At 66.4% G+C, this 226533-nt stretch carries 231 protein-coding genes and 5 pseudogenes (1 of these 236 only partly in view); 136 read left to right on the top strand and 100 right to left on the bottom strand.

The genetic code is table 11. From position 1 onward, the window contains the following. On the bottom strand, window positions 1-612 hold the 5' portion of the coding sequence (locus CG716_RS09650) for a hypothetical protein (protein ID WP_133066905.1). Its footprint begins 72 nt before the window's first position; the window shows 612 of its 684 coding nt (coding positions 1-612); its start codon is at window positions 610-612; the stop codon falls past the left edge of the window. Window positions 613-914: 302 nt separating this feature from the next. Here CG716_RS09650 and gjpA point away from each other — a divergent pair, with 302 nt between their 5' ends. The 3 genes from gjpA to CG716_RS09635 all read left to right on the top strand — a co-directional run bounded on the left by gjpA (window position 915) and on the right by CG716_RS09635 (window position 3348). Continuing rightward, window positions 915-2111: an outer membrane porin GjpA gene (gene gjpA, locus CG716_RS09645; protein WP_133066904.1), complete on the top strand. Its 1197-nt coding sequence runs from the start codon at window positions 915-917 to the stop codon at window positions 2109-2111. A 107-nt stretch (window positions 2112-2218) separates the two neighbouring features. Further along, a complete protein-coding gene (locus CG716_RS09640) occupies window positions 2219-2977 on the top strand; it encodes a hypothetical protein (protein ID WP_234817779.1) in 759 nt (252 codons plus the stop codon). Continuing rightward, a complete protein-coding gene (locus CG716_RS09635) occupies window positions 2974-3348 on the top strand; it encodes a hypothetical protein (RefSeq protein WP_094478830.1) in 375 nt (124 codons plus the stop codon). Before CG716_RS09640 ends, CG716_RS09635 begins: the two co-directional genes overlap by 4 nt. On the opposite strand, the gene CG716_RS09630 is transcribed toward CG716_RS09635, so the two are convergent. Beyond that, on the bottom strand, window positions 3305-4342 hold the full coding sequence (locus CG716_RS09630) for an acyl-CoA dehydrogenase family protein (protein ID WP_094478828.1): 1038 nt from the start codon (window positions 4340-4342) through the stop codon (window positions 3305-3307). The genes CG716_RS09635 and CG716_RS09630 overlap by 44 nt on opposite strands. A gap of 138 nt (window positions 4343-4480) precedes the next feature. Between CG716_RS09630 and CG716_RS09625 the strand changes: the two genes are divergently transcribed. Continuing rightward, window positions 4481-5227 (top strand): SDR family NAD(P)-dependent oxidoreductase, encoded by a 747-nt coding sequence (locus CG716_RS09625; protein WP_094478826.1) that lies wholly within the window; start codon window positions 4481-4483, stop codon window positions 5225-5227. On the opposite strand, the gene CG716_RS09620 is transcribed toward CG716_RS09625, so the two are convergent. Beyond that, a complete protein-coding gene (locus CG716_RS09620) occupies window positions 5224-5712 on the bottom strand; it encodes a MarR family winged helix-turn-helix transcriptional regulator (RefSeq protein ID WP_234817778.1) in 489 nt (162 codons plus the stop codon). The two genes, CG716_RS09625 and CG716_RS09620, sit on opposite strands and share 4 nt — an antisense overlap. Window positions 5713-5907: 195 nt before the next feature. Between CG716_RS09620 and CG716_RS09615 the strand changes: the two genes are divergently transcribed. From CG716_RS09615 to CG716_RS09605, 3 genes are read left to right on the top strand one after another with little or no spacing between them, the layout of a single operon-like run. Further along, entirely contained in the window at window positions 5908-6369 is a 462-nt protein-coding gene (locus CG716_RS09615) for a nuclear transport factor 2 family protein (RefSeq protein WP_094478822.1), read from the top strand. 16 nt (window positions 6370-6385) lie between these two features. Next, window positions 6386-7024 carry a pyridoxamine 5'-phosphate oxidase family protein gene (locus tag CG716_RS09610; RefSeq protein WP_094478820.1) on the top strand — a complete coding sequence of 213 codons (639 nt, stop codon included), beginning with the start codon at window positions 6386-6388 and terminating at the stop codon, window positions 7022-7024. A gap of 5 nt (window positions 7025-7029) precedes the next feature. Continuing rightward, window positions 7030-8781, top strand: coding sequence for an MOSC domain-containing protein (locus CG716_RS09605; RefSeq protein WP_094479003.1), 1752 nt, complete (start codon window positions 7030-7032; stop codon window positions 8779-8781). Window positions 8782-9356: 575 nt separating this feature from the next. Here the strand turns inward: CG716_RS09605 and CG716_RS09600 are convergent. After that, complete coding sequence (locus tag CG716_RS09600; protein WP_165774084.1) at window positions 9357-9716, bottom strand: hypothetical protein; 360 nt, start codon at window positions 9714-9716, stop codon at window positions 9357-9359. On the opposite strand from CG716_RS09600, the gene CG716_RS30130 reads away from it, so the two are divergent. Beyond that, the gene (locus CG716_RS30130) at window positions 9691-12771 is read left to right on the top strand and encodes a hypothetical protein (protein WP_165774083.1); all 3081 of its coding nucleotides are present in this window, start codon (window positions 9691-9693) and stop codon (window positions 12769-12771) included. The genes CG716_RS09600 and CG716_RS30130 overlap by 26 nt on opposite strands. A 56-nt stretch (window positions 12772-12827) precedes the next feature. On the opposite strand, the gene CG716_RS09590 is transcribed toward CG716_RS30130, so the two are convergent. Beyond that, complete coding sequence (locus tag CG716_RS09590; RefSeq protein WP_234817777.1) at window positions 12828-13865, bottom strand: CobW family GTP-binding protein; 1038 nt, start codon at window positions 13863-13865, stop codon at window positions 12828-12830. 482 nt (window positions 13866-14347) lie between these two features. Here CG716_RS09590 and CG716_RS09585 point away from each other — a divergent pair, with 482 nt between their 5' ends. After that, the gene (locus tag CG716_RS09585) at window positions 14348-16207 is read left to right on the top strand and encodes a glycoside hydrolase family 2 protein (protein WP_094478814.1); all 1860 of its coding nucleotides are present in this window, start codon (window positions 14348-14350) and stop codon (window positions 16205-16207) included. A 104-nt stretch (window positions 16208-16311) separates the two neighbouring features. Here CG716_RS09585 and CG716_RS09580 read toward each other — a convergent pair whose 3' ends face one another. Beyond that, window positions 16312-16584 carry a DUF6295 family protein gene (locus CG716_RS09580; RefSeq protein ID WP_094478812.1) on the bottom strand — a complete coding sequence of 91 codons (273 nt, stop codon included), beginning with the start codon at window positions 16582-16584 and terminating at the stop codon, window positions 16312-16314. 12 nt (window positions 16585-16596) lie between these two features. Further along, window positions 16597-17352, bottom strand: a complete 756-nt coding sequence (locus CG716_RS09575; protein WP_094478810.1) for a dienelactone hydrolase family protein — start codon at window positions 17350-17352, stop codon at window positions 16597-16599. A 103-nt stretch (window positions 17353-17455) separates the two neighbouring features. On the opposite strand from CG716_RS09575, the gene CG716_RS09570 reads away from it, so the two are divergent. Both CG716_RS09570 and CG716_RS09565 read left to right on the top strand, forming a co-directional pair. Beyond that, window positions 17456-18238 carry a DUF427 domain-containing protein gene (locus CG716_RS09570; protein ID WP_234817776.1) on the top strand — a complete coding sequence of 261 codons (783 nt, stop codon included), beginning with the start codon at window positions 17456-17458 and terminating at the stop codon, window positions 18236-18238. A gap of 109 nt (window positions 18239-18347) precedes the next feature. Beyond that, window positions 18348-19415 (top strand): sensor domain-containing diguanylate cyclase, encoded by a 1068-nt coding sequence (locus CG716_RS09565; protein ID WP_094479001.1) that lies wholly within the window; start codon window positions 18348-18350, stop codon window positions 19413-19415. Window positions 19416-19418: 3 nt separating this feature from the next. Here the strand turns inward: CG716_RS09565 and CG716_RS09560 are convergent, their stop codons facing one another. Both CG716_RS09560 and CG716_RS09555 read right to left on the bottom strand, forming a co-directional pair. Further along, window positions 19419-19841, bottom strand: a complete 423-nt coding sequence (locus CG716_RS09560) for an organic hydroperoxide resistance protein (RefSeq protein ID WP_094478806.1) — start codon at window positions 19839-19841, stop codon at window positions 19419-19421. Window positions 19842-19873: 32 nt separating this feature from the next. Further along, a complete protein-coding gene (locus tag CG716_RS09555) occupies window positions 19874-20338 on the bottom strand; it encodes a hypothetical protein (RefSeq protein WP_234817775.1) in 465 nt (154 codons plus the stop codon). Window positions 20339-20367: 29 nt separating this feature from the next. Between CG716_RS09555 and CG716_RS09550 the strand changes: the two genes are divergently transcribed. Further along, window positions 20368-20565 (top strand): alpha-L-fucosidase, encoded by a 198-nt coding sequence (locus CG716_RS09550; protein ID WP_094478804.1) that lies wholly within the window; start codon window positions 20368-20370, stop codon window positions 20563-20565. 232 nt (window positions 20566-20797) lie between these two features. Then, complete coding sequence (locus CG716_RS09545) at window positions 20798-21301, top strand: nucleoside deaminase (protein ID WP_094478802.1); 504 nt, start codon at window positions 20798-20800, stop codon at window positions 21299-21301. Here CG716_RS09545 and CG716_RS09540 read toward each other — a convergent pair whose 3' ends face one another. The 3 genes from CG716_RS09540 to CG716_RS09530 all read right to left on the bottom strand — a co-directional run bounded on the left by CG716_RS09540 (window position 21302) and on the right by CG716_RS09530 (window position 24764). Then, the gene (locus tag CG716_RS09540; RefSeq protein WP_094478800.1) at window positions 21302-22075 is read right to left on the bottom strand and encodes an amino acid ABC transporter ATP-binding protein; all 774 of its coding nucleotides are present in this window, start codon (window positions 22073-22075) and stop codon (window positions 21302-21304) included. Beyond that, complete coding sequence (locus CG716_RS09535) at window positions 22072-23541, bottom strand: amino acid ABC transporter substrate-binding protein/permease (RefSeq protein ID WP_094478798.1); 1470 nt, start codon at window positions 23539-23541, stop codon at window positions 22072-22074. Before CG716_RS09535 ends, CG716_RS09540 begins: the two co-directional genes overlap by 4 nt. A gap of 377 nt (window positions 23542-23918) precedes the next feature. Continuing rightward, window positions 23919-24764 carry a DUF3060 domain-containing protein gene (locus tag CG716_RS09530; protein WP_234817774.1) on the bottom strand — a complete coding sequence of 282 codons (846 nt, stop codon included), beginning with the start codon at window positions 24762-24764 and terminating at the stop codon, window positions 23919-23921. Between the two features lie 71 nt (window positions 24765-24835). Here CG716_RS09530 and CG716_RS09525 point away from each other — a divergent pair. After that, window positions 24836-25027, top strand: a pseudogene (locus tag CG716_RS09525) (AMP-binding enzyme); the annotation flags it as partial. A 6-nt stretch (window positions 25028-25033) separates the two neighbouring features. Here CG716_RS09525 and CG716_RS09520 read toward each other — a convergent pair. Then, a complete protein-coding gene (locus CG716_RS09520; RefSeq protein ID WP_094478794.1) occupies window positions 25034-25630 on the bottom strand; it encodes a TetR/AcrR family transcriptional regulator in 597 nt (198 codons plus the stop codon). 99 nt (window positions 25631-25729) lie between these two features. On the opposite strand from CG716_RS09520, the gene CG716_RS09515 reads away from it, so the two are divergent. From CG716_RS09515 to CG716_RS09505, 3 genes are all read left to right on the top strand, one after another. Beyond that, on the top strand, window positions 25730-26728 hold the full coding sequence (locus CG716_RS09515; protein WP_094478996.1) for an oxygenase MpaB family protein: 999 nt from the start codon (window positions 25730-25732) through the stop codon (window positions 26726-26728). A gap of 490 nt (window positions 26729-27218) precedes the next feature. Next, window positions 27219-28355 (top strand): YncE family protein, encoded by a 1137-nt coding sequence (locus CG716_RS09510; protein ID WP_133066900.1) that lies wholly within the window; start codon window positions 27219-27221, stop codon window positions 28353-28355. A gap of 23 nt (window positions 28356-28378) precedes the next feature. Continuing rightward, complete coding sequence (locus CG716_RS09505; RefSeq protein ID WP_094478790.1) at window positions 28379-28765, top strand: nitroreductase/quinone reductase family protein; 387 nt, start codon at window positions 28379-28381, stop codon at window positions 28763-28765. On the opposite strand, the gene CG716_RS09500 is transcribed toward CG716_RS09505, so the two are convergent. Both CG716_RS09500 and CG716_RS09495 read right to left on the bottom strand, forming a co-directional pair. Then, a complete protein-coding gene (locus CG716_RS09500) occupies window positions 28762-29076 on the bottom strand; it encodes a hypothetical protein (RefSeq protein ID WP_094478788.1) in 315 nt (104 codons plus the stop codon). The two genes, CG716_RS09505 and CG716_RS09500, sit on opposite strands and share 4 nt — an antisense overlap. 250 nt (window positions 29077-29326) lie before the next feature. Continuing rightward, the gene (locus CG716_RS09495) at window positions 29327-29662 is read right to left on the bottom strand and encodes a YnfA family protein (protein WP_094478786.1); all 336 of its coding nucleotides are present in this window, start codon (window positions 29660-29662) and stop codon (window positions 29327-29329) included. A 79-nt stretch (window positions 29663-29741) separates the two neighbouring features. Between CG716_RS09495 and CG716_RS09490 the strand changes: the two genes are divergently transcribed. After that, window positions 29742-31370 carry a fatty acid--CoA ligase gene (locus tag CG716_RS09490; protein ID WP_094478784.1) on the top strand — a complete coding sequence of 543 codons (1629 nt, stop codon included), beginning with the start codon at window positions 29742-29744 and terminating at the stop codon, window positions 31368-31370. Window positions 31371-31382: 12 nt separating this feature from the next. Here CG716_RS09490 and CG716_RS09485 read toward each other — a convergent pair whose 3' ends face one another. Further along, complete coding sequence (locus CG716_RS09485; protein WP_094478994.1) at window positions 31383-32582, bottom strand: lipid-transfer protein; 1200 nt, start codon at window positions 32580-32582, stop codon at window positions 31383-31385. Window positions 32583-32665: 83 nt separating this feature from the next. On the opposite strand from CG716_RS09485, the gene CG716_RS09480 reads away from it, so the two are divergent. The 4 genes from CG716_RS09480 to CG716_RS09465 all read left to right on the top strand — a co-directional run bounded on the left by CG716_RS09480 (window position 32666) and on the right by CG716_RS09465 (window position 36358). Beyond that, window positions 32666-33724, top strand: a complete 1059-nt coding sequence (locus CG716_RS09480; protein WP_094478782.1) for an NAD(P)H-dependent amine dehydrogenase family protein — start codon at window positions 32666-32668, stop codon at window positions 33722-33724. A gap of 15 nt (window positions 33725-33739) precedes the next feature. Beyond that, on the top strand, window positions 33740-34213 hold the full coding sequence (locus tag CG716_RS09475; RefSeq protein WP_094478780.1) for an SRPBCC family protein: 474 nt from the start codon (window positions 33740-33742) through the stop codon (window positions 34211-34213). A gap of 73 nt (window positions 34214-34286) precedes the next feature. Further along, entirely contained in the window at window positions 34287-35456 is a 1170-nt protein-coding gene (locus CG716_RS09470; protein ID WP_234817773.1) for a polyamine ABC transporter substrate-binding protein, read from the top strand. 50 nt (window positions 35457-35506) lie between these two features. Further along, window positions 35507-36358: a patatin-like phospholipase family protein gene (locus tag CG716_RS09465; protein ID WP_207760615.1), complete on the top strand. Its 852-nt coding sequence runs from the start codon at window positions 35507-35509 to the stop codon at window positions 36356-36358. Here CG716_RS09465 and CG716_RS09460 read toward each other — a convergent pair. From CG716_RS09460 to lpqV, 3 genes are all read right to left on the bottom strand, one after another. Further along, window positions 36339-37376, bottom strand: a complete 1038-nt coding sequence (locus CG716_RS09460; protein WP_094478776.1) for a patatin-like phospholipase family protein — start codon at window positions 37374-37376, stop codon at window positions 36339-36341. The two genes, CG716_RS09465 and CG716_RS09460, sit on opposite strands and share 20 nt — an antisense overlap. 94 nt (window positions 37377-37470) lie before the next feature. After that, window positions 37471-37656 carry a hypothetical protein gene (locus tag CG716_RS09455; protein ID WP_094478774.1) on the bottom strand — a complete coding sequence of 62 codons (186 nt, stop codon included), beginning with the start codon at window positions 37654-37656 and terminating at the stop codon, window positions 37471-37473. A gap of 168 nt (window positions 37657-37824) precedes the next feature. Further along, window positions 37825-38256: a lipoprotein LpqV gene (gene lpqV / locus CG716_RS09450; protein ID WP_094478772.1), complete on the bottom strand. Its 432-nt coding sequence runs from the start codon at window positions 38254-38256 to the stop codon at window positions 37825-37827. A 116-nt stretch (window positions 38257-38372) separates the two neighbouring features. Between lpqV and CG716_RS09445 the strand changes: the two genes are divergently transcribed. After that, window positions 38373-38933 carry a cysteine dioxygenase gene (locus tag CG716_RS09445; RefSeq protein WP_094478770.1) on the top strand — a complete coding sequence of 187 codons (561 nt, stop codon included), beginning with the start codon at window positions 38373-38375 and terminating at the stop codon, window positions 38931-38933. A gap of 4 nt (window positions 38934-38937) precedes the next feature. Beyond that, a complete protein-coding gene (locus tag CG716_RS09440) occupies window positions 38938-39339 on the top strand; it encodes a rhodanese-like domain-containing protein (RefSeq protein WP_094478768.1) in 402 nt (133 codons plus the stop codon). On the opposite strand, the gene CG716_RS09435 is transcribed toward CG716_RS09440, so the two are convergent. From CG716_RS09435 to CG716_RS09425, 3 genes are read right to left on the bottom strand one after another with little or no spacing between them, the layout of a single operon-like run. Beyond that, window positions 39323-41047 (bottom strand): alpha/beta hydrolase, encoded by a 1725-nt coding sequence (locus CG716_RS09435; RefSeq protein WP_420093180.1) that lies wholly within the window; start codon window positions 41045-41047, stop codon window positions 39323-39325. The two genes, CG716_RS09440 and CG716_RS09435, sit on opposite strands and share 17 nt — an antisense overlap. A gap of 9 nt (window positions 41048-41056) precedes the next feature. Continuing rightward, complete coding sequence (locus tag CG716_RS09430; RefSeq protein ID WP_094478766.1) at window positions 41057-41842, bottom strand: enoyl-CoA hydratase; 786 nt, start codon at window positions 41840-41842, stop codon at window positions 41057-41059. Continuing rightward, window positions 41839-42888 (bottom strand): enoyl-CoA hydratase/isomerase family protein, encoded by a 1050-nt coding sequence (locus tag CG716_RS09425; RefSeq protein ID WP_094478764.1) that lies wholly within the window; start codon window positions 42886-42888, stop codon window positions 41839-41841. The genes CG716_RS09430 and CG716_RS09425 overlap by 4 nt, the downstream gene beginning before the upstream one ends. A 225-nt stretch (window positions 42889-43113) precedes the next feature. Here CG716_RS09425 and CG716_RS09420 point away from each other — a divergent pair, with 225 nt between their 5' ends. Continuing rightward, entirely contained in the window at window positions 43114-43962 is an 849-nt protein-coding gene (locus CG716_RS09420; protein ID WP_094478762.1) for a Bax inhibitor-1/YccA family protein, read from the top strand. Between the two features lie 141 nt (window positions 43963-44103). Next, a complete protein-coding gene (locus CG716_RS09415) occupies window positions 44104-44958 on the top strand; it encodes an endonuclease domain-containing protein (protein ID WP_410431447.1) in 855 nt (284 codons plus the stop codon). A 51-nt stretch (window positions 44959-45009) separates the two neighbouring features. Here CG716_RS09415 and CG716_RS09410 read toward each other — a convergent pair whose 3' ends face one another. Next, window positions 45010-46227, bottom strand: a complete 1218-nt coding sequence (locus tag CG716_RS09410; RefSeq protein ID WP_094478758.1) for an acetyl-CoA C-acetyltransferase — start codon at window positions 46225-46227, stop codon at window positions 45010-45012. 38 nt (window positions 46228-46265) lie between these two features. Beyond that, window positions 46266-47231: an SGNH/GDSL hydrolase family protein gene (locus CG716_RS09405; protein WP_165774082.1), complete on the bottom strand. Its 966-nt coding sequence runs from the start codon at window positions 47229-47231 to the stop codon at window positions 46266-46268. Between the two features lie 189 nt (window positions 47232-47420). Between CG716_RS09405 and CG716_RS09400 the strand changes: the two genes are divergently transcribed. The 5 genes and pseudogenes from CG716_RS09400 to CG716_RS09380 all read left to right on the top strand — a co-directional run bounded on the left by CG716_RS09400 (window position 47421) and on the right by CG716_RS09380 (window position 52505). Continuing rightward, on the top strand, window positions 47421-48485 hold the full coding sequence (locus tag CG716_RS09400) for an alpha/beta hydrolase (RefSeq protein WP_094478756.1): 1065 nt from the start codon (window positions 47421-47423) through the stop codon (window positions 48483-48485). 33 nt (window positions 48486-48518) lie between these two features. Continuing rightward, window positions 48519-49913, top strand: coding sequence for a cystathionine beta-synthase (locus CG716_RS09395; protein ID WP_094478754.1), 1395 nt, complete (start codon window positions 48519-48521; stop codon window positions 49911-49913). Window positions 49914-50060: 147 nt separating this feature from the next. After that, window positions 50061-50744, top strand: a complete 684-nt coding sequence (locus CG716_RS09390) for an Rv1078 family RDD domain-containing protein (RefSeq protein ID WP_094478986.1) — start codon at window positions 50061-50063, stop codon at window positions 50742-50744. A gap of 24 nt (window positions 50745-50768) precedes the next feature. Next, window positions 50769-51269, top strand: a pseudogene (locus CG716_RS09385) (RDD family protein); the annotation flags it as partial. 27 nt (window positions 51270-51296) lie between these two features. Further along, a complete protein-coding gene (locus tag CG716_RS09380) occupies window positions 51297-52505 on the top strand; it encodes a cystathionine gamma-synthase (protein ID WP_094478750.1) in 1209 nt (402 codons plus the stop codon). Here CG716_RS09380 and CG716_RS09375 read toward each other — a convergent pair. The 3 genes from CG716_RS09375 to CG716_RS09365 all read right to left on the bottom strand — a co-directional run bounded on the left by CG716_RS09375 (window position 52497) and on the right by CG716_RS09365 (window position 54332). Then, window positions 52497-53156, bottom strand: a complete 660-nt coding sequence (locus CG716_RS09375) for a GPP34 family phosphoprotein (RefSeq protein ID WP_094478748.1) — start codon at window positions 53154-53156, stop codon at window positions 52497-52499. The genes CG716_RS09380 and CG716_RS09375 overlap by 9 nt on opposite strands. 13 nt (window positions 53157-53169) lie before the next feature. Beyond that, window positions 53170-53664 carry a transcription elongation factor GreA gene (gene greA, locus CG716_RS09370; RefSeq protein ID WP_094478746.1) on the bottom strand — a complete coding sequence of 165 codons (495 nt, stop codon included), beginning with the start codon at window positions 53662-53664 and terminating at the stop codon, window positions 53170-53172. A gap of 233 nt (window positions 53665-53897) precedes the next feature. Beyond that, the gene (locus tag CG716_RS09365; RefSeq protein WP_094478744.1) at window positions 53898-54332 is read right to left on the bottom strand and encodes a DUF4307 domain-containing protein; all 435 of its coding nucleotides are present in this window, start codon (window positions 54330-54332) and stop codon (window positions 53898-53900) included. A 142-nt stretch (window positions 54333-54474) separates the two neighbouring features. Between CG716_RS09365 and mca the strand changes: the two genes are divergently transcribed. From mca to CG716_RS09345, 4 genes are read left to right on the top strand one after another with little or no spacing between them, the layout of a single operon-like run. Then, window positions 54475-55347 carry a mycothiol conjugate amidase Mca gene (mca, locus tag CG716_RS09360; RefSeq protein ID WP_094478742.1) on the top strand — a complete coding sequence of 291 codons (873 nt, stop codon included), beginning with the start codon at window positions 54475-54477 and terminating at the stop codon, window positions 55345-55347. After that, window positions 55344-55640, top strand: a complete 297-nt coding sequence (locus CG716_RS09355; protein WP_234817772.1) for a hypothetical protein — start codon at window positions 55344-55346, stop codon at window positions 55638-55640. The genes mca and CG716_RS09355 overlap by 4 nt, the downstream gene beginning before the upstream one ends. Further along, entirely contained in the window at window positions 55624-57624 is a 2001-nt protein-coding gene (locus CG716_RS09350; protein WP_094478740.1) for a thioredoxin domain-containing protein, read from the top strand. The genes CG716_RS09355 and CG716_RS09350 overlap by 17 nt, the downstream gene beginning before the upstream one ends. 10 nt (window positions 57625-57634) lie before the next feature. Continuing rightward, window positions 57635-58000, top strand: a complete 366-nt coding sequence (locus CG716_RS09345; protein ID WP_094478738.1) for a nuclear transport factor 2 family protein — start codon at window positions 57635-57637, stop codon at window positions 57998-58000. A gap of 35 nt (window positions 58001-58035) precedes the next feature. Here CG716_RS09345 and trhA read toward each other — a convergent pair whose 3' ends face one another. After that, complete coding sequence (gene trhA, locus CG716_RS09340; RefSeq protein ID WP_094478736.1) at window positions 58036-58779, bottom strand: PAQR family membrane homeostasis protein TrhA; 744 nt, start codon at window positions 58777-58779, stop codon at window positions 58036-58038. Between the two features lie 54 nt (window positions 58780-58833). Here trhA and CG716_RS09335 point away from each other — a divergent pair, with 54 nt between their 5' ends. Together CG716_RS09335 and CG716_RS09330 are read left to right on the top strand one after the other, a co-directional pair. Then, entirely contained in the window at window positions 58834-59631 is a 798-nt protein-coding gene (locus CG716_RS09335; protein WP_094478734.1) for a (2Z,6E)-farnesyl diphosphate synthase, read from the top strand. A 71-nt stretch (window positions 59632-59702) separates the two neighbouring features. Further along, window positions 59703-60125: a hypothetical protein gene (locus CG716_RS09330; RefSeq protein WP_094478732.1), complete on the top strand. Its 423-nt coding sequence runs from the start codon at window positions 59703-59705 to the stop codon at window positions 60123-60125. Window positions 60126-60131: 6 nt separating this feature from the next. Here CG716_RS09330 and coaA read toward each other — a convergent pair whose 3' ends face one another. Then, window positions 60132-61070, bottom strand: a complete 939-nt coding sequence (coaA, locus tag CG716_RS09325) for a type I pantothenate kinase (protein WP_094478982.1) — start codon at window positions 61068-61070, stop codon at window positions 60132-60134. 30 nt (window positions 61071-61100) lie between these two features. Here coaA and CG716_RS09320 point away from each other — a divergent pair, with 30 nt between their 5' ends. From CG716_RS09320 to CG716_RS09290, 7 genes are all read left to right on the top strand, one after another. Further along, a complete protein-coding gene (locus tag CG716_RS09320; protein ID WP_094478730.1) occupies window positions 61101-62321 on the top strand; it encodes a DUF885 domain-containing protein in 1221 nt (406 codons plus the stop codon). Between the two features lie 10 nt (window positions 62322-62331). Further along, the gene (locus CG716_RS09315; RefSeq protein WP_094478728.1) at window positions 62332-63810 is read left to right on the top strand and encodes a glycine hydroxymethyltransferase; all 1479 of its coding nucleotides are present in this window, start codon (window positions 62332-62334) and stop codon (window positions 63808-63810) included. A gap of 61 nt (window positions 63811-63871) precedes the next feature. After that, window positions 63872-64696: an acyl-ACP desaturase gene (locus CG716_RS09310; RefSeq protein ID WP_094478726.1), complete on the top strand. Its 825-nt coding sequence runs from the start codon at window positions 63872-63874 to the stop codon at window positions 64694-64696. 188 nt (window positions 64697-64884) lie between these two features. After that, the gene (locus tag CG716_RS09305) at window positions 64885-66204 is read left to right on the top strand and encodes an RNA 5'-3' helicase PhoH2 (protein ID WP_094478724.1); all 1320 of its coding nucleotides are present in this window, start codon (window positions 64885-64887) and stop codon (window positions 66202-66204) included. A 51-nt stretch (window positions 66205-66255) separates the two neighbouring features. Next, window positions 66256-67137: a polysaccharide deacetylase family protein gene (locus tag CG716_RS09300; protein WP_094478722.1), complete on the top strand. Its 882-nt coding sequence runs from the start codon at window positions 66256-66258 to the stop codon at window positions 67135-67137. A gap of 13 nt (window positions 67138-67150) precedes the next feature. After that, window positions 67151-68359 carry a cation:proton antiporter gene (locus tag CG716_RS09295; protein WP_094478720.1) on the top strand — a complete coding sequence of 403 codons (1209 nt, stop codon included), beginning with the start codon at window positions 67151-67153 and terminating at the stop codon, window positions 68357-68359. 8 nt (window positions 68360-68367) lie between these two features. Beyond that, on the top strand, window positions 68368-69726 hold the full coding sequence (locus CG716_RS09290) for an MFS transporter (RefSeq protein WP_207760613.1): 1359 nt from the start codon (window positions 68368-68370) through the stop codon (window positions 69724-69726). 29 nt (window positions 69727-69755) lie between these two features. On the opposite strand, the gene CG716_RS09285 is transcribed toward CG716_RS09290, so the two are convergent. Both CG716_RS09285 and glpX read right to left on the bottom strand, forming a co-directional pair. Beyond that, on the bottom strand, window positions 69756-71177 hold the full coding sequence (locus tag CG716_RS09285) for a class II fumarate hydratase (protein WP_094478718.1): 1422 nt from the start codon (window positions 71175-71177) through the stop codon (window positions 69756-69758). Between the two features lie 18 nt (window positions 71178-71195). Continuing rightward, window positions 71196-72227 carry a class II fructose-bisphosphatase gene (glpX, locus tag CG716_RS09280; RefSeq protein WP_094478716.1) on the bottom strand — a complete coding sequence of 344 codons (1032 nt, stop codon included), beginning with the start codon at window positions 72225-72227 and terminating at the stop codon, window positions 71196-71198. 91 nt (window positions 72228-72318) lie between these two features. On the opposite strand from glpX, the gene CG716_RS09275 reads away from it, so the two are divergent. Genes CG716_RS09275 through CG716_RS09265 form a run of 3 tightly spaced genes read left to right on the top strand, consistent with a single transcriptional unit; the run spans window position 72319 to window position 74656 of the window. After that, window positions 72319-72954 carry a DUF4245 domain-containing protein gene (locus CG716_RS09275; protein ID WP_420093181.1) on the top strand — a complete coding sequence of 212 codons (636 nt, stop codon included), beginning with the start codon at window positions 72319-72321 and terminating at the stop codon, window positions 72952-72954. A gap of 13 nt (window positions 72955-72967) precedes the next feature. Continuing rightward, window positions 72968-73795 (top strand): dienelactone hydrolase family protein, encoded by an 828-nt coding sequence (locus CG716_RS09270; protein ID WP_094478712.1) that lies wholly within the window; start codon window positions 72968-72970, stop codon window positions 73793-73795. A gap of 39 nt (window positions 73796-73834) precedes the next feature. After that, window positions 73835-74656: an LLM class F420-dependent oxidoreductase gene (locus CG716_RS09265; RefSeq protein WP_094478710.1), complete on the top strand. Its 822-nt coding sequence runs from the start codon at window positions 73835-73837 to the stop codon at window positions 74654-74656. Between the two features lie 2 nt (window positions 74657-74658). Here CG716_RS09265 and CG716_RS09260 read toward each other — a convergent pair whose 3' ends face one another. Beyond that, window positions 74659-75114 carry a pyridoxamine 5'-phosphate oxidase family protein gene (locus tag CG716_RS09260; RefSeq protein ID WP_094478708.1) on the bottom strand — a complete coding sequence of 152 codons (456 nt, stop codon included), beginning with the start codon at window positions 75112-75114 and terminating at the stop codon, window positions 74659-74661. Window positions 75115-75210: 96 nt separating this feature from the next. Between CG716_RS09260 and CG716_RS09255 the strand changes: the two genes are divergently transcribed. The 8 genes and pseudogenes from CG716_RS09255 (at window position 75211) to CG716_RS09220 (ending at window position 82668) form a co-directional block, all read left to right on the top strand. Further along, window positions 75211-76668 (top strand): HNH endonuclease signature motif containing protein, encoded by a 1458-nt coding sequence (locus tag CG716_RS09255; RefSeq protein ID WP_094478706.1) that lies wholly within the window; start codon window positions 75211-75213, stop codon window positions 76666-76668. Between the two features lie 51 nt (window positions 76669-76719). Continuing rightward, on the top strand, window positions 76720-77616 hold the full coding sequence (locus tag CG716_RS09250; protein ID WP_094478704.1) for a DUF4436 domain-containing protein: 897 nt from the start codon (window positions 76720-76722) through the stop codon (window positions 77614-77616). Between the two features lie 326 nt (window positions 77617-77942). Beyond that, window positions 77943-78374, top strand: a complete 432-nt coding sequence (locus CG716_RS31315) for an STAS domain-containing protein (protein ID WP_094478702.1) — start codon at window positions 77943-77945, stop codon at window positions 78372-78374. 269 nt (window positions 78375-78643) lie between these two features. Continuing rightward, window positions 78644-78823 (top strand): DUF6131 family protein, encoded by a 180-nt coding sequence (locus CG716_RS09240; RefSeq protein WP_094478700.1) that lies wholly within the window; start codon window positions 78644-78646, stop codon window positions 78821-78823. A 144-nt stretch (window positions 78824-78967) separates the two neighbouring features. Beyond that, a pseudogene (locus CG716_RS09235) lies at window positions 78968-80191 on the top strand (fatty acid desaturase family protein); the annotation flags it as partial. Between the two features lie 344 nt (window positions 80192-80535). Beyond that, window positions 80536-81135, top strand: coding sequence for a proteasome-type protease (locus CG716_RS09230; protein ID WP_234817770.1), 600 nt, complete (start codon window positions 80536-80538; stop codon window positions 81133-81135). Window positions 81136-81148: 13 nt separating this feature from the next. Further along, complete coding sequence (locus CG716_RS09225) at window positions 81149-81853, top strand: N-formylglutamate amidohydrolase (protein WP_094478696.1); 705 nt, start codon at window positions 81149-81151, stop codon at window positions 81851-81853. Window positions 81854-81858: 5 nt separating this feature from the next. Then, window positions 81859-82668 (top strand): transglutaminase-like domain-containing protein, encoded by an 810-nt coding sequence (locus CG716_RS09220; RefSeq protein WP_094478978.1) that lies wholly within the window; start codon window positions 81859-81861, stop codon window positions 82666-82668. Between the two features lie 7 nt (window positions 82669-82675). Here CG716_RS09220 and CG716_RS09215 read toward each other — a convergent pair whose 3' ends face one another. From CG716_RS09215 to CG716_RS09190, 6 genes are read right to left on the bottom strand one after another with little or no spacing between them, the layout of a single operon-like run. Beyond that, window positions 82676-83845 (bottom strand): AI-2E family transporter, encoded by a 1170-nt coding sequence (locus CG716_RS09215; RefSeq protein WP_094478694.1) that lies wholly within the window; start codon window positions 83843-83845, stop codon window positions 82676-82678. Window positions 83846-83849: 4 nt separating this feature from the next. Then, window positions 83850-84623, bottom strand: a complete 774-nt coding sequence (locus CG716_RS09210; RefSeq protein ID WP_207760612.1) for an SDR family NAD(P)-dependent oxidoreductase — start codon at window positions 84621-84623, stop codon at window positions 83850-83852. Beyond that, complete coding sequence (locus tag CG716_RS09205; RefSeq protein ID WP_094478691.1) at window positions 84620-85687, bottom strand: NAD-dependent epimerase/dehydratase family protein; 1068 nt, start codon at window positions 85685-85687, stop codon at window positions 84620-84622. The genes CG716_RS09210 and CG716_RS09205 overlap by 4 nt, the downstream gene beginning before the upstream one ends. 55 nt (window positions 85688-85742) lie before the next feature. Beyond that, window positions 85743-86624, bottom strand: coding sequence for a formylglycine-generating enzyme family protein (locus tag CG716_RS09200; protein ID WP_094478690.1), 882 nt, complete (start codon window positions 86622-86624; stop codon window positions 85743-85745). Further along, window positions 86617-87513 carry an HAD family hydrolase gene (locus tag CG716_RS09195; RefSeq protein WP_094478688.1) on the bottom strand — a complete coding sequence of 299 codons (897 nt, stop codon included), beginning with the start codon at window positions 87511-87513 and terminating at the stop codon, window positions 86617-86619. Before CG716_RS09195 ends, CG716_RS09200 begins: the two co-directional genes overlap by 8 nt. Beyond that, window positions 87514-89055 carry an arylsulfatase gene (locus CG716_RS09190; RefSeq protein WP_094478686.1) on the bottom strand — a complete coding sequence of 514 codons (1542 nt, stop codon included), beginning with the start codon at window positions 89053-89055 and terminating at the stop codon, window positions 87514-87516. It abuts the gene before it with no gap. A gap of 84 nt (window positions 89056-89139) precedes the next feature. Here CG716_RS09190 and CG716_RS09185 point away from each other — a divergent pair, with 84 nt between their 5' ends. Next, on the top strand, window positions 89140-89559 hold the full coding sequence (locus tag CG716_RS09185) for a hypothetical protein (protein WP_094478684.1): 420 nt from the start codon (window positions 89140-89142) through the stop codon (window positions 89557-89559). 30 nt (window positions 89560-89589) lie between these two features. Here CG716_RS09185 and CG716_RS09180 read toward each other — a convergent pair whose 3' ends face one another. Genes CG716_RS09180 through CG716_RS09165 form a run of 4 tightly spaced genes read right to left on the bottom strand, consistent with a single transcriptional unit; the run spans window position 89590 to window position 92720 of the window. Then, complete coding sequence (locus tag CG716_RS09180) at window positions 89590-90663, bottom strand: 3-beta-hydroxysteroid dehydrogenase (RefSeq protein ID WP_207760625.1); 1074 nt, start codon at window positions 90661-90663, stop codon at window positions 89590-89592. 52 nt (window positions 90664-90715) lie between these two features. Further along, window positions 90716-90946 carry an exodeoxyribonuclease VII small subunit gene (locus CG716_RS09175; RefSeq protein WP_094478680.1) on the bottom strand — a complete coding sequence of 77 codons (231 nt, stop codon included), beginning with the start codon at window positions 90944-90946 and terminating at the stop codon, window positions 90716-90718. Then, window positions 90943-92163 carry an exodeoxyribonuclease VII large subunit gene (xseA, locus tag CG716_RS09170; RefSeq protein ID WP_094478678.1) on the bottom strand — a complete coding sequence of 407 codons (1221 nt, stop codon included), beginning with the start codon at window positions 92161-92163 and terminating at the stop codon, window positions 90943-90945. Before xseA ends, CG716_RS09175 begins: the two co-directional genes overlap by 4 nt. Next, window positions 92160-92720: a lipid droplet-associated protein gene (locus CG716_RS09165; RefSeq protein WP_094478676.1), complete on the bottom strand. Its 561-nt coding sequence runs from the start codon at window positions 92718-92720 to the stop codon at window positions 92160-92162. Before CG716_RS09165 ends, xseA begins: the two co-directional genes overlap by 4 nt. Before the next feature lie 54 nt (window positions 92721-92774). Here CG716_RS09165 and CG716_RS09160 point away from each other — a divergent pair, with 54 nt between their 5' ends. Next, window positions 92775-93812 (top strand): 4-hydroxy-3-methylbut-2-enyl diphosphate reductase, encoded by a 1038-nt coding sequence (locus tag CG716_RS09160; protein ID WP_094478976.1) that lies wholly within the window; start codon window positions 92775-92777, stop codon window positions 93810-93812. Between the two features lie 7 nt (window positions 93813-93819). On the opposite strand, the gene CG716_RS29850 is transcribed toward CG716_RS09160, so the two are convergent. Continuing rightward, complete coding sequence (locus CG716_RS29850; protein ID WP_094478674.1) at window positions 93820-94968, bottom strand: DUF6542 domain-containing protein; 1149 nt, start codon at window positions 94966-94968, stop codon at window positions 93820-93822. Window positions 94969-95061: 93 nt separating this feature from the next. Here CG716_RS29850 and ychF point away from each other — a divergent pair, with 93 nt between their 5' ends. After that, window positions 95062-96141 (top strand): redox-regulated ATPase YchF, encoded by a 1080-nt coding sequence (gene ychF / locus CG716_RS09150; protein WP_094478672.1) that lies wholly within the window; start codon window positions 95062-95064, stop codon window positions 96139-96141. A gap of 41 nt (window positions 96142-96182) precedes the next feature. On the opposite strand, the gene CG716_RS09145 is transcribed toward ychF, so the two are convergent. Continuing rightward, a complete protein-coding gene (locus CG716_RS09145) occupies window positions 96183-96659 on the bottom strand; it encodes a nitroreductase/quinone reductase family protein (protein WP_094478670.1) in 477 nt (158 codons plus the stop codon). Window positions 96660-96891: 232 nt separating this feature from the next. Here CG716_RS09145 and CG716_RS31225 point away from each other — a divergent pair, with 232 nt between their 5' ends. The 3 genes from CG716_RS31225 to CG716_RS09135 all read left to right on the top strand — a co-directional run bounded on the left by CG716_RS31225 (window position 96892) and on the right by CG716_RS09135 (window position 98800). Then, window positions 96892-96969, top strand: coding sequence for a type II toxin-antitoxin system RelE family toxin (locus CG716_RS31225; RefSeq protein WP_337360770.1), 78 nt, complete (start codon window positions 96892-96894; stop codon window positions 96967-96969). A gap of 174 nt (window positions 96970-97143) precedes the next feature. Continuing rightward, entirely contained in the window at window positions 97144-97662 is a 519-nt protein-coding gene (locus CG716_RS09140) for a hypothetical protein (protein ID WP_133066899.1), read from the top strand. 148 nt (window positions 97663-97810) lie between these two features. Continuing rightward, window positions 97811-98800 carry an LLM class flavin-dependent oxidoreductase gene (locus CG716_RS09135; protein WP_094478666.1) on the top strand — a complete coding sequence of 330 codons (990 nt, stop codon included), beginning with the start codon at window positions 97811-97813 and terminating at the stop codon, window positions 98798-98800. Window positions 98801-98815: 15 nt separating this feature from the next. Here CG716_RS09135 and CG716_RS09130 read toward each other — a convergent pair whose 3' ends face one another. Next, entirely contained in the window at window positions 98816-99283 is a 468-nt protein-coding gene (locus CG716_RS09130; RefSeq protein WP_234817769.1) for a PPOX class F420-dependent oxidoreductase, read from the bottom strand. Window positions 99284-99365: 82 nt separating this feature from the next. Here CG716_RS09130 and CG716_RS09125 point away from each other — a divergent pair, with 82 nt between their 5' ends. Both CG716_RS09125 and CG716_RS09120 read left to right on the top strand, forming a co-directional pair. Further along, window positions 99366-99719, top strand: coding sequence for a VOC family protein (locus CG716_RS09125; protein WP_094478664.1), 354 nt, complete (start codon window positions 99366-99368; stop codon window positions 99717-99719). A gap of 82 nt (window positions 99720-99801) precedes the next feature. Beyond that, a complete protein-coding gene (locus CG716_RS09120; RefSeq protein ID WP_094478662.1) occupies window positions 99802-100032 on the top strand; it encodes a hypothetical protein in 231 nt (76 codons plus the stop codon). 4 nt (window positions 100033-100036) lie between these two features. Here the strand turns inward: CG716_RS09120 and CG716_RS09115 are convergent, their stop codons facing one another. Both CG716_RS09115 and CG716_RS09110 read right to left on the bottom strand, forming a co-directional pair. After that, window positions 100037-100615 (bottom strand): TetR/AcrR family transcriptional regulator, encoded by a 579-nt coding sequence (locus CG716_RS09115; RefSeq protein WP_094478660.1) that lies wholly within the window; start codon window positions 100613-100615, stop codon window positions 100037-100039. Window positions 100616-100752: 137 nt separating this feature from the next. After that, window positions 100753-103458 carry a winged helix-turn-helix domain-containing protein gene (locus CG716_RS09110; RefSeq protein WP_234817768.1) on the bottom strand — a complete coding sequence of 902 codons (2706 nt, stop codon included), beginning with the start codon at window positions 103456-103458 and terminating at the stop codon, window positions 100753-100755. 286 nt (window positions 103459-103744) lie between these two features. Here CG716_RS09110 and CG716_RS09105 point away from each other — a divergent pair, with 286 nt between their 5' ends. Genes CG716_RS09105 through CG716_RS09090 form a run of 4 tightly spaced genes read left to right on the top strand, consistent with a single transcriptional unit; the run spans window position 103745 to window position 106272 of the window. Then, a complete protein-coding gene (locus CG716_RS09105; protein ID WP_094478656.1) occupies window positions 103745-104971 on the top strand; it encodes a sensor domain-containing phosphodiesterase in 1227 nt (408 codons plus the stop codon). Between the two features lie 40 nt (window positions 104972-105011). Then, the gene (locus CG716_RS09100) at window positions 105012-105410 is read left to right on the top strand and encodes a VOC family protein (protein WP_094478655.1); all 399 of its coding nucleotides are present in this window, start codon (window positions 105012-105014) and stop codon (window positions 105408-105410) included. A 20-nt stretch (window positions 105411-105430) separates the two neighbouring features. Next, the gene (locus CG716_RS09095; RefSeq protein WP_094478653.1) at window positions 105431-105958 is read left to right on the top strand and encodes a DUF1942 domain-containing protein; all 528 of its coding nucleotides are present in this window, start codon (window positions 105431-105433) and stop codon (window positions 105956-105958) included. Window positions 105959-105963: 5 nt separating this feature from the next. After that, window positions 105964-106272, top strand: a complete 309-nt coding sequence (locus tag CG716_RS09090) for a hypothetical protein (protein ID WP_133066898.1) — start codon at window positions 105964-105966, stop codon at window positions 106270-106272. Between the two features lie 8 nt (window positions 106273-106280). On the opposite strand, the gene CG716_RS09085 is transcribed toward CG716_RS09090, so the two are convergent. Beyond that, window positions 106281-106961 carry a guanylate cyclase gene (locus CG716_RS09085; protein ID WP_094478972.1) on the bottom strand — a complete coding sequence of 227 codons (681 nt, stop codon included), beginning with the start codon at window positions 106959-106961 and terminating at the stop codon, window positions 106281-106283. 38 nt (window positions 106962-106999) lie between these two features. Between CG716_RS09085 and CG716_RS09080 the strand changes: the two genes are divergently transcribed. Beyond that, window positions 107000-107158 carry a hypothetical protein gene (locus tag CG716_RS09080; RefSeq protein ID WP_094478649.1) on the top strand — a complete coding sequence of 53 codons (159 nt, stop codon included), beginning with the start codon at window positions 107000-107002 and terminating at the stop codon, window positions 107156-107158. A 306-nt stretch (window positions 107159-107464) separates the two neighbouring features. Here the strand turns inward: CG716_RS09080 and CG716_RS09075 are convergent, their stop codons facing one another. Next, window positions 107465-108547: an IS110 family RNA-guided transposase gene (locus CG716_RS09075; RefSeq protein ID WP_165774078.1), complete on the bottom strand. Its 1083-nt coding sequence runs from the start codon at window positions 108545-108547 to the stop codon at window positions 107465-107467. A gap of 116 nt (window positions 108548-108663) precedes the next feature. Further along, on the bottom strand, window positions 108664-109446 hold the full coding sequence (locus CG716_RS09070; protein ID WP_207760611.1) for an adenylate/guanylate cyclase domain-containing protein: 783 nt from the start codon (window positions 109444-109446) through the stop codon (window positions 108664-108666). 44 nt (window positions 109447-109490) lie between these two features. On the opposite strand from CG716_RS09070, the gene CG716_RS09065 reads away from it, so the two are divergent. Then, the gene (locus CG716_RS09065; protein WP_094478643.1) at window positions 109491-110423 is read left to right on the top strand and encodes a hypothetical protein; all 933 of its coding nucleotides are present in this window, start codon (window positions 109491-109493) and stop codon (window positions 110421-110423) included. A gap of 5 nt (window positions 110424-110428) precedes the next feature. On the opposite strand, the gene CG716_RS09060 is transcribed toward CG716_RS09065, so the two are convergent. After that, complete coding sequence (locus CG716_RS09060; RefSeq protein ID WP_094478641.1) at window positions 110429-111358, bottom strand: TauD/TfdA dioxygenase family protein; 930 nt, start codon at window positions 111356-111358, stop codon at window positions 110429-110431. 72 nt (window positions 111359-111430) lie between these two features. Between CG716_RS09060 and CG716_RS09055 the strand changes: the two genes are divergently transcribed. The 4 genes from CG716_RS09055 (at window position 111431) to CG716_RS09040 (ending at window position 117120) form a co-directional block, all read left to right on the top strand. Then, window positions 111431-112063 (top strand): TetR/AcrR family transcriptional regulator, encoded by a 633-nt coding sequence (locus CG716_RS09055; RefSeq protein ID WP_094478639.1) that lies wholly within the window; start codon window positions 111431-111433, stop codon window positions 112061-112063. An 85-nt stretch (window positions 112064-112148) separates the two neighbouring features. Next, window positions 112149-113513: a cytochrome P450 gene (locus tag CG716_RS09050; RefSeq protein WP_094478637.1), complete on the top strand. Its 1365-nt coding sequence runs from the start codon at window positions 112149-112151 to the stop codon at window positions 113511-113513. 44 nt (window positions 113514-113557) lie between these two features. Beyond that, window positions 113558-116179 carry a LuxR family transcriptional regulator gene (locus CG716_RS09045; RefSeq protein WP_094478635.1) on the top strand — a complete coding sequence of 874 codons (2622 nt, stop codon included), beginning with the start codon at window positions 113558-113560 and terminating at the stop codon, window positions 116177-116179. A gap of 8 nt (window positions 116180-116187) precedes the next feature. Further along, window positions 116188-117120 (top strand): 2-hydroxyacid dehydrogenase, encoded by a 933-nt coding sequence (locus tag CG716_RS09040; protein WP_094478633.1) that lies wholly within the window; start codon window positions 116188-116190, stop codon window positions 117118-117120. Here CG716_RS09040 and CG716_RS09035 read toward each other — a convergent pair. Then, window positions 117117-117986 carry an alpha/beta fold hydrolase gene (locus tag CG716_RS09035; RefSeq protein ID WP_420093179.1) on the bottom strand — a complete coding sequence of 290 codons (870 nt, stop codon included), beginning with the start codon at window positions 117984-117986 and terminating at the stop codon, window positions 117117-117119. The two genes, CG716_RS09040 and CG716_RS09035, sit on opposite strands and share 4 nt — an antisense overlap. A 211-nt stretch (window positions 117987-118197) precedes the next feature. On the opposite strand from CG716_RS09035, the gene CG716_RS09030 reads away from it, so the two are divergent. From CG716_RS09030 to CG716_RS09020, 3 genes are read left to right on the top strand one after another with little or no spacing between them, the layout of a single operon-like run. Further along, a complete protein-coding gene (locus CG716_RS09030) occupies window positions 118198-118779 on the top strand; it encodes an Rv1363c family protein (RefSeq protein WP_094478629.1) in 582 nt (193 codons plus the stop codon). After that, entirely contained in the window at window positions 118776-119405 is a 630-nt protein-coding gene (locus tag CG716_RS09025; protein WP_094478627.1) for a hypothetical protein, read from the top strand. The genes CG716_RS09030 and CG716_RS09025 overlap by 4 nt, the downstream gene beginning before the upstream one ends. 15 nt (window positions 119406-119420) lie before the next feature. After that, window positions 119421-120335 carry an alpha/beta fold hydrolase gene (locus tag CG716_RS09020; RefSeq protein WP_094478625.1) on the top strand — a complete coding sequence of 305 codons (915 nt, stop codon included), beginning with the start codon at window positions 119421-119423 and terminating at the stop codon, window positions 120333-120335. Here the strand turns inward: CG716_RS09020 and CG716_RS09015 are convergent. Continuing rightward, the gene (locus CG716_RS09015; protein WP_094478623.1) at window positions 120322-121125 is read right to left on the bottom strand and encodes an SDR family NAD(P)-dependent oxidoreductase; all 804 of its coding nucleotides are present in this window, start codon (window positions 121123-121125) and stop codon (window positions 120322-120324) included. The two genes, CG716_RS09020 and CG716_RS09015, sit on opposite strands and share 14 nt — an antisense overlap. 27 nt (window positions 121126-121152) lie before the next feature. Between CG716_RS09015 and CG716_RS09010 the strand changes: the two genes are divergently transcribed. The 5 genes from CG716_RS09010 (at window position 121153) to CG716_RS08990 (ending at window position 126887) form a co-directional block, all read left to right on the top strand. Next, a complete protein-coding gene (locus CG716_RS09010) occupies window positions 121153-122415 on the top strand; it encodes a WS/DGAT domain-containing protein (RefSeq protein WP_234817767.1) in 1263 nt (420 codons plus the stop codon). Window positions 122416-122474: 59 nt separating this feature from the next. Continuing rightward, window positions 122475-122990, top strand: coding sequence for a DoxX family protein (locus CG716_RS09005; RefSeq protein ID WP_094478619.1), 516 nt, complete (start codon window positions 122475-122477; stop codon window positions 122988-122990). 67 nt (window positions 122991-123057) lie between these two features. Continuing rightward, the gene (locus CG716_RS09000) at window positions 123058-124809 is read left to right on the top strand and encodes a DUF3556 domain-containing protein (RefSeq protein ID WP_094478617.1); all 1752 of its coding nucleotides are present in this window, start codon (window positions 123058-123060) and stop codon (window positions 124807-124809) included. 132 nt (window positions 124810-124941) lie between these two features. Next, complete coding sequence (locus CG716_RS08995; protein WP_094478615.1) at window positions 124942-126087, top strand: thiolase family protein; 1146 nt, start codon at window positions 124942-124944, stop codon at window positions 126085-126087. 2 nt (window positions 126088-126089) lie between these two features. Next, window positions 126090-126887: a crotonase/enoyl-CoA hydratase family protein gene (locus CG716_RS08990; protein WP_094478613.1), complete on the top strand. Its 798-nt coding sequence runs from the start codon at window positions 126090-126092 to the stop codon at window positions 126885-126887. Window positions 126888-126908: 21 nt separating this feature from the next. Here CG716_RS08990 and CG716_RS08985 read toward each other — a convergent pair whose 3' ends face one another. The 3 genes from CG716_RS08985 to CG716_RS08975 all read right to left on the bottom strand — a co-directional run bounded on the left by CG716_RS08985 (window position 126909) and on the right by CG716_RS08975 (window position 128496). Continuing rightward, complete coding sequence (locus CG716_RS08985; protein WP_410431426.1) at window positions 126909-127199, bottom strand: barstar family protein; 291 nt, start codon at window positions 127197-127199, stop codon at window positions 126909-126911. A 32-nt stretch (window positions 127200-127231) separates the two neighbouring features. Beyond that, a complete protein-coding gene (locus CG716_RS08980) occupies window positions 127232-127543 on the bottom strand; it encodes a guanyl-specific ribonuclease (protein WP_094478609.1) in 312 nt (103 codons plus the stop codon). 206 nt (window positions 127544-127749) lie between these two features. Further along, complete coding sequence (locus CG716_RS08975) at window positions 127750-128496, bottom strand: fasciclin domain-containing protein (protein WP_094478607.1); 747 nt, start codon at window positions 128494-128496, stop codon at window positions 127750-127752. Window positions 128497-128723: 227 nt separating this feature from the next. On the opposite strand from CG716_RS08975, the gene CG716_RS08970 reads away from it, so the two are divergent. From CG716_RS08970 to CG716_RS08960, 3 genes are read left to right on the top strand one after another with little or no spacing between them, the layout of a single operon-like run. Then, window positions 128724-129245, top strand: a complete 522-nt coding sequence (locus CG716_RS08970) for a gamma carbonic anhydrase family protein (protein WP_094478970.1) — start codon at window positions 128724-128726, stop codon at window positions 129243-129245. A 44-nt stretch (window positions 129246-129289) separates the two neighbouring features. After that, window positions 129290-130423 (top strand): NAD(P)H-binding protein, encoded by a 1134-nt coding sequence (locus tag CG716_RS08965; protein WP_094478968.1) that lies wholly within the window; start codon window positions 129290-129292, stop codon window positions 130421-130423. Next, a complete protein-coding gene (locus CG716_RS08960) occupies window positions 130420-131115 on the top strand; it encodes a CPBP family intramembrane glutamic endopeptidase (RefSeq protein ID WP_094478605.1) in 696 nt (231 codons plus the stop codon). Before CG716_RS08965 ends, CG716_RS08960 begins: the two co-directional genes overlap by 4 nt. 120 nt (window positions 131116-131235) lie before the next feature. Here CG716_RS08960 and CG716_RS30725 read toward each other — a convergent pair. The 3 genes and pseudogenes from CG716_RS30725 to CG716_RS08945 all read right to left on the bottom strand — a co-directional run. Continuing rightward, window positions 131236-131902, bottom strand: a pseudogene (locus CG716_RS30725) (MFS transporter); the annotation flags it as partial. 67 nt (window positions 131903-131969) lie between these two features. Next, window positions 131970-132323, bottom strand: coding sequence for a type II toxin-antitoxin system HicB family antitoxin (locus tag CG716_RS08950; RefSeq protein ID WP_094478603.1), 354 nt, complete (start codon window positions 132321-132323; stop codon window positions 131970-131972). A 128-nt stretch (window positions 132324-132451) separates the two neighbouring features. After that, complete coding sequence (locus CG716_RS08945) at window positions 132452-133258, bottom strand: enoyl-CoA hydratase (RefSeq protein ID WP_094478601.1); 807 nt, start codon at window positions 133256-133258, stop codon at window positions 132452-132454. A gap of 98 nt (window positions 133259-133356) precedes the next feature. Between CG716_RS08945 and CG716_RS08940 the strand changes: the two genes are divergently transcribed. From CG716_RS08940 to CG716_RS08930, 3 genes are read left to right on the top strand one after another with little or no spacing between them, the layout of a single operon-like run. Continuing rightward, window positions 133357-134442, top strand: coding sequence for a CaiB/BaiF CoA transferase family protein (locus CG716_RS08940; RefSeq protein ID WP_094478600.1), 1086 nt, complete (start codon window positions 133357-133359; stop codon window positions 134440-134442). 45 nt (window positions 134443-134487) lie between these two features. Beyond that, window positions 134488-135240, top strand: coding sequence for a 3-hydroxyacyl-CoA dehydrogenase (locus CG716_RS08935; protein WP_094478598.1), 753 nt, complete (start codon window positions 134488-134490; stop codon window positions 135238-135240). Then, window positions 135237-136238, top strand: a complete 1002-nt coding sequence (locus tag CG716_RS08930; protein WP_094478596.1) for an NAD(P)H-dependent flavin oxidoreductase — start codon at window positions 135237-135239, stop codon at window positions 136236-136238. Before CG716_RS08935 ends, CG716_RS08930 begins: the two co-directional genes overlap by 4 nt. Before the next feature lie 85 nt (window positions 136239-136323). On the opposite strand, the gene CG716_RS31080 is transcribed toward CG716_RS08930, so the two are convergent. Further along, entirely contained in the window at window positions 136324-136455 is a 132-nt protein-coding gene (locus CG716_RS31080) for a hypothetical protein (protein ID WP_094478594.1), read from the bottom strand. Window positions 136456-136627: 172 nt separating this feature from the next. Here CG716_RS31080 and CG716_RS08920 point away from each other — a divergent pair, with 172 nt between their 5' ends. Next, window positions 136628-137263 carry a class I SAM-dependent methyltransferase gene (locus CG716_RS08920; protein ID WP_094478592.1) on the top strand — a complete coding sequence of 212 codons (636 nt, stop codon included), beginning with the start codon at window positions 136628-136630 and terminating at the stop codon, window positions 137261-137263. Here CG716_RS08920 and CG716_RS08915 read toward each other — a convergent pair. Continuing rightward, window positions 137256-137972, bottom strand: coding sequence for an NAD-dependent deacylase (locus tag CG716_RS08915; protein WP_094478590.1), 717 nt, complete (start codon window positions 137970-137972; stop codon window positions 137256-137258). The genes CG716_RS08920 and CG716_RS08915 overlap by 8 nt on opposite strands. Window positions 137973-138009: 37 nt before the next feature. Here CG716_RS08915 and CG716_RS08910 point away from each other — a divergent pair, with 37 nt between their 5' ends. After that, window positions 138010-138375, top strand: a complete 366-nt coding sequence (locus tag CG716_RS08910) for an Rv1152 family transcriptional regulator (RefSeq protein ID WP_094478588.1) — start codon at window positions 138010-138012, stop codon at window positions 138373-138375. Between the two features lie 4 nt (window positions 138376-138379). Here the strand turns inward: CG716_RS08910 and CG716_RS08905 are convergent, their stop codons facing one another. Together CG716_RS08905 and CG716_RS08900 are read right to left on the bottom strand one after the other, a co-directional pair. Further along, on the bottom strand, window positions 138380-139207 hold the full coding sequence (locus CG716_RS08905; RefSeq protein ID WP_094478586.1) for a class I SAM-dependent methyltransferase: 828 nt from the start codon (window positions 139205-139207) through the stop codon (window positions 138380-138382). After that, window positions 139204-139725, bottom strand: a complete 522-nt coding sequence (locus CG716_RS08900) for a DUF1697 domain-containing protein (protein ID WP_094478584.1) — start codon at window positions 139723-139725, stop codon at window positions 139204-139206. Before CG716_RS08900 ends, CG716_RS08905 begins: the two co-directional genes overlap by 4 nt. Window positions 139726-139755: 30 nt before the next feature. On the opposite strand from CG716_RS08900, the gene CG716_RS08895 reads away from it, so the two are divergent. Together CG716_RS08895 and CG716_RS30125 are read left to right on the top strand one after the other, a co-directional pair. Continuing rightward, on the top strand, window positions 139756-140199 hold the full coding sequence (locus tag CG716_RS08895; protein WP_094478582.1) for a PPOX class F420-dependent oxidoreductase: 444 nt from the start codon (window positions 139756-139758) through the stop codon (window positions 140197-140199). Window positions 140200-140259: 60 nt separating this feature from the next. Next, on the top strand, window positions 140260-140436 hold the full coding sequence (locus tag CG716_RS30125) for a DUF5302 domain-containing protein (RefSeq protein WP_094478580.1): 177 nt from the start codon (window positions 140260-140262) through the stop codon (window positions 140434-140436). 6 nt (window positions 140437-140442) lie between these two features. Here the strand turns inward: CG716_RS30125 and CG716_RS08885 are convergent, their stop codons facing one another. Further along, the gene (locus CG716_RS08885; RefSeq protein WP_094478578.1) at window positions 140443-141648 is read right to left on the bottom strand and encodes an MFS transporter; all 1206 of its coding nucleotides are present in this window, start codon (window positions 141646-141648) and stop codon (window positions 140443-140445) included. Between the two features lie 201 nt (window positions 141649-141849). On the opposite strand from CG716_RS08885, the gene CG716_RS08880 reads away from it, so the two are divergent. Both CG716_RS08880 and CG716_RS08875 read left to right on the top strand, forming a co-directional pair. Further along, complete coding sequence (locus CG716_RS08880; protein ID WP_094478576.1) at window positions 141850-142425, top strand: HhH-GPD-type base excision DNA repair protein; 576 nt, start codon at window positions 141850-141852, stop codon at window positions 142423-142425. Window positions 142426-142469: 44 nt separating this feature from the next. Continuing rightward, complete coding sequence (locus CG716_RS08875) at window positions 142470-142616, top strand: DUF1059 domain-containing protein (protein WP_094478574.1); 147 nt, start codon at window positions 142470-142472, stop codon at window positions 142614-142616. A gap of 29 nt (window positions 142617-142645) precedes the next feature. Here CG716_RS08875 and CG716_RS08870 read toward each other — a convergent pair whose 3' ends face one another. Together CG716_RS08870 and CG716_RS08865 are read right to left on the bottom strand one after the other, a co-directional pair. Then, window positions 142646-143731, bottom strand: a complete 1086-nt coding sequence (locus CG716_RS08870; RefSeq protein ID WP_165774077.1) for an Rv1157c family protein — start codon at window positions 143729-143731, stop codon at window positions 142646-142648. 14 nt (window positions 143732-143745) lie between these two features. Beyond that, window positions 143746-144330, bottom strand: a complete 585-nt coding sequence (locus tag CG716_RS08865) for a hypothetical protein (protein WP_133066897.1) — start codon at window positions 144328-144330, stop codon at window positions 143746-143748. 212 nt (window positions 144331-144542) lie between these two features. Here CG716_RS08865 and CG716_RS08860 point away from each other — a divergent pair, with 212 nt between their 5' ends. Further along, window positions 144543-145724 carry a mannosyltransferase gene (locus tag CG716_RS08860; RefSeq protein ID WP_094478570.1) on the top strand — a complete coding sequence of 394 codons (1182 nt, stop codon included), beginning with the start codon at window positions 144543-144545 and terminating at the stop codon, window positions 145722-145724. Here CG716_RS08860 and CG716_RS08855 read toward each other — a convergent pair. Beyond that, window positions 145699-145986: a 4a-hydroxytetrahydrobiopterin dehydratase gene (locus CG716_RS08855; RefSeq protein WP_094478568.1), complete on the bottom strand. Its 288-nt coding sequence runs from the start codon at window positions 145984-145986 to the stop codon at window positions 145699-145701. The genes CG716_RS08860 and CG716_RS08855 overlap by 26 nt on opposite strands. 323 nt (window positions 145987-146309) lie before the next feature. Then, on the bottom strand, window positions 146310-146684 hold the full coding sequence (locus CG716_RS08850) for a hypothetical protein (RefSeq protein WP_165774076.1): 375 nt from the start codon (window positions 146682-146684) through the stop codon (window positions 146310-146312). Here CG716_RS08850 and CG716_RS31075 point away from each other — a divergent pair. Genes CG716_RS31075 through CG716_RS08835 form a run of 3 tightly spaced genes read left to right on the top strand, consistent with a single transcriptional unit; the run spans window position 146674 to window position 151437 of the window. Further along, window positions 146674-149760, top strand: a complete 3087-nt coding sequence (locus CG716_RS31075) for a hypothetical protein (protein WP_165774075.1) — start codon at window positions 146674-146676, stop codon at window positions 149758-149760. The genes CG716_RS08850 and CG716_RS31075 overlap by 11 nt on opposite strands. Window positions 149761-149800: 40 nt before the next feature. Beyond that, window positions 149801-150190 (top strand): (deoxy)nucleoside triphosphate pyrophosphohydrolase, encoded by a 390-nt coding sequence (locus tag CG716_RS08840; protein WP_094478964.1) that lies wholly within the window; start codon window positions 149801-149803, stop codon window positions 150188-150190. A 23-nt stretch (window positions 150191-150213) separates the two neighbouring features. Beyond that, window positions 150214-151437, top strand: coding sequence for a cytochrome P450 (locus CG716_RS08835; protein WP_094478962.1), 1224 nt, complete (start codon window positions 150214-150216; stop codon window positions 151435-151437). Here the strand turns inward: CG716_RS08835 and CG716_RS08830 are convergent. Then, window positions 151434-151706 (bottom strand): hypothetical protein, encoded by a 273-nt coding sequence (locus CG716_RS08830; protein ID WP_094478562.1) that lies wholly within the window; start codon window positions 151704-151706, stop codon window positions 151434-151436. The two genes, CG716_RS08835 and CG716_RS08830, sit on opposite strands and share 4 nt — an antisense overlap. Window positions 151707-151782: 76 nt before the next feature. On the opposite strand from CG716_RS08830, the gene CG716_RS08825 reads away from it, so the two are divergent. Genes CG716_RS08825 through CG716_RS08815 form a run of 3 tightly spaced genes read left to right on the top strand, consistent with a single transcriptional unit; the run spans window position 151783 to window position 156230 of the window. After that, window positions 151783-152403: a hypothetical protein gene (locus CG716_RS08825; protein ID WP_094478560.1), complete on the top strand. Its 621-nt coding sequence runs from the start codon at window positions 151783-151785 to the stop codon at window positions 152401-152403. After that, window positions 152400-154298 carry a translational GTPase TypA gene (gene typA / locus CG716_RS08820; RefSeq protein ID WP_094478558.1) on the top strand — a complete coding sequence of 633 codons (1899 nt, stop codon included), beginning with the start codon at window positions 152400-152402 and terminating at the stop codon, window positions 154296-154298. Before CG716_RS08825 ends, typA begins: the two co-directional genes overlap by 4 nt. A 21-nt stretch (window positions 154299-154319) precedes the next feature. Beyond that, entirely contained in the window at window positions 154320-156230 is a 1911-nt protein-coding gene (locus CG716_RS08815; RefSeq protein WP_094478556.1) for an ABC transporter family substrate-binding protein, read from the top strand. A 2-nt stretch (window positions 156231-156232) separates the two neighbouring features. Here the strand turns inward: CG716_RS08815 and CG716_RS08810 are convergent, their stop codons facing one another. The 4 genes from CG716_RS08810 to CG716_RS08795 form a co-directional block, all read right to left on the bottom strand. Continuing rightward, a complete protein-coding gene (locus tag CG716_RS08810; protein ID WP_094478554.1) occupies window positions 156233-157168 on the bottom strand; it encodes a hypothetical protein in 936 nt (311 codons plus the stop codon). A gap of 188 nt (window positions 157169-157356) precedes the next feature. After that, a complete protein-coding gene (locus CG716_RS08805; RefSeq protein WP_133066896.1) occupies window positions 157357-158487 on the bottom strand; it encodes a hypothetical protein in 1131 nt (376 codons plus the stop codon). A gap of 310 nt (window positions 158488-158797) precedes the next feature. Continuing rightward, window positions 158798-159865: a class I SAM-dependent methyltransferase gene (locus CG716_RS08800; RefSeq protein WP_207760609.1), complete on the bottom strand. Its 1068-nt coding sequence runs from the start codon at window positions 159863-159865 to the stop codon at window positions 158798-158800. A gap of 10 nt (window positions 159866-159875) precedes the next feature. Further along, window positions 159876-161144 (bottom strand): chloride channel protein, encoded by a 1269-nt coding sequence (locus CG716_RS08795; protein WP_094478548.1) that lies wholly within the window; start codon window positions 161142-161144, stop codon window positions 159876-159878. 40 nt (window positions 161145-161184) lie between these two features. Between CG716_RS08795 and mshB the strand changes: the two genes are divergently transcribed. Both mshB and CG716_RS08785 read left to right on the top strand, forming a co-directional pair. Continuing rightward, window positions 161185-162051: an N-acetyl-1-D-myo-inositol-2-amino-2-deoxy-alpha-D-glucopyranoside deacetylase gene (gene mshB / locus CG716_RS08790; RefSeq protein WP_094478960.1), complete on the top strand. Its 867-nt coding sequence runs from the start codon at window positions 161185-161187 to the stop codon at window positions 162049-162051. Window positions 162052-162057: 6 nt separating this feature from the next. Continuing rightward, window positions 162058-162477: a hypothetical protein gene (locus CG716_RS08785; RefSeq protein WP_094478546.1), complete on the top strand. Its 420-nt coding sequence runs from the start codon at window positions 162058-162060 to the stop codon at window positions 162475-162477. Between the two features lie 4 nt (window positions 162478-162481). Here the strand turns inward: CG716_RS08785 and CG716_RS08780 are convergent, their stop codons facing one another. Then, the gene (locus tag CG716_RS08780) at window positions 162482-163435 is read right to left on the bottom strand and encodes a hypothetical protein (RefSeq protein ID WP_094478544.1); all 954 of its coding nucleotides are present in this window, start codon (window positions 163433-163435) and stop codon (window positions 162482-162484) included. Window positions 163436-163654: 219 nt separating this feature from the next. On the opposite strand from CG716_RS08780, the gene CG716_RS08775 reads away from it, so the two are divergent. Continuing rightward, window positions 163655-166234 (top strand): bifunctional FO biosynthesis protein CofGH, encoded by a 2580-nt coding sequence (locus CG716_RS08775; RefSeq protein ID WP_094478542.1) that lies wholly within the window; start codon window positions 163655-163657, stop codon window positions 166232-166234. Between the two features lie 4 nt (window positions 166235-166238). Here CG716_RS08775 and CG716_RS08770 read toward each other — a convergent pair whose 3' ends face one another. Both CG716_RS08770 and CG716_RS08765 read right to left on the bottom strand, forming a co-directional pair. Further along, the gene (locus tag CG716_RS08770; RefSeq protein WP_094478540.1) at window positions 166239-167387 is read right to left on the bottom strand and encodes an agmatinase family protein; all 1149 of its coding nucleotides are present in this window, start codon (window positions 167385-167387) and stop codon (window positions 166239-166241) included. Window positions 167388-167393: 6 nt separating this feature from the next. Further along, window positions 167394-168926: an amino acid permease gene (locus CG716_RS08765; RefSeq protein ID WP_094478538.1), complete on the bottom strand. Its 1533-nt coding sequence runs from the start codon at window positions 168924-168926 to the stop codon at window positions 167394-167396. 115 nt (window positions 168927-169041) lie between these two features. Here CG716_RS08765 and CG716_RS08760 point away from each other — a divergent pair, with 115 nt between their 5' ends. From CG716_RS08760 to dapC, 4 genes are all read left to right on the top strand, one after another. After that, window positions 169042-170094 carry a putative nucleotidyltransferase substrate binding domain-containing protein gene (locus CG716_RS08760; protein ID WP_094478536.1) on the top strand — a complete coding sequence of 351 codons (1053 nt, stop codon included), beginning with the start codon at window positions 169042-169044 and terminating at the stop codon, window positions 170092-170094. Beyond that, window positions 170091-170918, top strand: a complete 828-nt coding sequence (locus tag CG716_RS08755; protein WP_234817764.1) for a Fic family protein — start codon at window positions 170091-170093, stop codon at window positions 170916-170918. The genes CG716_RS08760 and CG716_RS08755 overlap by 4 nt, the downstream gene beginning before the upstream one ends. 223 nt (window positions 170919-171141) lie before the next feature. Then, window positions 171142-171465 (top strand): ferredoxin, encoded by a 324-nt coding sequence (gene fdxA / locus CG716_RS08750; protein ID WP_094478534.1) that lies wholly within the window; start codon window positions 171142-171144, stop codon window positions 171463-171465. Between the two features lie 14 nt (window positions 171466-171479). Further along, window positions 171480-172586, top strand: coding sequence for a succinyldiaminopimelate transaminase (gene dapC / locus CG716_RS08745; protein ID WP_094478532.1), 1107 nt, complete (start codon window positions 171480-171482; stop codon window positions 172584-172586). Between the two features lie 47 nt (window positions 172587-172633). Here dapC and CG716_RS08740 read toward each other — a convergent pair whose 3' ends face one another. After that, window positions 172634-173272, bottom strand: a complete 639-nt coding sequence (locus tag CG716_RS08740) for a porin MspA (protein ID WP_094478530.1) — start codon at window positions 173270-173272, stop codon at window positions 172634-172636. 217 nt (window positions 173273-173489) lie between these two features. Then, a complete protein-coding gene (locus CG716_RS08735; protein WP_094478528.1) occupies window positions 173490-175055 on the bottom strand; it encodes a PucR family transcriptional regulator in 1566 nt (521 codons plus the stop codon). A gap of 84 nt (window positions 175056-175139) precedes the next feature. On the opposite strand from CG716_RS08735, the gene pruA reads away from it, so the two are divergent. From pruA to CG716_RS30710, 3 genes and pseudogenes are all read left to right on the top strand, one after another. Beyond that, window positions 175140-176771, top strand: a complete 1632-nt coding sequence (gene pruA / locus CG716_RS08730; RefSeq protein WP_094478956.1) for an L-glutamate gamma-semialdehyde dehydrogenase — start codon at window positions 175140-175142, stop codon at window positions 176769-176771. Beyond that, window positions 176771-177733, top strand: coding sequence for a proline dehydrogenase family protein (locus CG716_RS08725; RefSeq protein ID WP_094478526.1), 963 nt, complete (start codon window positions 176771-176773; stop codon window positions 177731-177733). Before pruA ends, CG716_RS08725 begins: the two co-directional genes overlap by 1 nt. Before the next feature lie 131 nt (window positions 177734-177864). Next, window positions 177865-178494: pseudogene (locus CG716_RS30710) on the top strand (sulfite exporter TauE/SafE family protein); the annotation flags it as partial. Here the strand turns inward: CG716_RS30710 and CG716_RS08715 are convergent. Together CG716_RS08715 and CG716_RS08710 are read right to left on the bottom strand one after the other, a co-directional pair. Then, window positions 178438-179847 (bottom strand): acyltransferase family protein, encoded by a 1410-nt coding sequence (locus tag CG716_RS08715; protein WP_308210456.1) that lies wholly within the window; start codon window positions 179845-179847, stop codon window positions 178438-178440. The pseudogene CG716_RS30710 and the gene CG716_RS08715 sit on opposite strands and share 57 nt — an antisense overlap. Window positions 179848-179965: 118 nt before the next feature. Then, window positions 179966-180511, bottom strand: a complete 546-nt coding sequence (locus CG716_RS08710; RefSeq protein WP_094478524.1) for an NUDIX domain-containing protein — start codon at window positions 180509-180511, stop codon at window positions 179966-179968. Window positions 180512-180540: 29 nt separating this feature from the next. Here CG716_RS08710 and CG716_RS08705 point away from each other — a divergent pair, with 29 nt between their 5' ends. Then, the gene (locus CG716_RS08705) at window positions 180541-181941 is read left to right on the top strand and encodes an acyl-CoA synthetase (RefSeq protein WP_094478522.1); all 1401 of its coding nucleotides are present in this window, start codon (window positions 180541-180543) and stop codon (window positions 181939-181941) included. Continuing rightward, complete coding sequence (locus CG716_RS08700; RefSeq protein WP_094478520.1) at window positions 181938-182279, top strand: VOC family protein; 342 nt, start codon at window positions 181938-181940, stop codon at window positions 182277-182279. The genes CG716_RS08705 and CG716_RS08700 overlap by 4 nt, the downstream gene beginning before the upstream one ends. Here the strand turns inward: CG716_RS08700 and dapD are convergent. Further along, window positions 182276-183220, bottom strand: coding sequence for a 2,3,4,5-tetrahydropyridine-2,6-dicarboxylate N-succinyltransferase (dapD, locus tag CG716_RS08695; protein ID WP_094478518.1), 945 nt, complete (start codon window positions 183218-183220; stop codon window positions 182276-182278). The two genes, CG716_RS08700 and dapD, sit on opposite strands and share 4 nt — an antisense overlap. Before the next feature lie 47 nt (window positions 183221-183267). On the opposite strand from dapD, the gene dapE reads away from it, so the two are divergent. Further along, on the top strand, window positions 183268-184344 hold the full coding sequence (dapE, locus tag CG716_RS08690; protein ID WP_094478516.1) for a succinyl-diaminopimelate desuccinylase: 1077 nt from the start codon (window positions 183268-183270) through the stop codon (window positions 184342-184344). Here dapE and CG716_RS08685 read toward each other — a convergent pair. Further along, window positions 184329-186392: an ATP-binding protein gene (locus CG716_RS08685; protein ID WP_094478514.1), complete on the bottom strand. Its 2064-nt coding sequence runs from the start codon at window positions 186390-186392 to the stop codon at window positions 184329-184331. The genes dapE and CG716_RS08685 overlap by 16 nt on opposite strands. Window positions 186393-186465: 73 nt before the next feature. On the opposite strand from CG716_RS08685, the gene CG716_RS08680 reads away from it, so the two are divergent. The 7 genes from CG716_RS08680 (at window position 186466) to CG716_RS08650 (ending at window position 192081) form a co-directional block, all read left to right on the top strand. Next, window positions 186466-187035, top strand: a complete 570-nt coding sequence (locus tag CG716_RS08680; RefSeq protein ID WP_094478512.1) for a cytokinin riboside 5'-monophosphate phosphoribohydrolase — start codon at window positions 186466-186468, stop codon at window positions 187033-187035. Window positions 187036-187091: 56 nt separating this feature from the next. Then, complete coding sequence (gene fadD6 / locus CG716_RS08675) at window positions 187092-188891, top strand: long-chain-acyl-CoA synthetase FadD6 (RefSeq protein WP_094478510.1); 1800 nt, start codon at window positions 187092-187094, stop codon at window positions 188889-188891. A gap of 51 nt (window positions 188892-188942) precedes the next feature. Then, window positions 188943-189818, top strand: a complete 876-nt coding sequence (gene folP, locus CG716_RS08670; RefSeq protein WP_094478508.1) for a dihydropteroate synthase — start codon at window positions 188943-188945, stop codon at window positions 189816-189818. Next, a complete protein-coding gene (locus CG716_RS08665) occupies window positions 189815-190753 on the top strand; it encodes a glucosyl-3-phosphoglycerate synthase (protein ID WP_094478506.1) in 939 nt (312 codons plus the stop codon). The genes folP and CG716_RS08665 overlap by 4 nt, the downstream gene beginning before the upstream one ends. 54 nt (window positions 190754-190807) lie before the next feature. After that, a complete protein-coding gene (locus tag CG716_RS08660) occupies window positions 190808-191170 on the top strand; it encodes a DivIVA domain-containing protein (RefSeq protein WP_094478504.1) in 363 nt (120 codons plus the stop codon). Next, window positions 191167-191748 carry a DNA-3-methyladenine glycosylase I gene (locus CG716_RS08655; RefSeq protein ID WP_094478502.1) on the top strand — a complete coding sequence of 194 codons (582 nt, stop codon included), beginning with the start codon at window positions 191167-191169 and terminating at the stop codon, window positions 191746-191748. The genes CG716_RS08660 and CG716_RS08655 overlap by 4 nt, the downstream gene beginning before the upstream one ends. Before the next feature lie 165 nt (window positions 191749-191913). After that, window positions 191914-192081 (top strand): DUF3117 domain-containing protein, encoded by a 168-nt coding sequence (locus CG716_RS08650; RefSeq protein WP_066829768.1) that lies wholly within the window; start codon window positions 191914-191916, stop codon window positions 192079-192081. A 56-nt stretch (window positions 192082-192137) separates the two neighbouring features. Here the strand turns inward: CG716_RS08650 and glgA are convergent, their stop codons facing one another. Then, a complete protein-coding gene (gene glgA / locus CG716_RS08645) occupies window positions 192138-193301 on the bottom strand; it encodes a glycogen synthase (RefSeq protein WP_094478498.1) in 1164 nt (387 codons plus the stop codon). Window positions 193302-193451: 150 nt separating this feature from the next. Between glgA and glgC the strand changes: the two genes are divergently transcribed. Continuing rightward, complete coding sequence (gene glgC / locus CG716_RS08640; protein ID WP_094478496.1) at window positions 193452-194666, top strand: glucose-1-phosphate adenylyltransferase; 1215 nt, start codon at window positions 193452-193454, stop codon at window positions 194664-194666. Here glgC and CG716_RS08635 read toward each other — a convergent pair. The 5 genes from CG716_RS08635 to CG716_RS08615 form a co-directional block, all read right to left on the bottom strand. Further along, the gene (locus CG716_RS08635; RefSeq protein WP_094478494.1) at window positions 194663-195265 is read right to left on the bottom strand and encodes a DUF4126 domain-containing protein; all 603 of its coding nucleotides are present in this window, start codon (window positions 195263-195265) and stop codon (window positions 194663-194665) included. The two genes, glgC and CG716_RS08635, sit on opposite strands and share 4 nt — an antisense overlap. Window positions 195266-195393: 128 nt before the next feature. Next, complete coding sequence (locus CG716_RS08630) at window positions 195394-196983, bottom strand: ABC transporter permease (RefSeq protein ID WP_094478492.1); 1590 nt, start codon at window positions 196981-196983, stop codon at window positions 195394-195396. After that, on the bottom strand, window positions 196980-197897 hold the full coding sequence (locus tag CG716_RS08625; RefSeq protein WP_094478490.1) for an ABC transporter ATP-binding protein: 918 nt from the start codon (window positions 197895-197897) through the stop codon (window positions 196980-196982). Before CG716_RS08625 ends, CG716_RS08630 begins: the two co-directional genes overlap by 4 nt. Further along, on the bottom strand, window positions 197869-198540 hold the full coding sequence (locus CG716_RS08620) for a TetR/AcrR family transcriptional regulator (protein WP_094478488.1): 672 nt from the start codon (window positions 198538-198540) through the stop codon (window positions 197869-197871). Before CG716_RS08620 ends, CG716_RS08625 begins: the two co-directional genes overlap by 29 nt. Window positions 198541-198615: 75 nt before the next feature. Further along, window positions 198616-199143, bottom strand: a complete 528-nt coding sequence (locus CG716_RS08615) for a hypothetical protein (RefSeq protein WP_133066895.1) — start codon at window positions 199141-199143, stop codon at window positions 198616-198618. Between the two features lie 196 nt (window positions 199144-199339). Here CG716_RS08615 and CG716_RS08610 point away from each other — a divergent pair, with 196 nt between their 5' ends. Further along, on the top strand, window positions 199340-200257 hold the full coding sequence (locus CG716_RS08610; protein ID WP_094478484.1) for a LysR family transcriptional regulator: 918 nt from the start codon (window positions 199340-199342) through the stop codon (window positions 200255-200257). Window positions 200258-200270: 13 nt separating this feature from the next. On the opposite strand, the gene CG716_RS08605 is transcribed toward CG716_RS08610, so the two are convergent. After that, a complete protein-coding gene (locus CG716_RS08605) occupies window positions 200271-200936 on the bottom strand; it encodes an O-methyltransferase (protein ID WP_094478482.1) in 666 nt (221 codons plus the stop codon). Window positions 200937-201281: 345 nt separating this feature from the next. Between CG716_RS08605 and sigE the strand changes: the two genes are divergently transcribed. The 4 genes from sigE (at window position 201282) to tatB (ending at window position 204522) form a co-directional block, all read left to right on the top strand. Beyond that, complete coding sequence (gene sigE / locus CG716_RS08600; RefSeq protein ID WP_410431464.1) at window positions 201282-201932, top strand: RNA polymerase sigma factor SigE; 651 nt, start codon at window positions 201282-201284, stop codon at window positions 201930-201932. Between the two features lie 128 nt (window positions 201933-202060). After that, the gene (rseA, locus tag CG716_RS08595; protein WP_094478478.1) at window positions 202061-202525 is read left to right on the top strand and encodes an anti-sigma E factor RseA; all 465 of its coding nucleotides are present in this window, start codon (window positions 202061-202063) and stop codon (window positions 202523-202525) included. Window positions 202526-202604: 79 nt separating this feature from the next. After that, the gene (gene htrA / locus CG716_RS08590) at window positions 202605-204104 is read left to right on the top strand and encodes a serine protease HtrA (RefSeq protein ID WP_094478476.1); all 1500 of its coding nucleotides are present in this window, start codon (window positions 202605-202607) and stop codon (window positions 204102-204104) included. Between the two features lie 4 nt (window positions 204105-204108). Beyond that, complete coding sequence (gene tatB, locus CG716_RS08585) at window positions 204109-204522, top strand: Sec-independent protein translocase protein TatB (RefSeq protein WP_094478474.1); 414 nt, start codon at window positions 204109-204111, stop codon at window positions 204520-204522. A gap of 6 nt (window positions 204523-204528) precedes the next feature. On the opposite strand, the gene CG716_RS08580 is transcribed toward tatB, so the two are convergent. From CG716_RS08580 to CG716_RS08560, 5 genes are all read right to left on the bottom strand, one after another. After that, a complete protein-coding gene (locus CG716_RS08580) occupies window positions 204529-205671 on the bottom strand; it encodes an Mrp/NBP35 family ATP-binding protein (RefSeq protein WP_094478472.1) in 1143 nt (380 codons plus the stop codon). Between the two features lie 25 nt (window positions 205672-205696). Next, window positions 205697-206290, bottom strand: coding sequence for a VC0807 family protein (locus tag CG716_RS08575; RefSeq protein WP_094478470.1), 594 nt, complete (start codon window positions 206288-206290; stop codon window positions 205697-205699). A 91-nt stretch (window positions 206291-206381) separates the two neighbouring features. After that, window positions 206382-207533, bottom strand: a complete 1152-nt coding sequence (locus CG716_RS08570; protein ID WP_234817762.1) for a lytic transglycosylase domain-containing protein — start codon at window positions 207531-207533, stop codon at window positions 206382-206384. A 145-nt stretch (window positions 207534-207678) separates the two neighbouring features. After that, the gene (locus CG716_RS08565; protein ID WP_094478466.1) at window positions 207679-208224 is read right to left on the bottom strand and encodes a DUF1003 domain-containing protein; all 546 of its coding nucleotides are present in this window, start codon (window positions 208222-208224) and stop codon (window positions 207679-207681) included. A gap of 136 nt (window positions 208225-208360) precedes the next feature. Continuing rightward, a complete protein-coding gene (locus CG716_RS08560) occupies window positions 208361-209668 on the bottom strand; it encodes a magnesium transporter MgtE N-terminal domain-containing protein (protein ID WP_094478464.1) in 1308 nt (435 codons plus the stop codon). A gap of 24 nt (window positions 209669-209692) precedes the next feature. Here CG716_RS08560 and CG716_RS08555 point away from each other — a divergent pair, with 24 nt between their 5' ends. Further along, on the top strand, window positions 209693-210661 hold the full coding sequence (locus tag CG716_RS08555; protein WP_094478462.1) for an HpcH/HpaI aldolase/citrate lyase family protein: 969 nt from the start codon (window positions 209693-209695) through the stop codon (window positions 210659-210661). A 6-nt stretch (window positions 210662-210667) separates the two neighbouring features. Here the strand turns inward: CG716_RS08555 and CG716_RS08550 are convergent, their stop codons facing one another. Beyond that, on the bottom strand, window positions 210668-211132 hold the full coding sequence (locus tag CG716_RS08550) for a DUF4190 domain-containing protein (RefSeq protein WP_094478460.1): 465 nt from the start codon (window positions 211130-211132) through the stop codon (window positions 210668-210670). 4 nt (window positions 211133-211136) lie between these two features. Continuing rightward, window positions 211137-211772: a DUF4190 domain-containing protein gene (locus CG716_RS08545; RefSeq protein ID WP_094478458.1), complete on the bottom strand. Its 636-nt coding sequence runs from the start codon at window positions 211770-211772 to the stop codon at window positions 211137-211139. 151 nt (window positions 211773-211923) lie between these two features. On the opposite strand from CG716_RS08545, the gene CG716_RS08540 reads away from it, so the two are divergent. The 6 genes from CG716_RS08540 to CG716_RS08515 all read left to right on the top strand — a co-directional run bounded on the left by CG716_RS08540 (window position 211924) and on the right by CG716_RS08515 (window position 217535). Then, entirely contained in the window at window positions 211924-212442 is a 519-nt protein-coding gene (locus CG716_RS08540) for a YflT domain-containing protein (protein WP_094478952.1), read from the top strand. Window positions 212443-212606: 164 nt separating this feature from the next. Next, the gene (locus tag CG716_RS08535; RefSeq protein WP_094478456.1) at window positions 212607-214019 is read left to right on the top strand and encodes an ABC transporter substrate-binding protein; all 1413 of its coding nucleotides are present in this window, start codon (window positions 212607-212609) and stop codon (window positions 214017-214019) included. Then, window positions 214016-214915 carry a carbohydrate ABC transporter permease gene (locus CG716_RS08530; RefSeq protein ID WP_094478454.1) on the top strand — a complete coding sequence of 300 codons (900 nt, stop codon included), beginning with the start codon at window positions 214016-214018 and terminating at the stop codon, window positions 214913-214915. Before CG716_RS08535 ends, CG716_RS08530 begins: the two co-directional genes overlap by 4 nt. A 2-nt stretch (window positions 214916-214917) precedes the next feature. After that, window positions 214918-215754, top strand: coding sequence for a carbohydrate ABC transporter permease (locus CG716_RS08525; RefSeq protein ID WP_094478452.1), 837 nt, complete (start codon window positions 214918-214920; stop codon window positions 215752-215754). 11 nt (window positions 215755-215765) lie between these two features. Further along, window positions 215766-216938, top strand: coding sequence for an ABC transporter ATP-binding protein (locus CG716_RS08520; protein WP_094478450.1), 1173 nt, complete (start codon window positions 215766-215768; stop codon window positions 216936-216938). Beyond that, window positions 216939-217535, top strand: a complete 597-nt coding sequence (locus tag CG716_RS08515) for a suppressor of fused domain protein (RefSeq protein ID WP_094478448.1) — start codon at window positions 216939-216941, stop codon at window positions 217533-217535. It begins immediately after the preceding gene. Window positions 217536-217538: 3 nt separating this feature from the next. On the opposite strand, the gene CG716_RS08510 is transcribed toward CG716_RS08515, so the two are convergent. Next, window positions 217539-218648 (bottom strand): magnesium and cobalt transport protein CorA, encoded by a 1110-nt coding sequence (locus tag CG716_RS08510; RefSeq protein ID WP_094478446.1) that lies wholly within the window; start codon window positions 218646-218648, stop codon window positions 217539-217541. A gap of 145 nt (window positions 218649-218793) precedes the next feature. On the opposite strand from CG716_RS08510, the gene CG716_RS08505 reads away from it, so the two are divergent. Continuing rightward, the gene (locus CG716_RS08505; protein WP_094478444.1) at window positions 218794-219954 is read left to right on the top strand and encodes an NAD(P)-dependent malic enzyme; all 1161 of its coding nucleotides are present in this window, start codon (window positions 218794-218796) and stop codon (window positions 219952-219954) included. A 23-nt stretch (window positions 219955-219977) separates the two neighbouring features. Beyond that, on the top strand, window positions 219978-220817 hold the full coding sequence (locus CG716_RS08500; protein ID WP_165774090.1) for a glycine betaine ABC transporter substrate-binding protein: 840 nt from the start codon (window positions 219978-219980) through the stop codon (window positions 220815-220817). A 5-nt stretch (window positions 220818-220822) separates the two neighbouring features. On the opposite strand, the gene CG716_RS08495 is transcribed toward CG716_RS08500, so the two are convergent. Beyond that, on the bottom strand, window positions 220823-221653 hold the full coding sequence (locus CG716_RS08495; RefSeq protein WP_094478440.1) for an SDR family NAD(P)-dependent oxidoreductase: 831 nt from the start codon (window positions 221651-221653) through the stop codon (window positions 220823-220825). 101 nt (window positions 221654-221754) lie between these two features. Between CG716_RS08495 and CG716_RS08490 the strand changes: the two genes are divergently transcribed. Beyond that, window positions 221755-222129 (top strand): DUF732 domain-containing protein, encoded by a 375-nt coding sequence (locus CG716_RS08490; protein ID WP_094478950.1) that lies wholly within the window; start codon window positions 221755-221757, stop codon window positions 222127-222129. A 114-nt stretch (window positions 222130-222243) separates the two neighbouring features. Here CG716_RS08490 and CG716_RS08485 read toward each other — a convergent pair whose 3' ends face one another. Beyond that, entirely contained in the window at window positions 222244-223005 is a 762-nt protein-coding gene (locus tag CG716_RS08485; RefSeq protein ID WP_094478438.1) for a class I SAM-dependent methyltransferase, read from the bottom strand. An 82-nt stretch (window positions 223006-223087) separates the two neighbouring features. After that, window positions 223088-226533 (bottom strand): multifunctional oxoglutarate decarboxylase/oxoglutarate dehydrogenase thiamine pyrophosphate-binding subunit/dihydrolipoyllysine-residue succinyltransferase subunit (locus CG716_RS08480; RefSeq protein WP_110883938.1); only part of this gene is annotated, 3446 nt, incomplete at its 5' end.

Here is a 226533-nt window from a genome sequence, read left to right as displayed (position 1 = left end):
ACTTGCGGTGGCCGTGTTGTTGTTGCCGTTCCCCGCGAACGCCACGCTTCCGGCGCCGTCGGCGGTAGCCGTGTTACTGCTGCCGCCGCTTACGGTGGCGGAGCTGCCGTTGTTCGCGTCAGCGATGTTGAGGCGCCCGCCGGTAATCATCGCGGTGCTGCCATTTCGAGCCCGTGCGACGACGAAGGTCCCGTCTTGGGCGGTCGCCGTGCTGTTGTTCTCGGCATCGGCGTAGTTCAAGATTCCTCCGCTGGCCGTGGCGGTGCTGTTCTTGTCCGCCACCGCGACGTCGAACAGGCCGCCGCCGGCGTACGCGCTGCTGCCGGCACCCGCCACGGCCAGGTTGAAGCCGCGAGTCGAGGTCGCCGTGGCGGTCCCGGATTGGTACAGGCTGACTCCGTTGAACGACATGGCGAAGTTGGGAGTCGACGGCTGAGTTTCGGCCGCCGCGTGGGTGTGTACGGCGGAGGCTCCCGGGGTATGTGCGCCGCCCGAGCCGGCGGACGGTGACGCCAGTGCGGTGGGTGCGCCGATGCTGAGTGCTATCAGCGGGCCACCGATGCACAACGCACAAATCTTTGCTGTTGACGAGTGGGTTAATGCTTCCTTCACGGTCTGTTCCTTAATTATCGAGGTAGATCCCCAAACCCGGATGTGACTGTAATCACAAAACCACGCGAAAGCAAATACCTGTGCGGTAGCTGGATTCCAGCTAAATGGAACCTTATGCTCGATGCGAGTGCCGCTGCCAGCAGAAAAAGCCCAGGTGGAGGCTGGTGGGGTAGCGGGCCCGACCGGCGACGGTCACTGCACAGAAAGTTCGCTACACGCCGGAATTTGGCCCTGAGTTTGCTGTGCGTCGGTTACGGTCCTGGTGGGTCAGGGGTGACGCGACGAGATGACGGGGAGTCACCATGCACGTAGTCCCTCGACCCTTCATTGCAGCCGGTGTGGCGATGGTCGGTGCCAGTGCCATCGCAATAAGCCCGATAGCGGCCGCGCCTCCGGACATCCGGACCGCGCCCGCAAGCCTTTTGGCTGCCACCACCGATTGGGCCGACGTCCTCAGCACGGCGAGCGACAACGCCACGGCGCTGTTCAATGAATGGCGGGAAGCGCCGGCGCCGATCCTGCAACAGATCGCGGCCAACCTGCGCACCTACCTGATGGAACTGCCCGACGTCGCGGGGATCGCTGCGCAGATCCAGAGCAACTTTCAGGGCGCGCTGAGCGCGCCGCTGGCGGTAGATGAGTCGACTCTGGACACGACCCATAGAACGTTTTACCAGTTGCTACCTGCGATCCAATCGATACCTGGTGTCACAGACCTGTTGCAGCTCAGCATTTCTCCGACGGGCCAGAAGCTGCTGGACTTCTCGACGACTGCACTCAGCGGGGTGCTAATCGGTATGGCGGGCCCCGTGTTGGGTCCGCTCATCGTGCTGGCGTCCGCCATGCAGTCGATCCAGACCGATCTGAGCTCCCAGGACATGACAAGCGCCCTGGGCACCCTGGCCACCATTCCGGCCGCGATGACCGACGCGTTCCTCAACGGCGGGGAGCATGTCGACCTCACCGCGCTGGCCAAAGCGTTCGGGCCTGCGATCGGCGTGAGCTTCCCGGACGGCGTCCAGGTCGGCATTGCGCTCGGCGGCCTGCTCAGCCCGGGCGGCTCGATTTTCAACGCCCTCGATTTCGCCTATGACAACGACCTGCTGGGTGTGGTGCACATCCATGTCCCGCTCGCGACGGGAACAGCGGTCGGGCCCGTCGGGGCCATGATGGAGTTCGCGCGGGCCATCGCCAAGGCCCTCGGCTGGACTAGCCCAAGTGGCAGCTCGGCTGCCGTCAAGAGCGCGGCTGCCCAAAGTGGCCCCGCCGCGGCCAATGAGGTGCCAGCCTCTGTTCAGAGTTACGCGGCCAGCTCTGCCAGGCTGCGATTGGTCAAGGTAGACAAGATAATTGCGACGAGCTCGACAGCCGGTGGTGCCGTGGCCAAGCGCACCGTGGGCGGCAAGCACCCCGCGGACGGGACGTCGGCGGCAGCGGGCTCCAGCGGTGCGGCGAAGTCGGGCGGCCAGGGCCGTTCCGCGCGATCGGCCGCCAGCTAGACCGTTCGCGCCGTCATTAGTGACATCTGAATGTCGGTGCCTCGGCGTGCCAGGGCAAGGATTCAGCCGAATCGGGCGATGATACGCATGTGGCTGTTGATACAAATGTGACTAGCGCGGAACCGGCGACCCACGGTGCGGGGGAGCAACCTGCCGAACCCACTGCGGCCGAGCCGGCAGCTGCCGCCTCCCCGGTAGAGCCCGAGCTGTCACCCGCGCCGCCGAAGCCGCAGCGCACCTGGTCGATGCCGAAGTCTCCGGTTACGCGCGAGCACGCTGACGAGATGGCCCGCTTGGCGGTGAAGGCCATTCGAAGCATCGCGACTTTCGTCGCGGCCGTGGCCCGCTCTGTCGCTCGCGCCGTTCAGGAAGCCTGGCAAGTGTTCCAAGCAGTGCCGCCCGCCGTGCGGCTGTTCTTCGTCGCGGGCACGCTGATGCTCCTCGGGATCGCCGGCGCCATCACGCTCCACGACACCGTTGGCTTGATGTGCACGGTCGTGGTCATCCCGGTTTGCGCCGGCATCATCGGCGCCCTGGGCCACCGCTGGTACAGCGGACTCGGTGCCGACGCGACGAGGTCGACGCACGCGGCTGAACCGGCCGCCTCCGATCTGCAACGGTCTGTCGAGTACGTCGACAAGAAGCTCGCGCAGGCACTCACGTCGTTCGGCACCGAACATCACCAGCAGGCCGTCATCGCCCTCTTTCAGGCGAAGACGGCTGTCGAGCTCACGCTGGGCACCGAGCAGGACGCCGCGAGCTATGTCGACGTGCCGCTCCGGGCCGACGACTACGGGCTGCGGCCGCGGATCAAGGCGGGGTCGACTTCGGCCCTGCGAGAAAGCAATTCGCTGGCGGCGTCGTGACCGGAGAGACAATCACCGGACAGGTCGCTCTCATCGAGGACGACCACACACTGGTCATCAACCGCGGAACAGAAGCGGGCGTGCGACCCGGCATGGTCTTCGCGGTCAACTCCACCACGGGCCCGGTGGTCACCGATCCCGAAACCGGCAGGGAATTGGGCAGGCTGAGCCGGGAGAAGCTCCGGGTTCGAGTGTTCGACGCGCAGCCGCTGTTCGCCCGTGCGCACACATTCGCCGAGACCAACGACTTCTACGGCCTACTCCAAATCCCATTCTTGTCAAGCGAAGACGTCGTCACCGTCGACGTGGGTGACGCTGTCGAATTCATCAGCGGCCAGAGTTCGATATCTGGTCGACAAGCGATCGTTTGAGCTCTGGCCGGCTCGCGGCCACCAGCGTGAACAGCGCCGACCGGGCCAGTAACTGAGCGGAATCCGAACGCAGCAACGACGATCCGCCGCGTGCCGCGACTAGTGCGGCCGCGGCACGGGTGGCCAGCTCGCACCCGTCGGCGCGGGCCCGCAACAACGTCGATGCATCACAAAGTCCGGCATCGAGCCGGGCCCGTACTGCGTCGGCCGCGCCGCGCAGCGCGCCGGCAGCGGCAGGCTCGCCGCTGTCTTCGAGTAGCCGCGCGCACCGACCGACCAGGCCGAGGGGCAGCGTCGCGTTGAGACGCGACCCGAAGTTCTGGTTGGCCATGAAGTCCGCGCGCGACACCCTGCTCACAACGCGATCGTCGGGAATGAACAGACCGTCCACTTCCAGCGCCACCGTCTGCGATGCATCGGCGACGAACAACGGCTGGGCGATCACCGTCGTGATGCCTGGTTGGACCTCGGCGTTCACCAAACCCGCCACAATGTCGCCGGTTTCGACATCGCCGGCTGAGATCTGAATGACGTCGATGATGCCCCAGCCGCTGACGAACGGGGCGTGCCCGGACAACCGCCAGCCGCCGCAGACCTGTTGCGCGCGCATCCTCGGGGGTACCGGCACCGCTCCGGCGTAGGCCACGCCGCCGCGGATCTGGCCGCTGATCGCGCCGGGCACGACCTCGTCGCGCAGTGCGTGGTTATCGCTGGCAGCCAGGGCGGCGAGCATCCCATGGTGCTGCACCCAGGTGAACGCGGTGGCCAGGCACCCGCCGGCCAGCGCCTCCAGGATTTCGATGATGTGCGGCAGGTCCAACCCCGGCCCGCCCGCGTCGGCAGGCGCAGCGATCCCGTACAGCCCGGCGTCGGCCAGCGTCTCCCAATGGGAGTCGGGGACGTGTCCCGTTCGATCCACCGCCAGTGCGGAAGGGAACAACACGGTGTCGGCGATGTCGTGCGCCCGTTCGACCAGGTTAGGTGCCACGGGCATGACGCTAGCGTGTCAACGGTCCGTGGACGGGGTCAGCCGAATCGACCAACTCCACGACGACTCGGAGTGACGAAGGAATAGCGTGACATATCACGTAGTTATCCTGGCCGTAGGTGGTCTCACATTCGAGGAGAAATCATGACCCAGCTCAGCGGCAAGACAGCTCTGGTAACCGGTGGTACGTCGGGCATCGGCCTGGCGACCGCGCAGCGCCTCGCGGCCGAAGGCGCACACGTCTTCCTCACCGGACGGACGCAGGGCCGTGTCGATGCGGCCGTCGCGACCATAGGCGACGGCGCGACCGGAGTGCCGGGTGACATCACGAATGCCGCTGATCTCGAACGGCTTGCCGAGGCTATCGGCGAGCGCGGCCAGGGCCTTGATGTTCTCTTCGCCAACGCCGGTGGTGGCGAGTTCGCGACCTTGGCGGACGAGACACCCGAGCATCTGGCCGACACCCTCAATCGGAACGTCGGTGGCACCGTTTTCACGGTGCAGAAGATGCTGCCGCTGCTCAACGAAGGTGCATCGGTGGTACTCGCCGGGTCGACCGCCGCCTCCGAGGGCGTCCCGGCATTCGGCGCCTACGCCGCATCGAAGGCGGCAATCCGCTCCCTGGGCCGGACCTGGGCCGCCGAACTGGTGGATCGCAAGATTCGTGTCAACACCGTGGTGCCCGGACCGGTCGAGACGCCCGGACTCAAGGGTTTGGCGCCCGGTGGTGGGGAGCAAGCATTGTTGGATGCCCAGGCGGCCACGGTACCGATGGGACGGCTCGGGCGCGCCGACGAAATCGCCTCGGCTGTCTTGTTTCTCGCTTCGGATCAGAGCAGCTTCATGACCGGATCGGAGATCTTCGTCGACGGCGGGTCCGGGCAGATCTAGTCCGGTCGGGGTAGCGTGCCCTCCCGTACGAGGCTGTCGTACACGGTGGCCAGGATGTCGGCCAGCTGCGACTCGCGCCGTGAGTCGAGGTCGGAGAAGAACAACGTCCGAACCCACTCGGCGTGCAACGGGGCCGCCGCGCGCAGCTGATCCCAACCGGCGTCGGTCAGCACGACGTCGACGGCGCGGCCATCGGACTCCGATCGCACCCGATCGACCAGGCCGCGGCCGGTCATCCGCTGCAGATGATGGGACAGCCTGCTGCGCTCCCAGCCGATGGTGGTGGCCAGCGCGGTCAGCTGTTGACGGTGGCCCCCCGCCTGGGACAGCGCGTTCATGACGGTGTAATCACTGAGCGACAGTGCGCAATCGGCCAGCAGCTGCCGGTTCATCTCATACTCGAGCCGGTGGTAGACCCGCATGTAGTTCAGCCAGGTGAACTGTTGGGATGCGTTGAGCGGATAGTCCTTACGGCGTGCAGCCACCGGTGTTCTTCCTCCCGCGTAAGGGTGATTCGTCACGCATCTTATGCCCGCCGGCATTCAGAAGCGTTCACCGGCCGTGCAGTCCGCAGCGGCAAACTCCACGGCGGCACTGGTCAACTTCGCTTTTCTGGCGCACGCTGTTGTGTACACCAACGAGGTCGTTGCAGCCATGGCAGTCCCGAGGAGGGGGCAGACGTGACGGAATCCCGCCCACCATTCCCGCCGTTCAACTTGCATACCGCCCTGCAGAAGGTGCAGGCGGCGGAAGACGCCTGGAATACCCGCGACCCGCACCTCGTCAGCCTGGCGTACACGCCCGACAGCGTCTGGCGCAATCGAGATCACTTCATCACCGGCCGTCCGCAGATCGTCGAATTCCTCACCGCCAAGTGGCAACGCGAACTCGACTACGCATTGCGAAAGAACCTGTGGGACTTCCATGGCAACCGTATCGCCGTGCGGTTCCAGTACGAATGCCGTGACGCGGATGGTCAATGGTGGCGCAGCTACGGAAACGAGCTGTGGGAGTTCGCCGACAACGGGCTGATGCGCCGGCGTGAGGCCAGCATCAACGACGTCGCCATCGACGAGTCCGACCGGCGTTACTTCGGCCCGCGGCCCGACAACGAGCGTGGCCGGGAATTCCCGCTGCAGTGATGAGTGTTGGGGAGACATGAGCAAGCATTACGCGTCGATCGCCTTCACCGACGATGTTCAGTCCGTCCAGGGCGAGCACGGCAGCCAAGAGTTCTACGGACGTAAGGTCGCAGCGGGCAAGGCATCGCCGGGACCGGACCCGCTCACCGAGGACGAGAAGGACTACCTGGCGCAGCGCGACGGGTTCTTCCTGGCATCGGTCTCCGAGACGGGTTGGCCCTATGTCCAATTTCGCGGAGGGAAACCGGGATTCATCCATGCCCTCGACGACCACACCATCGGCTGGGCCGACTTCCGCGGCAACCTACAATACGTCAGCACCGGCAACGTTGCTGGCGACGACCGTGTCGCCATCATCGCCCTGGACTACGTGCACCAGCGCCGGCTGAAGATCTTCGGCCACGCCCGAATCGTCACTGCTGACGAGGATCCCGAGCTGGTGAAGTCGCTGGCTGACGACACCTACGACGCTGTGGTGGAACGCGCCGTCCTCGTCGACGTCGAGGCCTTTGACTGGAACTGCCCGCAGCACATCACCCCGCGTTTCACCGCCGCGGAGCTCGAACCGGCCCTGGCGCCGCTGCGCGGACAACTGGCAGCGCTGAAGGCCGAAAACGCGCAGCTACGAGAGCAACTCGCGGATCGACAACAATGAGCGCGATGGCCAAACTGGTGTCGGTCAATGTCGGGCTGCCCAGAGACGTCGACTGGAACGGGCGCACCGTGCACACCGGCGTGTGGAAAGCTCCGGTCACCGGTTCGCGAGCGGTGCGCCGGCTCAACTTAGACGGTGACGGCCAAGGCGATCTCGGCGGCCACGGCGGCGAGAACCGGGCCGTATTGGTGTATCAGCTTGCTTCCTATCGGTATTGGTCGAAGGTGCTGGGCCGCGACGACCTGACGGCGGGTGCCTTCGGGGAGAACCTGACCGTCGACGGGCTGCCCGATGACGAAGTGTGCATCGGTGATCGATACCGGATCGGCGACGTCGTCCTCGAGGTGACGCAACCCCGGGTCACCTGCTACCGGGTCGGGATGCGCCTCGGCGAGCCCCGGATGGCCGCATTGCTGGTGTCGCACCACCGGCCAGGGTTCTACTGTCGCGTGCTGACCGAGGGTGAGGTGGCGGCCGGCCAGGATGTGGTCAAGATTTCCGATGGGCCGCACCAGGTCAGCGTCGCCGAGATCGACGCCCTGCTCTATCTCCCGGGCCATCCGCGCGACGCACTGCAACGCGCGGTGGATATACCGGCGCTGAGCCCCGGGTGGAAGACCTCGCTACAGAGTCTTCTCGACCAGGACCCTGGAACCGGCAACAGCGGACTGATCGGGGTGACCGGGCCGCCGCCGGCCTGGCCGGGGTTCCGGAGCCTCGTCGTCACCGGAGTACGCGACGAGAGCCGACACGTCCGCTCGGTTACGCTCGCCGATCCCGCGGGTGCACCGCTGCCGAAATGGCTTGCCGGTCAATCGATCGTGGTGCGTGTTCCCGTCGATCCCGCTGGCCCGCCGCTCATCCGCAATTACTCCCTGTCCAACGAGCCAGGTTCGGCTGACTACCGCATCGGAGTCAAGCGAGAACCCATGGGAGCCGTCAGTGGATATATCCACGACCACGTGAAGGTCGGCGACCTTATCGAGGTGGCGGCGCCGCGGGGGAGTTTCTTCCTCGACGACAGCGCGCATCCCGTGGTCCTCATCTCGGCGGGAATCGGCGTCACGCCCGTCCTCTCGATGCTGCACGCACTGGCCGAAAGTCGGTCGACACGCGCCGTGTGCTGGCTTCACAGCGCCCGCGACAGCGCTGAGCACGCGTTCGCCCGGGAAACGCAAGAACTCTTGAAAGCGCTGCCGCACAGTCGATTCCACATTTTCTATAGCAGACCGGGTGACGCCGAGCGCAGCGGAGTCGACTACGACCAGCCCGGGCGGTTGAGCGAGCCCGCGCTGCGCGAACTGGGAGTGCCGGCCGAGGCCGAGGCCTTCGTGTGCGGACCGGAATCGTTCATGGACGCCGTCAGCGAAGGGCTGGTCGCGTGTGGGATCGACGCCGGCCACATCCATTCGGAGAGGTTCGGAGCGCATTCCGCGATCACCCCAGGCGTCGCCGCCGCCAGCCTGCGACCACCACACCCGCCCGACGGCCCACCCGGGACAGGTCCGACTGTGCAATTCGCACGCAGTGCGCTCGCGGCGCCGTGGCGGTCGGTCGACACCAGCCTGCTGGAGTTCGCCGAGGCTTGCGACGTTCCGACTCGGTGGGCGTGCCGGACCGGGGTCTGCCACACCTGTGAAACGGCGCTGCTGTCCGGCCGGGTTCGCTACGACCCCGAGCCACTGGAACCGCCCGCCGTCGGGAACATCTTGCTCTGCATCGCGACGCCGTCCGAGGATGTCGTCGTCGATCTCTGAAATGCCCTCTACCGGAAGATCGGGCGAACCTATGGTGTCGCCATCATTCATGGTCTCAGTGCGCAACAAAGATGGCAGAGCGCGACAATTCGGGAGGGGTTGCCTCAACGCTTATCGGGCACGTCAATTTGCCGTGAGCAACGTTTATCGCCCTAGGTTTTTGTCGGCGGCTCGGGTGGGCAGGCGGGTAGCGCGGCTCCGTTTCCTAGGCAAAATTCCTTGTAGCCGGCCCCAACTTCCAATTGTGCGGTGTCGTGGACACACGATTGTTCAACGAAAATGGCTGTTGCTGAACGATTGTCTTCGAGTCAGTCCCGGTTGAGGGGTCAGGGGCGGCGCGACGGCCCTAACGCCAGAGTGGCACCGGTGTGCCGATGTGTGCCCCAGCCGTGCCCTCTGCCCCGTGGTCTCCGACGCGGGCGATCAATTTGGAGCAAATTATAGACGCGTCAGTTAGTTAGCTTTATGCTCCTGACTGGCTGTGGGGTGCCTGTGAACCAGCAGTCAATCTCACGCCATGGCTACTAACGGGGAGTTGCCGCTATGAGTTCGACCGATCGTTTCGAATCCCAACCTCACGCGGTACGCATGCTGCCCGCCGAGTTCGGCGGAATGGGCGCTCCGAAGCAGGCTTCGCCCGCCCACCTCAGGATGTTGACCTGGGTTGGGGCCTCCGCCGTCGCGCTCGGTGTGGGCGCCGCGATTGCCTCGGTGCCGGCAGTGGCGTCGGCGGATTCGACCGGTTCGGCGGCCTCGAAGGGATCGTCCGCGTCGAGTAGCTCGTCCTCCAGTGACAACTCGGCGCCGCACGCGGGACCGGCACGGCAGAAGCCGCGTCCGTCGGCTGCGAACTCGGCACGAAGCCCGAAGAACACCAAGAAGACCGCGGTGCAGGAGGATTCGACGCCGGTGGCCGCCGCGAGCGTGGATTCCACGGCCGCGCGCGTACCAGTCGCTGCGGCGTCGGCGGTTTCCAAGACGCCCTCATCGGCGGCGGTGACCCCCGGCGCCGGACTTGAGACGCTGGTGAGCTTCTTCTTCGGCAACGGCACCGCCGCACATCCCAACGGCGGCATCATCATCGGCAACGGCTACTCGTGGACTGCCGGCACCTGCGCCTCAGGCGCGGTGTGCAAGGGCGGCAACGGCGGAATTCTCGGCAACGGCGGCAACGGCTGGAACGGCGGAAATGGCGGCGCCGCAGGCTGGTTCGGCAACGGTGGCGAGGGCGGCGACGGCATTTCAACCGTCAATGGTGGTCGCGGCGGCAATGGTGGTCGGGGCGGCTTGTTGCAGGGCAACGGCGGAGGCGGCGGTAACGGCGCGGAATCCGTCGAGGGCCACATCAACGGCGGCAACGGCGGCGCGGCCGGCCTGAACGGCAACGGCGGTGCCGGCGGTGCGGGCGGCGTCGCGCAGACCAACGGTGGACCTGTTCCGGCCGGGACCAAGGGCGGAACCGGTGGCCGGGGAGGGTCCGGTGGTGCGCTCAAGGGCAACGGCGGCGCCGGCGGCGCCGGCGGAGACGCCTACGGGATAGGAGCTGACGGCGGCAACGGTGGCAGCGGCGGCAGCACCGGGCTGGTTTCGTTGTGGGGCAACGCCGGCAACGGCGGTGTCGGCGGGGCGGGCACGTCCGGCGGCAACGGCGGCAGCGGCGGTAGCGGTGGCCTGCTCTCGGTGTTTGCAAATGGCGGTGACGGCGGCGCTGGTCCGGAGAGCACCTCGACGCCAGGATCCGGCGGCAAGGGCGGCCGCGGCGGTAACGGCGGACTGCTGTCCGGCAACGCGGGCGACGGTGGCGCCGGGGGCTATGGCGGCGGTGACGGCGGTGATGGCGGCAGCGTCGGATTGCTGTCGCTCCTTGGGGCCGGGGGTGACGGCGGTAGCGGCGGCGCGGGGCAAGCCGGTGGGCCGGGCATCGACGGAAGGATCAAGAACCCCGACGGCAGTCCCGGAAACCCCAACGGCACAGACGGATTGGCAGGCGGGGCGGGCGGCAGCGGCGGCAACGGCGGCAGCGGTAGCTTCTTCCTCGGCGTCGGTGGCGACGGTGGGGCCGCCGGTAGCGGCGGCGCTGGAGGTGTCGGAGGCCAGGGCGCCAACAGGTTCGCCGGCGTGCAGGCTGGTGACGGCCTGGCCGGTGGCAATGGTGGGAACGGCGGCGCCGGTGGTGATGGGGGCCAGCACGGCGGTGCCCCGGGTGCGGGCAAGTTCATCTTCTTCGTTTCATCCACTGGCAGAGCGGGTTCCAGTGCCAACGGCGGCGCCGGCGGCAAGGGCGGCGCCGGTGGTGCCGGTCAAGACACCGCTGAGGTCGCCGCGTCCGCTGGCAGCGGTGGCAGCGGCGGCAAGGGTGGCACGGGCGGCAAGGGAGGAGCCGCGACCACGTCTGCCGCCGCGGGAGACGGTGGTAAGGGCGGCGATGGGGGCGCCGGTGGAGCAGGCGGCTGGGGCGGTTGGAGCGAAGCCAATTCCAGCGCCCCGCCCCTCGGAACGGGCGGTGCGCCCGGCACACCCGGTGACGGCGGTGCCGGCGGTGCCGGCGGCGCCGGCTCTGCTACCCAGATCAGCGGAACCGGTGGTGCCGGTGGTACCGGTGGCAAGGGCGGCCGGGGCGGCTCCGGCCTCAACAGCATCAACGGATCTGACGGTGCTGTCGGCGGCGCCGGCGGCGACGGCGGTGCTGACGGCGGCGCGGGTCGGGAAACCGGTGGCTACGGCGGAAGTGGCGGTCAGGGAGGGGCACCCGGCAATTTCGGGCCAGGCGGTCAAGACGGCGAATATGGCGGTTACGGCGACGCGGGCGCCAACGGGACACCGGTTCCTCCGACGGCCGCCACCAGCGTGTCGGCGACGAGCACCGTCCATGCGTCGGCGATTCCGACACCACAACAGCTATTGGCCGGCCTCGCACGGCAGCTCAGCTATACCTTTTTCAATCGGGCTCCCAGCGCGGATCCGGCCCTGAGTCCCAACACCGGTGAATTCAAGCAGATCACCGTCAACCTCAATGCCCAGAGCAACAATGGCTTTGGAGTCACGTACAGCGTCACGACCCCACCCAAATACGGGACGGTCACCCTGCAGAGCAACGGCACTTACGTGTACACCGTCGACCCGACGCTGGTGAAACCGGGGATCAGCGATTCCTTCGTAATCACGCTGCGGAACGGCCAGGCGGCACAGCTGCCTGGGGTGGCGGGGTTGGTGCAGAACTGGTTGCACTCCTGGGCCGTCGAAGTGGGACTTGCCAAACCAGACACCGAACAAGTGGTAGTCGCGGTCAAGATCGACGGGGATGGTTCCTACGGCAATCCGGCAGAGAACTCTGCCTATTGGGTCAAGCAGAGCTACGGCAACTGCATCCTGATCGCGGCAGCGATGGTGGTCGGTCAGCTCCGCGGTAACCCGGCGTTGGAGCCGTCCGAGGCTGAGATCGTCAACTACGCGCTCATCACCGACAGCGTGTCGCAGCCCGGACAGAAAATGTTCGACGAGAACCTCAAGAACGGCGCCACCGTACCGGACACGGCGGCGCTGCTGGAGCGCTACTACAACGTCAACGCCGTGGTCAAGACCTACTCGACGACGGTCCAAATCAACGGGCAGACGACCGAGATCGGCACGCAATCCGACGGTCAGCGCGCGCTCCGGGACGTCGAAGCCGCACTGGCTCGCGGTGATGGAGTGATCGTAGGGGTCAACGCGCAGACCCTCTGGGCCGCTGTCAAGGGCGCTAACACCGAGGCCGGAATTCCCGACTACGAAGATCCCAACCACGGGGTGGCGGTAATTGGCGTGGACACCCAGAAAGGCATCGTCTATCTCAACGACAGTGGACCTGGGTTCCAGGCCGAGATGGTGAAGGACGCGGACGGCAATCTGGTCAAGAAGTATCCGCTTGGTGAGCCTGTCACGATCGGCGCGTTCCTCAGTGCATGGCAGACGGACAACTTCGAGACGATCTTCGTCTCGAACAAGGCGTGATTGCACGCTGATTCGCCACGATGCCCCACTCTCGTCGAGGGTGGGGCATCCTGCCGTCAGGAACGGGTGAGATAACGCTGCCAGCGTCGCAGCGCAGCGGGCGAAGCCGGCCCATCGGCGGGCCGCAACGCGTGGGCGATCCGGGTTTGGACGGCGGCGGTGTCGAAGTGCGTGCCGATAGCCACGAGATGACTCTGGGCACCCGCCGAGGCGGCGCGCGCGATGTGGACCGACGGGCCGACGACGTTGACCACGTAGCGGCGGGCGGTGCCCCGATGCTGCACTGCCACAGTGCCCTTCACCCGGTAGACGCCCGCGGGCGGTGACTCGAGAAGCTCGAGCAGGCGTTCGGGATCGACGTGCGCTGCCCCGCTCACCGTCACCGACTCGGCGTGTACGTGATGATGGGTGTCGGCCGGCTCTTCGACGAATGCGTCGCGGAACGACAGCTGGCCGGTCTCGTCGGCCGCGGCGGCGACGTCGTAGAGCAGAGCGGGATCGATTCGGCCGCTAATGGCGCCGATGACGTGAGCCCGCGAATTGCGTTCCCGCACCCTGGCTTCGACCCGTTGCAACGTCGCGTCGCGGTCGACCTCTGGGATCTGGTCGAGTTTGTTGACCACCACGAGGGTTGCCGCGCCGTAACGCGCCGGTGCCACGCCGCCGCTGTCGACGGTGTCGAAATGCCGCACGGCGTCGACCACGTCGACAACCCCGCCGTCTCGCACTCCGCCGATTTCACTGAATCCGATGATGCGGGCCAGGGCCGCTGGATCGGCAAGGCCGCTGGCTTCCACAATGATGGCGTCCAGTCGCAGTTTGGGGTCGGCCAACCGGGCCAGTGCGGCGTCGAGCTGGCCATCGTCGGGCAGGCAGCAGATGCAGCCCCCCGCGATCGAAGCAGGTTCGTCGATCTGCCCGCTGATCAATCCGGCGTCGACATTGATCTCCCCGAAATCGTTGATTACCACTCCGATCCGAGCCTGCGGGGTGCGCAGCACGTGGTTGAGCAACGTGGTCTTCCCGGCACCCAAATACCCGGTGAGAGCGATGACCGGGATGGTCGCACCGTGGTCGCTGGCAGTCCGTGACACGTGGCGATGGTGCCACATCGCTGCTCACCCGCCGCGACGCGCCGCGACGGGTTTGCTGGAAGCTATGAATCCGCTATCAATGGGTGCTGTATCCCAGGGCTGATGCGGCCGCGGGGAGCCTATCCGCAGGACGGCAACGGCCCAGGTCGCGGAACGAAAGATTGCTGCGCGAAACTCGTTGAATGGTAGTGGAAAACTGGTTTTGAGCAGGCTAATGTGCCAACGGCAATCGCATCTTCCCGGTCTACCTCGGATCATCTCCCAGGGCACTGCAGGATAACTTCGTGTCGCGACTGGTTCGATTCGTTTGCTGTATGAAAATGCGGTCACGCAGGGTCGCGCGCACCGTGGTCGGCCTCTAGTTCGGGGGAAGTATCTTGTCGGCTCGAGCTGTGACGCCGCCGCGCGGACGGCCCCGCCGCCATCAGCTGTGGGTAGGCCGCTTTTGCGCAGTTGCGTTGACGCTGTTCGGTTTTGCCATCATGGGAATCCCGCCCGCGAACGCTGTCGTGATGTGGAACCCGAAGACCGCGCTCCTGCCCACCCCGTGGACCAAGCTCGTGGGACCGGAGAACGCGCTGCCGGAATACCCACGTCCGCAGATGACGCGGGCCGCCTGGATGAACCTCAACGGGGTGTGGGGCTACATGGGTCGATCCGCGGGATCGGTGCTGGCTGACCCGCCGCCGCCGGCCGCGTACAACGAGCAGATCCTCGTCCCGTACCCCGTCGAGTCGGCCCTGTCGGGCATCGCGCGCCACGACGACGAGATGTGGTACCGCAAAGTCGTGAAGGTGCCGAGCAATTGGCTTGGCCAGCATGTGCTGCTGCACTTCGGTGCGGTGGATCAGATGGCCACCGTCTGGGTCAACCACCAGCAAGTGGGCCACCACGAGGGCGGCTATACCGAGTTCACTGTCGACATCACCAAGGCGCTGAAGTTTCCCGGGCCCCAGGAGATCACGGTGCGGGTCGAGGACCGCAACGAGGCCAACCCGTTCCCGATCGGTAAACAGCGCAACGAGCCGGGGGGACTCTTCTACACCGGCGCGTCGGGCATCTGGCAGACGGTGTGGATGGAGCCGGTGCAACCCACCTACATCGACAAGCTCGACATCACCACGAGTCTGACGAGTATGGCTGTCACGCCACGGGTTGCCGGGACCAAGGGCCAGCGCGCGGTGGTGTTTGTCGTCGAGCCCGGTGGCCGGGTGGTGTCGGTCGCGTCCGCCGGCGCCGGTGACACCATCCGCCTGCCGATTCCGAATCCGCACCTGTGGACTCCCGACGACCCGCACCTCTACGACCTGAAAGTCGCCTTGGTGAACCCGACCGGCAAGGTGGTCGACGCGGTTTCCAGTTATGCCGGGCTGCGCACCATCGGCACGGTGCTCGATCCGCAAGGCAGGCCGCGAATCGCCTTGAACGGCAAGATCACATTCCTGCACGGCCCGCTGGACCAGGGCTACTGGCCGGACGGGATCTACACCGCACCAACCGATGACGCGCTGAAGTCGGATCTGATGCGGATCAAGGAATTCGGCATGAACTTCGTGCGCAAGCACGGCAAGGTGGAGCCGGCCCGCTGGTACTACTGGGCCGACAAGCTGGGATTGATGGTGTGGCAGGACATGCCGTCGCTGGACGTGTCCCTGGCTATCCCGGTCGGTCCCGCCCCCGAGCCGTCGCCGGCCGCGAAGGCCAACTTTGAAAAAGAGCTGCTGGCCGTGATCGATCAGCTACGCAGCGTGACCTCGATCGTCGGCTGGGTGCCGTTCAACGAGGGCTGGGGTGAGTTCGATACCGCTCGGATCGCCGGCGTGGTGAAGGCCGCCGACCCGACACGGATGGTCGACGCCAACAGCGGAGTCAACTGCTGCAAATCGCGCGGAGACACTCTGGCCGGCGACATTTACGACGATCACACGTATGTCGGGCCCGGCGAACCGGAAATTCATGACGACCTGTTGAAGGCACACTCGAAGGGGTCCATCCCGGTCGACAACCGCGTTCGGGTCGACGGTGAATACGGCGGGCTGGGGCTGGTGCTGGACGGCAACCGCTGGCCGGGACCGCCGCAGGCCTACGAGATGGCCGACAGCCCCGCGCGTCTGATCGATCGCTATGTCGAAGTGAGCCGCCGACTGGAGGACATCGTGCGCAGGACCGGGCTGTCCGCGGCTATCTATACCCAGACCACCGATGTGGAGAACGAGGTCAACGGATTGCTGAGCTATGACCGGTGGCAGGTCAAGATGCCGATTCCGGTTGTGGCGGACCGAAATCGTGCGGTGATCGCCGCAGGGACACCGGGGGTGCCGCCGCCGGATGTTCGCCGGTGACGAAGTGTGGCGGTCCAGCGTGGTGCGCGACTGATCGGCTGCACACTCCGGGCGACCCGCTGCCGATCACGTGGGACCCGCACGGCTTCGGATCCACCGGCCATCTACTGATCTCGTGAAGCCAGGCCGACGGGGGCGTGCCCGATCGCGCGATGGATCGCGTCGGCGAGCGCCAGTGCGCTCTCCTCGGTCAGTTCCAGTGCCACACGCGCCGACGGTCCGAGCGCCGGGTTGAGCACGTCGATGTTGACCGTGTGGGTGTACCCGGCGTGCACCGGGTGATCGATGTAGACCGTGGCCCGGTCGGCGCCGAACCATCCGGTGGCGCCCTTGCCGCTGCCCTCGATGGCGACGCGCTCGGTGAGATAGGTGCACATGGCTTGGCAGACCTAGCCTTTCAGGTGGGTGGCGAAGAAGTGGTCGATGTGGCGCCAGCCGTCGATGGCGGCCTCGACCCGATAGGACGGCCGGTCTACAGAGAAGAACGAATGCCCGGCACCGTCGTAACTGTGGAACTCGTGCGGCTTGCCCAGCCGGGTCAGCTCCGCGTCCAAGGTGGCCACCGCCTCCGGAGTCGGGAACCGATCCTCGGCCCCGAACAAGCCGAGCATCGGAGCGCTCAGATTCGGGGCCAGGTCCAGGATCGGCTTCATCGCCTTGGGCATGCCCTCCGGCGGATCCTCGACGATGAACGCGCCGTAGCAATCCACCGCGGCGTCGAACGGCAGTGAACAAGCCGCCAGAAACGCATGCCGCCCGCCTGAGCAATGACCGATGACGCCGAATTTCCCGTTCGCCCCCGGCAGGCCACCGAGGTGGGCCACCGCACCGGCGGCGTCGCCGATGAGTCGCTCGTCGGGCACGCCTCCCGCGGCTCGCGCCGCCGCGGCGGCGTCGTCGGGATCGGCGCCGGGCGCCTCCCGCGAATACAGGTTGGGACAGACCACGTGATAGCCGGTGACAGCGAGTCGGCGGACGAATTCCTTGGTCTCCCGGTCGTAGCCCGGCATGTGGTGGATCCAGACGATCCCACCCCGCGAGCCCTCGGCCAGCGGCCCGGCCCAGTAGGCCTCGATCTCGTCGCCACCGTGCCCCTTGATGGTGATCGTCTCCGCGCGAATCGCATCCGAGCCCGGTCGGCTCATTGGCACCGCTCCTTGTCTGACCGCTGTCGCGGCCGCTGCTGGATTACCCGCCCCGTCACTCGTCATCATGGAAGGTGACGTGTCCCACGGCAAGGAGTCCAGTGTGAGCGCAGCATCCGAACAGACCGTCACCGACTATCCGCAGGGCGCCGCTGCCCGCGGGCGCATCGAACCATCGCCCCGCCGGGTCCGCGGCTTCCTCGGCAGCCAACTGGTCTTCGACACCACGTCGGCCCACTACGTATGGGAGGTCCCGTACTACCCGCAGTACTACGTCCCGCTGGCCGACGTCCGCCGAGAGTTCCTGAGCGACGAGGACCACCCGCAGCGCGTGCAGTTCGGCCCGTCGCGGACCTTCACCCTGGCCGGCGAGTCCGGGACCTATCCGTCGGCGGCACGCGTGTTCGATGACGGCGACGGCCCGGTGGCCGGGCTGGTGAGATTCGACTGGGCCGCACTGACCTGGTTCGAGGAGGACGAGCCGATCTTCGGCCATCCCCGCAATCCGTATGTGCGGGTGGATGCGCTGCGCTCCCACCGCCATGTGCGCGTCGAACTCGACGGGATTTTGCTGGCGGACACCGTAGGCCCCATATTGCTCTTCGAAACCGGTCTGCCTACGCGGTATTACATCGACCGCACCGACGTCGCGTTCGAGCATCTCGAGCCGTCGGACACCCAGACGCTGTGCCCGTACAAGGGCGTCACGTCCGAATACTGGTCGGTGCGGGCCGGCGACACTCTGCATGCTGACCTGGCCTGGGCTTACAACACTCCGCTGCCTGCCATCGCGCCGATCGCCAACATGGTCGCCTTCTACAACGAGAAGCTCGACATCACCGTCGACGGGGCAACGCTGGCCCGGCCGCGCACCCACTTCTCATAGAACGCATTGCCGGTAGTTGAGTCTCGTTGGTGAAGTCGGCCTATACTTTGCCGAGCGAGAATTTGCCGTCAAGAATGTGGCGGTGCGGCGCGGCCAGTCGGAGGTGCACATGACCGCTGAGCTTGCGACCGGTGCTGGCCACGCGCAGGGCATGGAGCGGTTGTTGCAGGCCGTCCAGGAACTCTCACTGGCGCGCAGTCTCGAAGATGTTCAGGAAATCGTGCGTACCTCCGCCCGTGAGCTGACCGGCTGCGACGGAGCCTCCTTCGTGCTTCGGGACAACGGCTACTGCTACTACGCCGACGAGTACGCCATCGCTCCACTGTGGAAGGGCAGTCGCTTCCCGATGGAGAGCTGCGTCAGCGGGTGGGCGATGAACCACCGCGAAGCAGCGGTGATCCCGGACATCTACCGCGACGACCGCGTCCCGCATGAGGCCTACCGGCCCACCTTCGTCAAGAGCATGGTCATGGTCCCGATCCGCAAGGTCGACCCGATCGGGGCGATCGGCAACTACTGGGCCCGCGAACGCCAGCCGACCGACCAGGAAGTCTTCCTGCTGCAGGCGCTGGCCGACTCGACCTCGATCGCCATGGAGAACGTCGGGCTCTACTCCGAACTGGAACAACGGGTCAAGGACCGGACCTTGCAGCTGGAGAAGGCCAACGAGGAGATCCACAAGCTATCCATCACCGACGAGCTGACCGGGCTGAACAACCGTCGCGGCTTCTACCTGCGCACCGAAGCTGCGTTGCGGGCGGCCCGCCGTCGCGGCACCAGCTGTCTGCTGGTCTTCCTCGACGTGGATGGCCTCAAAATGGTCAACGACAAACAGGGCCACGACATCGGCGACGAATTGCTGGCCGACGTCGCTGGCGTCCTGCGGACCACGCTGCGGCACTCCGACGTCCTCGCACGCCTGGGCGGCGACGAGTTCTGTGCCTTCGTCATCGAGCCCGACTGCAATTCCGAACGGCTACGGGAACGCATCGGCCAGGGTTTGGACCGGTTCAACCAGACGCACGATCGGACCTACACACTTTCGGCCAGCATCGGCATGGTGCAGGTGCCGGTGCACATGTCCGACACCGAGACCGTCGACGAACTTCTCACCCGAGCCGATGAGCTGATGTATGAGGAGAAAAAGGGCAAGCCCAGCTCGCGGCGCCAGGCCTGAGCCTCAGTCGTCGGTGACCGTCAGCTTCACGTCGATGTTGCCCCGCGTGGCATTGGAATACGGGCACACCTGGTGAGCTTTCTCGGCCAGCGCCACAGCTTCCTCATGGTCGACGTTGGGGAGAACGACCTCGAGCTCGACGGCAAGCACAAATCCACCGGCGTCATTGGTGCCGAGTGAAACCTTGGCTCCCACAGCCGAATCGGTGACGTCAGCCTTCTCCTGGCGGGCTACCAGCTGCAGCGCTGAGTGGTAGCACGCGGCGTACCCCACCGCGAAGAGCTGCTCGGGGTTGGTGCCGACACCAGAACCGCCCAGTTCCTTCTGGATGCTCAGATCAAGGTCGAGCTTGCCGTCGGAGGTTCGTCCGTGCCCATCCCGACCCTCACCGGTTGCCAGCGCCTCGGCGGTGTACAGAACTTTCATCTGCGTTCCTTTCTGTTCGTTGCTTCGTCGGGCTAAAAGCCGTTCGCCTGCCAAGATCCGGGCGGATAGGGCGGAACCTTGCCGGCGAACGCACCGTCGGTGACAACGCATAACGTGTCGTCGATCGTCCCGGCATTGGCCAGCGGGCTCACGGTGCCGTCGGCGCCCACATGCGCGACGACGGCTTGCGAGAAGTAGGTGATGCCGCCGTGTTCGTACCAGACGAACCAATCGTCGCCGTGGTATCCGGCCCGGATCAGCCGCCGAAACGGCAACAACGCGTCCTCGACGTCGTCGCTGCTGTCGAACGGCGCGCCGGCATCGGCCAGCGGCCCGATCAGTTTCTTCAGTGCCGCAGGCAGTTGCGCGACACCCGAGACATCGGCGACGGGTGTGGCCAGCCGGCAGGGGGTATCGGGCACCGATGCGGCAGGCGCGGCGATCGTCACTGCCGCGGCCACGGCCAACACGGCGATAACCGCGACGATTGCCTTCACCGCAGCCAACCTACGCGTAGCCTGCGCGCATGTATGCCCCAACCTGGGAATCCGTGGGAACGCACCCACTGCCGGATTGGTACGACGACGCCAAGCTCGGGATCTTCCTGCACTGGGGGCTGTACTCGGTACCGGGCTGGGCCCCGCAGGTACCCGACATCCAAGAACAACTCAAGACCAACGAACCCGCAGAGATGTTGCGGGACAACCCCTATGCCGAGTGGTAACTGAATACCAGTCAGCTGCCCGGCAGCCCCACCTGGCATCACCAGCGCGACACCTACGGACCCGAAGCCATCTACGACGACTTCCTCGCCACCTTCGACGAGGGGACTCAGGGCGGTGGACTGGCGGGTGAGCGACACCATGCTGTGGGTACGGCTGCCCGAACGGATACCGGCGGCGCCGGCTTACGTGCTAACCCTGGGCCACGGTGCCCGACCGGTCTAGCCTTTGGGTGTGGTTGATTTCGCCGCGCGCACCGTAGATATCGCCAGACGCAACGTCGCCGAAGGCGGCAGGCCTTTTGCCACCGTCATCGTCAGAGACGGTGAGATCCTCGCCGAGAGTCCGAATCGGGTTGCGCAAACCCATGACCCGACGGCCCACGCCGAGATCCTGGCCATCCGGGAGGCGTGCATTCGGGTTGGCACCGAGCACCTGGTCGGGACGACGATCTATGTGCTGGCCCACCCGTGCCCGATGTGCCTGGGCGCGCTGTACTACTGCTCGCCCGACGAGGTCGTTTTCCTGACCGCGCGGGAGGAATACGAGCCGCACTACGTGGACGACCGCAAGTATTTCGAGTTCGACAACTTCTACGCGGAATTCGCCAAGCCCTGGCAGCAGCGGCGGCTGCCGATGCGTTACGAACCACGCGCCGACGCCGTCGAGGTGTACCGGTACTGGCAGAACCTCAACGGGGGTGAGCGGCGGGTGCCCGGAGCCCCGCGGTCGGACTAGTCAGAGGACCTTCGACAAAAATTCCTGCAGCCGTGGGCTTTTCGGGTTGCCGAACAGCTCGTCGGGGGCGTCGTCCTCCACGATGTTGCCGTCGGCCATGAAGATCACCCGAGAGGCCACCTCTCTGGCGAAGCCCATCTCGTGGGTGACCACCACCATCGTCATGCCCCCCTGGGCGAGCTGGCGCAGCACCTCAAGAACATCGCCGACCATCTCCGGGTCCAGCGCGCTGGTCGCCTCGTCGAACAACATGATCGACGGATCCATCGCCAGCGCACGGGCGATCGCAACCCGCTGCTTTTGCCCGCCCGAGAGGGTGGAGGGTTTGACGTTCGCCTTCTCGGCGAGCCCGACCTGACCGAGGAGCTCCCTCGCCTTCTTCTCGGCGGCGGCCTTGTCCATCTTCTTGGTCAGCAGCGGTGCCAGCGTCACGTTCTGTAGCACCGTCATGTGCGGGAAGAGGTTGAAGTGCTGGAACACCATGCCAATGTGCTGGCGCACCTTGTCCAGATCCACCTTGCGGTCGGTGAGGTCGAACTTGTCGATGACGACCTTGCCCGCGGTGATCTCCTCCAGTTTGTTCAGGCAGCGCAGGAACGTCGACTTGCCCGAACCCGATGGCCCGATGACGCACACCACTTCGCCCTGCTTGATGTCGGTGGTGATGCCGTCGAGCACCACCAGCTCGCCGAAAGCCTTCTTCAGCCCGTCGATGTGGATCATCACGGTGCCGGGGGCCTCGGCTGCGGCTGCTTCGGGAACGAGATTGGTCATTTCACGATCCTTTTCTCGAGGCGATCCGAGAGTTTGGTGAGCGCCATGATGACGACGAAGTAGATGATGCCGATGATCAGCCACATCTTGAACGACTGGAAGTTGCCAGCGATGATGATCCGCCCGGTCTGGGTCAACTCCGCAATGCCGATCACCGACAGGATCGACGTGTCCTTGAGCGTGATCACGAACTGGTTGATGTAGGACGGAATCATCGTCCGGATTGCTTGCGGCAGAATCACTTTCCGCATGGTCGACAGATAGCCGATGCCGAGGCTGCGGGCCGCCTCCATCTGGCCCTTGTCGACCGATTGGATACCGCCGCGCACGATCTCGGTCATGTAGGCACCGGCGTTGAGCGACAGCGTGATGATGCCCGCCGTCAGCGCACTCATCTGGAAGCCCAGTGCCGAGGGGATACCGAAGTAGATGAAGAAGGCCTGCACCAGCAGTGGGGTGCCGCGGAAGATGTCGACGAAGGTGGTGCCGATCGCGCGCAGCCAGATCGCTCGCGACACCCGGAACATGCCGAAGATGATGCCGAGAACCAGCGCGATCGCGATCGAGACGACCGTCAGGATGACGGTCATCTTCAAGCCCTGCAGCAGGATCGGGTAGGTGCTCTTGATCAGGCCGAAGAACGAGTTGTCATCGTGGGTGGCGCCTTCACCGAGGTATTTGTTGATGATCTCGTCGTAACGCCCGGACTTCTTGAGGTTGTCCAAGCCGGCGTTGAACTTCGAGATGAGTTCGGCATTGCGGCCCTTGTTGACCGCGAACCCGTAGCCGGTCGGATCCTCCTTGGGGGTGACCGTCTTGAAACCATTGCCCTGCGCGATGCCGTATAACAGCACCGGGTAGTCCTCGAACACGGCTACCGAGTTACCGGTCTTCACCTCGTCGAACATCGACGAGGAGTCCGCGAACGAGACAACCTGGAAGCCGTACTTGTCCTTGATGGAGTTGGCGAAGGTGGCACCCTGCGTGCCGTTCTTGACGGCCACCTTCTTGCCCCGCAAGTCGTCATAGGACTTGATGTCGTTGTTGGTCTTGAGGACCGCCATCTGAACGCCGGACTCGAAGTACGGTTCGGAGAAGTCGAAGACCTGCTTGCGCTTATCGGTGATCGACATACCGGCGATCACGCCGTCGACCTGGTTGGCCTGTACGGCCTGCAGTGCGGCGTCGAAGCCCAGAGGTTTGATGTCGACCTTGAACTTCTGGTCGTCGGCGATCGCGCGGATGAGATCCATGTCGATCCCGACGAATTTGCCTTGCTTGTCCTGGAATTCGAAAGGCGCGAAGGTGGTGTCGGTGGCGACCACATAGGTCTCGCCGTCGGCTGACGCCCGGGCAGGCGCGAACAAGCCCGCCGCGAGCACCGTCACAAGGGCTGCCAACACCACGGTGGCAGCTGCCGCGCCGCTACCTCGACGAGAAATTCGGCGTAACCATCGGGTCGGCATGCGGTCCCCTCTCATTCCCCGTGTGTGGGCCTGCGGTTCACGCTAACGCCCTGGCTTGCCGTATGCGTGGGTAACTGCGAATCGCTGGCGCTGTAGCTCGAAGTCTCTACCGTCCTATACCCGGCCCCGACTACCGTGTCGCGCCGAGCGGCTGCGGGGCGTCACGGACCTCGCCTCATCGCGCCGGATCTGAATCACGCTGGCGCGGAGCGGATTCTGGCTGAGCAACAGTGGTTTTCCTACAACCCGCACGATCACACAAGCGTGGGGTCCGACCGTCCACAACCTATGGGGCTCAACCGAGATCGGTGTCCTGCGAGTGGCCGGGGTGGCGCGCTACGGTTTGCGGCACCCGATTCGTGCCGTTGCGGTCACGATCAGTTCTGCTCGACGGTGTTGGAGAAGCCGGATTTGGTGATCTTCGGCGACCCCGCGCGGTATGTGATCTTGTTGCTCATCCCGGAGGCGTCGATGGCGTCGGCGGCATCGATCGTCACCACGTTGTTCATGCCGGAAACCTGCACCAGCGTGCAGTGCCCGGTGGCCACCACCGTGTTGTCCATTCCGCTGACGGTGACGACGGTGTCGTCACATGTGATCGTCCTGATCTGGTTGACTCCGGCCACGCCGACGCTCCCGCCCGGCGCCGCAGTGGCCACCGTGCCCGCCGATGGGCCCGGGGGAGTTGGGGTGGCCCGGCTGGGTCGGGTGGCCGTGGTGAACGTGCCACCGCCTCCGGCGATACTCGGGAAGCCCGGCGCCGAGCGGTTGGACAAGTTCGTCCATACCACCACGCCGCCGCCGACGAACAGCCCAACAATCAACAGCGACAGCACAATCCAGCCGATCCGAATACCCGGGGATGGCGACGGAACCGACGGCAGCGGCATCGGCGGCCCGTAGTACCCCGGCGGCGGAGGCGGCGGGGGGTGCCAGCCGCCGGGCGGTGCGGCGGTGCCCAGTTCGCTGGTCTGAGCCTGGCTGGCCAGCGGGCGCTCGAGTTCCTGGATCCGCTTCTCGGGATCGTCTTCTGGGTTCATCGGCTGCTGCTCCTCGACCTGGTCGTGGATCAGCCTATTGCGCTCCGGCCACCGATAGACGTGACCAGTAACATTCGTCGCGATCGGGATCCCCAATTCGGCCGAACTCGTGCTGGCCGCCCTGGCCTGCCCAAGGTCATCCTCGATACCCGCACCGATGTACCACACCAACGGCTTCAACACCCTTCACTACCTGCTCGGTGGTGACCGGCTGGTGGTGCTGGAGAAGTTCGATGCGGAACTGGTGGTGGACATGGGGCAGACGAGTGCCCGCGGTGATCCAGCCGACCGATCCCGAGTCGACGGCGGTTCAGGTGATCGCATGCGCGAAAGCCAAGCTCGCGCCGTACAAAGTGCCCAAAACGGTGGAGTTCGTCGCCGAGATCCCACGTAATGCGGCAACCAAGCTCAGTCGGTCAGCGATGGTCGAAGCCCGCGGCGGGTAGAGGGCTTCAGTTCGGCAGGAGTAGCCGGACGGCGTAGCCGACGACGGCGTCGACGTCGTCGCCGAGGGTGCCGGCCAGCCACTGCTGGGCGAGCTCGGCCATCGCACCCGCGTACATCGCGGCGCCGACTTCGGTTGCGACTCGGTCGGTTTCGGGTGCCACGCGGCGCCCCTCGTCGAGAACCAGCTCGCGTAGGTGGTCCTGCGCCATGGTCCGCCGGGCGGCGAGGACGGGGTTGGTACGCGCCTCGGTGAACAGGATCTTGCCGCGACGCGGGTCGGCTGAGCTGAAGTCGAGCACGGCACGGATGCCGGCCCGAAGCCGCGTTCGTTCGTCGCGTGCACTGGCCATCACGGTGGTCAGGATGTTCCCGAGTTCGAGGGCGACCTCGTCATAGACCGCGCCCAGCAGCGCGTCGGTGTCTGCAAAGCTCTCGTAGAAGTAGCGGGTGTTGAGCTCGGCTGCTCGGCACACCGACCGGACGGACACCGCGGCTTCTCCACCGTCGCCGAACAACGAGAAGGCTGCGCGAACCAGCAATGTCCGTCGCTCGGCCTGGCGATCGGCTGGGGAGACCCCGGCCCACCGGGTGGCACTCGGCATTCGCTGAGGATATACCGGCCGACGACCGACGCCATGCTATTTTGGTTACACGCGTAACCAAAATAGCGTGCCCCGGGAAAGGAAGCCAGCCGAATGAAACTGCTGCTGCCGCACCAACTTCTCGAGAACAAGATCAGAGGCGACTTCGACAAGAACATCCGAAGCCAGTTCTTCCGCGGCCTCGAGTTCGCGGGCCCCGAAGGTGATCCGGGATGGTTCGGGCCCGGCAGCGCTGTCTGGCACGTGCACTCGCACACCTCGGCGCTGATCTTCGGACTTCAATGTGCGGCGTTCATCGAGCGTTTCGACCCCAGCATTTTCTGGATGGGCTCCGACCACTCTCGGGTCGTCGAACACGACGAGGACGGCCACCCCACCGGAAAGCTGGACCTCAAGGGCTCGGGAGTGCGGCTGGCGCACTCGGTCGCGTTCTTCATCGGGACCGCGTATGGCAACACCGAAACTGCCGAACGCGTTGCCCAGACGGTGCGCGCGATGCACCACACCATCAAGGGTGTTCGTCCCGACGGCCTGCCGTACGACGCCGACGACCCGGAGTGGCTGCGCTGGAACTACGCCACCGTGGTCTGGGGAATCGCCACCGGACACGAGCTCTACCACCCCACCCCACTGCGCAATATCGACCGCTACTACGGCGAGTTCGTCCGGGTGGGTCACGCCCTAGGTGGTACGGACCTGCCGACGACGAAGGCCGAAACGCTCGATTGCCTGCGCTCGTACCTGCCGCGCCTGGCCCTGACTCACGGCGCCGCCCTGTTCACCGGGCCCAACCTGATGGAGAACCCCGACGTTCCGCAAGAGGCCAAGTTCTTCGACTGGGCCATCCGCGACAGCATGCCGGACTGGGCGGCCGACATGATTGCCTACCGTTCGCCGCACCCGATCGAACGTGCCGCCCGGCGCGCCGCCGCCTGGGCTGCCCTCAACGGATCGTGGGCGGCCATGGGTCCGCTGCCGGAGTTCAAGCAGGCCCAGCAGCGGGTCGCCAACGGGACGACCGTCGACCACACCGAGCCCGCGTACGTGCCCGGCAGCGATCCGGTGCGCAGCCGCGAGACCGTCGAGCAGATGGTGTGATCTGGACCACTAGCGAATTGTTGAGATGGACTCGCTAACCACGCCGATCAGCGAACTTAATCGGGGCTGCCATCACGCGGTCGATGAGGTTGGCCATCCGGCGAGCCGGCGCCGTCAATAACCTAAGGGAATCCCTTAAGAATTTAGACGCGACTGAGGCATTGTGATTTATGCCTCTTTCGGCTCCGGCGCGGTAAGAAAATCTGAGCCTGAGCCTCATTCAGGCACGTGATTTACGATCTTGAATTCATTTAAATGCACAGCTCAAGTCATGTTTTGAGGGCGCCCGGATGGTAATGCAACGAATTGATAACGATCCTTGCCTTAGCGCATCCTGAGATTCGCGAGCCACATGCGAAATGGGTTCTCGAAAGCCAGGAATTCTCCGCGAATTCGGTCGCTACACTCGACGAGGGCAGTTACCGCCAGGTAACGCGAAAGCCAACAAAGACAAGGCTCGGCCGAATCCGGCCGACGGAGGTACGAGATCATGGCAAACGCAACGGGAGTTACTGAAGTGCATGGAGGCACCGCTGTTGCGGTAGCCGAGCGGGTGGCCGCTGCGCACTCCCTCTGGCTGTCTTCGCTGCCGACGATCCGCCGCGCCCCGATCGGCGACCTGCTGCCGCAGCTGCTCGCCGGCGCGGAGCTGGAGCCGCTCACCGAGCCCATCGCCGCACCGGTCGTCACCGTCGCGAGGACACTCGTCGCCGGCCACGGCCCGGTCAGCGATATGGCCGTCAGCCCCGACGGTCGGCACCTGGTCACCGCCCACTACAGCGCCGACGTGGTGTGTGTCATCGACGCTGAAACACTCTCGGTGACCGCCACCATCGACGGCCTCAGGGAGGCCTACTCGGCGGTCGCGGTCGGCGACCGTGCCTACGTCAGCGCCGCCTCGGACGAGGTGGACGCCGTCGTCGCGATCGACACTCGCACCGGCAAGCCGTTGGCAGCCAAGACTTTCCAGATGACCGCGGGCGGCTTGGCGGTCAGCCCGGCCGGCGACGTGCTCTACGTCGCGCGGACCGCAGACGACATCGTCGATATCGCCGCCGTCGACGTCGAGACCGGTGACGCTACTTCCATCGAGATCCTCGCCGCGCCCGGCGCCTCTGTCGAGGCGCTGAGCGTCAGCGCCGACGGCACCCGCCTGTTCGCTGCGCTGACCACCCCCACGGGCGGTTTGCTGGCCATCATCGACACCGGAGAGCGCACGGTCCGCGACCTCGTCGCGATCGGCGGCTCGATTGGCGACATCGCAGTCATGCCCAATGGCCGCACCGTTTTTGCCACCGGATGGGATGCCGAGTTCGGCGGCGCTGTCCACGTCATCGACGTCGCAGGTGGCCGGGTCACCGACACCATCGAAATGGGCGGTATGCCCACGCAGCTGGTCCTCAGCCGTGGCGGCTCGTGCGCCTACGTCGTCGATCGTGACGCGATCGCCGTACTGTGCACCGCCACTTTCGAGATCGTCGACAGCGTCGTCATCGGCCCGCAGCTGTCCTGCCTGGCCGCCGACCCGGTGCGCAACCGGCTGTATGCGGCCGACTACACCGGCGCGATCACCGCGTTGCGCCTGGAGGCGGCTCCTCGGCAGCAGTTGGCCGCCGCGGCATCCTGAGCAGCGCCTGTCAGGATGGAGTCATGGCCATGACTCCACGGCAGCGCGTCGTCAACTTCGTTCAGCGGCGGTTCGCGAACCCGCTGATGCGATCCGTGCCGGTTCAGACTCTGCTGGAGACCACCGGGCGAAAGTCCGGGGAACCCCGGCGCACTCCGATCGGCGGACGGCTGGAGGGCAACGAATTCTGGCTGGTCTCGGAGTTCGGTGACCGTTCGCAGTATGTCCGAAATATCGCCGCAGACCCGCGGGTGCGGGTGCGGGTTCGAGGTCGCTGGCACAGCGGCACGGCCACCCTGCTACCCGAGGACGACGCACGAGCCCGGCTTGCCAAACTTCCGGCGATGAACAGTGCCGCTGTGCGTGCGATGGGAGACAACCTGCTCACCATCCGCGTCGATTTGGACTAGTGCGCGCTGCAGTCCAGTGACACCGAGATCGTCTGGCTGGTCACCTGCGGGACCAGAATGGTGCGGTCAGTTCCGCGCCCCGGACCCGTGTACGGCACCCACTGGGTTTGAGTCTGCGGGTTACGCACGCTGGTGACCACGCACTTCGACATCGGCCCGGTCCCGAGCCGGTCGATGTTGACGGTGTAACCCTGGCTCTGCAACTGGCTGATCGTGCTCTGCGCCGAATCGTCGGCCCATGCCGTCGCGGCCGGTCCAGCGATGATGCCACCCGCTGCCGCCATCGCGGCGAGCGTCAATGCGGTCCGCATAACCGCGCCTCCTCTTTTCCGACCCAATGATCCTCCCATTGCATCGTTGCCGCAGGGGAAAACGTTCCGCCGCGGGGCGGCCCTTTCGCCGCCAGGAAAACCATCCTGGTCTTTGAGGCGTCGCAGTGCTGATTCGCTCTGCGAATTGCTTTCTGATTGAGGTTGTTTAGCGCGCCAGGTCTGCAAGGACTGAGGCAATCCACAGCTATCGAGGAGGACCCATGCAGGCAGGCCGCCGCGGACCCGATGTTCAGCCGCTCCGAGGGGCGTACATGATCAGCGCCACACCCAGCAGGCAGATCAGCGAACCGGACACATCCCAACGGTCCGGCCGGAACCCGTCGGCCACCATGCCCCACAGCAGCGAGCCGGCCACGAACACGCCGCCGTAGGCTGCCAAGATCCGGCCGAAATGGGCGTCGGGCTGAAACGTCGCCACGAAACCATAAGCACCCAAGGCGATTACACCGAAACCGGCCCAGATCCAGCCGCGGTGTTCGCGGACTCCCTGCCACACCAGCCAGGCGCCGCCGATTTCCAGAAGGGCGGCGGCGACGAACAAGGCGATCGATCTCACCACTATCACCAGGCGACAGTAGCGAACAACACAATGTGCCAACCAGTTCTGCGGTGAAGCCCACCCCTGCCGCGCTAGATTCGGGCATATGCAGTGCACCATGCAGTCCTTCTCCCTGACGGTCTCCGCGATCCTGCGTTACGCCGTCGGCGTCCACGGCGACCGGACAGTGACTACCGCGACCGGCGACGGCTACCGGCATGCCACCTACCGCGAGGTCGGCCAGCAAGCCGCCCGCCTGGCCAACGCGCTGCGGCGCCTGGGCATCAAGGGCGACGAACGCGTCGCCACGTTCATGTGGAACAACCAGGAACACCTGGAGGCCTACGTCGCGGTGCCGTCGATGGGCGCGGTGCTGCACACACTGAACATCCGCCTGTTCCCCGAACAGATCGAGTTCGTCGCCTACGAAGCCGAAGACCAGGTGGTGATCGCAGATCTGTCGTTGGCATCGATTCTGGCTCCGGTGCTGCCGCGCATGGAGACGGTGCACACCGTGATCGCGGTCGGCGACGGCGATCTCGCCCCGTTGGAGGCGTCGGGCAAGCGGGTGCTTCGCTACCACGAAGTCACCGCCGCCCAGTCGTGCGAGTTCGACTGGCCGGAGATCGACGAAAACTCAGCCGCCGCAATGTGTTACACCAGCGGAACCACCGGACATCCGAAGGGTGTCGTATACAGCCACCGGTCGAACTACCTGCACTCGATGGCGGTCTGCAGTGGTAACGCCCTCGGTCTGAGTTTCTCGGACAAGGCCCTGCCTATCGTGCCGATGTTCCATGCCAATGCGTGGGGGTTGCCCTATGCGGCGCTGATGGCCGGCGCCGACCTGGTGTTGCCGGATCGCTTCATGGACGCCACGTCGATGGTGGACCTGATCGAAACCCAGCGGCCCACCGTGGCCGGCGCGGTACCCACGATCTGGAACGACGTGATGAACCACCTGGACCGCAACCCCGGCCACGACATCTCGTCGCTGCGGCTGGTGTCCTGCGGCGGGTCGGCGGTCCCGGTGTCACTGATGAGGGCGTTCGAGGAGAAGTTCGACGTTCAGATCCGCCAGCTGTGGGGGATGACCGAGACCTCGCCGATCGCCACGCTGGCCTGGCCGCCACCGGGACTGTCCACCGACAAGCAATGGGAGATCCGCGGTACCCAGGGTAGGCCGATGTGCGGAGTCGAGACTCGAATCGTCGACGACGAGGGCGCGGTCTTAGCCAACGACGGCGAATCGGTGGGCGAGCTGGAGGTCCGCGGGCCGTGGGTCACCGGCTCCTACTACCGCAACACCGACGAATCGAAGTTCCAGTCGGGCTGGCTGCGCACCGGCGACGTGGGGTGCATCGACGCGCAGGGGTACATCACGCTGACCGACCGCGCCAAGGACGTCATCAAGTCGGGCGGCGAGTGGATCTCGTCGGTGGAGCTGGAGAATCAGCTGATCGCCCACCCGGCGGTGCGGGAGGCCGCGGTGGTGGGTGTGCCCGACGAGCGCTGGCAGGAACGACCACTGGCCGCTGTCGTCCTTCAGGAAGGCGCCGAGGTATCTCCGGAGGAGCTACGGAAGTTCTTGGCCGACAAGGTCGTTCGGTGGTGGCTGCCGGAGCGGTGGACGTTTATCGACGAGATCCCGCGCACCAGCGTCGGCAAGTACGACAAGAAGACCATCCGAGCCCGGCACGCCGACGACGCCTATGAGGTCACGCACCTCCAGTAGCGCGCACGACATCTATCGCTCGGCGCGCTGGTAGGCCGTCACGACGGCGGCTCCGCCCAGCCCGATGTTGTGCTGCAGTGCGGCGGTGACGTTGTCAACCTGGCGCTTGTCGGCGGTGCCGCGCAGCTGCCAGGTCAGCTCGGCGCACTGCGCCAGGCCAGTCGCGCCCAGCGGATGGCCCTTGGAGATCAGGCCCCCCGAGGGGTTGACCACCCAGCGGCCGCCGTAGGTGGTGTCGTCGTTGTCGATGAGAGACGGCGCCTCGCCCTCGCCGCACAGGCCAAGGGCTTCATACAGCAGCAGTTCGTTGGCCGAGAAGCAGTCGTGCAGCTCGATGACCTGGAAGTCGGCCGGGCCCAGTCCGGACTGGTCGTAAACCTGTTGGGCGGCCTGAACATTCATGTCGTAGCCGATGATGTTGGCGGCGCTGCCGTCGAAGGTCGACGCGAAGTCGGTGGTCATCGCCTGCCCGACGATCTCCACCGCCTGGCCGGCCAGGCCGTGTGAGTCGACAAACTCCTCGCTGGCCAGGATCGCTGCGCCGGAGCCGTCTGAGGTGGGGGAGCACTGCAGCTTGGTGAGCGGATCGGAGATCATCTTCGCGCCCAGGATGTCATCGAGGGTGTACTCGTCCTGGAACTGTGCGTAGGGATTGTTCACCGAGTGCTTGTGGTTCTTGTAGCCGATCTTCGCGAAGTGCTCGGCAGTGGTGCCGTACTTCTTCATGTGCTCGCGGCCGGCGGCACCGAACATCCACGGCGCCACCGGAAATGCCATCGTGTCGGTCTCGTTGAGGGCGACGATGTGACGCATCAGGGGCGATTCGCGGTCCTCCGCGCCGCCGCCGAGCGAGCCGGGCTGCATCTTCTCGAAGCCCAGCGCGATCGTGCAGTCGGCGAGCCCGCCGCGGATGGCCTGCGCGGCCAGGAAAAGCGCGGTCGAACCCGTCGAACAGTTGTTGTTGACGTTCACGATCGGGATGCCGGTCATGCCCAGTTCGTAGAGCGCACGCTGCCCGGAGGTCGAGTCACCTGAGCAGTAGCCGACGTAGCCATGCTGGACTTCGGAGTAGTCGACACCGGCGTCGGCCAGGGCCTTGTTGCCGGACTCGTTGGCCATCTGGGGGTAGTCCCAGCCCTCACGGCGACCGGGCTTCTCGAACTTGGTCATCCCGACCCCGACGACGAATACGCGGTTTTTCGCGTTGGCCATGGTCATATCCTTCCGTCCACGCTGACGATCCGGCTAGTGTAAGCCGCCTAGAACCTGTTCTAGTTTGCCACGGAGGTGCAGCAATGGCGTTGCGGGTCGTGCAGTGGGCAACCGGCTCGGTCGGTGTGGCGGCGATCAAGGGTGTGCTGGAACATCCTGATCTCGAACTGGCCGGCTGCTGGGTGCATTCCAAGGGCAAGGCAGGCAAGGACGTCGGTGAGATCATCGGCACCGAACCGCTGGGCGTGACTGCGACCAACAGCCTCGACGACATCCTCGCGTTGGACGCCGACGCGGTGATCTACGCACCGCTGCTGCCCAACGTCGACGAGGTGACCGCACTGCTGCGCTCGGGCAAGAATGTCGTCAGTCCGGTCGGCTGGTTCTACCCCAGCGAATCTGAAGCCGCGCCGCTGGAAGCTGCGGCCCGCGAGGGCAACGTCACTTTGCACGGTGCGGGGATCGGGCCGGGTGCGGCCACCGAACTGTTCCCGCTGCTGCTGTCGGTGATGTCCACCGGAGTGACCTACGTGCGGGCCGAGGAATACTCCGACCTGCGCACCTACGGCGCACCCGACGTCCTGCGACACGTGATGGGTTTCGGTGGCACTCCGGAGAGCGCGCTGACCGGGCCTATGCAAAAGCTGCTCAACGGCGGCTTCTTCCAATCGGTTCGGCTGATCGTCGACCGCCTGGGATTCGCCGCAGAACCCCAGATCCGCACCTCGCAGGAGGTGGCCGTCGCGACCGCACCGATCGACTCACCGATGGGGGTGATCGAACCCGGTCAGGTCGCCGGCCGTCGGTTCCACTGGGATGCCGTGGTGACCAACACCATCGTCGTCCGCATCACCGTCAACTGGCTTATGGGTGAGGAAAACCTCGATCCCGCATGGTCTTTCGGCCCGGCGGGGGAGCGCTACGAGATGGAAGTGAAGGGCAACCCCAACACCTTCGTCACGGTCAAGGGCTGGCAGCCGGAAAGCGTCGAGGAAGGGTTGGTGAGCAACCCGGGCGTCGTGGCCACCGCTGCGCACTGCGTCAACACCGTCCCCGCGACGTGCGCCGCCGAACCGGGCATCGCCACCTTCTTCGACCTGCCGCTCATCACCGGACGGGCAGCACCACAACTCGCACGCTGACTATCATTTCCCCACATGGGCCACCCCGTCGTCGTCGAGCAGTCCCGCGCAATTCCCGTGGGGGTCCAGGATGCTTTCGCCAAGACGTTGCCGATGCCGCTGCCCAGCTTGTTCAACCGCTGGTACGGACCGATTCCGCCGATCAAGGCCGTGCACGACCAAACCGGTGAATGGTCCACCGAAGGGCAGACCCGCACCGTCACTCTGGTCGGCGGTGGCGGTATGCGGGAGAAGCTGACCCGCGTCGACGCCCCGAATGCTTTCGGCTACGCCCTCACTGATGTCCGGGGCGCCATGTCGCCGTTGATCGACCACGTCGAGGGGCTCTGGGAATTCACCCCGCACGGCACCGGAACCAAGGTCAGATGGCAATGGGTCCTGTACCCGAAATCGGGATTGACCGCCCCGGCGTTGCCGGTGTTCGCTCGAATCTGGCGCGGCTACGCCAATCAGGCGTTGGGGACCTTGTCGGACTACCTGCTGCGCTGAGGCCCGGATGTCAGCGCTAGCAGGGCCACGGTCGAATCGCCGACGATTTCTTCAGCGGGCGGCTGTACTGGCCATGGGCACTCCCGCCTTTGTGGCGCTGTTCGACGCGTGTTCCGAAGGGGGACAGTCGAGTTCGGCGTCAGTCCGAAAGATCCCTTCCCCACAGGACCCGGTGAAGTGGGATATCGCGGGTGACAACGAACCGATCGGCGACGGGATGGCTCCCGAGAAGGGTGCCACGCTGCACCTCTACTGCTTCGCCGATTACATCGCACCTGATGCAATCCGGTCGTTCGAGAACAAGTACTCGACCACGGTGCAGGTGACGGAGTTCAACGACACCGACGACGCCATCATCAAGATCGGCGCAGGCAACGTCGACTATGACGTCTACTTCCCGGGCTATGACCAGATCGGCCGACTGGTCACCGATGGCTTGGTCCGTCCTCTCAATCACAGTTACATCCCCAACATTGCGAACGTGTGGCCGTTTTTCGCCAACCCCTGGTACGACCAGGAGTGGCGGTACACGGTGCCCTACACCGTCTACACCACCGGTATCGGATGGCGTGTCGATCAAGTGCCCGCCGATATCGGTGCACTGAAAAATCCCTATGCGGCACTGTGGGATCCGGCCTACAAGAACAAGACTGCCATCATCGATGACTGGCACACCGCGATGGCCATGGTGCTGCTCAAGCTCGGCATCACCGACGTCAACACATCCTCGGCCGATGACCTGAAGAAGGTCGGCGAGCAGCTCACCGCGCTCGTGGCCGCGACATCGCCGAAGTTCACTGCCACTATGTACAGCGACCTGCCTGCCGGCCTGATCGGCTTGTCGCAGATGTGGTCCGGCGACATCATCAATGCGGCCAACTACCTGCCGCAGGGAGCCGGCCCCGATCTCTTGCGATATTGGTTCCCTTCCGACGGTAAAGGACTGATAGACAACGACCTCGTCGTCGTACTGCGCGGCGGCAAGAATCCGGTGCTGGGGCATCTCTTTCTCGACCACATGCTCGACTCCGAGGTCGCCAAGCAGAATTTCCGGCAGATCGGGTACCAGCCGCCGCAGGTTTCGCTGAACCCCGATTCGCTTGTCGCACAAGGGTTGGTCCCGCAGAGCCTAGGCAGCGCTATCGTGCGCCCCGAGTACCTTGACGTCGGATACCGGGTGCTCGAGCTGCAGTCCGCTGACGAGAAGGCCTGGCGCGACGTCTGGCGTGCCAAATCTCGCTGAACGAACCTCGGCGATAAGCACTTACAGCCCACCTGGCAGACTCGCACGCTGTGACGACGAAACGTGCCCTGATCCTGGCCGGCGGCGGCCTCGCCGGAATCGGCTGGGAGACCGGCATCCTGCGCGGGATCGCCGACGAAGCACCGGACACCGCTCAGGCTCTGGTGAACTCCGACGTCCTGGTCGGTACCTCGGCCGGCTCCACCGTCGCCGCGCAGATCAGCAGTCCGCTGTCCTTGGAGCAGCTGTTCGAGCGCCAGACCGGAGACATTTCCACTGAGATCAACCCCGACATCGACGTCGACGCTGTTGTCGCCCTGTTCCTCGAGGCCGGCCAGCAGCCCGGTGACCTGATCGACAAACTGCAGCGGATCGGCGCCATCGCGCTGACCACGCCGACCGTCGACGAGTCGGCCCGCCGCAAGGTCATCGAAGCGCGGCTGCCCGCACACACCTGGCCGGCCCAAGATCTGCGAATCACCGCGATCGACACCGCGACCGGAGAACTGGCGGTGTTCGACTCCTCGTCCGGGGTGGAGTTGGTCGATGCGGTGGCCGCCAGCTGCGCGGTGCCGGGCACCTGGCCACCGGTGACCATCGGCGGCCGGCGCTACATGGACGGCGGCGTCAGCAGTTCGGTCCACACCGCAGTGGCGGCCGACTGCGCCACGGCCGTAGTGCTTGTGCCCGCGAGTGAATCCACCCCGTCCCCGTTCAGCAGCGGCACCGCGGCCGAGATCGCTGCGTTCGGTGCGCGGACCTTCGCCGTTTTCGCCGACGACGCATCGCTGGCGGCGTTCGGCCCCAACTTGCTCGACCCGCGCTGCCGAGTGCCTTCGGCGCTGGCCGGGCGCGAACAAGGCCGCCGGGTAGCGGCGGCGGTTACGGAGTTTCTGGCGTGATGATGATCCCCGGGCCGGTGTTGCGGTAGCCGTCCAAGGCCTTGGCGGCGAGCTCGCGGCCGACGTCGATGATCTCGGCGGCGCGGTGGAAATCCAAGCTGCGACAGGCGGTTCGGGGTATCTCGATGAGCAGGTCGGGCGGGTAGGCCGCCATCTGATGGCGGGCCAGGGCGGCCTGCGCGATGTCGATGGTGCGGTTCATCACCGCGAAGCTGCCGAGCTTGGGGATCTGCTCCGCGTCGTCGGCCTCCTCGGAATCCGAACCGGTGCCGAACCGGCTGAGCATCGAGCGGGCCGCCGGTGTGTCCAGGATCGAGCGTGCGGCGTTGGTGTCCAACAGTGCCGACGTACTGCGCAGCAGCCGGCCGAGCCATTCACCGGTGGCGCCGGCGTCGTCGTCGGCGGCGTCCGCGCTGCCGTCGGGAGCGGGATCGGGGTCGGGACCAGGACCGGGGTCGGGGCCGGACAGGCTGACGGCGATGGTCACGTCGGCGTTGACCGCAGCGATCGGCGCCAGAGGCAGTGGATCGAGGATGCCGCCGTCGGCCAGCAGTCTGCCGTCGAGCACGTGCGGGGCGATGACGCCGGGGATGGCGATCGAGGCGCGGATCGCGGCGTCGACCGGCCCACGCTGCAGCCACACCGACTTGCCCGCGATCAGGTCAGTGGCCACCGCCGTATACGGGATCGGCAACGTTTCGATAGTGGCCTCGCCCAGCATGTCGCGCACTGTGTCGAGGATCTTCTCGGCCCGCAGCACACCGGCCGCCGCGATGGACGGATCCAGCAGTCGCAGGACCGCGCGCTGCGTCAAAGTCTGTGCCCAGTCGGAGAATTCATCCAACGCCCCGGCAGCATGCAGGCCGCCGACCAACGCTCCCATCGACGAGCCGGCGATGCCGATGATGTCGTAGCCGCGGCGCTGCAGTTCGTCGATCACGCCGATGTGCGCATACCCCCGCGCGCCGCCACTGCCGAGCGCCAGTGCGACCCGCCCAGCGGGGGATTGTCCGGCCATCACTCCATTCTGCTCACCCTCTTCAGGTAGGGACGAAAATGGGCACCCCTCGCGGGGTGCCCATTTCCTCAGGGGACGCGTCGTCGCGCCCCGGTTAGTCGCGCTGGACCGAGTCGATGCTGCCCAGCTTGTCGCTGCCCACCGTGTATCCCAGCGAATCGAATGTGGTGTTGCGGGCGTCACCGGACCCGCTAGGGGCGGCGGCCGCCGGGGCGGCCAAGCCGATGACGAGCGCGCTCATCGCAGAGCCCACCAGGCCGGCGACTGCGTACTTGGTCATGTCTATTGCCTCTTCTTCTTGTTTCCTCTTGCTGGCCCGGCGTCCCGAGCCGATTACAAGTGTGTAAACCGCGAGGTCAGGCAAATAATTCCATTGGCAGGAACAGGGCGATGGCTGGCAGGAATCACCTCTCCTGGGGTGATTTTTGCTACCCGTGATTGGAAGGGCTCAGCACCCGCCCTCGGCGGCCGCCTTCACCGCGACGATCACCGCTGCCTGCTGCGCGGCCGACAACTGGCCCCAGGTGCTGTTAAACGTCGCTGGACCGGGCGCTGCGTTGCTCTGCAGGTCCTTGAGGAACGGCTCGACCAAGGTTGTCGGATCGCCGCCCTTGGCTTCCATCCACTTCTTGGTGGCCATGCAGGCCTGCGCATATTGTTCTTCGGTCGATTCTGCGGGCACGTCAATACGCGTGGTTACACCGCCGGGGGATGTCCCGATCGTGCCCGACGGCGTGGCCGTTGCGCTCGTCTGCGAGGTTCCGCTCGGGGGCGCCGGCGTGGTGGAGGTGCCGTGCCCGCCGCCACCCGATGTGCACGCGGTGAGACCCGTGACACACGCAGCGACGGCGAACAGGGAGCGACATCGGTACCCGGGCATGGACTCAAATCTATGCAACACTGGCGGCCATGACGGAGCGCACCGGGTCTCGGGAGTGTTGTCGGTCGTAACCGACCCCCGAAATTCGTCCCTTCCATCGCGGAAAGTTCCTCGTCATGCCGTACTCGGGCGCCGCCCTCTCCCTTGCCGCATTTCCCTCCACCGCCCCAGCCGTCTCGGCGCCAACCCGATTGCGGTTGCCCGACCTGCTCCACGCCACCGACAAATACGCCGATGAGGTGTTGCGCGGTCAATTCAACGACCTGTTGCCGGCCGGCGGTCCGCCGGCCGACGAACGGTGGTTCACCCGTTTGCATGCCGACGACGAGCTCGACGTCTGGCTGATCAGCTGGGTGCCGGGCCACACCACCGAGCTGCACGATCACTGCGGGTCGCTGGGGGCACTCACGGTGCTCTCCGGTGCGTTGCACGAATACCGTTGGGACGGTGAACGACTGCTTCGCCGCCGCCTGGATGCCGGCGATCAGGCCGCGTTCCCGCTCGGGTGGGTACACGATGTGGTGCGGGCTCCGGTCAGTGCCCCGCCCGCGACGGCTACGCTGAGTGTGCACGCCTATTCGCCGCCGCTGACGGCAATGTCGTATTACGAAGTGACCCAACGCAACACGCTGCGTCGCACCCGTACCGCGCTGACCGACGAACCTGAAGGATTCTGATCCGATGACCAGCCGAATCGACCGCATCCTGGCCGACGCCCGGGAGCGGTTGCATCGGCTGGCGGCCCGCGACGTCCCGGCAGCGCTGCGTCGCGGCGCCATCCTCGTCGACATCCGTCCGGCGGCCCAGCGTGCCGCCGAAGGACAAACCCCGGCCGCCCTGGTCATCGAGCGCAACGTGCTGGAGTGGCGCTGCGACCCGACCAGCGACGCGCGGCTGCCCCAGGCGAAAGACGACGAGGTCGAATGGGTGCTGCTCTGCTCGCAGGGTTACACATCGAGCCTGGCCGCGGCCGCACTGCACGACCTCGGGCTACACCGAGCTACTGACGTCATCGGCGGCTATCAGGCGCTGGCCGAAGCCGGTGTGCTCGGCGAGCTGAGCGAGCTCACTCCGGCGCAGTGACGATTCCGCGCAGCCGGTCGGTCTTCTCCGGCGTCCACCCCGGCGGCTGCAGGATCGCGGCCCACGCGTTGACGACATCACGCACATAACGGTGACCGTGGCCGTCGGGCACGTCCACGGCGACCGCCATGTCGGCGGAGACCTGCAGGAACGTGACGATCGGGGTCCAGTACATGTCGGGGGACACGTCGTAACCGCGCGGCTCGCGCAGCCAATCCGGTTCGGAGAACAGCAGATCGGGGTTCCACCACGCGATCGGGTCGGAGGCGTGTTGCAGGTAGACGATGCGCGGATAACCCCACGGCTTGTCCGGCCGGTCCAGGTTGTCGGGCCGTGCTGAGAGCCGGATGTTGCGGCCTTGATCGAAGATCGGTAGCCACATCGGCGAGCCCTCGTCGCGGTTGACCGTGACGTCGTTCCACATCGTGTTGTTGAAGGTCGGCCCGGAGAACAACGCCCCGTCCGTGCGGGCGATGATGTTGTTCGGGCTCAGGAACGGCGCTTCACCGCCGAAGGAACCCAGGCTCTCGCCGAACACCACGATCTTGGGCCGCTGCGCCTCGGGCATCGCGCGCAGCCGTTCGTCGACCGCCTCGAACAGGGCCTGGCCGGCCTGGCGGGCGTTCTCCTTGTCCACCAGGAAGGACAGCCAGCTCGGCAGGAACGAGTACTGCATGCTGACGATCGCGGTGTCGCCGTTGTACATGTACTCCAGCGCGGACGCCTCGGCTTCGTTGATCCAGCCCGTTCCCGTCGTGGTCGCCACGGCGATGACTTTGCGCTTGAACCCGCCCTCGCGCTCCAGTTCTCGCGCGGCGAGCTCGGCCGTCGCCCTGATGTTCGGGGCGGAGTTCTTGCCCGCATACGCCCGGATCGGCTCGATCGCGGGGGCGCCGTTGAACTTCGTGAGCTGCGCGACGGTGGGTCCACCGGAGACGAACACACGGCCCTGGTGGCCCAACGAAGCCCACGTGACCAGCGAGCCGGGACCGCCCGACAGGAGCGGGCTGGTGGGTGCCGGATTGTCGGGATCCATCTCGTCGTTGGCTGACGCGAACGTGCTGTTGAGGAAGCTCATACCGCCCCGGATCACCACGCCGTTGAGGATGGCGATCGTCAGGCTCAGCAGTATCACCACCACGACGACTGCTGAAACACGCGGTGGGGCAAAGCGATTCAGCTGGCGAACCAAATACCTGACGAGTTTGCCGACCAGCTGGCCGATCTCGACGAAGACGAACAGCACGATCACGCCGATGATCGCGGCCTGCGGGTAGTTGTACCAAGTCAGACGGGGCACGCCCATCAGGTCGCGGACCTGGTCCTGCCAGACGTGGAAAAAGTAGATCGCGAAAACCAGGCCGATGATCCCGGCGGCGACGAGCACCGGCCAGGCCCAGCGCGGAGCGTGTGGACTGGTAGGCCGCGAAAGCATGAAATTCACCAGCCAGACCGCAAAGACGCCGAGGCCGTATCCGATGGCACCGGCGGAACCGCTGACCAGACCCTGGAACAACGGCCCGCGCGGCAGCAGTGACGGAGTGAGCGAAAGCCACAGGAACGCCAGTGCCATGGCGGTTCCCGTGAAGGTGTAGTGGCGCTGCCACCAGTCCGGCGTCGGGTTGGATTCGGGCGTCACCGCGGCAGGCTCAGCAGCGGCAACCGCCGAGTCGGCGGATTCGGTCTGCTCCGGCTCGGCTTCGCTCACGACAGCACCTTAGCGGTGCGTGAAGTTCGGAGTGCGCTTCTCGGTGAAGGCGGCCATGCCCTCAGTCTGGTCGTCGGTGGCGAATGCGGAGTGGAACAATCGGCGCTCGTAGAGCAGGCCCTCGGTAAGGGTGGATTCGAAGGCTCGGTTCACGGCTTCCTTGGCCATCCGGGCAGCCGAACGCGACATCTGCGAGATCGTCGTGGCGACGGCCTTGGCCTCGTTGAGCAGGTCATCGGCGGGCACCACCCGTGAGACCAGGCCGCTGCGCTCGGCCTCGGCGGCGTCGATCGTGCGGCCGGTCAGGATCAGGTCCATCGCCTTGGCCTTGCCGATCGCGCGGGTGAGCCGCTGCGAGCCGCCCATGCCCGGCAGCACCCCCAGTTTGATCTCGGGCTGGCCGAACTTCGCGGTATCGGCCGCGATCAGCACGTCGCACATCATCGCCAGCTCGCAGCCGCCGCCGAGTGCGTAGCCGGCGACCGCCGCGATGGTGGGCGTGCGGACCGCCGCGAGTTTGCCCCAGGCTGCGAAGAAGTCCGCGTCGAAGACCTCCGAAAACGAGAGGGTCGCCATCTCTTTGATATCGGCGCCGGCGGCGAACGCCTTGGCGCTGCCGGTGATGACGATGGCGCCGATGCCGGGATCGGCGTCGAATTCAGCAGCGGCCGTAGTCAGCTCGACCATCACCTGGCTGTTGAGAGCGTTGAGCGCCTGGGGGCGGTTGAGCGTGATCGTGCCGACCCGGTCCTCGCGGTCGACCAGGATGGTTTCGTAGCTCGTCTTGGGGCTCACATGTCCTCCTCGAAGGTCAGGTCCGGGTCTGCCGGCGCGAAGTACTGTTCCACATCCTGCTCGGTCACTGCCGCCAGCGACGGCGGGGCCCACGTCGGATTGCGATCCTTGTCCACGATCTGCGCGCGGATGCCCTCCACCAGGTCGTGCGAGTCAAGCGATGCCGAGGACACCCGGTACTCCTGCACCAGAACGTCTTCCAGGGTGTCGAGCCCGGCGGCGCGCCGGACCGATGCCAGCGCGACGGAAGCCGCGATGGGGGAGCGCGACGCGATGAGGTCGGCGGCTTTCTTGGCTTCGTCTTGGTCATGGCTACGCAGGGCGGTGACAATGTCGGCGACCGTCTCGGCCGCATAGCACTCGTCGATCCAATGCCGCTGGGCAACAAGGTGACTCGGCGGGGGATCGGTGGCGAAGGCCTTGACGGCCGCATCCACGCCGTCGGCGACGATCGCGGCGATGAACGGTTCGAGCGAGTCATGCGGCACGTAATGATCGGCGAAGCCCAGCGCGATGGCGTCGGCGCCCGAGAACGGCGCGCCGGACAGGGCGGCGTGCAAGCCGAGCCCGCCGGGGGCCCTGGACAACAGATATGTGCCGCCGACGTCGGGGATGAAACCGATGCCGACCTCGGGCATGGCGACCTTCGAGGTGTCGGTGACCACTCGCACGCTGCCGTGCGCGGCGACCCCGACGCCGCCGCCCATGACGATGCCGTCCATGACCGCCACATACGGCTTGGGGTAACTGCCGATCTGTGCGTTGAGCCGGTACTCGTCCAACCAGAACTGTCGCGCTTCGGCACCCCCGGCCCGGGCGCTGTGATAAATCGCCACCACGTCGCCGCCTGCGCACAGGCCGCGCTCGCCGGCACCGGTGAGCACCACCGCACGCACGTCGTCGTCATGTGCCCAGTCGGTGAGTGCCTTGGCGATGATCGCGACCATGTTGTGGGTCAGCGAGTTGATTGCCTTCGGGCGATTGAGTGTCAGGAAGCCGACACCGCCATTGACACGGGTCAAGACTTCGGCGGAATCAGCCGTCACGACAGCGAGGTCCTTCCGTACGCGAAAAGCTTGGATGTCCTAGTTTCTCAGCGGCAAAAGTACCACCAGGCAAATGATCGTTACCCGCCGGATGCCGACCGCAGGTAAGGTCAGGCTCCGTAGCGCCGGACACGCCGGGAAGAAGATTGTGGACTTCCTGGGAACCGGTTTTGGACGCCGTTCGTTGACGGTGCGTTACTCGACTTCCAGGAGAGGATTCCGACGGTGCGGGAGACCAGCAACCCGGTATTTCGTTCGCTGCCCAAGCAGCAGGGCGGATACGCACAATTCGGTACCGGTGTAGCCGGTGCACAGCAGGTCGCTTACCAGACCGACCCCTACGCGGCGCCCTACACGCCGCAGGCCGGTGTCTCGCGGCCCATGACGATCGACGACGTGGTCACCAAGACCGGCATCACCCTGGCTGTGCTGTCTGTCGTCGCGGTCATCTCCTACTTCCTGGTCTCGGCCAACCTCGCGTTGGCCATGCCGCTCACCCTGATCGGTGGACTCGGCGGCCTGGCCCTGGTACTGGTCGCGACGTTCGGGCGTAAGCAGGACAACCCGGCCATCGTGCTGAGCTACGCCGCCCTCGAGGGCCTGTTCGTCGGAGCCATCTCCTTCGTCTTCGCCAATGTCGTCGTATCCGGCGCCAACGCCGGTGTGATGATCAGCCAGGCGGTGCTCGGCACCATCGGCGTGTTCTTCGGCATGCTCGTCGTCTACAAGACCGGCGCCATCCGCGTGACGCCGAAGTTCACCCGCATGATCGTCGCCGGCATGGTCGGCGTGCTGGTGCTGATCCTCGGCAACTTCGTCTTGGCGATGTTCGGTGTTGGTGGCGGCGAGGGCCTGGGCCTGCGCAGCGGCGGCCCGATCGCGATTGCCTTCTCGCTGTTCGTGATCGCGCTTGCGGCGTTCAGCTTCCTGATCGACTTCGACGCCGCGGACCAGATGATCCGCGCCGGTGCACCGGAGAAGGCAGCCTGGGGTGTTGCCCTCGGCCTCACCGTGACGCTGGTGTGGCTCTACATCGAGATCCTGCGCCTGCTGTCGTACTTCCAGAGCCGCTAGCTGCTCTCACGCACAAAGCCCCGGCCTGCACGGCCGGGGCTTTGTCGTATGCACCGGTTCTGCGCACAGATCGGGGTTCATCCCCAGCGAGACGCTCTGTGTACATAGTTGATCGCACCGATCCCGCAGGGTGGGTGAGTGATCTCTGGCCAACCCTTCATCGGAAGTGAAGCGATCGCCACCGGGCAGATTCCTAAGCACCTCCTGCGGACGCGGTACAGGCCAGTTTTTCCCGGTGTCTACGCGGAAAAGAACGCAGCCCTGACACTCCACGATCGCGCGTACGCCGCTTGGCTGTGGTCGCGCCGTTCCGGGGTCATCATGGGGCTGACGGCTGCTGGTCTGCATGGGAGTAAGTGGCTCGATGAAGACCTGCCTATCGAGTTGATGTGGTCAAATGCGCGGCCGCCGAGTGGCATTCGAACGCGATGTCTCACGATGCGTCCCGAGGAGCGAATGCGCGTGGGTGGACTGCCGGTGACATCTCCAGCTCGAACCGCGTTCGACGTGGGGCGCTGCGCTTTCCCGACGCATGTGGCCGTCGGACGGATGGATGCCCTGTTCCGGGCGACCGGCTTGAGTGTCGACGAGGTGGCGACGATTGCCGCCCGGCATCGAGGTGTGCCGGGCTTGCGCAAGCTCGAGACAGTGCTGAGCTTGGTCGACGTGGGCGCGCAGTCGCCGAAGGAAACCTGGTTGCGATTGGTCCTTGTGCGTGCTGGGTTACCGCGGCCACGAACGCAGATTCCAGTGGTTGTCGGTGGCTGGACCAAGTACTACCTGGACATGGGGTGGGAGGACGTCAAAGTCGCTGTCGAGTACGACGGCGAGCATCACCGAACGGATCGGCTGCAGTACGCCAGAGACTCGGCCCGTCGGGAGGAATTGGAGCGGCTGGGATGGATCGTCATCCGTGTGCTCGTCGGCGACACCTCGGAAAACATTGTGTGGCGGGTGCGGGACGCGATAACGCGTCGGCAATCGGTTCTGCGATGAGAGCGTGAAAGGGGCTGTCAGACACGCTCTCACCGCAGAACCGATGCGAAGTTACGAGAGCCGCTCGACGATCATGGCCATGCCCTGCCCGCCGCCGACGCACATCGATTCGATGCCGAACGTCTTGTCGTAGGTCTGCAGGTTGTTGAGCAGGGTCGCCGTGATCCGCGCGCCCGTCATACCGAACGGATGCCCCAGCGCGATCGCGCCGCCGGAGACGTTGAGCTTGTCCTCGTCCATCCCCAGCGCCCGCGCCGAGCCGAGCACCTGCACGGCGAACGCTTCGTTGATCTCGTACAGGTCGATGTCGGAGATCGACATCTTCGCCTGAGCCAGCGCTTTCTTGACGGCCTCGATCGGGCCCAGCCCCATGATCTCCGGCGACAAGCCGGACACCCCGGTCGACACGATGCGGGCCAACGGGGTCAGCCCCAGCTCCTTGGCCTTGGTGTCGGACATGATCACCACTGCCGCGGCGCCGTCGTTCAGCGGGCACGCGTTGCCTGCGGTGATCGTGCCGTTGGGCCGGAACACCGGCTTGAGCTGGCTGATCTTCTCGTAGGTGGTGCCTGCGCGCGGGCCATCATCGGTGCTGACTACCGTGCCGTCGGGCAGGGTGACGGGCACGATCTCACGCTCGAAGAAGCCGCTCTTGATGGCGTCCTCGGCACGGTTCTGTGAGCGCACGCCCCAGTGGTCCTGGTCTTCGCGGCTGATCCCGGTGTGCAGCGCCACATTCTCGGCGGTCTGGCCCATCGCGATGTAGACGTCGGGAATCAGGCCGTCTTCGCGCGGATCGCGCCATTCCTCGGCTCCGGCGGCGGCTGCCGTCGAGCGCTCCTGCGCCTCGGCGAACAGTGCGTTCTTGGTATCCGGCCAGCCGTCGGCGCTGCCCTTGCCGAACTGCGAGACCGTCTCCACGCCGGCCGAGATGAAGGCGTGGCCCTCGCCGGCCTTGATCGCGTGGAACGCCATCCGCGTGCTCTGCAATGACGACGAGCAGTAGCGGTTCACGGTGGTGCCCGGCAGGAAGTCATAGCCCAGCTCGACGGCGACGACGCGGCCGATGTTGAAGCCCGACTCACCGCCGGGCTGACCACAACCCATGATCAGGTCGTCGATCTCGCGGGGATCCAGCGCGGGCACCTTGTCCAGGGCGGCGCGCACCATCTGGGCGGCCAGATCGTCCGGGCGGATGCTGACGAGTGACCCCTTTTGCGCCCGACCGATCGGCGAGCGGGCAGTGGAAACGATGACGGCTTCGGGCATGACGGCTCCTTGGTGTGCAGCGACGATTGCACACGAACCTAGCTCGCCTGCACCACGATCGGTGCGGGGACCCCGGTGGTCTTCCTGCGGAGGAGCCGTGTCAGCGGTCCAAGCCGGTCAGTGAGCGCCCGGACCTCGGAGCGGGTGACCCAGGGGAGATCGGGCACGGTAGCGCCGGTCCACTCGCCCAGCGCGTGGCACAGCGCCGGAAGCAATTGGTTGGCGGCCAACGCATAGCCCGCCGCCGACGGGTGGTAGCGGTCTTCGGAGAACATCACGTCGGGCGCCTGAAGGAAGTTGGGCGCCAACAGATCGGCCAGCGGCACCGGTACACCGCCGGCCGCGCGCACCGCGGCGGCCTGTGCACGCGCCAGTTGAAGCCCGCGCGAGCGGGTGGCCCACCGCAGCGGCTGCGGAATCTCCTTGATGACCCCGAAATCCGGGCAGGTGCCGACGACCACCACCGCGCCGGAAGCACGCAGGCGTTGCACCGCCGCACCGAGCCGGCGGGCCGACGCACTGAGCCCGTTGAGTGCAGTGATGTCGTTGGCGCCGATCATGATCACCGCGGCATCGGGCGGCGGACCCGCCACGAACATCGCGTCGACCTGACCGGAGAGGCCCTTCGACGTCGCACCCACGATTGCCTTGGTGGACAGCCGGATCAGCTTGCCCGACTCCTCGGCAAGACCGCGCGCGATCAGCACGCCGGGCACCTCGTCGGCGGTGCGGCAGCCATAACCGGTGGCCGTCGAATCCCCGAACACCATCAGATGAAGGTCGAACGACTCGCCGCGCTCCCAGCGCCGGACCGGCCCGCCACCGGGGGCGTAGATGCCGTCCGCGCGCGGCGGGACGTCCCAGGATTTGGGGATGACACTGCGTACTTGATCCGCCTGGCCGCTGAGCAAACTCCGCGCACCCAACACGGCGGTGCCGGTGGATGCCAGAACTCCCGCCGCCGCCAACGCTGCTGTCGACTTCCGCGAAGCGCGTATGCCCACCGGGCCAGTTTAGGTGCTGCTCGGGCGTGAATCCCCCTCCGACGGTGGCCCCGCGATTACGGACAGGTATCAGATCCGGTAAGAAATCAAATCGTTAGTTGTTGTAGGTAATACAGATGGCAAGCTAAGTTACCGGGCTTCGCTCAACCGCCCGGAACACGTATCTACATTGGCGTAGGGAGTGTTGCGATGACCGCACCCAGTAAGGTCCGGGCCTCGGCCCCGCATCGGGTAACCGCTGGTAGTGAGGCTGCGAAAGGGCGAAGCCCGCGCCGCTATCCGGTCAGCGACGGAGCACCGGTCGAGGTCGTCGAGAGCGGTCCCAGCGTTGCCGCCCGGCTGGTTTCGATCGGCACCCGCGCCACCATGTGGCCCACTTTGGCGGTGCTCAGCCACGTACCGCACTGGCCATGGCCATTCGGCCTCGTCGACTTCGTCGCCAGAGCACTTCTGCCCAGCCCGGGCACCGTGCGGGCCACCGTCGGGCTGCCCAACGCCTCCGCCCAACTCGTCCGCGCTCCCGGCGTGCTGCCCGCCGACGGAAACCGCCGCGTTGTGCTCTACATGCACGGCGGCGCGTTCTTGACCTGCGGCGTCAACTCGCATAGCCGGATCTCTGTCGCGCTGTCGAAGTTCGCCGACTCCCCGGTGCTGGTGGTCGACTACCGGCTGGTTCCCAAGCACACCGTCGGCAACGCCGTCGACGACTGTTACGACGCCTATCAATGGCTCCGCATGCGCGGCTACGAGCCCGACCAGATCGTGCTGGCCGGTGACTCCGCCGGCGGTTACCTGGCGCTGACGCTGGCCCAGCGGCTGCAGGCCCTCGGCGAGGAGCCGGCGGCCCTGGTGGCGATCTCGCCGCTGCTGCAGCTCGACCACGAGCAGAAGCTCTCGCACCCGAACATCCACACCGATGCGATGTTCCCGCCCAAGGCTTTCGACGCCCTGGTCGCCCTGGTCGCCCGGGCCGCCGCCAAGAACATCGTCGACGGCGAGCCCGAAGGCGTCTACGAACCGCTCGACCACATCGAGCCCGGACTTCCGCGCACCCTGATCCATGTGTCGGGGTCGGAGGTCCTGCTGCATGACGCGCGGCTGGCGGCTCGCCGGCTGGCTGCCTCCGGCGTGCCCACCGAGGTGCGGGTGTGGCCCGGCCAGATCCACGACTTCCAGCTCGCGGCTCCGCTGATCCCGGAGGCCAAGCGCTCACTGCGCCAGATCGGTGAGTACATCCGCGAAGCGACCGGCTGAGCAGTCGAGTCGGCGGCCTGACACGATGTAGGCATGCGAATCGCGTCCCACATCAGCGAGCTGATCGGGAACACCCCACTGGTCCAACTGAACTCCGTTGTTCGAGAGGGCTCGGGGGTGGTTGCGGCCAAGATCGAGTACGTCAGTCCGGGCGGTAGTGCCAAGGACCGCATCGCCGCCAAGATGATCGACGCGGCCGAGGCCAGCGGCGAATTGAAGCCCGGCGGCACGATCGTGGAACCCACTTCCGGCAATACCGGCGTCGGACTGGCGCTGGTGGCGCAGCGACGCGGTTACAAGTGCATCTTCGTCTGCCCCGACAAGGTCAGCGAGGACAAGCAGAATGTCCTGCGCGCTTACGGCGCCGAGGTGGTTGTCTGCCCGACGGCCGTGGCGCCCGATCACCCGGACAGCTATTACAGCGTGTCCAACCGGCTGGTCAGCGAAATCGAGGGCGCCTGGAAGCCCGACCAGTACTCCAACCCGAACGGTCCGGCCAGCCACTACGAAACGACCGGCCCGGAGATCTGGGCCGACACAGACGGCAAGGTGACCCACTTCGTCGCCGGAGTGGGCACCGGCGGCACGATCACCGGCGCCGGGCGCTACCTCAAGGAGGTGTCCGGCGGCAAGGTCAAGGTCATCGGCGCCGACCCGGAAGGCTCCGTTTACTCCGGTGGCACCGGGCGGCCCTACCTGGTCGAGGGCGTCGGCGAGGATTTCTGGCCGGCCGCCTACGACCCGTCGGTGCCCGACGAGATCATCGCGGTCTCCGATGCCGACTCCTTCGACATGACCCGCCGGTTGGCCCGCGAAGAGGCACTGCTGGTCGGGGGCTCCTGCGGCATGGCCGTCGTCGCCGCGCTCAAGGTGGCCCAGGAGGCCGGGCCCGATTCCCTGGTCGTGGTTTTGCTGCCGGACGGTGGCCGCGGCTACTTGTCGAAGATCTTCAACGACGGGTGGATGTCGTCGTACGGATTCCTGCGCTCCCGCCTCGACGGCTCGGTGGTCGAGCCGACGGTTGGCGACGTGCTGCGTGGTAAGTCCGGTGCGTTGCCCGACCTGGTGCACACCCATCCGCAGGAAACCGTCCGTGACGCGATCGGCATCCTGCGTGAATACGGCGTCTCCCAGATGCCGGTCGTCGGCGCCGAACCCCCGGTGATGGCCGGCGAGGTGGCCGGCAGCGTGTCGGAGCGAGAACTGCTGTCCGCGGTGTTCGAGGGCCGGGCCAAGCTGGCCGACGCCGTGTCTCTGCACATGAGTCCGCCGCTGCCGCTGATCGGGTCGGGGGAACTGGTCAGCGCTGCGGCGAAGTCGCTGCGGGAGTGGGACGCGCTGATGGTCGTCGAAGACGGCAAGCCTGTCGGCGTCATCACCCGTCACGACTTGCTCGGGTTTCTGTCCGACGCGCCGCGCCGACGCTGAAATTGTTGCCTGAGCAAATATTGGTTCGCCGCTGACGCCGGCGAATGTCGGGCAGATGAAGATTCCGCTTTATCGCGATGCGCAGGGACTTCTCAGGTACATTTATGCCGCTTTACCTCAGGTGATCACTCTGAAGTGGAAGGCGCCATGACAGAACAACCGCCCGGACCTCCGCCGGGGAACTATCCGCCGCCGCCACCACCTCCTCCGCCGCCCGGTGGCTACCCACCTCCGCAGTCCGGCGGTGGCTATTCTCCGCCACCTCCGCCCGGTAGCTATCCGCCTCCGCCACCGCCGCAGGGCGGGTATGCGCCGCCACCTCCCGGGCAGTCGGGCGACCAGCTGCCGCAGAGCGCCTACACATCGTGGTTCACCCGCGTCGTTGCGTGGCTGATCGACTACATCCCGGTGCTCGTCATCATCGGCATCGGCGCCGGCGTGCTGGCCGCTACTCAAGAGACGGCCTGTGTGACCGATTCTTCCGAGTACAACCTCGGCGAGTTCTGTGCGACGGGTGCCTCGACGACTGGGCAGGCGGCGCTCGCGATTTCCATCGTCGTCGGGTACATCTTCGTGATCTGGAACCTGGGATATCGCCAGGGCAAGACGGGATCGAGCATCGGCAAGTCGATCATGAAATTCAAGGTGATCAGCGAAAAGACCGGTCAGCCAATCGGTTTTTGGCTATCCCTGGTCCGCGAGATCCTGTACTCCATCGCTTCCTACCTGTGCTTCGTCCTCTGGCTGATCGCCGTTCTTTTCCCGCTTTGGGACTCCAAGCGCCAGTCGCTGGCCGACAAGATCATGTCGACCGTTTGCGTTCCCCTGTAGACAAGGACATCAATGACGCAGCCACCTCCGCCGCCCGGTGCGGGCGTATTGCCCAAGGATGCCTACACCCCCTGGATCAAGCGGGTCGGCGCGTACATCATCGACGTCATCCCGATCGTCATTCTGTCCGGTGTAGGCCAGGGCCTGATGGCGGCCACCGGTGAAAACAACTGCACGTCGAGCAGTGGCGACAACAGTTACGGCGTGTACTGCACGTCGCAGCCCTCGGCGCTGGGACTGATCCTGTCCTTCGTGTTCGGGATCGCCGCGCTCGCGTTCTGGGTGTGGAACTGGGGCTACCGCCAGGGCACCACCGGCTCGAGTATCGGTAAGTCGGTGCTGAAGTTCAAAGTCATCAGCGAGAAGACCGGTCAGCCGATCGGGTTCGGACTGTCGATCGTGCGCCAGATCGCCCACTTCGTCGACGCGATCATCTGCTACATCGGCTTCTTGTTCCCACTGTGGGACGCCAAGCGGCAGACGCTCGCCGATAAAATCATGACGACGGTCTGCGTGCCGCTCTGACCCGTCGGGCCGATAGGCTCGGACGCGATGAGTGAGCAGCGCAGCACGGCGGGCAGGAGCGAAGCGACCCGGGGTCTTGGGGAAGCGGATCGACACCGGGCACAGGGGTTCGCGACGCGGGCCATCCACGCCGGGTACCGCCCCGACCCGGCGACCGGAGCGGTCAACGCCCCGATCTATGCGAGCAGCACGTTCGCCCAGGACGGGGTTGGCGGGCTGCGCGGCGGGTTCGAATACGCGCGCACCGGCAACCCGACGCGGGCCGCGCTGGAGGCGGTGCTGGCCGCCGTCGAGGACGGCACGTACGGGCGGGCGTTCAGCTCAGGTATGGCGGCCACCGATTGCGCGCTGCGCGCCATATTGCGTCCCGGCGATCACGTCGTCATCCCCGATGACGCCTACGGCGGTACCTTCCGGCTGATCGACAAGGTGTTCACGCAGTGGGGTGTCGCGCACACCCCGGTGGCGCTATCGGACCTGGATGCGGTACGTGCGGCGATCACCGCCAACACCCGGTTGATCTGGGTGGAGACCCCGACGAACCCGCTGCTGTCGATCGCCGACATCTCCGGGATCGCCGAGATCGCGGCCGTCTCCGGTCAGAAAGTGTTGGTGGACAACACGTTTGCCTCGCCGGCGCTGCAGCAGCCGCTGAACCTGGGCGCCGACATCGTGCTGCACTCGACTACGAAGTACATCGGCGGGCACTCCGATGTGGTCGGCGGCGCGCTGGTGACCAACGACGAGGAGCTCGACACCAAATTCGCCTTCCTGCAGAACGGCGCCGGGGCGGTGCCCGGCCCGTTCGACGCCTACCTGACCATGCGCGGTCTCAAGACGCTCGAACTGCGTATGCAGCGGCACAGCTCCAACGCCGCACTGGTGGCCGAGTTGCTGGCCGGGCACGCTGCGGTGAGCCAGGTGCTCTATCCCGGGTTGCCGCAGCATCCCGGCCACGAGGTCGCAGCTCGCCAAATGCGCGGGTTCGGCGGCATGGTGTCTGTGCGGATGCGCGGTGGCGCCGAGGCGGCGCGCCGGTTGTGCTCGCGCACCGAGGTTTTCATTCTCGCGGAGTCGCTCGGTGGGGTCGAGTCGCTGATCGAGCACCCGGGTGCGATGACACACGCCTCGACGGCCGGATCGCAGCTCGAGGTACCCGACGACCTGGTTCGTCTCTCGGTAGGGATCGAGGACCCGGCAGACCTGCTGGCCGACCTGGAGCAAGCGCTAAACTAGCGCGGCCCGCACCGCGGCTGTGGTTACTGCAAGGTTGACGTCCTCCATTTTCTCGTCGTCGACCCATGTGCCGCTTGCGATTTCGTTGGCCCGATCGACCACCCATTGCCACCCGCGGTCGTTGAGGCTCAGCACCGCGTTCAATCCGCCCACCGCATGCAGCAGCGAGACGATTGCCGCCGTCGCTGGATCCGGTCGATCGCCGTCGAACAGTGCCGCCAGCAGTGCCGAGCGCGCCCGGTCAACCCGCGACCGGCTGGCCAGCGGCCACGCGTAGGAATTGCGCCGAAAGCGGTTCTGCGACAACGAAATCTGATGGATCTGCCCGGTGCGCAGCAGTTGGTCGAGCACCTGATCCTCGGTGTGCTTGCGCAGCTTGCCGATTGCGGCGCTGGCCGTGATTGGCGCCTCCTGCAGGAGTGCCAGCGCCGGGCGCACAACGGGATCCATTGGTGGTGGCCCGGTCAACGCGATCAGCCGGTCGGCCGGTACCGGTTCCCCCGGCAACGCGGGCCGGACCCGGCAGTCGTACGCCAAATCCAGCAGCACGGCCGCGGCTAGCAACCGTTGCAGCCGAGCGTGTTGCAACCCGGGTTGAGCCGCGGCGTTGTCGAGCAGCAGCAGAAGAAGGTCTTCGGCGATGCGCGCCACGCGCCGGGCGACGCTACGAGTGGTAAGGCTCGGCGCTGACCAGCGTGACCTTGACGGTCTTGCCGCTGGGCACGTTGTACTCGCGGATGTCGCCGACCTTCGCGTTCAGCAGTGCGGCGCCCAGCGGGGAGTTCGGCGAGTAAACCTCGAGCTTGTCGTGGTCGATGCCCTCCTGGCGGGTGGCGATCAGGAAGGTCTCGGTGTCGGACTCGTCGCCGTCGTAGTAGACCTTGACCACCGAACCGGGCAGCGCAACGCCGGACTGCTTGGGTGCTTCGCCCACCTTGGCGGTGTTGAGCAGCTCCTGCAGCTGGCGGATCCGGGCTTCTTGCTGGCCCTGCTCCTCGCGTGCCGCGTGGTAACCGCCGTTCTCACGCAGGTCGCCCTCTTCGCGGCGGTCGTTGATCTCGGCGGCGATGATCGGACGGTTGGCGATCAACTGATCAAGCTCAGTCTTGAGTCGGTCATGCGACTCCTGGGTCAGCCAGGTCACCTGGGTATCGGACATCTCGTCGAGCTCCTCATTCGTTGGTTTCGCGATGTTCGCGTGCAGTCTGTTGTTGTCGCTGCTGGGAACATGCGGAGGGGTCCGCGTGTATTGCCATCGAAGAGCTGCGAGTAAACGCGCTAATGAAGCAATACACGGCTCCCAGCAGGAACCGTGTATCGAGCAAGTCTACCACCGCGAAGACAGTCAGTTTTCATACATTCGCAGTTCGCTGTTGGTGGTTCCGTCGCCGGTCAGGCGGCGACCAGGTAGCTCGGGACGTCCGTCCCGCAGCCGTAGATATCGCCGACGAACGGCCGTTTATACGACTTGACGAAGGTAGTGACCTGCACTGTTGCCGCCTGTGCCGGCGGGACCAGGATTTCCCGGCGGCCGGTCTCGTCGCCGTCGTGGGACCGCACCCGGACGATGCAGTGCACCGGCTGAGAGGGGTCCTTTCGGGTCACGCTGATCGTCACCGAGACCGTCTGGTCGTCGATCACCTGATAAGTCGCGATCTTGCCCTCGACGTCGTTGCCCTCGAACCGCTGGTAGGCGATCAGAGCAAGGACCACGCCGGCGGCCAGAACGAGGACACCCAGCGCGAACGCCACCCGGCGCCGAGTGGCCGGCGGCAGCCCTTGGCGTCCGTAGCGCTCCTGGGGAAGCTGCGGGGGGCGGTCGGTCATCGGTGTGGAGTGCGTCTCTCGTCAGCGGGGCTTCGATTACGGGTATTCATGCCCAGGATGGAACTATTGGACTATAGGGCGTACTGCAACTGTTGCATCAGCACGTAAGAGCGAGAAGAAGCACGGCAAGTACAGGGGAGAAGTGACCGAACTGCGGTTGATGGCCGTACACGCGCACCCGGACGACGAGTCCAGCAAGGGCGCGGCCTCACTTGCGCGTTACGCCGCCGAAGGTCACCGCGTTCAGGTGGTGACTCTGACCGGTGGCGAGCGCGGAGACATTCTCAATCCGGCCATGGACCTGCCGGAGGTGCGGGGACGCATCGCCGACGTGCGTCGTGACGAGATGGCCAGAGCGGCCGAAATCCTCGGCGTCGAACATCGCTGGCTGGGTTTCATGGACTCCGGGCTGCCCGAGGGCGACCCGCCGCCGCCACTTCCCGATGGTTGCTTCGCCCTGGTGCCGCTGGAGCAACCGGTCGGTGAACTGGTGAAGTTGATCCGCGAGTTCCGCCCGCACGTCATGACGACCTACGACGAGAACGGTGGCTATCCGCACCCCGATCACATTCGCTGCCATCAGGTTTCGGTGGCAGCCTACGAGGCCGCTGCGGATTATCGGCTGTTTCCCGATGCCGGCGAACCGTGGGCGATCAGCAAGCTCTACTACAACCACGGCTTCCTGCGGGCACGCCTGCAGCTGCTGCAGGACGAGTTCGCCAAGCATGGCCAGGAGGGTCCGTTCGCCAGCTGGCTGGAGAAGTGGGATCCCGAGATCGACATCTTCGCCGGGCGGGTGACCACCCGGGTGCTCTGCTCGGAGTACTTCAACCAGCGCGATGAGGCGCTCAAGGCACACGCCACCCAGATCGACCCCGACGGATTCTTCTTCGCGACGCCAATAGAGTGGCAGCAGCGGTTGTGGCCGACCGAGGAGTTCGAACTGGCTCGTTCGCGGGTGCCCGCCAAAATTCCTGAAGACGACCTGTTCGCCGGAATCGAGATCTTCGAGTGAGAGACCTGTTGGCGACGGCCCTGACCGTGCTGGCCGATCCGCCCAAGAACACCGGGCCGGACTTCGGCAAGGCCAGCCCGTTCGGCCTGCTGATCACCGTGATTCTGCTGATCTGCGTTTTCGCCCTGGTGTGGTCGATGAACAGGCACCTCAAGAAGCTGCCGGAAAGCTTCGATGAGAAGCCGGCCGAGCACGTCGAGTCGACCGAGGAGAACGTCGTCGCCGCGGCGACGGACGACAGTGCGGGTTCCGCGCGCGATCTCAAAGGGCCGCCGAATGAGCCCGGCGGGTAACACCCTCGCCGGGGCGACCAGCCCTTATCTGCGCCAGCACGCGGACAACCCGGTCCATTGGCAGCAGTGGACCCCAGAGGCGCTCGATGAGGCCACCCGCCGGGACGTGCCGATCCTGCTGTCCATCGGGTATGCCGCCTGCCACTGGTGCCATGTGATGGCGCACGAGTCCTTCGAGGACGACGAAGTGGCCGTCGCGGTGAACGCCGACTTCGTGTGCATCAAGGTCGACCGCGAGGAGCGGCCGGACCTCGACGCGGTCTACATGAACGCCACGGTGGCGATGACGGGTCAGGGCGGCTGGCCGATGACCTGTTTCCTGATGCCGGACGGGCGGCCCTTCTTCTGCGGCACCTATTACCCGAAGCCGCAATTCTTGCAGCTGCTGGACGCGGTGACCGACACCTGGCGGACCCGCCGCGGCGAGGTCGAGGAGGCCTCCGACCAGGTCGCCGGGGAACTACGGAGGATGGCCGCCGGGTTGCCCGACGGCGGACCGGAGATCAACGCCACCCTGTGCGACCACGCCGTCGGAGCGATCCTGCACGACGAGGACCTCGACCGCGGTGGCTTCGGCCGGGCGCCGAAGTTCCCGCCTTCAGCGCTGCTGGAGGCCCTGCTGCGGTCCTACGAGCGCACCGGCTCTCAGCTGCCGTTGGACGCGCTGATCCGCACCGGTACGGCGATGGCCCGCGGCGGCATCTACGACCAACTGGCCGGTGGCTTCGCCCGGTACAGCGTCGACGCCGACTGGGTGGTGCCGCACTTCGAGAAGATGCTCTACGACAACGCCTTGCTGTTGCGGGCCTATGCGCACTGGGCTCGGCGGACGTCCGATCCGTTCGCCGCGCGAATCGCGGCGCAGACCGCGGGCTTCCTATTGGGCGACCTCGCCGACGGTGACATGTTCACCTCCGCGCTGGACGCCGACGCCGCCGGAGCCGAGGGCACCACCTACGTGTGGACGCCCGCTCAGCTGCGCGAGGTGCTTGGTGACGACGACGGCCGTTGGGCCGCAAGTCTTTTCGAGGTCACTGACCGCGGCACATTCGAGCACGGATCGTCGGTGCTGCAGTTGCCGGCCGATCCCGACGACGCCGAACGCTTCGAGCGGGTGCGCAGAGCGCTGCTGGCTTCCCGGCTGACCCGGGTGCAGCCCGCGCGCGACGACAAGATCGTCACGGCTTGGAACGGGCTGGCGATCACTGCTTTAGCCGAAGCCAGTGTGGCCCTTGGCGTTCCGGCCCTGTTGGACGCGGCGAGCCGGTGTGCGTCGGCACTCCTGGACCTGCACATCGTCGACGGCCGGCTGCGCCGGGCCAGCCTGGGCGGCGTAGTCGGTGACAGCACGGCGATCCTGGAAGACCACGCCACCCTGGCCACCGGACTGCTGACGCTGTATCAGCTGACTGCCGATGCGGAGTGGCTGGACCGTGCCACCGATCTGCTGGACGTGGCGCTGCGGCATTTCGCCGACCCCGAAAGGCCGGGCCGCTGGTTCGACACCGCCGACGATGCCGAGCAGTTGATGCTCCGGCCCGCCGACCCGCTGGACGGGGCCACACCGTCGGGGGCGTCCTCGATCGCCGAGGCGCTACTGACCGCCGCGCATCTGGTCGACGCCGATCGCGCGGCACATTACGGCGAGGCTGCCGAGGCCACCCTGCTGGCGCATTCGCCGCTGCTGGCCCGCGCGCCGCGCTCGGCGGGGCACTGGCTGGCGGTCGCCGAAGCCGCGGTCCGCGGGCCCTTGCAGGTGGCTGTCGCCAGCTCGGCTGCGGATTCCGAATTACTTGCTGCAGCAAGGCAATTGGCGCCCGGCGGCACCATCGTGGTGGGCGGGGCGGTCGACTCGTCGCCGTTGCTGGCCGGGCGTGATCGGGTAGGCGGCCGCGACGCCGCCTACGTCTGCCACGGGCGGGTGTGCGACCTGCCGGTCACGGGTGCCGGGGAGCTTGCCACCGCGCTGGGTGTGCCCGTGTAGCGTTCCGCACATGAGCGATGCCCTCGATCTCGAAGCCCTCGTCACGCGCTACTTGAACACCGTCGCCGCGGGAAATGCGGCCGCTGTCGCGGCGCTGTATGCCGAGGACGCCACATTGGAAGATCCGGTGGGTGGCGGTGAAGTCCACATCGGCAGGCAGGCGATCGAGGGCTTCTACAAGGCGGTCGAGGGCGCCGAGGTGAAGGCCGAGTTGCTGACGTTCCGTTCCGGTGGCCACGAGGCGGCGTTCGTCTTCGCGCTGACGGTCGCCGGCGCGATGCGGATCGAGCCGATCGAAGTGATGACGTTCAACGACGCCGGTTTGGTGACGTCGATGAAGGCCTACTGGGGCCCCGAGAACGTCACCCAGATCTAGGCTGCGTTGACCTCGCGTCGCTTGGGTTCTGCTCTCTAGAACACCGCGAACCACATCGCGATGTAGTGGCAGATCGCCGCGACCGCGGTGCAGGCGTGGAAGAACTCGTGGTGGCCGAACGTCGTCGGCCACGGGTTGGGCCATTTCAGCGCGTAGAGCACGCCGCCGATGCTGTACAACGCGCCGCCGACGATCAGAAGCACCAGCGCCGCGACACCCGCCCCGTTCATGATGGGGACGATGAACCACGCGGCCACCCAGCCCAGCAGCAGGTAGAGCGGCACGCCGACCCAGCGCGGCGCCGACGGCCAGAACATCTTGAGTAGCACCCCGGCCAGCGCCCCGCCCCACACGACCGCGAGCAGCACGAGGCCGCTGCGCTCGGGCAGCGCCAACATCGCGAACGGTGTGTAGCTGCCCGCGATGAAGATGAAGATCATCGAGTGGTCGGCGCGCTTCATCCACTTGCGCGCCGTTTCCGACTCCCAGTTGACGCGGTGGTAGGTGCCGCTGACCGCGAACATCAAGACAATGGTCACCGTGTACACGAAGGTCGAGAGCCCGGCGCGGAGGCCTTCCAGAGACCATGACACCGAGATGAGAGCCGCGCCGGCGATGAAGGCGACGACTGCCGCGTAGACGTGGATCCAGCCGCGTGCTCTCGGCTTGCCGAGGAACTGGGCGGCGGCGTCGACGACGGCTTCGGGGAAGTCTTCGGGGGAGCTGTCCTGCGGAGACTGGGACCGTTGGGGATCGGTGGTCTCGACGCCTGCGGTCATCTCACCTCGTTTCGCGCCCGGGGGTACCTCTTGGCCACAGTAGTCTGGTTTGTCGTGGAGATCATTCCGCCTCGGCTCAAAGATCCGGCCTACCGGCTGTATGAGATGCGGCTGCTCCACGAGCTGGCGCGGTCCAAGTCCCAGCTCCCTCGCCATATCGCCGTGCTGTGCGACGGCAACCGGCGCTGGGCGCGTGATGCTGGTCACGACGACGTCGCGTACGGCTACCGGATGGGCGCGGCCAAGATCGCCGAAATGCTGCGCTGGTGTGCCGAATCCGGCATCGAGATGGCGACGGTGTACCTGCTGTCGACCGAGAATCTGCAGCGCGATCCCGACGAACTGTCGTCGTTGATCGACATCATCACCGACGTCGTCGAGCAGATCTGCGCGCCGGCCAACCGCTGGAGTGTGCGGACCGTCGGCGATCTCGAGTTGCTCGGCCAGGAGTCGGCGCGGCGGCTGCGGGACGCGGTGGACAGCACCGCGTCGCTGGCTCCCCCCGCGTCGTTCCATGTCAACGTCGCCGTCGGATACGGCGGGCGCCAGGAGATCGTCGACGCCGTGCGTGCCCTGCTGAGCAAGCAGTTGGCCAACGGCGCCAGTGCCGAGCAGCTGATCGACGCCGTCACGATCGACGGCATCTCGGAGAATCTCTACACCTCGGGCCAGCCCGACCCCGATCTGGTGATCCGGACCTCGGGGGAGCAGCGGCTCTCCGGGTTCCTGTTGTGGCAGAGCGCGTACTCCGAGATGTGGTTCACCGAAGCGCACTGGCCGGCGTTCCGCCGGGTGGACTTCCTGCGCGCGCTGCGCGCCTACAGTCGCCGCCATCGTCGATTCGGTATGTAATGGCCGCGCTCGCCGCATCAAAGGGTGAGGGGCCCCGGACCGGACGCGCGGCGGCGACTAGGGTTGCGACCATGCATGTCGTAGCGTTCGCCGCCGCGCGTAAGGCGGTCTTGGAAGAAGCCGGTGGGCTTACCGCAGAAGGCTTTCCGATGACCAGTTGCTACGTCGAGAGTCTTCCCGCGCAGATCACGGTTCCACTGGTCCTGTCGGTGTACACCGCGGGCGGCAGCGATTACGAGCCACGCCGTTTCATCGTCGCCAAGTCCCCGGAAGGGGAGCGGGTCGGGCTGCTGGAGTTCGCGTGGGAGTGGCCGGACAACCCGGGCGTGCCGGTGAAGTTTCGGGTCTTCGCTCATCACCTGCCCATGACGGTCTACACCGCGGGCGTCCACACTGTCGGCCTCTACGAGCACCCCGATGCCGCCGAGGCCGAGTTCTCGTTCCCGCTGCCGGTGCTGCGGCTCAATCCGCTCACGGGCATCCCCACGAACTAGAGCGAGCTAAAGCTTCCGCAGCCGCAGCCGGTTGATTGCGTGATCGGCGTCCTTGCGCAGGACCAGCGTCGCGCGGGGGCGGGTCGGCAGAATGTTCTCGATCAGGTTCGGCCGGTTGATAGAACGCCAGATGTCGCGGGCGGCCGCCACGGCCTGGTGGTCGCTCAGGCCCGCGTAGTGATGGAAGTGTGAGGCGGGATCGGCGAACGCACCTGCCCGCATCGCCAGGAACCGGTCGACGTACCACTGCTCGATGTCCTCGATGCGGGCGTCGACGTACACCGAGAAGTCGAACAGGTCCGACACCATCAGGGTCGGACCGGTCTGCAGGACGTTGAGGCCCTCGAGGATGAGGATGTCCGGATGGGTGACGACGTGTTTCTCGCCGGGCACGATGTCGTAGATCAGGTGTGAGTACACCGGCGCGCAGACCTGGTCAGCGCCGGACTTCACCGTCGTCACGAAACGCATCAGTGCCCGACGGTTGTAGCTCTCTGGAAAACCCTTGCGGTGCATCAGGTTTCGACGGGTCAATTCGGCGTTGGGATAGAGGAAGCCGTCGGTGGTGACCAGGTCGACCCGGGGGTGGTGCTCCCAGCGGGCCAGCAGCGCCTGCAGCACGCGCGCGGTGGTGGACTTGCCGACGGCCACGCTGCCCGCGACGCCGATGATGAACGGCACCGGCCGGTCGGGGCTCTGCTGTCGCTCGCCGAGGAACTCGGAGGTCGCGGCGAACAGGCGCTGCCGGGCTGCCACCTGCAGGTGGATCAACCGGGCCAGCGGCAGATAGACCTCTTCGACCTCGAGCAGATCGACCTGCTCGCCCAAACCGCGCAGCCCAACCAGTTCGTCCTCCGTCAGCTTCAACGGGGTCGACATGCGCAGTGAACGCCATTGACTCCGGTCGAACTCGACGTAAGGGCTGGGTTCACTCAGCCGCGCCATCGTGCCAGTCTTGCAGTTAGCTTGGTTCATATGCAGCCCGGCACCCTCATCCGTGACTACTTGACCCTCGGTTTGCGCTTCGACCGCATCGAAGAGGGCTACGTCGACTCCTTCACCGGAGACCCCGAGCTGCGGCGCGCCGTCGCCGGCGAACCCGCTCCGGAGCCGGCCGATCTGGCCCGCCAGGCCGACGCGTTGCTGGCCGAGCTGCCGCTGGTACCCCGCGAAGCGGGTTTCACCGACCAGCGGGCCGACTTCATCGGCGCGCACCTGCGCGCGCTGGCGTTTTCCGCGCGCAAGTTCGCCGGTGAGCAGGTCGGTTTCGTCGACGAGGTGCGTAACTACTTCGACGTCGAGATCAGTCGCGGCGACCAGGAGCACTACCGCGACGCGCACGCCCGCATCGACGAGGTGCTCGGTGGCAGCGGGCCGCTGGCCGAGCGGATGGAAGCCCACCGCCGATCCGACGAGATCCCGCCCGCGCGCCTCGAGGAGTGCATGCACGCGTTTTCCAGCGCGCTGCGTGACACCGTGCGCGCGACGTATCCGCTGCCGGATACCGAGACCATCGTCTACGAGGTGGTCACCGACAAGCCGTGGTCGGGCTTCAACTACTACGAGGGCAACTACCGCTCGACGGTCGCGGTGAACGCCGACCTGAAGCAGCAGATGGCCAACCTGCCGCGGCTGGTGGCCCACGAGTCCTATCCCGGCCATCACACCGAGCACTGCCGCAAAGAGGCCGGCCTGGTGGCCGGCCAGGACCAGCAGGAGCAGACCATCTTCCTGGTCAACACCCCGCAATGCCTGATGGCCGAGGGGCTTGCCGATCTGGCGTTGCACGCCGCGGTCGGCCCGGGCTGGGGTCGGTGGGCCGGGGAGATCTATGCGGATCTGGGGCTGCGGTTCGACGGCGAGCGCGCCGAGGCTCTGTCGGAGGCGACGGCCGCGCTGGCCGATGTACGCCAGGACGCGGCGCTGATGCTGCACGACGAACACCGTGACGTTGACGACGTCGTCGCCTTCCTGCAGCGCTGGCTGCTGGTCGACGACACCCGGGCGCGTCAGATGCTGCGGTTTCTGTCCTCGCCGCTGTGGCGGGCCTATACGAGTACCTACGTCGAGGGGTACCGGCTGCTGCGGCGGTGGCTGGACGACCGGCCGGCCGGGGTGGGGCTGACGGAGCGGTTCGGGCGGTTGCTCGACGAGCCGCTTATCCCCTCGGCGTTGCGTGTCGACGTGCGCGGATAGGCTTGTGGCCATGACCGCAGACTCGACCATTTCGACCTCGGCCGCCGCCCCGGGCGCGGAGTACGCCGCCACCGCCAGCGAGGCCTACCGCGCAGCGCTTCAGGTGATCGAGTCCGTGGAACCTCGCATCGCCGATGCGACCCGTAAAGAGCTTGCCGACCAACGGGATTCGCTCAAACTGATCGCCAGCGAGAACTATGCCTCGCCGGCAGTGCTGCTGACCATGGGCACCTGGCTGTCCGACAAGTACGCCGAGGGCACCATCGGGCACCGCTTCTACGCGGGCTGCCAGAACGTCGACACCGTGGAAAGCGTGGCCACTGAGCACGCGCGCGAACTGTTCGGCGCCCCTTACGCCTACGCCCAGCCGCACTCCGGCATCGATGCCAACCTCGTTGCGTTCTGGGCCATCCTGGCCACCCGGATCGAGGCGCCCGCCCTGGCCGAAACCGGGGTCAAGCACGTCAACGACCTCTCCGAGGCCGAGTGGGAGCGGCTGCGCGCCCGGCTGGGCAGCCAGCGCCTGCTGGGCATGTCGCTGGACGCCGGCGGCCACCTCACCCACGGCTTCCGGCCCAACATCTCCGGCAAGATGTTCCATCAGCGCAGCTACGGCACCGATCCTGAGACCGGTCTCATCGACTATGACGCCGTCCGCTCGGCAGCCCGCGAGTTCAAGCCGTTGATCCTGGTCGCCGGGTACTCGGCCTACCCGCGGCGGGTCAACTTCGCCACGATGCGCGAGATCGCCGACGAGGTCGGCGCCACCCTGATGGTCGACATGGCCCACTTCGCGGGCCTGGTCGCCGGCAAGGTGTTCACCGGCGACGAGAACCCGGTGCCGCACGCCCACATCACCACCACGACTACCCACAAGTCGCTGCGCGGTCCGCGCGGTGGCCTGGTGCTGGCCACCGAGGAGTACGCGCCGGCCGTCGACAAGGGCTGCCCGATGGTGCTCGGTGGTCCGCTGTCCCACGTCATGGCCGCCAAGGCCGTGGCGCTCGCCGAGGCACGGCAGCCGTCGTTCCAGGCCTATGCCCAGCGCGTCGCCGACAACGCCAAGGCGTTCGCCGAGGGGTTGCTCAAGCGGGGAGCCCGGCTGGTCACCGGCGGCACCGACAACCACCTGGTGCTGCTGGACGTGCAGAGCTTCGGGCTGACCGGCCGCCAGGCCGAGTCCGCACTGCTGGACGCCGGCGTCGTCACCAACCGCAACTCGATCCCGGCCGACCCCAACGGCGCCTGGTACTCCAGCGGCATCCGGTTCGGCACCCCGGCGCTGACCACCCGCGGGTTTGGTCCGGCCGAGTTCGACCGCGTCGCCGAGCTGGTGGTCGACGTGCTGTCCAACACGCAAGCGGCGGATGGCACGGCTGGACCTTCCAAGGCCAAGTACAAGCTGGCCGACGGCACCGCGGACCGCGTGCGTGCGGCTTCGGCCGAGCTGCTCGAGGCAAACCCGCTCTATCCCGGCCTGACTCTCTAGGTCGCGAAACGCCGAACGGCGCAGTTTTCAAACATACGTGTCGTTGAGTTACGGTTACTTTATGGCACAGAAACCTGTCGCGAACGCGCTGACCCTGGAGCTTGAGCCGGTTGTCGCCAACAATCTGGCCCGCTACCTGGAAACCGCCGACGAGTGGTACGGCCACGACTACGTCCCGTTCGACCAGGGCGAGAACTTCGCTTTTCTGGGTGGCACGGACTGGGATCCGTCGCAGGTCACCCTGCCCTCCGACGTCGTCGACGCCCTTGAGATCCTGCTGATCACCAAGGACAACCTCGCGGGATATCACCGCGAGCTCGTCGAGCACTTCATCTTGGAGGACAAGTGGGGCCGCTGGCTGGGCCGCTGGACCGCTGAGGAGAACCTGCACGCGATCGTGCTGCGGAACTACCTCGTGGTCACCCGCAACTTCGACCCCAGCGCCAACGAGGACGTCCGCGTCCAGCACGTCATGCGTGGCTACCGGGCCAACCAGTTCAGCCAGATCGAGACGCTGGTGTTCATGGCGCTCTACGAACGCGCGCACGCGGTGTTCGCCCGGAACCTCGAGGCCAAGATCGACGACCCGGTGCTCAAGGGTCTGGTCGGCCGGATCGCCACCGACGAAGAGCGGCACGAAGAGTTCTTCGCCAACCTCGTCGCGCACTGCCTGCAAACTCATCGCGACTCGACGATCAACTCGATCAACCGTCGTGCAGTCGGATTCGGTGTGGTTGGCGGCGACATCATCGAGTACGCCGACAAGCTGCATAACGTCGCGCAGGCCGGGATTTTCGACCTGGACGCATCCCAGCGGGTGGTCTCCGATCGCATCAAGGCGTGGGGCCTTGGCGACGAAACGGTGCTCAAGAAATTCGTTCGCTGACATCAGCGCGGCGCGCCTGATCGGCGCGCAGGCGACGACCGGAGTAGCGTCCCTTTCGATGGCTAGCGACATGCTCTGCTGTCCGGGCGGCACCTTTCGTATCGACTACGACAGGACTGGTCCCGGTCCTGGTGCCGCAGTGTCCGCCGAGGGGTTCGCGGGGACCGCGTGAGCCTGAGGAGCGCCCAGTGACCGATTCGCCGTCGCCCATTCGGACTTATGTGCTCGACACCTCTGTCCTGCTGTCCGATCCGTGGGCGTGCACCCGGTTCGCCGAACACGAAGTGGTGGTACCGCTCGTGGTCATCAGTGAGCTGGAAGCCAAGCGCCACCACCACGAGTTGGGCTGGTTCGCCCGACAAGCGCTGCGGCTGTTAGACGATCTTCGCCTGGAACACGGTCGCTTGGATCAACCCATTCCCATTGGGACACAAGGCGGAACGCTCAATGTCGAGCTGAATCACAGCGACCCGACGGTGCTGCCGGCCGGATTTCGCACCGACAGCAATGACGCGCGGATCCTGACCGTCGCCGCCAACCTCGCAGCCGAAGGCAAGCGAGTCACGTTGGTCAGCAAGGATATTCCGCTGCGGGTGAAGGCCGGCGCGGTGGGCCTGCTGGCAGACGAGTATCACGCCCAGGACGTGATCACCTCCGGCTGGACGGGAATGACCGAGCTGGATGTGGCCGGCGAGGACGTCGACGCGATTTTCGCCGACGGTGAGATCGACTTGGCCGACGCTCGGAACCTGCCGTGCCACACCGGTGTTCGGCTGCTCGGCGCCAACTCGAGTGCGCTGGGCCGGGTGAACGCGGACAAGAAGGTTCAGCTGGTCCGCGGTGACCGCGAAGTGTTCGGCCTCCGGGGAAGGTCCGCCGAACAACGCGTCGCACTCGATCTTCTGCAAGACGAATCGGTGGGCATCGTTTCGCTCGGCGGCAAGGCCGGCACCGGTAAATCGGCACTGGCGTTGTGCGCCGGCCTCGAGGCGGTGCTCGAACGGCGCACCCAGCGCAAGGTCGTGGTGTTCCGGCCGCTCTACGCCGTCGGCGGGCAGGATCTGGGCTACCTGCCGGGCAGCGAGAGCGACAAGATGGGCCCGTGGGCGCAGGCCGTCTTCGACACCTTGGAGGGCCTGGCCTCACCGGCGGTGCTGGAAGAGGTGCTGTCCCGCGGGATGCTCGAGGTGCTGCCGCTGACTCACATCCGCGGCCGGTCGCTGCACGACTCGTTCGTGATCGTCGACGAGGCGCAGTCGCTGGAACGCAACGTGTTGCTGACCGTGCTGTCGCGGCTGGGCAGCGGGTCACGGGTGGTGCTGACCCACGACGTCGCCCAGCGCGACAACCTTCGGGTCGGACGCCACGACGGTGTCGCAGCGGTTATCGAAAAGCTCAAGGGCCACCCGCTGTTCGCCCACATCACGCTGATGCGCAGCGAACGCTCGCCGATCGCCGCGCTGGTCACCGAGATGCTCGAGGAGATCAGCCCCGGCGCGCTGCCGTGATGATCGCGCGCGGTCAGGGGACCGCCAGCTGCGGCCGGTAAACTCTGCCGAGTGCGGCGCCCTCCCGACAGCCTGTCTTGGTCCTATCTGCGGACCGTGATCGGCGTCTGTGCGGGGGTGGCCGTCGTGGTCATCGGCGGTTTCACCGGCCACGTCAAGGTGGCCAAGGCCGACGCAGTCGACTGTTCGTTGGTCAAGTGCGTGGCGCTGACGTTCGACGACGGGCCGTCGCCGTACACCGATCGGCTGCTGGGCATCCTCAATGACGCCGGCGCCAAGGCCACGTTCTTCGAGATCGGCAACAAGGTGGCCGCCAACCCGGCCGGCGCCAAGCGGGTGGTCGACGCGGGTATGGAACTCGGCAGCCATACCTGGGAACACCCGAACATGACGACGATCCCGATCGAGGACGTGCCGGCCCAGTTCAGCAAGGCCAACGACGCGATCAAGGCGGCCACCGGCCAGACCCCCGTGCTGTGGCGGCCGGCCGGCGGCCTGACCAACGATGCCGTGAACAAGATCGCCGCCCAGTACGGGCTGGCCGCGATCCTGTGGGATGTGATCCCGTTCGACTGGATGAACGACTCGAACACCGCCGCCACCCGCTACATGCTGATGACTCAGATCAAGCCGAACTCAGTGGTGCTCTTCCACGACGTCTACTCGTCCACCGTCGACCTGGTCGAGCAGTTCATCCCGGTGCTCAAGGCCAACGGCTACCACCTGGTGACGGTGACCCAGATGCTCGGCCCGCGCGCGCCGGGCAGTGTGTACGGCTCGCGGGACAACGGCCCGCCGGCCAACCTGCTGCAGGACATTCCGGCCGCTGACATCCCGAGCCTGCCGGCGACACCGTCGCCGCCGCCGATGCCGAACATTCCGATCACCGACATCCCCGGGGCCAATTCCGGCGGCTCCAACAATGGCGCCTAGAGCCGGCGCCTAGGTGCACACCGTCACCTCGTTCGTCCTGACGCTGATGGTCCTGGGCTATGCCGTGGTCTCGGGCGTGGTGAATCGCTGGTACGTCGCGCCCGCGCTGATCTTCGTCGGACTGGGAATGATGTTCGGGCCGTTCGGTTTCAACCTGCTCGATGCCGGTCCTGGCACCAGCGGCTACACCGTCCTGGCCCAGCTGGCGCTCACCGTGATCCTGTTCAACCAGGCGGCCAAGCTCGATCCCGGCAAGGTGCTGCAGCGCGGGCACGTCACCTTCCGGCTGCTGGTCATCGGGATACCGCTCACCATCGTCCTGGGTACGCTGACCGCCGCAGTGCTGCTGCCGGTGTTGCCATGGTGGGAGGCAGTGTGTTTGGCCGCGATCGTGGCTCCCACCGAAGTCGCGCTCATCGATGCGCTACTCGAAGACCACCGGATTCCCGATCGGGTGCGCCACGCGCTGTCGGTGGAAAGTGGCTTCTACGACGGCTTTGCGCTGGCGGTGCTGCTGGCTGCGCTCGCGCTTGCCTCGGCGCACACCGATCAGCACCCCCGCGACTGGAGCTGGTTCGTGGTGCGCACCGAGTTGTTCTCGTTGGTCATCGGTGCGGTGGTCGGTCTGCTCGGTGCGGTGTTGATCGCGTGGTCGCGACGGCGGGGCTGGATGAGCGACACCTGGGCTCAGCTGGCCACGTTGGCGGTTGCGTTGATCTGCTTCGAGTTCGGTGAACGGGTGCACGCCAGCGGGTTCGTCGCCGCGTTCACCGGCGGTCTGGCGTTTGCGGTGGTGTCCCGGCGCACCAATACCCAACTGTCGACGCAGGTTTCGGATGCTGCCGGCCAGCTGCTGGAGTTGTTGGTGTTCGCGATGTTCGGCGCGTTCGCGGTGATCGACGCCTGGCGGCACGCCACCTGGCAGGTGGTGGTGTTCTGTGTGGTGGCCCTGTTCGGGGTGCGCATCGTCGCGGTGCTGGTGGCGTTGATCCGCACCGACCTGCCCGGCTACAGTCGGCTGTTCGTCGGCTGGTTCGGACCACGGGGGATCGGCACCGTGGTGCTCGGGCTACTGGTGATCGAGCGCGGCGACATCGGGCATGCCGGCCTGCTCGCGCAGGCCGGCGTGATCGCGGTGACGCTGAGCCTGGTGTTGCACAGCGTCACCGCGCCGCTGGGAATAGGCCGGTTCGCCCGGCCGGGGACCGCCTCGGCAGGCTGAGTGCAGTCATGACTTCCATCCAGGGGCCAGGGACTCTCGATGACCGGCTGGACAACCTGCCGGTCGGACCGATGCACCGCCGGGTGGTGATCGCTGTCGGTCTGGGCCTCTTTTTCGAGGTGTACGAGATCTTCCTGTCGAGCACGATCTCCACCGCGCTGAAGACCCAGTACGGACTTGGCGGCACCACCCTCCAGCTGCTGATGGCTTCATCGTTCGTCGGAATGTTCTTTGGCGCCGCGATTTTCGGCCGGATGGCCGACCGAATCGGGCGCCGTCGGGCGTTCCTGGTAAATCTGGTTTGGTTCTCGGTCTGGAGCCTTGTGGGCGCATTGGCTCCGAATCCGGCGATATTGGTCGCCGCCCGTTTCATGGCCGGTGTCGGCATCGGCGCGGAGTACCCGGTGGCCGACTCGTATCTATCCGACGTGCTACCCAAGGCGCACCGCGGCCGGTTGGCGGCCTGGGCATACACCTGTTCCTTCCTGGCGGTTCCAGCGCTGGGCTTCGCCTCGCTGGGCTTGACCGGACGCAGTGTGTTCGGAGTCGAGGGATGGCGCCTGCTGCTCGTTATCGGCGCCGCCGGAGCGCTGTTGGTAATGCAGATGCGCCGCGCGTTGCCCGAGTCGCCGCGCTGGCTGGCCCGCGTCGGACGCCTTGAGGAGGCACAGGCCGCGCTGCGTCGTTTCGAAGGCGCTGATATCCATGAGGTGGCGGACATCGGCGTCCGACCGGTGTCTGCCCCCGCCAAGCCCACGAATCCGTTTGCACGGCTTAGTCAACGGCCTTACCGAGGGCGACTGGCAATGCTGGCGGTGTTCCATCTGTTCCAGCCGTTCGGCTACTACGGGTTTGGCACACTTGCGGGACTGGTCTTGGTCAGCCGCGGCTACGACGTGACATCGTCGCTGCTGTTCACCGCGCTGTCGTTCTTGGGCTACCCGATCGGCTCAGCGTTGTCGATCCCGCTACTGAAGCTGTTCGAACGCAAGTACCTGGTTGTGGCCAGTGTGGCGGCAATGGCGTTGTGCGGCATCGTGTTCGCCGTCGTCAGCTATCCCGCCCTCATTGTCCTGTTCGGGTTCCTCACGACCGCGGCCAGCAACGTGTTCTCGAACTTCTATCACGTTTACCAGGCCGAGATTTTTCCCAGTGACGTGCGCGCGACAGCGGTGGGCTGGACCTACTCGGTGTCGCGGCTTTCGAGCGCGGTGCTGCCGTTCGTCCTGATTCCTGTGCTCGACATGTATGGCGCCACAGTGATGTTCGGTGTCGTCCTCGTCGCGCTGACGTTGGTGATCGCCGTTGTGTTACCACTTGGGCCTAAGACCACCGGCCGTAGCCTCGACGAGATCAACCCGGTGTGAGGGGTCAGTCCCCGTTTTTGCTAATGCTCTTAGCGCAAGCGCTCATCGACGACTTTTGCCATCGCCAGCACGTCGAGGCGCTTGTCGAGTTCCTCTTCGGAGAGCTTGTCGCCGATCAGGCCGCGGTCGATGACCGTCTGCCGGATCGTCTTCTTCTCCTTGAGAGCCTGCTTGGCGACCTTGGCGGCCTCTTCGTAGCCGATCGCCGAGTTCAGCGGCGTGACGATCGAGGGGGAGGACTCGGCCAGCTCGCGCAGGTGCTCTTCGTTGGCGATCAGGCCGTCGATGCACTTGGTGGCGAACAACTTCGACACGTTGGACAGCAGCGTGAACGACTCGAGCAGGTTGCGCGCCATCATCGGGATATAGACGTTCAGCTCGAACGCGCCCGACAGGCCGCCGACGGTGATGGCGGCATCGTTACCGATGACTTGGGCGGCCACCTGGGTGACGGCCTCGGGGATCACGGGGTTGACCTTGCCCGGCATGATCGAGCTGCCCGGCTGCAGGTCGGGGAGCTGCAGCTCGCCCAGACCGGTGAGCGGGCCTGAGCCCATCCAGCGGATGTCGTTGGCGATCTTGGTGAACGACGCCGCGATGGTCTTGAGCGCGCCGGAGGCCTCGACCAGCCCGTCGCGGGCCGCCTGAGCCTCGAAAGAGTTCTTCGCCGTGCGCAATTCGGCCAGGCCAGTCTGCGCGACGAGCACGTCGACGACCTTGGCGCCGAAGCCGTCGGGGGCGTTGAGGCCGGTGCCGACAGCGGTGCCGCCGATGGCCAGCTCGCCGAGGCGGGGCAGGGTGGCCTTCACGCGTTCGATGCCGGCCTCGACCTGGCGGGCGTAGCCGCCGAATTCCTGGCCGAGGGTGACCGGCACGGCGTCCATCAGGTGGGTGCGCCCGCTCTTGACGACCGTGCGCCACTGCCGGGCCTTGTTGGCCAGCGACTCGTGCAGCACCTCGAGCGCCGGAATCAGATGGCGCACAGCCGCTTCCGTCGCCGCGATGTGCGTGGCGGTGGGGAAGGTGTCATTGGAGGACTGTGACATGTTGACGTCGTCGTTGGGGTGCACCGTCACGCCGTTGGCCTCACAGATGGAGGCGATCACCTCGTTGGCGTTCATGTTGGAGCTGGTGCCCGAACCGGTCTGGAACACATCGATGGGGAACTGCTCGTCGTGCAGCCCGTCGGCGATCTCCCCGGCGGCGGCGATGATGGCGTCGGCCTTCTCCGCGGAGAGCTTGCCGAGGTCCTTGTTCACCTGTGCGCAAGCCGCTTTCAGCAGCCCCAGCGCACGGATCTGGGTGCGCTCGAGGCCGCGGAACGAGATCGGAAAGTTCTCGACGGCACGTTGGGTCTGGGCACGCCACAGGGCGTTGATCGGAACTCGGACCTCGCCCATGGTGTCGTGCTCGATGCGGTATTCGCCCTCGACCACACTGTCGGTGCTCATGTGTTCCCTTTTTGTCGGTTACGGAAGTGGATATGCAGCGGTCTTGTCCCCGGTGAAGTCCACCGCGGAATATTCGTTCAGTTTCGAAAGCCGGTGATAGGCATCGATCATCCGGACGGTGCCGGACTTCGAGCGCATGACGATCGACTGCGTGGTGCAGCCGCCGCCGAAGTAGCGAACGCCCTTGAGCAGGTCGCCATCGGTGACGCCGGTGGCGCAGAAGAAGACGTTCTCTCCGGCGACGAGATCCCTGGTGGTCAGCACCCGGTCCAGGTCGTGGCCACGGTCGATGGCCTTCTGCCTCTCGTCGTCGTCGGTCGGCGCCAATTGCGCCTGGATCTCGCCGCCCATGCAGCGGATGGCGGCTGCGGTGATGATGCCTTCCGGAGTGCCGCCGATGCCGGCCAGCAGGTCGGTGCCGGACTCGGGCCGGCAGGCCGAGATCGCGCCGGCGACGTCGCCGTCGGAGATCAGCCGGATACGGGCGCCGGCTTCGCGGACCTCAGCCATCAGCTTGGTGTGCCGGGGACGGTCCAGGATGCAGACGGTGATGTCGGAGACCGACGCTTTGCGGACCTTGGCGATGCGCTGGATATTGGCCGCGATCGGTGAGGTGATGTCGATGAAATCGGCGACGTCGGGGCCGCCGGCGATCTTGTTCATGTAGAACACCGCCGACGGGTCGAACATGGCGCCACGTTCGGCGACCGCGAGTACCGAGATGGCGTTGGGCATGCCCTTGCTCATCAGGGTGGTGCCGTCGACCGGGTCGACGGCGAAGTCGCAGTCGGGGCCGTCGCCGTTGCCTACCTCTTCGCCGTTGTAGAGCATCGGCGCGTTGTCCTTCTCGCCCTCGCCGATGACCACGACACCGCGCATCGAGACCGAGTTGACCAGCTCGCGCATGGCATCGACGGCCGCACCGTCGCCGCCCTCCTTGTCGCCACGACCGACCCAGCGCCCCGCCGCCATGGCGCCGGCTTCGGTGACCCGAACCAATTCAAGGGCGAGGTTGCGATCGGGCGCTTCACGACGGCGGGCTTCTGGCATGGCTGAGATTGTCCCAGAAGCCGGTGAGTCGTCTAGACCTGGGATACTGGCTGGCGTGACCCCGCCCAATGCCGCCGGCCCAGCGGCTCCGATCCCCCCGGAGGCGGGGGCACCTCCCAGGGAGCCCAAGCCGAGGCTGCTCCAGGACGGTCGCGACATGTTCTGGTCGCTGGCCCCGTTGATCGTGGCCTGCATCGCGCTTGCCGGGCTGGTGGGGATGTGTTCGGTGCGGCCGAACGGGCCGCGCGACGGCGTGGCGCCACCCTATGACGCCCCGGCCGCTTTGAAGGCCGATGCCGAGACGCTGGGCATTCCGATCCGGCTCCCACAGCTCCCCGCCGGCTGGCGGGCCAACTCGGGCAGCCGCGGCAGCATCGGCGACGGACGCACCGACCCCGTGACCGGACAGCATCAGCGCGCCGTCACCTCGACCGTCGGCTATATCGCCGCGTCGAAGATGTATGTGAGCCTGACCCAGAGCAACGCCGACGAGCAGGCGTTGGTGAGCTCGATCCACCAGTCGATGTATCCCACCGGCGCGCAGGAGGTCGACGGGGTGAAGTGGATCGTCTACGAGGGTGGCGACGGCACCGAACCGGTGTGGACTACGCGCTTGGACAGCGCGGCCGGACCCGCTCAGGTCGCGATCACCGGCGCCGGCAAAGGTAGCGACTTCCGTACTCTCGCCGTTGGCACACAGACTCAGAAACCGTTGCCGCCTGGCTGAAGAGGAGACGTCAATGTCCGGAGCTGAATCCAATGTCCCCGGCCAGGCGGCTCCAACCGCCGACCTGACCGGATGGATCTCGGAGCCGTTCTCGGCAGCCGGTTTCACCCATGACGTCTATCGCAAGGGCGACGGGCCTGGCGTGGTGCTGATACCGGAGATGCCCGGAGTGCATCCCGGCGTCCTCGGTTTGGGGAACTACTTGGTGGACAATGGCTTTACGGTGGCCATTCCGTCGCTGTACGGAACGCCGGGTGCCCCTGCGATGTCTCCCGGTGCGATGGTGTCGCTGGCGCGGGGTTGCGTGGCCAAGGAGTTCGCGGCGTTCGCGACCAACAAGGAAAGGCCGGTGTCGCACTACCTGCGGGCACTGGCACGTGACCTGAAGGAGAAGACCGGCAGCAAGGGCGTCGGGGTGATCGGGCAGTGCTTCTCCGGTGGCTTCGCGCTGGCGGCTGCCGTCGACGACAGCGTGCTGGCCCCGGTGCTCAGTCAGCCGTCGGTGCCTATCGCGCTGACCGCCAAGCAGAAGCGCGACCCCGGCCTGTCCGAAGGTGAGCTGAAGGTCATCGAGAAGCGGGTAGCCGAGGACGGGCTGTGCGCACTGGCGCTGCGGTTCAGCGGCGATCCGATGTCGCCGGCCGAGCGGTTCAAGACGCTCAAGGACCGGCTGGGCGACGCCTTCGAAGTGATCGAGCTGGACTCGTCGAAGGGCAATCCCGACGGTTTCGGCCGGATGGCGCATTCGGTGCTGACGCTCGAGGTCCGCGAGGTGGAGAACCAGCCGGCGTACGAGGCGCGCAAGCGAGTGGTGCAGTTCCTCAAGGAACGGCTCTCGTAGCCCCGGAATAAATCGCGATGAGCGGTGCTTGCCCGTTGGATGACCTATCCCGTCCGCATCGCCGTCCAGATCCAACCCGCTGACACCCCCGATTACGCCACGTGGCGACAGGCTGTCCTGCACGCTGAGGAGATCGGGGTGGACGTCATCTTCGGCTACGACCATTTCCATGCGCCGTTCATCGAGTCCATCGTCGACGCCAAACCGGTGCTCGCCGAGATCCAGCCGGATGTGAACAACTTCGAAGGCTGGACCGCACTGGCGACCTGGGGCGAGATCACCACGCGCGCCGAGATCGGCCTGCTGGTGGCCGGCATCGGATACCGCAATCCCGACTTGCTCGCCGACATGGCGCGCACCGTCGATCACATCAGCGGCGGCCGGGCCATTCTGGGTGTCGGCGCGGGCTGGTATGAAAAGGACTACACCACTTACGGATTCGACTACGGCACGGTGAAGTCGCGCGCTGATCTGTTCGACGAGGGGTTGCTGCGTATCGAGCGCCGCTTCGAGCTGCTGCAGCCCGCGCCATTGCGAAAGATCCCGATTCTGATCGGGGGCTCCGGCCCCAAGCGCACCCTGCCCGCCGTGGCGCGCCATGCCGATATCTGGCACACCTTCCTGCCGATCGATGCCTACCGCGAGGCCAGTGCCCGCGTCGCCGAACTGGCCGCTGGGTTCGGACGCGCGGACTCCGATATCGAGCGCTCCACACTGTGGACCGATCCCACATCCGCGGATGCCTACCTGGCCGCGGGAGCCACGCTGTTCCACACCGAGATGCGCGCGGAGAACGGCAAATACGACTTCAGCGTGGTCGAGAAGCTGTTGACCTGGCGGGACGCGAAGTCGTCGTCATAGCGCTATTCGCGTTCGACTGTGCGCAGCCCGTGGGTGGGCGTCCACCACTGGATGACCAGCAGGGTGGCCGCGTCGTTGAGGTGAGTGAGCACGACTTCGGCGATCTCGGTGCGGAAGAGTTCGCCGTCCGGTCCATCGGTGATCGCGCCGGAAGGGATTGCCCGCCCGGCGATTTTCGCCTCACCGGGCCAGTCGGCTTCGGCGCCCTCGACCGGGTCTACCGTCGCGCTGTGCAGGGCGAAGCGCGGATCGCGACGGAGGTCGCAGCCCTTGCGGGCGTTCGGCATTGAGCCGAAGGTGAGCTCGCCGTCGTCGAACGTCACCTCGATGCCGGAGATGCGTGGGGAGCCGTCGGCGCGAAGCGTGGCGATGGTCTTGTGCTTGTGTGCGTCGAACAACGCCTGCACCCGCTCGGCGAATTCGGGCACCGCGGCCTCGACATCCCGCCACGTCGTCATGATGTGACCGCCAGCAAGCGGGCATAACGCGTTTCGGAGAACATGGCGGCAGCTTAAGCGTTTGCCTCGTCGGACCGTTCTGGCAATATCGAACGTATGTTCGGGACGAGCCAGTTGCACGACTATTGGGAGCCGTCCGACACTGCCGAGTCGCGCGCATTGCTGACCAGCATCGGTGCTTCCACTCGCGCCGAGAATCAGATTGTCGCCCGCCGGCTGGCGTCAATCGCGGAGTTGTTCGAACTGCGGCGCAGGGAACGAGGCGAGCGGGAGGACTGGGCAGTAGACACCTGGGCCGCGGTCGGTGCGGAGGTGGCCGCTCGGCTGCGGGTGAGCCTGGCCAAAGCGGGCCACCTCATGGACTACGGACTGGCTATGAAGACGCGACCGGCGGTCGCCGCCATCTTCATTGCCGGCGACATCGACGCACAGATGTTCCAGACGATCGTCTTCCGGACCGCCCTCATCACCGATAACGCCATCTTGGCCGAGGTGGACCGCATGCTGGCTGAGAAGGCGGCGCGCTGGCCATCGATGACGCGCGGTCGGCTGAATTCCGAGATCGATCGCATTGTCATCGAGCACGATCCCGACGCTGTGCGGCGGGTCCGCGAGCGAGTTGCCGACCGCGAGATCATGTTTGGGGATGATGACCGGGGTTGCACCGAGATATACGGACGGTTGTTGTCTGCCGACGCCCAAGTCGTGGATCAACGGCTCGATGCGCTGGCCCGGTCAGTGTGCGAGGGGGATCCGCGCACCATGGCCCAGCGTCGCGCCGATGCTCTTGGTGCGGTCGCCGGCGGTGCCGATCGACTGGCCTGCCAGTGTGGCGAATCGGGATGCCGTGCGGCGGAGAAGCCCGCGCCCGGCTCGGTTGTCATCCACGTCGTCGCCGATGAGGCCACCCTGCAGGGACGCTGCGACAAACCGGCCTACGTCTTGGGCGCCAACACAGTGATTCCTGGCATGCTGTTGCTCGAACTGGCCAAGACGGCCAGGCTCAGCCCGCTGATTCACCCCATCGACCTGCCGCCGGAAGCCGGCTACCGCCCCTCGCGTGCATTGTCGGATTTTGTGCGCGCACGCGATCTCACGTGCCGGGCCCCGGGCTGCGACAAGCCCGCCACGCAGTGCGATCTGGACCATACGATTCCGTTCCCGTACGGCTCTACGCACGCGGGCAATATCAAATGCCTGTGCCGCCAACACCACATCCTCAAAACGTTCTGGGGTTGGCGCGATAAACAATTGGCCGACGGCACGGTCATCTGGACACTGCCCGGCCAGCAAACGTATGTGACCACACCGGGCAGCGCACTGTTCTTCCCGATTCTGATGGCCCCCACGCCTGCTCCGGAGGCGCGGCCCGTCGAGGCGGAAGGCGATCGCACTGTCCTGATGCCCCTCCGCAAGAACACCCGGGCTCAGAACCGAGTAAACGGCATCGCCGCAGAACGCAGGCGCAATCGTGCGGGCCGAAGGGCTCGTCATGGTGCACTGTTTGGTCCCGCACCGCCCAGGGCTGACGACGGCGACCCTCCGCCGTTCTAGCGAACCTGGTAAAAGCCTGTCAATTTGGTCTGGCCCAGTTATTATCCGTGCGTGACCACCACCCCCGCGGGGCCGGAGACCACGGCACCCAACGCCAAGCGCGGCAAGACCATCGCGATCCTCGCCGTGCTGGTGGTGCTGCTGGCCTACATCGTGACGTTGTTCGGTTACTGGTGGCTTTCCGGTTCCGCCAAAGAACTCGAAGCATCGGGTGAAGGCAATGGATCGGAGACCACGGTCCTGATCACGCTGCAGGCTTTGCGGACCGTTGACTACAAGGCCGACGCAAAAGTGCTTGTCATACCGGCTGATTCGTTGCTGGACGACAAGCTCGACACTCTCAAGGAAGACATTGCGGTGCGGTTGCACCCGTGGAACTCTCTGGGAGACTTGAAGTTCCCGGCAGGTGCGGCACCGGCTGAGGTGACCACGACCATCGACGTCGACGGCGATGTGAACACCTGGCCGTTCGATCGCTACGAGACCCAAGGCATCAGCGCCGACCTGCTGGTCGGTGAGGGTGAGGACCGCAAGATCGTGCCGGCCAAGGTTCAGATCGCGGGCGCCCTGCAGGGCTGGGACTTGTCCAGCGAGCAGGTGGCCCCTGCGCCGGCGGCCAAGGGTGACGGCGACGCCACAGAGGTCACCTTCAGTCGTGCGCTCGGCCCGCTGGCGTTCGACCTCGGCATCGTCGTCGTTCTCCTGACACTCCCCACGATCGCGATCTTCACCTCGGTGCTGGTGATCACCCGGCGCAAGCAATTCCAGATGCCGTTCGCAACCTGGTATGCCGCAATGCTGTTCGCTATCGTGCCGCTGCGAAATATCCTGCCCGGCGCACCGCCGCCGGGTGCATGGATCGACATGGGCCTGGTGCTGTGGGTGATCATCGCCCTGGTCGCCGCGATGGTGATGGTCGTCATCTCCTGGTACAACCAGGTCGACTAGCCCGACCCCGGCTCGCTCGCACCGCGACAGACCTAGGTTTCTCATGTCCGGTGCTGGTCTCAGCGTGGCAGCCGGCCACATGAACCTCCAGCTCGGCCGCCCATTTCCGCGGATCGGGTGTAGCGTCTAATCCAGTTGAGGATGTCAACTTGTCCGGGATGAGTTTCGCCGTCCGCTGCGAAGCTTGAGGAGTGCCTCACTCTGAGCCGGATATTCCGGTACGTGTCGTCGTATGTGGCCACTTGGCGAACTGTCCGTCGCTGTTGGTAACGCCCTGATGATGCGGTCACCCACAAACCGGTTCTGACTGAGCAACTGGAGTTCAAATGTCCATATCCTGCGCCACCAAGTCGTCGCCCCCCGTCGTATTGGCGGACCTGGGCTTCGCATCCCGACCTGGGGAAGGGTCCCGCGCGACGTTGACCAGTTACCGGTTCAACGGTTCGATAGCCGTCATCAGCGCTCTCGGTGACATTGACGCCTCCAATGCCAACGCTCTGATGGAGTACACGGTGGGGCGCGCGGCGGCTTGTCGCGCAGTGGTTGTTGATCTGCGTGGTCTCACGTTCTTCGGGACAGAGGGCTTGGAGGCGCTCCAGAGGGTAGGAACCCACTGTGCGCAGACCGGTAGAGATTGGACTACCGTCCCCGGCGCTGCCGTGTTGCGGATGCTCCAAATCGGCGATCCGTCTTCGTTTGTGCCCGTCGCGCCGACTGTGGATGCGGCGCTGGCCTATGTATCACGACGGAGTGGCTGAATCTGCGTACCGGACGTCATGGAATGCGCTGTTGCCCAAAACTATTCGCCCGCGATCTGGCAAAGTTGCTCGGTCTGGTGCGAGGTGTAGAGTAGTAGGTGCTGGGTCTTTCAGCCAGTTCGGAGCGAGTCCGGCCGTCCGCCGCGGGATTCGATGAGCATTAGCTCGCGCCGTACATCACTTTCTCATTATCTCAGTCGAGATAGCATGCGTCCCTTGCTCTTTGTGCGGACGCACCCAGACATCTTCACAGAAATCAGGTAATCGCCATGATCGTACTCGGCATCATCCTCACCGTTCTTGGGCTCTTGCTGCCCTCCATCGCCCCGACTTTCGCCTTTGCTCATATCGTCTTCGTGATTGGGATCATCCTCCTTGTCGTTGGCCTGGTCCTTCTGCTCGTGGGTCGGATGGGACACGCTGTAGGCGGACGCCGACACTACTACTAACCCGTCGCACCACGCGCGGCACTCCTCAACTGCGGTTCGCAGCGGCATTGAATCAACTGGAATGATTTGAGCACCAGTCGTATTGAGCCGCAGGTTGCCGCGCGGGTGCAGTGCTTGAAACAGAGCACGAATAAGGAAAGAACGATGGCTATCTCAGATGTCTCGACTTTCGCGCATCTGACCGACGCGGACATTGACAGCCTTGCGGTCGAGCTCGATTCGATCCGCCAGGACATCGAAGATTCCCTGGGTGCGCGGGACGCGCGCTATATCCGCCGCACTATCGCTGCCCAGCGCGGGCTCGAGGTGGCCGGGCGGCTGATGCTGACTGCCAGCTCGAAGCGATCGGCCTGGTGGGCCGGCACGGTGACGCTGGGGGTGGCCAAGATCATCGAGAACATGGAGATCGGCCACAACGTCATGCACGGCCAGTGGGACTGGATGAACGATCCCGAGATTCACTCCTCGTCGTGGGAGTGGGATATGGGCGGGGCGTCCAAACACTGGCGGTTCACCCACAACTTCATGCACCACAAGTACACCAACATCTTGGGCATGGACCACGACGTCGGCTACGGCGTGCTGCGGGTTACCCGTGACCAAGGCTGGATCCCCCTTAACCTCGCCAACCTGCTCTTCAGCTCAATCCTTGCCTTCGGGTTCGAATGGGGAATCGGCCTGCAGCCTTTGGAGTTGGAGAAATTCTTGAAGGGACAGTCGGACCGAGCGGCGACCCTGGCGCGAATCCGCGAGTTCGGCGCGAAGGCCGGCCGGCAGCTGCTGAAGGATTACGTGGCTTATCCGGCGATCACGTCGCTGTCTCCGGGTGCCACCTATCGCTCGACGGCCACTGCCAACGCCATTGCCAACGTGATCCGCAATGTGTGGGCCAACGCGGTGATCTTCTGCGGCCACTTCCCTGATGGCGCAGAGAAATTCACCAAGACCGACATGGTCGGTGAAAGCAAGGGTCAGTGGTATCTGCGCCAGATGCTGGGCAGCGCCAATATCGACGGCAGTCGGGCCATGGACTTCATGACCGGCAATCTGTCCTACCAGATCGAGCACCACCTCTATCCCGATCTGCCGAGTAATCGGCTGGCCGAGATCTCGGTGCGGGTGCGCCAGGTCTGCGACAAGTACGACCTGCCGTACACCAGCGGGCCGTTCCTGGTGCAGTACGCCAAGACGTGGCGCACGATCGCGAAACTGTCGTTGCCGGACAAGTACCTGCGCGACACCGCCGACGACGCACCCGAGACCCGCAGCGAGCGGATGTTCGGAGTACTGGAACCGAGCTTCGAAGAGCTGGACCCCGTCGCCGGGCGTGGGCGGGGGTTGAAGACCGCGATCGCGACCGTGCGAGGTGGTACTTCATCAGTGCCAACAAGGCGGGCTCTCAATAGGTCACCCGCCCTCAACTTAGGTCAGTGGCCGGGGGCGCCCATCGCGATGTTGGTACCCGCCGACGCGACTGCCCACCCAACCGGCTCCGGTGCTTTGTCACGTCCAGCGAACCCGTGCCACCTCCCAAACAGCGGAATAGTGTTGGGGCCCTTCCGATTGCGCAGAAGGCACACCGAGTGACCTATTGTGTTGGCGCGATGTCGAACGAGGGCTTGATTCTGGCCTCGGACTCTCGCACAAACGCGGGTGTAGACAACTTCGCCAAGTTCTGCAAGATGACGGTTTTCGAGCGCCGCGGAGACCGCGTGCTGATCCTGCTGAGTTCGGGAAATCTGGCCGGAACCCAAGCTGTCGTCAGTGTGTTGAGGCAACGGTGCGCCGAAGGCGATGCGGTCACCAATCTCTTCGGCGCTCGGACCATGTTCGACGCCGTGCGCCTGGTTGCTGACGCGATGCGCGATATCGAGAAGCGCGATGCCAGCCACCTACAACAGAACAGCATTCGGTTCGATGCGTCCTTCATCGTCGGCGGACAGGTCCGCGGCGAGCCCATGCGTTTGTTCCGGATATACGCCGAGGGCAACTTCATCGAAGCAGGAATCGATACACCCTTCTTTCAGACCGGTGAAACCAAGTATGGAAAGCCGATCCTCGACCGTGTCCTCACTCAAGAGACTCCACTTGCGGATGCCACGAAATGTGTTCTGGTGTCTTTCGATTCGACGATGCGAAGCAATCTCTCGGTGGGTATGCCGATCGACTTGATCTGCTACGAACGAGACAGCCTCGAAGTGCGGTGGCGGCGCCGATTCGACGAGGGCGACCCATACTTCACGTCACTGAGCGACGAATGGGGCGACGGTGTGCGGAAAGTCTTTCGCCACCTCCCCGAACTGCGTTGGTGAGGTCGCTGTCACGATGGACACCTTCATCATCACGTGTGAGCATGGCGGCAACCGGATACCCGCACGCTATCGAAGTCTCTTCCGGGGACAACAGGCGCTGCTGGATTCCCACCGAGGATACGACCCCGGTGCGCTGGTTATGGCCAGGGCACTTGCCCGCAGCTGCGGGGCGCCACTGGTGGCTTCCACGGTGAGTCGCCTTCTTGTCGATCTCAATCGGTCGGTCGGTCACCAGCAGCTGTTCTCGGCAGTGACCCGCGACGCGTCGGACCAGACTCGGGCGCAGATCGTCGAAATCTATTACCGGCCCTATCGCTTGCACGTCGAGCGTCTCGTCACGCAGGCCGTGATGCGGGGCGACCGCGTGATCCATGTTTCGTCGCACAGCTTCACCGCAGAGCTTGATGGCAGTGTCCGCGACGCCGACGTGGGTCTGCTCTACGACCCCAGTCGGCCGGGGGAGAAAGCGCTCAGTGCCCGCTGGAAGCAATCTCTCGCGACATTGGCTCCCGAGCTTCGGGTGCGCCGCAATTATCCCTATGCCGGAAAGGGCGATGGGTTGACCACACATTTGCGGCGGCAGTTCACGCAAAGCGACTACGTCGGAATCGAATTGGAAGTAAATCAGGACATCGTCCGAGCCGCGGGCCGATGTTGGACGGCGTTACGGCACGTACTCGTCGATTCGCTGAACGCGGCGTGTGAAGGGTTAAGGTGACAACGGTGCGCATACGCGTCGGCTTCGAAATGATCTATGACTGTCCACAACCAACGCCAATCATCTTCAACCTCAACGTCCACTTCACGCGCGTGTCCGATTTAGTCGGCCGCGATCCCCTCGTGGTGCACCCACCCGTGCCGATGGCAGGTTATCGCGATGGCTTCGGCAACTGGTGCACGCGGATTGTTGCTCCCAAGGGGCGTACACACATCTCGGCCGACGCCCTGGTCAACGACACTGGGATTCCCGATCCCATTGTTCTTCGCGCTCAACAGATTCCGGTATCCGAATTACCCGAGGAGACTTTGGTCTTTCTGCTTGGCAGCCGATATTGCGAGACCGATCGCCTCTCCGAGGCGGCCTGGAATCTCTTCGGACAGACGCCGACTGGATGGGAGCGCGTTCAAGCAATCTGTACGTTTGTTCATCGGCACATCACGTTCGACTACGCTGATGCGCGCAATACCCGTACGGCGCTGGAAGCGTTCAACGACCGGGTCGGCGTCTGTCGGGATTTCACCCATCTCGCCGTTGCTCTCTGTCGCTGCATGAACATTCCGGCGCGCTACTGCACGGGGTACCTTGGTGATATCGGGGTGCCACCGGTGGACGAACCAATGGATTTCTCTGCCTGGTTCGAGGTTTTTCTCGACGGACAGTGGCATACCTTTGACGCACGCCACAATACGCCGCGCGTTGGAAGGGTGTTGATCGCGCGCGGGCGCGACGCCGCGGATGTGGCGCTCAGCAACTCTTTTGGTCCCGCCACGCTGGCGAGCTTCAAGGTGTGGACCGACGAGGTAAGCCCGTAGCCGGGCGTTAGCTCTCGGCCGGCTCTCCGTCCGCGGCGGCCGTCGTGGCTTCAGCTTCCTCCTCGACGCGCCGCCGGAATAGCCGGCGGCGCCTCTCGGGCGGTTCGTGCGATGTCATCTCCACGCCCTTGTACACGGCCAGATACACCGAGATCGTCGTGACGATGATGATCATCAGCACCGGACCCAGCACGATGCCCCAGAAGCCGAACATCGCGATGCCGGAGAACACCGCCAGCAGCATCAGTGCCGGATCCAGCCGGGCCTCGCGCGGCACCAGTATCGGCCGCAGGAAGTTGTCGACGTTCGTCACGCCGATGACGTGGAACAGCACGACGAACAGACCGCCACCGATGTTGCCGAAGAACATCATCCCGATGCCGAACGGGATGGTGACGATGCCGCTGCCCAACGGGATGACCGACAGCGCGGTCAGGAAGATCGCGAAGATGAAGAACCCTTGGTGGAAGCCGCCGATGTAGATCGACGCCGCGCCCAACACACCCTGAACCAGTGCGATGATGAACTGGCCCTTGACAGTTCCCTTCACCATCGCGCCCATCTTGGCCAGATAGAGGTCGGTGACCTCCTCGCCCAGCGGGTTGAGCCGGCGGATCAAGAGCAGCAGCTGCTCCTGGTTGGTCAGCAGTGAGATCAGCACATAGAGGAAGATGATCGCCGACGTGATCACGCCGATCACCCCGCCGGCGGCGCCTTGCAGCGCATGCAACAGCCAGCGGCCGAGATTCTGCGAGACGCTGATCATCGTGTCGCGCAGTGAATCTGTGGTGACCGAGAAGTGCCCGAACGGCAATTTGGCCAGCGCCTGGTTGACGTACGCCAGCGCATGGTTGCCCACCGTGGACATGTCCGCGGTCTCCACCCAGTCCGCCACGTGCACCACCATGTGCGAAATCTGAAGCACCGCAAGCGTCAACAGCGCGCCGACAGGGATGATGACGGTGGCCAGCGCAGCCAGCACAGTGCACGCTGCCGACAGCCCGGACCCGAACCGGCGCCGGCACCGGTTGTACAGCGGGGTGAACAGGTAGGCGACGATCGCCGCGATCACCACCAAGATGAAGTAGTGCCGAAGGAAATAGGCACCCAGTACCAGGGCGAGCAGCGTGATGATCGCCAGCGCGCGCTTCTGGGTCAGGGTGAATTCGGTCTTCACCGAACTACGGATTCATCAGCCGCGTCAGGTGCTCCTGAATGTTGGGGTAGCGCTTCAGGTGCGCCCCGCCATTGAGGTCGAGAATCTCCCCGGTCAGCCACGACGACTGCGGCGACACCAAGAACGCCACCGCGTCGGCGATGTCCTGCGGAGTCCCCGCCCGCCCCAGCGCAGTGTTCTCGACGTACTCGTCGACGACACCGGGAACCACCGCGGCACCCTCGGTCAGCGGTGTGTGCACGAAGCCCGGCGCGACAGCGTTGACCCGGATTCCGCGCGGCCCCAACTCCAGTGCCGCCACCTGCGTCAGCATCGACAACCCGGCCTTGGCCGCGCAGTAGGCGCTCATCCCGATCGCGGGCTGGCGCGCATTGAGCGATGTCAGCGACACCAGCGTGCCGCCCTCGCCGAGGCGGCGACCGGCATGCTTGATCACGATGAATGCGCCATTGAGGCACACGTCGACCACTGAGCGGAACTGCTCGGTGTCCAATTCGGTGATGATCCCGAATCCGCTGAACCCGGCGCAGTTCACGACCGTGTGCAGCGCACCTTCGCGAGCTACCACGTCGTCGAAAAGCGTTGCCACCGTTGCCTCGTCGGTGACCTCCACCGCCGCCCAGGTGTGCGGCTCGCCCAGCGCCGCCGCGCGTTCCTTGGCCAGCTCGGTGTTGCGGTCGGCGATCGTCACCCGTGCGCCCTGGGCCGCCAGCGTCTGCGCTGTCGCCCAGCCGATACCGGAGGCGCCCCCGATGATCACAGCCACCTGTGCGGTCATGACACCTTCCCGTCGTTCTCTGGGGCACCCCATTTGTTCCGAACCGCTTCCCAGGGATTGCCGTACCCGGGCGGCTTGCCGTAGTACGGCGACTGCCGCTTGAGGTACTCGCGGGCCACCGGCGCGATCACCCGGAACACGTAGCGCTTCCAGCCGACCTTGTTCGCGGTCTCGGTGAGCATGTCCGGCCACGAGTAGTGCTGATGTTTGAGCACTTCCTGGGCGGTCGCCGAGTCCATCCAGTCGGTGGCGAACCAGCCGCCGTCATCGCTCGGGTCGCCCTTGCGTCCCGGCGGCAGCGCCCCGACCAGGCCCATCGCCGCGGAGGTGGACTGCCCGATATCGCCCTGGCGCAGCCGGTGGCTGTCATCGCCGCCGATCAGCAGCGTCCGACCCAGTACATCGGCGGTGGTGGCCGCGGCGAACGCGAACGCGACATCGCGGACGTCGACGGTCTGCAGCCGGCCGTCGGTGGGCAGCACGCCTTCGAAGAAGATCAGGTTGGGGTCCATGCCGAGGTTGGGTTCGGTGGTCAACACTCCGCCCAGTCGCAGGATCACCCAGCCCAGGCTGGACGCCCGAACGATGCCTTCGGCCTCGACCTTGTGCTTGCCGTAGTTGTCGAATGGATTCACCGGAGTCTCCGCGGTGAGTACATCGGTGATCCGGTACGGGTTGCGCGGTCCGTACACGGCGATGCTCGACGCCTGCACCAGCCGCGGCGGGTTGGCATGCGCCTCAGCAGCTTTCACCAGATTCTCGGTCGCGCCCACATTCACCTTGTAGGCGAGCGCCGGTTTGGCGTAGCACAGCGGCGGGATCACCGCAGCCAGGTGGATGACGGCGGCGGGGGAGACCTCACCCAGCAGCTCCTCGACCGCGGCCGGGTCGGTGAGATCCGCCCAGCGCACCCCCACACCCGGGGGCAGATCGGCGGCAGCCTTGCGAGTCGCGTCGGTATCGAGATCGGTGGCGACCACGTGGCGGCCGGTGGATGCCAGCTGTTTGACCGTGGCACTCCCGACCAACCCGAACGCGCCGGTTACCAGCACAGCGTCGGACATGAGCTCCCTTCCTGTGTAGAACGCGTTCTAGTGAAGCACGGGCAGGGCAGCGGCCCTACCTCTTCACGCAGCGGAAGCCGATGTGACTCATCCCGGTGTCGACCATCTGCGGCCGGCGTGCTGCGGGGCGGTAGCGCATGCAGTAGCTGTCCGCGCACAGGAACGATCCACCCTTGATGACCTTCCGCGGGACCGTGAACTGTGGCTGCGCCGGATCGTAGCTGCCTGCCTCGCAGCACGGATCGCCCTCGCGAGTGTCGGCGTACCAGTCGGATGTCCACTCCCACACGTTGCCGGCCATGTCGAACAACCCGTACCCGTTCGGCGGGAAAGTGCCGACGTCGGTGGTGCGCCCGTAACCGGGTGCGGGCCGCCAGGGGAACTCGCCGTGCCAATAGTTGGCCAGTTTTTCGCCGGGCTGCTCGGGTTGATCTCCCCACGTGTAGGCGACCTGATCCAAGCCGCCGCGCGCCGCGGCCTCCCACTCGGCTTCGGTGGGTAGCGCCATCCCTGCCCAGTCCGCGTAGGCCGCGGCGTCGTCGTAGGCGACGTGCACGACCGGGTGGTCGGCGCGTTTGGCGATCGACGAGCCGGGACCTAGCGGGTGGCGCCACGTGGCGCCGGGTGTCCAGGTCCACCACTGGCTGAGGTGACGCAGATCTACCGGCCCGCTGGTGCGGCGGAACACCATCGACCCCGGTTGCAGGTTGACCGCAGGTGCGCCGGGGTAGTCCTCGGGGTTCACCGGCCGCTCGGCGACCGTGAGATACCCGGTGGCTGAAACGAATTCGGTGAAGTCGGCGTTGGTAACCTGACGCGCTCGAATCCAGAAGCCGTCGACGGTGACCGGGCGAACCGGCGCTTCCTCGGCGTAGTGCCGGTCGGATCCCATTACGGCGGTCTGCCCGGGGATCCAGACCAGCGCGGGGTCAGTCACTGAAGACGGCTCTCCATTCGTCGCGCATGCTGGCCTGTGCCCAGCCGTGCGTCTCGGCGAGGTCCAGTGCCCGTTCCGCGCCTGCGGTGTAAGCGAATTCGCGCTCGGCGTCGTCGTGGTGGACCAGCAGCGCCAACGACGGGCCCGGGCCGGCCGTGGCGTATTGCAGCATCTCGATATCGCCGTTGGAGTTTCCCGCGGCGAGGAGCGGCCGGCGGCCCACCCGCCCCCAGATACGGACCGGCTTGATCGGGCCGTCGTTGAGGAATTCCGGTTGCGCCGTGGTCAGCAGTTCGCCGTTCTGGAAGATCAGCCCGACCGAACTGCCGATCACCCGCTCCGGGGGGATTCCGTACATGGTTGTGGTGATGGGCCGCATGAAGTCCCGGCCGCCGCCGGACACGATGTAATTGGTGAAGCCGAAAGACTCGAGGTACCGCAGCAATTCGACCATGGGGGCATACCCGCAAGCGGTGTAAGCGCGGCCCAGCGTCGGGTGCTTCGCCTCGGCGAAGAACGCATTGACCCGCGCTGCGTGCTCATCGGTGGTGATCGTAGCGTTGGCCGAAAGAACCCCACCGGCAAGCAGTTTCAGGGCCGAGTCGTCACCGTTGTAGTGCTTGGTGACGGCGTCGCCGAACCATGCCAGATCGCCGGCCGCCGCCGCGGTGTAGGGCTGGTTCGAGGCCAATGAAGGGTCGGCCGCCGCTTGTTCGGCCAGGCGGCGCACCAGGAAGTCGAGCTGGATGTATGCCGGCTTCTCACACCACAACGTGCCGTCGTTATCGAATACGGCGACGCGTTCCTCGGGCGCGACAGCAGCCGCCGCGCGCTCAGTGAATTCGACGAGCGCCGACTTCGTTGGCCCGTCGGCCCAGGACTCCAGCATCTAGTCAGCCGCGAGGAAATCGTTCAGCTTCTTGACGATCTGGTCGATGCTGAAGCTGGCCGGCTCGTGTCGGGGCGGGAACTCCTTGAACGTGTCGAGAAACATCGACGCCATCGCCGTCGCGTAGAACACGAAGAAGTCCCTGCGCAGAAACCACTCGTAGTACGTGTTCGACGTGATGTCGGCGTACTCGAACGGATCGGTGCGCAGGTTGAACAGCTTCGGTACGCGCAGCTCGGTGAACGGCTCGGCCCACGTGCGCAGCGTGCCCTGGCAGCGTTGCTCGGCGAAGACGATCTTCCAGTTCTCGAACCGCATCGCGACCATCTGAGCGTCGTCGTTGAAATAGAAGAAGCCACGACGCGGGCTGTTCTCAACCTCGCCCATCAGATAGGGCAGCAGATTGAAACCGTCGATGTGGACCTTGTATTCGATATCACCGATCCGATAGCCCTTTTTCAGCTTGTCGCTGACATCGGGGTCACCCGCCGCGGCGACGAGTGTCGGGAGCCAGTCGTGATGCTGGATGATGTCGTTGGAGACGCTGCCCGCCTTGATCTTTCCGGGCCAGCGGATCATCTCGGGAACCCGGTAGGCGCCCTCCCAGTTGGTGTTCTTCTCGCTGCGGAACGGGGTGGTGCCGGCGTCGGGCCACGAATTGCGGTGTGGACCATTGTCGGTGGAGTAGATGACGATGGTGTCTTCGGCGATGCCGAGTTCGTCGAGCACGTCGAGCACGGTGCCGACGTTCTTGTCGTGGTCGATCATCGCGTCGTGGTACTCCGACTGCCACAGCCCGGCCTGGCCCTTGCTGCCGGGTTTGAGATGGGTGTACAGGTGCATGTGGGTGAAGTTGCACCAGACGAAAAAGGGGTTGCCCGCGTCGTGCTGACGACGGATGTATTCGACGGTGCGATCGGCGATGTCGTCGTCGATGGTCTCCATGCGCTTGGCCGTCAACGGCCCGGTGTCCACGATGGTCTGCCTGCCGACCGGCCCGAACTTGGGATCGTCGGGTTCAGTTGAGACCTCGTCGATGGCCTTGCAGTCGAGCACCCCACGCGGCAACGCCAGGTCGTACAGGCGGGGGAACTGGTCTTTGTGCGGATAGTCGAACTGCTCGGGCTCCTCCTCGGCGTTGAGGTGGTACAAGTTGCCGTAGAACTCGTCGAATCCGTGCACCGTCGGCAGGTACTTGTTGCGATCGCCGAAGTGGTTCTTGCCGAATTGGCCAGTGGCATAGCCCAGCGGTTTGAGAAGTTCGGCGATCGTCGGGTCCTCGGCGACCCAGCCGATGTCGACGCCGGGAACCCCGACCTTGCTCATCCCGGTTCGGTACACACTTTGGCCGCTGATGAAGGCCGCGCGCCCCGCGGTGCAACTCTGCTCGCCGTAGGAGTCGGTGAAGCGCATCCCCTCCGCGGCGATCCGGTCGATGTTGGGCGTGCGGTAACCCATCATGCCGTCGCTGTAGCAGCTGAGGTTGGAGATGCCGATGTCATCGCCCCATATGACCAGGATGTTGGGCTTGTCTGCTGGCATGGTGTCGACGTTAGGCGTACCCGAGGCGCAATTGCGACATCTCATCAACAATTCACGAAGCTTGACTTCGCTACGCTCGGGACCATGCGGAGCCAAAGCGGTCTGGTGGTGGCGGCCCTGTTGACCGCAGCGGTTGCGGGCTGCAGCGCCCACGATTCACAGCCGGCAGCGAGCGCGCAGAGTGGTGCGGTGCTGCTCAACGACGTCTCAGTCGCTACGGTGATGGACGCCATCACGAAGGCGAAATTGCCCGCGGCCAATCCGCGTGATGCGACGGCGTCCAAATGCCCGGAGGCGGGCTGCGTCGAGGCGACCGAGACCGACACGGTGTCGATCCTGAAATTCCCGAGCACCGGACGCGCGGAGCTCTACGCCGCCGCGGTGCGCGACATGCTGCAGGTCGAGGACATCGTCGTGCTGTTCGGCCCCACCGTGACAAGCGAGCAGAAGACCGCCTACGGCGTGGCCATCAAGAACGCGATGATGACACTGCCCGCGCCATAGATAGCAGTCGTCTCCGATGGACCTGCCGCGTTAGCTCTTCATCTCAGCGTAGAGCTGGGTGTAGTACGGCAGGCATTCTTTGAGCGCTTGCTCCGTGGTATAGAGCGGCTGGTAGCCGAGGTCGCGCCGAGCCTTGGCTATGGAGAAGTAGTTGTCGATCGACACCCGTTCCACCGCAAGCGGTTCCAGCGGCGGCCGGGGCAGCCCGAATTTGAAGTGCAACCACTGCCAGCCGGTCAGCAGCGCATGGACCAGCCCACCGGGGATCCAGAACGTCGGCCACTTCTCGCCGCAGGCCTCGACCACCGGGCGGGAGAAGTCGAACATATTGATCGGCTCGCCGTCGTTGATGAAATAGGCCTGGCCGGGCGCGGTGCCACCGGGCACCAAATGCTCTGCGGCAAGGATGAATCCGTGCACCAAGTTGTGCACGTAGGAGTTGTCGAGCTTGGCGTCTTTGTTGCCGACCAGGACTTTGACGTGTCCGGCGATCACACTTTCGAACAGCTTGCGGAACATGGTCTGGTCGCCGCGGCCCCAGATACCGCTGGGGCGGATCGAACAGGTCAGCAGCCCGCCCGTGCCGTTCGCGCTGAGCACGAACTTCTCGGCGACCACCTTGGTCTCGGTGTAGAGGTCGTTGAACCGCGCTGTGTAGGGCAGGGTCTCGTCGCCGTTCACGATCTGCTGGCCGCCCATGACCACGCTGTTGGATGCGGTGTAGACGAATCGCTTGACGCCGGCGGTCTGCGCGGCGTGCACCAGGTTCTTGGTGCCGCCGACGTTGACGTCGAAGCTTCGCTTGCGGTACTCGTCGGTGACCGACCCCCCACCCATCAGGTCGATGATCGCGGCGGTGTGGAAGACAGTGTCGATCCCCTCGACCGCGGCGGCGACGGTGGCGGTGTCGCAGATGTCGCCCTGGAGCACCTCGAGCCGCTCATGAGCTGGCAACTGGGATACGGCACGGTCGAAGGCGCGGACGAAGTGTCCACGTTCGAGCAGTTCGCTCACCAGGTTGGCGCCGACGAACCCGGCGCCGCCGGTCACGAGGACACGGCCGAGGTCCGTCGTCAGCGTGGCATCACTCATGGCCGAGAGAATAACTGAAACACGTTCCAGTTCTCCAATACCGCAGGTTATCGACCTGCCCGAATCAGTCCTCGTCCTCGTCGCGAGACGCCAGCGCTTCCTCGACGCGCTTGCGCGCTCCGGCTAAGTGCTCTTCGCATCGTCGCGCCAGCTCCTCGCCTCGCTCCCACATCTTCAGCGACGAATCAAGATCGAGTCCGCCTTGCTCGAGCACGCGAACCACCTCGATCAGCTCGTCCCGGCAATCTTCGTAGCCAAGCTGACTAATGGGCTTCGTTTCTTGTGACTCGCTCATGCGGCTCCATCCGTCAGGCCGGTACTGGTGGCGCCGATCGCGCCGTCGCCGACGCGGATCCGCAGCCGGGTGCCTGCCGGTGCGTCGACGGTCGTTCGAAGAATCTCACCGGTCGCGGTCTGCACTACGGCGTAGCCGCGTGCCAGCGTGGCCGCGGGCCCCAGCGTCGCCAGGCGTGCCGCCAGGTGACCGATGCGCTCGGATTCGGCGCTGACCAGGCGGTTGATGTCGCGGCGCACCGCGGCGCGGGCGCGCTCGATTTCCTCGGTGCGCTGAGTCAAGGCGCGCAGGGGGTCGGCCAGCACCGGGCGGCTGCGCAGATGGGTCAGGGTGCGCTGCTCGCGGCCGACCCAGTTGCGCAGCGCCTGGGCGCTGCGCTGCCGCAATTCCTTGACCAGAGCCAGCTCGGCGACGGCGTCGGGCACCACTTTTTTGGCGGCATCGGTGGGGGTGGCCGCACGCACGTCGGCAACCAGGTCGCACAGCGGGTTGTCGGGCTCGTGGCCCACCGCGCTGACCACCGGAGTGGTGCAGGCGGCGATCGCGCGGCACAACGTCTCGTCGGAGAACGGCAGCAGGTCCTCCACGCTGCCGCCGCCGCGGGCGATCACGATGACGTCGACCTCGGGATCGGAATCGAGCGCCGCTAAAGCTTCCACGATCTGCGCCACCGCGTTGACCCCCTGCACGGCGGTGTTGCGGATCGCGAAGCGCACCGCCGGCCAGCGGGCGGCGGCCACCGTCGTCACGTCGTGCTCGGCCGCACTGGCCCGCCCGGTGATCAGCCCGACGGTCGACGGCAGGAACGGTAGGGGGCGCTTCAGGCGCGGGTCGAACAGGCCCTCGGCCTCCAGCAGTTTGCGCAGCCGCTCGATGCGGGCCAGCAGTTCGCCGACGCCGACCGCGCGAATATCACTGACCCGCAAGGAAAATGAGCCGCGCACGGTGTAGAACGTCGGCTTGCCGCAGACCACCACCTGGGTGCCCTCGGTGAGCTTCACCGGCGCCGCCAGCACCAGATCACGCGGGCAGCTGATGTCCAAGGACATGTTGGCCGCCGGATCCCGGAGCACCATGAACGCCGTCGAGTTGCGCACGTTGATCTGGGTCAGCTGACCCTCCACCCACACCGGGCCCAGCTTGTCGATCCAGCCGGCCACGCGGATGGCCACCGCGCGGACCGGGTACGGGTTTTCCGCCGAGCTGCCCTGGGTCACTTGGCGGACGCGCGGGTGATCCTGTTGGCCAGCAGAGTCTGGAACGGTGCGCGGGCCTTGGACGCTTCCTCGTAGGCGAGCAGCTCCTCGAGGTCGGCGACGCTCAGCGACGTCAGGCGTGCGCGCAGCTGGGCCAGCGTCAGCGACTCGTAGTCGAGTTCCTCGACGATGGCCGGCGCGCTGGTCTCCGTTGTCGCCGCCGTCGTCCCCTGAGCCTTGGTGTCGACGCCGTCGGTCACCGTGTACAGGGCGAAGCGGCCTTCGGTGAGCCGCTCCCCGTCAAGCACCGGCCCGTCGCCGTCGTCGCCGGAGAAGTCTTCGTCGAACGTCGCCCATTCGGGCTGTTCGTCCTTCGGCGGGAAGATGTTCTCCAGCGCGGAGTCACCCTTGATCACCAGGTCGGCGAGGTCTTGCTGCACCTTCATCACGATGTGCGCAATGTTGCTTGCCACCGTCATCGGGTACATCAGGATGGTTTGGGGCAGCTTGCGGGTTTCCTCCAGCGCGGTCACGGCCGCGCCGACCAGCAGGCGAACCCCATATGGTGCTGTTGCCATGGCCCACAGCCTACGGCTGGCCCCGCCAGCGTGCGGGAACGTACCCTGGAAACCATGCCGCCTACCGTCAACATGGGGATCCCCGGTGCCGCGAGCTCGGTGGGCGGGGGTGCGTTCGGAGGGCAGGACCGAAGCGACCCGGGAAGTGGCGGTAGGAAGCGGGTGCTGCTGGCCGAACCCCGGGGCTACTGCGCCGGGGTGGACCGCGCCGTCGAGACCGTCGAGCGCGCGCTGGAAAAGCATGGTGCCCCGGTCTACGTGCGGCACGAGATCGTGCACAACCGCTACGTGGTGGACACCCTGGCCAAGGCCGGGGCGGTGTTCGTCGAGCGGACCGACGAGGTGCCCGAGGGCGCCATCGTGGTGTTCTCGGCCCACGGCGTCGCGCCGACGGTTCATGTCGAAGCCGCCGCGCGCAACTTGAAGACCATCGATGCCACCTGCCCGCTGGTCACCAAGGTCCACAACGAGGCCAAGCGATTCGCCCGCGACGATTACGACATCCTGCTGGTCGGCCACGAAGGCCACGAAGAGGTCGTCGGCACCGCGGGGGAGGCACCCGATCACGTGCAGGTCGTCGACAATCCGGACGCCGTGGACAAGGTCACCGTGCGCGACCCGAACAAGGTCATCTGGCTGTCCCAGACCACGCTGAGCGTCGACGAGACCATGGAGACGGTGCGCCGGCTGCGGGAGAAGTTCCCGACGCTGCAGGACCCGCCCAGCGACGACATCTGCTACGCCACCCAGAACCGGCAGGGCGCGGTCAAGGCGATGGCACCGGAGTGCGATCTGGTGATCGTCGTCGGGTCACGCAACTCGTCGAACTCGGTGCGCCTCGTCGAGGTGGCGCTGAATGCCGGCTCGGACGCGGCCAAGCTGGTGGATTACGCCGACGACATCGACCCGGCCTGGCTGTCCGGGGTCACCACGGTCGGAGTCACCTCAGGCGCTTCGGTGCCCGAGATCTTGGTGCGCGGCGTGCTGGACCGGTTGGCCGAGTACGGCTACGGCACTGTGCAGCCGGTCACGACGGCCAACGAGACGCTGGTGTTCGCGTTGCCCCGAGAAATCCGCCCGGCCCGCACGTAGAGGCGTTTCAGCGGTCGGAACGCCAGGACTCGGCGTCCCACTCACTCGAGCTCCGGGACCGCGGCTGCTTGGCCTGATCGTCGCCGTCGCCGTCGCCGCGATACCGCACCCGCGACACCGGGTGGCGAGAACCGCTGTCCCCGTTGGCCCGGCCGGGCTGGCGCTGCCGAGGCGGCGGCTCATAGGACGGATACGGCTCGTAGGACGGGTAGGGCTCGTACGGCTCGAACCGGCTGCCGCGCTGCGGCGGCGCGCCGTAGGGGTCCCGACGTTCGCGGGGCAGCCGAGGTTCACGCGGTTCACGCGGTTCACGCGGTTCGCGGGGTTCACGCCGGGATGGCGGAGGGATGCGGCCACTGGGGTCGCGCGGCTGGCGCCGGCGGCGCGGGGCATCGCTGAAGTCGGGATTGTCATCGGTAACCGGGCGGCGCCTGCTCGACGGCGCACGGCGGGGACGTTCGGGTGCCTCGGTGATGTCCTCCAGCGGGGGACGGGCGTGCCGGGAGCGGGTCGGCGCGGGGCGCTTGGCGGGCCGATCCGACCGGGCCCGCTTCTTCGCGGTGGCAGGCCGGTCGATGCCGTGCTTCGGCGGTTCTTCGTCCGCGTCGGCGACTGCACCGCGCTGGAAGACCGAGCCGAGCTTGACCGCCAGCCCGGCGAACATGCTGGGCGCCGCCGCGGCCTCGTCGTCGGCGTCGGGGGCGGCTGCGGCCGACGAGCGCGTCGACATCGCGAAGTACCAGCGCACCAATCCGATGAGCAACACACCCGCCGCGGTGAACAGCATCAGCGGGAAGCGCTCGATCAGCGGGTAGCCGCAGTTGATCAGGGTGTCCTTGATGCCGGTGAACGAGGCGCCGTGAAAAATGAAGTAGGCGCCGGGCACCGTGACGAACAGGATCAGCGGAGGCTGGATGACGGCAGTGAAGATGCTCGACTGCCGCACCGCCAGCACGGCAGCCAGACACCCGACTGCATACAGGGCCGCGAACACGTTGCCGAGTTCCTTGTTGCCCGATCCGGCGTCGAACGCGAACCCAATTGTGGTGGCGATCACAGCAATCAGGACGGCACCCCACCAGGGCACGCCGGAGAGATTCGGATGCGCCGAGCGATTCGCGGCCGCCACCGACGACCTGGCTCGCTGTGCTGACACACGTAGACCGTACCGTTTCCGGCTGAATGTGGACCGTCGGCGGGGCCGTGAGACGAGGGGTCCGCGGCGGCTTTCTCCTAGACTGTCCTCTCTGTGAGCCTGAGCCTGGGAATCGTCGGTCTGCCCAACGTGGGGAAATCCACGCTGTTTAATGCGCTGACCCGCAATAACGTGTTGGCGGCCAACTATCCGTTCGCCACGATCGAGCCGAATGAGGGCGTGGTTCCGCTGCCCGATCCACGGCTGGCAAAGCTGGCTGAGATCTTCAGCTCGGAGCGGATTCTGCCCGCGCCGGTGACGTTCGTCGATATCGCCGGCATCGTGAAGGGCGCCTCCGAGGGCGCGGGCCTGGGCAACAAGTTCCTGGCGAACATCCGCGAGTGCGACGCCATCTGTCAGGTGGTGCGCGTCTTCGCCGACGACGACGTGGTGCACGTCGACGGCAAGGTGGACCCGAAGTCCGATATCGAGGTCATCGATACCGAGCTGATCCTGGCCGACATGCAGACCCTCGAAAAGGCGGTGCCCCGGCTGGAGAAGGAAGCCCGCAACAACAAGGACCGCAAGCCTGTCTACGAGGCGGCAGTGGCCGCCCAGCAGGTGCTCAACGAGGGCACGACGCTGTTCGCCGCGGGCAAGAAGGTGGACTCGGCGCTGCTGCGTGAGCTGAACCTGTTGACCACCAAGCCGTTTCTGTACGTGTTCAACTGCGACGAGTCGATCCTCACCGACCCCGAGCGGGTGGCGGCGCTGCGCGAGATGGTCGCACCGGCCGACGCGGTGTTCCTGGATGCCAAGATCGAGGCGGAGCTCCAGGAGCTCGACGACGAGTCGGCGGCAGAGTTGCTGGAGTCGATCGGGCAGACCGAACGCGGGCTGGATGCGTTGGCGCGAGCCGGTTTTCACACGTTGAAACTGCAGACGTATCTGACCGCCGGGCCAAAAGAAGCTCGCGCATGGGTGATTCACCAGGGTGACACCGCACCTAAGGCGGCCGGCGTGATCCACACCGACTTCGAAAAGGGCTTCATCAAAGCCGAAGTGGTGTCCTACCAAGACTTGGTGGACGCCGGCACGATGGCCGCGGCGAAGGCTGCGGGCAAGGTGCGGATGGAAGGCAAGGACTACGTGATGGCAGACGGTGACGTGGTGGAGTTTCGCTTCAACGTGTGAACGCCGTCTCGGCAGCGATCACCCCGGGGGTGGCGGCGGAGCTAGGGGATGGGGGTCAGGACGACCACCGGTATCGAACGGCTCGTTCGTTGTTGATAATCGGTGAAGTACGGATACATCGCCACCAGCTTCTCCCATAGCCGGGGTCGCTCCTCGGTCGTGGCCACCGTGGCTCGAACACGCGTTGTCGTCTCGCTGACTCGCGCGACCGCCTCGGGGTTGGCCTGAAGATTCAGCCACCACGTCGGATCCGTGTCGCTGCCCGAATAGGCCGCGGCGATGACGAACCGATCGCCATCTTCGATGTAGATGACCGGTACCGTGCGCGGCTTGCCGCTCTTTCGTCCCGTGACGGTCAGCAGCATCGTCGGATACTTCGAACTCTGGGCGCGGCCCTTGGTCAGCCGGTAGGCCCACGCGTGCATGGTGCTGAATGCGCGAGTCACCGGACGCATCGCGGGGCGTTTCAGGACATTTCCGACCGCCAGGAAGGCCTTTCCACTCCGGGTGTACTCCACCGCTTACTCCTCCAAACCCTCGATTCCAAACCCTCGATCTCGACGCCCGCCGCCATGATCATCGCGCTAATCCCGTGCGATCGCACCCACAACCAGTGGGCATAGCCGACGGATGGTGCAGTTCCGGCTCAGGTGTAGTCGATTCCGGTGAACGTCGGAAAATCGCGCGATCTGCAAAGCCGCTGCGGGGTCAACTGGAGGGCCGATACTCGGCGCGACGGGTGAATTCCGGGTGATCTATCAGATCCTCGATGACCGAGTCGTGGTGCGCGTCATCCACATCGCGCATCGTCGTGACGTTTATCGATGACCGAATTCGGTCGAGTTCCGGTTCGGATCAACGTCTACAAGCAAGGGGTAGGCTGCGAACAGCCCGGCGGGGGAGCAGTCTTATGAATGTATCCGGCGACCGTCGCTGCGTGGTCTAACCTTTGCTTGGTTTCGCCAGCTTGCTTCGTCAACACGTCTCTCTAAGGAGTTGTCGTTGATCGTCGAGGTACTAAATCCAGCTCTCAGCAACGCCGCCATACAGATGGCTCTCAAAGCGGCCTACCAGAAGGTGGCCAAAAGTAGACATGAGGCCGATTCGGCCGACGTCGTAGTTGATTCGGGCAACGTCGTAGTTCAACCCCTTCCCGCCGAACTGCGCCTAGAGGGGGGAACGCCGGGTGTCGCTGTTTCCGGGGAGGCGATCGACAACAGGGTTAATGCGGTGCTCGCCGATGTTCGGGACGCCCAGCTTGCCCTTTATGCCCGAACGCAATACGCGTTCTACGCGGTCTTTCAAGCTCTCGTCCTTGTGCTCGCATGTGCGGCGGTCGTCGCCCTCGTAGTCTGCATAATCCGGTTGTCGGCAGGTGATCACGCTGCCGTCGAGCTTGTCGCAGATATCGGGATCGGTGTGAGTTCGCTCGTGACGGGCGGGGCCGCGACGTTCATCCAAACGCAGGCGTCAGCGGCCAAGGACCGATACCTGGAGGCGCTCAAACTGCTTCAGGCCTGATCCTGAGACAGCGGGATCGGCTCCGCGTCGAGTTCCGGTTCAACGTGTAGTCGGCTCTGCACTATTGGGTTCCGTGCACAGCGCCCACACTCGTCCAGATGCCGAAGTAGACACAGCAGGCTGCTGCGGTCCTGTTCAATCTATCGACATGATCGATATCGAGCTCTCCTGTGGCCTGCCTCCCGGACCTGATTTCGCCGACCTGGCGGTATTGGCGGAGGAGTTGGGATACGCGAGAGTGTGGATATTCGATTCTGCGCCGCTATGGGAGGACCCATTCGTCCACCTTGCGCTAGCAGCTCGCCGCACGACGCGAATCGGTTTGGCTACCGCGGTGCTCATACCGTCTCAGCGTTCGGTGATGACAATGGCGTCAGGTATCGCGACCATCGCTCGAATCTCCGGTAATCGATTTCGCGCGTGCTTCGGCACCGGCGCGACGGCTCGCTGGACACTGGGCCAGTCTCCGATGACGCTAGGGGCGCTGTTGGACTATGTCGGCTCCCTGCGGCGCGTGCTGGCTGGAGAGACAGTCGTCATCGATGGCAAACCTGTGCGGATGCTGCACTGGCCGGGCACGACGGCGGCTCGGCCGGTACGGGTTCCGTTGTGGCTCAGCGTCACGGGTCCACGCGGCAATGAGAGGGCGCACGAAGTGGCAGATGGGATCATCGGGCCGCCGCATCCAACGTTGCCTGCCGCGACCATGATGGCTGGCACGGTCCTCGACGTCGATGAGAACCCACGCTCCGACCGGGCGCTCCACGCCGTTGGGCCATGGGGCGTAATCCCGTGGCACATCGCCTACACCATCGGCGGTGCAGCGGCAGTCGACGTTTTGCCTGGTGGAGCGGCCTGGCGCAACTCACTTGAGGCGCTCGCGCCCGAGGAGGAGCGTCATCTGCTGACTTTTGAAGGGCACGTCACGCACCTTTCCCAGCGTGATGTCCCGCTGCTCCAACACCTTGATGTTGAAAGTCGAACCTCAGAGGCGTTGACGATGAGTATCGGTGACCCGACGTTGATCATCGAGCGGCTTACCCGACTCGCGGAGGCGGGCTACCAGGAGGTGATGTACACCCCCTCGGGCCCCGATGTCGCCCGGGAACTCACGGCTTTTGCGCGGATCGGCAGCTAGCGCCAGTCGGCGTGGTTAACCCTCGCCAGGCGGCAGCGTCACTTTGTCCGCGCCGATTGTGACGATGAGCCTGGTTTCGTTGGGGTTGCCGCTGAAATTGGGGTACGGGATGCCGAGGTATTTCTGCGAGATGGCATCGATGCTTTCGCGTCCACCTTCGGTGGTTGTGGAAATAACTCGCCCGCGCACCGCGTAGAACCGCGAGACATCCTCACCGTCAACAATATTGATGGCGACTCGCGGATCTCGCTCCAGGTTTCTCGCCTTCTGCATCCCCTCCACGATGTTGAGGACGATGTTCTCACCGTCGGTGTCGACCCACGTTTGCGTCAGCTGGGGCGAGCCGTCGGGCATAAGAGTGGCAACGAAGCACGGGCTGGCCTTGCGGAGAAGACCGATGAGACCTTCGGGCAGGGGCTTGGGCATGAACTGTCCCTTCATCACAACCACGTTGTAGCCGCTGGCGCCGCGCGTGTCCAGCATCGCGCTGACGGGATCGGACCCGCCCCGCCTAGTAGACCGGATTCGGTACTCACCAGGCGGATCATGCCAGCAGAATGCAGTCATGCGAGTCAAACGCATCACAACCAACCTGTCCGTTCCAGACATCCAGGCGGCCAAGGGTTTCTACACGGGCTTCCTGGGGCTGACCGACGAGGAGTTCAACCTCGGCTGGGTGGCCCGGTACACCGATCCTGACACCGGAGCGCACGTTCAGCTGGTCACGAAGGACTCGACGGCACCCGAGGACTCGGTCATCTCCGTCCACACCGACGACGTCGAGGCCGCCTACACAGAAGCCATGGAAAGCGGCTATGAGATCGTTCACCCGCTCACGACGGAACCCTGGGGCGTCCGCCGGTTCTTCGTTCGTGCGCCCGACGGCACGATCATCAACGTCGTCGCTCACCACGACTGAGGCGTAATCGCCCGATGAGCAAGGCTCCAAGTCGGAAGGCTCGGAGAAGCACGGCTTCGCCGCCGCCTCCGAGGCGTTCGATATGTTCGGTTCGATCCCCAAGATCAAGATGGTCACGGTGCAGGTCAACGGCAACGAGATGGCGTGGGCGTGGGCGAACCACTTCGGCACTGAACCCAACATCCAAATGGCCTACAGCATCGAGACATTCGCGTGGGACGACGACGGCAACCTGTTGATCAAGACGTACTACCCGATGCCCGAGTCCGTTGACTCCGAGAGCGACCCCTACGCGCACCTGCTGGGCCAGTAATTCGCTACTGAGTTCGACGCACCAGGTTGAAGGTCCGCTCCAGGCGCCGGGTCGTCAGATCCGTCGCGAAGTCGTCGGGTTCATCCTGGTCGTGGACGGCCGCTGCGTGGGTGCAGGCCATGATTGCCGACCACACGGTCACGGCCTTGACTATCTGCGGGTCGTCGTCGGCGACGCCCCGTTGATTGGCTAAACCTCGGGTCAACGCTTGTTTGCGATGAGCCGAGACGGCTTGCGCTACAGCTGAATTGGTAGCAATCACCCTGCCCATGCGATGCATTCGAAGTAGCGGCACAGGTCCGTACCCTGCGATGACCCGGTTTACCGTCCGTTGGTGAGCGGCCCGCAGGTCTTCCACAAGGTCTTCCCCCTGCGCTTTGGCCAGTTCTTCGAAGACGCCGGCGAAGATGGCGTCGGCGACGGCGAAGATGAAGGATTCGTTGTGCGGGAACTCGGCGGCGAGCAAACCGGGCTGAAGGTGATGCACAGCCGCGATGTCGTCCAGGGTCGTCGCGTTGTATCCCTGGTTGATGAAGAGCTCGAGTGCGGTGTCGACGATGACGTCGCGGTCTGCTTCGCCCATTGCTTCGTGCCCCCGGTTTCCTTCGCCCGTCCCCCCAGACTGCGCAGTAATTATTATTAAAGCCGTCAATTACCGAAAAGTCGCGGTTTCTGCCAGCACAGGCGCCGGAGGTGCGCGCTCGGCATACTGCGTGCTGCTCAGTCCAGGATGTGCCGCCGGCGCGCTTCGGCGATCGACTCACCGCGCTTGCCCACACCGAGCTTGATGTAGATGCTCTTCAGATACCACTTGACGGTATTGATGGTCACCCCGAGATTGCGCGCGATCTGCTTGTTCGACAGGCCACTTTCCAGCAGTCGTAGGACGTCGATTTCCCTGGCGCTGAGCGGCTCTTCGGGCAGCGGCGATCGATCGGCGACGCGGGCGATCACGGGAATCGCTGCGCTGCGGGAGTCGGCGTGAGCGGTGGCCAGGAGGCGGGAGAGATAAGTGGGGGGCACCTCGGGAACCCCGATGGGATGTCGGCTCGTCCGGCTGGCCTCACGAAGTGACGCGATCATCGCCAGGACCTCCGGGCCGCTGTCGATGACTGTACGGACCAGACCCGATCGCGCGCCCGCAACCAGTGCGGGGACCAGTGTTTCGGTTGCGGCTTCGGTATCTCCGCGGACGTAGAGAGCTTTGGCCAGCTTGAGAGTCGCGCCGACCTCGGAGTATCGCCAGCCGAGCGCCCTGCTTTCCTTCTGCATCGCCGTGAACAGCCGGATCGCGCCGTCGTAGTCGTCCTGGGCGCGCGATAGTCGGGCCTGCATCCCGAGGTGGCAATACCGCACGGCTGTCGCGATCCCATCACGGCCGCTGGTGACATCCTTGGCGCTGGCGGCGAGTGCGTCCTGGGCGCGGGCGATGTCGCCGACCGCAAGGTGCAGGCGCAGGCTCTCGCTGTGCAGTGCCGCAGAGAGCCGAGGCATCGAAAGCTGTTGTGCTGCCTCGAGGCCCTCCTCGAGAAGGGTCATGGCTTCCTCGATGTCGCCGCGCAGGACCTTGATGCGGGCCAGCGTGCCGTACGTCGCGATCATGAAATCGGCGACACCGCTTTCCGCCCCGAGTTCGTGGCACTCCTCCAAAAGCTTTTCCGCAGAGTCGATATCCCCGTATTCGTAGTGCAGCTTGCCCAGCAAGGCGCCCGCAAGCCGGGCCGCGTGGGAGTGCTGCCCGGCCATTTGCTCTGCCAGCTCCCTGGCCTCGGTATAGCGCCTCTCGGTGCTGACGAGATCGAGCCGGGCGAACGAGGCCAGGCCCGCGAAACACCGTCCGTACACGCCGGCGAATGGTCCAACGGCGCTCTCGTGGAAGGGAATAGCCCAGCGCTGGCGTGCTTCGGCGGCCTCGTAGTCGAAGGTGTGGATGTCGACGAAGGTGCGGATGTTGGCCGATACCGCCACGAGGAACGGCCGATATCCGGAATTCTCCTCGAGGCACGGCGCGACGAGATCTGCCGCTCGGTCGATGCGGTCGCCGTAGACGTCGATACACGCCTGTACGACGTCGATTTCCCCCAGGACGCCGCTACTGTCGGGCGCCGAACCCAGTGCGGCACGGGCGAGGTCGAGTGAGACCTGGGCCTGCGCGCTGCGCTGCAACAGGCAATTGGCCCAGGCGACAGCGATGTGCAGGTTCGGCCGATCGCTCAGCAGCGACTTGGGCAGCTTGTTCACCAACCCCAACAGGCTGGCCATCCGGCTGTGTTCGACCAGTGACATCGACTGTTGCTCAACCAGATCCACCGCTGCGTGCCCATCGCCGGCGGCGAGTGCGTGAGTGACGGCCTCGCTGAGGAGTCCGTGATCGGCGAACCAGGCAGATGCGTTGCGGTGCAGGGCAACGATCTTGTCGCCGTGATCGCGTTCCAGCCGTTGACGCAGGTATCCGGCGAACAGGTGGTGGTAGCGGAACCATTCGCGGTTGTCGTCGAGCGGCCGCAGGAACAGGTCGCGTTGTTCCAGCTCCTCGAGGATGGCCTGCCCGCGGGGGTGGCCGCTGACGGCGGCGGCCAGCCCGCCGCAGAGGCGTTCGCAGATCGAGGTGGTGACGAGGAACTCGAGCAAATCGGGCGGCAGTGTGTCGAGGACGTTTTCGGCCAGGTAGTCCCCGATGGAGTTGTGCCGGCCGGAGAAGTCGCGAATCAGCGCGCCCGGGTCCGGGCTGTTGCGCAGCGACAGCGTGGCCAATTGCAAAGCGGCCACCCAGCCCTCGGTGCTGGACCACAACGTGTGCACGTCGTCACCGGTGAGGTCCAGGTCATTCAGCTCAAGTAAGAATGCCGCCGACTCCTGGCGGTCGAAACGAAGTTGTGTGGCGTCGATCTCGTGCACCTGTTTGCCGACCTTGAGGCGGCCGATGGCCGGCCCCCGAGTCCGGCTCGTCACGATCAGATGCAGGTTGTCAGGTCCGACATCGAGCAGGAACTCCAATGCGGCCGTGGCGCCTGAGCTTTCGATGAGATGCCAGTCGTCCAGGACGACGGCGAGGGGACGTCCGAAATCGGCGCATTGATTGACCAGCTCGGCCAGCACATACCGCTCGGTATCGTTGGACTCCTGTTCCAGCAGCCCGGCCAGATCGGCGCCCACCGTCGGCTCCACTCGGCGAACAGCTTCGACGAGGTGACCGAGAAACGACGTGGTGTCGTTGTCGTCGCGGCCCAGCGTGATCCAGGCGACCGGCACACCCTCGGCGCTTAGCACCCGCTGCCATTGCGCGGCCAACGTCGTCTTGCCGAAACCCGCTGGACCGTGGATCAATACCAGGCGCTTGGCGCGGCCAGCGTGCAACAGATCGATGAGGCGCTCACGCGTGATGAGCCCGTCATCCAAGGCCGGGGCCCGCAATTTGGTTGACACGACCGGAGCGGACTGCCTCCTCGGCTGCATCCGGCGTGGCCTCCCGTTGGGCGATGGATCCAGCCGCCATTCGCGTGCCGGTCAATTCGATGATGTCAGATAATTCCTGTCCTTCAACACCTGGGCCCTTTCCTAGTGAGTTCAAAGGTCGTTTGCTCGGTGTTCGGGTAGTCCCGGTGGGCAAAGCGGGTGGCGGATCGGTCAAACGTCATCCCCGCAGCTAACTTGACGTATCGGCTTTCACTCGCGCGGGCAGGTTGGCCGCCCAACCAGCCCTGAGGACGTCATGACCGACTCCATCGACGAGGCCATTACCGGGAGGGGCCTCGTCGCGGCTTTTCAGCAGGTCGTGGAACTACCTAGCGAGGCAGTGGTCGGCTACGAGGCGCTGGCACGTTGGCCGTCGCTGAATAACCCCGCTCCGATCGATGTCTTCAGTCGGGCGGCGAGGACCGGCCAACTCGAGGCTCTCGATCAGGTGTGCATCCGCGCTGCGGTCCGGGGCGCGCTGCACGGCGATTACACGCCCGGGACCCTGTTGCTGGTCAATTGCGAGCCGGCGACCGCAACGGTCGATCCCACTATCGAGCGCGACGTCAGGCGCGCCGCCGCAGCATTTCGACTGACGTTCGAAATCACCGAACGCGGACTGCTGGCCAGTCCGCGCGCCCTGTTGCGCAAGGTCGCCGCACTGCGATCCCTCGGTTTTGCGGTCGCGCTGGACGATGTTGGCTCCGATCACGATTCGGTGGCCCTGCTCGATGTCGTCGCGCCTGACATCGTGAAGCTCGATATGGGGCTGGTCCAGCGCCAGCCGGACCGAATGCACGCCCGTACCGTGGCAGCGATCGTCGCCCACCATGAGCGCACCGGGGCAGTCATCTGCGCGGAAGGTATCGAGACAGCCGACCATCTCGAACAGGCGTTGGCCTACGGTGCGACGCTGGGGCAGGGAAATTGGTTCGGCGCGCCCGGGCAGGTGACGAGCACGCCGGAGCCGTTCACCTGGCCGGCCAGGCGCACACCGTCGCCCTCGGCCGCCTACCCGTCGACGATGGAGTCCGCCATTGCCGGCCTGCCCACCCGGATCGTGCGGAAGGAAACGGTGAACGCCCTGGCGCAGCACATCGGCGGTATCGCGGCGGCGGCGCCTAACGCCCCGATCGTGCTGGCGACCCTGCAGTCAGACGAGCAGTGGGAGCCGGAGGCAGAGCGGCTTTTTTCGAACGTCGCCGAACGGTCGCCGCTGGTGGCCGTCTTCGGCCGGAACCGGGCGAGGGATCTGGGGCCTCGGGTCAGGAGCGTGGCACTGGCTCATGATGACCCGTTGCTGCGAGTCTCGACGATCCTGGTGCTGGGCACGCAATCCGCGTGCGGGCTGGTTGCTCGCGAGCGGCCCAGTCCCGCAATGCATTCCGTCGGCGCCGGGAAACGAAAGTACGACATGGTGATCACCTTCGACCACGGGCGGGTGACCGCAGCTGCCAGGCCGCTGCTTGACCGGCTGCTCTGAGTCAGGTGTCTTGTCGGGGGCGGCAGCTAGGTTGTGCCGCATGAATTTCATTTCGACGCGAATCATCACCGCTGACGTCAAACGGCTCGTCGAGTTCTACGAAATGGTCACTGGGGTCGCGGCAGTGTGGGGAAACGAGCTGTTCGCCGAGATTCCGACGGGCATCGGCACCCTCGCGATCGGTAGCGACAAGACGGTGCCCCTGTTCGCCGCCGGTTCGGCTGAGCCGGCCGCCAATCGCAGTGCGATCTTGGAGTTCATCGTCGAGGACGTGGACGCCGATTACCAGCGTCTGCGCGACCACCTCTGCGAGGTCGTGACCGAGCCGACGACCATGCCGTGGGGGAACCGCGCGCTGCTCTTTCGCGACCCGGACGGCAACCTGGTCAACCTGTTCACCCCGGTAACCGATGTGGCCCGCGCCAAATTCGGGGTCTGATCCGCGCTAACATTCCGAAAATGCGGGGAATTCGGGTGTCCAGAGTGCTTGCCGGCACGATCGCCATCGCGCTGATCACTGCCGGGTGCGGGGGATCGGGCTCGCCCGCTCAACAATCCACCAGCAGCGCGGCGGCCACGTCGCCGGCGCCGCCTACCCAGCAGGCGGTCGCTTACGGGACTCCGGTCGACGTAGCCTCCTCGGACGGGTCGATCGCGACTTATACCGTCGACAACCTGCAGCCGGTGCCGCCCGACGCCCAGATCGTTCCTGCCAAGGGCACGATGTTCGCCGTCGATGTGACCATCGTCGCCAAGACCGGGACGACCACCTACAACGGCTTCTGGTTCGTCGCGCGGGCCGCCGACGGGTCGAATATCGCCCCCGCCGTCGGCGCCGTCCAGCCGGGGATCACCTCAGGCCAGCTGGCGCAGAGCCAGCGGATCGCCGCCCACGTCGCCTACGACGTCCCGAAGGGTCAGACCATCACCGGGATCATGTTCCGCGACCCCAAGGGCAAGGTCTTGGCGGTGTGGGCGTCGGGGTAATGGGCATGCGACGCACTCTCGGACGGTTGGCGGCGCTCATCGGCGCCGCCGCGGCGCCGATCGTGTTCGCTTCGGGTGCTTCGGCTGACACGGCTCAGGCCACTATCGACGAGTTGCAGGCGCAGGGCTATATCGTGGCGATCAACTGGGTCGACGGCAACACCGGTGCCCCGCTGTCATCGTGCCGGGTGGTGGCCATCCACAACCCGGACAGCTCGCCCGGGGAGTCGTCGTCGGCGACCACCGTCTACGTCGATCTGTCCTGCCCGCGTCAACAGGCCCCCGTCGGTATCGGCGGCGGCATCGGGTTCTGAGCGGTGAATCAGTCTGCGATGACCTGGATTTCGTCGCCGAGCTGGTAGTCCCGCACCAGTGGCAGGGTGTCCCCGCTCCAGAAGCGCCCGGGGTCGAACCAGTTTTCGTTCTTCTCGGTGACCAACAGGCCCATCTCCTCGTAGGTGATGGCGACCGTTTCGGCGCAATAGGCCGTCTGCAGCCCGAGTTCACGCTCGGCGGCCTTGTGTCGCTCGGCTGACTCGCGAACTTTCTTGTGCACGAACGGTATTCCGCGAGTCCAGTCGCTGGCCGTGGGCAGCCGGCCGCGCAGCCAGCGGCCGGTCAGCCGTGCGGTGGACGGAAACGGGGTGCCGTCCATCCGGGCGATCACCTCCAGCATCCGGTCTTCGTGTTCGAGGGTCACCTGTGGGCTGAGCTGGCGTAGCCAGCAGCGCTGGCCGTATTGCCCCAGCCACTGCTCGACGGCCGCTCGGGCGTCGTTGAGCTGCACCCCGCGGTGATTCGTGCCGGTCCACAGATCGAGCAGCTTGTGGCCGAGCTCGGCATGCCACATCAGCGGCGGCAGGTCCTCGAGCGCCACCGTCATACCGACATGGTTGACGGGTGCGTTGGTCAGGGTCTGGATCGCCCGGTCCGGGCCGGACCCACCGCGAAACAGCCAGACATCACCGGTGCGGGTCTCGTTCAGCGCCTGTGTCAATGACACGGTGTGCTCACTCACCAGGGCAGCTTAGTCTGGTCGGCATGCGTGGCATCTGGAAGTGGATTGGGCTGGCCGGTGCCGCCGGCGTGGTCGCCGGTGGCGTACTCGTCGCACGGGACCAGCGCCGCCGCAAGGCGTACACGCCCGACGAGATTCGGGCACGGCTGCATCAGCGCCACGCCGAGGCCGCCAACAACTGATATGTAGGCACCCGTTGTCAATAGGCAGGTGAAAGCCGCCCCGGTTTTGATGCCGGAGCGGCTTTCGTTTGATCGGTGCCAGTCGGTGTTGCGGCGGTCGTTGGTCAACGACGGTGGTGTCAGACTGATATACGCGGGTTGGGTACCGCAAGACGATGGTTCGGCGCGAACGGTGGCTGCTCTCTAGGGACGGGCGTCACATCAATATTCAGTGAATACTGTTGTGGCTCATAGCTGTAACGCAGATCCAGTTCGCCTACCTCGCCGTCAACCAATCGACTCCGATCAAGTTTCGGGTATGGGCCGTTAGTTCAGTGTCGCCAGCGACCAGCACCACCCGGCCAGCTGGCGGGCGACCGCGACGTTGGCAACGACATGTGGCTTCTTGCGCTCGTTGAACCGGCACCACTGCTGGTACAGGCGCCGGTTGCCGGCATGTCCGCGATCCTTGAGTGCCGGGTCGACCTTGGCCCAGCGGGCCCGCATCGTCGGCCCGGGATTGCGATAGGCCGCCCGGTGATGCCACGCCGACTCGATCAACAACCGCCGGACGTGGGCGTTGCCGGCCTTGGTGATCGAACCCTGCACCCGGGAGGCACCCGAGGAGTACTCGGTGGGAACCAGGCCGACGTAGGCACCGATCGAAGACCCGGTGAAGCGCGTCCAGTCACCGATCTCGACCGTCAACGCCAACCCGGTCAACGCCGAGATTCCGCGCAAACAGCCCAGCCGGTCGACCTGATCGGCCCATCGCGGTGACGCCGCCACCGTGACGATCTGCTCGTCAAGGCGGTCTCGAGCAGCCGTGGCGGTGAGTACCGCATCGAAGTAATGATCGAAGGCCGCTCTGGTGTGGGCATCGTCGAAGCGTTGCCGACGCAGCCAGGTCTCGTGCACGCCATTCCAGGCTTGCCCGCCCGAATACACCCGGCCCTGGCGCAGCAGCAGCTTGGACAACCGGTGCCGAACGCGCATCAAATCCGCGCGGGCATCTTCGCGAGCCCGCACCAGATCCCGCACCGCCTCCACGTCGGCCTCGGGCACCGTGACCGCGGTGACCTCACCCAACCGCAGCAGCCGGGTCAAATGCGCGGCATCCCGGGCATCGGTCTTGACCCGATCCCCCGCGGGGCGGATCAACTTCGACGGCGCGGCGACCACACAGTCAATCTGTGCAGCGGCCAACGCCCGCGCCAGCCCGAACCCCGTCGGCCCGGCTTCATAGGCCACCCGCACCGGGCCACGCAGCCGGTGCAACCAAGCCAGAATCTCGCCGTGATCGGGACACAACCGTGCCCGCTCGACCCGACCCGTTTCCTCATCGACAGCATGCGCAACCACCGAAAGCGCGTGCACGTCCAACCCCACACTCGTACCGTTAAAACTCACCGGAGGCCTCCTGATCTGCAACTGTGGCTCTACTGGTGCGAGTGTTCACTCGACACCGGCAACCCACGTCCGATTGCAGCCCGAGGCCTTCGGCCTCAAGTCAGCCTCCATACCGTCTAGGCGGCCACCGCGTAGAGCCGGTGGGTGCCGCTGAACCCCTTGAGCTCGGCGTCGCGGCCCTGATCGAAGGTCTGCTGATCGCCGACCGCGGTACGTACCGACTCGCTGACCAGGATCTCCCCACCGTCAGCCTGGCCGGCCACGCGGGCGGCCATCGCTACATTGCGGCCGAATACGTCGTCGCCGCGCAGCACCGACTTACCCATGTGGATCCCGATCCGTACTCGAATGCTGTTGTGCCGGGCTCGTTTCGCGTCACGCTCCAACTCTCGTTGCATCGCCACCGCGCATCTCACCGCGGCGGTGGGATCACCGAAGGCCACCATGAACCCGTCGCCCTGGCTCTTGACAACGTGCCCGTCGTGGGCCTTGACCAGTCGCCGGACCAGCCGGTCGTGGCTGCCGATGAGCTTGACCCACGCTCGGTCACCGATGCGTTCGTTGAGCGCGGTGGACTCTTCGATGTCGGAGAACATCACCACCAATTTGCCGTCGGGAGCCAGCCGGGCCAGGTCCGGTCGCTCAACGTCGGCCCAGTCAGCGAGTTCCTCGATCGAGGACCGCACCGCACCGCCGAACCCCTGGGTACGCACCAGGTTGGCGGTCTGCCACACGGTCTTGACCGCCTCCCTGCCGCCGGTCCACAGCATGTTGCGGGTGTCGAGACGGGCGCGCAGTTGCTCGGCTTCGTGCTGGCTGGCCTGCAACCGTGCGCGCAGCACGAGCAGCGCGACGGCCTCGGCCACGGCCAGCAGACCCAATATCGCCACCGCGATCATCCAACCCACTCCTGCGCCGCCCTCCGGTCGGGAATCCTGAACTGATGATGCCTCCCTACTACGAGAGCAGATTCATTCGCGCCAATCACCCGGATCGGGCGCAGGCCATCTGGTTGCGCTGGACCCTGCTTCTACCCGTGCCCGGTGAACCGGTGGCCGACGTGTGGGTGATGCTGTTCGATCCGGACGGCAGCGGCAATCGCGCGCTCAAGGTGCCGCACTCGGTGACGGCGGCCGACTACCTGTCCGATCCGTGGTCGGCCAGGATCGCCGACTCGGTGATCGACGACGTGCACGCTCAGGGAGTGCTGGAGGGGGCCACCTGGGATCTCGCCATCGCCCCCGGCGCAGAGCGGGCGGTCAGACTGCTCAGCGACCGCGGGTACAAGGCCAGGTTCCCGACCGCGAAGACCATGGTGCGCCACCCGCTGGCCCGCTTCGACGGCTCCGTCGCGCTGGGCGAGTCACACGTCGCGATCAAGGACTGGACCGGCAGCGTGAACCACAACTGGGGCAGCAGGCACACCCCGGCGTACGCCTTCGGCCAGGTGTGCGGATTCGACGGCCAACCGAATTCGAGCCTCGAGGTCGTCACCGCGCACGCCGCCGTCGGGCCGCTGCGGCTCCCGGCGGCGACGTTGTTCGTGCTGCGTCACGCCGGGTGGGACGTCGCAGTGCGGACGGTGCTGGCAGCCCGGCACACCCGGGGGTCCTACGAGCCGTTCCGCTGGTCGTTCAGTGGGCGGACCGACGGCTTCGAGCTGCGCGGAGAGATCAGCGCCGAGCCGGACGACGTCATCGGGCTGACCTACACCGACACCAACGGCAAACCGAAGTACTGCTACAACACCGCACTAGCGGACTGCCGAATCACATTGTCGGGTAACGGAGTTGACGCGGAACTGGTGGCGTCTCGTCGGGCCATGTTCGAGATCCTCACCGACGAGCGCCACAGCACGGTGCCGGTGCTGGTATAGCTCCTTTATGCCAGCACCGGCTGCCCGGTGCGATTGGCATCGCCGATGCCTCGGCTGGTTTCGCCATTCACGTTTTGCGGGACGTCGCCGGCCAGGGTGACGCGGTGCATCACGCGGCGCTGGTTGTCGTAGTCGTCGATGGCGCGATGCTGGGTGGCGCGGTTGTCCCAGATGGCAACGTCGCCGCTTTCCCAGTTCCACCGAATCACGTTCTCTGGCTTGGTGATTCGCCGCTGCAGAATCTCGAAGAGGGTAGCCGACTCGTAGGGGTCGACGCCGAGCAGCTGACGTACGAAGAGCCCGAGCAGTAGGGATCGCTCGCCGGTTTCAGGGTGCACCCGGACCACCGGATGTTCCGTGCGGAAGTCCGGTGCGCTGAACGAGTTGACGTTGGCGGTGTTGGTGGTGGCGCCGGAGGCGGCTCCGGCCATCGATGCGGGGGCGGCGGCGTAGTCGAACGCATTGCTGTGGAGGGCCCACATATCGTCGGCCATGGCCTTCAACGATGGCGGAAGGTGATCGTAGCCGGCGACGGTGGAGGCCCACAGCGTCGATCCGCCGTACGGGGGCAGAGTGACCGCCCGCAGGATCGAAGCCTTCGGGTAGTCGGTAGTGAAGGTCACGTCGGTGTGCCACTGAGTGGCCTTGCCCCACTCGGAGTCGATCGGCTGGATTAGTGCTTTGTCCTCGTCGACGTGCCGGATGGTGGGATGCCCCACCGGCGTGCCGAGAAGTTGACCGAAGGCTTGCTGTTGGGCGTCATCGAGGTGGTGCTGGTCGCGGAAGAAGATCACCTTGTGCCGCAATAGCGCCTCGTTGATGGCCGCCACGGTCTCCGGGGGAACGTCCGCGCCGAGTCGAACTCCGTCGACGCGTGCGCCGATGCGACTGCTGAGCTTGGTGATCGTGGGCAGATGGGTGGTGATTGTGGCCATGTCGGCTTCCTTGCTGGCAAGTGACTGTGTAGTCAATCGTCTACGGTATCTATGATCGGTTACTGTATACGAATGACTACACCGCGTGGAAGTGAGTTGGGTCACTCTGGGTCGTTACCGCCCGCGGGACGCGACGAGGTCGTCGCAGCCACACTCGTGGCCGCGGCGGACCTGTTCGCCGAACGCGGACCGGCCGCCACCTCCATTCGTGACGTCGCCAGCCGGGCCGGAATCAACCACGGGTTGATCCACCGCCATCTCGGCAGCAAGGACGCACTGGTGGCATCGGTGCTCGACTACCTCGGGCAGCACCTCGCCGACCTGCTCGCAAAGCAGGCGCCGGCGGAGGTCGTGGAGGCGGCGATTGACCGGCAGTTGCGGGTCGTCGCCCGCACCATCCTCGACGGTTACCCCATCGGGGAACTTCAATCCCGTTTCCCGAACGTCGAACAGCTCCTCGACTTCACCCGGAGCTACTTCGACGACGACGTCGACGCTCGGCTAGCGGCCGCGCACGCCATCGCGCTGCCGTTGAGCTGGCGGCTCTTTGGTGCCTTCCTTCGTGCCGCCACCGGGCTCAAGGATCTCACCGAGCAACAGCTCGACGACTCGATCCAGCGCACGGTCGACCGGATCGCCACCGGCGGCGACCCGGCACGGCCAATCACCGGCGTGCAGTTGCTTGGGACCGGGGACGTGCCGTAGGCGCACGTATGCGTAGCAGTGGTCTGCACACGTCGAGTAGCGCATCACTCTAGGACGCCGGCTCGAGTGTGCGGACCCTGAGTTCATGGTCGCTACCCAGGAAACCGTCGCCGTCAGCGCGCTGCCCTTGGCGCCTAAGAACCCGATGTCGAATCGCGATGCGCTGCGCGCGCTGCGCCATTTCCATACCGGCTTCGAGCAATTGCGCGACGCCGGCGGTCCCGTGACCCGAGTGCAGTTCGGCCCGAAATGGCTGTGCCCCCCACTGGTGGCGGTGACATCGCCGCGGGGCGGCCGGGACATGATCGGGCGGACCGACGCCTTCGTGGACAAGGCGAGCGTCCACCTTGAAGTTCGTAAACTGTTGGGCGGCAACCTGTTCTGCCTGCCCCACGATGAGTGGCTGCCTCGGCGGCGCAGCCTCCAGCACGTGTTCACCAAGAAGCATGTCCTCGAGTTCGGCGGCCACATGGCCCAAGCCGCCCAAGCGATCTGTGACAGCTGGGCCGACGGCGCCCAGATCGACCTCGACAGCCAAAGCCGGCTCCTCACGCTGCGGGCGCTGGGCCGCTCGGTACTGGGAATCGACCTCGACGAGCGCAGTGAGCAGATCGCCGGGCCGCTGCAGGTCGCCCTGTCCTACGTCGCCGATCGAGCGATGCGCCCGATCCGCGCGCCGGACTGGCTGCCGACGCCGGCGCGGCGCCGGGCCCGTAACGCGAGCAAGACTCTGCACAACCTCGCCCGCGAGATCCTGGCGGAATGCCGGCGCGATCCGAATCGCGACGCCCCGCTGGTCCGGGCATTGATGGCCGCGGTCGACCCCGACACCGGGCAGTCGCTGACAGATGCCGAGATCTGCGACGAGCTGATCGTGTTCGTGCTGGCCGGTCACGACACCACCGCGACGACCCTGACTTATGCGCTGTGGCAGCTGGGCCGCAACCGCCATCTGCAAGACCGGGTGCGCGCCGAGGTCCACGCCCTGGGGCCGGCCGGCCCTGCACCCGAGGATGTACCCCGGCTCACCTACACCACACAGGTGCTCCATGAAGCCCTCCGGTTGTGTCCGCCGGGTGCGGCGCTGTCCCGGGTGGCGCTGCGCGACATCGAAGTCGACGGCTACCGCGTCGAGGCCGGATCCCAGCTGGGGTTCGGAATCTGGGCAGTACACCGCGATCCGGCGTTGTGGCCGGACCCGTTGACGTTCGACCCGGACCGCTTCCGGCCCGAACGGGCCAAACAGATCGAGCGCTATCAATACCTGCCGTTCGGCGCGGGACCGCGGTCCTGCATCGGTGACCACTTCGCCATGCTGGAGGCCACTATGGCGCTGGCCACCATCATCGGGCGCTGCGCTATCGGCGCCCTCACCGACGATTTCCCGGTCGCCGTTCCGTTCACCACAGTGGCGAGCGGACCAGTCAACGCGATCGTCGTCAAACGTTGAGCAATCCCGCTTGCCTGAGCCTGTTACCTGCGTAAACTGCCTTCGTGGGGGAGAGCCGGATCTGGCCCGTCATGAGGCGGGGAACGGAACTCGCCGCCATCCAGGCGACGCTGACAGGGCGTGCCGGTACGTGCGGCGCACTGCTGCTCGGGGATGCGGGCGTCGGGAAAACCACGTTGGCCCGGATGGCCACTCAGCCGCAGCGCACCGGCGCCGTGTGGGTGGCCGGTACCGAGTCCGCCCGCGAGGTGCCGCTGGGCGTGTTTGCCCATCTGCTCGACAACCCGATGCCGGTCGATCCGGTTGCCATGCTGGCGAATGCATTTCATGCCGTGCGACGCGGGAAGCTGGCCGTCATCGGGATCGATGACGTCCACCTGGTCGACCACCTGTCGGCGACCCTGGTACATCAGCTCGCCGTCGAGGGGTCGGTGCGCATAGTGGCGACGGCCCGCACCGGTGAGCCGATCCCCGACACGATCACTGCGCTGTGGAAGGACGGCTACCTGGCGCGGCTTGACGTCACCCCGTTCACCAAGGGTGAGGCCGTCGAACTCGTCGAAACCGCGCTCGGCGGCCGATTCGAACAGCTGTCCGCGGACCTGATGTGGGAAGCGTCCAGCGGCAACGCGCTGTTCGTCCGGCACCTGGTCGAAGGCGCACTGGAGGCCGGCACCCTCCGGCAGGTCAACGACGTCTGGCAGTTGCGGGGCGAGGCGGCCTGCGCTTCCACGCAATTGGCTCCGCTGATCAGCAGCCGCCTCGACCGGTTGCCCGACGCGGAACGGCGGGCACTGCACCTGCTGGCGGTGTCCGAGCCGGTAATGCTGGCGGTGATGTCCGAGCTCGTCGACACTCATACCCTGGAACGCATCGAGCGGCGGGGTCTGATTCGCATCATCGACGATACCGGGACCGCCGATGTTCACTTCACCCACTCGGTGATCGGTGAGGTCATTCGGCAAGACCTCGGACAGGTCGCGAGTCGGCGACTGCGGGCCGAGGTGTTGACTGCGATGGACCTGCACCCGCCACAGGCTCCAGCCCAACGGCTGCGCCGTGCCCAACTGGCCCTGCACGCCGACATCAAGGTCGACACCGAATTCCTTTCGTGCGCAGCAGAAGATGCGATCGCTCTGATGAATATCCACCTGGCCGAGCGGCTGGCCCGCGCCGCCATCGGCCAGGGTGGAGGACTGGTCGCGAGTGAGCTGCTGGCTCGAACACTGCTCTGGCAGGGCAGAGCATCGGAGTCCGAGGAGATTCTGGCGTCGTTCGACCCCGACACCCTCTCGGAGTTCGACTTGGCTCGTTGGGGAATGGCGCGAATTGCCAACCTGCAGTGGTCGATCGGCGACAGCAAAGCTGCCGCCGAGATCCTCGCGATGCTCCAGCAGCGCGTCAGCCACCGGCGAGTCCGGCTGGTGGTCGACGGCCTCGCAGCAGCGCTCGCGGTGCTCGATAACCGCCTCGAGGAGGCCGCCGCGCTCGCCGATCAGGTGCTGGCCGATGACACAGCACCACCGATTGCCGTCGGGTGGGCGGTCTTTGGCGGTGCGATGGCCGCTGCTCTGCAGGGCCGCACCACCGACGCGGCGCGGCTGGCCGCGCGGGGTCACGCGATATACGACAAGATCGACGGGCTGCTGCGCTTCCTGCTGGCACTGGGCGAGGTCCGCGCGCTGACGCTGGCCGGGGATTTCGCTGCGGCGCAAGCCCGTTCGGGTGACATCGTGCGCATCACTTCGCCCAGCCAGTTCCGCGCCCGAGCGATGGCGAACGTTCTGGCCGGGACCGTCGAATTGGGCCGCGGGCAGCTGCGTGCGGCTATGGGGCGGTTGGAGGAAACCCTGGCCACTCTGACCGGAGAAACGGCCGCCTGGAACGTCCCCGCCAGATTGCTTCTGGTGCAATGCTATTGCGGACTCGGCTACGTTCAACTGGCCGCCCCGTTGCTGGCTGAACTGCACGATATTGTCGGCCGCGGCGCGACGATGTTCGAGCCGCCGGTCCGGCTCGCCGCGGCGTGGTTCGCGGCGGCTGAGGGATATCTCAGCGGTGCGATCGCCACGGCTCTGCGCGCTGCCGATCTCGCGGCCGAGTCAGGACAGCGAGCGATCGAGCTGATGGCGTTGCACGCTGCCGCGCGCTTCGGTGACAAGGCGTGCCTGCCCCGCGTGGTCGAGGTCGCTTCGGCGATCGGCGGCCCGCTGGCCGAGGTCGACGCGGCCCACGCCATCGGCCTGATGAACAGCGATGGGGCAGCGGTGTTTTCGGCATCGCAGGAGTTCGAGCGGATCGGCGCGTTGCTCTCGGCTGCGGATGCCGCCGCGCAGGCCGCGGCACTCTTCGACGCGGCAGGACGGCGGCGAAACTCGCTGGAAGCGGCAGCAGCGGCCGATCGGCTGGGTAAGGCCTGCGGGGGGCTGAAAACCCCTGCGCTGTGCGCTACTTCGCAACCGTTGCCGTTGAGCCCGCGAGAGCGCGAGGTCGCCCAACTGGTGGCCCGTGGCTTGACCAACAAGGAGATTGCCGCGCGGCTGGTGGTGTCGACGCGCACGGTGGAGGGACACCTCTACCGGATCTACGTCAAGCTCAACGTGACCGACCGCGACGACCTGGGGCGGATCATCCGTGGCGAAGGTAACGGTGACGCGCCTGGTTGACTGGGCGGATGACCATCCTCGTCGTCGGCAGGCTCGAACCGTCGCTGGAGAAGCAACTGACGGCCGCCCACACCCCCCTGCGGTTGCCGGCAGAGCCGGAGCGGGCCGACTTCCTGCAGCGGCATGCTGATGCCATCACCGTGATCGTGTGCGGCGGGCGGCCGGGGGTCGACGCCGCGCTGATGGAGGCGCTGCCCCGGCTGGGTGCCATCGTGAACTTCGGGGCCGGTGTCGACGCCATCGACGTGACCGCGGCCCGCGAGCGCGGGATCGTGGTGAGCAACACCCCCGACGTGTTGAACGACACCGTCGCCGACACCGCCCTGGGTCTGATCTTCGACACCCTGCGTGGATTCGCCGCCGCCGACCGGTATGTGCGGGCCGGCCGATGGGCCGCCGACGGGCCGTTCCCGTACACCCGCGACGTCACCGGCAGCCGGATCGGCATCCTCGGCCTGGGCCGGATCGGCGCTGCCATCGCCACCCGCTTGGCCGGATTCGACTGCGCCATCGCGTATCACAACCGCCGCGAGATCCCGGGCAGCCCCTATCGCTATGCTGCTTCGCCGGTGGAACTGGCCGCCTCCGTCGACGTCCTCGTCGTCGCCACCGCCGGCGGGCCCGACTCCGCACATTTGGTGGACCGCGACGTGTTGGAAGCCCTTGGCCCCCAAGGGTATCTGGTCAACATCGCCCGCGGCAGCGTCGTCGACCAGGACGCGCTGATCGAGCTTCTGCACGTCGGCCGGCTGGCCGGCGCCGGACTGGATGTCTACACCGGCGAACCCGACGTCCCGGCCGCGCTGCGGGAACTGGACAACGTGGTGCTGCTACCGCACATGGGCAGCGCGACCGCCCGAACCCGCACGGCGATGGCGACGTTGGCCATGCGCAACCTGGAGGAGTTCCTGACCAGCGGGCAGCTGGTCACACCGGTCTAGCGGGTGACGAAGGAGACGACCGCCTCGCTGAAGGCGTCGTTGTCGTCGCCGGCAGCGGTGTGGCCGGCATCGGCGAGCTCGACGAACTCGGCCTTGGGCACCTTGGCCAGGAAGTCCTGCACCCCTTCGGCGCTGACGACATCGGAGAGCTTGCCGCGAATCAGCAGGATCGGGATGGTCAGATCGATGGCTGCCTGCTCGAGGCGCTCCACCCGGACGAACGGATCGTCGTCGGGGGCGGTGAGGAACGCCGGATCCCAGTGCCAGTACCAGCGTCCGTCACGCAACCGCAGGTTCTTCTTGAGGCCGTCGAGGTTCTTCGGCCGCTTGCGGTGCGGCAGGTACTCCGAGATGGCGTCGGCGGCTTCCTCCAGATTCTCGAAGCCGTGCACGTGGCTGAACATGAAGTCCCGGATCCGGGCGCTGCCGCCCTTCTCGAAGCGCGGCACCACGTCGACCAGCACCAGCTTGGTCACCTTCTCCGGGCCGGCCTGCTCGGCGACCAGGATGCTGGTCAGCCCGCCCATGCTCGCCCCGATCAAGACGACCGGCCGGCCGATCTGCTCGAGCACCAGCAGAACGTCGGTGGACAGGGCATCGACGGTGTACTCGGCGTTGGGTGCCCGGTCGCTGTCGCCGTGGCCTCGGGCATCCAGCGCGATGACGTGGAACCCGTGCTCGGCCAGCACCTGACCGGTGTTCTTCCAGGAGAACCGGTTCTGGCCGCCGCCGTGCAGCATCAGGATCGTCGGCAGGTCCGGGGCCGACTCCGCACCGCGGTTCCACTCGTCGGCGACCAGAGCGAGCTCTTTGTCACCCCGGAACTCAACCGTCTGCGGACCGCTGTTTGTGCTGCTCACGGGCATCCTCTCAACCGAACCTGAACAGCACGTTACAGAGGCGTATGCGATGACTTTCCGCACCCCGGCCGGTCAATCCCACCCAGACCCTGGGACACTCCGGTGGCCGGCGGCCGGGAGCTGCTGTCCGATCCCGTGACGGGCCTCACAGGGCCTACCAGGTAGCCTTGCGCCCCAGGCCGGGTGATCCGGCCCGTAGCGCCGCAAAGGGAGAACTATGGCTGACGAGCAAGCCCCGTCCGAGGACGAGGCCGCTACGCCAGACGAAGCCGAAACCGGGGTCGAGGAGACCGAGCCGGCCCCGAAGCCCGCACGCTCGCATGTGCGCTTGGCCCTGATCGCCGGGATCGTCGTGGTGGTTGCCCTCGGTGGGCTGGCCGGCTGGCTCGGCTACCGCGCGTATGACGCCAGGAAGACCGACCAGCTGCAAGACCTCATCGTCGGGGTCGGCAGACAGGGCGCCATCAACCTGACCACTATCGACGCCGCCGAGGCCGACAAGGACGTGCAGCGCATCCTCGACTCGGCGACTGACCAGTTCTACGACGACTTCGCCAAGCGGTCCCAGCCGTTCATCGAGGTGGTCAAACAGGCGCAGTCCAAATCCGTGGGAACGGTCACCGAAGCCGGGCTCGAGTCGATGTCCGGTGAGGAAGGCCACGTGCTGGTGGCCGTCACCGTGGTGACTTCCAATCGCGGTGCGCAGAACCAGCCGCCGCGGTCCTGGCGGATGCGCCTGACGGTCAAGAAGACCGGTGCCGACGAAGCAAAGGTCTCGAAAGTGGAGTTCGTACCGTGACGACTGACGACAAATCCGAGCTCCCCGATCCTGAGGTCGTGGAAGCCGAGACCACCGCGGTCGAGCTCACCGACGCCGAGGAGACGCCGGCCGAGGAGACGCCGGCCGAGGCCATCACCGAACCCGAGGCGCCGAAGTCCCGCTTCAGCGTGGCCGGTGCGATCGCCTTCGGTCTGCTCCCGATCGTGGCGCTGCTGCTGGGTGCCGCCGCCGGCTACCTCAAGTGGGAAGACTCGTCTCGGCGCGACGCCGACCGGGCCCGCACCGAATCGGTGCAGGCCGCCAAGGACTCGACCGTCGCGCTGCTGAGCTACAAGCCCGACACCGTCGAAAAGGATCTCGGCGCGGCGCGCGACCGGCTGACGGGAAGCTTCCTCGACGCCTACACCCAGCTCGTAAACACCGTCGTCATCCCCGGCGCCAAGGAGAAGAAGATCTCCGCGGTCGCCGCGGTGCCGGCCGCGGCGTCGGTATCGGCCAAACCCGACCACGCGGTGGTGCTGCTGTTCGTCGACCAGACGGTCGTCGTCGGTACCGACGCGCCCACACAGACCGCCTCCAGCGTCCGGGTGACCATGGAGAAGGTTCACGACCACTGGCTCATCTCCGGGTTCGACCCGATCTAGCGAACGGGGGGTTCGATGACCGAGCCACGCTGGATCGATGTCTCGGCGCCGGCAGTGCAGCTGCGCGCACTCACCTGGGGTCCGACTGACGGCCCGATTGCCTTGTGCCTGCACGGCTTTCCCGACACCGCATACGGATTCCGGAAACTCGCACCGCATCTCGTGTCCGCCGGATACCGCGTGATCGCCCCGTTCATGCGCGGCTATGTGCCCTCGTCGATTCCGGCCGACGGCAGCTATCACATCGGCGCCGTGATGGACGACGCGCTACAGGTGCGCGCCGCGTGCGACCCCACCGAGGCCGATATCGTCATCGGTCACGATTGGGGCGCCATCGCCGCCACCGGCCTGGCTGCGATGCCGGACAGCCCGTTCGTCAAAGCCGTCGTCATGTCGGTGCCGCCGTCGGCGGCGCTGCGGCCGCGGGCAGGCAAGCCGCCGGCGAACCGTGGCCGCCTGCTGAAATTGTTGCCGAGACAGGTCCTGCGCAGCTGGTACATCACCTACTTCCAGTTGCCGATCCTGCCGGAGCGCTCGCCGTCCTGGATCGTCCCGCTGCTGTGGCGGCGCTGGTCGCCCGGCTACAACGCCGCCAAGGATCTGCGCCACGTCGACGCCGCGATCGGGTCCCCGGACCGCTGGCGAGCCGCGCTCGGCACCTACCGCGCGACCATTCGCAACACCCGCCCGCCGGCGCGCTACGCCGACCTGCATCGCTACTGGCTGGAGGTGCCGCAGCTGCCGACTCTGTACCTGCACGGCACCGACGACGGTTGCATGACACCGGAATTCGCGCCGTGGGTGGCTGAGGTCCTACCGCCGGGCAGCGAGGTGGCTCTCGTCGAGCATGCCGGACACTTCCTGCAGCTCGAACAACCCGACACGGTCGGCGAGTTGATCGTCGACTTCTTGTCGGCTACTTCTTCTTGAGGCTCGGATGGCTGCGGGCCAGCACTGGCAGCAGCAGCCGCTTCGGAGTCAGCTGGTAGACCACGGTGGCCGCGTGGTTGAGCCGCCCTGGTACGACGACGGGTTTACCCGCGGCCAGCCCCTCCACGGCGGCCTTGGCGACGTCCTCGGCCGACACCCACAGCGGCTTGGGCAGCGCGGCCTCGGCGTCCTCGTCGGAGATTCCCGCGGCCTCACCGAAGCCGGTCTTCACCGGGCCCGGGCACAGCGCGGTGGCGGTGACACCGCTAGGTTTGAGCTCCTCGCGCAGCGCGTAGGTGTAGGACAGCACGAACGCCTTGGCCGCGCCGTACACAGCTTGGCCCGGCAGCGGACCGAAGGCGCCCAGCGACGCGACGTTGAGAACCGCGCCACGCCGGCGGCTCGCCATCGCGCCCACGAACCGGGTGCACAGGTCGACCACTGCGGCCACGTCGACCTCCACCACGTTCAGCTCGGCTGCGGGATCGGCAGCGGACACCGGGCCGGTGGTGGACAGCCCGGCATTGTTCACCAGGATGTCGACTTCGAGGCCGAGTTCGGCCACCCGGTCGGGTAGCGCGGCACGGTCGCCCGGCTGTGAAAGATCTGCTCCGACAACCGAACTGGGGCCCTTCAACTGTTCAGCCAGGGCGGTGAGCTGCTCGGTGCGCCGGGCCACCAGCACCACGTGATGCCCACGGGCGGAAAGCTCTCGAGCAATTTCGGCGCCGATACCCGAGGATGCTCCGGTGATCAGCGCGGCACGATGGGGACCCGGGGGCGGCAGCACGGCTGCCAGCCTAGGACAATGGCGACAATGAACGCCAGCAGAGTCATGGCCGCGGGGGACGCGCAGATGCTCTGGATGTCGGCGGCGATTCCCAGCGACCAGCTGGTGGTTTATGCCTTCGACGGCTCGCCGGGCGAGGGCACCGACGCCGCCATCGACGAGCTGCGGGGGCGGGCCCAAGCGTGCGACGAGCTGCGGCTGCGGGTGGTCGACTCGGGTAGATGGCGATACCCGCGATGGAGCCGCGCGGACGTCGGTGCCGACCAGTTCGTGATTCACCAGGACGGGGGAGTGGACTGGCAGGACTGCCTGGACGTCGCGGCCCGTTTGCGTGGCGGCGATCCACTCGATCTGCACCGAATGACTTGGCGCGTACACATTTTCCCGCGAGTGCTGGGCGTGCCCGGCAGCACTGGCGTGGGCTCGGTGGTGGTGCTGCAGACCGGCCACGCGTTCGCCGACGGCAGCCGGGGGACGGCGCTCGGTGGAGCGCTGCTGGGCCGGAGTGCGCCGGTGCCGGTGCCCGTCGCGCCCCGGCGAGGCTTCCTGCCCGTGCGCGGTATCGCCGCTGCCCGGGCGCACCGCATGCTGGTGCGCGACACCGACGCCGGACTGGTGCCGCCGGCGGCGCCGGGATGCCCGTTGCTCAGCATCAACCAGCGGCCCCAGGCCACACCGGTGGTGCGGACCCTGGTGCTGCACCGCGATCGGCTTGCCAAGCCCACGGTGACGATCGGGACACTGGTCGCGGTCTCCGATGCGCTGGCGGGCTACCTAGCGCAGCGCGGCGAGGACACCTCGACGCTGAGGGCTGAGGTCACGATGGCCGGACCGCAGAACACCGGCGCGCACAACAACTTTCGCAATGTCGGGATCGGTTTGCACCCCGAACTTGACCGGGCTCGGCGGATCGAGGCGATCAGCGCCGAGCTGGCCGCCCAGCGCCGCCGCGGCGAACACCCGGCGATGCGGGCCGAGGCCGCCGCGTCCGCAGCCATCCCCGCCCCGCTGTTGCGCTGGGGTGTGGGGCAGTTCGACCCTGCGGCTCGATCGGCGACGGTCACCGGCAACACCGTGGTGTCCAGCGTGAACCGCGGACCGGCCGACCTATCGTTCGGCGGGTTCCCGGTGCTGCTCGCCGCCGGATTCTCGGGGCTCTCGCCGATGATGAGCCTGACCCACGGCGTGCACGGTCTCGGGGACACCGTGACGCTCAGCGTGCACGCCGATCCGGACAACGTCGATGTCGACGATTACCTGGAGCGCCTGCAGGCCGCGCTCATCCGGTGATCGGCTACGTCGGCTACGCATCTGCACAGCACGGGGGTCGATGCTCTAGGTTTACCTGCGTGACTGCCTACAGTGTCGGACTGCTCATTCTGCGCGTCGTCCTCGGCCTGACCATGGCCGCCCACGGCTACAACAAATTCTTCGGCGGGGGCCGGATCAAGGGCACCGCCGGCTGGTTCGACAGCATCGGCATGAGGCCCGGTGTCTTCCACGCGCGGGTGGCGGCGAGCACCGAAGTGGCTGCCGGCCTTGGCCTGGCCGTCGGGCTGCTGACCCCGGTGCCGGCTGCCGGGTTCGTGGCGCTGATGCTGGTGGCCGCCTGGACGGTGCACCGCCACAACGGGTTCTTCATCGTCAAGGAAGGCTGGGAGTACAACCTGGTGCTGGCCGCCGCGGCAGTCGCGATCGCCGCGACCGGCGCCGGGAAATTCAGCCTTGACTACGCCCTGTTTCATGGCACGAGCGTCTTCGGTTGGCTGCATGGGTGGTGCGGTCTGCTCATCGCGGTGGTGCTCGGTCTTGCCGGCGGCATCGGGCAGCTGGCGATCTTCTACCGGCCGCCCACCAAGGTCTGAACCGTAGGAGTCCCGCCGCGCGGGAATTCGCACCCGCCGCACTAGAACACGTTCTAGTGTTTCCGGCATGGGATTTCTGAAGCAAGAAGTACCCGTCATCGACTTCGAGACGTGGAGCCAGGGCACCCGCGCGGAGAAGATCAAACCGATGGCGCGGCACTGGGCCGAAGTCGGCTTCGGCACCCCGGTGGTCCTGCACCTGTTCTACGTCGTCAAGATCCTGCTCTATGTGTTTGTCGGCGCGTTGTTCGGCCTGGCCACCAAGGGCATTGACGGGTTCACCAACATCGGGTCGTGGTGGTCGGAGCCGATCGTCTACGAAAAGGCCGTGCTCTACACGATGCTGTTCGAGGTCGTCGGCCTCGGCTGCGGTTTCGGGCCGCTGAACAACCGCTTCTGGCCGCCGATGGGCTCGATCCTGTACTGGTTGCGCCCCAAGACGATCCGGCTGCCACCGTGGCCCAACATCGTGCCCCTGACCAAGGGTGACAGCCGCGGCCCCGTCGACGTGGTGCTGTACGCGGCGTTGATCGTGATGCTTGTGGTCGCGTTGTTCTCCGACGGCACGGGGCCGATCCCGGAGTTGGGCACTACGGTGGGTCTGCTGCCGACCTGGCAGATCGCGACGGTGGTCGCGCTGCTGGCGCTGGCGGGACTGCGTGACAAGGTGATCTTCCTGGCCGCCCGCGGCGAGGTGTACGGCGCCTTCGCGGTTGCCTTCCTGTTCTCCGGCGTCGACGTGATCATCGCCGCAAAGTTGGTGTGCATGGCGATCTGGATCGGCGCGGCGACTTCCAAACTCACCCGGCACTTCCCGTTCGTCATCTCCACGATGATGTCCAACAGTCCGGTGATGCGGCCGAAGTTCCTCAAGCGGATGTTCTTCGCGAAGTTCCCCGAAGACCTTCGGCCCGGCCGGATGTCGCACATCCTGGCGCACTTCAGCACGGCCATCGAGGGGCTGGTGCCGCTGGCGCTGTTCTTCTCCCACGGCGGCTGGCCGACCGCTGTCGCGGCGTTCGTGATGGTGTGCTTCCACTTCGGAATCCTGTCGGCCATTCCGATGGGCGTGCCGCTGGAATGGAACGTCTTCATGATGTTCTCGGTGCTGTCGCTGTTCGTCGCGCACGCCCAGATCGGGATCACCGACATCACCTCGCCGTGGCCGATCCTGCTGTTCCTGGCGCTCGCCACGACGGTGGTGCTCGGAAACACGGTGCCGCGCAAGGTTTCCTTCCTGCCGGGCATGCGTTACTACGCCGGCAACTGGGACACCACCCTGTGGTGCGTCAAGCCCTCGGCAGAGGCGAAGATCGAGCAGAACCTGGTGACGATCGCGAACATGCCGGCCGCTCAGCTCGAGAAGTTCTACGGCAGTAAGGAAGCCGCCCAGATCCCGATATTCATGGGGTATGCCTTCCGCGCCTTCAACACTCACGGCAAGGCGTTGTTCACCCTGGCGCACCGGGCCATGGCCGGACAGAACGAGGACGACTACTCGATCACCGACGGCGAGCGCATCTGCAGCATGGCGATCGGGTGGAACTTCGGCGACGGGCACATGCACAACGAACAACTCATCAACGCGATGCAGACGCGGTGCCAGTTCGAACCCGGAGAGGTACGCGTAGTGCTGCTCGACGGCCAGCCGATCCACCGGCAACGCCAGGCCTACCGCCTGGTCGACGCCGCGACGGGGGAATTCGAGACCGGCTACGTCAACGTCGCCGACATGGTCAACCGCCAGCCTTGGGACGACACGCTGCCGGTGCACGTCACGTCCGAGCGGCGGGCAGGAGCGCAGCGACCCGGGGAATGACACGGCGGGCAGGAGCGCAGCGACCCGGGGAATGACACGGCTGACCGAACGGTTGGTTGACCCGCCTGAGGCCGGGCAGTGGGGGCGTGTTAGAAATCGAAGATCACCCCCACTACTTCAAGGAGCAGGCCGATGGCTGAAGCGGTAATTGTCGAAGCTGTGCGTTCGCCGGTCGGCAAGCGCAACGGCGGACTGTCCGGCGTACACCCAGCCGAGCTGTCAGCCCAGGTGCTCAACGGCCTGGCCGAGCGCGCCGGGATAGATCCGGAGATTGTCGACGACGTTATCTGGGGCTGTGTCATGCAGGCCGGCGAGCAGGCCCTCGACATCGCCCGCACCGCGGTGCTGACCGCGGGCTGGCCCGAGTCGGTACCCGGCGTGACCGTCGACCGCCAGTGCGGCTCCAGCCAGCAGTCGGTGCACTTCGCGGCTGCCGGTGTGGTGGCGGGCCATTACGACGTCGTCGTCGCCGGTGGTGTCGAGTCGATGTCGCGCACCCCGATGGGTGCCTCGCTGGCCAACGGCGGCAACCCCTACTCGGCCGGTTTCAAAGGCCGCTACGACCGCACCCCCAACCAGGGCATCGGCGCCGAGATGATGGCCACCAAGTGGGGCCTGGACCGCACCGCGCTCGACGAGTTCTCCCTCGCATCGCACGACAAGGCCGCCGCGGCACAGGATTCCGGTGCATTCAACGACCAGATCGTGGCGATCAAGGATGCTGAAGGGAACATCGTGCTGAAGGACGAGGGCATCCGCCGCGGCACCACGTTGGAGAAGATGGCCCAGCTCAAGCCGGCATTCTCCGAGGATGGCGTGATCCACGCCGGCAACTCCTCGCAGATCTCCGACGGCTCGGCTGCGTTGTTGTTCATGTCGGCGGAGAAGGCGAAGTCCTTGGGCCTCAAGCCGATTGCCCGTGTGCACACCGCCACACTGGCCGGGTCCGACCCGGTGATGATGCTGAGCGGGCCGATCCCCGCCACTCAGAAGGCGCTGGCCAAGTCCGGACTGAGCCTCGATGACATCGGCGTCTTCGAGGTCAATGAGGCCTTCGCTCCGGTTCCGATGGCCTGGCTCAAGGAACTCGGCGCGGACGAGAAGAAGCTCAATCCCAACGGCGGCGCGATCGCGCTGGGCCACCCGCTCGGCGGATCCGGTGCCCGGATCATGACCACCCTGCTATATCACATGCGGGACAAGGGAATTCGCTACGGTCTGCAGACCATGTGTGAGGGCGGCGGCCAGGCCAACGCCACCATCCTCGAGCTGCTGTAGTCGTGTCTGACGTCGAGACCCCCGCCGCTCTCTCCGAGCGGCGGGGCAACGTCCTGCTGATCACGATCAACCGCCCCGACGCGCGCAACGCGGTGAACGGCGCGGTGAGCACCGCCGTCGGCGACCTGCTGCAGCAGGCCCAGGCCGACGCCGACGTCTGGGCGGTGGTGGTCACCGGCGCCGGCGACAAGTCGTTCTGTGCCGGGGCCGACCTGAAGGCAATCTCGCGGCGGGAGAACCTCTTTCACCCGCAGCACCCGGAGTGGGGATTCGCCGGCTACGTCCGGCACTTCATCGACAAGCCGACCATCGCCGCGGTCAACGGTGCCGCGTTCGGTGGCGGTACCGAGCTGGCTCTGGCCAGTGATCTCGTGGTCGCCCAGGAGAGCGCCAAGTTCGGGTTGCCAGAGGTCAAGCGCGGCCTGGTCGCCGCGGCCGGCGGAGTCTTCCGCATCGTGGACCAGTTGCCGCGCAAGGTGGCCATGCACCTGCTGTTCACCGGCGAACCGATCACCGCTGCCGAGGCCCTCGAGTGGGGCCTGATCAACGAGGTGGTGCCCGACGGCACCGCGGTTGACGCGGCACTGGCTCTGGCGCAACGCATCACCGTCAACGCACCGCTGGCGGTACAGGCCAGCAAGCGGGTGGCGGTCGGAGTCGACGACGGGGTCATCACCGCCGACGAGGCCGGCTGGACGCGCACCATCCGCGAGATCGGCGCGCTGATGAAATCCGAGGACGCCAAGGAAGGTCCGCTGGCATTCGCCGAGAAGCGCCAGCCGGTGTGGAAGGCGCGCTGAAGGCGCGATCAGCTCTTCAGCTCACCGCAGATTCAGCGTGACCCCGGCGTCATCGAATACGTCCTGCACCGAATCGAAGAATGCGGGCTGCCCACGTTGTGCATCCATCAGATAGCGTCGCGAGAATGCGCTGTGCTCCCAGTCGAATTCGAACGGCCGATTTTCCGGAGTGCCGAATCCGCCCCGCAGGCAATCGGCCAGCGCATCGAGATTCCGTCCGAAGTATCCACCGGGGCCGTTGACGGAGCGCCCGATCTCTCGATAAAAGTCGCTGATCGACTTGATCTTTCGACCTTCGATTCGAAAGATCACTGGCACAGCTGAGTCTGGCTGTGGCGTCATCATCACCGTCCCGCGTCAGTGACCAGACAGAACGAGTCATAGTGGTCGTCGGTATAGAAGTACTGGGGTGGATTGGTCAACGGAGACCCACCGGTGACGATGCGCCTTGTCGAGCGGTTACTGGCACCTGGGTTGATCACGGTGTACTCGTGGTAGTACCCCTTGACCTGCTCAGGTAGATGGCCCTCCCGGTTACCGAACACCACACCGTCGTTGCGCGGAAAGGGAAATGGCCCATTGGATCGGATGACTCGCACCGTGTTGACCGCCTCGGGCGGCAGCGTGGCCAGTGGGCACGTCGGCATACCTGGCATACCTGCGGGCGGTGCTGTTGGGGCGAATGTCCGCACCAAAGCCCATCCGGCGACGATGACGATTAATGCGCAGAGGGCGACGAGCGCGAACCTGAATCGACCCACCTTTGTCCTTCGCCGTCGGGCTGCCGCTGGACTGCATCATGACCCGTTGGCGCCTCGGTGCGGGAGTTTAGCTGCGCCGTTGCCCTGACTGTGGGCCGAGGCTACGCCGGCTTCGTTGTCGTTGTCGTTGTCGTCGTCGTCGTCGGTGTGGTGCTCGTGGTGCTCGTGGTGCTGGTCGACGTATTCGGGCTCGGCGCATCGGCGGGGCTCAGCACGGTGTCGATCATGTAGATGTAGGCCGCGCGGGTGGTGTAGCCGCAGACCACCTTCACGGTGTCGTTGATCTTGATGTCGCCACCCTTGCCGGTCACGTTCACCGTGCTGCCCTGCTGTGTGGGCATCTTGCCGTGCAGGTCGTCGGGGCCGAGGTAGCCCAGCACCAGGTGGTAGTAGAGCGTGGACGTCAGCAGCGCCGGGTCGCTCTTCAGCTGGGCCAGCGTGGCCTCGTCCAGCTTGGCGAACGCGTCGTTGGTCGGTGCGAAGACCACGTACGGGCCGCCGTCGATCACGCTGCCGATGTTGACGGCCGGGTTGAACCCGCCGGAGATCGCCGCGTTGAACGTGCTCAGGTCCGGGTTGGCGGCGATAGCCGCGGTCGCCGTCTGGGTGCCCATGCTGGCGAACGAGCCGGGCCCGGCGGGGATCCTGTTTTTGTAGGCGTCGCAGCCCGAGCCCTGCGGGTCGGGCAGCTGGCTCATGCTCGGCGCGGGGATTTCCGACGTCGTCGGTGACGCTGGGGTGGTGGTCGTCGGCGTCGGATCGGCGTAGGCCTGCACGGCGGTCGGAATCGCAACCGCGATGGCCGCCAGCGCCGCTGCGACGCCCAGGGACTTGGTACGAGTGCTCACTTCGGCTCCTTGAGTGATCTGTGGAGTCGGCGAATCGCGGGTTCCCGGGTACCGCGTGCCGTGAAGAGCCTACTTGTAGCAAAGTGTCAGTCTCAAAGCGGGAGGTGAAGGTCCAGGTCAGGGCCCTGTGGAGGCCAGGGAGAACGCCAAGTCAACACCACCGGCGAGCACCTGCCGAAGCGAAGGTGTTGCAAGGCAGCCAGGCGAGTCTGCATACGATGTCGGCCATGGCCGAACCACTGATCGTGTCCCTGGGCGCACACTCTCCTGATCTACACGCCGAGTCCTGGGTCGCTCCCAACGCGGCGGTGATCGGCCAGGTGCGGCTGGCCGCGCGGGTGAGCGTCTGGTACTCGGTGACGTTGCGCGCCGAGGCGGAATTGATCGATATCGGTGAGGGCAGCAATATCCAGGACGGCTCCACCGTGCATGTCGACCCGGGCTTTCCGGCGCGGATCGGCCGCGGTGTGACGATCGGCCACAATGCGGTGCTGCACGGGTGCACGGTCGAGGACGGGTCCCTGGTCGGGATGGGCGCCATCGTGCTCAACGGTGCGGTGATCGGAGCGGGTTCGCTGGTGGCTGCCGGCGCGGTGGTGCCGCAGGGCATGGTCGTACCGCCGCGCTCGCTGGTGGCGGGGGTGCCGGCCAAGGTCCGCCGCGAGCTGTCCGACGCCGAGGTCGACGGCAACAATATGAACGCCACGGTCTACGAGCACCTCCTCGACCTGCACCGCAACCCGGGATAGGTTTGCGCAGTCGCCAGATTGCCGATAGTCCTAGCGTGAAGTCGCTGCGCGTTCTAGTCACCGGTGCCACCGGATACGTTGGCTCTCGGCTGATCGCCGGGCTGCTTGAAGCCGGGCATGAGGTCGTCGCCGCTACCCGGGACCCGGAGAAGCTCGGCCGATTCGGCTGGTGTGAGCGGGTGCAGGCCGTCCTGTTGGATGCCGACGATCCGACTTCGGTGGACGCAGCGTTCGGCGTCGCGGGACCGATCGACGTTGTCTACTACCTGGTGCATGCGATCGGCCAGCCCGGCTTCCGTGACCGTGACAACATCTCGGCCGCCAACGTCGCCGCCGGTGCAAAGGCCGCGGGCGTGGGGCGGATCGTGTACCTCGGCGGGTTCGTGCCCGACAACGACAATCTCTCCGAGCATCTGGCCAGCCGGGCCGAGGTGGCCGGGGCGCTGAACGTCGAGGGCGGGGCCGAACTCGTCTGGCTCGGCGCGGCGGTGATAATCGGTGCGGGGTCGACGTCGTTCGAAATGGTGCGCTACGTCGGCGATCGATTCTGGGTAATTCCGTTGCCGCCGTGGGCCAATCACGACATCGACCCGATTTCGATCCGCGACGTGCTCTACTACCTGCTGGCCGCGGCGGACCCGGCGGCCGTCCCGGCCGGTTCGTACGATATCGCCGGGCCGGCCACCACGACCTACCGTGAGCTGCTTGCGACCTACGTGGACGCGGCCGGAGAGCTTCGCGCCGGGCTGCCGATGCGCGACATCGTGCCGCGCTCGGTGGTCGGCCGGGTAGCCGGTGCCGCGGTGCCGGTGCCCTCCGGGCTGGCGGCCGATCTCATCGAATCGCTGGACCATCCGATGACAGCCTCCGACACTGTCCTACGTGACCACGTACCGGACCCGCCGGGTGGGCTCACCGCCATCGAGGACGCCGTCGCCGCCGCGGTGGCCAGCCCGCGGCCGCAGCCAGTCGACGCCCTGGCCGACCCGCACCACCTGGCCGACAGCGATCCGCTCTGGGCCGGGGGAGATGCGCTGCGGCTGCGGCGGGCGGCTGCGACCGTGACGCCCGCGGTGGCGCGTCCGGCGCTGGTGCTGTTCAACGCGGTACCGGGCCCGCTGGCCGGTGCGCTGCGCACCGGCCTGGATCTCCTGTTGGCGAAAGTCCGTACGCGATGACGATGCTTGCCGAGATTCGTTCCTTGTTGATCAATGCCGCTGCGCCACAACAGGAATGGCCGTCGATGGTTCGGCACCGGCGCATCGTTGTATGCGTTGTGCTGGTCATCGGGGCGGGATTGCTTGGGGTGTCGCTGACCCGCACACCCGGCGATACCACGTTCTACTGGTTGACGCTGGCGCTGGCGGTGGCCTGGGCGTTGGGGGCGTTCGTGTCCGGCCCGCTGCACCTGGGGTGTATTCGCTGGCGCGGACGCAACCAGCGCCCGGTGCTCACCGGGATCGCGATCGGCCTTCTGGTCGGTGGCGCGTTCGTGCTGGGCGGACTGGTGGCCCGCGAGATCGGTCCGGTGGCCGAGCGGATCACCCGGGTGCTGGAGTACGTCAATCACGGCAGTCTGGTGCTGGTCTTGGCGATCACACTGGTGAACGGTCTGGCCGAGGAATTGTTCTTCCGCGGGGCGCTGTACACCGCGCTGGGTTCGTTCCACCCGGTGGTGATCTCCACTCTGCTGTACACCGTCGCGACGTGCGCCAGCGGCAACCCGATGCTCGGCTTCGCTGCCATCATCCTGGGTACGGTCTGCGCCGTCGAACGCCGAGCCACCGGCGGAGTGCTGGCACCGGTACTCACCCACGTGGTGTGGGCGCTGATCATGGTGCTGGCACTGCCGCCGATGTTCGGCGTCTGAATTTAATTGAGTGGGTGGGCGATTTCGTCGCGTGGCATGCGCGCCGCCGCGAGCGCGACCGCGGCGAGCAGTACGGGCGCGATACCGGCCACCGCTAAGATGGCCTCGACGGGGATCACCAGTGTGCACCACGAACCGCAGACCCTCGCGCAGATCGGTGATTACGTGCGGCTTGTCCCGCTCGACGGTCATCACGATGTGCTCGCCGTGGCCCGGACGCATCGCCACCAGCAGAATCAGTCCGATCGCCATGAGCACGGTCACCGCCACAGAACCCAACGCAGGGAAGGTAAGCCCGATCAGGATGCCGGCCGTGGCGGGGCCGATGGCCTGCTGCAGTGTCGGGCGAACCGCGCCTTCGACACCGTTGGCGGCCAGCAAGTGTTCAGGCGGGGAAGAAGAAGGCCGCGCCGACGCCGAGAACCGTTGCGGCAACAGCCATATGCCACAGTCGGAGCTCGCCGAGCAGGCCGAGGGCGGCCACCGCGCCCGTCGCGGCGACGTTGGCGGCTTCGACGGCGACGATGATTGCGCGCTGCGGAACGCGGTCGGCGACAATGCCGCCGACCAGGATGAAGGCCAGCATGCCGCCGGCGAGGCAGGCCGCGACCAGGGAGAGCGCAGCGGGGTCGTCCGCCAGGGCGATGACCTGTAAGGCCATCACGACCGTCCACATGCCCTCGGCGAACAGGAACAGCGACATCGCCGCGATGAGCAGCCGGAATTCGCGGTATCTGAAGGGCGCGAGCACGCGCCAACGGCCGGCGGTCGTCACCGGCTCGTCGATGTTGTGGTGCGTACTCATGCCACCGATGGTCGCCGACGGATCAGTGCCACGTCCAACGATTTTCGGCTCAGTCGAAGAGCTCGTCGAAGCCGTTGGGCACCGGGCGGCCGGCCAGTTTGTAGCTGACCCACTGATTCAACGAAACTCCTTGTTCGGCAGCCTCGATCGTGAGCCGCTCATGCAGGACCCGCGATGTGCGGACCGCGAAGTTCCCGCTGTAGCGGCGGTCGGTGAGCGAGGGTGGGGGATCCAAGCCGAGGTCGGCCAGTTCCTCGAGCTCTTTGGCGACCATCTGCTCGACGCGCTCGATCGCTTGGTGTGGCGTCAGCGCAGTTGCGTAGCGGCCCTTGAATTCCAGGCACATACCGAGGTATTGGCAGTAGTCGTCGGACCACTCCGCGCGGTAGGTGTAATACGTCATCGCCTGATAATGGCGAGGTGGTCCGACATTTTTTGGCCGGCGTCGGTTGGCTCGTTCTGCGTGGGGGTGGGTGGCTTCTCCGGAACGTGATATCGCCGGTGATATCGGGTTCTGGAGAAGTGAAGTGCCTAGTCGTCGGTGAATGTAGGCGTGCGGTGCTCCTGGAAGGCCTTGGTGCCCTCGCGAAAGTCCTTCGACTCCAGGAGAATTCGCTGGCCTTCGCTCTCCCGGCCGATGGCCGCGTCGAGCTCGGTCAGCGTCGCGGCGTTGATCGCCTGCTTGGTCTTGCGCAGCGCGACGGCCGGACCGGACGCCAGCTTGTCGATCACCGCGGCCACCCCGGCCTCCAGCTCATCCGGTGCGTACACCGCGCTGACGAGCCCGAAGTCGAAGGCTTCGGCGGCCGAAATGCGTTCGGCCAGAAGTGCCATCTTCATGGCGCGGGCCCGGCCGATGGAAGCGGCCACCAACGCCGACGCGCCGCCGTCGGGCATCAGCCCGATCTTGGTGAACGCCAACAGGAAAAACGCCTTCTCCGAGGCCAACACGATGTCGCAGGCCAGCGCCAGCGACACCCCGACTCCAGCCGTCGGGCCCTGCACCACCGCCACCACCGGCTTGGGCAGGCTGACGATGGCCTTCACCGCGCGGTTAGCCTCGATCAGCACCTCGTCCGGCGTATCCGGCCTGCGGTTGGACTGATCCTCGGCGCTGATGCCGGCACCGGAGCTGAACCCTCGGCCGGCCCCGCTGAGGCGCACCACCCGCACCGCGGGGTCATCGGCCGCGTGCGCCAAGACGTCGGCCACCGTCCGCAACATCGCCGCGTTCAGCGAGTTCAGGCTGTCGGGCCGATTCAGCGTCACCGAGAGCAATCCGCCGTCGAGCGACACGGTCAGTTCCGGGATGCCGGCGTAGGCGTCGATGGTCGTCATGGCTGCACCTTAGCGCCGACGGGGGCGCAGCCCGCGCCGGGTCGGCCCAGGTGTAAATAGTTAAGGCGGGCGATCAATCAACTGGAGGGTAGACACCTATGGCCGGACCACTACACGGTTTGCGCGTCGTCGAATTGGCCGGCATCGGCCCGGGTCCGCACGCCGCGATGATCCTCGGCGACCTGGGCGCCGACGTCGTCCGCATCGACCGGCTCGGCAAGGGCACCGGGACCCCCAGCAACGATTACCTATTGCGCAGCCGTCGCTCGGTGGGCGCCAACCTCAAAGATCCCGCCGACCGCGACATGGTGCTCGGGCTCATTGCGAAAGCCGACGTACTCATCGAGGGCTTCCGTCCCGGCGTCACCGAACGCCTCGGCCTGGGCCCGGAGGACTGCGCCAAGGTCAACGAACGGCTGATCTATGGCCGCATGACCGGCTGGGGCCAGACCGGCCCGCGTAGCCAGCAGGCCGGCCACGACATCAACTACATCTCGCTCAACGGCATTCTGCACGCGGTCGGCCGGGTCAACGAGCGCCCCGTCCCGCCGCTGAACCTGGCCGGCGACTTCGGTGGCGGTTCGATGTTCCTGCTGGTCGGCATCCTGTCCGCGCTGTGGGAGCGCGAGCGCTCCGGCAAGGGTCAGGTGATCGACGCCGCGATGGTCGACGGCTCCAGCGTGCTGGCCACCATGATGTGGGCATTCCGCCACATGGGCATGTGGGGCGACGTGCGTGGCACCAACATGCTCGATACCGGCGCGCCCTACTACGACACGTACGAATGCTCCGACGGCCGTTACGTCGCGGTCGGCGCGATCGAACCGCAGTTCTACGCCGAATTGCTGGAAAAGCTCGGCCTGAACGCCGCCGGCCTGCCCGACCAGAACGACATCGCCAGCTGGCCGGAACTGCGAGCAGTACTCACGGACGCGTTCGCCGCCCACGACCGCGACCACTGGACCAAGGTCTTCGCCACCAGTGACGCCTGCTGCACCCCGGTGCTGTCGTTCGCCGAGGTGGACGCCGAGGCGCACAACACCGAGCGCGATACCTTTTACACCGAGCAGGGCTCTACGTTCCCGGCGCCGGCCCCCCGGTTCTCCAGGACCGTGCTCGACGCGCCGAATGCGCCCGGCGTCCCGGGAGCCGACAACGAAGCGGTGCTGAGGGACTGGGTATAGTCCCCAACCAACCAGTAGGTAGACCTAGCGAGAGGAAAACCATTCGTGGAGATCAAGGACGCCGTAGCCGTCGTCACCGGCGGTGCTTCGGGCCTGGGCCTGGCCACCACCAAACGTCTGCTCGACCGCGGCGCATCGGTGGTGGTGATCGACCTCAAGGGTGAAGAGGTGGTGGCCGAACTCGGCCCGCGCGCCCGCTTCGCCCAGGCCAACGTCACTGACCCCGAGTCGGTGTCGGCCGCCCTCGATCTCGCCGAAGAGCTGGGGCCGCTGCGCATCAACGTGAACTGCGCCGGCATCGGCAACGCGGTCAAGACGCTGGGCAAGGACGGACCGTTCCCGCTGGACTGGTTCAACGCCGTCGTCCAGGTCAATCTGATCGGCACCTTCAACGTGCTGCGCCTGGCCGCCGAACGGATCTCCAAGACCGAACCGATCGGCGAAGAGCGCGGCGTCATCATCAACACGGCTTCGGTGGCCGCATTCGATGGCCAGATCGGCCAGGCGGCGTACTCCGCGTCCAAGGGCGGCGTGGTCGGCATGACCCTGCCGATCGCCCGCGACCTGGCCCGTGAGCTCATCCGCGTCGTCACCATCGCGCCCGGCCTGTTCAAGACCCCGCTGTTGGCGGGGCTGCCCGAAGAGGCGCAGGCCTCGCTGGGCAAGCAGGTGCCGCACCCGGCCCGGCTCGGCGACCCCGATGAGTACGGCGCACTGGCGACGCACATCGTCGAGAATCCGATGCTGAACGGCGAAGTGATCCGTCTCGACGGCGCGATCCGGATGGCGCCCCGATGAGCCTCACGACGAAGTTCACCGAGGTCTTCGGTGTGGAGCACCCGATCGCCCAGGGCGGTATGCAGTGGGTGGGCCGCGCGGAACTCGTTGCGGCCGTGGCCAATGCGGGTGCGCTGGGGTTCATCACCGCGCTGACGCAGCCCACTCCGGCCGATCTGGCCAACGAGATCGCCAAGACCCGGGATCTGACCGACAAGCCGTTCGGGGTGAACCTGACGATCCTGCCGTCGATCAACCCGCCGCCGTATGACGAGTACCGCCAGGTGATCGTCGACGCCGGTATCAAGATCGTGGAGACCGCGGGCTCCAACCCGGCGCCGCACCTGCCGATGTTCCACGACAACGGCATCAAGGTGCTGCACAAGTGCACCTCGGTGCGCCACGCCGTCAAGGCCCAGAGCCTGGGTGTGGACGGCATCAGCATCGACGGCTTCGAATGCGCCGGGCATCCCGGCGAGGACGATATCCCCGGTCTCGTGTTGATCCCGGCGGCCGCGGCCAAGATCGAGATCCCGATGATCGCCTCGGGCGGTTTCGCCGACGCCCGCGGCTTGGTCGCGGCACTGGCACTGGGCGCCGACGGCATCAACATGGGCTCGCGGTTCATGTGCACCGCGGAGTCCTGCATCCACCAGAACGTCAAGGAAGCGATCGTCGCCGGCGATGAGCGTGGCACCGAGCTGATCTTCCGCAGCCTGAACAACACCGCGCGGGTGGCGTCAAACATCGTCTCGCGTGAGGTGGTCCAGATCCTCAAGGGCGGCGGTCAGTTCGAGGACGTCAAGGACCTGGTGGCCGGTGTGCGTGGCCGGCGGGTGTACGACGAGGGTGACGTCGATGCCGGCATCTGGAGCGTGGGCACGGCAATGGGCCTGATCAACGACATCCCGACGGTGGGCGAGCTCGTCAGCCGGATCGTCAGCGAAGCCGAAGACATCATCGGCCGCCGGCTGGCCGGGATGGTCAAACCCAGCCAAGACGCAAAAGTGCCCGCCTGATCCCAGGCGGGCACTCCACGCGTCTCAAAGCCCCGAAAGGCGCCTAGCCGCAGGTCAGCGGTGATGGCGCCGATCGGCGCTGCGCTCAGCTGGCGTTAGCGAGCGGCGGGCGGTCCTCGAACTGCTCCGAGGTGTCGCCCTCCACCAAAAAATCGCCATGGTAGAGCGCGTCAAAATCGATCTTGATGACATCTGCACTGGTGTCGTCGATCCACATACCCAGTACTCTATGGGCCACCATTAAGGAATCTGTGAGCCACGATTCGGAGTTTTATGGCAATTGTTACTCCCGAGTCAGGTCGCTGGTTACTCGCGAGTCACTTACTCGCAGGTCAGGACCAAAAACCGTCTCCGACTAGGGTGGTTGTGAGAAGGAAGGACACCTAGCCATGGCACAGCAGACTTTTGACAATCCGTTCTTCGCACGCTTTTGGACGGTGCTCTCAGCCCACGAGTCCGCGGCCATGAGAGACCTCAGACGGGCCAATCTCTCAGAGCTGCGCGGGCGCGTCCTGGAGGTCGGTGCGGGCACCGGATCCAACTTCGCCTTCTACCCCGATTCGGTGACCGAGGTCGTCGCACTCGAGCCCGAAACCCGGCTCGCTCCGCTGGCCCGACAGGCCGCCGCGGCCGCCCCGGTCCCTGTCACGGTGATCGAATCGACCGTCGAGACCATGCCCACCACCGGGCCCTTCGACGCGGTGGTGTGCTCCCTGGTGCTGTGTTCGGTGGCCGAGCCCGACAGTGTCCTGCGTCAGCTGGGCACTGTCCTGAAGCCCGGCGGCGAGCTGCGCTACTTCGAACACATCGCCAGCACCGGATGGCGGGGTGGGCTACAGCAGCTGGCCGACGCCACGATCTGGCCACGGTTCACCGGGAACTGCCACACGCACCGCGAGACCGAGCGGTCGATCGCCGGTGCGGGATTCGTCATCGACACTGCCCGACGCGCGGCCATGTTGCCGGCGTGGGTGCCGCTGCCCGCGCAAGAGGTCGCCTTGGGTCGGGCGAAGAAAGCTAGTTAGCCAACAGCTCGGGTAACTGCTGCAGTAGCCGCGGCAGCGCCGTGCTGGCAGATTCGCGGATCGTGATCGTCGCGTTGGCGGACAGCGGGGTCGGCTCTGGATTGACCTCGACCACGACCACCCCTTGGGCCAGCGCCATCTCCGGCAGGGCCGCCGCCGGGTAGACGAGCCCCGAGGTGCCGACCACCACCAGCACGTCGGCGGTGGCCACCGCCTCCACTGCCGCCTGCCAGGGCTCGTCGGGCAGCTGCTCCCCGAACCACACGATGCCCGGGCGGATCAGCCCGCCGCACTCGCACTGCGGGGGCATCTTCTCCAGCTCCGGCTCGGGCATATCCGGCAGCGGGCCGTGATAGCGCGAACCGCAGGTGTCACACCAGAATTCGAACAGGCTGCCGTGCAGATGGTGCACTGTCTTGCTGCCGGCCCGCTCGTGCAGATCGTCGACGTTCTGCGTGATCACGGTGACGTCGGCGTAGTCCTGCCAGGCCGCCACCGCGCGATGACCGTCGTTGGGCTGCACGCGGCCGACCAGGTGATGCCGCCACAGATACCAGGCCCATACCCGCTCGGGATGGCGCTGCCAGCCGTCGGTACTCGACAGCTCGTACGGGTCGTACTTGGCCCACAAACCCGTCTTGTCGTCGCGGAACGTCGGCACACCGCTCTCGGCGGATATCCCCGCCCCGCTCAGCACCGCGATACGCACATCCCCCAAAATAGCCGGTCTAAGCGATACTTAGCAGGTGTCGGAGTTGGGGCTTTGGCTGCGCGTTGACGCGGGGGCGGCGCGTCCATTGTTCGATCAGCTGAGGACGCAGCTCATCGCGAGCATCCGCGAGGGGCGGTTACCGCCCGGCACCCGGTTGCCGACGGTGCGCGAGCTGGCCGGTGAGCTGAACTTGGCGGTGAACACCGTGGCACGTGCCTATCGGGAGCTGGAGACCGCCGGGATCGTCGAAACCCGCGGCCGCTTCGGGACGTTCGTGGCGCGGGCCGACCCGGCCGACGCCGCGATGGCCGCCGCGGCCAACGCATACGTGGAAGCCGCTCGCGCCCTCGGGTTGGGCAAGGCTGAGGCGCTGCAGTATTTGGACTTGGCGTTCGGCTGAGGCGTCAGCCGAATTCCAGCAGGGTGTAGGCCCCGCGGAATCGCTTCGTGGGACCGAAGTGCCAAACCGCGGGGAAGAATGTCTTGAAGAAGAACCCCCGACCCTTCGGCATCGGAATGTCGTGCACGGCTTTGATTCCCGGCACTGTGCCGACCAGCGCGGCGAGCTGAACGGTGCTCAGGCTGAACGGCATCGGCGGCACCCGGTAGTGCCGCGAGGACTTCATGCCCTTCGGGGCCAGTCTCTTGACCATTACCGGCGGCAGGTCGAAGAACATCTGTCCACCGGGAAACCGCTTGGCGCACTGGACGATAAGGTCCATCGCCTCGTCGGGCTGCAAGTACATCAACAAGCCCTCCGCGGTGATGAACACGCCGTTGCTGGCGTCCACCTGGTCCATCCAGCTGTAGTCCAGCGCGGACTGCGCCAGCGCGGTGATTCGCGGGGAGGACGGCAGTAGGCGTTCGCGTAGGTCGATCACCGGTGGCAGGTCCACCGACACCCAGTGGAACTGAGGGTCGGGCAGGGCCTCACTCACCCGCCAGAAGCTGGTCTGGAAGCCCTCGGCCAGTGCGACGACGGTGGCCTTCGGGTGACTCCTGAGGTAGTCGACCGCGCAACTGTCGACGGCCATCGAGCGCAGGGCCATCTCCTGGCCCTTGCGGCCGAACTTGTCGAAGTCGAAATCTATGGAGTCGACCAGCGCGATGGCCATCGGGTCGTGCAGGATCGCCCCGGGCAAGCCGGCCTGATGAGCGCGACCGTTGAGGGTCATCAGCGCGGTTTCCGAGACGCCATCCAGGGCGCTGGCGTCGATCTTCTCGGTTGTCATGTCAATACCTTTGCCAGTGTGCGCAAGTTGCGCGTGGTGGTCGAGGACTTGTAGCGCTTCTTGCCCATCGTCTTGCCGATGCTCGAGTCCAGCGTCGACGACTTGGGCACCTGCCAGTACAAGACGCCGTCGCCGCGGTGGATCTTCTCCTCAGGTCCGGCGTCGGCAACCAGAGCGGCCAATTCGTCGAGAATGTCGGGATCGCTGACGAACGTCACATAGGAATGGTGGCCGGCGACCTCGGGTTCGAACGGGTAGCCGTCGGCGACCGTGCGGACCGCATCCAGTTCGTAGACCAGCACCCAGGCGTCGTAGCCGAATGCATTCCGCAGTGCGGCTTCGGCTTTCGTGCGTACCGTCACTGCGGTGCCGCTGCCGTCGAACACCACATTGCCGCTGGCGAGCACGGTCTTGACGTTCTTGAATCCGGCGTCGGTCAGCGTGGCAGCGACGTCGGCCATCTTGAGGCTCACGCCACCGACGTTCACGCCGCGCAGGAAAGCCGCATAGCGGGTCATGTCTCGATGCTAGCCACGTAGGCTCGAAGGATGTCCCGTGATGTGTTCGACGACAAGCTGCTGGCGGTCATCGCGGGCAACAAACTGGGTGTGCTGGCGACCATCAAAGGTGACGGCCGCCCACAGCTGTCCAACGTGACTTACCACTTCGACAAGCGAAACCTGGTCATCGAAGTGTCCATCACCGAGCCGCGCGCCAAGACCCGCAACCTACGCCGCGACCCGCGAGCCTCGATCCTGGTGTCCTCCGACGACGGTTGGTCCTACGCCGTCGCCGAGGGCAACGCGATCCTCACCCCGCCGGCGGCCTCACCGCACGACGACACCGTCGAAGCCCTCATCGCGCTCTACCGCAACGTCGCCGGAGAGCATCCGGACTGGGACGATTACCGCCGCGCCATGGTCACCGATCGCCGGGTGCTGCTGAAGATGCCTATCTCACATGTCTACGGAATGCCGCCGGGCATCCGCTGACTCAGCTCTTTTCGGGATGCCTCCGGCCCCTGGGGCGCCGCCAACGTTAGTCTGACCAGCATGGCCGAATCAGAGTCCAACCCGCAGGACGAGACCAAGCAGAAGTTCCGCGAGGCGCTCGAGCGTAAGAAGGCGAAATCGGCCGGCGGCTCAGCGCATACAGACGCCGGCAACAAGCAATCCCGCTCACACGGGGCGGCGGGGACCCGACGGGAGTTCCGCCGCAAGAGCGGCTAGTCGAGGCTAGCCCGTTTCGGCGTAGGTGGATTTACCCGATTTTTCGCGGGCCTCCTGCCACAGAATGGCGGCCAGGCAGCCCAGCGCCAGCACCCCGACCGCGCTCGCGAAAACGATGCCGCCGGTCCGAAGGCCCCAGGCCCGCGCGGCGAAACCTTCGCCGATCACCGGGATCGAGATCGCGACATAGGCCACCACGAAATAGGTGGAGCTGACTTCGGCCCGGCGCTCAGCGGGGGTGCGTTCGGCGATGGCGGCCAGCCCGCGGCTGAAGCTGATGCCTTGACCGACACCCGATACCACCGCCGCGGTGATCAGGCCGGCCAGCGACGAATAGTGCAGCGCCACAACCAGAACACCCATGCCGGCGATCAGTATGGCGCAGCCCAGGGCCACGGCGCGTTGCGGTGCGATGCGGGTACCGCCGATCTGCGCGATCGCTGACGCGACGAAGATGGACCCGGCCATCAAGCCGGCCAACGCGTGATTGCCGATTCCGATGATGTTAGCCAGCAGCGAAGGTGCCACCGAGGTGAACAGGCCGGTGACGGCGAATCCGGCGAACGCTGCCAGTGCGGCGGGGATGAACACCGAACGCACCTCGGGAGGAACCGAAAGTCGTTGCAGTCCAAGCTTTCCGGTGCGGCTCGACGTCTCGGGCACCAGCAGCACCGCGACGGCGGCCAGTGCGACCAGGCCGATGTGCACGGCGAAGGTGAGCGTCAGCGGCGCCGGGGCGTACTGAGCCAGGATTCCCGCCACGATCGGCCCGGCGCCAAGGCCGCCCATGTTGGCGATGGTGGCGATCATCGGTGCGCGGTTACGCCAGCTGGGCGGCGCGGCCTCGATGACCGCCGCGGTGGCGGTGCCGGTGAAAAGGCCCGCCGACAAGCCGGACAGCACCCGGCCGACCAGAAGCTGCGGCACCGAGTCGGCCAGCAGGAACACCACGGCACTGGCCAGGGCGCAGACGGTGCCCGCCAGCAGTACGGGACGCCGGCCGATCGCGTCGGACCATCTGCCGAACACCAGCAACGCGAACAACACCCCACCCGCGTAGGTGGCGTAGATGACGGTGGTGGTGAGCACCGCGAAATGCATGCGCTCCGAGTACAGCGCGTAAAGCGGGGTGGGCAGCGTGGTGCCCACCATGATCGCGACGAAAGCGTAGGCCAGCAGGGCGAAGGCGAAGTCTCGCCGGGTGCGGGTCATGTGGTGGTCAACGTCGTGGGCACCTGCACACCATTCCCGCGCCGGGCGAGATTTTCACCTCAATTGACTAATGGCTGGTGGGGAATGCCAGCGGAATCGACACGATGCCGGGGTTGGCCGGCGCGACCGTCAGTGCTCGCGCGACGGCACCCGAGATGATCTGCCTCTCCTGTCCTACTGCGCGTGCCTAGACTGTCGGCCATGGCGAGACTGCAGCTCACCCAGGATCCCGCGGCCGACGACCTGTTGAGCGAGGATCCCTTCGCCCTGCTGACGGGCATGCTGCTGGATCAGCAGATCCCGATGGAGACGGCGTTCGCCGGACCGCGCAAGATCGTCGAGCGCATCGGCGGCATCGACCCTCGGCTGATCGCCGACTACGACCCGGAACAGTTCGCCGAGAAGTTCGCGAAAACTCCTGCCGTGCACCGCTTTCCGGGATCGATGGCCAAGCGTGTGCAGGACCTGGCCCGCGAGATCGTCGACCGCTACCACGGTGACACAGCCCAGTTGTGGCTCGACGGCAACCCCGACGGCGCCGAGGTGCTGCGCCGGCTCAAGGCCCTGCCCGGATTCGGTGAGCAGAAGGCCAAGATCTTCCTGGCCCTGCTGGGCAAGCAGTACGGGGTCACCCCGAAGGGCTGGCGTGAGGCGGCCGGTGATTACGGCAGGGCCGGCACCCACATGTCGATCGCCGATGTGGTCGACAAGGGGTCGCTGGAAGAAGTCAGGGCGTACAAGAAGAAGATGAAGGCGGCGGCGAAGGCGAAGGCCTGAGTCATCGGATCAGCCAAGGCTAAGGCCAGATAACGGAGGAACCCATGAAGACTCACATCAATTGTCCGTGCGGCGAGGCGATCAGCGCCAAGGACGAGGACGAGCTCGTCGACCTCACCAAGGCGCACCTGGCCGCCGCCCACCCGGGTATGGATTACGGCCGGGACGAAATCCTCTTCATGGCCTACTGAGCCGCGCGCTTGAAGGCGCTTTTTCAGCGTCAGGGAACGACCGTCGAGCCGATCGTCGGCATGAAGGTGCACTGCTTATCCACAGTGGTCACCTGACCGAAGATCGTCGACATGATGCTGCCCGAGCCGGTGTCGGCGATCGCGGTCAGTGTGGTCGGGCCCGCAGAGTTGATGTCGGGGTTGGGCTTCAGAGTCACGCTGCCCGATTTACCGCTGGTCAGGTTGACCCAGGTGACGTTCAGCGGCAGCTTCTGCTCGGCGGCCGGAGCCGGGGTGCCGACGGCGGTGAATACGTAGGCGGTCTGGCCTGCGGCCGGTCCGGGCGTCGGGATTTTCGCTGGCCCGGCGACCGAGATGGCGGTGGCGATCACGTTGCCGCCGTCCTTCAGGCAGCCATTGCTGATCGACGGATACATGAAGTCCTGAGTCGGCGGGCTGGCCGGATCGTAGTTCGGCGGGGCTGCCGCGGCCGCGGGCGCAGGGGTCGAGCCCGCGGTGTTGATCGAGTTGCCGACCGGCGTTGCTCCCGGCGTCGCCGACGGCGTCACCACATGCACCGGGGTCGGGACCTCGGGAAGGGCGTCGGGCACCGGGCCGACGGCATGCGTCGGGTCGATGCCGGTGGGCAGGTGCGCGTCGGCGCTCGGAATCGCGGCGGGTACGCCGTCGGGCAGATGTTCAGGCAGGGGGGCGGGGCCGTTTCCAGGGCCTGGCGTCATCAGTGGCGTGGTGCCATGCGCGACGCCCATTGCTTCGGCGGGGGGAGCCGACGAAGGCAGTGCGGCCGAGGGGCCGGCGGCCCCGCCATCCTGCACGAACTTGGTGACTTGCTGGGCAAGCGCCGCCGAGCCGGCCGGCGTGGTGGCGTTGCCTGCGAGCTGCGAAGCCGCCGCGAGCAGCAGCGACTGCGCCGATGAGGGGTTCCCCGCAGCCTGCTGGACGACCGGGCCGAGGAGCTGCATGGCGTCAAGGCCGGGCAGCTGGCCGGGATCCAGCGGGATGGCCGGGTCCGCGGTCGCGACCGGACTGAAAGCCAGGTTGGTCGCGGCCACGAGCGCGGCGGTGGTCAGCAGAAGAGCCAGCTTGGCGATCTGCGGCACGGTGAACTCCCTCATCGGGTGGTGGTTGGTCAGGGCAGAGCGGACAGCGGCAGCAGCTGGCCGAGGCCAGCGCCACCCGGGGTGGTGGGCGCCACCGGCGGGTTACTGGCGGGGGGCACCCCTGCCGGTCCGGCGACCGAGGTCGCCACGGGCGCCGGTGCGCCGACGGCCAGGTTGTCGCCGACCTTCACCGGGAACGGCATGTTCGACGGCGTCAGGCTGGCCAGGTCGCCGGGCACGCCCAGCTGGTTGAGCAGCGGCAGGATCGGCCCCGCGATGCTGCCACCTGGAATCGCGCTGGCCGCCGGGGCGGCTGCCGGAACGCCGGCCACTGGCGCCGCGCCGGGCACGCTGATCGGAGACACCGGCAGTGTGGACGGTGCGCCGGTCAGCGCCGACGCGCCGGTGAGGGCGGTCGCCGCGGACTGCAACACGCCGGCCGCGGTGGCCGGATTCGTGACGAATTGCTGCAGCATGTTGAGCGCGGGCACGCCGGGGACGATGGGCGCAGCGCCTGGATCGGCGGCGGCCGACGGGCTCAGAGCGAGCGCGACCGAGCAGAGCCCGGCAGCGCCAATTATGTTGGCGGTGAACAACTTTGAAATACGTGGCATGGAAATTCCAATCCCTCGAGTGCAGGTCTGAACCCGAAGGTAGTCCGTTACTAGAGTTACTCAAGTGACACGTGTGGTGTTTATTCAACCGTTACGGCAGTGATGGCCGATGGTGATGCGAGCGCCACCGGGCGGCGATCGAATCGGGTGCGGCTTGGTGTGCGGAGCCCACGTTTACGCGCCGAAGATCGGTCCATCGCTACAGTCGCACGGTGGACACGACGGCCCCAGTGACGCGGCCAGCCTGGCTGGCGCCGCTGTTGCTGATCGCCAGCGTGGCCGCCCGGCTGGGGTGGACCTACCTGGTGCCCAACGGCGCGAACTTCGTCGATCTGCACGTGTACCTCGGCGGCGCGGGCGCGCTGGATCACCCCGGAACGCTGTATTCGTACGTCTACGCCGACCAGACGCCCGACTTCCCGCTGCCCTTCACCTATCCGCCGTTCGCGGCGCTGGTGTTCTACCCGCTGCACCTGCTCCCGTTCGGGCTGGTGGCGTTCTGCTGGCAGCTCGGCATCATCGCCGCGCTGTACGGCGTGGTCCGGGTCAGTCAGCGACTGATGGGCGTGCCGGCCTGGCAGGGCCACCGCGTCGCGATGGGGTGGACCGCGGTGGGGATCTGGCTCGAACCGCTGCGCAGCAACTTCGACTACGGCCAGATCAATGTCATCCTGGTGCTCGCCGTCTTGTGCGCCGCGTACAGCAGCCGGTGGTGGCTATCCGGTCTGCTGGTCGGGGTGGCGGCCGGGATCAAGCTGACCCCCGCCATCACGGGGCTGTACTTCCTGGGCATGCGCCGCTGGGGCGCGGCGGTCTTCTCGGCGGTGGTTTTCTTCGGCACGGTCGGGCTGTCCGTCGCGGTCATCGGTCAGCAGGCCCGCTTCTACTTCACCGACTTGCTCGGCGACGCCAGCCGCATCGGCCCGATCGGGACCTCGTTCAATCAGTCCTGGCGCGGCGCGATCTCACGCATCGCCGGCCACGACGCCGGCTACGGACCGGTCGTGCTGGCCGGCATCGCGGTGACGACGGTGCTGGCAGTGCTGGCCTGGCGCGCGCTGGACTCCGACCGGCTGGGCTCGCTGTTGGTGGTGCAATTATTCGGTTTGCTGATCTCACCGATCTCGTGGACCCACCACTGGGTGTGGTTGGTGCCGTTGATGATCTGGCTGCTCCACGGACCCTGGCGCAGCCGCCCGGGAGCGCGGCTGCTGGGCTGGGGCTGGCTGGTGCTGACGATCATCGGGCTGCCCTGGTTGCTCAGCTTTGCCCAGCCGACAATCTGGCAGATCAGTAGGCCCTGGTACCTGGCCTGGGCCGGCCTCAGCTACATCGTGGCAACGCTGGCAACGCTGGCCTGGATCGCGATCAGCGGTCGCCGACAATCCCGTTGATATCGGACGCCATCTGCACATCTTTGTCGGTGATCCCACCCTCGGAATGGGTTACCAAGGCGAAAGTGACTGTCCGCCAGCGAATATCGATGTCGGGGTGATGGTCCTTGCTCTCGGCGTGTTCGGCGACCCGCCGCACGGCGTCGATGCCGTCGAGGAACGACCCGAACGTGATGCCGCGGCGCAGGGCGCCGCCGGCGCGCTCCCAGCCGTCGAGATCCTTGATGGCGGAATCAACTTCTTCATCGGTTAATACGGACATGTCGTCAAGTGTGGCTGATGGGAACACGTGTGTACCAGTCCCTTTGTCGCATTGCGGCGAAATATGGCGCGGCGCTTGATAACTAGCCTTATGCTGAGGCGCGCACCGCGATGCCGACGTCTTTGCGGTAGCTACAGAGCTAATCGGGGGACTACCGCTCATGACTTCACCCATGCCTGATGCTGGTCGGCGTGTCCAGGCCATGCATCGGGTAGCGCGCACCCGCCAACCGGGTGGCGGGGTGGGCACCTCCGGGGAACGCTCGCCGAAATTTGGGTACTCGCGTGCGAATTTCATGCCGCGACTCCCGCACCTGGTGTTAGTTAATCCGCGCAAATGTACTCATCGATCGGGGGCCATATCGTGATGAAGCCGACGGACAGTTCGCTCGACACCGACCAGCATCGAGCCAGCCGGCGACGGTCCTGGTTGCGGGCGTTGCCTGCTGAGTTCGGCGGACTCGCAGCTCCCGAGGCGGGGTCGTCAAGCCAAGTCCGCATCGCGAGTTGGGTTGGCGCGTCGGCAATCACGTTGGGCCTGGGCGCCGCGGTCTTCGCGATGCCGGCGGTGGCCTCAGCCGATACCGGTGCCTCGTCGCCATCGAGCACCTCGTCGCACAGTGGTACCTCGACATCCCACGCCACATCTCCGGGGGCTACCAACAAGGCCTCGTCCAAGCGGTCGGCGGTGACCTCCAACAGCGATACGGCGAGCAAGGCCGGCGGTGCCCGCTCGTCGACCGGTAGGGCTCGCTTGCAGGCGGCCGCTGTCCAGGACAGCTCGACTCAAACCGCAGCCGCAACCGACGTGTCGGCAACGGTGACCGCGAGCACGTCGGTCACGTCGACGTCCGCCGCCGTCCAGGCCAAGGCAGCGGCATCGCCTCAGGCCCAAGCCAACGCCGCGTGGGAATCGCTGGTCAGCTTCTACTTCGGCAACGGCACCGCCCAACATCCCAACGGTGGGATCATCATCGGCAACGGCTACTCGTGGACGGCCGAGACCTGCACTGGGACAACGGCTTGCAAGGGTGGCAACGGCGGCATCTTCGGCAGCGGCGGCGACGGCTACAACGGTGGCAACGGCGGCGCAGCCGGTGTCTTCGGCAACGGCGGCGCTGGTGGCGCCGGCATCGCGACGGTCAACGCCGGTCGCGGCGGTAACGGTGGTGCGGGCGGCCTCGTCGGCGGTAATGGCGGCGCGGGCGGTGTGGGTGCGGACATCGTGTCGGCGGGCGCGACCGGCGGTGCCGGTGGGTCGGCGGGCTTGTTCGGCGATGGCGGTGCCGGTGGTGCGGGTGGAACCGGCGCAGATTCCATCGTTCCTGGCGGGACGGGCGGCACCGGCGGTCGCGGCGGCACCGGTGGTTTGCTGACCGGCAGCGGCGGCGCCGGCGGCGAGGGCGGCGCGGCGATTCCGGAGGACGGCACGGGCGGTACCGGCGGGCACGGTGGCAACACCGGACTCCTGTCGCTGTACGGCACCGGCGGCGTGGGTGGAGTGGGCGGCAATGCCGCCAACGGTGGTCAAGGCGGTCACGGCGGAAACGGCGGAGCCCTGGCGATCTTCTCGAACGGGGGCGCCGGCGGCGTGGGCGGCAACAGCCCCGTCCAGGGTTACGGGACTTACCACGGCGGCCGGGGCGGAGATGGCGGCACCGGGGGCCTCTGGGCGGGCAACGGTGGCGACGGCGGCGTGGGCGGCGACGGCGGCGGCAACGGTGGCAACGGTGGCAACGTCGGACTGCTCTCGATCGTGGGCGGCGGTGGCAGCGGCGGTGACGGCGGAGTGGGACAGGCCGGCACCCCGGGCAGCAACGGTGTGATCACTCGGATCTACGGACTCGATGGCTCACCGGGCGGGCAGGGTGGCTCCGGCGGCAACGGCGGCAACGGCAGCCTGATCATCGGTGCCGGTGGCGACGGCGGATCGGGCGGTGCCGGTGGCACCGGAGGCAGCGGCGGCAAGGGCTACAACGTCAAGAGCGCGGAAACTGTCAACACCGGCGACGGCGTCCCCGGTGGCGACGGCGGGACCGGCGGTCGCGGCGGCGACGGCGGAGCCACCGGCGGTGCCGGGGGGCGCGGCCGCTACTTCTTCGTCTTCTCGTCGAACGGCGACGCCGGCACATCGGGCGCCGGCGGTACCGGTGGCGACGGCGGCCAGGGCGGCTGGGGTGGCTCGACCAACGACGCCACCGCGGTCGGCGGTACCGGGGGGAAGGGCGGCCAGGGTGGCGCCGGCGGCGACGGCGGAGCGGAGACGACCATCAACTCCGCGGGTGAAGGCGGGACGGGCGGCGCGGGCGGCGCGGGCGGCGCGGGCGGCTACGGCAGTGGCACCGGCGGCGTCGCAGGTGCCGGAGGTACCGGCGGCAACGGTGGCACGGGTGGCGCCAGCAGCACCACCAAGAGCAGCGCCAGCGGTGGTGCCGGCGGTGCCGGAGGCAAGGGCGGCACCGGTGGGAACACCGCGTTCACCGGTCTTGCAGGTGTCGGCGCTCGCGGCGGCGACGGCGGCAATGGCGGCAATGGCGGCCCGGATGGCGGGATGGGAGGCGGCTTTGGCCAGGGCGGCAACGGCGGTCAGTTCGGGACCAGCGGCTTCTATGGGAACACCGGTCCCAATGGCGATTCCGGAGACCGGGGCACCCCCGGTGTCATCGTGTCGGCCGCCGCGGTGTCGGCCGCAGCGGACGTCTCCACGACACGCGCGTCGGCCTCGGCGTCGGCCACACCGCAGGCCACGATGCAGTCGCTGTGGACGGGGCTGGTCGACAGGCTGAACTACATCTTCTTCAACAGCGCGCCCAGCGTCACGAACGACGCCGATCCCCAGGATCCGAACACCGGCGCCATCAGTGGGCAGCTCTCCGGCGAGAGCCACAACGGCTACAAGGTCACATACTCAATCGCGAGTGGACCCAAGTATGGCGAGCTCACGAGTTTCAACCCGGCGACCGGCGCCTACACCTACACACCCAACTCGCAACTGGTCACTCCGGGAGTGACGGACACCTTCACCATCGTCGCCAGCAACGGTGCCGGTGCTCAGCTGTCCGGACCGTTGGGGACGCTGCAGAACGCGCTGCACTACGCGGCCATCCAGTTGGGACTGGCGAAGCCCGACACCGTCCAGCAGACGTTCACCGTCCAGGTGCTCGGCAACGGCGTCTACGGCCTCACGTCCAACTCGCAGTATGCGATCGTCAACCAGAGCTACTCGAACTGCACGCTCAACGCCGCCGGTGCTGCGGTAGCCCAGGCCACCGCGGGCCGGTATCGGCCGAGCGAGGCCGACATGGTCGCTTACGCGCAGGAGCTCAACAGTGTGGTGCGACCCGGGGCGAAGATGTACCTCGATGAGAACACCGCCGATGGCGTCGCGGTGAAGGATGCGGTGGCGCTGATGGCCGAGAAGTTCGGCTTGACGGCGAACACCTACCACTACAAGGACAGCCCGCAGGCGATGTCGGACCTGCAGGCCAACCTCGCCTACGGCAACGCCACGATGGTGACCATCTCGGCGTCGCTGATGTGGAATGCCATCCCGAATGGGGGGGAGTCGAGCAACCCGAATTACACCGACCTCGACCACGAAATCGTCGTGATCGCCGTGGATCTCACCAAAGGCATCGTGACGGTCAATGACAGCTCGGCGGCCAACGCCCAAGACGAGCCCATGGGTGCGGGCATGCAGGTGTCGTTGGCGGCCTTCCTGTCCTCCTGGAAGACGAGCGGCTACGAGCTGACCGTCGTCAACAACGACGTGTAATCCCGAACGGGCATGGCGGGTGGCGGTACCGTCACACGCCATGCCTGTTCAGATTGTCGTCGCCGGAGCGCTGATCTCCGGCACGACGCTTCTGGTGGCACAGCGCCAGCGGCCGCCGGACCTCGCGGGCCTGTGGGAGTTGCCGGGCGGCAAGGTGGCCCCGGGAGAGACCGAGGCCGAGGCGCTGGTGCGGGAACTCCGTGAAGAACTCGGGGTCGACGTGGCTGTCGGGGAACGTCTCGGCGCCGACGTGCCGATCGGCGGGTTGCTGATCCTGCGGGCCTATCTGGTCACCCACACCGGGGGTGCCCTGCACCCGCATGACCACGGCGCGCTGCGTTGGGTACACGCCGCCGAGCTGAATTCGCTGGATTGGGTTCCGGCGGACCGGGCGTGGTTGCCGGAGCTCGCGAAACGCCTTGGGGGGTGAGCATCTCGCCCTATGATCTGGGCGTGCTCACGGACGTCACCGCCGGCGTCGATCTGACCGACGGCCGGTTTTATGCCAGCGGTCAGGCGCGCGATGCGTACCGCTGGATGCGCGAACACCAGCCGGTCTTCCGAGACCGCAACGGCCTGGCTGCCGCCGCCACCTATCGCGCGGTGATCGACGCCGAGCGCCAGCCCGAACTGTTCTCCAACGCCGGCGGCATCCGGCCCACCACGCCGCCGCTGCCGCACATGATCGACATGGACGATCCCGCGCACCTGCTGCGCCGCAAACTGGTCAACGCGGGCTTCACCCGCAAGCGCGTCCAAGCCAAGCTGAATTCCATTGAGACACTCTGCGATACGCTGATCGACGCGGTGTGTGAGCGCGGCGAGTGTGACTTCGTCCGCGATCTCGCCGCGCCGCTGCCGATGGCCGTCATCGGCGACATGCTCGGCGTGGCACCGCAAGACCATGCCACCCTGCTCGCGTGGTCTGACGACATGGTGGTGGCGCTGAGTTCGGTGGCCTCCGAAGAGTCGCTGACCATGGCGGCCAATGCGCTGTTCGCCTACAACCAGTTCATGGGCGACTTCGTCGCGGCACGCCGCCGGGAGCCGGCCGACGATCTGGTCAGCGTCCTGATCTCCGCCGAGGTCGACGGCCAGCGGCTCACCGACGAGCAGATCCTGGCCGAGACACTGCTGATCCTCATCGGCGGTGACGAGACCACGCGCCACACACTGTCTGGGGGCACCGCTGCGTTGACCCGCCACCCCGAACAGTGGGAGGCGCTGCGCGGCGACGCCGAACTGCTGCCCGCCGCGGTGGAGGAGATGCTGCGCTGGACCTCGCCGATCAAGAACATGTGCCGAACGCTGACCGGCGACACCGACTTTCACGGCACCCGACTGCATGCCGGAGAGAAGATTCTGCTGCTGTTCGAGTCGGCGAACTTCGACGAGACGGTGTTCGGCGACCCAGATGTGTTCCGCATCGACCGCCACCCCAACAACCACGTCAGCTTCGGCTTCGGCACTCACTTCTGCTTGGGTAACCAGCTGGCTCGCCTGGAGCTGACCGCCATGACCCGGCGGGTGCTGGCCCGGCTGCCGGACCTGCGGCTGGCCGACGACGCACATCTGCCGCTGCGGCCCGCCAACTTCGTCAGTGGGCTCGAAGCGATGCCCGTCGAATTCACTCCGACGGCACCGGTTTCCAGTGGAACGGTACTCGCGACGCCCTAGTGCCTCAGTGAGTCACTCACGACTCGCACATCGGCGAATTGTCGTGGGTGATGGACGGCGTGCACCGGATGCATCAGAACCGGATGGCGGCAGTGCGCACACGACTGCGGCTGGTCACGGTTCGACGAGACCGTCAGGTGCCGGCAGGCCGCACAGCGCACGATATAGGCCGCGCCGATCCAGTTGAGCAGCCCGAGATAGATCCCTGCGGTGGCGGCAGTGCCCAGCACGACGATGAGCGCGATGGTGAGAACTTCGTAAACCGCCATGTCAGACCTCCAATTGACGGCGATGACTTCAGGTTAGCTCCGCGGGGTTTGCGTCTGATGTGGATCGGCTGATGGAATGCCGAGCGTGGGGACGTGCGCGACGTTGTCGCGGCAGTGCTGGCTTTTCGCCATCGGCTCGGCGTTCTTCGCCGCGGCCACCGTGCCGGGCTTCTCAGCCGCCGCAGGAGCGGGTGCCACCAACTGGCTGTGCTTCATCGGCTCCTGGTTCTTCACCAGCGCGGCCTGGATGCAACTGATGCTCAGCAAGCCAAAGCTGGAATGGCTTTCGGCGGCAATCCAATTCGCCGGCACCGTGCTGTTCAACATCAGCACCGGCACCGCGGTGTCGGCACACGCGACGGCGGTTCGCCGCCACTACGTCTGGGCGCCGGACGCCTTCGGTTCGATCGCCTTTCTGGTGAGTGCGGCACTCGGGGTGGCCGCGGCCTCAATCGCGATCGGTCTGATCGCGCTGGGCTCGCGGGACTGGCAGGCAGAGTGGATCAACATGATCGGATCCATCGCCTTCGGCGTCTCGGCGGTGGGGGCGTTCGTGCGGCGTACCGGCATCACCGAGGACGCGCTGGCAGCCAACGTCGGCACCTTCATCGGGGCACTGTGCTTCCTCGCTGCAGCGCTGCTGATCCTTCCTCGTTTTCGCAAAAGGGCACCCACGCTGCCAGAATCAGGGCCGTGAGCAATCAGGACTTCCGCAATGTGGCCATCGTGGCGCACGTCGACCACGGCAAGACCACGCTGGTGGACGCCATGTTGCGGCAGTCAGGAGCGTTGACGCACCGCGGTGACGACACCATCGAACGCCTGATGGACTCCGGTGACCTGGAGAAGGAAAAGGGCATCACCATCCTGGCGAAGAACACCGCCGTGCACCGCCAGCACCCGGATGGGTCGATGACTGTGATCAACGTCATCGACACCCCCGGTCACGCCGACTTCGGCGGTGAGGTGGAACGCGGCCTTTCCATGGTTGACGGGGTGTTGTTGCTGGTCGACGCCTCGGAAGGTCCGCTGCCGCAGACCCGTTTCGTGCTGCGCAAGGCACTGGCCGCGCATCTGCCGGTGATCCTGGTGGTCAACAAGACCGACCGGCCCGACGCCCGGATCGCCGAGGTCGTCGAAGAGAGCCACGATCTGCTGCTCGACGTCGCCTCCGATCTCGACGAAGAAGCGCAGGCCGCCGCCGAGAAGGCACTCGACCTGCCGACGCTGTACGCATCCGGCCGCGCCGGCATCGCCAGCACCACCCAACCCTCCAACGGCGAGAATCCCGACGGCGAGAACCTCGACCCGCTGTTCAACGTCCTGCTCGAGCACATCCCGCCGCCGCAGGGCGACCCCGAGGCGCCGCTGCAGGCCCTGGTGACCAACCTCGACGCGTCGGCGTTCCTCGGCCGGCTCGCGCTGATCCGCATCTACAAGGGCCGCATCCGCAAGGGCCAGCAGGTGGCCTGGATGCGTGAGGTCGACGGCCACCCCGTCATCTCAGGAGCCAAGATCACCGAGCTGCTGGTGACCGAGGGCGTCGAGCGCACCCCGACCGACGAGGCCATCGCCGGTGACATCGTCGCCGTCGCCGGCATCCCGGAGATCATGATCGGTGACACGCTGGCTGATCCGGACCACGCCCACGCGCTGCCGCGGATCACCGTCGACGAGCCCGCGATCTCCGTCACCGTTGGCACCAACACCTCGCCGCTGGCCGGCAAGGTCTCCGGCCACAAGCTGACCGCGCGAATGGTCAAGAGCCGCTTGGATTCTGAGCTGGTCGGCAATGTCTCGATCAAGGTCGTCGACATCGGCCGCCCGGACGCCTGGGAGGTGCAGGGCCGTGGTGAGCTGGCCCTGGCGGTGCTCGTCGAGCAGATGCGCCGCGAAGGTTTCGAGCTGACCGTCGGCAAGCCCCAGGTCGTGACGCGCACCATCGACGGCAAGCTGCACGAGCCGTTCGAAGCGATGACCATCGACTGTCCCGACGAGTTCGTCGGTGCCATCACGCAGCTGATGGCAGCGCGCAAGGGCCGCATGGAAGAGATGACGAACCACGCCGCCGGATGGGTGCGGATGGATTTCATCGTGCCCAGCCGCGGCCTGATCGGTTTCCGCACCGACTTCCTCACGCTGACCCGCGGCACCGGTATCGCCAACGCCGTGTTCGACGGCTACCGGCCGTGGGCGGGGGAGATCCGGGCCCGGCACACCGGCTCGCTGGTGTCCGACCGTGCCGGCACGATCACGCCGTTCGCAATGATCCAACTGGCCGACCGCGGCCAGTTCTTCGTCGAGCCCGGACAGGACACCTACGAGGGCCAGGTCGTCGGGATCAACCCGCGCGCCGAGGACCTCGACATCAACATCACCCGCGAGAAGAAACTCACGAACATGCGGTCGTCCACCGCCGACGTGATGGAAACGCTGGCCCGCCCGCTGGAGCTCGACCTGGAACAGGCCATGGAGTTCTGTGCCGGCGACGAGTGCGTCGAGGTCACGCCGGAGATCGTCCGGGTCCGCAAGGTCGAGCTCGACGCCACCAGCCGGGCCAGGGCGAAGGCGCGGGCCAAGACCAGGGGCTGAAACGGGCGTATCGCTACTCTGATGTGCGTGCCGGACAGACATCGCAGCCTGCGAGCCCTGGCTGTGTTTGGGTCGGTGCTGGTCGCGGCCGCTTGTACGGTCAGCCCGCCGCCCGCTCCGCAGAGCACCGAGACGACGGATGCACCCGCCCCGCTGCCGCCCCGGGCGACCCAGATCATCATGGGGATCGACTCGATCGGCGCCGGGTTCAACCCGCACCTGCTCTCCGACCAGTCACCGGTCAATGCGGCCATCAGCGCGCTGGTGCTGCCCAGTTCGTTCCGTCCGGTGCCCGACCCGGCCACCTCGACCGGCTCCCGTTGGGAGATGGACCCCACGCTGCTGGTGTCGGCGGAGGTGACCAACCAGAACCCGTTCACGGTCACCTACAAGATCCGGCCGGAAGCGTCGTGGACTGACAACGCTCCGATCGCCGCCGACGACTTCTGGTACCTCTGGCGCCAGATGGTCAGCCAGCCCGGCGTGGTGGACCCCGCCGGCTACGACCTGATCACCGGAGTGCAGTCGATCGAGGGTGGCAAGACCGCGGTGGTCACCTTCTCCCAGCCATACCCGGCCTGGCGGGAGCTGTTCAACGATCTGCTGCCGGCCCACATCGTCAAGGACGTGCCGGGCGGTTTCCCCGCCGGCCTGGTTCGTACGCTGCCGGTGACCGCAGGCCAGTTCCGGGTGGACAACATCGACCCGCAGCGTGACGAGATCCTGCTGGCCCGCAACGACCGGTACTGGGGGCCGCCCGCACACCCTGACCAGATTCTGTTCCGCCGCGCCGGAGCGCCTGCGGCGCTTGCGGATTCGATCCGCAACGGCGACACCCAGGTAGCCCAGGTGCACGGTGGCTCGTCTGCGTTCGCGCAACTGTCGGCCATCCCGGATGTGCGCACCGGGCGGATCGTCACACCTCGGGTCATGCAACTGACGTTGCGCGCCGTCGAGCCCAAGCTGTCGGATCCGGCTGTGCGCAAAGCGATCCTGGGCCTGCTTGACGTCGATCTGCTTGCTGCGGTGGGCGCCGGTAGCGACAACACCGTCACCCTGGCCCAAGCTCAGGTCCGCGCCCCCAGCGATCCCGGCTACGTGCCGACCGCGCCGCCGGCACTGGGCAAGCAGCGGTCGCTCGAGCTGCTCGAGCAGGCCGGCTTCCAAATCGACCGCACACCAACCGAATCGCCCTTGCAACCGCCGCCATCGGCCGGGTCGCGCACGAGCACCCCGCCGCCGGGACCGCCCGAGATCACCCGCGGCCGGATCAGCAAGGACGGCGACACGCTGGCGCTGGTGATCGGCGTGGCCGCCAACGACCCGACATCGGTGGCGGTGGCCAACACCGCGGCCGACCAGTTACGCAGCGTCGGCATCGCCGCGACCGTACTGGCGCTGGACCCGCCGGTGCTCTACGGCGATGCGCTGGTGAACAACCGAGTCGACGCGATCGTCGGCTGGCATGCCGCCGGCGGTGACTTGGCCACCCTGCTGGCGTCCCGCTACGGCTGCCCGGCCTTGGAGGCGACGGCGGTCCCGACGGCGCCGACCAGCACACCGGCAAGCACGTCGTCGACCTCGTCATCCAGCTCGTCGCCGTCGCCCAGCACGACCGCCACGACGACGACCACCCCACCGGTGGCAGCACCGGAGTCTGGCGCGCTGGTGCAGGCGCCATCGAACCTCACCGGCATCTGCGATCGCAGCATTCAGCCCAATATCGAAGCCGCCCTTGATGGTTCGGCAAAGATCGACGACGTGATCAACCTTGTCGAACCCCGGCTGTGGAACCTGTCGACCGTGCTGCCGATCCTGCAGGACACCACGATCGTCGCGGTGGGTCCAAGCGTGCAGAACGTGAGCCTGACCGGCGCGGTGCCGGTCGGCATCGTCGGCGACGCCGGCCGGTGGGCTAAGGCCTCGGAGTAGGTCTACCCGGCGGCCTTGTGTGGCCGCTTCGAGGCGCCGACGCCGCCCGCCTTGGCTGACTCGGGCTTGCCGCTGTCTTGGGTGGCCTTGGCCGAACTGACCTTGGCGGGAGTGGCTGCGGCGGTCGGCGGTGGGACCGTGGGGATCGGCCTGGTGGTCGCCCCTGGCCCGGCGGTCAGATCCGCGTAGATGGTGGAGCGACCCTCGTTGATCTCGTTGACGAGGTCGGTGGTGGCGGTTTTGACCGACGCCTGGATGGGGGCGCGTCCGGCGGCGAACGCGGTGGCGAAATCACCGGTCTGCGCCAGCGTCCCCGCGAATGCCGTCGTGCCTTCCACCGTGCCGGCCAGAATCGTCAGTGGTCCGGTCACTAGGGCCTGGGCGGCGATGTTCACCGCGTAGTCGACGGCATGCTTGGAGGCGGTGAACGCCCGATCCAGCGTGGCCTGTAGCGAGTAGCCACCGGAGGGGATACGCGGCGCGAGCAGCAGGCTGAAGGTGTTGGCAATGGGGACCTGGATAGCCAGTAGCGCGGCACCGAGCGCCTGTCCGAAGTCTTGTCCGGCCTGCAGTGCCTTGACGAATGCGACCGGGCTGGTGATCAGCCCCTGGCCCAGGCCGACGAGGCCCCAGCCGGTGAACGGCGCGTAGTTGGCGTCGGGCGCCGGAGTGTTGGGCCCAAGGCAATAGTCGGCGCATTGCTGCGTGCTGCCGATCAGGATCGGTGCCGCGGCGACGATGTCGCCAAGCACGTTGATGCCGATCTGGTAGGGGATGGCCCCGAACGCCGGAATCGTCAGGTCGGCGAACTGTATCTGGGGCAGGTGGATGGCTGGGGGACGGGTGTCCTGGCTGGGCACCAATGGGCTGACGGCGAGCACGCCGGCCCCTGCGAGCGCGATGCTGGTTTTGTAGAGCGAGCTGACGGTGCCACGCATTTCAGGCGCCTTCCCCGAAGTTGTACCTACCAGCGAAAACTACCTGAGAGCCACCTGAGAAGGAGGCCGGTTTCGCGGTAGTCGATCCAGTTTGTTGAATGTGCAACCATCTCTGAAACGCGCAATTGATCGTGCGCGGCGATCAGCAATGCCGCTGACTGCGGATTCGGTGACGAGTGTCAGTCGGCCTACGAGGAGGAACCGGCGGGCTTCGCATTCCGTGCCGAGCCTGCCGTGGAGTGCGTCGATCCCGTCGGCTTGCTGGTGCTCGACCCCGTGGATGTGCTCGACCCCGTGGATGTGCTCGTCGTGCTCGACGCCGTGGATGTGGTCGTCGTGGTCGACCCTGTGGAAGGGGTCGACCCCGTGGATGTGGTCGTCGTGGTCGACGCCGTCGTCGTGGGCGTCGTGGATGTGCTCGACGTGGCCGTCTGGTCCGAGGACGCGGCCGATGTCGATGCCGTCGTCGGTCGCAAGACAGCGGCCGAGAGTGTCTCGTCGCGCTTGCGGGCCGACTGGCCCGTGGCTTCCTGGCTGGGCTGCGCCGCCGGCGTGCTGCTGGCGGTGGTGGCGTCGGCGGTGGTCGTGCTGCTTTGCGCCGTCAGGATTTTCAGGATGGCGGTTGGTGGGGGCACGGCAGGTAGCTGCTTGCCGTAGAGGATGTCCCTGATCCCGTCGAGGATGATCAGTCCGGGCCCGAAGAACGCTTGGATGACCGACTTGACGGTATCGAAGGCACCGCCGAAGTCACCCTTGAGCAGGTCCAGGGCCACGGTGACAACGAACTCGGGCACCCGGATGATGACTTCGACGACGGCGTAGGCGGCCTCGACGACCTTCCCGCCGAGGTAGGACCCGTCGGCGACGAGGCCGTTCAGCACCTGTACCACCTGCGAGCCGGCGACCGATGAGGCGAAGCCCGTACTGGCGGCGGCGGCAGCAGCAGCATTCGGCGACTCGACGAACGCGGCGGCGGCGGCGGGATCGGGCCGGTAAGCCGTTTGCTCGGATGGGGCGGCGGCCACCGGGGGCTCGGCGGTGGTCGAGGAATCGACCGCGCGGCTGATTCGATCGGCGTCCGCGGCCAGCGCGGCCAGGATTTGTGCCAGGGCCGGGCCGAGGTCGGAGATCGGGAGCGGCGGCGCGAGTGCGCTGAGCAGCGACTTGTCGGAGGGGCTCAAAAGGTCGGGGCTGGTTGACAACTGGGTCGTCGAGATCCGCATGTCCCGGGACGGCGGCGCGACGGGGTTGGCGACGACCACGGCGGCCGCCACCAGTGCCACTCCTGTTGCGAGGAATGGCCCCAAGGCCCGATGCATGCCGTCTCCCTCCGCTGTTTGCGGCATGGCTCAGCCAGAACGATACCTGAGAGGAGCCTGATAAGGCTAAAGACTCTTCCTGAGAATTTTTCTTGGCGAGTCGGTGGAAGGCCTGGATGTCTGGTGAGAAATTCCTTGTGGGCCAATTCAATCCATGAGTCGGCTTATCTTGAGCGGACCTGAGGCTCCTGTCGGGTAGCAAAGACCGGTTGACTACGGCGCGCGGAAAAACGGGTATCACCAGGGCTGTGACGGGTGTCACGAGGTCAATACATTGCCCAGTACAAAGCCAGCAAACCCCTGCGGGCGGTCAGCTCGGTCCGGGGCCGCCGGCCCCGAGTCGCTTCGTGTAGACCAACCACCGCATCTCGATCGGGCGTTCCTCGCGGGGCACGTCGAAGACGTCCTGTCCGCTGACCCAATCGCTATACCAACTGGTGGGAGGCCATGCGCCCGCCGGCAGATGCGCTTTCTCGTAGTCGTACACCGAGTCGTCGGAGGTCAATATCAGCGGGAATCCGGCCAGCGCGGCGGCCATCTGCGGCTGGGTGAAGATCGTGGTGTAGCACTGTTGGCCCAGCTGCAGGGCCGCCTCGTCGGGCGTGTAGTCGCGGTGAGCGACGAAGCCGTTGAACACCAGTCGGCCGCCCGGCGCCAGGCAGCGCGAGGCGAGTTCGAACACCCCACGCAGCTGGTCCGCGGAGCGGAAGTCTGACACCACCTCCGACAACAGGATCAGCTGGTAGTCGGTGCGCAGGTCGTCCAGCGTCGCAAAAATGTCGCGTTGCAGCACCCGCACGGCCAGTGCTTCTCGCTGCGCCCCGGCCAGGATGGATTCGGCGAACGAGGGCGTCATCTCCACGACGTCGACCGGATGGCCCCGCCTGGCCAGCGCCAGGGCGTTGCGGCCGGTTCCGGCACCCAGATCCAGAATCGGGGACGTGCGGGGATCGGCCGCCTCGCCGGCCAACGCCCACACCCTGGCGTCGGGCTCCGAGCCGAACAGTGGGGGTTCGCGCGTGGCAATCCAGTTCTCGTAGGCGCCCTCGACGGACCACCAGCGGCATTTCACGTGGTAGTTCACGATCAGGCCCACCGGCGCGTCGTAGGTGATCACGATCTCCGAGCGCGGTGACGCGGTGAAGGCCTCGTCGAGCTGGTCGCGCAGGATGTCGCGGAGAACGTCGAGGTCCTCGTCGGTGAACCCCCGGCCCAGGCTGCCGAAGAGGCCGGCGCACATGGCCACGTATTCGTCGAGCATGCCCGGCACAGCGGGCAGGCTGATCTCTCCTTGGGCGATTGCGCGCCGGTGCAGGCGGCGGGCCATTGCCTGCTTGAGCGGCGACCCACTGCTCGGCGCGAGCGGCACGTTCTCCACTTACGTTCTTCTACCCGATATGGCGCGCGTTGTCAGGGGTCGCCGGCGGCGACTCGTGGTCGGATCGCTTCTTGAGCAGGCTGTCGAGCAGATTGGCGGCGGCCGCCGCGGCGGCGAAGACAATCAGCAGCCACAGCGGCGGGCGGGCCAGCTCCCACACGAACAGCGCGGCCCACGCGGGAGCGCCCTGCGTGATGGCCAGCACGCCGGCGGCGCAGGCCAGCGACACGGCCGGCACACTGACCGTCAACGGAGTCCAGCTGTTCACCGCCATGGCGACCACCGAACCCATGGCCGCGCCGGTCGCCAGCGCGGGGGTGAGCATGCCGCCGACGGCCCCGGCGCGCAGAAACGCCGCGGTCAGCATTGGCTTGAGCAGCAGGATGGCCCCAGCTGAGGTCATGGTCAGGCCGCTGGCGACGCTGACGGTCAGCACGCTCTTGCCGTTGCCCGGCAGTTCGGGCCACCAATGCGAGAGGACACCGACCAGCAGCCCCGCGCCGGCGACCGCCGGGATCAGCAGCCACGAGTCGCCGACGCGATGGGTTTTCGCGTACTGCATCAACCGGTTGAATCCGCGGCCCACCACCAGCGCCAGCGGGGACAGCAGGATCGCGAACCCGGTCAGCAGATAGGACAGGTTGGCGTCGGGCCAGTGCAGCGGGACATCGAGGCGGGTGACCGGTGCGGCCACCGCCACCGCGAGGCTGGAGGTGATCATTGCCGTCCCGACAGTGCGCAGGCTCCAGCTGCGCAGCACGATCTGGATCGCGAACAGCGCGCCACCCATCGGCACGCTGTACACCGCGGCCAGCCCCGCGCCGGCCGCGCAGCCCAGCAGGATTCGACGGTCATTCGCGGTCAGGGCCAGCCGTGAGACGCCCAAATCGCCTAGTGCTGCGGCGAATTGGCGCGGCGCGCCTTCCCGGCCCAGGGAGGCGCCGGCGCCGACCAGCAGGACCTGAAGGCCCGCGTCGAGCGATAACGCCAGCCGCGGCATCGGGGCGGGCGCGCTGATGGCATCCGTGAGTGACGGCACCCGCGCCCGTCGGCGAAGCAGCCACCAGCCCAGGCCGGCGAGGGCGCCGCCGATCATCGGGCCTACCGCCCGGCGCGCCGGGCTGGACTCGGTGACGCCGTCCAGCAGCGTTCCGAAGCTGTAGTGATACGTGAGGTGCTCGACGGTATGCAGCACCAACGTCGTCGCGGCGCCGGCGACCCCGGCCAGCAAGCCGATCGCCATGACCGCGCAGGCGAACTCCAGGTCGCGCCGCTTCACGGGCCGAATCTATGTCACCGGCCCCGGTAGGGTGACGTTCGTGGCTTCGCAGGAGACTCCGCGGTTGTTGTTCGTGCATGCCCACCCCGACGACGAGACGATGAACAACGGTGTGACCATCGCTCGCTACGCCCAGCAGGGGGCCGAGGTCACGGTCGTCACCTGCACCCTTGGCGAAGAGGGCGAGATCATCGACGACCGGTGGCTGCGGCTGGCGGTCGACGAGGCCGACCAGCTCGGCGGTTACCGCATCGCCGAACTGACCACGGCCCTGCAGAAGCTGGGCCTGCCGGGCCCGCGATTCCTGGGTGGGGCCGGCCGTTGGCGCGACTCCGGCATGCCCGGCACCCCGGCGCGTCGTCACACCAAGTTCGTCGACGCCGACTTCGACGAAGCCGTCGGCCTGCTGGCCGACGTCATCGACGAACTCCGGCCGCATGTGGTGGCCACCTACGACCCGGACGGCGGCTACGGCCACCCCGACCACATCCAGACTCATCGCATCACCACCGCCGCCGTCGCCGCCGCGACCTGGACGGTGCCCAAGTTCTACTGGGGTGTCATCGGCGCCACCGCTTTTCGCCACGGCGTCAATGCGCTCACCGACGAGGATGTGCTGGCGGACTGGATCCGGCCGCCCGCCGACGTCGTATTCGGGTTCACCGACGAGAAGATCACCGCCGTCGTCGAAGCCCCCGAACACGTCGAGGCCAAGGTCGACGCGATCGCCGCGCACGCCACCCAGATGCTCGTCGGCCCGACCCGGCGGGCCTTCACGCTGTCCAACAAGCTCGTGCTGCCCGTGCTGGCCGCCGAACACTACGTGCTCGTCGAGGGCGCGGCGGGCCCGACCGACGACCGTGGTTGGGAGACCGACCTTCTCGCCGGTCTGGGCTTCGGGCGGTAGGCCGGGTTGAAGCCGACCGCCACCAAACGTTCCGTCGAGGTCACCGAGAACCCCGGCGTGACCGATCCGGCCATTCGCACCGTGGTGCTTGCTCTGCTCGCCGTCGACGGTGTCATCTCCGCGGTGACGGGGGCGCTGCTTCTCCCGCTTTACCTGGGCTCGGTGCCGTTCCCGATCAGTGCCGTGATCAGCGCGCTGCTCAATCTGACCCTGGTGTGGGCGGCAGCCCACTGGACTTCTTCCGCCCGGCTTGCCGCACTGCCGTTGCTGACCTGGCTGGTCACCGTCGCCGCGCTGACCCTCGGCGGGCCGGGCGGCGACATCGTCTTCGGCGGCCCCGGTGTGATGGCCTATTCAGTCCTGCTGTTCCTGGCGCTGGGAGCCACACCGCCGGCCTGGTTCTTGTGGCGGCGCAACCAGCCCTAGGCGGCTAGCTGCCGTCGCCCTTGGCGGCCTTCGCGCCGTGGCTGCGCGCGGAGCCGGCCGTGCCGCTCTTGTTGCCGGTGACAGAACCTGATGTGGCCGAGCCGCTCTTGCTGGACGACGTGCTCTTGCCCGAGGTCTTGGCGGCGGAGGTGTCTTGTGTCGTGGTTGCGGCGGTCGTGGTGGCGGCGGTCGGGGTGAGGGTGTCGGTTGTGTCGGTGCCAGTGTTGGTGGTGGGTGTGTCCGTCGAGGTGGTCGCCACCTGGTAGCGGCCGGAATGGCCCATGCCTGTCGTGGCCGTCGTCGTCTTGGCCGTGGTGGACGCGGCCGCGGCGGTCTTGGTCGCGGCAAGCGCTGCCAGCGGCGGCAACGGGGGCAGCGGGAACGGGAACCAAGCCAGGCTCCAGAAGTAGCTGATCTCCTGGTTGACCACGGTGCCGAGGCCGCTGAATGCGGTCTGAGCGATCGCGGTGAGTCCGTCACGCCACACCGTCGGGTTCCAGAAGTCGTTGACCACCGGGTCGAGGAAGTCGTAGACGAAGCTGTTGGCGACGGGCACGGTGAATGTCGGGTACCAGATGTTGATCTGGTCGCTGATGAGATAGCCGAACGGGATCCAGCCCAGCAGATACGGGGCCACATCCAGGACGAGGTAGTTCGACCAGTACATGATCACCGAATAGGCCGCGTCGATGGCGTCGGACGCGTTGTTGTTCGCCTGCACCGCGGCCTGGGCCCGCGGCTGCGTCGGTGTGGCAACGGCCGCGGCAGTGTCGACCTGCCCGAGGGTCGCCGCAGCGGCGTTGACCTGGCTGACCAGCGGCTGCACCGCCGCGGACAGACGCACTGCCTCCGCAGAGATCGAGGTCGGGGCTGAGCGCTGCAGCGGCACGATTGCCGTGGCACCGACGACCATCGCCGCCACCCCTGCCGTCAGATAGGAACGGGTGGATACGGTCATGGCACAACCCCCTGCTTGGGCTACAGCTAACACTGACAATTTACGGTGCCGGCAAGCCGGCATGACAACTTTCTTTGCCGTGTCCGCGTAATTGTGGGTCGCTGAGACACGTCCTCGCATCGTCAACCGCGAGGACTACTGTGTGGACCATGTCAGTCGCCCGAGTTTCAGATTGTGAGACGCGCGGATGATTTCCCAGCTGCCGGGGGTTACCGGGGAGTGGCCCTGAACTCGCAGCCCAGTAGTCCGCTGCCCACGCCGGTGGTTCCGCCGCGGACTGAAGCTCCCTCGCCTGCCGCGATGAGACGTGTTCTGCGGCGAGCCAGAGATGGCGTCGCCCTCAATATCGACGAAGCGGCGATCGCGATGACCGCCAGGGGCGAGGATCTCGCGGATCTGTGTGCCAGCGCGGCCCGCGTCCGCGACGCCGGTTTGGACTCCGCCGGTCGCCGCGGGGCCACCGGCCGGCTTCCGGTCAGCTACTCGCGCAAGGTGTTCATCCCGGTGACTCACCTGTGCCGCGACACCTGCCACTACTGCACGTTCGTCACGGTGCCCGGCAAGCTGCGCGCCGAGGGCAAGGGCATGTTCATGGAGCCCGACGAAATTCTCGACGTTGCGCGTCGCGGCGCCGAATTGGGTTGCAAAGAAGCCTTGTTCACCCTCGGCGACCGTCCGGAGGCGCGTTGGGACGAGGCGCGACAGTGGCTCGACGAACGGGGCTACGACTCGACGCTGGACTATGTGCGGGCGATGGCGATCCGGGTACTCGAGGAGACCGGTCTGCTGCCGCATCTGAATCCTGGCGTGATGAGCTGGTCGGAGCTGTCCCGGCTCAAACCGGTGGCGCCGTCGATGGGCATGATGCTCGAGACCACGTCCCGGCGGTTATTCGAGACCAAGGGCGAGGCCCATTACGGCAGCCCCGACAAGGATCCCGCGGTGCGGCTGCGCACGCTGGATGACGCCGGCAGACTTTCAGTTCCCTTCACCACCGGTCTGCTGGTCGGTATCGGCGAGACGCTGACCGAGCGTGCCGAGACCATTCACGCTATCCGGCGGTCGCACAAGGAATTTGGCCACGTTCAGGAAGTGATCGTGCAGAACTTCCGCGCCAAGGACCACACCGCGATGGCCTCGGTGCCAGATACCGGTATCGACGACTTCCTGGCCAGCCTGGCGGTGACCCGCCTGGTGATGGGGCCCAAGGTGCGCATCCAGGCCCCGCCGAATCTGGTGTCGCGGGAGGAATGCCTGGCCCTGATCGGTGCCGGCGTCGACGACTGGGGCGGCGTGTCACCGCTGACGCCCGATCACGTCAACCCCGAACGGCCCTGGCCCGCTCTCGAAGACCTCGCTGCGGTGACCGCCGAGGCGGGTTACGACCTGGTGCAGCGTCTCACGGCTCAGCCGCAGTACGTGCAGGCCGGTGCAGCCTGGATCGACCCGCGTGTGCAGGGACATGTCGAGGCGTTGGCCGACCCTGAGACCGGCTACGCCCTCGACGTGAATCCGGTAGGTCGCCCATGGCAGGAGCCCGACGAGGCGACCGAATCGCTGGGGCGCACGGACCTGCACACGGCGATCGACAGCGAGGGCCGGCTGACCGAGACCCGCAGCGATCTGGGTAGTGCGTTCGGCGACTGGGAGTCCATCCGCGAGAAGGTGCACGAGCTCGCCGCCCGGGCGCCCGAACGGCTCGACACCGACGTGCTGGCCGCGTTGCGCTCCGCCGAACGGGATCCCGCCGGGTGCACCGACGACGAGTATTTTGCGCTGGCCACCGCGGATGGGCCCGCGATGGATGCCGTTGCCGCACTGGCAGATTCGCTTCGCAGGGACGCCGTAGGCGACGATGTCACGTTCGTCGTCAACCGCAATATCAACTTCACCAATATCTGCTACACGGGTTGCCGGTTCTGTGCCTTCGCCCAACGCAAGGGCGACGCCGACGCTTACTCGCTGTCCACCGACGAGGTTGCCGACCGCGCCTGGGAGGCGCACGTCGCCGGTGCGACCGAGGTGTGCATGCAGGGCGGCATCGACCCCGAGCTGCCCGTCACCGGTTACGCCGACCTGGTGCGCGCGGTCAAGGCGCGGGTGCCGTCCATGCACGTGCACGCGTTCTCGCCGATGGAGATCGCCAACGGAGTCACCAAGAGCGGCTTGAGTATTCGGGAGTGGTTGACCGCATTGCGGGAAGCCGGCCTCGGCTCCATTCCCGGCACGGCGGCCGAGATCCTCGACGACGAGGTGCGCTGGGTGCTCACCAAAGGCAAGCTGCCGACGTCGATGTGGATCGAGGTGGTCAGCACCGCGCACGAGGTCGGCCTGCGGTCCAGCTCGACGATGATGTACGGCCACGTCGACACCCCGCGGCACTGGGTCGGGCACCTCAACGTGCTGCGCGACATCCAGGACCGCACCGGCGGTTTCACCGAGTTCGTCCCGCTGCCGTTCGTGCACCAGAGCTCGCCGCTGTACCTGGCCGGCGGTGCCCGGCCGGGACCGACGCATCGCGATAACCGCGCTGTGCATGCGCTGGCGCGAATCATGTTGCACGGCAGGATCTCCAACATCCAGACCAGCTGGGTAAAACTTGGTGTCGAGCGCACCCAGGTGATGTTGGCCGGTGGCGCCAACGACCTCGGTGGCACCTTGATGGAAGAGACCATCTCGAGGATGGCCGGTTCGGAGAATGGTTCGGCGAAATCGGTCGAGGAGCTTATCGCCATCGCCGAGGGCATCGGTCGCCCGGCGCGGCAGCGCACGACGACCTACGCCGACCGCGCAGCCTGACTCGCTACGGACCCCAGGCAGGGCGGTTGGCCGCGGCGGCCTTGTTGCCCAGCTTGCCTGAACTGACCTGCGCGGCCAGGCTGTCGAGGATCACCCGCGAGCTCAGCAACGCGGTCTGCTCCGCCCAGTCATACGGCGGAGAGCACTCGACCACCTCGATGCCGGCCAGCCCGGGCGCGGAGATCATCTTGACCAGGTTGAGCGCTTCGCGCGGCAGTAGCCCGCCGGGCTCCGGCCAGCCGGTGCCCGGCACGAATCCGGCGTCGATGACGTCGATGTCGAACGACAGGTACACCGCCTTGGCGTCTTTCCAGGCCACCTCGAGCGCGATCTCGGCGATCTTTTCGATACCGACCCGTTCGACATCGCCGACGGTGATCACCGTCGACTTGCGTTCCCGGCCCACTTTGACACCTTCGCGGGGGCTCTGCCAACCGCCGATGCCGATCTGGACCAGATTGGTCGCGGGTGCGTTCTTGATGTTGGTGGCGTGGAACCAAGGGGTGGTGTGCATCCGCTCGTCGAGGTCCGTTTCCTGGGTGTCGACGTGGCGGTCGAAGTGGATGATGCCGACGTTGCCGTCCAGGTAGGGCGCCAAGCCGCGGATGGTGGGGAAGCCGATCGAGTGGTCGCCGCCGAGCACGATCGGCATGACGCCCTTCTGGACGACATGTGCCATGGCTTGGCTGATCTGGTCGAACGATTTCTCCAAATTGCCCGGGATCGTGAACACATCGCCGATGTCGACCATGTTGAGCTGCTCGCGTAGATCCACGCCGGACTCGTAGTTGTAGGTACCGAACAGGTTTGTCGAGCGTCGGATTCCTTGTGGGCCGAACCGGGTGCCGGGCCGGTAGGTGGCGCCGGCGTCGAGGGGGACACCGAAGATCGCGACCTCGGCGTCGCCGACCTCGTTGACGTCCTCGATGAACGGGCACTTGAGAAATGTGCCCCGCTCCCCGGCGAAGTGCGGCTTCTCGCCGCGGACGAATGTCGAGATGGTGCGATCGTTGATCGTCGGGGCGGCATGCAGGCCGTAGCTCAGACCGCGGTCGATTTCCTCGCGTAGTCTGCGGTCGGAAAGCCTGGCCTCGGCCTGCTGGGCCCAGGCGCCTTCGGCATTCGGCAGGGATTGATCCGGTTCATGGGACATCGTCGGCTACTTCTTCGTTTTCACCAGCGCGTCGACCGGGTCGGGTGCGCCTTCGCGGTCCTTGACCACGCGGTATGCCCAATAACCGATGACAAGCGTTATCGCGACGAAGATGGCGGCGAAGTACTGCAGGAACCACGAATCGCCCGTTGGGTTGTAGACCTCTTGGCGCGGCCAGCCGATGTTGATCACCAACAGCGTGCCCAGCACCACCGCGATGAGGTTGACGGGGATGCCCCATTTCCCGAGATCCATGACGGGCGGCCCGTACGACAGGCTTGTGCCGCGCAGTCGATGGATGAGCGCGGGCACCGTCACCATCAGATAAGCGAGATAGACGATCACGACGGACACCGATGCGATCGCAGCAAAGACGCTGGCCTGTCCGAGGTTGACCAGCAGCACACCGATAGCCAGCACGCTGACCGTGACACCGGTGATGACGGGGGTGCCGGTGCGCTTGTTGACCTGGGACAGGAACTTCCCGAACGGCAGCCGATTGTCGCGGGCCATGGAGAACATCACCCGTGAGGCCGAGGCCTGGATAGCCAGCGTTGCCGAGAACATCGCGACGGCGACCAGCGCCAGCAAGGTCTTGCCCAGCCAGGTGCTGAGCTGGCTCTGGATGATCCAGGCCATACCGCCGGTGGCCAGGTCGTCACCGAGGGTGGGCGCCGACATCAGCGCGGCCAGGATCATCAGGCCGCCGCCGACGAACGACACCAGTAGCGCGTTGACGATGGCCTTGGGTGCGGTCCGGCGGGGATCCTTGGTCTCCTCGGAAAGCTCTGCGGCGCTGTCGAATCCGTACATAACGTAGGCGGCCATCAACATCGAGGCCAAAAAGGCGGGAAGGTACTGGATGCCGGAGCCGTGTCCGCCGGTGTCCAGCACGGCCTGTGCGGGTGAACGCTCGGCCTTGACGAACATCGCGATGATGATCAGCACCACGCCGACGATCTCGATCGTCACGCCGGTGACTGTGATCCGGGCCATGAACCGCACACCGGCGGCGCTGATGATGGTGCACAGGATGATCGTGATGCTGCCGAGGATGATCCCGTTGGTGGCGCCGTCGACGGAGAGCGGATCGATGTCGGTCCCGACGAGCTGGAATCCACTCCAGATCGGCGGCAGCACAGTCTGCATGGCGATGGCGAGGGCGGCGATCGAGACGATATAGCCGATCAGCATGAACCAGCCGGCAAACCAGCCGACGGCGTTACCGGCGAGCCGCCTAGACCATTGGTAGATGGCGCCGGCGACCGGAAACTTGCCCGACAGTTCCGCAAAGATCAGGCAGACGCAGAATTGGCAGACGAAGACGATCGGCCAGGTGAAAAAGAATGCCGGGCCGCCGAGCGCAAAACCTAACGGGAAGAAGGCGAATACGGTCGTCAGGATCGAGACGAAGGAGAAGCCGGACGCGAAGGCCGCGTACCCGCCGATGCCACGGTGCAACTCCTGGGTGTAGCCGAGCTCTTCGAGTGTCGATGCGTCTTCCTGCGACGAGATCGCAGGGTCGAATGTGGCGGTCATGCAGCGCTCCTCGTCTCGTGGTCAGACGATGAAAATTAGCCTTGCCGTGGGGCGGTGCGGTTTCGTCGACGTCACCACCGTGTGACCACCGAGTGCGCGGGAGACAATCGACGGCATGGCCGTCGAGTTGCCTCCGGGCGCTGATATCGCTGCTGCCCTCGCCGCGATCGATCGCGCCGACGGAGAGCCCTCGCTGCGCGCCGGATTGGACTGGGCGCGAACGCTGATCGTGGGCGAGTCGCGGGCGTCCACCCCGGCCATGGGCAACGCGGCCAACTGGTCTGCGGTTCTGCGCCATGGTGTCGCCGCCGCGGTGCGATTGACCACTGCTGACCGCTCGATAGCGTGGACGTGGTTCGTCTCGGGCAGCGTCGCCCGCGGGGAGGCGGTCCCCGGTTCGGATGTGGAAACCCTCGTCGCGCTGGGTGACGACGTCGACGCAGACGCCAAGACGGCCGCGCAGGAACTGGCCGCCGAAGTGCACGGGTTGCTCGACCGTTGCGGCATCCGTGGCGACGCCAATGGTGTTCTTGCCAGCCGATCGCGATTCTGTCGCAGGCTGGGCAGCTGGTCGGAGAGCATCGGGCGGTGGGTGGACTCGCCGCGCGAAGACCGGGGTGTGGTGATGACCGGGATCGTCGCCGACTCAGAAGCCGTCTTCAGTGCGATGCGAATTTCCGAAAGTATCTTGCGCACAACGAGTTTGGCTGCCATCGCGACTAACCCGCACGCCCTGCGGTGGATGCTGCAGGACGCGACGGCCGCGCGAACGACCTTTCCGTCCCGGTTACGCACGTTCGCTCTGGGTGCCGATACCGTCGACCTCAAACTTGCGGCGATCGATCCCATCGTCAAGACCGCCCGATGGGCGGCGTTATCGGCGGGGTCGTCGGCGCTGTCTACGCCGGCCCGCCTGGCTGATGCGGCTGAGCGCAACGTTCTCGATTCTGACGATGCATCGACCCTGGATGACTGCTTTCTGCATTTGCTCCGGTTTCGCTGGCAGAGTCGTTGCGCTGCCTGGATCTCCGGGCAGCGTCCTACCGACACTGTCGCGCTGGCGGACCTGGCACCCCATCAGCGGGCGCAGTTGCGAGCCATCGCCCGCGAGGTGGCAGGGATTCGGCGGAAGTTGAGCTACCTGGCGAACACACCGGGAGTTCAGTGACGGTGACCGACAGCCTCAATGCGTTCGGCGGGGTGGCGGAACCGCTGCGCCATGCGATCAACCAGGCGGTCGCGGCGGAGCGGCTCGAGGGCTGGCAGCCGACCACGGACCACGTCGCCGACCTGGTCGCTCTGGCAGGCGCGCAGATGTCGTTCGGTGACTACCTCGCCCGCTACCTCAAGGACATCCAGAGGATCCGTGATCCCCGTCCCAGACGGATATTCCGGCGCCGGCGTCCGTACCTGATTCCCGGAACCTCGGTGCTGCGCAACAATTTCGGCGTCTTTGACGCTGAGCAGTTGCGCGAGCTGGAGTTCGTCTGCACGGCGGCTCGACTGGTGCAGTGGCACATCAAGCTGATCGATGGTGATGTGACGACCGCTGACCTCGACGTCGGACGCCTGCACCAGCATGTATTCGCCGACGTCTACGCCTGGGCGGGGAATTACCGGACAGTTGAGCTGCGCCGTGGTGACACGGCCTTCGCGTGGCAGTCGAGTATCGCCCACGCGGTGTCGGCGGTCGAGCGCGCTGCGCGGCAGCTGGTAGCCGAAAGCCACGACCTGGACATTCCGGGTTTGGCGTACGAGATGTCGGGTCTGTATGCCGAATACAACAGAATCCACCCGTTTCGTGAAGGAAACGGGCGTACCGGGACAGTGCTTCTGCACACGCTGGCCACGCTCTGCGGACGACGGCTGGATCTCGGGACGGTGGCCCGCGACGAGTGGTACCGAGCATCGCGGGAGAGCATGCCCACACGTCGGGACGGCCGTGCCGGCCACCGGCCATTCCTGGCGATATTCGGGCGGGCCTTGCGGTAGACATCGGCGTTGTCGTCACGGCATCTGTTGCTGTAGCTAGTTAATATACGAAACGTCTAGTATCAGTTACCGCGCGGAACACTGAGTGGACTGGGGACTGGGTACCCGACAAGTTAGGGCACACTGACTCGGCTATCCGGCGACCGGCATCGGATACTAGGCGTTCCCAGCGCCCGCGCGAAGCACACAGCCACACAGAGAGCACAGACCGAGGAGAACCTCAGTGACGTACACGATTGCCGAACCCTGCGTCGACATCAAAGACAAGGCATGTATCGAGGAATGCCCCGTCGACTGCATCTACGAGGGCGCACGCATGCTGTACATCCACCCCGACGAGTGCGTCGACTGCGGCGCATGCGAGCCGGTCTGCCCTGTCGAGGCGATCTACTACGAGGACGACGTTCCGGATCAGTGGTCGCAGTACACCCAGATCAACGCCGACTTCTTCGCTGAGCTCGGTTCGCCCGGCGGCGCCTCGAAGGTCGGCCAGACCGACAACGACCCGCAGTCGGTCAAGGACCTGCCGCCGAAGGAAGAGGACTGACGGCTCACATCCCGTTGCGCGCGCGTCGCCGGCCTGTTTCGGCGGCGCTGCCCGTATTTCCGTGGGACACCCTCGCCGAGGTGACGGCCACCGCGCGGGCTCACCCGGGCGGCATCGTCGACCTGTCGGTGGGGACGCCGGTGGACGAGGTGGCTCCCGTCATCCGCGAAGCCCTCGCCGCGGCCAGTAGCGCACCGGGCTATCCGACCACTGCGGGGACGCCGGCGCTGCGGGCGTCGGCGGTGGCCGCGCTGCATCGTCGCTACGGCATCACCGGGCTGGCCGAGCAGGCGGTGTTGCCGGTGATCGGCACCAAAGAGCTGATCGCATGGCTGCCGACCCTGCTGGGTCTGGGCGCCGACGACGTCGTCGTGGTCCCCGAATTGGCGTATCCGACCTATGACGTGGCCGCCCGGCTGGCCGGCGCCACGGTGATCCCGGCCGATTCGGTCACCCAGCTCGGCCCCGAGTCGCCCGCGGTGGTGTTCATCAACTCCCCGAGCAACCCGACGGGCAAGGTGCTGGGCCGCGACCACCTGCGCAAGGTCATCGAATGGGCTCGCGAGCGGGGCGCACTCGTGGTGTCCGACGAGTGCTACCTGGGTCTGGCGTGGGAGGAAGAGCCGACCTCGGTGCTGCATTCCTCGGTCAGCGGTGGTGACCACACCGGCCTACTGGCCGTGCACTCGCTGTCGAAGACCTCGTCGCTGGCGGGGTATCGCGCGGGCTTCGTCGCCGGCGACCCCGATGTGGTCGCCGAGCTGCTGGCTGTGCGTAAGCACGCCGGGATGATGGTGCCGACGCCGGTGCAGGCCGCGATGGTGGCCGCGCTCGACGACGATGCTCATGAAATCGAACAGCGGCAGCGCTACGCGCGCCGCCGCGATGTCTTGCTTGCCGCCGTGCGATCGGCGGGTTTCACCGTCGACCATTCCGAGGCAGGACTGTACTTGTGGGCCACTCGCGGTGAGCCCTGCCGGACGACACTGTCCTGGCTGGCCCAGCGTGGCATTTTGGTGGCGCCCGGGGAGTTCTACGGAGCTCGGGGTGCCCAGCACGTTCGGATGGCTCTGACCGCAACCGACGAACGAATCGCCGCCGCGGCGGAGCGGTTGAGCTAAGCGCTAGCTCAACCGCCCCGCCCTAAGCGGGGGTCAGAAACTTCTGCTCAGTTCATGTTCCAGGGTTCGCCGTAGGTGGTGACGCTGTCACCGGCCTTGGAGATCAGGCGAGCGAACGGGCGCAGGAGCACGCCGCCGGCGGCACCGGTGACGGTGCCGTGGGCGTTGGCCACGGCGACCGAGCCGTTGGGGCCCGAGACGTCCACCGAGAAGGTGGCGACTTCCTGGATGCCGGGGCCGTTGCCCAGGTCAGCGCTGATCGACACACCCGGGAACAGGTTCGGGGTGATGACCGAGCCCAGCGGGTTGAAGCCCGTCGGGGAGATGTTCGCGTCGTCGAGCAGGATGTTGGGGGTGGTGTAGCTGAAGTTGATGCCCACACCCAGCGACCACGGGAAGCCGACCTGGTAGCCCAGTTCCAAGGTGCCCGCGAACTCGTCCGAACCCGGGCCGACCACGCTGTAGACGGCCTTGCCGGAGTGGAACCACTCACGAGTCAGCCTGTTGCGGTCCAGGGGGAACACGCCGTTGAGGAAGGTGTCCCACTGCTGAATCGTCATGGTGCGGCCACCGCCGTCAACCAGACTCAATTCGTTGTCCAGGCCGGCGTGTGAGGTGCCGGTCCCGACGAAGAGCGCCGCGACGGCGGCGATCATCGCCACCAGCACTCGACCCATGTATTTCATGCTGACCCCTTGGTGCTTAGTGGTTCGACGGTGATCGGGGGCCCGTTCACCGGTGTTTCTGGCGTCGTGACGGGCGGTGGGTCCCGGGCGCGGCAGATACCGCGTGACGGGGCTCACAGCCAGTTATGACAAATGCCTCATCGGCAACAGATGCAACATTGTTACCAAAATTCTGCTTTTTTGCAGTCTTTACGGCGCGGCTGCTTGACGGCGCAGGTCAGGCGGTTGCGCGCAGGCTCAGGGACAGCAGCAGGCGGACGTCCGGATCGGCCAGCGACGTGGCCAGCACCTGCTCGATGCGCCGCACCCGGTATCGGACCGTGTTGGGATGCACGTGCAGCGCCGCCGCGGCCGTCGCGACGTCGCCGAAGCTGTCCAGATACACCCCGAGTGTCTGCGCCAGCGCGGGCTCGGCCTCACGCAGCCGGCGCACCCGCGGATCGACCAGCCGCTCGTCGGCGGCCACCATGGTGACGATCTCGTCGAGCAACACCGTCGTGCGGGCTTCGGCCAGGGTGGTCACCTGGCCGAAAATCGGATGGCGTTGCGCGCTGTCGAAGACGCGGTCGATCTCGCGGCGGGCGCCGGCGACGGCACCCAGGCCCGCGATCGGGGCGGCGATCACCGCGCGCAGATCCAGGCCGAGCTCGGTGCGCAACGCGCCGATCGTCCCGCGGATCCACGACACCACCGCGGCGGTGCGCCCGGAGTCCGGCAACACCACGTAGACCCGCGACCCGTTGCCGGCCACCTGGGCGTCGGGGCGAAAAGCGCTGGCGCTCAAGGCCAGAATGTCGGTCATACGGGGATCGGGTTCGCCGGCGACGAAGCCGATCACGGCCGCCCGCCCGTCGAGGGGGACGTCGAGTTCACGCGCCAGCGTGGCCAGGTCCGTCTCGTCGGCGTCGGCCAGGCCGAGCAGTTGTTGGACGGCGAGCAGGTGCGGCGACGGCCGCGCGGCCAGCCGGGCCATGATCCGGGCGGCCAGCACGGCCGCACCGCGCAACACCTCCTCGGCGTCCTCGGCCAGCGGTCGCGCGCCCTGCTGCACCCAGATGGTGCCGGAGAAAACGTCGCCCCGGGAGTCTTGTCGGTGGACGCCGATCGCGAGCCGCGGCCGTAGGCCCAGTTCGGGGCGCTCGTCCACCGCCACCACGTCCGCGCCGGCGCGCAGCCGGTCGAAGATTCCCCATTGTGCGATCCACCGCAGATGCTCGGGTGGGCCCGCGCGCCCGAGGATCGAGAGCCGCCGCAATTCGTCGGCTTCGTCGTTGGACGCGGAGTACGCCAGCACATGCGACTGGGCGTCCTCGATGCTGACCATGCCGTGGGTACGGTCGGCGATCGACTGTGCGAGGGCGAACAGGTCGGTTCCCGAATCGGTCACCGAATCGGTTCTGCGGTGTTCGAAGACATGGTTGACCAGGCGATACAACCGTTCCCAGCGAGCCTTGGGATCGACGGCGACCACGGCGGTGCCTGCCGCGACCGCCCGGGTAACCACGGCGTCGGAGGGCTCTTTGACGAAGATCGCCGCCGGGGAGCCGTGCGCGGCGATCTGGCGGTCCAGCCATCGGGAAGCATCGGCATCGGAGATCCCGAGCAGGAAGAACACATCCGCCGAACCCGCGCTGACCGACAGACCGAGTCGCACGTCGTCTGCGTCGATCAGTGCGGCCGACCGTACCGGGCGGTCCAGCCCCCGCGGTGCCTCGACGAGTCGGACCAGCGTCGCATCCAGGGCCAACACCAGTTGGCCCAGCCCGACACCGGCTTCGCGCATGTTGTCCGATGCTACTAGCTGAGGGCGCCAAGCTTGTCCGATCTACCAACAGTTTGGCGCGTGCCGGGCGCGATCCTGAACTGCATGGACGCCCGTACCGAAGTTCCCGCGCCGGCCAATGAGCCGGTTCACGAATTCGCACCTCACTCCGCCGAGCGGGCCCGCCTCACCGCGGCCCTGCACGATCTGTCCACCCACCCGATCGATCTGCCGCACGTCATCGGCGGCCGCCACCGGCTGGGCGACGGCGAGCGCATCGACGTCGTCCAGCCCCACCGGCACAGTTCCCGGCTGGGCACCCTGTCCAACGGCACTGTCGCCGACGCCATGGCCGCGGTCGAGGCGGCAATGACCGCCAAACACGAGTGGGCCGCGACCCCGTTCGACGACCGCGCCGCGGTCTTCCTGCGCGCTGCCGACCTGCTGGCCGGGCCATGGCGGGAGAAGATCGCCGCCGCCACCATGCTGGGCCAGTCCAAGACCGCCTACCAGGCCGAGATCGACGCCCCCTGCGAACTTGTCGACTTCTGGCGCTTCAACGTCGCGTTCGCCCGCCAGATCCTGGCCCAGCAGCCGATCAGCGGCCCGGGCGTATGGAATCGCTCCGACTACCGGCCGCTGGACGGCTTCGTCTACGCCGTCACCCCGTTCAACTTCACCGCGATCGCGGGCAACCTGCCGACAGCGCCAGCGTTGATGGGCAACACCGTGGTGTGGAAGCCGTCGATCACCCAGACCTTCGCCGCCTACCTGACGATGCAACTGCTGGAGGCGGCCGGCCTGCCTGCCGGAGTGATCAACCTGGTGGCCGGTGACGGGTATGCGGTCTCGGATGTGGTGCTCGCCGATCGCCGGCTGTCCGGCATTCACTTCACCGGTTCCACCGCCACCTTCCAGCACCTGTGGCGAGAAGTCGGCACCCGCATCGCCGACTACGACAGCTACCCGCGCCTGGTGGGGGAGACCGGCGGCAAGGACTTCGTCGTCGCGCACAGTTCGGCGAATCCGGATGTGTTGCGCACCGCGCTGATTCGCGGTGCCTTCGACTATCAGGGCCAGAAATGCTCGGCGGCCTCGCGGGCATTCATCCCGCGTTCGGTGTGGCAGACGATGGGTGATGACTTCCTCGGTGCCACCGAGGCGCTGCGCTACGGCGACGTCGCCGACCTGTCGAACTACGGCGGAGCGGTCATCGACGCCCGCGCGTTCGCCAAGAGTTCCCGTGCCTTGGAGCGGGCCAAGAGCGCCCCGGGTGTCACCGTCGCCGTCGGCGGTGAATGTGACGACAGCGAAGGCTATTTCGTCCGCCCGACCGTTCTGCTGTCCGACGACCCGACCGACGAGGCGTTCTCAACGGAGTACTTCGGCCCGATCCTGGCCGTCCACGTCTACCCCGACGACGGGTTCGACGCAGTCCTCGATGTCGTCGACGGCGGCTCGCGCTACGCGCTGACCGGCGCGGTGATCGCCGACGATCGGGCCGCCATCCAGACGGCGGCCGATCGGCTGCGATTCGCCGCGGGCAACTTCTACGTCAACGACAAGCCGACCGGAGCGGTGGTGGGGCAGCAGCCGTTCGGCGGTTCGCGGGCTTCGGGCACCAATGACAAGGCCGGCTCACCGCTGAACCTGTTGCGCTGGACCTCGGCGCGCTCCGTCAAGGAGACGTTCGTCCCGCCGACCGATCACACCTACGCGCACATGGGGGTGCAGTGATGAGCGTGTTCACGAGCGTCGCGCGGCCGGCCATTCTGGCCGCCAGCCGGTCAAACCGGTTGCGGCACAGCGCTGAACGCATGCCCGTCACACGCGACGTCGTCGGTCGGTTCGTGCCCGGCGAAACCGTCGACGACGCGCTGGCGGCGGTCAGCGCCCTGCGTGACTCGGACCGTTTGGTCAGTGTCGACTACCTCGGTGAGGACGTCACCGACGTCGACGCAGCCGAGGCCACCGTCAAGGCCTACCTGCACCTGCTCGACGCGCTGGGCGCCCGGGGGGAGAGCCGCGACGCAGCGGCGCGGCCACTGGAGGTGTCGCTGAAACTCTCCGCGCTCGGCCAGGCGCTACCCGTCGACGGCGACACGATCGCCTTCGGGAACGCCCACACCATCTGCCGGCGGGCGCAGCAGGTCGGTGCATGGGTCACCGTCGACGCCGAGGATCACACCACCACCGACTCGACGTTGTCGATCGTGCGACAGTTGCGCACCGAATTCCCCTGGCTCGGAACGGTTCTGCAGGCCTACCTCAAACGCACCGAGGCCGACTGTGCCGAGTTCGCGGCGTCCGGCGCGAGGATCCGGCTCTGCAAGGGCGCCTACGACGAACCGGCATCGGTGGCCTATCGCGACGCGGGCGAGGTCAGCGAGTCCTACCTGCGCTGTCTGCGGACGCTGATGGCCGGCGAGGGATACCCGATGGTCGCCTCGCATGACCCGGCCATCGTCACCGCGGCGGGGGAATTGGCGCGCAAATTCGGCCGCGGCGTAGCCGAATTCGAATATCAGATGCTCTACGGTATCCGGGATATCGAGCAGCGCCGGCTGGCGGCCGAGGGTAATCACGTGCGGGTGTACGTGCCGTTCGGCACCCAGTGGTACGGGTATTTCGTCCGCCGGCTTGCCGAACGACCCGCCAACCTGATGTTCTTCCTACGAGCACTGACACACCGGCACTGATACTCCCTGGTCGCTGCGCTCCTGCCCGCGGCATTGATTACTCCCGGGTCGCTGCGCTCCTGCCCGCCGGACGAAAGTGAAAGGCCCCACCGCTGAGCGCACTGGACGTCGTCACCTTGCTGATCGCCGGTGTGCTGGGAGGGTTGGCCGGCAGCATCGCCGGATTCGCGTCGGTGGCCACCTATCCGGCTCTGCTTGCCGTCGGGCTTGCGCCAGTGGCAGCCAACGTCACCAACACGGTGGCCCTGGTGTTCAACGGCATCGGCTCGGCGTGGGGTTCGCGCCCCGAACTCGCCGGACAGGGGCGCTTTCTGGCGCGGATGGCACCGCTTGCGGCCATCGGCGGTGGCGCAGGTGCGACGCTGCTGCTGACCACCCCGGCAGACGCGTTCGAGAAGGTGGTTCCGGTGCTGCTCGGGGTGGCCTCACTGGCGATCGTCGTGCCGCGCGGCACCGCGCACCCAGCGCGCCGCCGCCGTGCGGTAGTGGTGGCCGAGATGGCTGCGATCTTCGCGATCGCGCTCTACGGCGGCTACTTCGGCGCGGCAGCCGGTGTGCTCTTCCTGGCGCTGCTGCTCAACGCCGGGTCGGACAGCCTGGCGCACGCCAACGCCGCCAAGAACGTCCTGCTCGGGCTGGCCAACACCGTGGCCGCAGTGCTGTTCGCGGTGTTGGCGCCCGTGCACTGGGGCGCGATGCTCGCGCTAGGCCTCGGCGGCCTGATCGGATCGCGGCTGGGACCCATCGTCGTCCGCCACACGCCCGCCACCCCGTTGCGGATTCTCATCGGTGTGGCCGGGCTGGTCCTGGCTGTCAAGCTCGGCGTCGACGCCTACCGCTGAGCGTGGCGCCAGCGCCACCAGGGCCACTCCCACGGCGAATCCGACACTAGCGGCGACCGGAAAACGTCCGTCGGGTGCGAACCCGACGACGGCGAACACCGATATCGTCACAGCGACCGTGACGGTGCCGGCGAACAGCAGTGCTTCGCCCAGCCAGGGCGGAACGCCGACCGTGATGGTCGGCAACGGGGCGGAGAACAACCGTCGGCCCCACCACAACACCGCGAGCTCGACCATCGTCGCCACCGCCAGGATCGCCACCCACTCCAGACGGAACCACCACCAGGCGCTCGTGCCGAGCGTGGGTTGCGGCAGCAGGCCGGTCGGGTACCCGACCACCGCCACGATTACCACCGGAATCATGTGCCACAGGTACAGCGCCATCACGTTGTCGTTGGCGATGATCAGAATGCGTCCGGCACGAGCCGATTTCAACGCCCGATTCACCAAGGGCGCGGCGGCCAGTGCCAGCCCGGCTTGAAGCCCACCCAGCGCCAGCAACGCCAGATTGGGCGGCCCGGTGTTGTCCACCGTCTGGCCGGGAACACCGATCATGCTGACGGGGTAGGGCCCCACGGTGATCAGCAGCGCCAGCGCGATCGCCGAACAGCCGGCCAGTGCGATCGCCACCCGCCCGCGCAACATGCCGCCATGCCACGCGATTCCGAGCTGATAGAGCACTCCCCACACCAGCAGATGGTTCAGCCAGCCGACATAGGGCAGGTGGGCGCCGATGGTTGCGATATCGATCAGCGTGACCGCCAGCGTCATCGTGACCGGCACCCGCAGACCCCAGCGCCGGTGCGCGGCCACCGCAACGGGCGTCAGTGCGACCACCAGAACGTAGATGCCCAGGAACCACAGGTGCATGGCCACCGCCCACGCGCCGAAGTCCAGCGCCGAACTCGCCACGCCGACGCCGCGCAGCACCACCACGACCAGCAGTGCGAACGCGATGTAGACCGCCGTCGGCCCGAGCGGGCGCACCAGGCGGCGGCGCAGCCAGACCTGCCGGGGCTCGTCGGCGCTGCGGTGGCTCCACGACACCGCACTGGCGTAACCGGCCACCACGAAGAACACCGGCACGACCTGGAAGATCAACGTCAACCACTGCGTCCAGGGCAGCTCGACGAGCGGGTTCTCCCGCCAGAACGCGCCGTCGGAGAACGTCAGGGCCGCTGCCACCCAATGCCCGACCACGACGAACAGCAGTGCGCACACCCGATATAGGTCCATCGAATGGTTGCGCGCCGCCGTCGGGGTATCAGTCATCGATGTCCATTGTGCGTGCTGCCGGCTCAGCCCGGGGACGCCGCGACCGGCCTGACCACGCTGCCGCGGCGGGGGATCAGGCAATCTCACCTGTCACATCTCGGCGATGACGCGCCGGTCAGGCTTGTAAAAGACCACTCAGTAGCAACTGTCCGTATGCCGCGATGGACTGGGCGTCGGTGATCTCTCCGGTGCGGACCATCTCCTCGAACCGGGTGCGTTCGAACCATTCGAAGTGCATGTCCTGCTCCTCGTGCTCGCGCTCGGGTTCACCTTCGGTGATGTCGGTGGCCAGGAACACCCAGCCGCGTTGGCTGCTCATCCCCGCCGCGATGTCGAGGCGGCCGAGGATGACGAACGTGCCCGCGGTCAGGCCGGTCTCTTCGCGTAGTTCGCGCACCGCGAGTTCGGCCGGTTCGACGTCTGCGCGGTCCGGGGCGGTGCCTTGGGGGAATTCCCAGCGGCGCTCACCCAGCGGATAACGGTACTGCTCGACCAGCGCGAGCCGATCGCCGTCGACAGCGATGATCAGCGCGTAGTCCGGCTTGTCGACGACGCCGTAGATGCCGGCGGAACCGTCCGGCCGCCGAATGCTGTCCTCACGCACCGTCATCCAGTTGTTGCGGTAGACCTCGCGGGACGACACCTGCGTGATGGGCTTCATCAGGCCAGTATCGGGGTAGCGTCGCGAGCGTGTTGCTGGCCTCCCTGAATCCGGCCGCCGTCGCAGCCGGAGCCGACATCGGCGACGCCGTGCGTATCGACGGCGCCGTGCTGTCTCGTAGTGATCTCGTCGGAGCGGCCACCTCGGTCGCTGAGCGGGTCGGCGGCGCCGGCCGGGTAGCCGTGCTGGCCACCCCGACCGCCGCCACCGTGCTCGCCGTGACGGGATGCCTGATCGCCGGGGTGCCGTTCGTGCCGGTGCCCCCCGACGTGGGCGTCGCCGAACGGGCGCACATCCTGACCGACTCCGGCGCGCAGGCCTGGCTGGGGGAGCGGCCCGCCGACTCCGGTGGCCTGCCGCACGTGCCGGTCCGGCTGCACGCCCGGTCGTGGCATCGCTACGGCGAACCATCCTGGGATGCCACCGCCATGGTGATGTACACCTCCGGCACCACCGGGCTGCCCAAGGGTGTACTGATCAGCCGGCGGGCCATCGCCGCCGATATCGACGCGCTGGCCCAGGCCTGGCAGTGGAGTCCCGACGACACCCTGGTGCACGGGCTGCCGCTGTTTCACGTCCACGGTTTGATCCTCGGCTTGCTCGGCTCGTTGCGAATCGGAAATCGCTTCGTGCACACCGGAAAACCCACCCCGGCCGGGTACGCGGCCGCCGGTGGCTCGTTGTACTTCGGCGTTCCCACGGTGTGGTCCCGGGTGGCCGCCGACGCCGATGCCGCCGCCGCGCTGTCCTGCGCGCGGCTGCTGGTATCGGGCAGTGCGCCGCTGCCGGTGCCGGTGTTCAACCAGCTGGCCGAGCTGACCGGCCACCTACCCGTGGAGCGGTACGGCAGCACCGAGGCGCTGATCACGCTGAGCACCAGGTCCGACGGCGAGCGGCGCCCCGGCTGGGTCGGCCTACCGCTGACCGGGGTACAGACCCGGCTGGTATGCGAGGACGGTTCGATTGCCGAGCATGACGCCGAAACCATTGGCAGCCTTCAGCTCAAGGCGCCCACGCTGTTCGACGGTTATCTCAACCGGCCCGACGCCACCGCCGAGGCGTTCGAGCCCGACGGGTGGTATCGCACCGGAGACGCCGCCGTCATCGACCACGCCGGCATGCACCGAATCGTCGGGCGTGAGTCGGTGGACCTGATCAAGTCCGGTGGTTTCCGGGTCGGTGCCGGTGAGGTCGAGACGGTGCTGCTGGGTCATCCCGCCGTCGACGAGGTGGCCGTGGTGGGGCTGCCCGACGACGACCTCGGCCAGCGCATCGTCGCGTTCGTGGTCGGCGACGCCAACGCCGATGAGCTGATTGCGTATGTGGCCGAACAGCTTTCGACTCATAAACGGCCGCGGGAGGTGCGGCTGGTCGACTCGCTGCCGCGCAACGCGATGGGCAAAGTGGTGAAAAAGGAGCTCATGAAGTGACGCTGCGGTTCAGCGAGATCTGCATCGACGCCCACGACATCCATGCGCTGTCCTCGTGGTGGTCGACGGTGCTGGGCTGGCCGGCTGCGCCCACCGAGGACGGCGACGTCGCGCTGCGTGCGCCCGCCGGCGCCGACTGGTTGTTCTTGGCAGTCCCCGACGGCAAGGTAGTCAAGAACCGCATCCACTTCGACTTCACACCCGACGACCAACAGGCTGAGGTCGAGCGGGTGCTGGCGCTGGGCGCGCGCCATGTCGACATCGGTCAGGGCGAACAGAGCTGGGTGGTGCTGGCCGATCCTGAGGGCAACGAATTCTGCATCCTGGCTGCCGATTAGTTGGCGTGCAGTGCCTCATTGAGTGCGATGCCCTTACCATCGCGGGCCACCACCTCGACCGCGCCGGTCACCGAATTGCGCCGGAAGAGAAGGTTGTTCGCGCCGGAGAACTCGCGAGCCTTCACCGTCGTCCCGTCCGGGGTGGTGACCTTGGTGCCCGCCGTCACGTACAGGCCGGCCTCGATGATGCAGTCGTCGCCCAATGAGATGCCCAGACCTGCGTTGGCGCCCAGCAGGCAGCGCTTGCCCACCGAGATCACCTGGGTGCCACCACCGGACAGCGTGCCCATGATCGAGGCGCCGCCACCCACGTCGGAGCCGTCGCCGACAACCACGCCCGCCGAGATGCGGCCCTCCACCATCGAGGTGCCCAGCGTGCCGGCATTGAAGTTCACGAAGCCCTCGTGCATGACGGTGGTGCCCGGCGCCAGGTGCGCGCCCAGGCGGACACGGTCGGCGTCGGCGATCCGCACCCCGCTCGGTACCACGTAGTCGACCATCCGCGGGAACTTGTCGATGCCGTAGACCGTCACCGTGCCGCGGCGGCGCAGCCGCACCCGAACCTCCTCGAAGCCTTCGATCTGGCACGGCCCGAAGTTGGTCCACACCACATTGGTCAGCGTGCCGAAGATGCCGTCCAGGTTCAGCCCGTGCGGCTCGACCAGTCGGTGGGAGAGCAGGTGCAGCCGCAGATAGGCGTCATAGGCGTCGGTGGGTTTGTCGTTCAGGTCGGCGATCACCGTGCGCACCACGACGGTCTCCACCCCGCGCGCCGCGTCGGGTCCGGCCAGCGCCGCCAGATCCTCAGGCGCGTCGTCGGCGCCCAGCCGCGTGCTGCCCGCCGGACTGTAGGCGCCCAGTTCAGGATCCGGGAACCAGGCGTCCAGGACGGTGCCGTCCTCGGTGATGGTGGCCAATCCGACGCCCGCAGCAGAAGTCACGGTGCTCCACCGTAATACATTCGCACCGCCCGCTAGCCTGGGAAGTTGTGTCGGACCGTGTACTAGACCTGAGCGCTGACCCGATCGCGCTGACCGCCGCGCTCGTCGACATCCCCAGCGTCTCGCGCGACGAGGGCAGGATCGCCGACGAGGTGGAAGCCGCGCTGCGTGAGCAGGCGGGCGGGTACGAGATCGTCCGCAACGGGAACGCGGTGCTGGCACGTACGAACTTCGGCCTGCCGTCGCGGGTGGCGCTGGCCGGCCACCTGGACACCGTGCCGATTGCGGACAATCTGCCCTCCCGCTTCGAGGGCGACCACCTGTTCGGTTGCGGTACCTCGGATATGAAGTCCGGTGACGCGGTGTTTCTGCATCTGGCCGCCACCATCGCCGAACCCACTCACGACATCACACTGATCTTCTACGACTGCGAGGAGATCGAAGCCTCCGCCAACGGCCTGAACCGCATCGAACGCGAGCTGCCGGACTGGCTGCACGCCGACGTCGCGATCCTCGGGGAACCGTCCGGTGGCTACATCGAAGCCGGCTGCCAGGGCACCCTGCGGGTCGTCATCTCGGCGGCCGGAACCCGCGCGCACTCAGCGCGATCCTGGCTGGGCGACAACGCTATTCACAAACTCGGTGCCGTGTTGGACCGATTGTCGGCTTACGACGCCCGCATTGTCGACATCGACGGCTGCACCTACCGCGAGGGCTTGTCGGCGGTGCGGATCGAGGGCGGGGTGGCCGGCAACGTCATCCCCGACGAAGCTGCGCTGACCGTGAACTTCCGCTTCGCCCCCGACCGCTCACCCGAGCAGGCGCTGGCCCACGTGCGCGGTGTGTTCGACGGGCTCGAGGTCGCGCTCGAGCAGACCGACGTGGCCGCTGGTGCGCTGCCCGGGTTGCATCACCCCGCGGCGGCCGCGCTGGTGTCGGCCGCTGACGGGATGGTGCGCGCCAAGTACGGCTGGACCGACGTCGCCCGCTTCGCCGCGCTCGGCATCCCCGCGGTGAACTACGGGCCCGGCGACCCGAACCTGGCGCACAAGCGCGACGAGCGGGTGGCGGTCGCGCAGATCAGCGCCGTCGCCGCCACCCTGCGGCGCTACTTGACGGCCTGAACGCCGGCCTCGGCCAGTTTCGCCAGCGCGCCGGCAGCCTGGGTATCGCCCAGCCGTGCCGCCTGCTCCCAGACCCACACCGCGACCCCCAGCTGACCGCTGCGTTCAGCACCCCTGGCCGCGTCCCGCGCCGCCTCGAGCGCCCCGTCGGCGTCGCCCATCGCGGCCAGCTGCCAGGCCCGTGCCACGCCCAGTTCGGGGGTGAACAACGCAGACTTGGTGCCGTGCTTCGACTCGGCGCGACTCAGCGCCTTGGCTGACTCGGCGATCTCGCCCTGCTGTGCCAGCGCGGCGGCCAGATACATCAGCGACAGGGGTCCCCAGGAATAGCCGGTGCGTTCCAGCGTCGCTGCCGCCGGGCCGAGCAGCTTTGCCGCACTGGCCGATTCGCCCTGGGCGAGCAATACCTGGGCCAGCAGCACCTCGCCGATCGACCGGCCGGGCTGGGCCAGCTCGGCGAAATCGGTGAACTGGCGGGCGACGTCGTGCGCTGCCTCGGCCTTGCCCGCCATGAGCAGCGTCGTGGTCTGCGCCAGACCGACGGTGAACCGCAGCAGACCGGGATGCTCGGCGCCCAGCGCCCGCTCCACCAGCGGGCCCACCTGGTCGAACCGGCCCATCCGTGCCGAACACAACGACGCCGCACTGGCCGCCCACGCCACCGCCATATCCTCGGCCTGCGGGTCGGCCAGCACCTCGCCGGCGATCTCGACCGCCCGCGCCACGTTGCCGGCATTCATCGCGAACGTCGCCGACAGCGCATCCAGGGTCAGCCGGTCGGCCGTCGTGCTGATTCGTTTGCGGGTGTTCTGCAGGAACGCGGTGGCCCGCTCTGGCTCGGACAGCATCCAGAACTGATTGGCCGCCCGTGGCAATGCCCACGCCATCAACTCGGCCTCCGAGAGCGCCTCGGCGTCCACTCCGGCCAGCACCGAATCCGCTTCGCGGCCGCGGCCCTGCCAGGCCAGCGCATAGCTCAGCGCCAGCCGCGCATCGAACCGCTCTGCCCGCTGAAGCGCCGCACTGGCGAGCCGCTCGGCCACACTCAGATCGCCCAGGCGCAACGCCTGTTGGGCGGCGGCAACCATGTCGTCGACGGTCTCGGGTGCGTCGCTGTCCAGGGCCAGCACGGCGCGGCCCAGCCGATCGGCGATATCCCGGCAGGGCTGGTCGGCCAGCAGGGTGACGATCTCGGTACGCAGCCGACGGGCGTCTGCCAGCTCGGCGGCCTGTGCCACCCGTTCGAGGAAAAGCGGATGGCCGGCATAGACCGCGGTCCCGAATAGCGTTGCCGCCCCGGCCTTTTCGGCCTGCTTGATAGCGTCGTCGCCGGCTAGCGCCGCGAGCTCGGTTCGCGACAGGGGCTCGTGTACCGCCAGGTAGGTCAGCACCGTGTGCGCCGCGGCGGGCAGCCCGGCCAGATACGCGTCTACCAGCGCCTCCAGCGAGGTTGCCGCCGAGTGTGTCTGCATCAGCATCCGCAGCTCCAGCGGGTTGCCGCCGGTGCGGCGGTAGGCGTCCTCCCGCGGCTCATCCAATGCGGCCAGCAAGGCCTGGGTTTCAGCCTCGTCGAGCGGGCCGACGTCGAGGCGGGCCAGCAGCCCGTCCTCCCACAGCGCGGCGACCGCCGAGGGCATCGGCGTGTCCGTGCGCGCCGTCACGATCAGCCGTCCCGGCGCATGGCGGGCCAACTGGTAGACCAGCGTGGCTGACAGCGGGTCGAGCAATTGCGCATCGTCGACGATGATCAGCGCGCTGTCGGCTTGGGCCAGAAGCGAATCCAGTGCCGAACGGATCAGGGCCGCGGGCTTGCCGACTTCGGTGACCTCGACCAGCGGGCCGAACGCACCGAACGGCACGGCGGCCTGCGTCGCGGTGGCGATCACTCGGACCGGATTCTTCTCCTCGAGCCGCGCGGCGATCTGTTCGGCCAACGTCGTCTTACCGGTCCCGTCAGCGCCCAGCAGGGCTACGCCGGCATGGCCCTCGAGCAGTCCGATCGCGCTGTCTAGGGACTGGCGTGACGCGAGAGGCCACCGAATCGGCATAGCCGGGACTTTATTTGCCGGTCCCGCACCGGCACGGCAATAGCCGCAAATCGGCTGCGTTAGGTTTGCTCACGTGCACCCCGGATCCGAGAACCGTGTCGACGAGTGGGCGGTGTGCGTGTACTGCGCATCCGGCCCCCGCCACCCCGAGCTGCTCGACCTCGCGCACCGGGTGGGGCAGGCGATCGCCCAGCGCGGCTGGACGCTGGTGTCCGGCGGCGGCAACGTCTCGGCGATGGGCGCGGTCGCGACCGGGGCGCGGTCCCGCGGCGGGCGCACCGTCGGGGTGATCCCCAAGGCCCTGGTGCACCGCGAGCTGGCCGATGTCGACGCCGACGAGCTGATCGTCACCGACACGATGCGGCAGCGTAAGCAAGTCATGGAGGACCGCAGCGACGCCTTCTTGGCATTGCCCGGCGGGATCGGCACGCTGGAAGAACTTTTCGAAACGTGGACCGCGGGGTACCTGGGTATGCATGCAAAACCGGTGGTGCTACTCGACCCCGCCGGACACTATGACGGACTGCGCACCTGGCTGGCTTCTCTGGTCGGTACCGGCTACGTCGCACAGGCTGCGCTAGACCGGTTGGTGGTCGTTGACGATGTCGAATCCGCCATCGAGGTCTGCGCGGCCGGGCTGTGATCGGCCCGGGGTTACGCTGACCGGCGGGACGGGCGAGAAATGGGAGGTAGGCGCCGATGACCGGTAGAGATTCTGGCGAATCCGGTGCGCGGAAGTCGGTGGGGGTGCTCGATCTGGCGACGCGTTTGCCGTCCGTCCTGGTGGATGCGCCGGCGATTCTGCGCGGCGCGGTGACCGGCTTCCTGGCGTTGCCGACGTCGAAGACCTCGATCGGCAAGGTGTTCCAGGACCGCGCCGCACGTTCCGGGGACCATGTGTTCATCCGCTTCGGCGACGAGAAGATCACCTACCGGCAGGCCAACGAGACGGCGAATCGCTTCGCGGCGGTGTTGGCCGACAAGGGAGTTGGTCGCGGGGATGTCGTCGGCATCATGCTGCGCAATTCGCCCAACACGGTGCTGATGATGCTGGCCGCGGTCAAATGCGGTGCGGTGGCCGGCATGCTGAACTACCACCAGCGCTCAGATGTGTTGGCGCACAGCATCGGTCTGCTCAAGGCCACCGTGGTGGTCGCCGAGTCCGACCTGATCGACCCGATCAAGGAGAGCGGGGCCGAGGCCGCGCAGCTGACGACAATCGAGGAGCTCGTCGAGCAGGCCGAGGGCAAGTCGACGGACAACCCCGCGTCGGCCTCGGAGGTTCAGGCCCGCGACACCGCGTTCTACATCTTCACCTCGGGCACTACCGGGCATCCCAAGGCCAGCGTGATGACACACCACCGGTGGCTGCGCGCGCTGGCGGCGTTCGGCGGGCTGGGCCTGCGGCTCAACAGCGGCGACACGCTGTACTGCCCGCTGCCGCTCTACCACAACAACGCGCTGACGGTCGCGCTGTCGTCGGTGATCAATGCGGGCGGCACACTGGCACTGGGCAAGTCGTTCTCGGCGTCGCGGTTCTGGGATGAAGTGATCCAGATGGAAGCCACCGCGTTCATCTATATCGGCGAGGTGTGCCGCTACCTGCTCAACCAGCCGGCCAAGGCCAGCGACCGAGCCCACAAGATCCGGGTCATCGCCGGTAACGGGTTGCGTCCGGAGATCTGGGACGAATTCACCCGTCGGTTCGGCATCGGCCGGGTCGCCGAGTTCTACGCCGCCAGCGAGGGCAACACCGCGTTCATCAACATCTTCAACATCCCCAAGAGCACCGGTATCAGCCCGACCCCGCTGGCCTACGTGGAGTACGACGCGGAGACCGGCGAGCCGGCGCGCGACGAGAACGGCCGCGTGCACCGGGTGCCCCCCGGCCAGCCCGGCCTGCTGATCAGCCCGGTGAACAAGCTGTCGCCCTTCGACGGTTACACCGATAAGGAAGCCAGCGAAAAGAAGTTGGTGCGCAACGCGTTCAAAGAGGGCGATGTGTGGTTCAACACCGGTGACGTGATGAACCCGCAGGGCATGGGTCACGCCGCGTTCGCCGACCGCCTCGGCGACACCTTCCGGTGGAAGGGCGAGAACGTCGCCACCACCCAGGTCGAAGGGGCCCTGGGGCAGGACAAGAACGTCGAGGAGTCGACGGTGTTCGGCGTGGAGGTGCCCGAGACCGGCGGACGCGCCGGCATGGCAGCGATCAAGCTGCGCGACGGGGCGGAGTTCGACGGCAAGGCGCTGGCCGGCACGGTGTACGGCAACCTGCCCAGCTACGCGGTGCCGCTGTTCATCCGGATCGTCGAGTCGCTGGAGACCACGTCGACGTTCAAGAGCCGCAAGGTCGACCTGCGCAAGCAGGGCTACGGCGGCGACGGTGAGGAGATCGAGGACCCGCTGTACGTGCTGTCCGGCAAGGAAGAGGGCTACGTGCCGTTCTACGCCGAGTACCCGCAGGAAGTCGCCGCCGGCTCCCGCCCCAAGGGTTAGCCCCGGTACCACCATTTCGTCGATCTCGGCGTCACGAGGCACCATGGTGGGGTGAAGTCGACGTTCTGCGGCCGGCCGGTGGCCGGTGACCGCGCGCTGATCATGGCGATCGTCAACCGCACACCCGACTCGTTCTACGACCGCGGCGCGACGTTCACCGACGAGGCAGCAAAGGCAGCCGCCCACCGCGTTGTGGCAGACGGTGCCGATGTGGTCGACGTCGGGGGAGTCAAGGCCGGCCCCGGTGCCCTGGTCGACGCCGACGAGGAGATCACTCGCGTGGTGCCCTTCATCGAGTGGCTGCGCGCCGAATACCCCGACCAGCTGATCAGCGTCGACACCTGGCGCGCCTCAGTGGCCAAACAGGCCTGCGCGGCCGGTGCGGACCTGATCAACGACACCTGGGCCGGTGCAGACCCGGAATTGCCCGAGGTCGCGGCCGAATTCGGGGCCGGACTGGTGTGTTCGCACACCGGCGGCGCGACGCCGCGTACCCGGCCCTTTCGCGTCAACTACGGGACCACTGTGACCGGTGTGGTCGACGATGTCATCGCCGAGGTCACCGCCGCAGCCGAGCGTGCCGTCCAGATCGGCGTCGCCAGGGACGCGATTTTGATCGATCCGACCCACGATTTCGGCAAGAACACTTATCACGGCCTTACTTTGTTGCGCCATGTGAAAGATCTTGTTAAGACCGGATGGCCCGTCCTGATGGCACTCAGCAACAAAGATTTCGTCGGGGAGACTTTAGGTGTGGAGCTCACTGGACGACTCGAGGGCACGCTGGCAGCGACCGCATTGGCCGCCGCCGACGGTGCCAGGATGTTCCGGGTGCATGAGGTGGGACCCACTCGGCGCGTACTGGAAATGGTCGCGTCGATCCGTGGGGAACGTCCGCCGGCGCGGACGGTGAGGGGCCTGGCATGACAGAACTCGTCGCCAACGACACGATTCCCGGTGATACCTGGCTGGCCGACCACAGCTGGAGCCGGCCGACCTGGACCATCGATGAGCTGGTCGCCGCCAAGCGGGGCCGCACCATTTCCGTCGTCCTGCCTGCGCTGAACGAGGGAGAGACGGTCGGTTCGGTGATCGGGACTGTCCGCCCGCTGCTGGGCGGCCTGGTCGACGAGCTGATCGTGCTGGATTCCGGCTCCACCGACGACACCGAGATCGAAGCCATCGCCGCCGGTGCCCGGGTGGTCACCCGCGAGCAGGCGTTGCCTGAGATCGAACCGCAGCCGGGTAAGGGCGAGGTGCTGTGGCGCTCGTTGGCCGCTACCAGCGGCGACATCATCGTCTTCGTCGACTCCGACCTCATCGACCCCGACCCGATGTTCGTGCCGCGCCTGGTCGGCCCGCTGTTGACCGGCGACGGGATCCACCTGGTCAAGGGCTTTTACCGCCGTCCGCTGAAGGTCGGCAAGGGTGAGGACGCCAACGGTGGGGGACGGGTCACCGAGCTGGTCGCCCGCCCGCTGCTGGCCGCGCTGCGCCCGGAACTGGGCTGTGTGCTGCAGCCGCTGGGAGGCGAGTATGCCGGCACCCGCGAACTGTTGACTTCGGTGCCGTTCGCCCCTGGCTACGGCGTGGAGATCGGCCTGCTGGTCGACACCTACGACCGGCTCGGTCTGGACGCGATCGCGCAGGTCAACCTGGGTGTGCGCAGTCACCGCAACCGCCCGCTGATCGAGCTGGGCGCGATGAGCCGCCAGGTCATCGCCACCCTGCTGTCGCGCTGTGGCATCGCCGATTCGGGCATCGGGCTCACCCAGTTCCTGCCCGACGGCCACGACGGGTATCTGCCCCGGACCACGACGGTCTCTCTGGCTGACCGTCCGCCGATGAACACGTTGCGCTGAGCATTTCCGCCCGCGGCGCCGAGGATGTCGGCCGGCTAAGGCAATATCGGTGACGTGACATTGATCCTGCTGTACCTCGTGGTACTGATCCTGATCGGCGTCGTCCTGTTCGGGGTGGCCAGCCTGGTGTTCGGGCGTGGAGAGACGCTTCCGCCGCTGCCCCGCGCGACCACGGCGACCGTGCTGCCGGCTTCCGGGGTTACCGGCCAGGACGTCGAGGCCGTGAAATTCACCCAGGTGCTGCGTGGCTACAAGACCAGCGAGGTGGACTGGGTTCTGGACCGCCTCGGCGCCGAGCTGGACCAGCTGCGCGGTGAGCTGTCTGCGGTGCGGGCCGCCGCGGGGCTCGACGAACCCCTGACCACCCACCACGCCACCCACCACGCCGCGCACGGCACCGACGAGGATCTCGCGTGAGCGACGACGACGGCCACTCCCGCTGCGATTGGGCCGCGCCGGTTTCGGGGGCGCAGCCGTTGATCTATCGCGACTACCACGACCAGGAGTGGGGCCGCGTGCTGCGCGGCAACGTGGCGTTGTTCGAGCGGATGAGCCTGGAGGCTTTCCAGAGCGGCCTGTCCTGGCTGATCATCCTGCGCAAACGGGAGAACTTTCGGCAGGCGTTCGGCGCCTTCGACATCGAGACCGTCGCCCGCTATACCGACCGCGACGTCACCCGGCTGATGGCCGACGAGGGGATCGTGCGCAACCGGGCCAAGGTCGAGGCCACCATCACCAACGCCAGGGCGGTCGCCGATCTCGACGTCGACCTGTCCGACTTGCTGTGGTCGTACGCTCCGCCGCCCCGCCCACGGCCCAGAACGCTGGCTGACGTGCCCTCAGTCAGCCCGGAGTCCCAGGCAATGGCCAAGGACCTCAAGAAGCGCGGATTCCGCTTCGTCGGCCCCACCACTGCCTACGCGCTGATGCAGGCCACCGGCATGGTCGACGACCACATCGCGTCGTGCTGGGTTCCGCCTGCCAAAGCTGCCTGAACGCGCAAATCAAATCCGCCTAATCGGGCCTTTCACACCTATGCCCGCCAATAAGGAACAATAGAATCGAAAACAAGCAGTTCAGTGCCGGACGCACTAGCCATGTGCCCGGCACTGTATCGGGTCCGCGAAGTCGGGCCGGCTCGAATCTGGAGGGAGCACTCGATGGCGGCGATGAAGCCCCGGACTGGTGACGGTCCGCTGGAAGCAACCAAGGAGGGGCGCGGCATCGTGATGCGAGTACCGCTGGAAGGCGGTGGGCGACTGGTTGTCGAGTTGACGCCCGACGAGGCCTCCGCCTTGGGCGACGAACTCAAGAACGTCACCAGCTAACTGATCCACCTTCGAAACCCCGCGTAGGCCCGCGGGGTTTCGGTCTGCCGGTCGGCCTACTCCGACACTTTGCGGTAAATCTCCAACGTCTGCTCGGCGATGTGTGCCCAGGAGAACTCGTCGATACAGCGTTGCCGCCCGGCCGCCCCGAAGCGACGGGCCGTGTCCGGATCGCCCACCAGCGCGTTGACGGCCTCTGCCAGCCTGGTCTCGAAGCCCACCGGGTCGGCCGACTCGTAGTGCACCAGGGTTCCCGTGACCCCGTTGTCGACCACCTCGGGTATGCCACCGACGTCGGAGGCCACCACCGCGGTACCGCAGGCCATCGCCTCCAGGTTCACGATCCCCAGCGGCTCGTACACCGATGGGCAGATGAAAGCCGCTGCCGCCGAGAGGATTTCGCGAATCTTGGCGATCGGCAGGAATTCCTGCACCCAGAACACCCCGCTGCGCGCACTGGCCAGTTCCTGCACGGCCGAGCTGACTTCTGCGGCGATCTCGGGAGTGTCCGGCGCGCCGGCGCACAGCACCAACTGAACGTCGGGGTCGAAGCGATGCGCCGCGGCGATCAGATGCGGCACACCCTTCTGGCGGGTGATCCGGCCGACGAACGCCACCATGGGCCGTGACGGGTCGACGCCGAGCTCGGCGAGTACCGACTCGCCCCGCTCCGGGGGAGCCGGGTACCAGACGCTGGTGTCGATGCCGTTCTTGACCACGTGAACGCGGTTGGGGTCCAGCGCCGGATACACCGACAGCACGTCCTCGCGCATCCCGGAGCTGACTGCGATCACCGCGTCAGCAGCTTCGATCGCTGTGCGCTCCACCCACAGCGACACGCGATAGCCGCCGCCGAGCTGTTCGGCCTTCCACGGCCGCAGCGGCTCCAAGGAGTGGGCGGTCAGCACATGCGGGACGCCGTACAGCAGCGCGGCGAGGTGCCCGGCCATCCCGGTGTACCAGGTGTGGGAATGCACCACCGTCGCCTCTGCGGCCGCGTTGGCCATCACCAGATCCGCCGACAGCGTCGACAGCGCCGGGTTGGCACCTTTGAGCGCCGGGTCGGGTTGGTGGACGAAGGCCCCCGCGCGCGGTGCCCCCATGCAATGCACATCGACCTCGCAGAGGCGTCGCAGCTGTGCCACGAGTTCCGTCACGTGTACGCCCGCCCCGCCGTAAACCTCGGGTGGATACTCCCGAGTCATCATCGCCACCCGCATAGCGCCGACGGTAGTAGCACCGGCCCGGCGGCGCAGCCTTGTGGGTCAACGTGATGCGCGCAGCGCCAAAGTCGTTGCTGCCGCGACACAGCGACCTGCAATAGTCGCGATGGCCTAGCCGTCTGTAGCGCGTGCCATTAGGTTTGCAGCATGAGGGAGTTGCCACACGTGCTGGGCATTGTCCTGGCCGGCGGAGAGGGCAAGCGGCTGTATCCGCTGACCGCGGACCGGGCCAAGCCTGCGGTTCCCTTCGGTGGCGCTTACCGGCTGATCGATTTCGTGTTGTCGAATCTGGTCAACGCCCGCTACTTGCGGATCTGCGTGCTCACCCAGTACAAGTCGCATTCCCTCGACCGGCACATCTCGCAGAACTGGCGGCTGAGCGGTCTGGCCGGCGAATACATCACGCCGGTTCCCGCCCAGCAGCGCCTTGGGCCGCGCTGGTACACCGGTTCGGCCGATGCGATCTACCAGTCGCTGAACCTCATCTACGACGAGGATCCTGACTACATCGTGGTTTTCGGCGCCGACCACGTGTACCGGATGGACCCCGAGCAGATGGTCAAGTTCCACATCGAGAGCGGGGCGGGCGCCACGGTGGCCGGCATCCGCGTGCCACGCGCCGAAGCGCACGCGTTCGGCTGCATCGACGCCGACGAGTCCGGCCGCATCCGCGAATTCATCGAGAAGCCGGCCGATCCGCCGGGCACGCCGGACGATCCGGCGCAAACCTTCGTGTCGATGGGCAATTACATCTTCACCACCAAGGTGCTCATCGATGCCATCCGCGCCGACGCCGACGACGACAACTCTGATCACGATATGGGCGGCGACATCATCCCGCGTCTGGTCTCTGACGGCATGGCCGCGGTCTATGACTTCAGTAACAACGAGGTGCCCGGCGCCACCGAACGTGATCACGGCTACTGGCGTGATGTCGGCACGCTGGATGCGTTCTACGACGCGCACATGGATCTGGTGTCGGTCCATCCGGTGTTCAACCTCTACAACAAGCGATGGCCGATCCGGGGGGAGTCGGAGAACCTGGCGCCGGCCAAATTTGTCAACGGTGGCTCGGCGCAGGAGTCGGTCGTCGGTGCGGGCAGCATCATCTCCGCTGCGTCGGTACGCAATTCGGTGCTGTCGAGCAATGTCGTGATCGAGGACGGCGCGATCGTGGAGGGCAGCGTCCTGATGCCCGGCGTGCGGGTCGGTCGCGGCGCGGTGGTCCGGCACGCGATCCTGGACAAGAACGTTGTCGTCGGCCCCGGTGAAATGGTCGGTGTCGATCTGGAGAAGGACCGCGAACGGTTCGCGATCAGTTCCGGCGGTGTGGTGGCCGTCGGCAAGGGCGTCTGGATCTAACCCGTCCTCGGGTTTCGCTGCCCCGCCTTGCGACGGCGTCGGCGCCGCCAGAGTGCGGCAGCGGCCAACGCCAGGGCGATCATCACCACGAGCACCAGCACCGGAACCAGGATCGCGATGAATACCAGCGCGACGCTGGTGATGTCCTCGATCGTGCTCAGCACCGGTGCCGCGACCCCGGCGCTCGCAACGTTGGCCGCGGGACGGACCGTCGTCTTCGTCACGTGAACAACCAATGCGGTGACGACACCGATCGCGACCGGAACCCATTGACCGGTCCGGGCGAACTCACTGGGGTCGGTGACCGCGGCGGTCTGTGCGGCCGTGCCCGAGCCGAACACGATGCCGCCGGCGGTGGGACGGACGAAGGTCTGGACCGCGTCGTTGACCGAATCCAGCGCCGGAATCTTGTCGGCGACGATCTCCACCACCAGCAGGATCGCGACAATCGTGATCACCCAGCCGCTTTCCAGCCATGACCACCCGTGAGGCAGGGTGATCAGATCGGTGAACCGGCCGAGCAGTGCAAGAGCCAGTAGCGGAATGTAGGCGTTGAGGCCGGCGGCGGTGGCCAGGCCGAAGCCCGTCATCAGCTCCATGCGGGCCTCCTCACCAGATCAGCGGGACCATTTACGGTTACTGCCGGTACGAACAGCTGTACGGCGAACACCGCGATGCCGGGGAGCGATGAGATCACCATGCGGGATGAGATGCTCATGAGTATCGCCTAGACGACGTCGCGATGGCGATAGCTGAAGCCGGCAGCCATAGTGACGGCGGTAGCCACTATTGCCATCACGCCCAGCGCCACAACAGGAATCGACGACGGAGCGGTGGTTCGGCCGACCGGCGATGCTTCGATGAGCCAGCGCGGCAATCGCAATAATGCACCCAGATACAGTGCGACGACCACGAATATCACTGCCAGCCAGCCGATGCCGGGGTGTTGCAGGGCCACGCCGAGCGCGGCGATACTGGCGACGACGGCCATCGCGGGTAGGAATGCCAACGCGGCCAGAGTCAGTCGCACGACGGTCTGCGGTTCACCGAGTGTCAGACCTGCGCCGAGGCCGTTGCCCAGGCCCGCGCAGGCCAGTAGCACTGCCGCCCCCGTCATCGCCGCACCGATCGCCGAGAGCAGCCAGGTCCAGCGCGAGACCGACCCCGCCAGCACAGCTTCGCCGATCCCGGACTCCTCGTCCCGGTGCAGGCGCACCACCACCGCGACCACGTACGCCGTCGTCGCCGCGGCCAGGAACTGCGTCATCGTGGTGTACACACCGTCGGTGCCGTGCGCCGAAAGTACCCGCGCCAGAAGCTCGTTGCCGCTCGCGGCATCCAGCAAGGATTTCGTCATCGAGCCGAAAGCAGCTCCGGCAATGAGCAGCCCGATCGCCCAGCCCGCGGTCAGGCCCCGCTGGATGGTCAGATGCAGTCCGAAGACCCCGCCCACCGGCCGGGCGCGAGCGTGCTCACCTGAAGAGGCCAGCACACCGTCGTCGTACTGGCGCCGGCTCTCCAGCGCGACGGTGGTCGCGACGAGTACGACAATCAACGCTGCCAGCGGCCCCAGCGGCCACCAGCGCAACGCCACGAACGGGCGCATCTGCTGAGCCCAGGCGATAGGTGAGAACCAGCTCAGCGTGCTGCCGGAATTGTCGATGACGTCGCCCGCGCCGCGCACCAGCACCGCGGCCGCCAGCGCGGCCAGTGATGCGCCGGTGGCGGTTCTGGCTTGACGCCACAGTTGTGCACTCACGGCCGCCAGCGCGCCGAACACGGTGGCAACAGCCGTCACGCCCAGACACATTGCCGCGGTGTCGACTACGGCAAAACCGGTGGCGGCCATGGCAATTGTCATCGTCACCGCCAGCACGGTGTTCACCAGAAGGATGACGATCAGCGCCGCGCCGGTGCGGGCGTGCCCGCCGACGACCGAGGACAACACCAATTCGGCCGCACCGCTTTCCTCTTCGGCGCGGGTATGCCGAACGACGGTCTGAATTGTCATGATCGAGGCGGCGACGATCAGCGTCAGGGTCAGCTCGTTGGCCATCATCACCCCGAGGTCGGTTTCGTTGCCTCCGAACATGGGCCCGCCGAGCATGATTCCGGCGGGTGTCTTGAGCAGGTTCACGCGTGCCTGGCGTTGCGCCTCGCCGGGATAGGCGAGCTTGATCGCGTTGGGGGCGTAAACCATCATCAGGGTCAGCACAGAAATCCACACCGACAACCGGATCCGGTCGCGGCGCAGCGCGAATCGAACCAATGCGGCAGTACCCGTCAGCGGTGAGTTGGGCGGTGCGGTGGCGATCATCGTGCGGGCGACTGGTATTCGCGCAGGAAGAGGTCCTCCAGTGAGGCCGGCGTGACCGTCAGGTCCGCGAGTCCCAACTGGGTCAGGTGCACCATCGTGGGGTCCAGCATGTCGCGGCCGACGCTGAACCGGAGCTGTCCGTCACGAATGTCGACGTCATGCACGCCCGGCCAACGGCTCACAACGCTGGGGTCGCGCCGGGTGCGCGCTGTCACGGTGGTCCGCATCAAGTGCCGCAGCTGAGCCAGTGACCCGGATTGCACCGTACGCCCGGCGCGGATGATTGTGACTGTGTCACAGATCTTTTCGACCTCATCCAGGACATGGCTGGACATCAAGACCGCCGCGCCGCGCCGCGTAACCTCCCGCACGCATTCTTGAAAGACGTTCTCCATCAGCGGATCCAGACCCGAGGTGGGCTCGTCGAGTATGTAGAGGGCGGCGTTCGTGGCGAACGCGGCGACCAGCGCGACCTTCTGGCGATTGCCCTTGGAGTAGGTGCGGGTCTTTTTGTGTGGGTCCAGCTCGAAACGTTCGATGAGCCAGTCCCGCCTGCGTGGGTCGGCTCCGCCGCGCAGGCCGCAGAGGAAGTCGATGACCTGCCCGCCGGTCAGATTCGGCCACAGTGTCACGTCGCCGGGGACGTAGGCGATGCGCCGATGCAGTGGCACCGCGTCGCGCCAAGGGTCACCGCCGAGCAGCCGGATGGTCCCGCCGTCGGCGCGCAGCAGTCCGAGCAGGACCCGGATCGTCGTGGACTTACCCGCACCGTTGGGGCCCAGAAATCCGGTGACCGAGCCCGCCTTCACACGCAGATCCATGCCGTCGAGGGCTCGAGTGTGGCCGAAAGTCTTGACCAGTCCGTGGATTTCGACCGCGGCGGTATCAGTTCGTGCTGTCGGTACGGCTGTCATCGGGCTCTCCTTCGGTGTCGGTGGTGAATCCGCCATGGGCTGCGATGCCGTCCAACATCGTCGAATCGGTAAGCACGCCTTCGGTGTAGAGCTCCAGAGCCGGCATCATCATTTCGGTGCGGTAGTCGCGCAGCACGGCTCGCAGGTCGGATGGGTCGTCGTGCAGCTGGAGGTAGAGCAGGAATGCGCCGCCACCAGCCATTCCGAGGTATCGGGCTCGGGCGGCCGGGTCGCGGCTCGGTTTGACCGTGCCGGCCTGGACCCCGTCGTCGAGGTAGCTTTCGACTCCTGCGAACATGGTGCGCCACAGATGCTTGGCGAGTTCACCGCCGGTCTGCATGCTACGCACCAGGTACGCCATCATCGGCGCGTACGACTCGATTTCGGCTGCGGCCGCCAGCCAGGTCGCGGGGTCGGTGGAGCGGATGGCGTCCGCCTTGTCGCTGCGCACCTCTTCGGCGACGTAGTCGTCACAGGCTTTGCGCAATCCGTCCTTGGAGCCGAAATGGTGGATGACCAGGCCGGGACTGACCCCAGCGGCCTGGGCGATCGCGCGTACCCCGACGTCGAATCCGCGTGCGCCGAACAGCTCGATGGCGGCGTCGCGGATTCTCGCCGCTGTCGTGAGATCGGCTGAACGCATGTTTAGCATGCTAAACATGCGTTCAACCAATGGTCAAGGACTCACCCTCGGTCGAGCCATGCGGGCGGAAGTGGATCAGGCGGCCCAGCGCAGCGCCGGCGCTTCGACGGCGGGCTTGGCCGGGACGCCGACGCGGTTCGCCAAGATCTCGAACGTGCGGGCGGCGGTGAGTAAGCCGGGGGAGTACGGCTGGCTGCGGTGGATGGATTCACCGCTGTCGGTCGCGACGATCACATGGATCCGATGGGCACCGGGGCCTGCTTCGGGCGAGCCCGTCTCAGTGACGCTGACCGTCACGCCGGCCAGCGGAATTCTCCGGTCGCTGGCGTGGTAGCCCACGAAGAGAAAGCTCTTGGTGATACGCAGTTCGCCCCAGCTTGCGATGACACTGTCACCGCGATCGCGGCGGCTTTGCGAGAGGTCAAGAACGACGGCTCCAATTCCGAACAGGATGAAGGGCGCAACCAATACCGCCATCATCACGAGGCTGAGTCGCGGATCCATGTGCCCTCCCTTCGGTGACACTAAGCAGCCGCCTGCGGACAGTTCGAACCTGTCCGTAATGCCATTGCCACACACCACCTTTGGGGTGGTATCGATCATGTAATCAGGGAGGATATGACAAGTCCAATGATAATTTTCGATAACGGTCATTCCCAATTGCGATGACATCTCGGGTTTGGAAACCGCTTATTCGAGTAGCCGAGAAGCTACGCGATAAAAAGTTTGCTGGAATTCCATTAGCCGTGCACACAGCAAACGTTCAGCAGCTGAGAGTTTCTTCTGATAAGTTTCTCGCGTGGAACTTCGCCAGTTGGAATACTTCATGGTTGTCGCTGGTGAGATGAGTTTCTCTCGCGCGGCCGAACGAGCGAACGTTGTGCAATCTGCACTGTCGACGAGTATCAGCAAACTTGAGCATGAACTCGGCGTGCAATTGTTTGATCGGAGTCGTCAGCGCATCAGGCTCACGGTCGCGGGCGAGGAATTCCGCGACCGGGCCGCCGAGGTCCTCCGTGCTGCCCACGTCGCCAAGGAATCTGTGCTCGTGTTGGGCGCGAGCATCTCCGGCACCGTCGACTTCGGGCTGCTGGTTTCGTGGGGCCCGCTGGACCACGTCGCGGCGCTGGGCGAGTTCGCCGCGGAGAACCCCCGGGTGCGGCTGCGGTCTCACCTCTCGCAGAGCGGGTCTTGGGCGTACCTGCCGGCCTTGGTCGAGGGCTCGCTCGACCTGGCGTTGATCTCGGCACCCCAGCGCTTCCCTCCGCAGCTCGAGATGAATCTGCTTTTCGAGGACCCACTGAGCTTCGTGTGCCGGCCCGACCATCCGCTGGCGGGGCGAAGGACCGTCGAGATCGCCGATCTGGCGCACGAGGCCCTGGTGGGCTTCCCACCCGGCTTCGGCCTTCGTAGCGTCGTCGACGATGCGTTCCACGGGGTCGGGTTGGAGGTGCCGACCCAGCACGAGCTCACCATGAGCTTCCCGGAGATCGCCGAACTGATTCGGCGCGGCGTCGGCAGCGCCATCATGCCCGACAGCGAGTGCCGGCGAACGCCCGAATTGCGCCGCATCGAGCTGTCGACGCCGGTGCTCTGGCGGGTGTACCTGGCCTCACGGCCGTCGAAGGACATCAGTCGCGCGACGGCACGGCTGGCCGAGATCATCATGAGTTCACCGAGAACCGTCCATCACGGCGACGCCGCGTGTGCCGGCTGAACTGTCCGTAGAACTAGTCGCGGGCGGCGACCAGAATCCCGTCGCCCAGCGGTATCAGCACCGGGGTCAACCGCTCGTCCTCGGCGATCAGGCGTGCCGCCTCCCGCACCGCCGTCACCTCGGCATCGTTGGCCGCCGGATCCCCTGCCCGGCCACCCAGGGCCGCGCGGTGCATGACGATCACACCGCCTGGGCGCAGCAGCCGCACGCCCCCGACCACGAAATCGGATAAATCGGCCGGTGCGGTGTCCAGGAACACCAGGTCGTAGGACTCGTCGGCGAGCCGGGTGAGCACGTCCTGGGCGCGACCGGCGATCAACCGGGTGCGCGACGGTCCGATCCCGGCCTCGTTGAAAGCCTGTTTGGCGATGCGTTGATGCTCGGGCTCGATGTCGATGGTGGTCAGGACACCGTCGTCACGCATGCCCGACAGCAGCCACAGCCCGCTGACGCCCGCGCCGGTACCGACCTCGACGACAGCTTTGCCGCCGGAGAGCCGCGCCAGCACGCTGAGCAGCGCTCCGACCGCTGGTGTCACCGCTCCGGCGCCGGCATCGACGGCTCGCTCCCGGGCGGCCGCAACAATGGCGTCCTCAGAGATCGAGCCCTCGGCGTGGGCGAGGATCCGGTCGGCGCGACTGGCCTCTGGTTGGCCTGATTGGTCCTCGTTAGTGGCCATTCTCAGCAGCGTAGAGCCAACGGGATCGACGTGTGGGCAGGCGCGCCAGGTTGCTGGGGCCGGTCGAGCGGGCCAGTGGACGCGCAAGATGTCGCCTGTCAAGCGCGACGCGCCGTGGCGAAGGCCTCAGACCAGGGCACGAAATGATAACGAAAGTATTTCTTAGTTAAACCTTAGTTAGCTCAAATCGCTCCCACACCGGTTTGGGGAACCGTAGCGGGCATGGAACAAGGGCAACGCTGGTCGGGGAATACGCCAGATGGCGCTCGCGTTGTCAGGCTTGATGCGATCGACGGCATCGAACTGTCATCGCAGATCATCCAGGAGGATCTGACGACCACCACAATGATGGCTCCGGCGCACATGTCGCACCCCGAACAGCACGGGACTGCCGAGTGGGTTGAACCGTCCGAGGAACTGCAGGGCACGGCGGTGTTCGACGCAACCGGCGACCGGACAGCCATGCCGTCCTGGGATGAGTTGGTGCGCCAGCACGCCGACCGGGTGTACCGGCTGGCCTATCGGCTGTCGGGTAATCAGCAGGACGCCGAGGACCTCACTCAGGAGACCTTCATCAGGGTGTTCCGCTCCGTGCAGAACTACCAGCCGGGCACGTTCGAGGGTTGGCTGCACCGCATCACCACGAACCTGTTCCTCGATATGGTCCGTCGTCGCGGCCGCATCCGCATGGAGGCACTGCCCGAGGATTACGACCGGGTGCCGGCCGATGAGCCCAACCCCGAGCAGATCTACCACGACTCGCGACTAGGCGCCGATTTGCAGGCCGCACTGGACTCGTTGGCGCCGGAATTTCGTGCCGCGGTCGTGCTCTGCGACATCGAAGGTTTGTCCTACGAGGAGATCGGCGCGACGCTCGGGGTCAAGCTGGGCACCGTGCGCAGCCGCATCCACCGTGGGCGGCAGGCGCTGCGCGATTACCTCGCAGCCCATTCCGGTCAGCAGGGAATGGCTGACTTCACCGCTGAATCGGCCTAGTCGGGCACCAGTCCGGCTTCGGCCGGGGACTGGACAAAGTGGCTGTCATGTCATGTCGTATAGGGCTGCGCGCGCTACATTCGACCTAACGGTGCGAAATTTTTGACGCGACCGAGAGGAGCGCAGTGATGGTCGATCGCGGACACATGTTCCGTCGAGCGTTCTCCTGGCTCCCCGCCCAATTCGCCTCTCAAAGTGATGCGCCCGTGGGCGCCCCGCGCCAGTTCGGTTCCACCGAGCACCTGTCGACCGAGGCCATCGCTGCCTATGTCGACGGTGAGCTGCGGATGAAGTCCTATCTGCGCGCGGCGCATCATCTGTCGCTGTGCCCGCAGTGCGCGGCCGAGGTGGACGGGCAGACCCAAGCCCGCACCGCGCTTCGTGACTCCCTCCCTATCAGCATGCCCAGCAGCCTGTTGGGGCTGTTGTCGCAGATCCCGGAGTCGGCACCGGACGAGCCGTTAGGGCCGCAACGCCCGAGCCGCCCCGGTGGCGACGTGGAACGCCGGAGCCGCCCCGGCGGCGACATGGAGCCCGGACTCGCCGATCAGTTAGCTGAAGGCGCAGACCGTGACCGGCGTAAGCGCCGGTAGGGTGGATGTGAAGTCGAGCAGCGTCGTGCTCGGTCCCACAGCTTGCGCTCGCGGCTGAGCGCTTGGATAGAGGTTGAACTTGAGCCCCAATCAGGACAGTTCTGGCACCAGCCCCCGCCTGGCCCCGCGCCCGGTCTCGAAGCCCCCGGTCGATCCCGCTGCCACCAGTACGTTCGGGCGCCCCAAGGGTGTCGACGGCTCGTTCATTGCCGAGGAACTGCGGCCGGCCAAGTTCCGCGGTGAAGTCGAATTCCAGCCGAAGGATCACCCGCCGGACCCGGTGCTCGAAGAGGCGTTCAGCCGGCCCGCGGGTGGCAACGGTGATTCCCTGCAGCGCCACCCGGCCGACGCAGGTGCGCTCGACGCCGAGCGGGACGAGCCCGACGAGCCCGCTGATCCCTGGCGGGATCCGGCGGCCGCCGCCGGGCTGGGCACTCCCGCATTGCAGCAGGCCGCGCCCGTTGTGGTGGGCGGGCCGACCGGCAAGCTCGGCGTCCGCGAGGTGCTATTCGGCGGGCGGGTGTCCTATGTCTCGCTGGCCATCCTGGGCATCGTCGCGCTGCTGATCGGTTTCGCCGGCGGCTGGGTGGGCCGCAAGACGGCCGAGGTGGTCGAAGCCTTCACCACGTCCAAGGTCTCGCTGGCCACGAACAGCACCGGCGAGGTGCCGCCCGGCCGGTTCGCCAAGGTCGCCGCCTCGGTGGCCGACTCCGTCGTCACGATCGAGGCGGTCAGCGACGACGAGGGCGCCCAGGGCTCCGGCGTCGTCGTCGACGGCCGCGGCTACATCGTCACCAACAACCACGTCATCTCCGATGCCGCGAACAACCCGAGCAAGTTCAAGATCTCGGTGGTGTTCAACGACGGCAAGTCGGTGCCGGCCAATCTCGTGGGCCGCGACCCGAAGACCGACCTCGCCGTGCTCAAGGTGGACAACGTCGACAACCTGACGGTGGCCCGGTTCGGTGACTCCGACAAGGTTCATGTCGGAGACGAAGTGATCGCCGCCGGCGCGCCGCTCGGCCTGCGCAGCACCGTCACCCACGGCATCATCAGCGCGTTGCACCGGCCCATCCCGCTGTCGGGCGAGGGGTCGGACACCGACACCGTCATCGACGCGATCCAGACCGACGCCTCGATCAACCACGGCAACTCCGGTGGCCCGCTGATCAACATGGATTCCGAGGTTATCGGCATCAACACCGCCGGAAAGTCGTTGTCCGACAGTGCAAGTGGTCTCGGCTTCGCGATTCCGGTAAACGAGGTTAAGCAGACTGTCGAGGCGCTGATCAAGGACGGCAAGGTTTCACACCCGACGCTCGGGTTGTCGGCGCGGTCGGTCAGCAATGACCTCGCGCAGGGCGCCCAGGTGGCCAACGTGAAGGCCGGGAGTCCCGCTGAGAAGGCCGGCATCCTCGAGAACGACATCGTCGTCAAGGTCGGCAACCGCACGGTGGCCGACGCTGATGAGTTCGCGGTCGCGATACGCCAGCTCAAGATCGGGCAGGACGCCCCCATCGAGGTCATCCGCGACGGCCGCAAGGTCACGCTGACGGTGAACCCCGCGCCGGACAACTGACGCAATGTTCGCCAACGTCGGGTGGGGCGAAATGCTCGTGCTGGTCGTCATCGGGTTGGTGGTCCTCGGCCCGGAACGGCTGCCGGGTGCGATCCGGTGGGTGTCCACCACGCTGCGGCAAGCCCGCGACTACATCAGTGGCGCCACCAGCCAACTGCGCGACGATCTGGGGCCCGAGTTCGAGGAATTTCGCCAGCCGTTGAGCGAGCTGCAGAAACTGCGGGGTATGACACCGCGGGCCGCGCTCACCAAACACCTACTGGACGGCGATGATTCGTGGCTGACCGACGCTTTCCAGTCGCCGGACAATCCGGGTGGGGTAAAGCCGCTCAGCGCCCCGCCGCCGCAACCGGTGCAGCCCAAACCCGAGCCGTTGCCGCCGGGCACGCCGGCGCCGTTCGACGCCGACGCGACCTAGCGGGCGTCAGCCGTGGCGGGTGGTGTCCAAGCCCAGTGACATACCGGCCAACCCGCGCCGACGGGCGGCGAGCTTGTCGGCGATGCCACGCAGTTCTTTGCCGGCCACCGAATCGGGCGCCGAAAGCACCAGCGGCACACCGGAATCGCCCGCCGACACCAGCGCCGGGTCCAGCGGCACCTGACCGAGCAGCGGCACGTCGGCGCCGACGGTCCGGCTGAGGCTCTCGGAGACCTGCCGGCCGCCGCCCTCGCCGAAGATCTGCATGGTCGTGCCATCGGGCATCAGCAGCCCGGACATGTTCTCCACCACGCCGACAATGCGCTGCCGGGTCTGCAACGCGATCGCACCTGCGCGTTCGGCGACCTCGGCCGCCGCCAGCTGCGGGGTGGTGACAACCAGGATCTCTGCGCCCGGAATCAGCTGCGCCACCGAGATCGCGACATCGCCGGTACCCGGCGGCAGGTCCAGTAGCAGCACGTCCAAGTCGCCCCAGTACACGTCGGCCAGGAACTGTTGCAGCGCCCGGTGCAGCATCGGCCCGCGCCATACCACCGGGGCGTTGCCCTGGGTGAACTGCGCGATCGAGATGACCTTCACCTCATGCGCGATCGGCGGCACGATCATCGACTCGACCTGCGTGGGCCGATCGTCGGTGCCCATCATCCGCGGCACCGAGTGCCCGTAGATATCGGCGTCGAGCACCCCGACCGCCAGGCCGCGGGCGGCCAGCGCCGCGGCGAGGTTGACCGTCACGCTGGACTTCCCGACCCCGCCCTTTCCGGACGCGACGGCATAGACCCGGGTCAGCGAACCGGGCTGGGCGAATGGGATCACCGGTTCGGCCGCGTCGCCGCGCAGTTGCTTGCGCAGTTCGGTGCGCTGCTCGTCGTTCATCACGTCGAGGGCGACGGTCACCGCCCCCGTGCCCGGCACGTCGGCCACGGCCTGGGTGACGCGCTCGGTGATCTCGGTTTTCTTCGGGCACGCGGAGATGGTCAGGTAGATCTCGACGTGCACAGCGCCGCTGTCGCCGATGTCGATGCTCTTGACCATGTTGAGCTCGGTGATCGGGCGGCGCAGCTCAGGATCGATCACTTTCGCCAGCGCCGCGCGCACCAGGGATTGCAGCTCGTTGTTCTCAGACATCAGGGCCGAGTCTAGGTCGTGCGCGTCAGGCTGACGCCGGTGGCATCGGCGCGGTTCGGCGTCCGACGACCACGGTCGCCAACACGAGAAGACCGACGACGATCAGCGTGATCGTCGAATTGATCCCGTTGGCGGCATCGACGGAGAAGGTTTGGATGACCACCAGGCGAATGGCGACCTCGAGCAGAAGTCCGATGCCCCACATCGCCGACAGCTGGACGTGGATCCGCCGTCGGCGCGCCGACTCATCGGCGGTCGCGTCGTCTCCGCCGGCGCGGAATCGGTCCCCGACGACTTGGGTCAGAGGCGTGCCGATCACGCAGCTGCCCAGGAAGATCAGCCCGCCGATGCCGTTGACGAACGTGTTGCCGATGAGGATCAGCTTCGGATCGGTGGTGGACAATCCCACGGCCAAGCTCAGCCCGAAGGTCAGCATCAGGTAGGCGGCGAACGGATCGACGCGTCGGGCCTTGACCACGCCGTAGCCCACCCGCAGTCCCGACAACACGGTGGCCGCGACGAGTGCGATGTACTCGGACACCCCCAGCGCCCGCAGGCCGTAGTACGCCACCAACGGAGGTGCGACGTCAACCAGAACGGTCTGGAACAGGGGTCGCATCGATCGGTGCTCTGCCGGGCCAGATTGGGTCACGACGGCTCACAGTATGGCAATCGCCTGTCCGGATGCTGTGCGTCCCGGGTCTATCGGGTCAGCCGGCGGCCGGCCCGGGCAGCGCGCCGTGCACGGCGGGCAGCGGGGTCACCGGTGCTTCAGGGGTGGGCTCAGGTGCTGGCGGGGGCGGCAACTGCCACGGCGGCTGCCACGGCGGGGGAGCATCGGGCACCGCGTCGGCTGGGGCGACCACCGGAGGCGGGGCCTGCGTGCCAAGACAGATCACCTGGCAGGGCAGACCCGGCAGCGCGCTGGCCGGGCCGGGGAGCGGGCCGAGCATCATCGATCCGGCGGTTTCGCTGTTGCCGAGGTTGACCAGCGGTACCTGGGTCAGCGGGTCGGTGGACGGCAGGCCGATCGCGTTGAGCGGCAGGCCGGGACCCAAGCCTTCGGGGTTGTCCAAGTGGGCGTCGCCGATGGCCGGTGCCGGTCCGACGATCGGCGGCAGGTTGATCGGTTCGACGCCGGTGGCGTAGGCGGCGGCCCAGCCCAGCACGTTCTGGGCATACGCGATCGAGTTGTTGTAGCGCAGGATCGCGGTCAGCACCTGCGACTGGTTGCGCAGGTTCAGCCCGCCGCTGCACAGGTACCGGGCCGCGGCCAGCGCCGCGTCGTAGACGTTCTGTGGGTCGGCCTTGCCGTCCCCGTTGCCGTCGGCGGCGTAGCGCGACCAGGTGCCCGGCAGGAACTGCATGGGTCCCATCGCCCGGGCGTACACGGGGCGGCCGGCCTGGACGGTCTGGACGATGACCTCGTTGCCTGTCAGGGAGCCGTCGAGCGTCGGGCCGTAGATCGGGTAGAGGGCGTTGCCCTGGGCGTCGGTGGCGCCGCCGTTGGCGTGCATGGACTCGATGCGGCCGATGCCGGCCAGCAGGTTCCAGCTCACCCCGCAGCCGGGCTCGGTAGCGGCCATCGCCTGCTCGGCGTTGCGGTAGGCGGCCAGCGGCACCGCGGGGATCCGCATAGATCCCGGTGAGTTCACCACGATGGCCGGCGGCGGGACCGAGGGCGCCGCCGCGGCGAAGTGAAAGTTGGTGGGCTGCTTGGTTAGCGCGACGACGGTGGCGCCCGAGGTGTCGGTCTGCGGCGAGACGGCCGCCAGCGGAGTGACTTCGGTGCCGACGACGGGCGCGTGGGGAAGGTCGGGAGCGGCTCCGACAGCGCCGGCGAGCAGGACCGGAGTGAGCACAGCAACTCCGAACACAGGTTTGCGCACCGCTCGGCTGACGCGGTTTCCTATGCCCACTCGTCCGTCCTCAGTCAAACCCTGCGCTTGTGAACCAAGTCACCATACATACCTTCGTGATCCCAGTGGTATCCAATGGTCACCTTCGTCACGGACTGAGGTCGTCGATTGCGGCGCTGGCCTTCTTGGCTTTGTCCTTCTTCACCTTGGCGCCGTGGTCGGCTTGCAATGTTTCCAGCAACTCGCGAACCTCTTCGAGTTCACGACGCAGGTAATCGCGGGTGACCACCTCGCCGACCGCCAATCGCAGGGAAGCCAGTTCACGAGCCAGGAACTCGGTGTCGGCCTTCGTCTGCTGGGCACGCCTGCGGTCCTCGTCCAGCGACACCCGGTCCCTGTTCTCCTGCCGGTTCTGCGCCAGCAGGATCAACGGCGCGGCGTAGGCGGCCTGAGTGGAGAAGGCCAGGTTCAGCAGGATGAACGGGTAAGGGTCCCACTGCCAGCTCACCGCGACCAGGTTCAGCGCGATCCAGACGATGACGATGATCGTCTGCCAGGCCAGGTAGCGCCCGGTGCCCAGGTAGCGGGCGATCGACTCACTGAACCGGCCGACAGCCTCGGGGTCGACGTTGAACGACAGCCTCCGCGACGGGCGCGGGGTGTCGAGCCGCTGACGCGCTGACACGTCGCTCATGCGCGATCCGCCTTCGCTACTCGCTGGGCGCTCATGCGCGATCCGCCTTCGCTACTCGCTGGGCGCTCATGCGGGATCCGCCTTCGCTACTCGCTGGGCGCTCATGCGGGATCCGCCTTCGCTACTCGCTGGGCGCTCACGTCGCCCCCTCTGTGCCCGTCGTCTGGTCAGACGGTTGCGGATCCTCATAGCTGTCCCGCCAGTCGTCGGGCAGCAGGTGGTCGAGCACATCGTCGACGGTCACGGCGCCCAGCAGATGGTTTTCGTCGTCGACCACCGGACCGCAGACGAGATTGTAGGCGGCGAAATACCGCGTCACCCCGGCCAGCGAGGTGCCGGGGCTCAGGTTGGGCAGGTCGGTGTCGACGATGCCGCTGACCAGGTTGGCGGGGGGTTCGCGGAGCAGCGCCTGGAGGTGGACGCAGCCGAGGTAACGACCGGTAGGGGTGGCCGTCGGCGGGCGCACCACGAACACCAGCGACGACAACGCCGGCGTCAGGTCGGGATCGCGCACGCGGGCCAGTGCCTCGGCCACGGTGGTGTCGGGCGCCAGCACCACCGGATCGGAGGTCATCAGGCCGCCGGCGGTGTCGGGCGAGTGGCTCAGCAGCCGTCGCACCGGCTCGGAGTCCTCGGGGTCCATCCGGCGCAGCAGCACCTCGGCCTCGGTCGGGTTCAGCACGCCGAGCAGGTCGGCGGCGTCGTCAGGATCCATCGCCTCGAGCACGTCGGCGGCTCGCTCGGTGTCCAGCTGCAACAGCAACACGGTCTGGTCGTCCTCGGGCAGCTCCTGCAGGACGTCGGCCAGCCGTTCGTCATCGAGGGCGTTGATCAGCTCGGTGCGGCGTTTGGCCGGCAGGTCGCGAATCGCATCGGCGACCTCGATCGGGCGTTTGTCCTCGAATTGGTGCAGCAGCTGGGCCACACCCTGGCCGGGCATCGCCAGCGCGGAGGGCGTCAGCCCCTGCACGTTGTGCCAGTCCACCACCTGGACCGTCGAACGCCGGCCCAACCTTCGGTGACTGCGCACCGCGACCCGCGTCACCACCCAGTCACGGGAGCGGGTCTGTTCGATGCCCAGGTCGACGACCACCACGTCGACGCCTCCCATCTGCGGCAATTCGGGATCGTTGACCCGTACCCGGCTGTCCAGAACCTGACCGACAACAAGGACCTCGCCGGGGCGCTGTGCGAATCGGCGCAACGACACGTTACCGGTGGTGAGCGTCACCGCATTCGGCTCAATGGCGGTGACCCGCAAGATAGGGACGAAAATTCTTCGACGAGTGAGCATTTCGACCACGAGTCCCAGGACGCGTGGCTGCTGGCGCACGATGCTCATACTGACCACGACGTCTCGAACCCGGCCCAGGGATTCCCCATCCGGCCCGAGCACGGACAGCCCTGCCAGCCGCGCCGCGTAGACCCTGTTTATCGACGCCATGACTCAAAGGGTAGGAGTGTAAGCGTGGACAACGCCTATCGACCCCGTCGAACGTGCCTGTCGGTTCCGGGCAGCAATCTCAAGATGATCGAGAAGGCCAAAGGCTTGGCCGCCGATGAAGTGTTCCTCGACTTGGAGGACGCGGTGGCGCCAGATGCCAAGGCGCAGGCCCGTAAACAAGTCGGCGCAGCCCTGGCCAGCCCCGGCTGGGCCGGTCAGTTGCGCGGTGTCCGGGTCAACGACTGGACCACACCTTGGACCTACGCCGACGTGATCGACGTGGTGTCCGAAGTCGCGTCCGCGCGCGACGGCCACCTCGACGTGATCGTGTTGCCCAAGGTGACCGATGCCGGCCACGTCCATGCGCTGGACCTGTTACTCACCCAACTCGAACGGACGCACGGTCTGCCGGTTGGGGGTATCGGTGTCGATGCCCAGATCGAAGATGCTAAGGGGCTCAACAACATCCATGCGATCGCGGGCGCACCACGGGTTCAAGCCCTGGTGCTCGGGCCGGCGGACCTGATGGCCAGTCTCAACATGCGCACCCTGGTGGTCGGCGAGCAGCCTGAGGGCTATGACGTCGGCGACGCCTATCACCACGTGCTGATGACCATTCTGGTCGCGGCACGGGCGCACGGGATCGCGGCGATCGACGGGCCCTATCTCAAGGTGCGCGATGTCGACGCGTTTCGGCTGGTGGCGGGACGTGCGGCGGCGCTAGGCTACGACGGCAAGTGGGTGCTGCATCCCGATCAGATCGCGGCGGGCAACGAGATCTTCAGCCCGCGCCAAGATGAATACGACCGTGCGGAACTGATTCTCGAGGCGTATCACTGGCATACGTCGAAGGCCGGCGGCGCCCGCGGAGCGGTGATGCTCGGGGACGAGATGATCGACGAAGCCAGCCGCAAGATGGCACTGGTGGTCGCCGGCAAGGGCCGGGCGGCCGGGATGGCGCGCGAAGGCGAGCGGTTTACTCCGCCCACCTAGGCGCGGCTACGTCGCGTAAGACGCCGAGTTGGCCGCGATGACGATGACGAACACGAAGTAGAGCACGACCAAAGCGACGACCACGCTGCCGATCGCCAACCCTGCGACCGCAAGCCCGAAGCCGTCCTGTCCGGTGCGCTTGGTTTCGCGCATCGCGACGATCCCGAGGATGATCCCGGCGATCGAGGGCAGCCCGCACAACAGCAGACCCGCCAGCGACGTCACCAGCGCGGCGATCGCTTTGCCGTTGGTGCCGGGCGGTTTGGCCGGCCGGTAGGGGTCGTAGGGGTCGGCGGTGTAGCCGAAGTACCCGGGCGGCGGGTACGGGTAGGCCGTCGGCGGGGGGTAGGACGCCGGGTACGGCGTCGGGTAGACCGGCGGCGGCAGTGGCGGGTAGTTGGCGGGATAGTCCACCGGCGCGTAGGGATCGGCGGGAGGCGGTGTGCCCTCCGGATATGGGGGATGGGTCATCGGGTCAACGCCAGGCGTAAATCGCCCAGATCATGCTGATGATCAGCGTCGCCACGCCCACCACGATCCCGGCGACGGCAAGGCCGTAGCCGCCCTGGCGACTCTGCTTGATCTGGTTGAGCGCGATGACGCCGCAGACGATGCCGACGATCGAGCCGATTCCGCACAACAACCCGATGACTGAGGCCACCAGCGACGAGATCGCCAAGGTGTTGGTGCCCGACGGCGGCGTGGGGTATCCGTAGCCGCCCGGGTAGGGGGTGCCGCCGTACTGCGGTGGCGGCGGCGGAGGCGGATATGCGCCGCCACCCTGCGGGGCGGGGTAGGGCGGTGCGGGTGGTGTGGGCTCGGAGTAGTTGGGTGCTCCGTAGCCGCCGGGCGCCGGCGGCGGGTACCCCTGCTGCGGTGCATAACCCGGCGGGGGATAGCTCGGCGCGGGGTAGCCCGACGGCGGAAACCCACCCGGTGCCCCGTAGTTGGGGTAAGCCGGCGGGGCTGGCTCGAAAGCCGAGGGCGGCGCCTCGTAGCCGGGGTGCGCCGGGTTCTGCTCGATGGGCGGGGCTTCGTGGGTCCCTTCGGAGGGGCCCTGATCGCCCGCGTTCTGCGGCTTTTCGCCGGTGTCGCCGCCGGAAGCTGTCATGCTGTTCAACCTAGCGTATGTGCAGGTGGCGCGGGACTGGCTGGTCTTGGGGCACCATCGCCTGTGGTGCCACGTTGAGCAGGCATCGGATCGCCTCGCGCGGGTAGGCACGACGCGACAAACGGCGCGCACGACAGGAGAATGTGCAGACATGACCAGTCCCTTCCCTCCCGGTCAGAACCCTGGCGGTGCGTCCGCCGCGTCCCGTCGGGGGCCTGTGAGCCTGCCGACCCCTCCCAAGGGCTGGCCGATCGGTTCCTATCCCACCTATGCCGAGGCGCAGAAGGCCGTCGACTTCCTGTCCGACGAACAATTCCCGGTCCAACAGGTGACCATCGTCGGCGTGGATTTGATGCAGGTGGAGCGGGTGACGGGTCGGTTGACGTGGCCCAAGGTGCTCGGCGGCGGCGTGATCACCGGCGCCTGGCTGGGCATCTTCATCGGCTTGGTGTTGGGCTTCTTCAGCCCGAACCCGTGGGCGTCGCTGATCACCGGTGTCGTCGCAGGCGTGTTCTTCGGATTGATCACGTCGGCCGTTCCGTACGCGATGGCCCGTGGCACAAGGGATTTCAGTTCGACCATGCAGTTGGTGGCGGGCCGCTACGACGTGCTGTGTGATCCGCAGAGCGCCGAGAAGGCGCGGGACATGCTGGCGCGCTTGACGATTTAGATGGGCTGATCGCGTCACGATTTCGGTGCATACGGCGTGGAAGTGTTGCACATCACGCCGGTTGGGCTCTACGGTTTGGCCGCGGGGTAATGCCCTGCCGCGATGCAGCGTGCGCCGAAACCCGGACACCTGCGGGCGAGTCCAGAAGACGGGAGGCGGTTGCCGTGGCAGGCCCAGGCGCACGCGCTCGGCGGGTGGGGGCGGTCGCGCTAGCTGCTCTGATCACCACTTCAGTGGTGTCGTCGTGCGGCTCCGGTGATCACGGTGTCGTCGTCAGTTTCTACACACCCGCCAGTGAGACTGCGACTTTCACCGCCGTCGCCAAACGCTGCAATGAGGAACTCGGCGGTCGTTTCCGCATCGAACAGCGCAGTCTGCCCAAGGCCGCTGACGAGCAGCGGCTGCAGTTGGCGCGCAGGCTGACCGGCAACGACCGCACGCTCGACCTGATGGCGCTCGACGTGGTGTGGACCGCGGAGTTCGCCGAAGCGGGCTGGGCGTTACCGCTCTCCGATGATCCCGCAGGGCAGGCCGAAGCGGACGCGACCGATGACACCTTGCCCGGTCCGCTCGAAACCGCCAAGTGGCAGAACAGACTTTTCGCGGCACCGGTGACCACGAATACCCAATTGCTTTGGTACCGGGCAGATTTGGTGGCACCGCCGCCGGATACCTGGGACGGCATGGTGGCCGAGGCCACCCGCCTGCACGCCGAGGGCAAACCCAGCTGGATCGCGGTGCAGGCCAAGCAGTACGAAGGCCTGGTCGTGTGGTTCAATACTTTGCTGGAAAGTGCTGGGGGGCAGGTGCTTTCCGATGACGGTAAGCACGTCACGTTGACCGACACCCCTGAGCATCGGGCCGCGACGGTCAAGGCGCTGCAGATCATCAAGGCGGTGGCGACCGCGCCGGGAGCTGACCCGTCGGTCACCCAGACCGACGAGGGGACCGCACGCCTTGCCCTCGAGCAGGGCAAGGCGGCCCTGGAGGTCAACTGGCCGTTCGTGTTCGCCTCGATGCTGGAGAACGCCGTCAAGGGCGGCGTGCCGTTCCTGCCGCTCAACGAGAAGCCGGAACTGGCGGGCAGCATCAACGATGCGGGCACCTTCTCGCCGACCGACGACCAGTTCAACGTCGCCTTCGACGCCGCCAAGGAGGTGTTCGGGTTCGCGCCGTACCCGGGTGTGATCCCGGGCCAGCCCACCCGCGTCACGCTGGGCGGGCTGAACATCGCGGTGGCCAAGACCACCCGTCATCCGGCTGAGGCGTTCGAGGCCGTGCGCTGCATCCGGAATCTGGAGAACCAGAAGTACACCTCGATCGAGGGCGGCCTGCCCGCGGTGCGCACATCGCTGTATTCCGATCCGGAGTTCCAGAAGAAATATCCTCAGTACGCGATCATCCGCGATCAGCTGACCACCGCGGCCGTGCGCCCGGCGACGCCGAACTACCAGGCGGTGTCGACCCGCATCTCGGCGACGCTGGCCCCGATCACCCGGATCGATCCGGACAAGACCGCGGACGAGCTCACGGTGCAGGTACAGAAGGCGATTGACGGCAAGGGGCTGATCCCATGACCGCTTCCATTGCCAAGACCGACGATCGGCGGTCGCAGCGCAAGCTGGCGTATCTGCTGATCACCCCGGCGGTCGTGCTGATGCTGGCGGTGACCGCCTACCCGATCGTGTACGCCCTGTGGCTGAGCCTGCAGCGCTACAACCTGGCCAGCCCGGCGGACACGAAGTTCATCTGGTTCGAGAACTACCAGACCATCCTCACCGACAAGTACTGGTGGACGGCGTTCGTCGTGACGCTGGTCATCACTGTGATCTCGGTGGCAATCGAGTTCGTGCTGGGCATGGCGCTGGCGCTTGTCATGCACCGCACCATCTTCGGCAAAGGCCTGGTGCGGACTGCGGTTTTGATTCCGTACGGCATCGTCACCGTCGCAGCCTCCTACAGCTGGTACTACGCCTGGACGCCGGGTACCGGCTATCTTGCCAATCTGCTGCCTGACGGCAGTGCGCCACTGACGCAACAGATTCCGTCACTGGCCGTCATCATTCTGGCCGAGGTGTGGAAGACCACGCCGTTCATGGCTTTGCTGCTGCTGGCCGGGCTGGCGCTGGTGCCAGAAGATCTGCTCAAGGCAGCTCAGATGGACGGGGCCGGCCCGTGGACGCGCCTGGTCAAGGTGACGCTGCCGTTGATCAAACCGGCGATCCTGGTGGCACTGGTCTTCCGCACGCTCGACGCGTTCCGGATCTTCGACAACATCTACGTGCTGACCAGCGGCGCCAATGACACCGCTTCGGTGTCGATCCTGGGCTACGACAACCTGTTCAAGGCGTTCAACATCGGCCTGGGTTCGGCGATCAGCGTGCTGGTATTCCTCTCGGTGGCCATCATCGCGTTCGTCTACATCAAGTTGTTCGGCGCATCAGCGCCCGGTACAGACAACGAGGTGGGCTAGAGATGTCTGAGCGGGTTGGCGCCAGGCGGGCGGCGAGCTGGGTGGTCATCGACGCCCTCGTGGTGATCTATGCGCTGTTCCCGGTCTTGTGGATCCTGAGCCTGTCGCTCAAGCCCACGTCAACAGTCAAGGACGGCAAGCTGATTCCGTCGCAGATCACCTTCGACAACTACAAGGGCATCTTCAGCGGCGATGCGTTCAGCTCCGCCCTGGTCAACTCGATCGGGATCGGGCTCATCACTACGCTGATAGCGGTGGGTATCGGCGGTATGGCTGCCTACGCGGTAGCCCGGTTGGAATTCAGAGGTAAGAAGGCGTTGATCGGCGCCGCACTGCTGATCGCGATGTTTCCCCAGATCTCGCTGGTGACACCGCTGTTCAACATCGAGCGCCAGCTCGGTCTGTTCGACACCTGGCCGGGACTGATCATCCCCTACATCACCTTCGCGCTGCCGCTGGCGATCTACACACTGTCGGCGTTCTTCCGGGAGATCCCCTGGGATCTGGAGAAGGCCGCCAAGATGGACGGCGCCACCCCGGCACAGGCGTTCCGCCGGGTCATCGCGCCGCTGGCCGCGCCGGGCATCGTGACCGCCGCCATCCTAGTGTTCATCTTCGCCTGGAACGACCTGCTGCTGGCGTTGTCGCTGACGGCCACCAACGCCGCGATCACCGCGCCGGTGGCCATCGCGAACTTCACCGGCAGTTCGCAATTCGAGGAGCCGACCGGTTCGATCGCCGCGGGCGCGATGGTGATCACGGTTCCGATCATCGTATTCGTTCTGATCTTCCAACGACGGATCGTTGCCGGGTTGACCTCCGGCGCGGTGAAGGGGTAGCGAGGTTTTCAATGGCCGAGATCGTTCTGGACCATGTCACCAAGAGTTACCCGGATGGCGCAATCGCCGTGAAGGACCTCAGCCTGACGATCGCCGACGGTGAGTTCGTCATCCTGGTCGGACCCTCCGGTTGCGGAAAGTCCACCACCCTCAACATGATCGCCGGCTTAGAGGACATCAGCTCCGGGGAGCTGCGTATCGGCGGCAGTCGGGTCAACGAGAAGGCGCCACGCGACCGCGACATCGCGATGGTGTTCCAGTCCTACGCGCTGTACCCGCACATGACGGTTCGGCAGAACATCGCGTTCCCGTTGACGCTCGCCAAGCTGAACAAGTCCGAGATTGCCCAGAAGGTCGAGGAAACAGCGAAAATCCTTGACCTGTCCGAACTTCTGGATCGCAAACCATCACAGTTGTCCGGCGGCCAGCGGCAGCGGGTCGCGATGGGGCGCGCGATTGTGCGCCAGCCCAAGGCATTCCTGATGGACGAGCCGCTGAGCAACCTCGACGCCAAGTTACGCGTTCAGATGCGCGGTGAGATAGCCCGGCTGCAGAACCGGCTGGGAACGACCACCGTGTACGTCACGCATGACCAGACCGAGGCGATGACGCTCGGCGACCGGGTCGTGGTGTTGCGCGCGGGGGAGGCGCAGCAGATCGGTTCCCCCGAGGAGCTCTACGAGCGACCGGCGAATTTGTTCGTCGCCGGGTTCATCGGATCACCGGCGATGAATTTCTTCCCCGCGGTGCTCACCGATATGGGACTGCAGCTGCCATTCGGCGAGGTGACGCTCAGTCAGGAGATCCAGGATGTGGTGGGCCGCCATCCCAAGGCCGCCAATGTCATCGTGGGGGTGCGTCCGGAGCATTTCGAGGACGCCTCGCTGCTCGACGCCTACGAGCGGATCCGGGCGTTTATTTTCTCGGTAAAGGTAGACCTGGTCGAGTCTCTGGGCGCCGACAAGTATGTGTACTTCGCGACCTCCGGTGTTGGTGCCAAGTCCGTGCAGCTGGCCGAGTTGGCTGCGGAGTCCGGCGCCGGTGAGAACGAGTTCGTGGCACGGCTGTCCGCGGAGTCCAAGGCGGTGATCGGTCAGACGGTGGAGCTGGCGTTCGACACCACCAAGGTGCACATCTTCGACGCCGACAGTGGCGTGAACCTGACGATCCCGCCGTCGGCCTAAGTGAGTCAGCCCCTGGATCCGGTCCGCGACCACGTGCGCGGCCACTTCACCGAGGCCGGGTTCGATGCCGAGCCGGATTCGGCGAGTGTGACATTCCTGGGTCTGGAACGCATCGAGGTATTGCGCTTCGGCCCGGACCGTGGCGGCGTCGCTCACTATGTGACGCTGGGCTGTTCGCGGCATCCGATGGTGGATCCGACGTCCGGCGTCGCCGACCCGCTGCATGGTCCACGCGCCGAGGTGGTGCTGAGCCTGTTGACCAGTACGGCCACGCCTGGTCTGGCCCGCAGTCTGGCAGTGGTCGCGGCCACGCCCGCGGTGGAAGGGGTGGTGCTGGTGGCCGACGCGTTGATCGACCTGTCGGCACCGCTGTGGGACGGGGCCTCGTTCACCGCTGTGCTGCTTGGTGATTCAGCCATTCCCGACCTGCCTCTGGAAGCGCCCCGGGACCCGGTTCGTTTTCTGGCGGCCGTACCGGTGACCCAGACGGAGGCGGCGTGGGTGCGGCTCAAAGGCGCCGAAGCCATGCGCCGGGCCTGGCTGGACGACGGCGTCGATGTGCTGGATCCGAACCGCCGTGCGGCCCAGCCGGGCTAGCGATTACAGCCAGTGGTTGCGACGGAAATTCAGATACAGGAATCCGCAGACCGTCGCCATCACCGTCAGCACCGCCGGATAACCCCACGCCCATGACAGCTCGGGCATGTGCTCGAAGTTCATTCCATAGATGCCGGCGATCATCGTCGGCACGGCCGCGATCGCTACCCAGGCTGAGATCTTGCGCATGTCGAGGTTCTGTTGCAGACCGACTTTGGCGAGTTCGGCCTGCACCAGGGAGCTGAGCAACTCGTCGTAGCTGCTGATCTGATCACCGGCCTGCGTCTGCAGGCTGAGCACGTCGCGCATGTAGCGCAGCACTTCCTTGGTCATCAAGTCTTTGTGGTCGCTGGTGATTTTCTGCAGCGCGGCGGTCAAAGGGCCGACGGCGCGGCGCATTTCGACGACTTCGCGCTTGAGCATGTAGATCTGGGCAATGTCGGTCTTGAGGTCGGGGGAGAAAGCCTCCTCCTCGATGGTGTCGATATCGCATTCCATCAGGCGTGCCACGTCGAGATAGCTCTCCACGACATGTTCGGCGATGCCGTGCATGACGGCGTACGGCCCTAGTGCGAGTTGGAGGTGCTCGGCTTCCAGTTGGTGGCGGAGGCCGGCTAGGCCGGTGTGGTCGCCGTGCCGGACGGTCACCACGTAGTCGGCACCCACGAACACCATGATCTCGCCGGTCTCGACGATCTGGCGGGCCTGCGCCACCGATTCGTGGGGCACGTACTTCACGGTCTTGACGATCAGGAACAGCGCGTCGTCGTAACGCTCTACCTTGGGGCGCTGATGGGCGTGCACGGCGTCTTCGACGGCGATCGGATGCAAGTTGAAGGTGTGCGCCACCGATTCCATCTGATGTTCGTCGGGTTCGTGCAACCCCAGCCACACGAAGGCCTTCTGTCCCGCGGCGCAGAGTTCCTGGACTTTGGCCAGCGCGGCGGCATGGGTGTACTTGCCCGGCAGTCGTTCGCCCTCGACATAGATCGCGCAATCGACCATGGCCCGGGCGACGGGCACATGGATACGTTTGGCGTCGACCTCAGCTGGAGCAGCGGTGGACCTGTTGGAGCCGAGCAATGACTGTGGCAGTGGACGGAACGACGGCATAAGCGGCCTCCCCTCAGACGGCAGGTGAGGCCCCGTTGGGCCCGAGCGAAATGCTACGCGCCAGTAGCCTTTGCGGCGTACTTCACGGCGGGGGAACCCCTCCCGGTGAGGATCGGTGGGCGAGTACCCTGACGCCGTGTCTGAAATGGTGAGTACCCCCCGCGTCGTCATCGACGACGAAGAGATTTTCGCCGCTCACGTCGGCGGGAAGCTGTCCGTCGAGCTGAAGGCGCCGCTGGACACCCAGCGCGCACTGTCGATCGCCTACACCCCGGGCGTCGCCCAGGTCAGCCGGGCGATCGCGTCCGACCACACCCTGGCCAAGAAGTACACCTGGGCCAATCGACTGGTCGCGGTGATCAGCGACGGCACCGCTGTCCTCGGCCTCGGCGACATCGGTCCCGCCGCGTCGCTTCCGGTGATGGAGGGCAAGTCCGCATTGTTCAAGACGTTCGGCGGCTTGGACTCGATCCCCATCGTGCTCGACACGAAGGATCCTGACGAAATCGTCGAGACGATCATCCGTTTGCGCCCGACGTTCGGTGCCGTCAACCTGGAGGACATCTCCGCGCCCCGATGCTTCGAGATCGAGCGCCGTCTCATCGAAGCCCTGGACTGCCCCGTCATGCACGATGACCAGCACGGCACCGCGATCGTCGTACTCGCCGCGCTGCTGGGCGCCTCCAAGTTTCTCGATCGTGACATGCACACGCTGAAGGTGGTCATGTCGGGTGCAGGTGCCGCCGGGGTGGCGTGCACAAACATTCTGCTGGCCACGGGCATCGCCGACATCACGGTGCTGGACAGCCAGGGCATCCTGCACACCGGCCGCGACGATATGAACTCGGTCAAGGCAGAGCTGGCTACGCGGACTAACCCACGGGGGCTCACGGGTGGGATCGCCGAGGCGCTCGTTGGCGCGGACGTGTTCATGGGGGTCTCAGCCGGACTCGTTCCCGAAGAGTTGATCGCGACGATGGCACCAGGAGGCATCGTGTTCGCGATGTCCAACCCGGATCCCGAGATTCACCCGGACGCCGCGCGCAAGCATGCCGCGGTCGTCGCGACCGGCCGCAGCGACTTCCCCAACCAGATCAACAACGTTCTGGCGTTCCCGGGTGTGTTCCGCGGTGCCCTGGACGCCGGCGCGCGGCGGATCACCGAGAAGATGAAAGTCGCGGCCGCAGAGGCGATCTTCTCCGTCGTCGGCGACGACCTCGCCGCCGATCACATCGTGCCGAGCCCGCTGGACCCACGGGTCGGCCCCGCGGTGGCCGCGGCGGTGGCCGCGGCATCCAAGTCCTGAGGCGATATCCCTTGAGGCCGACGATGATTCGCCGGCTGGTGCTGGGGCTGCTGGCTCTGGCGGTCGTGGCTTGTGGATCGCCGTCGCCGGGCCCGTCGCTGGCTGTCGGCGCGACCGCCGATCCGGAGATGGCGCTGTTGGCCAACCTGTACGCCGCGGCATTGCGTTCCTATGGCAATGCCGCGAACGTGCAAACGGTCGACGATCCGTTGAAGGCCTTGGATTCCGGGACAGTCAGTGTGGCACCGGAATTCACCGGCCGGCTGTTGCAGACATTTGCCCCTGGCACGACGGCACGCTCGGATTCGCAGGTGTACCGCGCGATGGTCGGGGTCCTGCCGGAGGGTCTGGCCGCCGGCGACTACACCACGGGAGCAGAGGACAAGCCCGCTCTGGTCGTCACCGACGCGACGGCGACGGCGTGGGGGAGCCGCGATCTCGCCGCGCTGGTGAGTCATTGTGCCGGGCTGGGAGTCGGCTCCGTCGCTCATGAGCGTGGGCTGCCGACCGCGGTCGGGACCTGCACCCTGCCCCCGTTACGCGAATTCCCCGACCAGGCAACGATGTTCGCCGCACTGCGGGCCGGGGACATCACTGCCGGCTGGACGGGAACCGCCGAAGTCGGAATGCCCAGTGAGCTCGTCGTGCTCGCCGACCGCAAACCCACGCTGGTGATGGCCGAGAACATCGTGCCGATCTACCGGCGCAACGAGCTCAACGAGCAGCAGGTCCGCGCGATCAACGAAGTCGCGGGCGTGCTCGACACCGGTTCGCTGGTCGACATGCGCCAGCACGTCGCCGAAGGCCGCGACCCGCGCTCCGTCGCCGAGGACTGGCTGTCACAACACCCGTTGGGCCGCTGACGAATTCAGCGCATCGGTGGGGCGAGCTTGGGCAGCACGGTGGAGAACAGCTGCTGGTAGCCCGATCCGGTGATGCGCACGATCACGTCGAGAATCTTGGCGTCGGCGCCGACCAGAACCCGGGCCTTGTTCTTGCGGACGGCCTCGAGGATGATCTGAGCCGCCCGCTCCGGAGTCGTGCGGGCCAGCTTCTTGTCGAACGCCTTCGCCATCTCGGCCTGGTCGAGCCCCTCGGCGACAGTGGAGTTGCGCGCGATGGCGGTCTTGATGCCACCGGGGTGCACGGTCGTCACCTTGACCGGGTGCTTGGCCAGGATCATCTCCTGGCGCAACGCCTCGGTGAACCCGCGGACCGCGAACTTGGCCGAGTTGTAAGCGGCCTGGCCGGGCACGGAAAAGATCCCGAACAGGCTGGAGACGTTGACGACGTGTCCGTCACCGGACTCGATCAGGTAGGGCAGAAACACCTTGGTGCCGTTGACGACGCCCCAGAAGTCGACGTCCATGACCCGCTCGATGTCCTTGTACTGGCTGATCTCCACATCGCCGGAGAACGCGATGCCGGCGTTGTTGTAGATCTGGTTGACCTTGCCGAAGTGTGCCTTGACGCCATCTGCGTAGGCCTGGAAGGCCTCCCGCTCGGTCACGTTGAGCCGATCAGCCTTGACCTCGACGCCGATGGCCTTCAGTCGCTCCTCGGTCACCGCGAGACCATCGGTGTCGATATCGCTGATCGCGACCTTGGCGCCGGAGCGGCCAAGCTCGATTGCCAAGGCCTGGCCGATGCCCGACCCCGCTCCGGTGACCACAGCTACCTTCCCGGCAAACCCCTGCATGAACGCTCCTCCGAGTTGTTCGACGCGTGTTTAATGGGACCAAGGGTATCGGGTTCCCGCCCTCGGGTAACAGGGGGATGCCCGGTTACGATGCTTACAACATGATGTTTCGCCGTTTGACCAGCGCCGCGGTGAGCGCTGGGCTGATCGCCGGCGCGCTGGCGCAGGCGGCGCCGGCCCAGGCTGACCCCACCTCCGACGATTTTCTTGCCGCGTTGAGTAGCGCCGGCATCACGGGGATTGATCCGGGGCAGGCCGTACAACTGGGGCAATCCATCTGCCCGCTGCTTGCCGATCGCAGCCAGAACACCGCCGACATCGCGTCCACGGTTGCCGACAGCCTGGGCCGTCCGCTGGGGCCGGCCACCATGTTCACCGGTATCGCCGTCTCGTTCTTCTGCCCGCGCGCCATGCAGGACCTGGCCAACGGCACATCGCCGATCCCGCTGCCGCTCTTGGGCAACTGGGGTTTCTAGAGACCAGAAGGTCACGCGGTCGACTAGCCGAACAGCCGACCGTGGGGGTAGTCGTTGAAATAATGCGGGCGATTAAGCCTCTAAAACCCCCACGCTCGGAGCCCGCAGTCCCCCTTACACGGGCTTGGTGGCGGTGACGAGGTGCGTGCCCATCCACGGGCCCCACCACATCCGCCAGCCAAGATCGCGACGACGGGTATCGGTCCAGCCAAGCTCGCGAAGCTGGCGGGCGTAGTGGTTGGTGTTGAAGATGTCCGCCAATACCAGCTTGCCCCCGGGGCGCAGCACCCGGGCCGCTTCGCTGATCGCCTTCGCGCGGGCTGCTGCACCCGGAATGTTGTGCACGACAAGGCTACTGACGATCACGTCGATGCTGTTGTCGTCGAACGGTAGGTCGGTGATGTCGGCGGTGCGCACCTCGACGTGGTCGGCCACACCCTCTAGTTCGGCGTTGCCCAGCGTGCTCTGCTGCGAGTTGCCGGTCTGGTCGGCGCGCCAGATGTCGACGCCGATCGCGCGACCGCGCGGCAGCAGCTTGGCGATCGCGAGCAGCACCGCGCCGCGCCCGCAGCCCAGGTCGAGCACGGTTTCGTCACCGCGCAGCCGCAAGCCGTCCAGGACTTCGGCCCATACCTCGAACTTGCCGATGCGCGTGGTGCGGATGAACATCGCCGCCGTTATGGCGATGGCGGCCCCAGTGCCGCCAGTCACCGCTGCCGTGACGCGTTTACCGCGCCGCAGACTCCTGGCCGCCGAGGCCAGCAGGCCGGCGCTCGCCAATGCGGTTATCCCGGCCACGGCGGGCGCGGACACCTTGCTGTAGTCCCCGTCATAACCGTAGTCAGCCTTGTGGTGACGTAGCTCTAGGACGCTCATCAACCCACGATAGGCCGCCGCCGACGTCGCTAGGGTGCTACGTCTTTCGCCGCCAGCGCCCTGGGAGTCGACTCACAGCTGATCAGCCGAACGCCTCGTCGATGATCTCCTGCTGCTCGACCGCGTGCACCTTCGACGAGCCCGACGACGGTGCCGACATGGCCCGCCGCGAGATTCGCTTTATCCCGGTCAGCTTCTCCGGCAACAACTCCGGCAGCGTGAGACCGAATGTCGGCCACGCGCCCTGGTTGGCCGGCTCCTCCTGTACCCAGAAGAATTCTCCTGCGTTCGGGTAGGTGTCGAGCGTGTTGCTCAGTCGCCGCTTGGGCAGTGGCGCCAGCTGCTCGATCCGCACGATCGCGACGTCGTCGCGCTTGTCCTTCTCCTTGCGGGCGATCAGTTCGTAGTAGATCTTGCCGCTGGTCAACAGGATTCGGGTGACTTTGTCGCGGTCGCCTTCGCCGTCGGTGTAGGCCGGCTCTTCCATGATCGACCGGAACTTCTGCTCGGTGAAGTCCCGAATGTCGCTGACGGCAGCCTTGTTGCGCAGCATCGACTTCGGGGTGAACACGATCAGTGGACGGTGCACCCCGTCCAGGCCGTGCCTGCGAAGCAGGTGGAAATAGTTCGCCGGAGTCGACGGCAGCGCGATCGTCATCGAGCCCTCGGCCCACAGTTGCAGGAACCGCTCGATGCGGCCCGACGTGTGGTCTGGGCCCTGGCCCTCGTGGCCGTGCGGCAGCAGCAGCACCACATCGGAGAGCTGGCCCCACTTGGCCTCACCGGAGCTGATGAACTCGTCGATGATCGACTGCGCACCGTTGACGAAGTCGCCGAACTGCGCCTCCCACAGCACCAACGCATCGGGGTTGCCCACCGAATAGCCGTATTCGAAGCCGACTGCCGCGTACTCCGACAGTGCCGAGTCGTACACCAGCAGCTTGCCGCCGGTCGGCGTGCCGTCGGGGTTCACGGTCAACAGGTCCAGCGGGGTGAACTCCGCGCCGGTCTTGCGGTCGATGATCACCGAGTGCCGCTGGGTGAACGTGCCGCGACGGGTGTCCTGTCCGGAGAACCGGATCAGCTTGCCTTCCGCCAAAAATGTTCCCAGTGCCAGCAATTCGGCGAAGGCCCAGTCGACCTTGCCCTCGTAGGCCATCTCCCGGCGCTTTTCCAGCACCGGCTTGACGCGCGGGTGCACGCTGAAGCCCTCGGGGAACGCCAGGTGCGCGTCGCCGATGCGGGCCAGCAGCGCCTTGTCCACCGCGGTGGTCATGCCGCGCGGGATCATCTGGTCTTCCTCGACCGACTCGCTGGGCTCGATGTCGTGCTTCTCCAGCTCACGAACTTCGTTGAACACCCGCTCCAGTTGGCCTTGGTAGTCGCGCAGTGCGTCCTCGGCCTCCTTCATCGAGATGTCGCCACGGCCGATGAGGCTTTCGGTGTAGGTCTTGCGCACACCGCGTTTGGTGTCGATGACGTCGTACATGTAGGGCTGGGTCATCGACGGGTCGTCACCTTCGTTGTGTCCGCGACGGCGGTAGCACAGCATGTCGATGATGACGTCCTTCTTGAACTTCTGCCGGAAGTCCACCGCCAGCCGTGCCACCCAGACGCAGGCCTCCGGGTCGTCGCCGTTGACGTGGAAGATGGGGGCTCCCACCATCTTTGCGACGTCGGTGCAGTACTCCGAGCTACGCGAGTCCTGCGGCGAGGTGGTGAAGCCGATCTGGTTGTTGACGATGATGTGGATCGTGCCGCCGGTGCGGTAGCCGCGCAGCAATGCCAGGTTCAGCACCTCCGCCACCACGCCCTGACCGGCGAAGGCGGCGTCGCCGTGCAGCATCAGCGGCATGACGGTGAAAGCCCGAGACTCATCGGAGCCGCCGGATCCTCTGTGTTCTAGCAGATCCTGCTTGGCCCGGACCAGGCCTTCCATCACCGGGTCGACGGCTTCCAGATGCGACGGGTTGGCGGTCAGCGAGACCTGAATGTCGTTGTCGCCGAACATCTGGATGTAGTTGCCGGTGGCACCCAGGTGGTACTTGACGTCCCCGGAGCCGTGCGCCTGCGACGGGTTCAGGTTGCCCTCGAACTCGCTGAAGATCTGCGAGTAGGGCTTGCCGACGATGTTGGCCAGCACGTTGAGCCGGCCGCGGTGCGGCATACCGATCACAACCTCGTCGAGGGCGTGCTCGGCGGCCTGGTCGATCGCCGCGTCCATCATCGGGATGACGGTTTCTGCACCTTCAAGCGAAAAGCGCTTCTGGCCAACGTATTTGGTCTGCAGGAAGGTCTCGAAGGCTTCGGCGGCGTTCAGCTTGGACAGCACGTACTTCTGCTGGGCGACCGTCGGCCCTTCGTGTTTGACCTCGATGCGCTCCTGCAGCCATTTCTGCTGTTCGGGTTCGAGGATGTGGGTGTACTCCACGCCGATGTGGCGGCAGTAGGCGTCGCGCAGCAGCCCGAGCACGTCGCGCAGCTTCTTGTACTCCTTGCCGGCAAACCCGCTGACCTTGAACACCCGGTCCAGGTCCCACAGTGTCAGGCCGTGGGTGTTGACGTCCAGGTCGGGGTGGCTGCGGAACCGGGTCTTGTCCAACCGCAGCGGGTCGATGTCGGCCATCAGATGGCCGCGATTGCGGTAGGCCGCAATCAGTTCCATGACCCGGGCGTTCTTGTCGACGATCGAGTCGGGGTTGTCGGTGCGCCAGCGCACCGGCTCGTAGGGGATGCCCAGCTCGAAGAAGATCTCGTCGAAGAAGTCGTCGGAGAGCAGCAGCCCATGGATCGTGCGCAGGAAATCGCCGGACTCCGCGCCCTGGATGATGCGGTGATCGTAGGTCGATGTCAGCGTGATCACCTTGCCGATGCCCAGCTCGGCGATGCGCTCCTCGCTGGCGCCCTGGAACTCCGCCGGATACTCCATCGCACCGGCACCGACGATCGCGCCCTGGCCGGCCATCAGCCGGGGCACCGAGTGCACGGTGCCGATGGTGCCGGGGTTGGTCAGCGAGATCGTCACACCGGCGAAGTCCTCGGCGGTCAGCTTGCCGTCGCGGGCGCGTCGCACGATGTCTTCGTAGGCGGCGATGAACTGGCCGAACCGCATGGTCTCGCAGTTCTTGATCGCGGCCACCACCAGCGAGCGTTTACCGTCCTTGCCCTGCAGGTCGATCGCCAGGCCCAGATTGGTGTGCTCCGGCGTGACCGCGTTGGGCTTGCCGTCGATCTCGGCGTAGTGGCGGTTCATGTTCGGGAACGACTTGACCGCTTGGACGATCGCGTAGCCGAGCAGGTGGGTGAACGACACCTTGCCGCCGCGGGTGCGCTTGAGGTGGTTGTTGACGACGATGCGGTTGTCGATCATCAGCTTGGCCGGGATGGCCCGCACGCTGGTCGCGGTCGGGATCTCCAACGAGGCGTTCATGTTCTTGACGACGGCGGCCGCGGCACCCCGCAACACCTGTGTCTCGTCGCCGTTGTCCACCGATGTCGGGGCCGCCTTGGGGGCGGGTGCCTTGGCGG

It is taken from the genome of Mycolicibacterium sphagni (genome assembly GCF_002250655.1).
Lineage (GTDB): Bacteria > Actinomycetota > Actinomycetes > Mycobacteriales > Mycobacteriaceae > Mycobacterium > Mycobacterium sphagni.
Note: the sequence above shows the minus strand (reverse complement) of the source record. Positions and strands in the feature narration are given on the sequence as shown.

Bases quoted from the DNA above. Each gene is read 5' to 3' on its own strand.
- CG716_RS09580 (WP_094478812.1), bottom strand. From the start codon at position 16,584: ATGTGCACCTATCTCACCGAGCGCGTCGCCATCGAGGGCAGCGGCAAG.
- CG716_RS09065 (WP_094478643.1), top strand. From the start codon at position 109,491: ATGATGCCTCCCTACTACGAGAGCAGATTCATTCGCGCCAATCACCCG.
- CG716_RS09505 (WP_094478790.1), top strand. From the start codon at position 28,379: ATGGCCATGACTCCACGGCAGCGCGTCGTCAACTTCGTTCAGCGGCGG.
- CG716_RS08760 (WP_094478536.1), top strand. From the start codon at position 169,042: ATGGCCGTCGAGTTGCCTCCGGGCGCTGATATCGCTGCTGCCCTCGCC.
- CG716_RS09125 (WP_094478664.1), top strand. From the start codon at position 99,366: ATGCGAGTCAAACGCATCACAACCAACCTGTCCGTTCCAGACATCCAG.
- CG716_RS09080 (WP_094478649.1), top strand. From the start codon at position 107,000: ATGCGTGGCATCTGGAAGTGGATTGGGCTGGCCGGTGCCGCCGGCGTG.
- CG716_RS09160 (WP_094478976.1), top strand. From the start codon at position 92,775: ATGCCGCCTACCGTCAACATGGGGATCCCCGGTGCCGCGAGCTCGGTG.
- CG716_RS09470 (WP_234817773.1), top strand. From the start codon at position 34,287: ATGGGCACTCCCGCCTTTGTGGCGCTGTTCGACGCGTGTTCCGAAGGG.
- CG716_RS08525 (WP_094478452.1), top strand. From the start codon at position 214,918: ATGTCTGAGCGGGTTGGCGCCAGGCGGGCGGCGAGCTGGGTGGTCATC.
- CG716_RS09115 (WP_094478660.1), bottom strand. From the start codon at position 100,615: ATGGGCGAAGCAGACCGCGACGTCATCGTCGACACCGCACTCGAGCTC.
- CG716_RS08505 (WP_094478444.1), top strand. From the start codon at position 218,794: ATGGTGAGTACCCCCCGCGTCGTCATCGACGACGAAGAGATTTTCGCC.
- CG716_RS09070 (WP_207760611.1), bottom strand. From the start codon at position 109,446: ATGATCGCGGTGGCGATATTGGGTCTGCTGGCCGTGGCCGAGGCCGTC.
- CG716_RS09585 (WP_094478814.1), top strand. From the start codon at position 14,348: ATGGGAATCCCGCCCGCGAACGCTGTCGTGATGTGGAACCCGAAGACC.
- sigE (WP_410431464.1), top strand. From the start codon at position 201,282: ATGATGGCTCCGGCGCACATGTCGCACCCCGAACAGCACGGGACTGCC.
- CG716_RS08840 (WP_094478964.1), top strand. From the start codon at position 149,801: ATGCCTGTTCAGATTGTCGTCGCCGGAGCGCTGATCTCCGGCACGACG.
- greA (WP_094478746.1), bottom strand. From the start codon at position 53,664: ATGTCCGATACCCAGGTGACCTGGCTGACCCAGGAGTCGCATGACCGA.
- CG716_RS09395 (WP_094478754.1), top strand. From the start codon at position 48,519: ATGCGAATCGCGTCCCACATCAGCGAGCTGATCGGGAACACCCCACTG.
- CG716_RS09040 (WP_094478633.1), top strand. From the start codon at position 116,188: ATGACCATCCTCGTCGTCGGCAGGCTCGAACCGTCGCTGGAGAAGCAA.
- CG716_RS30125 (WP_094478580.1), top strand. From the start codon at position 140,260: ATGGCCGAATCAGAGTCCAACCCGCAGGACGAGACCAAGCAGAAGTTC.
- CG716_RS09175 (WP_094478680.1), bottom strand. From the start codon at position 90,946: ATGAGCGAGTCACAAGAAACGAAGCCCATTAGTCAGCTTGGCTACGAA.
- CG716_RS09365 (WP_094478744.1), bottom strand. From the start codon at position 54,332: ATGACCGACCGCCCCCCGCAGCTTCCCCAGGAGCGCTACGGACGCCAA.
- gjpA (WP_133066904.1), top strand. From the start codon at position 915: ATGCACGTAGTCCCTCGACCCTTCATTGCAGCCGGTGTGGCGATGGTC.
- CG716_RS08875 (WP_094478574.1), top strand. From the start codon at position 142,470: ATGAAGACTCACATCAATTGTCCGTGCGGCGAGGCGATCAGCGCCAAG.
- CG716_RS08490 (WP_094478950.1), top strand. From the start codon at position 221,755: ATGATGTTTCGCCGTTTGACCAGCGCCGCGGTGAGCGCTGGGCTGATC.
- CG716_RS08665 (WP_094478506.1), top strand. From the start codon at position 189,815: ATGACAGAACTCGTCGCCAACGACACGATTCCCGGTGATACCTGGCTG.
- CG716_RS09225 (WP_094478696.1), top strand. From the start codon at position 81,149: ATGGACACCTTCATCATCACGTGTGAGCATGGCGGCAACCGGATACCC.
- CG716_RS09020 (WP_094478625.1), top strand. From the start codon at position 119,421: ATGACCGAGCCACGCTGGATCGATGTCTCGGCGCCGGCAGTGCAGCTG.
- CG716_RS08865 (WP_133066897.1), bottom strand. From the start codon at position 144,330: ATGCCACGTATTTCAAAGTTGTTCACCGCCAACATAATTGGCGCTGCC.
- CG716_RS09265 (WP_094478710.1), top strand. From the start codon at position 73,835: ATGACCTATCCCGTCCGCATCGCCGTCCAGATCCAACCCGCTGACACC.
- CG716_RS09210 (WP_207760612.1), bottom strand. From the start codon at position 84,623: ATGACCGCACAGGTGGCTGTGATCATCGGGGGCGCCTCCGGTATCGGC.
- CG716_RS09345 (WP_094478738.1), top strand. From the start codon at position 57,635: ATGAGCGATGCCCTCGATCTCGAAGCCCTCGTCACGCGCTACTTGAAC.
- CG716_RS31080 (WP_094478594.1), bottom strand. From the start codon at position 136,455: ATGTGGATCGACGACACCAGTGCAGATGTCATCAAGATCGATTTTGAC.
- CG716_RS08615 (WP_133066895.1), bottom strand. From the start codon at position 199,143: ATGATCGATACCACCCCAAAGGTGGTGTGTGGCAATGGCATTACGGAC.
- CG716_RS08545 (WP_094478458.1), bottom strand. From the start codon at position 211,772: ATGACAGCTTCCGGCGGCGACACCGGCGAAAAGCCGCAGAACGCGGGC.
- CG716_RS08830 (WP_094478562.1), bottom strand. From the start codon at position 151,706: ATGGCGGTTTACGAAGTTCTCACCATCGCGCTCATCGTCGTGCTGGGC.
- CG716_RS08810 (WP_094478554.1), bottom strand. From the start codon at position 157,168: ATGCGTGGCACCGTCAGCTCGCTCTACAAAACCAGCATCGCGCTCGCA.
- pruA (WP_094478956.1), top strand. From the start codon at position 175,140: ATGGACGCCCGTACCGAAGTTCCCGCGCCGGCCAATGAGCCGGTTCAC.
- CG716_RS09520 (WP_094478794.1), bottom strand. From the start codon at position 25,630: ATGCCGAGTGCCACCCGGTGGGCCGGGGTCTCCCCAGCCGATCGCCAG.
- CG716_RS08895 (WP_094478582.1), top strand. From the start codon at position 139,756: ATGTCCCGTGATGTGTTCGACGACAAGCTGCTGGCGGTCATCGCGGGC.
- CG716_RS09400 (WP_094478756.1), top strand. From the start codon at position 47,421: ATGACCGCACCCAGTAAGGTCCGGGCCTCGGCCCCGCATCGGGTAACC.
- CG716_RS08530 (WP_094478454.1), top strand. From the start codon at position 214,016: ATGACCGCTTCCATTGCCAAGACCGACGATCGGCGGTCGCAGCGCAAG.
- CG716_RS09500 (WP_094478788.1), bottom strand. From the start codon at position 29,076: ATGCGGACCGCATTGACGCTCGCCGCGATGGCGGCAGCGGGTGGCATC.
- CG716_RS08950 (WP_094478603.1), bottom strand. From the start codon at position 132,323: ATGACGTATTACACCTACCGCGCGGAGTGGTCCGACGACTACTGCCAA.
- CG716_RS09190 (WP_094478686.1), bottom strand. From the start codon at position 89,055: ATGCCAGCAGACAAGCCCAACATCCTGGTCATATGGGGCGATGACATC.
- CG716_RS09205 (WP_094478691.1), bottom strand. From the start codon at position 85,687: ATGTCCGACGCTGTGCTGGTAACCGGCGCGTTCGGGTTGGTCGGGAGT.
- CG716_RS08605 (WP_094478482.1), bottom strand. From the start codon at position 200,936: ATGGCCACTAACGAGGACCAATCAGGCCAACCAGAGGCCAGTCGCGCC.
- CG716_RS09550 (WP_094478804.1), top strand. From the start codon at position 20,368: ATGTATGCCCCAACCTGGGAATCCGTGGGAACGCACCCACTGCCGGAT.
- lpqV (WP_094478772.1), bottom strand. From the start codon at position 38,256: ATGCCCGGGTACCGATGTCGCTCCCTGTTCGCCGTCGCTGCGTGTGTC.
- trhA (WP_094478736.1), bottom strand. From the start codon at position 58,779: ATGACCGCAGGCGTCGAGACCACCGATCCCCAACGGTCCCAGTCTCCG.
- CG716_RS09455 (WP_094478774.1), bottom strand. From the start codon at position 37,656: ATGACCAAGTACGCAGTCGCCGGCCTGGTGGGCTCTGCGATGAGCGCG.
- CG716_RS09575 (WP_094478810.1), bottom strand. From the start codon at position 17,352: ATGAGCCGACCGGGCTCGGATGCGATTCGCGCGGAGACGATCACCATC.
- CG716_RS09535 (WP_094478798.1), bottom strand. From the start codon at position 23,541: ATGCCGACCCGATGGTTACGCCGAATTTCTCGTCGAGGTAGCGGCGCG.
- CG716_RS09540 (WP_094478800.1), bottom strand. From the start codon at position 22,075: ATGACCAATCTCGTTCCCGAAGCAGCCGCAGCCGAGGCCCCCGGCACC.
- CG716_RS08885 (WP_094478578.1), bottom strand. From the start codon at position 141,648: ATGACCCGCACCCGGCGAGACTTCGCCTTCGCCCTGCTGGCCTACGCT.
- CG716_RS08900 (WP_094478584.1), bottom strand. From the start codon at position 139,725: ATGACCCGCTATGCGGCTTTCCTGCGCGGCGTGAACGTCGGTGGCGTG.
- CG716_RS09000 (WP_094478617.1), top strand. From the start codon at position 123,058: ATGGGATTTCTGAAGCAAGAAGTACCCGTCATCGACTTCGAGACGTGG.
- CG716_RS09320 (WP_094478730.1), top strand. From the start codon at position 61,101: ATGCAGCCCGGCACCCTCATCCGTGACTACTTGACCCTCGGTTTGCGC.
- glpX (WP_094478716.1), bottom strand. From the start codon at position 72,227: ATGCCAGAAGCCCGCCGTCGTGAAGCGCCCGATCGCAACCTCGCCCTT.
- CG716_RS09185 (WP_094478684.1), top strand. From the start codon at position 89,140: ATGCGGAGCCAAAGCGGTCTGGTGGTGGCGGCCCTGTTGACCGCAGCG.
- CG716_RS09095 (WP_094478653.1), top strand. From the start codon at position 105,431: ATGCGGGGAATTCGGGTGTCCAGAGTGCTTGCCGGCACGATCGCCATC.
- CG716_RS08995 (WP_094478615.1), top strand. From the start codon at position 124,942: ATGGCTGAAGCGGTAATTGTCGAAGCTGTGCGTTCGCCGGTCGGCAAG.
- CG716_RS08565 (WP_094478466.1), bottom strand. From the start codon at position 208,224: ATGAGCGACGTGTCAGCGCGTCAGCGGCTCGACACCCCGCGCCCGTCG.
- fadD6 (WP_094478510.1), top strand. From the start codon at position 187,092: ATGACCGGTAGAGATTCTGGCGAATCCGGTGCGCGGAAGTCGGTGGGG.
- CG716_RS08635 (WP_094478494.1), bottom strand. From the start codon at position 195,265: ATGGAGCTGATGACGGGCTTCGGCCTGGCCACCGCCGCCGGCCTCAAC.
- CG716_RS08710 (WP_094478524.1), bottom strand. From the start codon at position 180,511: ATGAAGCCCATCACGCAGGTGTCGTCCCGCGAGGTCTACCGCAACAAC.
- CG716_RS31315 (WP_094478702.1), top strand. From the start codon at position 77,943: ATGTCCATATCCTGCGCCACCAAGTCGTCGCCCCCCGTCGTATTGGCG.
- CG716_RS08805 (WP_133066896.1), bottom strand. From the start codon at position 158,487: ATGCATCGGGCCTTGGGGCCATTCCTCGCAACAGGAGTGGCACTGGTG.
- CG716_RS08815 (WP_094478556.1), top strand. From the start codon at position 154,320: ATGTGCGTGCCGGACAGACATCGCAGCCTGCGAGCCCTGGCTGTGTTT.
- coaA (WP_094478982.1), bottom strand. From the start codon at position 61,070: ATGGCGCGGCTGAGTGAACCCAGCCCTTACGTCGAGTTCGACCGGAGT.
- CG716_RS08960 (WP_094478605.1), top strand. From the start codon at position 130,420: ATGACGATGCTTGCCGAGATTCGTTCCTTGTTGATCAATGCCGCTGCG.
- CG716_RS09445 (WP_094478770.1), top strand. From the start codon at position 38,373: ATGCCGTACTCGGGCGCCGCCCTCTCCCTTGCCGCATTTCCCTCCACC.
- CG716_RS09490 (WP_094478784.1), top strand. From the start codon at position 29,742: ATGCAGTGCACCATGCAGTCCTTCTCCCTGACGGTCTCCGCGATCCTG.
- CG716_RS09195 (WP_094478688.1), bottom strand. From the start codon at position 87,513: ATGCTGGAGTCCTGGGCCGACGGGCCAACGAAGTCGGCGCTCGTCGAA.
- CG716_RS08685 (WP_094478514.1), bottom strand. From the start codon at position 186,392: ATGCCGATTCGGTGGCCTCTCGCGTCACGCCAGTCCCTAGACAGCGCG.
- CG716_RS09625 (WP_094478826.1), top strand. From the start codon at position 4,481: ATGACCCAGCTCAGCGGCAAGACAGCTCTGGTAACCGGTGGTACGTCG.
- CG716_RS09330 (WP_094478732.1), top strand. From the start codon at position 59,703: ATGCATGTCGTAGCGTTCGCCGCCGCGCGTAAGGCGGTCTTGGAAGAA.
- CG716_RS09350 (WP_094478740.1), top strand. From the start codon at position 55,624: ATGAGCCCGGCGGGTAACACCCTCGCCGGGGCGACCAGCCCTTATCTG.
- CG716_RS09055 (WP_094478639.1), top strand. From the start codon at position 111,431: ATGACTACACCGCGTGGAAGTGAGTTGGGTCACTCTGGGTCGTTACCG.
- CG716_RS08770 (WP_094478540.1), bottom strand. From the start codon at position 167,387: ATGTCCCATGAACCGGATCAATCCCTGCCGAATGCCGAAGGCGCCTGG.
- CG716_RS09560 (WP_094478806.1), bottom strand. From the start codon at position 19,841: ATGAAAGTTCTGTACACCGCCGAGGCGCTGGCAACCGGTGAGGGTCGG.
- CG716_RS09285 (WP_094478718.1), bottom strand. From the start codon at position 71,177: ATGAGCACCGACAGTGTGGTCGAGGGCGAATACCGCATCGAGCACGAC.
- CG716_RS09630 (WP_094478828.1), bottom strand. From the start codon at position 4,342: ATGCCCGTGGCACCTAACCTGGTCGAACGGGCGCACGACATCGCCGAC.
- CG716_RS09030 (WP_094478629.1), top strand. From the start codon at position 118,198: ATGGCTGACGAGCAAGCCCCGTCCGAGGACGAGGCCGCTACGCCAGAC.
- CG716_RS09105 (WP_094478656.1), top strand. From the start codon at position 103,745: ATGACCGACTCCATCGACGAGGCCATTACCGGGAGGGGCCTCGTCGCG.
- CG716_RS09050 (WP_094478637.1), top strand. From the start codon at position 112,149: ATGGTCGCTACCCAGGAAACCGTCGCCGTCAGCGCGCTGCCCTTGGCG.
- CG716_RS09390 (WP_094478986.1), top strand. From the start codon at position 50,061: ATGACAGAACAACCGCCCGGACCTCCGCCGGGGAACTATCCGCCGCCG.
- CG716_RS08920 (WP_094478592.1), top strand. From the start codon at position 136,628: ATGGCACAGCAGACTTTTGACAATCCGTTCTTCGCACGCTTTTGGACG.
- CG716_RS08930 (WP_094478596.1), top strand. From the start codon at position 135,237: ATGAGCCTCACGACGAAGTTCACCGAGGTCTTCGGTGTGGAGCACCCG.
- CG716_RS08550 (WP_094478460.1), bottom strand. From the start codon at position 211,132: ATGACCCATCCCCCATATCCGGAGGGCACACCGCCTCCCGCCGATCCC.
- CG716_RS08485 (WP_094478438.1), bottom strand. From the start codon at position 223,005: ATGAGCGTCCTAGAGCTACGTCACCACAAGGCTGACTACGGTTATGAC.
- CG716_RS08870 (WP_165774077.1), bottom strand. From the start codon at position 143,731: ATGAGGGAGTTCACCGTGCCGCAGATCGCCAAGCTGGCTCTTCTGCTG.
- CG716_RS09510 (WP_133066900.1), top strand. From the start codon at position 27,219: ATGGCAAACGCAACGGGAGTTACTGAAGTGCATGGAGGCACCGCTGTT.
- CG716_RS09135 (WP_094478666.1), top strand. From the start codon at position 97,811: ATGATCGATATCGAGCTCTCCTGTGGCCTGCCTCCCGGACCTGATTTC.
- CG716_RS08495 (WP_094478440.1), bottom strand. From the start codon at position 221,653: ATGCAGGGGTTTGCCGGGAAGGTAGCTGTGGTCACCGGAGCGGGGTCG.
- CG716_RS09475 (WP_094478780.1), top strand. From the start codon at position 33,740: ATGGGCCACCCCGTCGTCGTCGAGCAGTCCCGCGCAATTCCCGTGGGG.
- CG716_RS08540 (WP_094478952.1), top strand. From the start codon at position 211,924: ATGACCAGTCCCTTCCCTCCCGGTCAGAACCCTGGCGGTGCGTCCGCC.
- CG716_RS09605 (WP_094479003.1), top strand. From the start codon at position 7,030: ATGGCCAAACTGGTGTCGGTCAATGTCGGGCTGCCCAGAGACGTCGAC.
- CG716_RS08735 (WP_094478528.1), bottom strand. From the start codon at position 175,055: ATGCGCGAAGCCGGTGTCGGGCTGGGCCAACTGGTGTTGGCCCTGGAT.
- CG716_RS09315 (WP_094478728.1), top strand. From the start codon at position 62,332: ATGACCGCAGACTCGACCATTTCGACCTCGGCCGCCGCCCCGGGCGCG.
- tatB (WP_094478474.1), top strand. From the start codon at position 204,109: ATGTTCGCCAACGTCGGGTGGGGCGAAATGCTCGTGCTGGTCGTCATC.
- CG716_RS08630 (WP_094478492.1), bottom strand. From the start codon at position 196,983: ATGATCGCCACCGCACCGCCCAACTCACCGCTGACGGGTACTGCCGCA.
- CG716_RS09460 (WP_094478776.1), bottom strand. From the start codon at position 37,376: ATGGCCGGACAATCCCCCGCTGGGCGGGTCGCACTGGCGCTCGGCAGT.
- CG716_RS08560 (WP_094478464.1), bottom strand. From the start codon at position 209,668: ATGGCGTCGATAAACAGGGTCTACGCGGCGCGGCTGGCAGGGCTGTCC.
- CG716_RS08970 (WP_094478970.1), top strand. From the start codon at position 128,724: ATGGCCGAACCACTGATCGTGTCCCTGGGCGCACACTCTCCTGATCTA.
- CG716_RS09260 (WP_094478708.1), bottom strand. From the start codon at position 75,114: ATGACGACGTGGCGGGATGTCGAGGCCGCGGTGCCCGAATTCGCCGAG.
- CG716_RS08650 (WP_066829768.1), top strand. From the start codon at position 191,914: ATGGCGGCGATGAAGCCCCGGACTGGTGACGGTCCGCTGGAAGCAACC.
- CG716_RS09100 (WP_094478655.1), top strand. From the start codon at position 105,012: ATGAATTTCATTTCGACGCGAATCATCACCGCTGACGTCAAACGGCTC.
- CG716_RS08940 (WP_094478600.1), top strand. From the start codon at position 133,357: ATGGCCGGACCACTACACGGTTTGCGCGTCGTCGAATTGGCCGGCATC.
- CG716_RS09060 (WP_094478641.1), bottom strand. From the start codon at position 111,358: ATGGCCACAATCACCACCCATCTGCCCACGATCACCAAGCTCAGCAGT.
- CG716_RS09165 (WP_094478676.1), bottom strand. From the start codon at position 92,720: ATGGCAACAGCACCATATGGGGTTCGCCTGCTGGTCGGCGCGGCCGTG.
- CG716_RS08500 (WP_165774090.1), top strand. From the start codon at position 219,978: ATGATTCGCCGGCTGGTGCTGGGGCTGCTGGCTCTGGCGGTCGTGGCT.
- CG716_RS09565 (WP_094479001.1), top strand. From the start codon at position 18,348: ATGACCGCTGAGCTTGCGACCGGTGCTGGCCACGCGCAGGGCATGGAG.
- CG716_RS08715 (WP_308210456.1), bottom strand. From the start codon at position 179,847: ATGACTGATACCCCGACGGCGGCGCGCAACCATTCGATGGACCTATAT.
- CG716_RS08825 (WP_094478560.1), top strand. From the start codon at position 151,783: ATGCCGAGCGTGGGGACGTGCGCGACGTTGTCGCGGCAGTGCTGGCTT.
- CG716_RS08725 (WP_094478526.1), top strand. From the start codon at position 176,771: ATGAGCGTGTTCACGAGCGTCGCGCGGCCGGCCATTCTGGCCGCCAGC.
- CG716_RS09410 (WP_094478758.1), bottom strand. From the start codon at position 46,227: ATGCCCGAAGCCGTCATCGTTTCCACTGCCCGCTCGCCGATCGGTCGG.
- CG716_RS08945 (WP_094478601.1), bottom strand. From the start codon at position 133,258: ATGACGACCATCGACGCCTACGCCGGCATCCCGGAACTGACCGTGTCG.
- CG716_RS08625 (WP_094478490.1), bottom strand. From the start codon at position 197,897: ATGACAGCCGTACCGACAGCACGAACTGATACCGCCGCGGTCGAAATC.
- CG716_RS08520 (WP_094478450.1), top strand. From the start codon at position 215,766: ATGGCCGAGATCGTTCTGGACCATGTCACCAAGAGTTACCCGGATGGC.
- CG716_RS09380 (WP_094478750.1), top strand. From the start codon at position 51,297: ATGAGTGAGCAGCGCAGCACGGCGGGCAGGAGCGAAGCGACCCGGGGT.
- rseA (WP_094478478.1), top strand. From the start codon at position 202,061: ATGGTCGATCGCGGACACATGTTCCGTCGAGCGTTCTCCTGGCTCCCC.
- CG716_RS09010 (WP_234817767.1), top strand. From the start codon at position 121,153: ATGAACGCCAGCAGAGTCATGGCCGCGGGGGACGCGCAGATGCTCTGG.
- CG716_RS09480 (WP_094478782.1), top strand. From the start codon at position 32,666: ATGGCGTTGCGGGTCGTGCAGTGGGCAACCGGCTCGGTCGGTGTGGCG.
- CG716_RS08880 (WP_094478576.1), top strand. From the start codon at position 141,850: ATGGCGAGACTGCAGCTCACCCAGGATCCCGCGGCCGACGACCTGTTG.
- CG716_RS09130 (WP_234817769.1), bottom strand. From the start codon at position 99,283: ATGCTGGACACGCGCGGCGCCAGCGGCTACAACGTGGTTGTGATGAAG.
- CG716_RS08740 (WP_094478530.1), bottom strand. From the start codon at position 173,272: ATGAAATACATGGGTCGAGTGCTGGTGGCGATGATCGCCGCCGTCGCG.
- CG716_RS08855 (WP_094478568.1), bottom strand. From the start codon at position 145,986: ATGTCCGTATTAACCGATGAAGAAGTTGATTCCGCCATCAAGGATCTC.
- CG716_RS09610 (WP_094478820.1), top strand. From the start codon at position 6,386: ATGAGCAAGCATTACGCGTCGATCGCCTTCACCGACGATGTTCAGTCC.
- CG716_RS08620 (WP_094478488.1), bottom strand. From the start codon at position 198,540: ATGCGTTCAGCCGATCTCACGACAGCGGCGAGAATCCGCGACGCCGCC.
- CG716_RS08905 (WP_094478586.1), bottom strand. From the start codon at position 139,207: ATGACAACCGAGAAGATCGACGCCAGCGCCCTGGATGGCGTCTCGGAA.
- CG716_RS08780 (WP_094478544.1), bottom strand. From the start codon at position 163,435: ATGACCGTATCCACCCGTTCCTATCTGACGGCAGGGGTGGCGGCGATG.
- CG716_RS09035 (WP_420093179.1), bottom strand. From the start codon at position 117,986: ATGCCCGTGAGCAGCACAAACAGCGGTCCGCAGACGGTTGAGTTCCGG.
- CG716_RS09120 (WP_094478662.1), top strand. From the start codon at position 99,802: ATGTTCGGTTCGATCCCCAAGATCAAGATGGTCACGGTGCAGGTCAAC.
- CG716_RS09290 (WP_207760613.1), top strand. From the start codon at position 68,368: ATGACTTCCATCCAGGGGCCAGGGACTCTCGATGACCGGCTGGACAAC.
- glgA (WP_094478498.1), bottom strand. From the start codon at position 193,301: ATGCGGGTGGCGATGATGACTCGGGAGTATCCACCCGAGGTTTACGGC.
- CG716_RS09440 (WP_094478768.1), top strand. From the start codon at position 38,938: ATGACCAGCCGAATCGACCGCATCCTGGCCGACGCCCGGGAGCGGTTG.
- CG716_RS09255 (WP_094478706.1), top strand. From the start codon at position 75,211: ATGTTCGGGACGAGCCAGTTGCACGACTATTGGGAGCCGTCCGACACT.
- CG716_RS08765 (WP_094478538.1), bottom strand. From the start codon at position 168,926: ATGACCGCCACATTCGACCCTGCGATCTCGTCGCAGGAAGACGCATCG.
- CG716_RS09270 (WP_094478712.1), top strand. From the start codon at position 72,968: ATGTCCGGAGCTGAATCCAATGTCCCCGGCCAGGCGGCTCCAACCGCC.
- CG716_RS09485 (WP_094478994.1), bottom strand. From the start codon at position 32,582: ATGGCCAACGCGAAAAACCGCGTATTCGTCGTCGGGGTCGGGATGACC.
- glgC (WP_094478496.1), top strand. From the start codon at position 193,452: ATGAGGGAGTTGCCACACGTGCTGGGCATTGTCCTGGCCGGCGGAGAG.
- CG716_RS08510 (WP_094478446.1), bottom strand. From the start codon at position 218,648: ATGCCGTCGTTCCGTCCACTGCCACAGTCATTGCTCGGCTCCAACAGG.
- CG716_RS09240 (WP_094478700.1), top strand. From the start codon at position 78,644: ATGATCGTACTCGGCATCATCCTCACCGTTCTTGGGCTCTTGCTGCCC.
- CG716_RS09090 (WP_133066898.1), top strand. From the start codon at position 105,964: ATGCGACGCACTCTCGGACGGTTGGCGGCGCTCATCGGCGCCGCCGCG.
- CG716_RS09310 (WP_094478726.1), top strand. From the start codon at position 63,872: ATGGCACAGAAACCTGTCGCGAACGCGCTGACCCTGGAGCTTGAGCCG.
- CG716_RS08580 (WP_094478472.1), bottom strand. From the start codon at position 205,671: ATGTCTGAGAACAACGAGCTGCAATCCCTGGTGCGCGCGGCGCTGGCG.
- CG716_RS08575 (WP_094478470.1), bottom strand. From the start codon at position 206,290: ATGCGACCCCTGTTCCAGACCGTTCTGGTTGACGTCGCACCTCCGTTG.
- CG716_RS08980 (WP_094478609.1), bottom strand. From the start codon at position 127,543: ATGCCAGGTATGCCGACGTGCCCACTGGCCACGCTGCCGCCCGAGGCG.